General features: G+C 44.7%; 208 protein-coding genes, 1 pseudogene and 1 CRISPR repeat array (1 of these 210 only partly in view). Of the genes and pseudogenes, 109 read left to right on the top strand and 100 right to left on the bottom strand.

From position 1 onward, the window contains the following. Nucleotides 1-85 precede the first annotated feature (85 nt). Nucleotides 86-1,588 (top strand): transglutaminase-like domain-containing protein, encoded by a 1,503-nt coding sequence (locus tag MHUN_RS08125; protein WP_011448551.1) that lies wholly within the window; start codon nucleotides 86-88, stop codon nucleotides 1,586-1,588. Nucleotides 1,589-1,595: 7 nt separating this feature from the next. Here the strand turns inward: MHUN_RS08125 and MHUN_RS08120 are convergent, their stop codons facing one another. Further along, entirely contained in the window at nucleotides 1,596-2,828 is a 1,233-nt protein-coding gene (locus MHUN_RS08120) for an FprA family A-type flavoprotein (protein ID WP_011448550.1), read from the bottom strand. An 82-nt stretch (nucleotides 2,829-2,910) separates the two neighbouring features. Here MHUN_RS08120 and MHUN_RS08115 point away from each other — a divergent pair, with 82 nt between their 5' ends. Next, on the top strand, nucleotides 2,911-3,699 hold the full coding sequence (locus tag MHUN_RS08115; RefSeq protein ID WP_048067907.1) for a V4R domain-containing protein: 789 nt from the start codon (nucleotides 2,911-2,913) through the stop codon (nucleotides 3,697-3,699). Between the two features lie 38 nt (nucleotides 3,700-3,737). Further along, on the top strand, nucleotides 3,738-4,298 hold the full coding sequence (locus tag MHUN_RS08110; protein ID WP_052288855.1) for a hypothetical protein: 561 nt from the start codon (nucleotides 3,738-3,740) through the stop codon (nucleotides 4,296-4,298). Here MHUN_RS08110 and MHUN_RS08105 read toward each other — a convergent pair. Further along, nucleotides 4,293-4,811, bottom strand: a complete 519-nt coding sequence (locus MHUN_RS08105) for a hypothetical protein (protein ID WP_011448547.1) — start codon at nucleotides 4,809-4,811, stop codon at nucleotides 4,293-4,295. The genes MHUN_RS08110 and MHUN_RS08105 overlap by 6 nt on opposite strands. Nucleotides 4,812-4,895: 84 nt before the next feature. Between MHUN_RS08105 and MHUN_RS18260 the strand changes: the two genes are divergently transcribed. From MHUN_RS18260 to MHUN_RS08070, 7 genes are all read left to right on the top strand, one after another. Further along, complete coding sequence (locus tag MHUN_RS18260) at nucleotides 4,896-5,756, top strand: GNAT family N-acetyltransferase (RefSeq protein ID WP_011448546.1); 861 nt, start codon at nucleotides 4,896-4,898, stop codon at nucleotides 5,754-5,756. Next, nucleotides 5,753-6,310, top strand: a complete 558-nt coding sequence (locus tag MHUN_RS08095) for a cysteine hydrolase family protein (RefSeq protein ID WP_011448545.1) — start codon at nucleotides 5,753-5,755, stop codon at nucleotides 6,308-6,310. The genes MHUN_RS18260 and MHUN_RS08095 overlap by 4 nt, the downstream gene beginning before the upstream one ends. A 66-nt stretch (nucleotides 6,311-6,376) precedes the next feature. Next, nucleotides 6,377-6,652 (top strand): DUF1294 domain-containing protein, encoded by a 276-nt coding sequence (locus tag MHUN_RS08090; protein ID WP_011448544.1) that lies wholly within the window; start codon nucleotides 6,377-6,379, stop codon nucleotides 6,650-6,652. A 76-nt stretch (nucleotides 6,653-6,728) separates the two neighbouring features. Further along, a complete protein-coding gene (locus tag MHUN_RS08085; RefSeq protein ID WP_158498194.1) occupies nucleotides 6,729-7,808 on the top strand; it encodes a cache domain-containing protein in 1,080 nt (359 codons plus the stop codon). A gap of 112 nt (nucleotides 7,809-7,920) precedes the next feature. Continuing rightward, nucleotides 7,921-8,754, top strand: a complete 834-nt coding sequence (locus MHUN_RS08080; RefSeq protein WP_011448542.1) for a hypothetical protein — start codon at nucleotides 7,921-7,923, stop codon at nucleotides 8,752-8,754. A gap of 93 nt (nucleotides 8,755-8,847) precedes the next feature. Then, on the top strand, nucleotides 8,848-9,570 hold the full coding sequence (locus tag MHUN_RS08075; protein WP_011448541.1) for a helix-turn-helix domain-containing protein: 723 nt from the start codon (nucleotides 8,848-8,850) through the stop codon (nucleotides 9,568-9,570). A 195-nt stretch (nucleotides 9,571-9,765) separates the two neighbouring features. After that, entirely contained in the window at nucleotides 9,766-11,112 is a 1,347-nt protein-coding gene (locus MHUN_RS08070) for an alpha/beta hydrolase family protein (RefSeq protein WP_011448540.1), read from the top strand. A gap of 2 nt (nucleotides 11,113-11,114) precedes the next feature. On the opposite strand, the gene MHUN_RS08065 is transcribed toward MHUN_RS08070, so the two are convergent. Both MHUN_RS08065 and dmpI read right to left on the bottom strand, forming a co-directional pair. Next, on the bottom strand, nucleotides 11,115-11,939 hold the full coding sequence (locus tag MHUN_RS08065) for a nitroreductase family protein (RefSeq protein WP_011448539.1): 825 nt from the start codon (nucleotides 11,937-11,939) through the stop codon (nucleotides 11,115-11,117). Nucleotides 11,940-12,003: 64 nt separating this feature from the next. After that, the gene (gene dmpI / locus MHUN_RS08060; RefSeq protein ID WP_048067904.1) at nucleotides 12,004-12,192 is read right to left on the bottom strand and encodes a 4-oxalocrotonate tautomerase DmpI; all 189 of its coding nucleotides are present in this window, start codon (nucleotides 12,190-12,192) and stop codon (nucleotides 12,004-12,006) included. Between the two features lie 151 nt (nucleotides 12,193-12,343). On the opposite strand from dmpI, the gene MHUN_RS08055 reads away from it, so the two are divergent. Beyond that, complete coding sequence (locus MHUN_RS08055) at nucleotides 12,344-12,709, top strand: winged helix-turn-helix transcriptional regulator (RefSeq protein ID WP_011448537.1); 366 nt, start codon at nucleotides 12,344-12,346, stop codon at nucleotides 12,707-12,709. A 13-nt stretch (nucleotides 12,710-12,722) separates the two neighbouring features. On the opposite strand, the gene MHUN_RS08050 is transcribed toward MHUN_RS08055, so the two are convergent. Then, nucleotides 12,723-13,187 (bottom strand): LEA type 2 family protein, encoded by a 465-nt coding sequence (locus MHUN_RS08050; RefSeq protein WP_011448536.1) that lies wholly within the window; start codon nucleotides 13,185-13,187, stop codon nucleotides 12,723-12,725. A gap of 195 nt (nucleotides 13,188-13,382) precedes the next feature. On the opposite strand from MHUN_RS08050, the gene MHUN_RS08045 reads away from it, so the two are divergent. From MHUN_RS08045 to MHUN_RS08035, 3 genes are all read left to right on the top strand, one after another. Continuing rightward, nucleotides 13,383-13,817 (top strand): hypothetical protein, encoded by a 435-nt coding sequence (locus MHUN_RS08045; RefSeq protein ID WP_011448535.1) that lies wholly within the window; start codon nucleotides 13,383-13,385, stop codon nucleotides 13,815-13,817. Nucleotides 13,818-13,929: 112 nt separating this feature from the next. Next, on the top strand, nucleotides 13,930-15,261 hold the full coding sequence (locus tag MHUN_RS08040; RefSeq protein WP_011448534.1) for a hypothetical protein: 1,332 nt from the start codon (nucleotides 13,930-13,932) through the stop codon (nucleotides 15,259-15,261). Nucleotides 15,262-15,331: 70 nt separating this feature from the next. Beyond that, complete coding sequence (locus MHUN_RS08035; protein WP_011448533.1) at nucleotides 15,332-16,726, top strand: ATP-binding protein; 1,395 nt, start codon at nucleotides 15,332-15,334, stop codon at nucleotides 16,724-16,726. A gap of 141 nt (nucleotides 16,727-16,867) precedes the next feature. Here MHUN_RS08035 and MHUN_RS08030 read toward each other — a convergent pair whose 3' ends face one another. Next, complete coding sequence (locus tag MHUN_RS08030; RefSeq protein ID WP_011447087.1) at nucleotides 16,868-18,478, bottom strand: IS1182-like element ISMhu2 family transposase; 1,611 nt, start codon at nucleotides 18,476-18,478, stop codon at nucleotides 16,868-16,870. A gap of 37 nt (nucleotides 18,479-18,515) precedes the next feature. Beyond that, nucleotides 18,516-18,686: a hypothetical protein gene (locus tag MHUN_RS18985; protein WP_158498193.1), complete on the bottom strand. Its 171-nt coding sequence runs from the start codon at nucleotides 18,684-18,686 to the stop codon at nucleotides 18,516-18,518. A gap of 76 nt (nucleotides 18,687-18,762) precedes the next feature. On the opposite strand from MHUN_RS18985, the gene MHUN_RS08025 reads away from it, so the two are divergent. Beyond that, the gene (locus MHUN_RS08025; protein WP_143709426.1) at nucleotides 18,763-19,734 is read left to right on the top strand and encodes a hypothetical protein; all 972 of its coding nucleotides are present in this window, start codon (nucleotides 18,763-18,765) and stop codon (nucleotides 19,732-19,734) included. Nucleotides 19,735-19,738: 4 nt separating this feature from the next. Here MHUN_RS08025 and MHUN_RS08020 read toward each other — a convergent pair whose 3' ends face one another. Then, nucleotides 19,739-20,413 carry a type VI secretion system tube protein Hcp gene (locus MHUN_RS08020; protein WP_011448531.1) on the bottom strand — a complete coding sequence of 225 codons (675 nt, stop codon included), beginning with the start codon at nucleotides 20,411-20,413 and terminating at the stop codon, nucleotides 19,739-19,741. 145 nt (nucleotides 20,414-20,558) lie between these two features. Between MHUN_RS08020 and MHUN_RS08015 the strand changes: the two genes are divergently transcribed. The 7 genes from MHUN_RS08015 (at nucleotide 20,559) to MHUN_RS07980 (ending at nucleotide 28,046) form a co-directional block, all read left to right on the top strand. Beyond that, a complete protein-coding gene (locus tag MHUN_RS08015) occupies nucleotides 20,559-20,978 on the top strand; it encodes a MarR family winged helix-turn-helix transcriptional regulator (RefSeq protein ID WP_011448530.1) in 420 nt (139 codons plus the stop codon). Nucleotides 20,979-21,027: 49 nt separating this feature from the next. Then, nucleotides 21,028-23,421 (top strand): endopeptidase La, encoded by a 2,394-nt coding sequence (gene lon, locus MHUN_RS08010; RefSeq protein WP_011448529.1) that lies wholly within the window; start codon nucleotides 21,028-21,030, stop codon nucleotides 23,419-23,421. Nucleotides 23,422-23,878: 457 nt separating this feature from the next. Then, nucleotides 23,879-24,295, top strand: coding sequence for a hypothetical protein (locus MHUN_RS08005; protein WP_143709424.1), 417 nt, complete (start codon nucleotides 23,879-23,881; stop codon nucleotides 24,293-24,295). A 167-nt stretch (nucleotides 24,296-24,462) separates the two neighbouring features. After that, a complete protein-coding gene (locus MHUN_RS08000; protein ID WP_011448527.1) occupies nucleotides 24,463-24,942 on the top strand; it encodes a PadR family transcriptional regulator in 480 nt (159 codons plus the stop codon). Nucleotides 24,943-25,027: 85 nt separating this feature from the next. Next, on the top strand, nucleotides 25,028-26,014 hold the full coding sequence (locus MHUN_RS07995; RefSeq protein ID WP_011448526.1) for a daunorubicin resistance protein DrrA family ABC transporter ATP-binding protein: 987 nt from the start codon (nucleotides 25,028-25,030) through the stop codon (nucleotides 26,012-26,014). Nucleotide 26,015: 1 nt separating this feature from the next. Next, entirely contained in the window at nucleotides 26,016-26,765 is a 750-nt protein-coding gene (locus tag MHUN_RS07990; protein ID WP_011448525.1) for an ABC transporter permease, read from the top strand. Between the two features lie 879 nt (nucleotides 26,766-27,644). Next, nucleotides 27,645-28,046 carry a secondary thiamine-phosphate synthase enzyme YjbQ gene (locus tag MHUN_RS07980; protein ID WP_011448523.1) on the top strand — a complete coding sequence of 134 codons (402 nt, stop codon included), beginning with the start codon at nucleotides 27,645-27,647 and terminating at the stop codon, nucleotides 28,044-28,046. Between the two features lie 688 nt (nucleotides 28,047-28,734). Here the strand turns inward: MHUN_RS07980 and MHUN_RS07975 are convergent. From MHUN_RS07975 to MHUN_RS07965, 3 genes are all read right to left on the bottom strand, one after another. Continuing rightward, nucleotides 28,735-29,052, bottom strand: coding sequence for a hypothetical protein (locus MHUN_RS07975; RefSeq protein ID WP_048067386.1), 318 nt, complete (start codon nucleotides 29,050-29,052; stop codon nucleotides 28,735-28,737). 223 nt (nucleotides 29,053-29,275) lie between these two features. After that, nucleotides 29,276-30,034 carry an IS701 family transposase gene (locus tag MHUN_RS07970; RefSeq protein ID WP_275039215.1) on the bottom strand — a complete coding sequence of 253 codons (759 nt, stop codon included), beginning with the start codon at nucleotides 30,032-30,034 and terminating at the stop codon, nucleotides 29,276-29,278. A gap of 198 nt (nucleotides 30,035-30,232) precedes the next feature. Next, complete coding sequence (locus MHUN_RS07965; protein WP_011447217.1) at nucleotides 30,233-31,870, bottom strand: IS1182-like element ISMhu1 family transposase; 1,638 nt, start codon at nucleotides 31,868-31,870, stop codon at nucleotides 30,233-30,235. A gap of 321 nt (nucleotides 31,871-32,191) precedes the next feature. On the opposite strand from MHUN_RS07965, the gene MHUN_RS18690 reads away from it, so the two are divergent. Then, nucleotides 32,192-32,335 (top strand): hypothetical protein, encoded by a 144-nt coding sequence (locus MHUN_RS18690; protein WP_162467390.1) that lies wholly within the window; start codon nucleotides 32,192-32,194, stop codon nucleotides 32,333-32,335. Here MHUN_RS18690 and MHUN_RS07960 read toward each other — a convergent pair. After that, nucleotides 32,299-33,909, bottom strand: a complete 1,611-nt coding sequence (locus MHUN_RS07960) for an IS1634 family transposase (protein WP_011448522.1) — start codon at nucleotides 33,907-33,909, stop codon at nucleotides 32,299-32,301. The two genes, MHUN_RS18690 and MHUN_RS07960, sit on opposite strands and share 37 nt — an antisense overlap. A gap of 160 nt (nucleotides 33,910-34,069) precedes the next feature. On the opposite strand from MHUN_RS07960, the gene MHUN_RS07955 reads away from it, so the two are divergent. The 3 genes from MHUN_RS07955 to MHUN_RS18680 all read left to right on the top strand — a co-directional run bounded on the left by MHUN_RS07955 (nucleotide 34,070) and on the right by MHUN_RS18680 (nucleotide 35,723). Next, complete coding sequence (locus MHUN_RS07955; protein WP_011448521.1) at nucleotides 34,070-35,056, top strand: IS701 family transposase; 987 nt, start codon at nucleotides 34,070-34,072, stop codon at nucleotides 35,054-35,056. A gap of 143 nt (nucleotides 35,057-35,199) precedes the next feature. After that, nucleotides 35,200-35,349 carry a hypothetical protein gene (locus MHUN_RS18685; RefSeq protein WP_204223050.1) on the top strand — a complete coding sequence of 50 codons (150 nt, stop codon included), beginning with the start codon at nucleotides 35,200-35,202 and terminating at the stop codon, nucleotides 35,347-35,349. Between the two features lie 143 nt (nucleotides 35,350-35,492). Beyond that, a complete protein-coding gene (locus tag MHUN_RS18680; protein WP_143709420.1) occupies nucleotides 35,493-35,723 on the top strand; it encodes a hypothetical protein in 231 nt (76 codons plus the stop codon). Between the two features lie 160 nt (nucleotides 35,724-35,883). Here MHUN_RS18680 and MHUN_RS19500 read toward each other — a convergent pair. Together MHUN_RS19500 and MHUN_RS07940 are read right to left on the bottom strand one after the other, a co-directional pair. Further along, a pseudogene (locus tag MHUN_RS19500) lies at nucleotides 35,884-36,324 on the bottom strand (type II toxin-antitoxin system VapC family toxin). Next, nucleotides 36,315-36,542 carry a hypothetical protein gene (locus tag MHUN_RS07940; RefSeq protein WP_011448520.1) on the bottom strand — a complete coding sequence of 76 codons (228 nt, stop codon included), beginning with the start codon at nucleotides 36,540-36,542 and terminating at the stop codon, nucleotides 36,315-36,317. The pseudogene MHUN_RS19500 and the gene MHUN_RS07940 overlap by 10 nt, the downstream one beginning before the upstream one ends. A 189-nt stretch (nucleotides 36,543-36,731) precedes the next feature. Between MHUN_RS07940 and MHUN_RS18980 the strand changes: the two genes are divergently transcribed. Next, nucleotides 36,732-36,875 carry a hypothetical protein gene (locus MHUN_RS18980; RefSeq protein ID WP_158498192.1) on the top strand — a complete coding sequence of 48 codons (144 nt, stop codon included), beginning with the start codon at nucleotides 36,732-36,734 and terminating at the stop codon, nucleotides 36,873-36,875. 95 nt (nucleotides 36,876-36,970) lie between these two features. Here the strand turns inward: MHUN_RS18980 and MHUN_RS20005 are convergent, their stop codons facing one another. The 4 genes from MHUN_RS20005 to MHUN_RS20000 form a co-directional block, all read right to left on the bottom strand. Further along, the gene (locus MHUN_RS20005) at nucleotides 36,971-37,147 is read right to left on the bottom strand and encodes a HepT-like ribonuclease domain-containing protein (protein WP_394296015.1); all 177 of its coding nucleotides are present in this window, start codon (nucleotides 37,145-37,147) and stop codon (nucleotides 36,971-36,973) included. After that, entirely contained in the window at nucleotides 37,141-37,317 is a 177-nt protein-coding gene (locus tag MHUN_RS18975; protein WP_158498191.1) for a hypothetical protein, read from the bottom strand. Before MHUN_RS18975 ends, MHUN_RS20005 begins: the two co-directional genes overlap by 7 nt. A gap of 116 nt (nucleotides 37,318-37,433) precedes the next feature. Continuing rightward, complete coding sequence (locus MHUN_RS07930) at nucleotides 37,434-38,954, bottom strand: IS66-like element ISMhu3 family transposase (RefSeq protein ID WP_011448519.1); 1,521 nt, start codon at nucleotides 38,952-38,954, stop codon at nucleotides 37,434-37,436. Next, nucleotides 38,944-39,108, bottom strand: a complete 165-nt coding sequence (locus MHUN_RS20000) for a DUF2080 family transposase-associated protein (RefSeq protein WP_011448518.1) — start codon at nucleotides 39,106-39,108, stop codon at nucleotides 38,944-38,946. The genes MHUN_RS07930 and MHUN_RS20000 overlap by 11 nt, the downstream gene beginning before the upstream one ends. 349 nt (nucleotides 39,109-39,457) lie before the next feature. Between MHUN_RS20000 and MHUN_RS18240 the strand changes: the two genes are divergently transcribed. The 6 genes from MHUN_RS18240 (at nucleotide 39,458) to MHUN_RS07900 (ending at nucleotide 53,567) form a co-directional block, all read left to right on the top strand. Then, nucleotides 39,458-40,443, top strand: a protein-coding gene (locus MHUN_RS18240) for an IS1-like element ISMhu11 family transposase (protein ID WP_143709314.1) whose coding sequence is annotated in 2 segments (ribosomal slippage) — nucleotides 39,458-39,851 and nucleotides 39,851-40,443 — 987 coding nt in all. Because the reading frame shifts where the segments join, the coding sequence is not laid out codon by codon here. Nucleotides 40,444-40,537: 94 nt separating this feature from the next. Continuing rightward, the gene (locus MHUN_RS07920) at nucleotides 40,538-40,975 is read left to right on the top strand and encodes an EVE domain-containing protein (RefSeq protein ID WP_011448517.1); all 438 of its coding nucleotides are present in this window, start codon (nucleotides 40,538-40,540) and stop codon (nucleotides 40,973-40,975) included. Nucleotides 40,976-41,011: 36 nt separating this feature from the next. Further along, nucleotides 41,012-44,260 (top strand): helicase C-terminal domain-containing protein, encoded by a 3,249-nt coding sequence (locus MHUN_RS07915; protein WP_011448516.1) that lies wholly within the window; start codon nucleotides 41,012-41,014, stop codon nucleotides 44,258-44,260. A 2-nt stretch (nucleotides 44,261-44,262) separates the two neighbouring features. Beyond that, the gene (locus MHUN_RS07910; protein ID WP_011448515.1) at nucleotides 44,263-46,197 is read left to right on the top strand and encodes a hypothetical protein; all 1,935 of its coding nucleotides are present in this window, start codon (nucleotides 44,263-44,265) and stop codon (nucleotides 46,195-46,197) included. A gap of 4 nt (nucleotides 46,198-46,201) precedes the next feature. Then, the gene (locus MHUN_RS07905) at nucleotides 46,202-49,564 is read left to right on the top strand and encodes a hypothetical protein (RefSeq protein ID WP_011448514.1); all 3,363 of its coding nucleotides are present in this window, start codon (nucleotides 46,202-46,204) and stop codon (nucleotides 49,562-49,564) included. 175 nt (nucleotides 49,565-49,739) lie between these two features. Then, nucleotides 49,740-53,567, top strand: a complete 3,828-nt coding sequence (locus MHUN_RS07900; RefSeq protein WP_011448513.1) for an AAA domain-containing protein — start codon at nucleotides 49,740-49,742, stop codon at nucleotides 53,565-53,567. 299 nt (nucleotides 53,568-53,866) lie between these two features. Here the strand turns inward: MHUN_RS07900 and MHUN_RS18970 are convergent, their stop codons facing one another. Continuing rightward, nucleotides 53,867-54,016, bottom strand: coding sequence for a hypothetical protein (locus MHUN_RS18970; RefSeq protein WP_158498190.1), 150 nt, complete (start codon nucleotides 54,014-54,016; stop codon nucleotides 53,867-53,869). A gap of 412 nt (nucleotides 54,017-54,428) precedes the next feature. Between MHUN_RS18970 and MHUN_RS07895 the strand changes: the two genes are divergently transcribed. Further along, a complete protein-coding gene (locus MHUN_RS07895; protein WP_048067383.1) occupies nucleotides 54,429-55,100 on the top strand; it encodes an AlbA family DNA-binding domain-containing protein in 672 nt (223 codons plus the stop codon). Continuing rightward, nucleotides 55,097-55,855, top strand: a complete 759-nt coding sequence (locus tag MHUN_RS07890) for an ATP-binding protein (protein WP_048067382.1) — start codon at nucleotides 55,097-55,099, stop codon at nucleotides 55,853-55,855. Before MHUN_RS07895 ends, MHUN_RS07890 begins: the two co-directional genes overlap by 4 nt. Before the next feature lie 30 nt (nucleotides 55,856-55,885). On the opposite strand, the gene MHUN_RS07885 is transcribed toward MHUN_RS07890, so the two are convergent. Together MHUN_RS07885 and MHUN_RS07880 are read right to left on the bottom strand one after the other, a co-directional pair. Beyond that, on the bottom strand, nucleotides 55,886-56,065 hold the full coding sequence (locus MHUN_RS07885) for a hypothetical protein (protein ID WP_048067381.1): 180 nt from the start codon (nucleotides 56,063-56,065) through the stop codon (nucleotides 55,886-55,888). 10 nt (nucleotides 56,066-56,075) lie between these two features. After that, on the bottom strand, nucleotides 56,076-57,101 hold the full coding sequence (locus MHUN_RS07880) for a tetratricopeptide repeat protein (protein WP_011448512.1): 1,026 nt from the start codon (nucleotides 57,099-57,101) through the stop codon (nucleotides 56,076-56,078). Between the two features lie 227 nt (nucleotides 57,102-57,328). Here MHUN_RS07880 and MHUN_RS18235 point away from each other — a divergent pair, with 227 nt between their 5' ends. Next, the gene (locus MHUN_RS18235) at nucleotides 57,329-57,442 is read left to right on the top strand and encodes a nucleotidyltransferase domain-containing protein (RefSeq protein ID WP_083758507.1); all 114 of its coding nucleotides are present in this window, start codon (nucleotides 57,329-57,331) and stop codon (nucleotides 57,440-57,442) included. On the opposite strand, the gene MHUN_RS07875 is transcribed toward MHUN_RS18235, so the two are convergent. The 3 genes from MHUN_RS07875 to MHUN_RS07865 form a co-directional block, all read right to left on the bottom strand. Beyond that, nucleotides 57,431-58,009 carry an HD domain-containing protein gene (locus MHUN_RS07875; protein WP_239441595.1) on the bottom strand — a complete coding sequence of 193 codons (579 nt, stop codon included), beginning with the start codon at nucleotides 58,007-58,009 and terminating at the stop codon, nucleotides 57,431-57,433. The genes MHUN_RS18235 and MHUN_RS07875 overlap by 12 nt on opposite strands. A gap of 17 nt (nucleotides 58,010-58,026) precedes the next feature. Next, the gene (locus tag MHUN_RS07870) at nucleotides 58,027-58,581 is read right to left on the bottom strand and encodes a class I SAM-dependent methyltransferase (RefSeq protein ID WP_011448510.1); all 555 of its coding nucleotides are present in this window, start codon (nucleotides 58,579-58,581) and stop codon (nucleotides 58,027-58,029) included. A 101-nt stretch (nucleotides 58,582-58,682) separates the two neighbouring features. Next, on the bottom strand, nucleotides 58,683-58,982 hold the full coding sequence (locus tag MHUN_RS07865) for a hypothetical protein (RefSeq protein ID WP_011448509.1): 300 nt from the start codon (nucleotides 58,980-58,982) through the stop codon (nucleotides 58,683-58,685). 142 nt (nucleotides 58,983-59,124) lie between these two features. Between MHUN_RS07865 and MHUN_RS07860 the strand changes: the two genes are divergently transcribed. From MHUN_RS07860 to MHUN_RS17495, 5 genes are all read left to right on the top strand, one after another. Further along, nucleotides 59,125-59,913 carry a PP2C family protein-serine/threonine phosphatase gene (locus tag MHUN_RS07860; protein ID WP_011448508.1) on the top strand — a complete coding sequence of 263 codons (789 nt, stop codon included), beginning with the start codon at nucleotides 59,125-59,127 and terminating at the stop codon, nucleotides 59,911-59,913. Beyond that, entirely contained in the window at nucleotides 59,913-61,523 is a 1,611-nt protein-coding gene (locus MHUN_RS07855; protein WP_011448507.1) for a hypothetical protein, read from the top strand. Before MHUN_RS07860 ends, MHUN_RS07855 begins: the two co-directional genes overlap by 1 nt. 38 nt (nucleotides 61,524-61,561) lie before the next feature. Continuing rightward, a complete protein-coding gene (locus MHUN_RS17500) occupies nucleotides 61,562-64,150 on the top strand; it encodes a protein kinase domain-containing protein (RefSeq protein ID WP_011448506.1) in 2,589 nt (862 codons plus the stop codon). A 185-nt stretch (nucleotides 64,151-64,335) separates the two neighbouring features. Then, entirely contained in the window at nucleotides 64,336-66,129 is a 1,794-nt protein-coding gene (locus tag MHUN_RS07845) for an AAA family ATPase (RefSeq protein WP_011448505.1), read from the top strand. Between the two features lie 49 nt (nucleotides 66,130-66,178). Further along, the gene (locus tag MHUN_RS17495) at nucleotides 66,179-66,646 is read left to right on the top strand and encodes an FHA domain-containing protein (RefSeq protein WP_011448504.1); all 468 of its coding nucleotides are present in this window, start codon (nucleotides 66,179-66,181) and stop codon (nucleotides 66,644-66,646) included. A gap of 11 nt (nucleotides 66,647-66,657) precedes the next feature. Here the strand turns inward: MHUN_RS17495 and MHUN_RS07835 are convergent, their stop codons facing one another. Beyond that, nucleotides 66,658-67,659, bottom strand: coding sequence for a YbgA family protein (locus MHUN_RS07835; RefSeq protein WP_011448503.1), 1,002 nt, complete (start codon nucleotides 67,657-67,659; stop codon nucleotides 66,658-66,660). An 83-nt stretch (nucleotides 67,660-67,742) separates the two neighbouring features. On the opposite strand from MHUN_RS07835, the gene MHUN_RS07830 reads away from it, so the two are divergent. Next, nucleotides 67,743-67,970 (top strand): HypC/HybG/HupF family hydrogenase formation chaperone, encoded by a 228-nt coding sequence (locus MHUN_RS07830; RefSeq protein WP_011448502.1) that lies wholly within the window; start codon nucleotides 67,743-67,745, stop codon nucleotides 67,968-67,970. Nucleotides 67,971-67,990: 20 nt separating this feature from the next. Here the strand turns inward: MHUN_RS07830 and MHUN_RS07825 are convergent, their stop codons facing one another. The 11 genes from MHUN_RS07825 to MHUN_RS07775 all read right to left on the bottom strand — a co-directional run bounded on the left by MHUN_RS07825 (nucleotide 67,991) and on the right by MHUN_RS07775 (nucleotide 75,353). After that, nucleotides 67,991-68,650, bottom strand: a complete 660-nt coding sequence (locus MHUN_RS07825; RefSeq protein WP_011448501.1) for a MarC family protein — start codon at nucleotides 68,648-68,650, stop codon at nucleotides 67,991-67,993. Nucleotides 68,651-68,668: 18 nt separating this feature from the next. Beyond that, nucleotides 68,669-69,106 carry a hypothetical protein gene (locus MHUN_RS07820; protein ID WP_011448500.1) on the bottom strand — a complete coding sequence of 146 codons (438 nt, stop codon included), beginning with the start codon at nucleotides 69,104-69,106 and terminating at the stop codon, nucleotides 68,669-68,671. A gap of 60 nt (nucleotides 69,107-69,166) precedes the next feature. Next, the gene (albA, locus tag MHUN_RS07815; RefSeq protein WP_048067898.1) at nucleotides 69,167-69,442 is read right to left on the bottom strand and encodes a DNA-binding protein Alba; all 276 of its coding nucleotides are present in this window, start codon (nucleotides 69,440-69,442) and stop codon (nucleotides 69,167-69,169) included. A 14-nt stretch (nucleotides 69,443-69,456) separates the two neighbouring features. Further along, entirely contained in the window at nucleotides 69,457-70,473 is a 1,017-nt protein-coding gene (asd, locus tag MHUN_RS07810; protein WP_011448498.1) for an aspartate-semialdehyde dehydrogenase, read from the bottom strand. A gap of 175 nt (nucleotides 70,474-70,648) precedes the next feature. Further along, nucleotides 70,649-70,822, bottom strand: a complete 174-nt coding sequence (locus tag MHUN_RS07805; protein WP_011448497.1) for an indolepyruvate ferredoxin oxidoreductase subunit alpha — start codon at nucleotides 70,820-70,822, stop codon at nucleotides 70,649-70,651. A gap of 51 nt (nucleotides 70,823-70,873) precedes the next feature. Next, a complete protein-coding gene (gene dapB, locus MHUN_RS07800) occupies nucleotides 70,874-71,638 on the bottom strand; it encodes a 4-hydroxy-tetrahydrodipicolinate reductase (protein WP_011448496.1) in 765 nt (254 codons plus the stop codon). After that, a complete protein-coding gene (dapA, locus tag MHUN_RS07795) occupies nucleotides 71,631-72,506 on the bottom strand; it encodes a 4-hydroxy-tetrahydrodipicolinate synthase (protein WP_011448495.1) in 876 nt (291 codons plus the stop codon). Before dapA ends, dapB begins: the two co-directional genes overlap by 8 nt. Before the next feature lie 5 nt (nucleotides 72,507-72,511). After that, nucleotides 72,512-72,706, bottom strand: coding sequence for a 30S ribosomal protein S17e (locus tag MHUN_RS07790; RefSeq protein WP_011448494.1), 195 nt, complete (start codon nucleotides 72,704-72,706; stop codon nucleotides 72,512-72,514). Between the two features lie 12 nt (nucleotides 72,707-72,718). Continuing rightward, nucleotides 72,719-73,267: a thiamine-phosphate synthase family protein gene (locus tag MHUN_RS17490; protein WP_011448493.1), complete on the bottom strand. Its 549-nt coding sequence runs from the start codon at nucleotides 73,265-73,267 to the stop codon at nucleotides 72,719-72,721. 183 nt (nucleotides 73,268-73,450) lie between these two features. Further along, on the bottom strand, nucleotides 73,451-74,605 hold the full coding sequence (priL, locus tag MHUN_RS07780) for a DNA primase regulatory subunit PriL (protein ID WP_011448492.1): 1,155 nt from the start codon (nucleotides 74,603-74,605) through the stop codon (nucleotides 73,451-73,453). A gap of 4 nt (nucleotides 74,606-74,609) precedes the next feature. After that, on the bottom strand, nucleotides 74,610-75,353 hold the full coding sequence (locus tag MHUN_RS07775; RefSeq protein WP_011448491.1) for a DNA polymerase sliding clamp: 744 nt from the start codon (nucleotides 75,351-75,353) through the stop codon (nucleotides 74,610-74,612). A gap of 91 nt (nucleotides 75,354-75,444) precedes the next feature. Here MHUN_RS07775 and MHUN_RS07770 point away from each other — a divergent pair, with 91 nt between their 5' ends. From MHUN_RS07770 to MHUN_RS07755, 4 genes are read left to right on the top strand one after another with little or no spacing between them, the layout of a single operon-like run. Continuing rightward, nucleotides 75,445-76,068: an RlmE family RNA methyltransferase gene (locus MHUN_RS07770; RefSeq protein WP_011448490.1), complete on the top strand. Its 624-nt coding sequence runs from the start codon at nucleotides 75,445-75,447 to the stop codon at nucleotides 76,066-76,068. After that, on the top strand, nucleotides 76,055-76,933 hold the full coding sequence (moaA, locus tag MHUN_RS07765; RefSeq protein ID WP_011448489.1) for a GTP 3',8-cyclase MoaA: 879 nt from the start codon (nucleotides 76,055-76,057) through the stop codon (nucleotides 76,931-76,933). The genes MHUN_RS07770 and moaA overlap by 14 nt, the downstream gene beginning before the upstream one ends. A gap of 42 nt (nucleotides 76,934-76,975) precedes the next feature. Further along, complete coding sequence (locus tag MHUN_RS07760; RefSeq protein ID WP_011448488.1) at nucleotides 76,976-77,479, top strand: hypothetical protein; 504 nt, start codon at nucleotides 76,976-76,978, stop codon at nucleotides 77,477-77,479. Between the two features lie 10 nt (nucleotides 77,480-77,489). Beyond that, the gene (locus tag MHUN_RS07755; RefSeq protein WP_011448487.1) at nucleotides 77,490-78,665 is read left to right on the top strand and encodes a M20 family metallopeptidase; all 1,176 of its coding nucleotides are present in this window, start codon (nucleotides 77,490-77,492) and stop codon (nucleotides 78,663-78,665) included. Here MHUN_RS07755 and MHUN_RS07750 read toward each other — a convergent pair whose 3' ends face one another. Both MHUN_RS07750 and MHUN_RS17485 read right to left on the bottom strand, forming a co-directional pair. Next, on the bottom strand, nucleotides 78,666-79,349 hold the full coding sequence (locus tag MHUN_RS07750) for a tetratricopeptide repeat protein (protein WP_143709415.1): 684 nt from the start codon (nucleotides 79,347-79,349) through the stop codon (nucleotides 78,666-78,668). Continuing rightward, nucleotides 79,328-80,740 (bottom strand): hypothetical protein, encoded by a 1,413-nt coding sequence (locus tag MHUN_RS17485; protein WP_011448485.1) that lies wholly within the window; start codon nucleotides 80,738-80,740, stop codon nucleotides 79,328-79,330. Before MHUN_RS17485 ends, MHUN_RS07750 begins: the two co-directional genes overlap by 22 nt. Before the next feature lie 111 nt (nucleotides 80,741-80,851). Between MHUN_RS17485 and MHUN_RS17480 the strand changes: the two genes are divergently transcribed. The 5 genes from MHUN_RS17480 (at nucleotide 80,852) to MHUN_RS07720 (ending at nucleotide 88,068) form a co-directional block, all read left to right on the top strand. Beyond that, nucleotides 80,852-85,129 carry a PAS domain S-box protein gene (locus MHUN_RS17480; RefSeq protein WP_011448484.1) on the top strand — a complete coding sequence of 1,426 codons (4,278 nt, stop codon included), beginning with the start codon at nucleotides 80,852-80,854 and terminating at the stop codon, nucleotides 85,127-85,129. Between the two features lie 108 nt (nucleotides 85,130-85,237). Beyond that, nucleotides 85,238-85,879 (top strand): cobalt transporter CbiM, encoded by a 642-nt coding sequence (gene cbiM / locus MHUN_RS07735; RefSeq protein WP_011448483.1) that lies wholly within the window; start codon nucleotides 85,238-85,240, stop codon nucleotides 85,877-85,879. Then, complete coding sequence (locus MHUN_RS07730) at nucleotides 85,876-86,217, top strand: PDGLE domain-containing protein (protein ID WP_011448482.1); 342 nt, start codon at nucleotides 85,876-85,878, stop codon at nucleotides 86,215-86,217. The genes cbiM and MHUN_RS07730 overlap by 4 nt, the downstream gene beginning before the upstream one ends. 154 nt (nucleotides 86,218-86,371) lie before the next feature. Next, entirely contained in the window at nucleotides 86,372-87,205 is an 834-nt protein-coding gene (locus tag MHUN_RS07725; RefSeq protein WP_011448481.1) for an ATP-binding cassette domain-containing protein, read from the top strand. After that, nucleotides 87,202-88,068, top strand: a complete 867-nt coding sequence (locus MHUN_RS07720; RefSeq protein WP_011448480.1) for an energy-coupling factor transporter transmembrane component T family protein — start codon at nucleotides 87,202-87,204, stop codon at nucleotides 88,066-88,068. The genes MHUN_RS07725 and MHUN_RS07720 overlap by 4 nt, the downstream gene beginning before the upstream one ends. Here the strand turns inward: MHUN_RS07720 and MHUN_RS07715 are convergent. Further along, complete coding sequence (locus MHUN_RS07715) at nucleotides 88,056-89,006, bottom strand: DUF7544 domain-containing protein (protein ID WP_011448479.1); 951 nt, start codon at nucleotides 89,004-89,006, stop codon at nucleotides 88,056-88,058. The two genes, MHUN_RS07720 and MHUN_RS07715, sit on opposite strands and share 13 nt — an antisense overlap. Before the next feature lie 24 nt (nucleotides 89,007-89,030). Beyond that, entirely contained in the window at nucleotides 89,031-89,711 is a 681-nt protein-coding gene (locus tag MHUN_RS07710; protein ID WP_011448478.1) for an endonuclease III domain-containing protein, read from the bottom strand. 47 nt (nucleotides 89,712-89,758) lie between these two features. On the opposite strand from MHUN_RS07710, the gene MHUN_RS07705 reads away from it, so the two are divergent. From MHUN_RS07705 to MHUN_RS07695, 3 genes are all read left to right on the top strand, one after another. Next, on the top strand, nucleotides 89,759-90,421 hold the full coding sequence (locus MHUN_RS07705) for a ferric reductase-like transmembrane domain-containing protein (protein WP_011448477.1): 663 nt from the start codon (nucleotides 89,759-89,761) through the stop codon (nucleotides 90,419-90,421). Between the two features lie 8 nt (nucleotides 90,422-90,429). Beyond that, nucleotides 90,430-90,642, top strand: a complete 213-nt coding sequence (locus MHUN_RS07700) for an AAA family ATPase (RefSeq protein WP_239441592.1) — start codon at nucleotides 90,430-90,432, stop codon at nucleotides 90,640-90,642. 175 nt (nucleotides 90,643-90,817) lie between these two features. Beyond that, complete coding sequence (locus tag MHUN_RS07695) at nucleotides 90,818-91,468, top strand: response regulator (RefSeq protein ID WP_011448475.1); 651 nt, start codon at nucleotides 90,818-90,820, stop codon at nucleotides 91,466-91,468. 6 nt (nucleotides 91,469-91,474) lie between these two features. Here the strand turns inward: MHUN_RS07695 and MHUN_RS07690 are convergent, their stop codons facing one another. Together MHUN_RS07690 and MHUN_RS07685 are read right to left on the bottom strand one after the other, a co-directional pair. Beyond that, on the bottom strand, nucleotides 91,475-93,538 hold the full coding sequence (locus MHUN_RS07690; protein ID WP_011448474.1) for an acetate--CoA ligase family protein: 2,064 nt from the start codon (nucleotides 93,536-93,538) through the stop codon (nucleotides 91,475-91,477). Nucleotides 93,539-93,588: 50 nt separating this feature from the next. Next, nucleotides 93,589-93,945, bottom strand: a complete 357-nt coding sequence (locus MHUN_RS07685) for a hypothetical protein (protein ID WP_011448473.1) — start codon at nucleotides 93,943-93,945, stop codon at nucleotides 93,589-93,591. Nucleotides 93,946-94,393: 448 nt separating this feature from the next. On the opposite strand from MHUN_RS07685, the gene dinB reads away from it, so the two are divergent. The 5 genes from dinB to MHUN_RS07660 all read left to right on the top strand — a co-directional run bounded on the left by dinB (nucleotide 94,394) and on the right by MHUN_RS07660 (nucleotide 98,200). After that, nucleotides 94,394-95,500, top strand: coding sequence for a DNA polymerase IV (gene dinB, locus MHUN_RS07680; protein WP_011448472.1), 1,107 nt, complete (start codon nucleotides 94,394-94,396; stop codon nucleotides 95,498-95,500). A 67-nt stretch (nucleotides 95,501-95,567) separates the two neighbouring features. Further along, the gene (locus MHUN_RS07675; protein WP_011448471.1) at nucleotides 95,568-95,870 is read left to right on the top strand and encodes a hypothetical protein; all 303 of its coding nucleotides are present in this window, start codon (nucleotides 95,568-95,570) and stop codon (nucleotides 95,868-95,870) included. A gap of 57 nt (nucleotides 95,871-95,927) precedes the next feature. Continuing rightward, nucleotides 95,928-96,170 carry a hypothetical protein gene (locus MHUN_RS07670; RefSeq protein WP_011448470.1) on the top strand — a complete coding sequence of 81 codons (243 nt, stop codon included), beginning with the start codon at nucleotides 95,928-95,930 and terminating at the stop codon, nucleotides 96,168-96,170. Between the two features lie 82 nt (nucleotides 96,171-96,252). Continuing rightward, complete coding sequence (locus MHUN_RS07665) at nucleotides 96,253-97,161, top strand: aldolase (protein WP_011448469.1); 909 nt, start codon at nucleotides 96,253-96,255, stop codon at nucleotides 97,159-97,161. After that, nucleotides 97,154-98,200 carry a 6-phosphofructokinase gene (locus MHUN_RS07660; protein WP_011448468.1) on the top strand — a complete coding sequence of 349 codons (1,047 nt, stop codon included), beginning with the start codon at nucleotides 97,154-97,156 and terminating at the stop codon, nucleotides 98,198-98,200. Before MHUN_RS07665 ends, MHUN_RS07660 begins: the two co-directional genes overlap by 8 nt. 1 nt (nucleotide 98,201) lies before the next feature. Here the strand turns inward: MHUN_RS07660 and MHUN_RS07655 are convergent, their stop codons facing one another. Further along, nucleotides 98,202-99,083 carry an ABC transporter ATP-binding protein gene (locus MHUN_RS07655; RefSeq protein WP_011448467.1) on the bottom strand — a complete coding sequence of 294 codons (882 nt, stop codon included), beginning with the start codon at nucleotides 99,081-99,083 and terminating at the stop codon, nucleotides 98,202-98,204. A 145-nt stretch (nucleotides 99,084-99,228) separates the two neighbouring features. On the opposite strand from MHUN_RS07655, the gene MHUN_RS07650 reads away from it, so the two are divergent. Next, nucleotides 99,229-100,980, top strand: a complete 1,752-nt coding sequence (locus MHUN_RS07650; RefSeq protein WP_239441591.1) for a PrsW family intramembrane metalloprotease — start codon at nucleotides 99,229-99,231, stop codon at nucleotides 100,978-100,980. Beyond that, nucleotides 100,974-102,044, top strand: coding sequence for an ABC transporter permease subunit (locus MHUN_RS07645; RefSeq protein ID WP_011448465.1), 1,071 nt, complete (start codon nucleotides 100,974-100,976; stop codon nucleotides 102,042-102,044). The genes MHUN_RS07650 and MHUN_RS07645 overlap by 7 nt, the downstream gene beginning before the upstream one ends. 26 nt (nucleotides 102,045-102,070) lie before the next feature. Here the strand turns inward: MHUN_RS07645 and MHUN_RS07640 are convergent, their stop codons facing one another. Together MHUN_RS07640 and MHUN_RS07635 are read right to left on the bottom strand one after the other, a co-directional pair. Next, entirely contained in the window at nucleotides 102,071-102,646 is a 576-nt protein-coding gene (locus tag MHUN_RS07640; RefSeq protein WP_048067380.1) for a tetratricopeptide repeat protein, read from the bottom strand. A 47-nt stretch (nucleotides 102,647-102,693) separates the two neighbouring features. Further along, on the bottom strand, nucleotides 102,694-103,893 hold the full coding sequence (locus MHUN_RS07635) for a PLP-dependent aminotransferase family protein (RefSeq protein ID WP_011448463.1): 1,200 nt from the start codon (nucleotides 103,891-103,893) through the stop codon (nucleotides 102,694-102,696). 78 nt (nucleotides 103,894-103,971) lie between these two features. Here MHUN_RS07635 and MHUN_RS07630 point away from each other — a divergent pair, with 78 nt between their 5' ends. Further along, on the top strand, nucleotides 103,972-104,682 hold the full coding sequence (locus tag MHUN_RS07630; RefSeq protein WP_143709413.1) for a S8 family serine peptidase: 711 nt from the start codon (nucleotides 103,972-103,974) through the stop codon (nucleotides 104,680-104,682). A gap of 27 nt (nucleotides 104,683-104,709) precedes the next feature. On the opposite strand, the gene MHUN_RS07625 is transcribed toward MHUN_RS07630, so the two are convergent. The 4 genes from MHUN_RS07625 to MHUN_RS17475 are packed head-to-tail and all read right to left on the bottom strand — an operon-like array spanning nucleotide 104,710 to nucleotide 108,692. Then, entirely contained in the window at nucleotides 104,710-106,050 is a 1,341-nt protein-coding gene (locus MHUN_RS07625; protein ID WP_011448462.1) for a pyridoxal phosphate-dependent aminotransferase, read from the bottom strand. Between the two features lie 26 nt (nucleotides 106,051-106,076). Beyond that, the gene (locus tag MHUN_RS07620) at nucleotides 106,077-106,376 is read right to left on the bottom strand and encodes a DUF4389 domain-containing protein (protein ID WP_011448461.1); all 300 of its coding nucleotides are present in this window, start codon (nucleotides 106,374-106,376) and stop codon (nucleotides 106,077-106,079) included. A 9-nt stretch (nucleotides 106,377-106,385) separates the two neighbouring features. After that, a complete protein-coding gene (locus tag MHUN_RS07615; protein ID WP_011448460.1) occupies nucleotides 106,386-106,898 on the bottom strand; it encodes a hypothetical protein in 513 nt (170 codons plus the stop codon). Nucleotides 106,899-106,907: 9 nt separating this feature from the next. After that, nucleotides 106,908-108,692, bottom strand: a complete 1,785-nt coding sequence (locus MHUN_RS17475) for a S8 family serine peptidase (protein WP_011448459.1) — start codon at nucleotides 108,690-108,692, stop codon at nucleotides 106,908-106,910. 437 nt (nucleotides 108,693-109,129) lie between these two features. Here MHUN_RS17475 and MHUN_RS07605 point away from each other — a divergent pair, with 437 nt between their 5' ends. The 4 genes from MHUN_RS07605 to MHUN_RS19730 all read left to right on the top strand — a co-directional run bounded on the left by MHUN_RS07605 (nucleotide 109,130) and on the right by MHUN_RS19730 (nucleotide 110,741). Beyond that, a complete protein-coding gene (locus tag MHUN_RS07605) occupies nucleotides 109,130-109,342 on the top strand; it encodes a type II toxin-antitoxin system VapB family antitoxin (RefSeq protein WP_011448458.1) in 213 nt (70 codons plus the stop codon). Next, nucleotides 109,326-109,745: a type II toxin-antitoxin system VapC family toxin gene (locus MHUN_RS07600; protein WP_011448457.1), complete on the top strand. Its 420-nt coding sequence runs from the start codon at nucleotides 109,326-109,328 to the stop codon at nucleotides 109,743-109,745. The genes MHUN_RS07605 and MHUN_RS07600 overlap by 17 nt, the downstream gene beginning before the upstream one ends. 613 nt (nucleotides 109,746-110,358) lie before the next feature. Further along, nucleotides 110,359-110,505, top strand: a complete 147-nt coding sequence (locus MHUN_RS07595; RefSeq protein WP_011448456.1) for a hypothetical protein — start codon at nucleotides 110,359-110,361, stop codon at nucleotides 110,503-110,505. Nucleotides 110,506-110,606: 101 nt separating this feature from the next. Continuing rightward, on the top strand, nucleotides 110,607-110,741 hold the full coding sequence (locus MHUN_RS19730) for a hypothetical protein (protein ID WP_275039205.1): 135 nt from the start codon (nucleotides 110,607-110,609) through the stop codon (nucleotides 110,739-110,741). A gap of 105 nt (nucleotides 110,742-110,846) precedes the next feature. Here MHUN_RS19730 and MHUN_RS07585 read toward each other — a convergent pair whose 3' ends face one another. Both MHUN_RS07585 and MHUN_RS07580 read right to left on the bottom strand, forming a co-directional pair. Continuing rightward, nucleotides 110,847-111,347 carry a GNAT family N-acetyltransferase gene (locus MHUN_RS07585; RefSeq protein ID WP_011448455.1) on the bottom strand — a complete coding sequence of 167 codons (501 nt, stop codon included), beginning with the start codon at nucleotides 111,345-111,347 and terminating at the stop codon, nucleotides 110,847-110,849. A 79-nt stretch (nucleotides 111,348-111,426) separates the two neighbouring features. Continuing rightward, the gene (locus MHUN_RS07580; RefSeq protein WP_011448454.1) at nucleotides 111,427-111,912 is read right to left on the bottom strand and encodes a MarR family winged helix-turn-helix transcriptional regulator; all 486 of its coding nucleotides are present in this window, start codon (nucleotides 111,910-111,912) and stop codon (nucleotides 111,427-111,429) included. A gap of 77 nt (nucleotides 111,913-111,989) precedes the next feature. Between MHUN_RS07580 and MHUN_RS07575 the strand changes: the two genes are divergently transcribed. Beyond that, complete coding sequence (locus tag MHUN_RS07575) at nucleotides 111,990-112,442, top strand: GNAT family N-acetyltransferase (protein ID WP_011448453.1); 453 nt, start codon at nucleotides 111,990-111,992, stop codon at nucleotides 112,440-112,442. 386 nt (nucleotides 112,443-112,828) lie between these two features. Beyond that, on the top strand, nucleotides 112,829-116,026 hold the full coding sequence (locus tag MHUN_RS07565) for a tetratricopeptide repeat protein (protein ID WP_158498189.1): 3,198 nt from the start codon (nucleotides 112,829-112,831) through the stop codon (nucleotides 116,024-116,026). Nucleotides 116,027-116,061: 35 nt separating this feature from the next. Here MHUN_RS07565 and MHUN_RS17470 read toward each other — a convergent pair whose 3' ends face one another. Continuing rightward, on the bottom strand, nucleotides 116,062-116,577 hold the full coding sequence (locus MHUN_RS17470; RefSeq protein ID WP_011448451.1) for a protein-tyrosine phosphatase family protein: 516 nt from the start codon (nucleotides 116,575-116,577) through the stop codon (nucleotides 116,062-116,064). A 196-nt stretch (nucleotides 116,578-116,773) separates the two neighbouring features. Here MHUN_RS17470 and MHUN_RS07555 point away from each other — a divergent pair, with 196 nt between their 5' ends. Further along, on the top strand, nucleotides 116,774-118,612 hold the full coding sequence (locus MHUN_RS07555; protein ID WP_048067375.1) for a hypothetical protein: 1,839 nt from the start codon (nucleotides 116,774-116,776) through the stop codon (nucleotides 118,610-118,612). Between the two features lies 1 nt (nucleotide 118,613). Here MHUN_RS07555 and MHUN_RS17465 read toward each other — a convergent pair whose 3' ends face one another. Both MHUN_RS17465 and MHUN_RS19495 read right to left on the bottom strand, forming a co-directional pair. After that, nucleotides 118,614-118,958 (bottom strand): zinc ribbon domain-containing protein, encoded by a 345-nt coding sequence (locus MHUN_RS17465; protein WP_158498188.1) that lies wholly within the window; start codon nucleotides 118,956-118,958, stop codon nucleotides 118,614-118,616. Next, on the bottom strand, nucleotides 118,924-119,097 hold the full coding sequence (locus MHUN_RS19495; protein ID WP_083758428.1) for a zinc ribbon domain-containing protein: 174 nt from the start codon (nucleotides 119,095-119,097) through the stop codon (nucleotides 118,924-118,926). The genes MHUN_RS17465 and MHUN_RS19495 overlap by 35 nt, the downstream gene beginning before the upstream one ends. A 245-nt stretch (nucleotides 119,098-119,342) precedes the next feature. On the opposite strand from MHUN_RS19495, the gene MHUN_RS07545 reads away from it, so the two are divergent. Continuing rightward, nucleotides 119,343-119,507 (top strand): rubredoxin, encoded by a 165-nt coding sequence (locus tag MHUN_RS07545; protein WP_048067374.1) that lies wholly within the window; start codon nucleotides 119,343-119,345, stop codon nucleotides 119,505-119,507. Nucleotides 119,508-119,510: 3 nt separating this feature from the next. Here the strand turns inward: MHUN_RS07545 and MHUN_RS07540 are convergent, their stop codons facing one another. Next, nucleotides 119,511-119,933: a YbaN family protein gene (locus MHUN_RS07540; RefSeq protein WP_011448447.1), complete on the bottom strand. Its 423-nt coding sequence runs from the start codon at nucleotides 119,931-119,933 to the stop codon at nucleotides 119,511-119,513. Between the two features lie 100 nt (nucleotides 119,934-120,033). Between MHUN_RS07540 and MHUN_RS07535 the strand changes: the two genes are divergently transcribed. Next, nucleotides 120,034-122,445 carry a sensor histidine kinase gene (locus MHUN_RS07535; protein ID WP_048067373.1) on the top strand — a complete coding sequence of 804 codons (2,412 nt, stop codon included), beginning with the start codon at nucleotides 120,034-120,036 and terminating at the stop codon, nucleotides 122,443-122,445. Here the strand turns inward: MHUN_RS07535 and MHUN_RS07530 are convergent, their stop codons facing one another. From MHUN_RS07530 to MHUN_RS07510, 5 genes are all read right to left on the bottom strand, one after another. Continuing rightward, on the bottom strand, nucleotides 122,446-123,102 hold the full coding sequence (locus tag MHUN_RS07530) for an SOS response-associated peptidase (protein ID WP_011448445.1): 657 nt from the start codon (nucleotides 123,100-123,102) through the stop codon (nucleotides 122,446-122,448). 2 nt (nucleotides 123,103-123,104) lie between these two features. After that, on the bottom strand, nucleotides 123,105-124,571 hold the full coding sequence (locus tag MHUN_RS07525) for a PAS domain-containing protein (RefSeq protein ID WP_275039213.1): 1,467 nt from the start codon (nucleotides 124,569-124,571) through the stop codon (nucleotides 123,105-123,107). Nucleotides 124,572-124,688: 117 nt separating this feature from the next. Then, on the bottom strand, nucleotides 124,689-125,051 hold the full coding sequence (locus tag MHUN_RS07520) for a response regulator (RefSeq protein WP_011448443.1): 363 nt from the start codon (nucleotides 125,049-125,051) through the stop codon (nucleotides 124,689-124,691). A 12-nt stretch (nucleotides 125,052-125,063) separates the two neighbouring features. Then, on the bottom strand, nucleotides 125,064-126,323 hold the full coding sequence (locus tag MHUN_RS17460; RefSeq protein WP_052288848.1) for a response regulator: 1,260 nt from the start codon (nucleotides 126,321-126,323) through the stop codon (nucleotides 125,064-125,066). Then, nucleotides 126,298-126,702 (bottom strand): ribonuclease HI family protein, encoded by a 405-nt coding sequence (locus tag MHUN_RS07510; protein ID WP_011448441.1) that lies wholly within the window; start codon nucleotides 126,700-126,702, stop codon nucleotides 126,298-126,300. The genes MHUN_RS17460 and MHUN_RS07510 overlap by 26 nt, the downstream gene beginning before the upstream one ends. A 245-nt stretch (nucleotides 126,703-126,947) precedes the next feature. On the opposite strand from MHUN_RS07510, the gene MHUN_RS07505 reads away from it, so the two are divergent. Together MHUN_RS07505 and MHUN_RS07500 are read left to right on the top strand one after the other, a co-directional pair. Next, nucleotides 126,948-127,574 carry a LysE family transporter gene (locus tag MHUN_RS07505; protein ID WP_011448440.1) on the top strand — a complete coding sequence of 209 codons (627 nt, stop codon included), beginning with the start codon at nucleotides 126,948-126,950 and terminating at the stop codon, nucleotides 127,572-127,574. 57 nt (nucleotides 127,575-127,631) lie between these two features. Continuing rightward, complete coding sequence (locus MHUN_RS07500) at nucleotides 127,632-129,170, top strand: sensor histidine kinase (protein WP_011448439.1); 1,539 nt, start codon at nucleotides 127,632-127,634, stop codon at nucleotides 129,168-129,170. Between the two features lie 79 nt (nucleotides 129,171-129,249). Here the strand turns inward: MHUN_RS07500 and MHUN_RS07495 are convergent, their stop codons facing one another. From MHUN_RS07495 to ppk1, 4 genes are all read right to left on the bottom strand, one after another. Next, complete coding sequence (locus MHUN_RS07495; protein ID WP_011448438.1) at nucleotides 129,250-129,969, bottom strand: PAS domain S-box protein; 720 nt, start codon at nucleotides 129,967-129,969, stop codon at nucleotides 129,250-129,252. Nucleotides 129,970-130,041: 72 nt separating this feature from the next. Continuing rightward, nucleotides 130,042-132,966, bottom strand: coding sequence for a PAS domain S-box protein (locus MHUN_RS07490; RefSeq protein ID WP_011448437.1), 2,925 nt, complete (start codon nucleotides 132,964-132,966; stop codon nucleotides 130,042-130,044). Nucleotides 132,967-133,146: 180 nt separating this feature from the next. Further along, complete coding sequence (locus MHUN_RS07485; protein ID WP_011448436.1) at nucleotides 133,147-133,626, bottom strand: hypothetical protein; 480 nt, start codon at nucleotides 133,624-133,626, stop codon at nucleotides 133,147-133,149. A 24-nt stretch (nucleotides 133,627-133,650) separates the two neighbouring features. After that, complete coding sequence (gene ppk1, locus MHUN_RS07480; protein WP_011448435.1) at nucleotides 133,651-135,798, bottom strand: polyphosphate kinase 1; 2,148 nt, start codon at nucleotides 135,796-135,798, stop codon at nucleotides 133,651-133,653. Between the two features lie 22 nt (nucleotides 135,799-135,820). Between ppk1 and MHUN_RS07475 the strand changes: the two genes are divergently transcribed. Genes MHUN_RS07475 through MHUN_RS07465 form a run of 3 tightly spaced genes read left to right on the top strand, consistent with a single transcriptional unit; the run spans nucleotide 135,821 to nucleotide 140,192 of the window. Further along, nucleotides 135,821-136,879, top strand: a complete 1,059-nt coding sequence (locus MHUN_RS07475) for a hypothetical protein (RefSeq protein ID WP_011448434.1) — start codon at nucleotides 135,821-135,823, stop codon at nucleotides 136,877-136,879. A gap of 53 nt (nucleotides 136,880-136,932) precedes the next feature. Beyond that, nucleotides 136,933-138,630 (top strand): ATP-binding protein, encoded by a 1,698-nt coding sequence (locus MHUN_RS07470; protein WP_011448433.1) that lies wholly within the window; start codon nucleotides 136,933-136,935, stop codon nucleotides 138,628-138,630. Beyond that, nucleotides 138,627-140,192 (top strand): ATP-binding protein, encoded by a 1,566-nt coding sequence (locus MHUN_RS07465; protein WP_011448432.1) that lies wholly within the window; start codon nucleotides 138,627-138,629, stop codon nucleotides 140,190-140,192. Before MHUN_RS07470 ends, MHUN_RS07465 begins: the two co-directional genes overlap by 4 nt. On the opposite strand, the gene MHUN_RS07460 is transcribed toward MHUN_RS07465, so the two are convergent. From MHUN_RS07460 to MHUN_RS07450, 3 genes are read right to left on the bottom strand one after another with little or no spacing between them, the layout of a single operon-like run. Beyond that, entirely contained in the window at nucleotides 140,178-140,903 is a 726-nt protein-coding gene (locus tag MHUN_RS07460; protein ID WP_011448431.1) for an ABC transporter ATP-binding protein, read from the bottom strand. The two genes, MHUN_RS07465 and MHUN_RS07460, sit on opposite strands and share 15 nt — an antisense overlap. Continuing rightward, nucleotides 140,903-142,111, bottom strand: a complete 1,209-nt coding sequence (locus MHUN_RS07455; RefSeq protein ID WP_011448430.1) for an ABC transporter permease — start codon at nucleotides 142,109-142,111, stop codon at nucleotides 140,903-140,905. Before MHUN_RS07455 ends, MHUN_RS07460 begins: the two co-directional genes overlap by 1 nt. Nucleotides 142,112-142,113: 2 nt before the next feature. After that, a complete protein-coding gene (locus MHUN_RS07450; RefSeq protein WP_052288847.1) occupies nucleotides 142,114-143,298 on the bottom strand; it encodes a COG1361 S-layer family protein in 1,185 nt (394 codons plus the stop codon). A 511-nt stretch (nucleotides 143,299-143,809) separates the two neighbouring features. On the opposite strand from MHUN_RS07450, the gene MHUN_RS07445 reads away from it, so the two are divergent. After that, nucleotides 143,810-144,403 carry a hypothetical protein gene (locus MHUN_RS07445; protein WP_011448428.1) on the top strand — a complete coding sequence of 198 codons (594 nt, stop codon included), beginning with the start codon at nucleotides 143,810-143,812 and terminating at the stop codon, nucleotides 144,401-144,403. A gap of 270 nt (nucleotides 144,404-144,673) precedes the next feature. Here MHUN_RS07445 and MHUN_RS07440 read toward each other — a convergent pair whose 3' ends face one another. Both MHUN_RS07440 and MHUN_RS17455 read right to left on the bottom strand, forming a co-directional pair. Then, a complete protein-coding gene (locus MHUN_RS07440; RefSeq protein WP_239441590.1) occupies nucleotides 144,674-145,258 on the bottom strand; it encodes a chemotaxis protein CheW in 585 nt (194 codons plus the stop codon). A 6-nt stretch (nucleotides 145,259-145,264) separates the two neighbouring features. Next, on the bottom strand, nucleotides 145,265-147,379 hold the full coding sequence (locus MHUN_RS17455; RefSeq protein ID WP_011448426.1) for a methyl-accepting chemotaxis protein: 2,115 nt from the start codon (nucleotides 147,377-147,379) through the stop codon (nucleotides 145,265-145,267). Between the two features lie 169 nt (nucleotides 147,380-147,548). Here MHUN_RS17455 and MHUN_RS07430 point away from each other — a divergent pair, with 169 nt between their 5' ends. The 3 genes from MHUN_RS07430 (at nucleotide 147,549) to MHUN_RS07420 (ending at nucleotide 155,075) form a co-directional block, all read left to right on the top strand. After that, on the top strand, nucleotides 147,549-149,315 hold the full coding sequence (locus tag MHUN_RS07430; RefSeq protein ID WP_011448425.1) for a PAS domain S-box protein: 1,767 nt from the start codon (nucleotides 147,549-147,551) through the stop codon (nucleotides 149,313-149,315). An 88-nt stretch (nucleotides 149,316-149,403) separates the two neighbouring features. Beyond that, the gene (locus tag MHUN_RS17450; protein ID WP_011448424.1) at nucleotides 149,404-152,769 is read left to right on the top strand and encodes a PAS domain S-box protein; all 3,366 of its coding nucleotides are present in this window, start codon (nucleotides 149,404-149,406) and stop codon (nucleotides 152,767-152,769) included. Beyond that, nucleotides 152,766-155,075: a response regulator gene (locus MHUN_RS07420; RefSeq protein WP_011448423.1), complete on the top strand. Its 2,310-nt coding sequence runs from the start codon at nucleotides 152,766-152,768 to the stop codon at nucleotides 155,073-155,075. The genes MHUN_RS17450 and MHUN_RS07420 overlap by 4 nt, the downstream gene beginning before the upstream one ends. A 188-nt stretch (nucleotides 155,076-155,263) precedes the next feature. Here MHUN_RS07420 and MHUN_RS07415 read toward each other — a convergent pair whose 3' ends face one another. Then, nucleotides 155,264-155,446 carry a hypothetical protein gene (locus MHUN_RS07415; protein WP_048067370.1) on the bottom strand — a complete coding sequence of 61 codons (183 nt, stop codon included), beginning with the start codon at nucleotides 155,444-155,446 and terminating at the stop codon, nucleotides 155,264-155,266. Nucleotides 155,447-155,851: 405 nt separating this feature from the next. Between MHUN_RS07415 and MHUN_RS17445 the strand changes: the two genes are divergently transcribed. From MHUN_RS17445 to MHUN_RS07390, 3 genes are all read left to right on the top strand, one after another. Further along, complete coding sequence (locus MHUN_RS17445; RefSeq protein ID WP_158498186.1) at nucleotides 155,852-158,941, top strand: PAS domain S-box protein; 3,090 nt, start codon at nucleotides 155,852-155,854, stop codon at nucleotides 158,939-158,941. A 153-nt stretch (nucleotides 158,942-159,094) separates the two neighbouring features. Beyond that, nucleotides 159,095-160,270: a solute carrier family 23 protein gene (locus tag MHUN_RS07395; RefSeq protein ID WP_011448420.1), complete on the top strand. Its 1,176-nt coding sequence runs from the start codon at nucleotides 159,095-159,097 to the stop codon at nucleotides 160,268-160,270. Between the two features lie 310 nt (nucleotides 160,271-160,580). Continuing rightward, entirely contained in the window at nucleotides 160,581-166,769 is a 6,189-nt protein-coding gene (locus MHUN_RS07390; RefSeq protein WP_048067368.1) for a PAS domain S-box protein, read from the top strand. On the opposite strand, the gene MHUN_RS17440 is transcribed toward MHUN_RS07390, so the two are convergent. From MHUN_RS17440 to MHUN_RS07365, 4 genes are all read right to left on the bottom strand, one after another. Then, nucleotides 166,764-168,497, bottom strand: a complete 1,734-nt coding sequence (locus tag MHUN_RS17440; RefSeq protein ID WP_052288845.1) for a PAS domain-containing sensor histidine kinase — start codon at nucleotides 168,495-168,497, stop codon at nucleotides 166,764-166,766. The genes MHUN_RS07390 and MHUN_RS17440 overlap by 6 nt on opposite strands. Nucleotides 168,498-168,698: 201 nt before the next feature. After that, entirely contained in the window at nucleotides 168,699-172,454 is a 3,756-nt protein-coding gene (locus MHUN_RS07380; protein WP_011448417.1) for a PAS domain S-box protein, read from the bottom strand. Between the two features lie 130 nt (nucleotides 172,455-172,584). Further along, nucleotides 172,585-175,011 carry a methyl-accepting chemotaxis protein gene (locus MHUN_RS17435; protein WP_011448416.1) on the bottom strand — a complete coding sequence of 809 codons (2,427 nt, stop codon included), beginning with the start codon at nucleotides 175,009-175,011 and terminating at the stop codon, nucleotides 172,585-172,587. Between the two features lie 195 nt (nucleotides 175,012-175,206). Continuing rightward, nucleotides 175,207-176,145 (bottom strand): Rpn family recombination-promoting nuclease/putative transposase, encoded by a 939-nt coding sequence (locus MHUN_RS07365; protein ID WP_011448415.1) that lies wholly within the window; start codon nucleotides 176,143-176,145, stop codon nucleotides 175,207-175,209. Between the two features lie 589 nt (nucleotides 176,146-176,734). Here MHUN_RS07365 and MHUN_RS07360 point away from each other — a divergent pair. Next, a complete protein-coding gene (locus MHUN_RS07360) occupies nucleotides 176,735-177,508 on the top strand; it encodes a 4Fe-4S binding protein (RefSeq protein WP_011448414.1) in 774 nt (257 codons plus the stop codon). A gap of 152 nt (nucleotides 177,509-177,660) precedes the next feature. Here MHUN_RS07360 and MHUN_RS07355 read toward each other — a convergent pair whose 3' ends face one another. Together MHUN_RS07355 and MHUN_RS07350 are read right to left on the bottom strand one after the other, a co-directional pair. Next, nucleotides 177,661-177,936: a PocR ligand-binding domain-containing protein gene (locus tag MHUN_RS07355; RefSeq protein ID WP_083758424.1), complete on the bottom strand. Its 276-nt coding sequence runs from the start codon at nucleotides 177,934-177,936 to the stop codon at nucleotides 177,661-177,663. Nucleotides 177,937-177,954: 18 nt separating this feature from the next. After that, nucleotides 177,955-179,166: an ATP-binding protein gene (locus MHUN_RS07350; protein ID WP_011448413.1), complete on the bottom strand. Its 1,212-nt coding sequence runs from the start codon at nucleotides 179,164-179,166 to the stop codon at nucleotides 177,955-177,957. A gap of 216 nt (nucleotides 179,167-179,382) precedes the next feature. Here MHUN_RS07350 and MHUN_RS17430 point away from each other — a divergent pair, with 216 nt between their 5' ends. The 4 genes from MHUN_RS17430 (at nucleotide 179,383) to MHUN_RS07330 (ending at nucleotide 184,509) form a co-directional block, all read left to right on the top strand. Further along, entirely contained in the window at nucleotides 179,383-182,658 is a 3,276-nt protein-coding gene (locus MHUN_RS17430) for a methyl-accepting chemotaxis protein (protein WP_011448412.1), read from the top strand. 60 nt (nucleotides 182,659-182,718) lie between these two features. Further along, the gene (locus MHUN_RS07340) at nucleotides 182,719-183,066 is read left to right on the top strand and encodes a nucleotidyltransferase domain-containing protein (protein ID WP_143709409.1); all 348 of its coding nucleotides are present in this window, start codon (nucleotides 182,719-182,721) and stop codon (nucleotides 183,064-183,066) included. Nucleotides 183,067-183,664: 598 nt separating this feature from the next. Beyond that, nucleotides 183,665-184,063, top strand: a complete 399-nt coding sequence (locus MHUN_RS07335; protein ID WP_011448410.1) for a nucleotidyltransferase domain-containing protein — start codon at nucleotides 183,665-183,667, stop codon at nucleotides 184,061-184,063. Next, nucleotides 184,060-184,509 carry a type VII toxin-antitoxin system HepT family RNase toxin gene (locus MHUN_RS07330; RefSeq protein ID WP_011448409.1) on the top strand — a complete coding sequence of 150 codons (450 nt, stop codon included), beginning with the start codon at nucleotides 184,060-184,062 and terminating at the stop codon, nucleotides 184,507-184,509. Before MHUN_RS07335 ends, MHUN_RS07330 begins: the two co-directional genes overlap by 4 nt. Before the next feature lie 23 nt (nucleotides 184,510-184,532). Here MHUN_RS07330 and MHUN_RS19490 read toward each other — a convergent pair whose 3' ends face one another. The 13 genes from MHUN_RS19490 to MHUN_RS07270 all read right to left on the bottom strand — a co-directional run bounded on the left by MHUN_RS19490 (nucleotide 184,533) and on the right by MHUN_RS07270 (nucleotide 195,374). After that, nucleotides 184,533-184,709 carry a hypothetical protein gene (locus MHUN_RS19490; protein ID WP_239441588.1) on the bottom strand — a complete coding sequence of 59 codons (177 nt, stop codon included), beginning with the start codon at nucleotides 184,707-184,709 and terminating at the stop codon, nucleotides 184,533-184,535. 18 nt (nucleotides 184,710-184,727) lie between these two features. Then, the gene (locus MHUN_RS19485) at nucleotides 184,728-185,222 is read right to left on the bottom strand and encodes an ATP-binding protein (protein ID WP_048067366.1); all 495 of its coding nucleotides are present in this window, start codon (nucleotides 185,220-185,222) and stop codon (nucleotides 184,728-184,730) included. A 21-nt stretch (nucleotides 185,223-185,243) separates the two neighbouring features. After that, complete coding sequence (locus MHUN_RS19480; RefSeq protein ID WP_011448408.1) at nucleotides 185,244-185,834, bottom strand: ATP-binding protein; 591 nt, start codon at nucleotides 185,832-185,834, stop codon at nucleotides 185,244-185,246. A 264-nt stretch (nucleotides 185,835-186,098) separates the two neighbouring features. Further along, nucleotides 186,099-187,004, bottom strand: coding sequence for an Rpn family recombination-promoting nuclease/putative transposase (locus tag MHUN_RS07315; protein WP_011448407.1), 906 nt, complete (start codon nucleotides 187,002-187,004; stop codon nucleotides 186,099-186,101). A 208-nt stretch (nucleotides 187,005-187,212) separates the two neighbouring features. Next, entirely contained in the window at nucleotides 187,213-188,094 is an 882-nt protein-coding gene (locus MHUN_RS07310) for an Rpn family recombination-promoting nuclease/putative transposase (protein ID WP_011448406.1), read from the bottom strand. 207 nt (nucleotides 188,095-188,301) lie between these two features. Continuing rightward, complete coding sequence (locus tag MHUN_RS07305) at nucleotides 188,302-189,171, bottom strand: Rpn family recombination-promoting nuclease/putative transposase (RefSeq protein WP_011448405.1); 870 nt, start codon at nucleotides 189,169-189,171, stop codon at nucleotides 188,302-188,304. Between the two features lie 53 nt (nucleotides 189,172-189,224). Next, nucleotides 189,225-189,563, bottom strand: a complete 339-nt coding sequence (locus tag MHUN_RS07300; protein ID WP_011448404.1) for a hypothetical protein — start codon at nucleotides 189,561-189,563, stop codon at nucleotides 189,225-189,227. After that, a complete protein-coding gene (locus MHUN_RS07295) occupies nucleotides 189,553-192,795 on the bottom strand; it encodes a hypothetical protein (protein WP_011448403.1) in 3,243 nt (1,080 codons plus the stop codon). The genes MHUN_RS07300 and MHUN_RS07295 overlap by 11 nt, the downstream gene beginning before the upstream one ends. 9 nt (nucleotides 192,796-192,804) lie before the next feature. Continuing rightward, nucleotides 192,805-193,068, bottom strand: a complete 264-nt coding sequence (locus MHUN_RS07290) for a hypothetical protein (RefSeq protein WP_011448402.1) — start codon at nucleotides 193,066-193,068, stop codon at nucleotides 192,805-192,807. After that, complete coding sequence (locus MHUN_RS07285) at nucleotides 193,065-193,394, bottom strand: hypothetical protein (RefSeq protein WP_011448401.1); 330 nt, start codon at nucleotides 193,392-193,394, stop codon at nucleotides 193,065-193,067. Before MHUN_RS07285 ends, MHUN_RS07290 begins: the two co-directional genes overlap by 4 nt. A 689-nt stretch (nucleotides 193,395-194,083) precedes the next feature. Then, complete coding sequence (locus tag MHUN_RS07280) at nucleotides 194,084-194,299, bottom strand: hypothetical protein (protein WP_048067365.1); 216 nt, start codon at nucleotides 194,297-194,299, stop codon at nucleotides 194,084-194,086. After that, nucleotides 194,296-194,847 (bottom strand): hypothetical protein, encoded by a 552-nt coding sequence (locus MHUN_RS07275; RefSeq protein WP_011448400.1) that lies wholly within the window; start codon nucleotides 194,845-194,847, stop codon nucleotides 194,296-194,298. Before MHUN_RS07275 ends, MHUN_RS07280 begins: the two co-directional genes overlap by 4 nt. Nucleotides 194,848-194,870: 23 nt before the next feature. Next, on the bottom strand, nucleotides 194,871-195,374 hold the full coding sequence (locus MHUN_RS07270; protein WP_011448399.1) for a hypothetical protein: 504 nt from the start codon (nucleotides 195,372-195,374) through the stop codon (nucleotides 194,871-194,873). Nucleotides 195,375-195,734: 360 nt separating this feature from the next. On the opposite strand from MHUN_RS07270, the gene MHUN_RS07265 reads away from it, so the two are divergent. The 4 genes from MHUN_RS07265 (at nucleotide 195,735) to MHUN_RS17425 (ending at nucleotide 199,861) form a co-directional block, all read left to right on the top strand. Further along, nucleotides 195,735-197,078: an ATP-binding protein gene (locus MHUN_RS07265; RefSeq protein ID WP_052288844.1), complete on the top strand. Its 1,344-nt coding sequence runs from the start codon at nucleotides 195,735-195,737 to the stop codon at nucleotides 197,076-197,078. Nucleotides 197,079-197,646: 568 nt separating this feature from the next. Next, entirely contained in the window at nucleotides 197,647-198,822 is a 1,176-nt protein-coding gene (locus tag MHUN_RS07255) for a hypothetical protein (protein ID WP_011448396.1), read from the top strand. 385 nt (nucleotides 198,823-199,207) lie between these two features. Next, the gene (locus MHUN_RS07250) at nucleotides 199,208-199,447 is read left to right on the top strand and encodes an AbrB/MazE/SpoVT family DNA-binding domain-containing protein (RefSeq protein WP_011448395.1); all 240 of its coding nucleotides are present in this window, start codon (nucleotides 199,208-199,210) and stop codon (nucleotides 199,445-199,447) included. A gap of 3 nt (nucleotides 199,448-199,450) precedes the next feature. Further along, on the top strand, nucleotides 199,451-199,861 hold the full coding sequence (locus tag MHUN_RS17425; RefSeq protein ID WP_011448394.1) for a type II toxin-antitoxin system VapC family toxin: 411 nt from the start codon (nucleotides 199,451-199,453) through the stop codon (nucleotides 199,859-199,861). Nucleotides 199,862-199,942: 81 nt separating this feature from the next. On the opposite strand, the gene MHUN_RS07240 is transcribed toward MHUN_RS17425, so the two are convergent. From MHUN_RS07240 to MHUN_RS07220, 5 genes are all read right to left on the bottom strand, one after another. After that, nucleotides 199,943-200,203: a hypothetical protein gene (locus tag MHUN_RS07240; protein WP_011448393.1), complete on the bottom strand. Its 261-nt coding sequence runs from the start codon at nucleotides 200,201-200,203 to the stop codon at nucleotides 199,943-199,945. Between the two features lie 378 nt (nucleotides 200,204-200,581). After that, nucleotides 200,582-200,890, bottom strand: a complete 309-nt coding sequence (locus MHUN_RS07235; protein WP_011448392.1) for a hypothetical protein — start codon at nucleotides 200,888-200,890, stop codon at nucleotides 200,582-200,584. A gap of 806 nt (nucleotides 200,891-201,696) precedes the next feature. Beyond that, a complete protein-coding gene (locus tag MHUN_RS18965) occupies nucleotides 201,697-201,852 on the bottom strand; it encodes a hypothetical protein (protein WP_158498185.1) in 156 nt (51 codons plus the stop codon). Nucleotides 201,853-201,857: 5 nt separating this feature from the next. After that, nucleotides 201,858-202,466, bottom strand: coding sequence for an ADP-ribosyltransferase (locus tag MHUN_RS07225; protein ID WP_048067363.1), 609 nt, complete (start codon nucleotides 202,464-202,466; stop codon nucleotides 201,858-201,860). A 219-nt stretch (nucleotides 202,467-202,685) separates the two neighbouring features. Continuing rightward, nucleotides 202,686-203,165: a hypothetical protein gene (locus tag MHUN_RS07220; RefSeq protein ID WP_048067362.1), complete on the bottom strand. Its 480-nt coding sequence runs from the start codon at nucleotides 203,163-203,165 to the stop codon at nucleotides 202,686-202,688. Between the two features lie 176 nt (nucleotides 203,166-203,341). On the opposite strand from MHUN_RS07220, the gene MHUN_RS17420 reads away from it, so the two are divergent. The 13 genes from MHUN_RS17420 (at nucleotide 203,342) to MHUN_RS07160 (ending at nucleotide 220,611) form a co-directional block, all read left to right on the top strand. Beyond that, nucleotides 203,342-204,202: a CRISPR-associated endonuclease Cas3'' gene (locus MHUN_RS17420; protein ID WP_158498184.1), complete on the top strand. Its 861-nt coding sequence runs from the start codon at nucleotides 203,342-203,344 to the stop codon at nucleotides 204,200-204,202. Nucleotides 204,203-204,220: 18 nt separating this feature from the next. After that, nucleotides 204,221-206,056 (top strand): CRISPR-associated helicase Cas3', encoded by a 1,836-nt coding sequence (cas3, locus tag MHUN_RS07215; protein ID WP_083758422.1) that lies wholly within the window; start codon nucleotides 204,221-204,223, stop codon nucleotides 206,054-206,056. A gap of 44 nt (nucleotides 206,057-206,100) precedes the next feature. After that, nucleotides 206,101-207,699, top strand: a complete 1,599-nt coding sequence (gene casA, locus MHUN_RS07210) for a type I-E CRISPR-associated protein Cse1/CasA (RefSeq protein WP_011448389.1) — start codon at nucleotides 206,101-206,103, stop codon at nucleotides 207,697-207,699. Then, the gene (gene casB / locus MHUN_RS07205; protein ID WP_011448388.1) at nucleotides 207,696-208,220 is read left to right on the top strand and encodes a type I-E CRISPR-associated protein Cse2/CasB; all 525 of its coding nucleotides are present in this window, start codon (nucleotides 207,696-207,698) and stop codon (nucleotides 208,218-208,220) included. The genes casA and casB overlap by 4 nt, the downstream gene beginning before the upstream one ends. Continuing rightward, a complete protein-coding gene (gene cas7e, locus MHUN_RS07200) occupies nucleotides 208,213-209,361 on the top strand; it encodes a type I-E CRISPR-associated protein Cas7/Cse4/CasC (RefSeq protein ID WP_011448387.1) in 1,149 nt (382 codons plus the stop codon). The genes casB and cas7e overlap by 8 nt, the downstream gene beginning before the upstream one ends. Continuing rightward, entirely contained in the window at nucleotides 209,358-210,095 is a 738-nt protein-coding gene (gene cas5e / locus MHUN_RS07195) for a type I-E CRISPR-associated protein Cas5/CasD (protein ID WP_048067361.1), read from the top strand. Before cas7e ends, cas5e begins: the two co-directional genes overlap by 4 nt. Nucleotides 210,096-210,097: 2 nt before the next feature. Next, entirely contained in the window at nucleotides 210,098-210,784 is a 687-nt protein-coding gene (gene cas6e, locus MHUN_RS07190) for a type I-E CRISPR-associated protein Cas6/Cse3/CasE (protein ID WP_011448385.1), read from the top strand. Further along, nucleotides 210,781-211,680, top strand: a complete 900-nt coding sequence (cas1e, locus tag MHUN_RS07185) for a type I-E CRISPR-associated endonuclease Cas1e (RefSeq protein ID WP_011448384.1) — start codon at nucleotides 210,781-210,783, stop codon at nucleotides 211,678-211,680. The genes cas6e and cas1e overlap by 4 nt, the downstream gene beginning before the upstream one ends. Nucleotides 211,681-211,686: 6 nt before the next feature. Further along, on the top strand, nucleotides 211,687-211,980 hold the full coding sequence (gene cas2e, locus MHUN_RS07180; protein WP_011448383.1) for a type I-E CRISPR-associated endoribonuclease Cas2e: 294 nt from the start codon (nucleotides 211,687-211,689) through the stop codon (nucleotides 211,978-211,980). 62 nt (nucleotides 211,981-212,042) lie between these two features. Further along, nucleotides 212,043-216,892: a CRISPR direct-repeat array (repeat unit 29 nt; unit sequence GAGTTCCCCGTGTGTATGGGGATGAACCG). A 5-nt stretch (nucleotides 216,893-216,897) separates the two neighbouring features. Further along, a complete protein-coding gene (locus MHUN_RS18655; RefSeq protein WP_143709405.1) occupies nucleotides 216,898-217,320 on the top strand; it encodes a hypothetical protein in 423 nt (140 codons plus the stop codon). Beyond that, nucleotides 217,317-217,496, top strand: coding sequence for a hypothetical protein (locus MHUN_RS07170; protein ID WP_048067360.1), 180 nt, complete (start codon nucleotides 217,317-217,319; stop codon nucleotides 217,494-217,496). The genes MHUN_RS18655 and MHUN_RS07170 overlap by 4 nt, the downstream gene beginning before the upstream one ends. Nucleotides 217,497-217,925: 429 nt before the next feature. Next, on the top strand, nucleotides 217,926-218,879 hold the full coding sequence (locus MHUN_RS07165; RefSeq protein ID WP_011448381.1) for a hypothetical protein: 954 nt from the start codon (nucleotides 217,926-217,928) through the stop codon (nucleotides 218,877-218,879). 889 nt (nucleotides 218,880-219,768) lie between these two features. After that, complete coding sequence (locus tag MHUN_RS07160) at nucleotides 219,769-220,611, top strand: DUF6293 family protein (RefSeq protein ID WP_011448380.1); 843 nt, start codon at nucleotides 219,769-219,771, stop codon at nucleotides 220,609-220,611. A 405-nt stretch (nucleotides 220,612-221,016) separates the two neighbouring features. Here MHUN_RS07160 and MHUN_RS07155 read toward each other — a convergent pair whose 3' ends face one another. The 6 genes from MHUN_RS07155 to MHUN_RS19205 form a co-directional block, all read right to left on the bottom strand. Beyond that, nucleotides 221,017-221,376 carry a hypothetical protein gene (locus MHUN_RS07155; RefSeq protein WP_011448379.1) on the bottom strand — a complete coding sequence of 120 codons (360 nt, stop codon included), beginning with the start codon at nucleotides 221,374-221,376 and terminating at the stop codon, nucleotides 221,017-221,019. A gap of 200 nt (nucleotides 221,377-221,576) precedes the next feature. Continuing rightward, nucleotides 221,577-222,026: a type II toxin-antitoxin system VapC family toxin gene (locus MHUN_RS07150; protein WP_158498183.1), complete on the bottom strand. Its 450-nt coding sequence runs from the start codon at nucleotides 222,024-222,026 to the stop codon at nucleotides 221,577-221,579. Then, nucleotides 221,995-222,237: a hypothetical protein gene (locus MHUN_RS07145; protein ID WP_143709400.1), complete on the bottom strand. Its 243-nt coding sequence runs from the start codon at nucleotides 222,235-222,237 to the stop codon at nucleotides 221,995-221,997. Before MHUN_RS07145 ends, MHUN_RS07150 begins: the two co-directional genes overlap by 32 nt. After that, nucleotides 222,216-222,572, bottom strand: coding sequence for a KilA-N domain-containing protein (locus tag MHUN_RS07140; RefSeq protein WP_011448376.1), 357 nt, complete (start codon nucleotides 222,570-222,572; stop codon nucleotides 222,216-222,218). The genes MHUN_RS07145 and MHUN_RS07140 overlap by 22 nt, the downstream gene beginning before the upstream one ends. A 15-nt stretch (nucleotides 222,573-222,587) precedes the next feature. Next, nucleotides 222,588-223,751 (bottom strand): PD-(D/E)XK nuclease family protein, encoded by a 1,164-nt coding sequence (locus MHUN_RS19210; RefSeq protein ID WP_011448375.1) that lies wholly within the window; start codon nucleotides 223,749-223,751, stop codon nucleotides 222,588-222,590. Then, nucleotides 223,727-225,307, bottom strand: a complete 1,581-nt coding sequence (locus MHUN_RS19205) for an ATP-dependent helicase (protein ID WP_011448374.1) — start codon at nucleotides 225,305-225,307, stop codon at nucleotides 223,727-223,729. The genes MHUN_RS19210 and MHUN_RS19205 overlap by 25 nt, the downstream gene beginning before the upstream one ends. Before the next feature lie 784 nt (nucleotides 225,308-226,091). On the opposite strand from MHUN_RS19205, the gene MHUN_RS07130 reads away from it, so the two are divergent. The 4 genes from MHUN_RS07130 to MHUN_RS17405 all read left to right on the top strand — a co-directional run. Next, entirely contained in the window at nucleotides 226,092-226,277 is a 186-nt protein-coding gene (locus MHUN_RS07130) for a hypothetical protein (RefSeq protein WP_143709397.1), read from the top strand. Nucleotides 226,278-226,373: 96 nt separating this feature from the next. Continuing rightward, nucleotides 226,374-227,102, top strand: coding sequence for a methyl-accepting chemotaxis protein (locus MHUN_RS07125; protein WP_048067358.1), 729 nt, complete (start codon nucleotides 226,374-226,376; stop codon nucleotides 227,100-227,102). Between the two features lie 161 nt (nucleotides 227,103-227,263). Next, on the top strand, nucleotides 227,264-227,488 hold the full coding sequence (locus tag MHUN_RS07120) for a hypothetical protein (RefSeq protein ID WP_011448372.1): 225 nt from the start codon (nucleotides 227,264-227,266) through the stop codon (nucleotides 227,486-227,488). Between the two features lie 274 nt (nucleotides 227,489-227,762). After that, nucleotides 227,763-230,686, top strand: partial view of a PAS domain S-box protein gene (locus tag MHUN_RS17405; RefSeq protein ID WP_011448371.1) — the 5' portion only. The gene runs 907 nt beyond the window's last position; only the first 2,924 of its 3,831 coding nucleotides appear in the window; it begins with the start codon at nucleotides 227,763-227,765; the stop codon falls past the right edge of the window.

Here is a 230,686-nt window from a genome sequence, read left to right as displayed (position 1 = left end):
GAATTTCGGACGTTTTCATGTGTGGTCGTCAGTTCGAAGAATTAATCTCCCATTGACCCATAAAGAAAATTATATGGGAGTTAAGATGGGTAGTCGCGTGTTGGAGATTACTTTTTTTTTGACGGTTTTGATTGTCATACCGGGAATTGCTATCGGCGCTTCTGAACAATCTGCCGATGAGATGCTTCAACTGGCTGAGAATGCAGTCAAAGACGGGAACTATGAACACGCCTATAATCTTTTCATGAACGCCTCAGAAAAATTTGCTGCACTCGGTAATGAGGCGGAAAAGAAAGATGCTCTCCGCCAGGCTAAAAGAATGAGTTGGCTGTTTGCCGAGATGAACCTGAACAGGACGAGCGCAGATGAGACTATTCAGGAGGCTTTTCCTCAATTCACTCAGGAAGAACGGGAGGCATTCCTGGAACCGGGAGCCTCAATCCAGTTCGAATCTGACGGCCAGATCTATTATTATGAAGGTATTGCCCGAAATATCAGATTTCACAACGCCTCCCTGAGTCAGAACTATACCCGATCGCTCGGTGAATCACCGTTTTTCGATCAGATATCTCCGTTTATCAGTGCTCCACGCGATAAGAAGAACCCGCTCTATCTGAATCATACCTTCCAGGGAACGGGAGAGTTGAGTATTCCCCGAAATCTTCTTCCTGACAACGGGACTTTGCAGGTCTGGTATCCGCTTCCGGTCAGTATTGAGAGTCAGTCAGATATCTTGGTGACATCTGTTCAGCCTGAAGAATATGTGGTATCAGAACCGGTGACAACGGGTGACATCGGAGAGGTATACCTGGAGATACCTCTTGAGAAGATGATGGACGATTATGTGAATGTCTCAGTCAGGCTCACGTTTACCACAAGCCCGCGGATTCTTGATCTCGATCCTGATGCGATTCCGGTGTACGATACATCAGATCCTCTGTATCAGCGGTATACGAAAAGTCAGCCAAATATCAATGTCACTCCGGAAATTATGGCATTAGCAAACCAGATCGTCGGAGATGAAACAAATCCGTATAAAAAGGCACGGCTCATCTATGATTATATCTTACAGACGCTTCCTTACAGCAATGTGCCTCATGCATATCTCACTGCAATGTCCATTCCGGAATCTGAATTTGTACATTATACCGGCTTTGGCGATTGCGGAACCCAGAGTACCTATTTCGCTGCATTATGTCGGGCGGTCGGCATTCCAGCACGGGCTCCAGGCGGGTATCAGATAGTACCAGGGCATCAGGGAACGCATTTCTGGGCGGAGTTCTACCTCCCCGAATATGGGTGGATTCCTGTTGATGTTACTGTTGCAGATGCAGCGGACTGGGCCTACAATGCCACCCCTGAACAGGTTACCGAGTACAAGGATTTCTTCTTTGGTAACCTGGATCCATACCGGTTTACCATCCAGACCGATGTGGACGAACCCTTCAGCGGAGAGCCAAATCCGGATATTCTCTTTACCGCTGTCCACCAGAACCCTTCTGTGGTATGCACCTCGTCTGATTCAGATGTTGAGATGCTTGGAATGATCTATTCGACATATACCTTTGAGGATCTCACTCCAGAATAAAAGGGGATCAGGCTGGAATCCCTTTATTTTTTATGGCCTCTGCTATCTCAAAACCCGCATCGAACGCCTGTTCCAGTTCATCGGCATTTGGAACAAATACGACTTCCATGGTCTTTGTGACAGTAAATCCCGCGGTTTTCAGTTCATCTGCAATCATGGCCGGAGCACCGCCTTTTCCGCCCATTGAGCCGAAGGTCATGGCATAGCGTTCACCGGTCCGGTCAAAATGCAGACCTTTCAGGTAATAGATGAGATCCCCGATGCTTGGATACGGCATGTCATTAATGGTTGGAATACCAATCATCAGGCCCTTTGACTCCAGAATGTGCTTCACAATCTCTGACCGCTCATCCTCATGCAGGTTAAAGATCTTCACATCACATCCGCCGGTTATGACCCCTTCTGCGAGAGCATGGGCAAGCATCCGGGTGGATCCATGCATGGTGTCATAGACGATGGTAACCTTTGGTTTGATGAGAGTCCCGGTGGCCCAGCCGATATATGCATTGATGATCTTTGATGGATCGGTCCAGATCTGTCCATGGGACGGGGCAATCATCTTCACTTTGCTGATGAGATCAAGGTTTGTCAATTCGGTTGCTTTTTTGATGAACAGCCCTGATAGCGGAACGATAAGATTTGCATAGAACTTCTGTGCAGCATCCATCAGAACCGCTTCAGGAATCTCGCTGTCAAGACGCTTGGTGAAACAGAGATGCTGACCAAATGCGTCATTTGGGAAGAGAATTCCATCCTCCACAAGGAGGGTGAACATGGAATCAGGCCAGTGGAGGAGCGGTGCCTGAACAAATGCCAGGGTCTTCTTCCCATAGTCAAGGGTATCTCCGGTTTTGATATGCCTGAACTCTGCTCCCTGTACGGTTGGGTAATGTCTTACAAGTCCTTTTTCTGCAATTTCAGTGCAGTAGATGGGTGCATCAGGGAATTTTTTATGAATCTCTGCAAGAGCTCCGGAATGATCCTTCTCGACATGGTTCTGAACGATGATGTCGATATGGAGATCCCGGCCTTCCCGGCTACATGCATCAGCAATCCTTCCCCACATCTGTGCAGCCTGCCCTGGATAGACATTATCTATCAGGACAGTCTTTTCACCAAAGAGGAGGTATGCGTTGTATGTCGTTCCATCAAGAGTATATCCATGGTAGGATCGAAGGTCCCAGTCCAGTGTTCCGACCCAGTATACTCCTTCTGCAATTTTATATGCACTTGCTTTCATAATTCAACTCGTTAGTATTTGTACGAACATTCTATTGTATGCGAACAAATATGAACCTTCCGGATTATATGTACATGCAGCAGTGACCGAAGAATATACAAAGAATCTGGATGATGATATCCAGCTCTTCTCATCCAGAAATCGGGTTATGGCGATTGACAGCCAGGTGAAGAAGAGGATACTTGAGCTTTTGCAGTCACGGGATCATTCATTTTATGAGATTGTCACACTCTGTGGAAAGGCAAAATCCACCATATCGGTCCATGTTCATGATCTCCTGAAAGCAGGTCTTATCTCATCACATACTGATCCAGATGACAGCAGAAAAAAGATACTTTCCCTTACCTCACATCCCATCGGGCGGCTGACCAATCTTGATCGGCATGCACCGGTCAGAGAGGATAAAAGTGAGGTATCTGCCCGACTCCCATTTGAACCGGGAGATATTGCATCCTTTTTCAGATGGGGAGTCCGGGTGTTCAGAACAGAGGCGATGGCTCTTGGGATCAATGTTGATCCGGTGCTTGAACGAACGGGATGGGAGATTGGCAGGGTCCTTGCCCCCCTGGTGTATGATTCCGACCTCTCTCGGATGGTTGAGAAAATGCATGAATTCTGGTCAGTGCATGGTCTTGGATCGGTTACCCTGAGTGGATCTGATCCAATCTCTCTCACTGTTCAGGGATGTTTTGAGTGTGAGGACCTCCCGGTTACCGGTCATGGTGCCTGCTCGTTTGATATCGGGGTATTATCTGCGATATTCTCCGGGTATCTGAATGAGCCGGTGAGAATAACGGAGATTGAATGTTATTCTGCTGGGCATGACCATTGTAAATTTATTATTGAGCAAAAAGCAAGGGTTAATCGATAATTTAAAAATCCACCCCAAAAAGTAACTTATAGATGAGAATGAATAAAAAAATTTCAGTAGATCAGGAAATAACTGGTCTTCCTGGGGTAAAGATTGGCGATTTCTGGTCATGGGCATATTCAGATCTTTTAAGTAATACTGTACGGCCCCTGTTTGCTGAATTTCTTGTCGGCTATGCTCTTGATGTGACAGAATCACCAAGGGTTGAATGGAATTACATCGATTTTTGTTATAAAGGGTTAAAAATTGAAGTAAAGAGTTCTGGCTATCTGCAAAGCTGGAATATGGAAAAACCCTCTCTTATAAAATTTGATATTGCCAAAAAAATACCCTGGGATGCCAGTACAAACAAATACGGGGACCATGAGGTGAGATCAGCAGATTTGTATATTTTTTGCGTATTGACAGAGAAGAATCCTGATAATGTCTGCGTTTTTGATCTGGCTCAATGGGAATTTTACGTATTTAGGACTTCTGATATCAATAAGCATTTCAGAGATCAAAAATCGATTACATTATCCCGGTTACAACAATATTCTCAGCCAATAGCATTTGAAGATGTTAAGAAAAGAGTAGATGAGATGGTGGAATTATTATAAACATCTTTTCCGCAACGTCTCTGATACAATCACATCAAATACCAAATGAATATCCTCACGAGCCTTCTCAAACCAATTCAGCGTCGCATCTCTTGCATATACCTTTTCATTTTGACTCATCGCCTGGAAATCAAGAATAATCATATCGGTTTTCCATGTGTATCTGATCTGTATTAGAGTCCCTTTCTCCGCTCCCGGTAGGATAATCTCCATTTTTAATCCATACAGCATCAGTTTTGCCAGTGATTTTGGTATATCTGGGGCAATAGATATCAGATGGACCGGTTCATCATCTGGAAAAAGATGGAACTCATCGGTATATGTGAGCATTAAATCATGAAAGGTCTCATTCTGATACCTATTAAGTGAATCAGCCATTTCATTCCGGATTACCTCCCATCCCGGGTATGGTTTTGGAATAAGTATCTCAACAGGAGAGTTGCCAGATGTATAGTACCGGCAGATGACCTCCTTCACCGGAGATTTGGAGAAATTATGGGGAGGGACTATCACAGATACAGGTTCATCAGAATCATCATTTTTAATTTCGGTTCACACTCCCAATAATCATATAGAAACAACAAAAGACCTGATACTATGGTCCGGATCATATCCTCTCCCCGCATCATCAGTGCAACTGGAACGCCCCCAAAAAGAATTGAAGAATATGTGGGAAGAATCGTATCCGGAACACCGGAGGTCAGTATTGCACGGATGGTAAGCCCCCCCGGCTGGTCAGAGCCATATCAGACTCCGGAGTTTGATGAATATTCGGTTGTGCTCTCCGGGACATTGCAGGTAGAGACTGATGGTCAGGTGTTTTTAGTGCCATCCGGACAGGCGGTTCTGGTCCCCGCAGGATCCAGAGTCAGATACAGCACGCCTGAGGGTGCAGAATATATCGCTGTATGCCACCCGGCCTTTGCTCAGGAACTTGCGCACCGGGCAGAAGAGGAGAAGCAGGAGTCGAAATTAAAGAACTCTGTTGATGTGCAGTATGAGATCCATGCAGCCGGACCAGAAGAGACCCACAGGATAGAAAAACTCTGGGAACAGCTCAGGGTGTGCATCATATCCCGCAATAAAATGTTCTCCGGGCAGATGAGAAAAGTCAGGTTTCATGACCGGAAAAATGACCTGCTGGAGAAGAACACTGACCGGTTGATTCGCATCTTTTTTGCCGTCGACACCCTGTCCGGGGATGATATCGGGTATTGTTACTGTTCGGTTGCCCCCGGTTCCTATGGAGAGATAGAGTCCATCTTTGTGTGTGATGAGGCCAGGAACCGGGGAATCGGGACAACACTCATGGTTCATGCCCTGACCTGGATGAAAGAAGAAGGGTGCACCGATATCAGGGTCCATGTAACCGTCGGAAATGAAGATGTGCTCCCCTTCTACCAGAAATTCGGGCTGCATCCACGACAATATATCTTAGCAAATCCGGGGGAATTATGACAAACACTGCTCTCATCCTTATTGATATCCAGAATGACTACTTTCCTGGCGGTGCCATGGAATGCCACCAGAGTCTTGACGCCGGGAAAAAAGCTAGTCTTTTATTGGATTTTGCCCGGACCCGTGGCATAGAACCTATTTATATCAGACACATCTCAACACGCCCGAATGCGACATTTTTCCTCCCTGGAACCAAAGGAGCAGAGATATCAGATCTGGTATCCCCAAAAGCCGGGGAGAAGATCATCGAAAAACAGTATCCGAACAGTTTCAGGCAGACTGAGTTTGGATCATATCTTCAGAAAAGGGGGGTACACAATCTCATCATAGCCGGAATGATGAGTCACATGTGTATCGATGCGACGACAAGGGCAGCAGCAGATCTTGGATTTGCCTGTATTCTTGCTCATGATGCATGTACAACCCGTGATCTGACGTTTCAGGAAGTAACTGTCCCTGCTCCCCTGGTCCATGCTGCCTATATGGGGGCCCTGTCAGGGCTCTATGCCAGAGTTCTCTCAACAGATGAGATAATAAAGGGCGGAATTCTCTAAAAAGATACTTATGGAGCATATGGGAAAAAAATATGAAAAATACGAAAGATAAGAAAGGACGTTTTCATGAATAGTATATTTTTTATTCCCTATTTCATTCTCAACATCATATCCTTTGCATTATTCGGGTATGACAAACACCGGGCTATGCGTGAAGAGTACCGGTTATCTGAACGGAATCTGATAACCGTGGCATTTTTCGGACCCTTTGGTGCCTATGCAGGGATGAGGATCTTCAGGCACAAGATTCGAAAACCACTCTTTTCCATAATGGTCCCCGTGTTTATCCTTATTCATGCCGGTATCTATGCCCTGCTTCTCTCCGCGTTTCTCTCCGGTTGATGCCGGTGTGGTTCCGGTGCTCTCTTATAAACCTCTATACCAGAACTCTTTTCTTGTGTTCCGCCGAAAAAAATGTATGATTCGATCAATGGCATCGGTGGGTGTTTTTTTCATTGCACTCTCATTTCTCTGTGCTGCGGGGTGTATTGCACAGGAGACCGGTTTAGAGATCACGAGCTACGGGACTATTACCTACATCGATCTTGAAGGGGGTTTTTATGGCTTTATTGCTCAGGATGGAGCACAGTATCTTCCATTGGATCTGCCTGATGAATACAAACAGGATGGCCTGTTGGTAGACATTACCGGAGTCATTGATACAGATGTGATGACTATCCAGATGTGGGGGCAGCCACTTCGGATCCTCTCGATTACAAAGCATGAGGGGTTTACACAATCAGACAGCTGGTATGAGGGAGAAACCTCTTTTCTGTCACCCGAAGAAGAACTGGCAATAACAACCCTGCAACTCAGGTCTTCTACCGCTCTTTCAAAGACATTACAGGATTGTGATGCCGCCATCGCCGCATATGCCGCAGAGCTCAAGGGAAAGAATCTGCAGGGTCCTGATGCACAAGGCTATCTTGAAAAAGTAGCGAAGAGCAACCCTGCCATATTTGAAGTAAGTCTTCTTGACCGCTCCGGCACGATAATTGCAGTATATCCTGAAAAATACAGCAGCAGTATTGGTTCAAATGTCAAAAACCAGACGATGGTCGCCTCGGTTATCCGCAATCCTGCCCCTGGCATGAGTGAGTATTTCGAGACTGTCGAAGGAGAATTTGCAGTAAGTATCATTTATCCGGTCTACTCTTCATCGCTCTCAGTTACCGGATACCTCTCGGTGCTCCTCCATCCCGCTCTTCTGGTGGAGAGCTCCCTGGATTCATTGACAAACGGGACGGACCTGAACATCCTGGTGATCCAGCCTGATGGCACCATAATCGGGCATGAAGGGTCTCTGCCTGCCACGGTATCCGATCCTTCTGCGATTCAGAAGATCGCTGACCTTGCCTCATCACCGGTTGGAACCTATCTTGCCGGGTATGATATGCTCTCTCTGGGTGATGTAGTACCATCCGGCGAGGACAAAACTTTGGTATACTGGAACACCGTCTCCCTCCATAATACCTCTTGGAGAGTCATGGTTTTCTAAATCCTGCCTCTTTTTGATTCCTTTCTATCTTTCAAAGTTCCTTTTTAATCTCTGCTTCATCATATCAGAGCACGAATTATTAACCTTCTTCCAGCGAATATGAAGAATAAGAATGAAGTTCCGACCCTGGAGTAACCCGGTCCCTTTTATCCTCATAACATTGGTTTCTATCATCATTGGTCGTATTATTGAATATTTTATCCATGAATCGGGTCATTTTGCCACCGCATGGATGATGGGGATCACCATGACACCTGATCCAATGCAGGCAATCATCACAACCCCGATACACATCACCCGGTATCAGACTGGCATATATGGATTTTCTGAATCCTTTCAGTATATCCCCTATATGTCTGGATTAGATGTAAGTTCAGCGTCCATGACTGCGATCGGAGGTCTTCTGTTCAATGCTCTGGCAGCAGTCTTATGTTTCTGGATATTCCTGAAAAGCCGTGGAATTAAATACAAAAGCCTTATGACACTTTCCCTCTGGGTGCTCATCTTCAACCTTGGTGCCCTGTTCTCTTATATTCCGATGCGGGTCTTTGAGGTAACAGGCGATGTCGGGTTTTTCCTCTCATCGCTCTCTGTTCATCCGGTGATATTCCTCTTTCCAACCCTCATTCTTATTGCTGCCGGACTGATTATCTATTTTTCAGTCATACTGCCGCTCTATTGCCTCTCAATACCAGTAAAAAATAAATTTATAAGATTCTTTATCCTCCTCTGTTCGACAATCATCCTATTCATGTATATGGCCGGCCCCATATCTACCGAGCTCCGCATATCTGACATAATGACTTTACCAGAAATGATCAATATCTTCCCGGTACTTGTAATTGGTCAATGTATCTTCCTTATCGCTCTTCTTCTGGTCGGCTTATTACGGCTCAATTCCCTTCAGTCTTCACGATATTTGGGAGCGAAGAAAAAGGTTGCATAAATCCGCTTATTTTTTAAAATTCACACAATCGGGGCTGGATTCATACTCATGAGATCACTTTTTGTGTTCAGAAATTAATTAGACTGGGAGAAGATGTCTCACCAGAAACAGATCATCACCCTTTCCCTCTCTCCGGAAATTATAAACCGGCTCAATCACTTCGCTACAGAGCAGAACATGTCCATAGAGGATATTGCAGGTGATCTGCTCAGCCAGGCACTCAATATTAAAAAACATGATATAACGAGGATTGTATCCTGCGATCGGAAAACTGCCTCCGTCCCGACCGACCATGAGATTCTGCGTGAGATAATACACCGTCAGGACGAGGAGATATCATGGCTTCGGGGACAAATAGCCCGGCTTTCAACTCTCTCTCCCACGACTCATGTGATCAGGCATGAGTACCCTGCTCTCATTCAGGACCCCCGTGCGGCCATGCAAAGACCGGTGCTGCAGGAGACAAAATCCTCCGTCGCTGAAGAGAAGGAGTCTGAAGGAAGTGCCATCCCTCCCGCCCCGATCTCGGTGGATGATGTCCAGTATTCGCTTTCAGAATCCGGAATAGAATCTGAAGAACTTATTCCGTCAGGGTTTGCAGGGCCTGAACGGGCTGGTGACCGGATGCTCCGTGACTCAATCGGTGGAGTCATGGATGAGATTCTGTATACTGTGTCAGAAGCTGCTGCCATTGCCGGTGAGAGTGAGTCGGTACTGTTAGAGTATATTGCAGACGGATTTCTGCCAGCACTCCGTGATGGTCCCGTCTGTCGTATTCGGGGGATTGATCTTCGCCGGTATATGATGAGTAAATAATTATAAATCCCTTTTGAGGCTGTTTCATAACTTCAAACCGATCGTATAATGAGGTAAAAACCCGTTCTTTTATCGGCGATTTACGTTAATCGAATAGAAATTGTACTCTTGCGGAAATGACATTTTATTAAACAGCCTCTCTGGTATCCGGATTTATCAGCAATATTTTTTTCCTTTCCCTGTGAAGATATTGGCATGTCTCTTCCTGTACGGTATCTGCTGTTAGGTGGAGTAATTCTTTTTGGATTTTTGATTCTGTCTTGTTCTGCAACAGATGAGATCTCCCCACAGCCGGTCATCAATGTGAATACAACCTGTTCCCCTTTTATGGTTAATGACCCTGAGTTTGATTTTGAACTGAAACGAACCCTTTCCAGTATGTACTCCGGTGGATCTGATCTGGGAGAGGTCATTGCCACAGCATCCCGGATAAAACCTCTCAATTATGAGAACTGGTATACAGAATGGACAAAGACCGCAGATCATTTTAAAAAAGTCGGTGATACGGCGTATGAACAGGGCCACCTGGTTTCAGCGCATGATGCCTGGCTCCGTGCCCAGACCTATTACCGGACTGCTGAATTCTTCCTTCATCGAAATCCAGACGACCCCCGGATTCTGACCTCATGGAAGAACAGTGTGGATACCTTCAGGGCAGCTATGGAACTTGATCCGGTTCACATGGAGATTGTGTCGATTCCCTATGAAAATACCACCCTCCCAGGATATTTCTACTCTGCAGATGAGTCGGGTGAGAAGAAACCTCTCCTGATAATCCAGACCGGGTATGATGGAACCCAGGAGGAACTCTACTCAAATGCTCTTGAAGGAGTGAAGAGAGGGTATAATGTGCTCACCTTTGAAGGCCCTGGACAGGGTGAGGTGATCCGTGTTCAGAAGATCCCCTTCAGATATGACTGGGAGAAGGTAGTAGGCCCGGTTCTTGATTATGCAACGAGCAGACCAGATGTTGATTCTGAACGGATAGGTATGTGGGGGATCAGTATGGGGGGATATTTCGTCCCCCGGGCTGCTGCGTTTGATAACCGGATTCATGCAATCATAGCCGACAGTGCTATCTATGACATGGCGAATGAACAGATCAGTCAGTTCAGAATGGGATTCCCGGACCCCCAGAATGTAACACGTGAAGATGTGTTTGACTTCATCAGGGAAAACAAGGACTATGTCAACGAGGATATGTATGCCAGGATGAAGAATTCGACCAGTCTGGACTGGGCCATGACTCAGGGAATGTATGTGTTTGATGTCCCTACTCCGGCTGATGTGATGCTCACCTATGAGCCCTACACACTTGAAGGTGTCATTGAGAACATCACAGCAGCAACCCTTGTTTGTGACGGGATAAGTGACTCAAAGATTGGCGGTCAGGCACAGTCATTTTATGAGGCTCTGAAATGCCCAAAGACATACCTAGTCTTTACCGACGAGTTTTGCGCCGGTGAACATTGTCAGCTGGGGGCATCCGGCATTTCATATCAGGAAAAATTAGACTGGCTTGATGACCAGTTACATCCCTGATTTTATTTCCAGATGACCTGCAGAGCATTCCGTTTTGGTATCTGGGAAAATTTGTACCGTGGATATCCGATCATCATGGCATACATCGGAATATGATCTGCCGGCAGTCCGAGCCGTGCAACAAGGTCTGGTGATTCATTCCATGCAATCTGTACAATTCCTGCCCAGCAGGTTCCAAGGCCAAGAGCCGGTGCTGCAAGGTCAACGTGGGTAAGGGCGATAATTGCATCAATAAACCCGATCGGATTCTGTTTGTGGGTATAGGCAACCACCAGGTGAGGAGCACCATGACAAACATGATCCTCTCCCCGTTCCCATGCATCGATGATCATCGGAAGGATCGGTTTGAGCGGGTGTTCGATATCTGTCTGCATCAGTTTGCAGGCCCATTCAACCGTGCCGGCAACAATCTTTTTAACTTCATCAGGGTTTTCAACGACGAGCCAGCGAACCAACTGTCCATTCATGCCGGTTGGTGCATATCTGACCACATCGAGGATTTTTTGCAGGATCTCCCGGGGCACTGGTTTTTCTTTATAACTCCTAACCGAACGCCTGACCATCATCAGTCTGCTCAGATCCCCAAATGATGGAATCGAATCAGAAGCACAGTCGGGAATTGGTCCGGCCCCTTCATAATCCACATCAATTGCTCCCTGTGGGCAGACTGCACTGCAATGGCCGCATTTGCTGCAGAACGGTATCATATCCGGGTTGGGAGAAGCGACATTTTCTCCTTCTTTCATCTCAAGGATACAATAGGGGCAGAGGGACATACAGATTTTACATCCGTTACATTTTGACGGATCGATGGTGATTGTAGTCATGGTAATCGTACTCTTTCGACGTGTGAATATCTAGTTTTGATTTTTCCTGGTACTGATCTTCCGATTATAAGATTCTGTGTGACAATGACTGTCCACCGACACCGATGGCATCAAGGGGATATTCCTTAATCAGAACAACGAATGACTGCTCAGGGAGGGTTAGGATCTTTGCAGCAGCAGTGGTGAGTGCCTGTATGAGTTCCTGCTTCTTTTCCAGAGCGGTCGGCCCCATTTCAATTGATATTACTGGCATTCTTTTCTCCATTGGATACAAGGATACATCAGGGGTAAGAAAGAACCTTTTCTATTCGTTCCCACGATTGTTCCTAACGTATCATTACTATACTATTGGTAGTAATTATATTATAAATAATTGCATTCTAATTAATAGTAAAACACCATACATGAATGAAAAAGGTCCGTATCATTGTCCGGTTGAGGCCGCCCTGGCCGTTATTGGCGGAAAATGGAAGGCCCTCATCATCTGGCAGCTCAAAGGAGGGACTCTTCGGTTTACCCAGCTGACCGAGCGGTTGCCGATGGTATCACCCCGGATGCTGACAAAACAACTGCGTGAACTGGAGGACGACGGGGTTATCAGCAGGAAAATCTATCCTGAAGTCCCCCCACGGGTAGAATATTCCCTCACAGCCCTTGGGACCTCGGTTATTCCTGTGCTCGAGTCGCTCTGTGCCTGGGGATCAGAATACCTGCTTCATAACGGATGCCCCCTGCCGGAAAAAAATTGTCAGGGTGAGTCTTCCACCTGATTCCTCATCTCTATCAGAGTGAGATGGGGATAGTTTTCGTTTTACTGAACGGGATCTCCGGAGCAAATCCAAAGAAGGACGGCTGTGCAATACCCTCAACCTGGATTGTTATCTCCCCTTGAATGAGGATATGAAATCCTGCTTTAATAAGGTCTGCATTCTTTGCAGACACCGGGAGCAGAACCGTACTTTCACCAGTGCCGATGTTAATAGTTCCTGTCTCAACATGACTGAGCGGTTCCCAGTTTCCATCTTTGAGATATGTGACATCGGCGGTGATTTTTTGAAACGTCACCCCGAATATATTCGGGTTCTTTATATCAAGCGTAACGTCAAGACCAAGGTCCGTGGCATTGATGTATGCAAGGTCAACAGATCCAACGGTTACTGTCGGCTCTTGAAAAAGAGCACTGCATCCGCAGAGAAATATGGCTGCTATAAGGATTCCGGGCAGCAGTAGGGTATAGGTTTTTTTCATCTCTCTTCTCCGGAATGGGTATTGGGTTCTTGAGATAATGAATGATCTGTTCTGTTTGTAAAATAATTCCCTGGTTTACAGTTTGGAGACCCAAAATTATCAAGAGGTTTTTTGCTTATCGTGATTATTTATTAATTAATATACTAGGTTAACTAAAAAATTGGGTAAAAAATGTTCCCTCTCATATAGCAAAACATGAAATTTATCATACGTATCCTGATCATACTGCTTTGTGCATCCGCTGTTCCGGTATCTGCTCTTGACAGTGATCCCGCTGATACTCCTTCTTCTCCAGGGATGGCAGATCAGTCTGCTCTGGACAACAAGACTCCGGCAGATCGCGATATGGATGCGATGATTCACCTGCTCCAGGAATCAGGGGTTGATATCTCCTATGGTGACGACGGTGAAACGATATTCTCCATGGTAGAAAAGTCATTACACCAGATCATCGTGTCGCTTTCATCCGGCAATATGGAGGGGTTTATGGATATCCCGCTTATCAGGGAAACGCTTGATTATTTTGGTCTTTCAGCAGATGATATTGTCATGAGTCCGAACGATGCAAATGGCAGGATGCAGGCCATCGATTTGTACGAGCGGAAATATGAATCAAAATCCGGCGTGTAGCTGGAAAATGCGTATTCATTCAGGCTGATCACTATTGCCTGCCATTAGTGCCAAACTCATATGCCGGTTTTTCAGGAACAAATAAATTCAGGAACTTGCAATCTCCTTTTTAATGTTCGATGGAATTATGGGTATTCATGCACAGAGATCTGCATTCGATGGAGTATACCGGTATTTTCTGACGATTCTGTTCCTCATTCTGTTCTCCTCTTCTGCCCATGCAGCAGTCTCTGAAGAGCAGATTATCTTCAACGGGCCATTTTTTGAAAATTTTGGACATGGATTTACCAACTGGACCGGTGATTCTGCTCCACCAAGCGGCACCATGCTCCTTAAGGGAAGTCTGTCTGCCTTCCCTGATGAGGTGGCTCCCGGCGATGAGGTTGAATTTACCCTGAACCTGGATGTCTCGGCAATGACCATAGCCGGGAAAGATGGTGCAGTTTTAAAGAACACTCAGGATCGGCTCTGGTCCCTTGATACAGTCAAACTCTTAGGTGAACGGATAAATTTTACGGTAATCCCTGATTCTGAACTGCTTGGAATCGGCGTCGGTTCACAGGTTCCTGGTCTTATCCTCAGAAGCACCAGGAGATCCGTAATGGTCCCCATCCCTGAAACCGTGCAGCCTGGTGTGTACTCAATCAGGGCCGGTGCAGGGTCTGATATGCGAACCGGTGTGGTCAATATTACAGTCCTGAACGGGTCAAAGCCGTTCCCGGAAGATGACCTGAATGCATCCGTTGATATTCCCCTCACCCCTGAAATCACGCCGACTCCGGAGGTCCCTCCTAAGCAAACCCCGGAAGAACCGGTATCAGATCCCCGGTTTGCCGGCATGAGTGAGAAGATCGTCAATGAGCGGGGGATTCATGTCACCAGCATCTACCCATATTCCGGCGGGGCTGGCAATACCATGGGAATTAAGATCTATGGTGATCATTTTTCATCCCCGGTATATGTCACGCTGGTGAAAGACAACGTCGGTATTGAGGCGTACAATTACTGCTTTACCGAAAACCAGAAGTATGGCGTCGTAATGATTGACATTCCGTCAGATGCAGAGCAGGGAACCTGGAACCTTGTCATTACCACGAAGACCGGAAAGGCAACTGTTCCATTCGAGATCACGGGAAAGCAGATTCCACCTGTTATCATATCGGTAGAGGCTCCGGTCCTTACTCCTGACAAAGCCAGCGATGTGACCATAACCGGAAGGGAGTTCATGGAGCCATGTGAGGTCCTTCTTGCCGGCGATAGTCTGACCTGGTTCTCATATCAGCCAAAACCGGTCTTGACCCACAATACTATAAAGATCCGGGTGAAGATCGATGCTCCACTATCAGATGAAGTCAAATCAGGGAAACTGGATCTCTGTGTTATTAACAATGACGGGGTTTCATCGGTATACAAGAAAGCAATAGCATTTACAGTTGAATCATAACCTTAATCTTTTTTATTGCGATTTAGGAACTATCGATATTATTATACTTTCAAGTAGACTACTTTAAAGTATGTTCATAGATCGGAAAACAGAATTATCAGCTCTCATCCGGAGGTTTCATAGTGAGAAGGCAGAACTTGTAATCTTGTATGGAAGACGGCGGGTTGGAAAGAGCGAACTTACTGATCAGTTCATCAGTCAGGTAGGGGGAATTCGGCTCCTGGCCAGGGAGGAGTCAAAACATCTGCAGTTAAAACGGATCTCCTCCGAATTGGCAGGTTTTTTTCAGGATGATTATCTCCTCCATGCACCATTTCCTGACTGGGATGCATTTTTTGTATATCTTACAAAACGTGGCGATAAGCGTGTTGTTATTGCAATTGATGAATTTCCATACCTTGTTCAGGAGGATTCGTCACTTCCTTCTCTTCTACAGTACTACTGGGATACCGCTCTTGGAAAGACTCACCTCTATCTGATATTATCAGGTTCAAGTATCGGGCTTGTTGAGTCTCAACTCATGCAGTACAAAAGCCCGCTTTATGGGAGAAGGACCGGGCAGATATTACTCAAACCATTTCGGTTCATTGATTTTTATCCGTATGTGAATGATCTGCGAACCGCGATAATACTCTATGCAATTTTTGGAGGAACGCCCGCGTATTGTCTCATTGATGAACCCTTCCTGGATCTTGAAGAGATCGTATGTGAGAACCTGCTTATGGAAGATGCATTCCTCTATCGGGATGTAGAGTTTGTTCTTCGTATGGAACTGAAAGAGCCCAGATATTATTATTCAATCCTCCTCTCAATAGCAAGTGGCAATACGACAATAGGGCTCATTGCCAATGATTGTGGTCTTGAAAAGGGCCTGGTTTCCAAGTATCTTGCAACCCTTGCAGACTTACAGTTAATACGAAGAGAAACTCCCGTATTGTCCGGATCTGTGAGTCGAAAGGGGGTTTATCTCCTTAACGACAATCTGTTTTCTTTCTGGTTCCGGTTTGTATACCCATATCGAAAAGAGATAGAAATGGGCGAATCAAAATATGTATATCGTGAGAATATTGCCCCTCAATTATCACAGTATATCGGGCGCAGATTTGAGGAGATCATTCTGGATGTATTTTATCTTTTCAACTCACAGGGTCTTTTTCCAGTCAGGTTTTCAGATATCGGGCGATGGTGGTATAAGGAGCAGGAGATCGATCTCGTAGCCGTTGATCCAAAATCAGATACAATCCTCTTCTGTGAGTGTAAATGGCAGGATAATGTTCATGTTGAAAAAATAGTCCAGAGTTTGAAAAAGAAAGCTGTTCTCGTAAAATGGGGTACTTCATATCGAAAGGAGATCTATTGTGTTATCGGCCGTTCATGCGTCCCCTACCAGGAGGATGAGACGATTATTTTCTATGATCTCGATGATCTCGAAAAGATGATTCGTGCGTGTCTGAATCCTGTCTGAAAAGAACCCCCTGTCTCTATTTTTTGAGCAACTGAACAGCCGTCCCGACTATGATGGTAATTATGCCGGCTATCGAGGGTGTTGCACCAATGATCAATATCATGCAGGATCACAAATGATCGATCTCTACCCCTTAAGCTATCAACCAAAATAGACTAATTGATGTATGAACCTGCATGTATCAATTCCCACTTTACATACTGTGTTTGCAAAAATATAGGAAAAACCTGAACCTCTTGACGGTTTTATAATATTCGTAGCAAATTCTTTAATTTTAACTATACCCTCAAATCTGATAAGTTTTTTTATATTATGCACTAATGCAGCTAAAAAGAATTCTCCCTCGCAATTCTCTTTCCCTTTTTGAGAGAAACTCCTAAACCTCATATTATGTTTCATATTACCAAAAACTGGTTCGACCATGTATTTTCGTTTTCGATATAACTCTCTACCAGTGGGGGATTTCACACGTACTTCCATAACTCGTTTACAAATTTCCTGAGTTGTTGCTTGTTTCTCTCTGTTCATAAAAGATTGCCAAACAAACGTCCCGATACTTTGCAATTCCGGAAATGTGATTATTTCTCCCATACAAATCGCCCGACATATCATTTCCATTCGTGAGATATACCCATCATTATCTGAATATTCTGGAATTTTTCTTTCTTTAGAAGGAGGGATGATGAGTTGAATGCCATAATCCAATTCTGCTAAAGAATTCGGGTATGAGAAATAACCTGCATCAGATAGTAGTATATTAGGCGAAATTGATGGATGAATACCCGTAAAAAGGTCTTCGAGTTCATTTAGCATAGGTATTAATAATTTTTTATCGTTTTGCTCATCTGATATCATTGCAGCGAGGATAAATTGATTTTCAGAAACGATAATCTGCCCATTATACCCTTGAATCCAGCCATTGGTGGTTGACATTATCTGACTTTCAGGATCAGTGAGATTTACTTTTGAATCTGAAGATGGCTCTTTTTTAGGCTCTAAAGGCTTTCTACCTCGTTTCTTTTTACCCGATTCTAATTCTTCTTTTTCGCGGTCCAGAATCTTTTCTTCTTGTTTTTTAGATTCGATATCATGTCGTTCAATTAATTTCTCTTTAGCCCGATTAAGAACTTCCTTTCGTTTTTCTTTTGTTGAAAGATGCTCAGGTAGTCGGTTAATCTCCATATCCTGAATATTTATATCATCGTTTTCTAACTCATCAATTTCCTGTGATTCATCAAAAAGCCGACCTAGCTCTGCTTCAAGGTATTTTAATTTTTTATTGGCTGATAAAGAGGCATTACAGCCAAATTTTGATCCATCGAGGGCTAGGACACCGATTCTTGCTATCCCGGATTCTACGATAATTTGAGATAATTGTTTAAAAAGGGATTTGATTTCTTTTGAATTATTCTTCTTGAAACGATAGATCGTTGTATGGTCAGGTGTAAGATTATTGGCGACGATCCGATATCCAATATCATAATGGCAGCACATCTCAATTTTTCTGCTAGATTTTTCTCCACGAATCATTGAATAAATTATTATTCCAAGCATTGAACGAGGATCAAAAAAGGCAGAACCGCGACCATCGTCACGATATTTATTAATAAATGGACTAATATCGAGAATCGAAAGAATTTCTAATATGCCATAAGTAATATCATTTTCAGATAGCCAGTCCATCGCATTGACAGGGAGTAAAAATTGTTGTTCATTACCATATCCTCTAATCATGTTATAGCGATGAGACATATAATATATTGATCTTAATAATATATATAATTAAGCTTTAATAATTTATATTAAGCTTTTTTTGTGTTTGTGCAACAGCCTCTATCGTCAGTAATACTCCTGCATAGAGAGGAAACGGCGCAAGGAATGATATGCTATCAGACAGCAGCCAAAGAAGAATTCCGACACATGTTGCGATTATTCCCTGAATGAGGTACCGATATTCCATTTACATCTCCATGCTCATACCGATCAGGATAGGACAAATATTTTCCCCTAAGCCTTACGAGTATCAGATGATTATCATGAGAAGATATTGGATTTTTCCATCCGTCGTGATCCTCATTCTGATTATATCCCTGCTTATTTTACCGGTATATGGGGCATCTCCATCCTATGATCCGGTGACCGGACGGGATTATGATACTTTCGGAGGATTTTTTGATCAGTACGGTCAGTATGTAGATCCCATGGGCGGTGTCATGGACCAGTACGGGGAGTATGTACCGGATAGTTACTCTGAAGCCTGTGATACCTACTCTGATTCACAAGGGCAGGTCTATGGGGGAAAAGCTCTTAACGGCAGTATGAAGGAAGGAGACTGGTTGTTTGGGAATACTGACAAGTACCGGATCGACTGGCCCCCGTATATTGAATTGACCAGAAATTCGGATTGTAACCTGCAGGGAAGCTATATCAATGCTGCCGGTGTTCCTTTCACGATTACCATCCGGGAGAAGAGGAGATATCTTGGGACAACTGTTGATCAGATTGCCTTAAACCTTAAAGATATTGCTGATCCCTCAACGCAGGAAAAGTTGTTCAAGGAGGCTGGAAGGGAGACAGAACTGGCCAGAATGATGCTCCAGAGTAAGGTCATTGATGATAACGGGTATATCCATCTTATCAGGGGAGAGATTTCAAATCCGGATGAGAACCGGTGTAAATCATGGAATGTTGGGTTTACCGGGTATTCATTTGATAATGGCAGGCGGTTCAGGGCTTCATATTGGAGCTGTTATGTCTGTAATGCATTCGATGGTTCGCTGGAAGAAGGTGAGTATCATTGCCATCTGCTGTATTCGGATCCGATGAGTGAAGACAACACAGGTACCCAGTGGCCCTGGGCATCCATGGCAGAAGAGGATATTGACGGTGACTGGCTGGGTGATGGACAGCAGATCGATGATCCGGGACCGGTGAAAACGAACGCACCGATGCATGGGGTGAATCCACTTGGATCGGCCAGCTTCGATGTTCCGATAAAATTAGAATAAAATATTATTTTTGAATTCCTTCACTGCTTATCTGGGGAACATTCCATGTTACATCGCCACTGGTGAAGGTGATAGTCTCGATTGGAATCTGAGCTGCATCACCGGTGGATGAATACCCGGTAATCCGTGCATTTTTCATGACTACTGCTGCAAGAATGTTATTGGTCCCGGCAATTTCCATCCAAACGGTACTAATCTGCCCCCCGCTCTTGAATGTGTTGAAGATCGCTGGAGTTGCCGAGTCGACTTGTTTGGTTATTGTCAGGTGTTCCTCCCCGAATATCTTTTCATCTTCAGGGTTCTCACCAGCATGGAAGGCATAACTCATGACATCATTCCAGTTTTTATGACTCGCAGCGGTGCAGGTACCCTTTACTCCGGTAATAAGGATGTATGTTCCCGGAGATCCTCCCAGAATGCTCCCTCCTTTGCCATACATGGAATCCTGGGGCTGCTCCTGAAACTCTCCCTGTGGCTTTCCTTCAGGATTTTCATTGATTATCTGTCCGGGTATCATCTGGAGGTTCATAAGTTCCGGATCTATTCTCTCCTCTCCAGGTATGGGATTCATCATACCTGGTTGAGGTTCTTCCATTGGTTGCGCACAACATCCGATTACACACAAGCATCCGATAACCAGAATGAAGAGTAATTTTACTCGACTTATTCCTACCTTCATAATTCTCTACCAGGGGGATAAATGTCCAGAGTAATCAAAAAGTTTTGGTTTGTTGATCATAGGGAGCGGAGTTCATTGCTGTCTGATAGAATGGTAGTGCACAAATTTTATAGTTTGGTAAAACCTAACTAACTGGTACTGCACTATGGATGATCCTCATGAGCACCTCTTCCGGATATTTGATCACCTGATCAGGCTGAAAGCTGAATGCTCCTGTGGGATCTTCTCTGAATGCTGTCTTTCAGATATCACGATAAAGCAGATCGCCTATCTGAAGCTCATTGACGAACATAAGGATGTAACCTTTTCAGAACTTGCTGAAATTACACAAAACTCCAAACCAACGATCACCGGCATGATCCATAAACTGAGCCGGATGGATTGTGTGTACCGGGAATCCTGTCCTTATGACGGGAGGATTCAGTATATCCGGCTTACCGACAAAGGAGCAATGATTGCCCGTGCTGAAGAAAAAGCCCTGCAGAAGGTTATTGACCGGGTCATTGCTTCACTGGATGATCAGGAGATTGAGCTCCTTATCACACTCCTGAAAAAAGTCAGGTAAATTTTTTTATCAGACTGAATAGTTAGGCAAAAACAAACTAAACAAAACCATGACTACACAAGATTCTAAAATTTCACAAAATCAGCATGAGAATTATCTCCTCCCTCTCATCAACACAGTAATTTTCCCCCATACGAGGACGAAAATTCTGGTGGATGAAGAGACCGGAACAGTACTTATCAATGAGTTAAGCCGTCCTGATACTGTTCATCTGATCGGAGTGTCGGTGCATAGTGAGACTGATCCTTCCAATCTCACTGAAGAAAATCTGTATTCAATTGGAAACCTTCTTGAAGTCTCATTTATCCATAAAACAGGTGAGGGGTACCTCCTTGGGGTTCATGCCCTTGACCGGGTACGGATAGATACGGTCATTCCCAACGGTGACCGGTTGTATGCTACCTGTACGGTGATTCCGAACATTCAGGATATTGATGAACAGGGGCAGAGGGAACTACTCGATGAGATCAAGAAGACGATCTTTGATATTGGGCATGTCTTCCAGGGTTCGGACCATATAATCGGACCGGCCGGTCAGATGGAGTCTATAGATCAGCTCATGGGGTTCATCATGCCATTCTTACCAGTCCCGGTAGAAAAGAAGCAAAAGATCCTTGAGGCTGACTCGCTCCGTACCAGGTATCTCATGTTCCTTGGAATTCTTATTGATTGCAAGGAGAATATCAGTCTCCGGATTGAGATGACGAAGAAGGTATCAGAGAAGTCTGCAAGAAGTAATCGTGAGGCTATGCTTCGTGAACAGATTCGGGCGATGCAGGAAGAATTGGGAGATCTGAATGGCTCTTCACCGGAAGATGCCGGGTACCGTGACCGGGTCATGCAGTCATCAATGCCTGATGAGGTAAAGAAAAAAGCCCTAGCAGAAGTGAAAAAACTTGAGTCCAGCGGAAATCAGGGGCATGAGAGTCCGGTTATCCGAAATTACCTGGATCTCCTGCTCGATCTTCCCTGGGTAACAACAAAACCCACGGGTATTGACATCAGAGAAACCAGGCGCATATTGGAGAGGAACCATTACGGACTCGAAAAGGTCAAAGACCGTATTATTGAGCACCTTGCAGTTATGAAACTCAAGCATGACAAGCAGGGCTCCATCCTCCTCCTCGCAGGACCACCGGGGACCGGCAAGACAAGTCTTGGAAAGAGTATTGCCGATGCTCTTGGTAGAAAATATGTCCGAATAAGCCTGGGCGGTGTGAAGGATGAGGCAGAGATCCGGGGACATCGGCGAACGTATGTCGGTGCCCTTCCCGGTCGGATAATTCAGGGTATCAGGAGAGCAGGGGCGAAAAATCCAGTCTTTGTCCTTGATGAGATAGATAAATTGTCATCTTCATACTCAGGAGACCCGGCAAGTGCTCTTCTTGAGGTTTTAGATCCTGAACAGAACAGTACATTCTCCGACCATTATCTTGAAGTCCCGTATGATTTATCTGACGTATTCTTCATAGCAACGGCAAATACCCTGGCTACCATACCCGGTCCGCTTCTTGACCGGATGGAACTTATTGAGATTCCGGGGTATACAAAACTGGAGATGTTCTCCATCGGAAAAGAGCACCTCATTCCGAAATCTTTGGGTGAACACGGGCTCAGCGCCGAGGTTTTAACGGTGGATGATGATGCACTCCGCCTGGTCATAGACAAGTATACCCATGAAGCAGGTGTCCGTGGTCTGAAAAAACAGATAGACCGTATATCCAGGTATGTATCAGAGAAGATTGTCTCTGAAACATGGACCCCTCCGGTTGTGATATCATCTGATCAGATTCCGAAGATCCTGGGGAAGGAGGTGCACCGGCATGAGGTTGCAAAGAAGGCTCTGGCTCCTGGAGTCGCAACCGGTCTTGCCTGGACTCCAGTCGGGGGAGATATCCTCTTTATTGAAGGGACGTTCATGCCCGGCACCGGAAAACTTACGCTCACCGGACAACTGGGGGATGTGATGAAAGAGTCGGCAAACATCTCGATGAGCCTTATCCGCTCCAGGTTTGCCCATAGTCCTCTCCATATCGATTTCATGGCAAGTGATGTCCACATTCATGTCCCCTCCGGTGCAACTCCGAAAGACGGCCCTTCGGCGGGTGTCACCCTGTTTACTGCTCTCGTCTCTCTTTTCACCGGGAAGACGGTGGATTCCCGCCTTGCCATGACCGGTGAGGTGACTTTGAGCGGGTCAGTCTTACCGGTAGGAGGGATTCGGGAGAAGGTGCTTGCTGCTCATCGTGCCGGGATAACGAGAATTATTCTTCCAAAGGAGAATGAGCGTGATCTGGCTGATATTCCTGCGGATGTGAGGGATGAACTGACCTTTATCCTGGTTGGGACGGTTGATGAGGTGTTACACGAGGCCCTTGATATCTCTCTGCCATCACCGGTATTTCAGATGTCCGGGGATCAGCCAGTTGCTCCGTTGGTATGAACACCAGCGGACCGTTTCATTATTTTGGTTTGCCATCTGAAGGAGTGCATGGAGATGTGGTTCGATGACACCGCTCTTCTCACTCCGCAGGATCTGTGAGCTTTTACAGGAGATCCTTCTGGATCTGTCTCTTTTTTCCGACCGAGGTATAGGTCCCGGATACAATTTAATAATTGCTCATATTGTAAGTTTTTTGTGTGAGCTGACCCTAATTCAAAATTTTACCTGCTTTCCTCTGTATTAGGTATAACAACTCTCTCATAATATGAAATATCTTCTCTTCCATAACATCTATGTGGATTGCACGGTTATGAATACTGATCAATTCAGGATATTTACAGAAGGAAAATAATGGAATCAGTACATAACTATTTTTATATGTCATAGGGACTGTGATTTGTTTATGAAGAAATATTTCGGCCCCAATCAAAAGATATTTGCAATTCTGTTCATGGTAATGAGTATATTGATACTGCCGGTGAATGCAACCATTTTTGCTGAAGATGGATCAGAACTCACTATCGATGATCTGTATGAAATGGTAAACACAACAAAGCCTGCAAATAATTCAGCACCGGTAGTTTTCTTTTATGATCCCGAATGTGGTCCCTGCATTCCTGTTCATGAATATCTTGAGAAATACATATCCGACCATCCTGTTGTTAAGGTTGAAATGGTAAATCTTTCAGCCGGACCAGAATCGGAGGTAATGATGAGTGAACTATACATTCAACACAATCGAAGCATGATGAATACGCCGGTTATCTTTTTCGGTCCGGTGGGACTTGAAGGGACTGATGAGATCATCAATGGGTTTGAAATGGTCTATCGTTGGTATACTACCGAAGGCTGTAATTGTCAGTCAATAACCTAATAATTTCGTTTCTTTTTTTTGTAATCAAAGAAGAGATTTCATTTCTCCTTCCGCTTTTTTTTCTCCCTTTGTTTCTGAATACGATATATTTTTATAGTGTAACATCATATATCGTATTGTCGATATCGACTAACCGATATCTGTTATTCCGGGAGCTGGTAACACGTATGCGAGACAATCGTGAAGATATGAGGGCATTCATGAGGAAATTTCACCGTCTTGGGCACTTCAGGGGATATGGGGGGCTCAAATTACTCGTCCTCTATATATTAAGTGAAGGGCCAAAGAACGGAGCTGAACTCATGGATACGATAGACATGATGAGTCATGGTCACTGGAAACCGTCACCCGGTTCAATCTACCCACTCCTCAGTAAGGCCGTGGATGATAATCTGATAGTAAAGAGAGTAGATCGAAAATACGAACTGACAGATGCAGGATTTGAAGAGATCAGCATGTTTAAAGCAGAGGGATGGGATAAAGCAGGTTCAATTGAAAGTATTCTGACCGAGATAGACAGTAATCTTTCCTACCTGGAGGACCTTGCAGAAGAAAAACTGGCCCCATATGTCCGGATACTTGAGAGAATCGGAGTGAAAATCAACCGAATTAATGAAACGATTAAAAATTCGATGAAAGAGGCCTAAATCTCTATGTATTGATTATGAATAATCAATCAAGTCTTAAAACCTGAAATATTGCTATAAACTGTTAACATCAGGATACCATATCATGACCATTGCCATTCAGGTAACCGACCTGACAAAAACATTCTCTGATCTTACTGCGGTAAATCATATCTCCTTCGAGATAACGCAGGGAGAGATATTCGGCCTTCTTGGACCGAACGGAGCAGGAAAAACAACGACGCTCTCCATGCTTTCAACCATGCAGAAACCGACATCCGGCTTTGCAGCCGTTCAGGGAAGGGATATTCAAAAGGATGAAGATGGTGTCAGAAAAGCCATCGGGATAGTATTTCAGGATCAGAGCCTGGATGAGGAACTCACCGCAAGGGAGAACATGGATTTCCATGGCCGGCTCTATCGCCTCCCTCCTGAGATCAGGAGACAGCGGATAGATGAACTGCTCCAGCTGGTAGAACTTCATGACCGGAAGGATGATCTTGTGAAGACATTCTCCGGTGGAATGCGGAGAAGGCTTGAGATAGCCCGGGGTCTGCTCCATCATCCGTCTGTTCTCTTCCTTGATGAACCAACGCTGGGCCTCGATCCCCAGACCAGGAACCATCTCTGGAAGTATATCGCGACATTAAGTAAAGAAAAGAACATCACGATCATTCTTACCACCCATTATATGGAAGAGGCAGACCGGCTCTGCGACCGGATTGCAATCATCGATCATGGGACTATCATTGCACTTGATAGTCCGCAAAACCTGAAAGATGGAATCGGCGGAGATATTATCACCATTCAGACTCCTGATTATGACACGGTCGCACAGGTCCTGACCGGATCCTGGATAGATCAGGTAGAACTGCATAATGATGAAGTCCGGATACATCTGCACAATGCCGAGCAGCATATCAGCGATATCATCACTCTTCTCAGTCAGCATCAGATCCCGATTCACTCTGTATCGGTTCACAAACCAACGCTTGAGGATGTGTTCCTCGCCTTTACCGGGAAGACGATACGGGAGCAGGAGAGTGACAAGAAAGAGATGATGCGACGACAGTTCAAAATGAGGAGGCACTAATATGGATATCATCTATACTATCTGGCTCCGGAGCATGAAACGGTATATCCGGTCAAAAAGCCGGATTATCGGGAGTATCAGCATGCCCCTCTTCTTCCTGCTCTTCCTTGGATTTGGCCTGAATTCAGTTGTGAGTATTCCCGGGTTTGGGGAGAATTATATCCAGTTTCTCATCCCCGGTATGGTTGCCATGAGTGTCCTCTTCACATCGGTCTTTTCCGGGATTCAGATCATCTGGGACAAACAGTTTGGTTTTCTTAAAGAGACCCTTATCGCCCCGGTAACCAGGATGGAGATCATGCTTGGGCAGACGTTTGGCGGTGCAACGACAGCGGTTATTCAGGGGATTATGATCATGGTCATCTCACTCTTTCTGGGGTTACAGGTGCAGAGTGTCTCCGGTTTTCTCATCGCACTGGGGTTTATGGTGCTCATCGGGATCTCATTTACCGCCTTTGGGATAGCAATAGCTTCCAGAATGGAGGATATGACTGGTTTTCAGCTTATCATGAACTTTGTCATCTTTCCGATATTCGGTCTGTCCGGGGCCTTGTTTCCAATTAGTTCTCTACCCAACTGGCTTTTACCAATAACAACATGCGATCCCCTGACGTACGGTGTTGAGGGGATCCGGTATGGCCTTACGGGAGTCAGTCAGATAAATCCGGTTCTGTGTTTTATCGTTATCGGAGGATTTGCCTGTGCTATGACGGTGATCGGTGCTTATTTGTTCAGAAAGATCTCTATCTAAATTTGTACATTCTTCAGATAAGGCATGGATATTCTCTTATTTATCCAAAATCGGTTTTTCATGAATATGTATTGTATTCGAAGGAGGAATGAAATCGTCTCCATTCAATTGAGAATATTCCAAGACGATATGCGAGATTCGGTATCGTCTCATGAATACTGATATTATTGCATTGATTTCTGATTATCTGAAAAAAAAGGAGATCAGAATAAAATTCACCGGGGAATTTTTTCGTTTAGGAGAGTAAAAAATTTCACATAGATATCCGGATGTTTTTTCATATTCCTGAATATTTTTTGATGTACTGATTCATCACATGGAGTAAATGGGTTATTGCTGATATTCAGATCCCGGGATGTGATGATGGTCGAATCTCCTGATTTCAGACAGAATATAATAGATCTTTCATTATCGTCCGATCCGATGAGAGTTTGAGTTGGTTCTCCATGAATATCATTCCGATATCCAAGAACTTTGTTTGGTCTTTTTTCCTGCATAGTCAAAATGAGAGATATAATGTTTGCTTTAATCATAGATAATGTATTTGATTTTTTTATTTAACTCAATCATTATATGTACTGATGGGTTTTTATCAGCTGAATACGTATTGGGTGTTTCGGGTTGGAATTTTGTCAATGTCTTCCCTTGGTGGTTGTAGTTATCGCACGTTAATTCAGAGTCATAAGGATGATGAGGATATCATGGAAACATGAAAACCCACGCTATTCGAGTAATTACACGCTATTATTTCTTTTCTCTTGAAAATTTTGTAAAATGACAGGATGATGAGTAATTACATACTGTCTTATTCCTGATCGAATCAGATAATACGATGGAAGTATACATCACAGACACTGAAAGACAGATGAGGCGATATGGGTGAAGTGGATAAAAATTGACGTCAGTACCGGTTCAAGAACACAGTTCATTGATATTACCGATAGAATTTCAGAGGAAGTCCGGAGAACCGGAGTGCAGAATGGAACCTGTTTTGTATTTACCCAGCACACGACAGCAGGTCTTACCATCAACGAGAATGCAGATCCTGACGTTGTTCGTGACATACTTGCCGGTCTTGCCCGGCTGGTTCCGCCTGTCGGTGATTACCGTCACGCAGAAGGGAACTCCGATGCCCATATCAAGGCCTCCCTGATGGGTTTTTCTCTCACGATACCGGTGATAGATGGCCGGTTGGCTCTGGGGACCTGGCAGGGTATTTACTTTTGCGAGTTTGACGGCCCCCGAAACCGGCATGTTCTGGTCGGGGTAGGTGGTGAGTAGCAGAGATGTTCTTTTATCTCGTGCGATGAGAGGTAAGGTTTGGAAACAACTGGGAATTTGGAAGGAGTGCATCCCGAAAAAATTATCATTGGTAACTTCGTACCAATAACTGGTTAACCACCTCCTAATTTCATCCGGAAGAGGCTCTCTGTAATTTGTCCTTTTTGTTAAATTCGAAATGAATGGTGGTGATCTAAGAACATTATACAACTGGAAAGCTAATCCATTCTCTTATTGACCATACATGATCAATTAGACCAGCTGCCATAGCAGGTGTTCTCTGTGAAGATACTTCACTCCAGTTATCTTGAATTCGAAGTGTCCGAATAGGCCAGCACAAGTTGTAGCTATACAATGAAAAAATGTCATCGAATCATGTTCTTCTCGTTATTTAGAGAAACAAAGTGTTTTTCTGACTTCTCTAGAATTCCAATTTCTATCAGTTCCATTTTGGCGCTCAATAAATAACTCTAAAATGTCAAGTTCACTCGCGGCAGTAGGTTGATTTTTGAGTAAGGAGATAAATTTAGAGGTAACTTTCAATTTGAATGAATCTTATTTACCGAATTTTCCGATATTACAAAAGAAGTATGGATCAGAAGTGCTAAATGATTAGAAAATTAGAGAATATTGCGAAGCCGGGAGCTATGTTTGGTTGATCAGCACACACACACCTGGCTTCGATGTACTAACAGATGAGAGGTCCGTTCTTTTTCTTCATTTTCGATCTGCGAGAACTTTTTCTATTCCTATGATTTCGGATAATTATTTTAGCCGTTTTCAAAGAAGTTTTAATCTTTAATGGTATCAAGGTCTGGATTATTTTCACAGCATCATGAGGTGTTATGCTCTTCTTAACGCTGAGAAAATGTTTCTGTTCTTTTGTAATCCATAGCATTGCTAATAATACCAGAGCCATGTGATGATGCCATGCATCCCAGTTTCTTACCTGATAATCGGCCATCCCAGCAAGATCAATCGCATCTTGAAATGATCGTTCAATCAATACCTCTCACTCTGCATTCTTGCTAGTTTACTCAAGGTACAGAGAGAGGAAGCGTTGCATAATGAATATTTGACATTTGAATCATCGAGATCTTTACGTATAAGGAGCCAAACGGGGATCGGTTCATTTACATCTTTATCAATCCTCCAAACCCTGATGGCTGCAAAATTTAATTCGAGAAATCCATCAGTCGACTCTCTAATTCGTACTACTCTCCACCGATCTATTGTTTTTTTATCTCTTCCACACGAACTGGAACCGTGTTAAGGATTTTTATGAGTGATGTCTTTCTTCCTCGAATACCCTTTTTGAGAGGAATCCAATACTGAGGTTTCTCAATAATTACGCGGTCTTTCGAACCAATATTGGCAACATACGTAACTTCTATGTTCTCAATTCTGGTAAGTAACCAAGGGTGTTTTCCATAAAATCCATCCATTGCCACAAAAGAAAACTTGATCTTTGCTTCAATCGCTTGACAAATCAGTTCGTATGCTAACTCCGCTTTAGTTTTAAAGCATTGAAATTCCGGAGGTATGCCCGCTGCATCACAACGGTTACGGTCGGATGTCCAACTTTCAGGAAGGTAAAGACGGTAGTCAAGTAACAATCGAAAGCCATTCTTTACATAGGCCATAAAGACAGCAACCTGACAATTCTCAACCTTACCCAAATTCCCACAATATTGGCGATTAACACCAACCGAAAAATCTCCAGCCTTTGGGGTGGCACATTCATCGATGGCCAATGCACCATTTTTTCCAATGAGATGCCACCCATTCGTGATGATCCAATCTATGAGTCTTTGATGATCCCAAGGAGATTGAGAGAGAAAATGACTGAAGGATTGATTATTTACAATGCTACAATTGTCCGAAATTGCTGATAAATGACACCTTGATGGGTTAATTAAAAGGCCTTTAACATACTCCAAGGCGGTGGCCCATCTGTTATGAGTTTTTGTAGAAAAGCAGTTTTGCAGGGACGCTAATTCAAATAACTGTACAATTAAGGCAATATGGTTTTCTATGGCCTTACTGAGGGTTTCAATCTCTTTGTCTGAGCGTGATTGAGCACAGTAAATATATTGTTCTTCTTTATATAAAGATCAATCTATATAAATCGGAATGAGTCTTTTCGAACTTGACATTTTAGATCTACTATCGAGGGTGTTGCATGACTAAAATTTGGAAAATTTTTGGTAAGTACTTTTTCTTATCAACATCTTTAGAAAATTGTCTCCGATCATTCTGCCCAAAGATGATAATGCATCGGACAATATTGAATAAGGTATTCTAATACCCACTCCCTTATTACAGATAATATGCCGCTTCTTTTGCAGGATCAGTTCTCTGAATTTCTTCAACTCCCCTCTTGAACAGACCTTCCGAAGATTCTGTGTTAAACAAATCAAACTCCATTCATCCTGACAATGTGATATTCCCCTTCTCTGCAATTTTCTTAAATTGCGATTTTCTTTAATCCATCCAAATGCGGGTTCAACAATCGTTTTTCGTTGTGAATATGTCTTTTTGGCACCATACGGAGTCATTGTCACTTCCATAATCCCTTTAGCAATAGAAGCGGGTGTTGGAATATTATCATCTTGAATGAGATTTCTCGTACACCAATCACCAATAGATGCTAACGTTGGAATACTGCAAATGCCATCAAAAAGTTGATCGGAAATTCGTTCAAGTTCAAGTAAACTTCTCTCGAGGCCTCTAATACTGAAAATATCTGGTTCATGGCATGTAGAACAGAGAAATCCAATATCCTGCTGTTTCATATACAGATAGTTTTCATAGCTCCAATAACCAGCATCAGTAAGTAAATTAAGATATTCAAGCGATAAGCCGGTTAATTGAGCAATTTCCTCTAATCTTTCATAACATGGTTGAAGTAATCTGTAATCAACGGGTGAATTACTTAAAAACGGAACCAGAATATAGCCATCCTGGTTTACAATTATCTGGCCATTATATCCTTGAATACAACCAGGCCCACTTTTCATTATTGAACTATCAGGATCTGTAGTGTTTGCAAGACTTTGTTCATCAGGGTTTTTTGCAGGCTTTTTAGGTTTTCTACCTCGTTTCCTTTTTCCAGACTCTCTCTCCTCTTCCTCCCTTTGGGCAATCTTCTCTTCCTTTTTTTGGGATTTCTCCTTATGTTCAGCCTCAAGTCGTTCTTTTGCTTGAATGAATCGTTTTATCCTTTTTGAGTGAGTCTTAAAATCATCGGGAACCTCGTTACCTGATTTATCCGGGCCATAAAGACGATCCTCGACATCATCTTTTTCTTGGACTTCCTTTAGATATTTTTGAATTTCTCCCTCAATCTTTTCATATGGCATGTTCGATCCAAGTGAAGCATTCGCCTTTAGTTTTGTTCCATCCAAGGCGAGAAGGACGTTATTGATTAATCCTGCTTCATTAAGGAGAGTCAATACTGGAATGAAAAGTTGTCCAATAAAAGAACTGTTTTTCTTGATAAATCGCGAGATTGTGGAATGGTCTGGGAGAGAATTGCGGGTTACTATTCTAAATCCTACATCGTATCTGCATTTATTCTCTATTTGACGGCTTGAACGAACTCCATTAAAATATGAGTAAATGATCAAACCAGTCATTATTTCTGGATGATAAAATGCCGCACCTTGGCCGTCTTCCCGGTATTCCTTATATAATGGGGATAGGTCGAGAATTGAGATTAAATCAATTAATATATGACAGAAATCATCACTCGGAACCCAGTCTCTAATATCCTCAGGGAGAAGGTAAAGTTGTTCAAAATCCCGACCTATCGTATTATACATTGAGTATATGTTGGACGTACTAAGGTAAAGTACTTTTGATTGACCTTAGTTAAAAAATTATGGGGGGATCTGAGTTGTGCAACACCCTCTAATATATGACAGAAATCATCACTCGGAACCCAGTCTCTAATATCCTCAGGGAGAAGGTAAAGTTGTTCAAAATCCCGACCTATCGTATTATACATTGAGTATATGTTGGACGTACTAAGGTAAAGTACTTTTGATTGACCTTAGTTAAAAAATTATGGGGGGATCTGAGTTGTGCAACACCCTCTATCGTGGTTTATATTTTTAAATGCACATGCGGAGGAGGAGATAAGTATGGTAACTGAAGGCAAACCCGCTGTTCAAAAGACACTCCATTCTCTTCAGATGATGAGTCTTGATGAAGAGACCCGGCGACTCTATGAACCTACATTCCCGTCGACTCATAACGAGGCAGGCGGTGCCACCCCTAGATCATAATACAACTGTTCTTGCTTTTCAACGATCTCTCCCACTTTAAGTGATCTACCTGGCTGTTCGAAACATTCGATTACATCCAATTTATCCAATAGACCCGGGATTGTGTAGGATTTAAAAAGCGCTTTCTCCTGCATCTGTTTTTTGATATAAGAAAGATAGATCAGGGCGACGAACTGGATAAACAACTTCCCGTCAAGACTCTGCTCTGAAGAAACCAGATTTCGACGCATATTCAAGCGTTCCTTGAGATTACCAAAGGCCTTCTCAACAACATCTTTATTGCGGTAAAGTTCAAGGGCAGTAATAGCATCCATCTTTTCATTAGTGATTAAGGCAAAGAAGCCATAATTTCTTTTTGCAGCGTTAACATTCTCTTCAATAACCGTGACATGGGTTCCTCTCTTTGGTGTTGTCTTATACGTGAAATATTGCTGGTATAACTTTTCATGTTGTGGAATGCGTTCACCTGATTCTAATTCCTGTTTTAATGCGATTAATCTACGATCAAAGTCTTTTTCGTCATCAGCTGCCTGATCGATATTATAATAAAAATGAATGTATATTCGACGCGATTCCTTGAGTTTATCTCCTTTATAAGGGCGATTTTGCGTGTAATTCCAATTAGTTCGAACGGTTCGATAATAAATGGCATAATTCTCATTATAATGTTCGAAATCGCGAAAGGTATCGTAAACCTCATCCAATTCGTTCTGAATAAAATTCAACGACATCTTAGCAGACATAAGGAACTTAATATGGTTCTGGAATAGGGAATTGATGTTATATTCACTAAAAAAACCTCTATCCATGATCAGTTTAACCTTCGAATAACCGAGAATATCCAGTTCCTCCAGAAATCGCCGGATTGTTTTTGAGTCTGGGATATTACCCGCTAGTTTTCGGTAGTAGAAAGGTAGGTTAGAATCTTTCCCGAAAACAAGAGCTAACTTCAATTGAGGGAGCTTATCGTGCTCTTTATTATGTCCATATTGTACTTGTCTTAGGATATCAGAGTAACTTGATAAGGTCGTGGTGTCATACGCCCAGAATTCCTGCTCTATTCTTCTTTTTCCTTGAAGAGTAAAAAAACGCTGTTTACTTTCTTCATTAATGCTGGCGAAAAGCTCACTGCTGCGCTGCGAAGTAATATTATTGCCATACGGATGTTTGTGGAGCGATCCCCATTTCTCAAAGCGATATAATGGGGTGCTATCTTCGAGTATCAAATAATATGCAAGAGACAAGATCTGCTTATATTCGTCAGGGAAACACTGTTTGAGGTCTTGTGTAATCCCCAATTTTTCACCAATTGCATCCAGCAGATATGTTGCTCCATAAAAAGAACGATGTGCGCTATTGATAACTGTTTTACCGCGTGTTTCGGCTTCCTTTTCTTTTGCCTTTTTCTTGTTTCTTCCGTCTGTTGGAACGATTTTTCCTGTTTCATTATCGTATCTTCCTATTAAGGTACGTCGGGCACGTGACTGTTTCTTTTCCTTGTCCCAGAATGATATCGATTGATATGCGTACGTGATCCCGGATCGCTTATCCGTTTGGTATACAATTGTCGCCATGCTGATCTTGGCCTCGTTATGTATGGCATTAAACGCATAACGAGATAAAGGTGTCGCTAGATAATTTAAAGAAAATTCTAGAATTCAAAGAAAATAGGAGTTACGCAGTTAAATTTTATTATAGAAAGATCTATATATATTGACGACGCCTATAATATACGTGCCTATAACGAAGCAGCCTTCAGATGTAGATTATATCAATTACCTCATCGCAGCTCGATGCGACGTTTCTTGTATAAAAGTCACTGATTGTTATTCGACGTCTGAATTCTCGAAATCACATGATACCTTCAATCGATTCCTAACAAGACAGTCTCTAACTCCTGAGACGTTGTGGGCTGAAGTTGAGGCATATGTTGACAGAAAAAGGGGCTGGTTGGTTCTGGATGACACTATTCTAGATAAAAAACATTCCAAAAAAATCGAATGTACATATTACCAGTGGAGTGGAAAAGAGCACAAAGTAATCAAAGGAATAGGATTGATTACCTTAATTTGGACAGATGGAATCACTTCATTTCCAATTGATTATCGAATTTATGATAAGGATGTTGATGATAAGACCAAAAATGATCATCTCCAAGAAATGGCCTTGACAGCTTTCAAGAGAGGATTTACTCCTGCCTTTGTCATGTTTGATAGTTGGTATTCCGGAAATGAAAATTTGAAGTTGATTAACCGTCTTGGATGGTTTTATTTCACACGAGTTAAGAAAAATCGTATGGTCAATCCCGATGCCCAAGGTAATGTTCAAGTGTCATCATTAAATATACCAGAGGAGGGATTAGAAGTCCATTTAAAGAAATATGGATTTATTCGTCTTTTTCACTCACTAAATCGTAAAGGTGTAAGTAGATATTGGGCAACCAATTTTTTGCCGATGAATAATGAAGATAGGCTGGTTTTACAATCTATTTGCTGGACAATCGAGAATTATCATAGGGCTATCAAAGAACTATGTGGTGTCAAAAAATGCCAAGCTAGAAAGGGAATTATCCAACGAAATCATATTAATTGCTCACTTCGGGCATATTTACGATTCGAAGTCAATAAATTTTTGAATAGTGTTACTCCGTACGATGCTCAATGGCAAATCATAAAAGTTGGAATTTCAGAATATATTCAGAACCCAAAATATGCGCTATAAATTTTTTTAGAGGTTGTTCTGCGTAACTCCTAGAAAATATGAGGATTTATCGTTATGTCTCCTCGGGAATCCAGGCTATGAAGCAAGAGAGATGTTTTTTCCTGATCAGGTGACAAGAATGCAGGAAGCAAAAAGAGGAAGGAATGGAAGAAGGGAGGGAACAGGAGAGAGAAACTGTTGCTAAAAACCTACTTTCTCTGGGTATGGATACTGAGTTCGTGATAAAAGCTACCGGTTTTGATAAATCGGATATCGAGAAACTGAAAACAACCCTCCATATTCCATCCGTATAACTGATTACTCTTCTCCTTTCCATTTTTCTCCAGGCAATTAATCGGGATATTTACAGGTGATCCCCGATCATAATTTCATGAGGGTTTTCCCTCAGTTCTCTTACCACCAATGAGATCAGTCAGTGTAAACCAGATTTCAGTGTGTGCTCCGGATCCCGACGATAGATAATCAATTATTCTTGAAGGGAACGGCTCAACACAAGGCATTGAGATGGCGACCGCAGGGGCTGAAGGGAAGGGATCTGCTCCGGACCGGCTTATTCCCATGCTACATGAGTGCTGGAAACCCCCGGGTTTTTGATTCGGTGACGGTAGCAGAACAGAGTAAGGGTTCAGTCGAAGCAATATTTCGGAACACCCGATGTGGAAGGTGAAGAACTAGTACAGAATTTTCGGAAATGAACTGTCGTTTCCATTCCGGGCGGATATTCCGGAGTGAAAGATATGAACGGTGAAAAGCCGGATACCATTCTCATTGAGGATTCACTCCCTAAAATGAACCGGTTTTTCATAGAATTCGATGAGTTGCTTCTTTCATAGTTCAGATAAAATAACTACCTGAAAAGAATCAATCTTCCGTAACCGTTTATCGTTGGTAATAAAAGAAGAACAATTTTGGTTTCGGGCAGAAGCAAGATGAATTGCATCAGGCAAAAGGATAGTATCCGATGATGCCCGAATCTTTGCAGCATCAATAAGGATCTGTCGATCAATAGTGCAGATAGTGAGAACATCTGATGGTCTTCATAGTTCTTCATATAACTGTTGAATTTCTTTTTTATTTTCTTTCATTGGTTTTATGAGAACTTCTGCGAGGGTTAGTTCACTTGTTACCGCACTGTATGTACCCTCATCAAAAAGACGAAAAAGTGAGGTGAGTATTGACTGGTATTCCGGGTAGCCTTCTATTGCGTAAATAAAAATATTGGTGTCCAGATAAATCCGGGATCCAGAAATAGTGTTGCTCAATCCCATAAAATTCGCTCATTTCGAATAAAATCATCCACTTCATCGACAGATTTATAACACCCCTTCCCTTTCCCAATAAACGATGTAAGTCCTTTTTTTGGTTTCTGATCAGGGGCCTCCAAAATAATTACATCAGCAAGAGATCCCGGTTTTAAATCAGGAACATGAAGTGAAATAGTTCCATCCTGCCCGATTGTCACTCGCTGTCTGACTGCATGAAGCATACGATTACCTATGTGAGAAATAGTTATAATCTATATCATAATAGGTCTTCCCATAGTATCGCTTCGTTACCGATTTTCGTATTTTCCCACCTATGAGTCCTGTCCGCTCAGGTTTAGATTTCAGTGTGTGCTCCGGATCCCGACGATAGATAATCAATTATTCTTGAAGGGACGGCTCATTACAAGTCATTGAGATGGCGACCGCAGGGGCTGAAGGGAAGGGACCTGCTCCGGACCGGATTATCTCCATGCTGCATGAGTGCTGGAAACCCCCGGGTTTTTGGTTCGGTGACGGTAGCAGAACAGGGTGAGGTATCGTCGGAAGAGATATGATTAATACCTCTCACCAAAGCCTCATTAATACATGAGATTGTAATATTTATGAGTTCCATCAGAACGTAAAGACGCCAATACTCACCCGCCAGTATTCATGCCTCTTCTGCTTGTTCAGTAAGAATGGACTCAACAACATTTTTCAAGGGATGAATTTTGCTTACGATAATATTCCAGAGGATTGAAGGTTTTATATTAAAATATGAATGAGCAATAATATCCCTTAAACCAGCGATCTTTCGCCATTCTATATCCGGATATGAGTCTAGAATATCAGAAGGGATATGTTTGACTGACTCACCGATAATGAGTAAATTATGACTGTTGCATCCCGTGTCCGTTTATCATCAAGAAATGATTCATACGTGAGATCCTTTACATAGGATTCGATATCAACGCATGCATGAAAAATATCTTCCACAAAAAGAATCCAGTCTTTCATGCAAATACTGTTTCCCGCATGATTCTATCTTTTAACCGGGTTTTTATGCTATCTTCAATGACAAGATCCACTTTTTTATTGAATGAGTCCTCAAGATAAAATGTAACTACTCAACTTTAGGAAGTTGAACAATTGCCATTCTCGACAGGTGCTTCAAATCCTAACTTTCTTCCCACCAATTGCATGAAATTCTCCTTTTGTTTCTTCGAAGTTTCGTAAATACTAAGCAAGACTCCAAATACTTCAGCTCCGAGCCATGTTCTTCTCCCCCCACTAATTTTTCGATGAAGTACCCCCTGACGTATGGCACGTTCCGCATCATTATTATGCCCTGGAACATCCTCATGGACCATGAAAGTAAGTAACATATCTTGCCGTTTTCGAAGTTCTTTGAAAATACGAATAACATCTGGATCTACCCATTTTCGTTCAAGCAAGCCCGTAAGCTCAGCCTGAAATTTATCACGTGCATTTTTCCGTTCATCCAAAGATGGTGGAGGATCATTTTCAGTATATTCTACCGCTTTTTTTAGAATCGAACGAACTCCATCAACAAATTCAAGAAATTTTTCTGGAGGTCTGCCTTTTCTTAGTATTTTGACTGGTTGAGAGGTCAATAAACTTCGCGGTTCAATTTTGTGCTTTATTTCTGCTCTTTCCAACCATCGATTCACATGAAGAAGATCTAACTGATGCCCTGAACACATTATGACATCATATGGTTTCCATGCATCTCTTCCTAAAACGCCATTAAATCCTTTTAAAACTTCTTCGGGAACCGAATGTCCTCGAGTTGATGCCACTTTGTAATATGAGCCAATTGTCGAAGTGAATACCCACAACCATCCATTTTCTCCATTCACTCTGAAACTGGTTTCATCTGCATTGATATTGTTCTCCTGAATTATCTTTTCTTTGAGTTTTTCGTAATCTTCTTTGAGAGTATCTGCAACCCACCTTTCCAGTTTCAGAATGGTAGCTTCACTCATTTGAATATCGTATGTTTCTAAGAGGCTGGATTGGATTTTCCTTATAGTCAATCCTAACATTCTATGATAAGCAATCCAAGAGGCTACAGCAGGTCCGAATTGCTGGTTTGGCGGTAAGGGCAACTCTCCACGTACTAATTTCTTGCAAGTTGAACACCAATACCTCGGATAATGGATTTCGTAAACGATGTGCCTTGGAAATGGAATATCCGTAATGGTGCGTGTTTGTTCCGCCCCGTTGACTGGTTCATTCAAATGCGTTCCACATTCAGGACATGAATCCAAGGGGATATTCATCGATGGTGAATTTGAAGCGGGTCTTTTCCTTCCATTTCCTTCATGCCCTGGTTGACCTCCACTTTTCCTATTTTCTTCACACTGCCTCTTCCGGCGATAAAAGGTCTTTGAACTCGGAACTCCTCCTGCTTTAGCTGTTTTACTTGATGCTGAAAGAAAAGGTGCAGAACTCAATATTTTTGCAATTTCTTTTTTGAGTTTTTTATTTTCCTTTTTCAGTTCATTTTTTTGGTTTTCTGCTAAAATTCTGCGTTTACGTTCAATTTTAAGTTCTTTCTTTAATTGATGGATATTACGCCGTAAATCGTCTATAGATTCATCACTGATTTCGGAAGTCCTATTATTCGTCATTATCCAGAATAACCAAATAAACCGTTTTACCCAAATGTTCCTTGGGACAATCTACTTTCGCACTTGTTCCAAAGGGTTTGACTTCTCGTTTATAAAATCCACAAATGTTGTTTACCTTCAGTTCTGTAGCAACATTGAATGGAACAGTTCTCATTAGATATCTATTAGATATCTATGGTATTTAATACTTACTAAATTCCCTTGATTTTTTATCAGAAAAAAGATGACAAACAAATATATTATGGGGGAATAATCCTATAGAAGTAGATTTCTCTATTTTTGATTACTTTCTAAAACCTGAATTGTTACGGTTTTTATAAAACCTGTATATGATAAAGAAGAATGGCCAAAAAGAAGGAATTCAGGATATAATCGGTTTTCTTAATTAAATCATTGCTAATTACTCGGTAGTGCCCTGTTAGCAAGCTGGTAATACTAAGTGCAAATAAAGTATTAAATTTTATGTACTAAAAATTAATATAAGTTTAGATATAATTATTTTCATGGTTGGAAAACGTGGTCCTATATTGATTACGTGTCAAAATCCGGATTGTACTTATTTTCAAATTGAAGATGGAAAGAATATTACTAAAAATGGGCATAATTCTGCAGGCAATCAACAGTACTATTGCCATCACTGTCGACGTTTTTTTATTGAAACTAAAAATACTCCTCTGTATGATTCTCGTTTACCACGAACTGCTGTTCTCATAATTGCGAAACACTCGACTGAAAAAACTTCAATTCGAGGAGTATCTCGAGTTACCGGACACCATCGCGACACTATATCTCGATATTATCACTTAATCGGTGAACATGCTGAAAAACTCAACGATTATTTTATTCATGACATTTCCGCGGGGGATTGTGAGATGGATGAAATTTGGGAGTTTGTTCAAAAAAAAACAAGAATCTCCTAACAACTGACTCTGAAGAATTAGGTGATTGTTGGTCCTATACTTGTTTTAAAAGGGATTCTGGATTATTTTTAGCATTTGAATCTGGAAAAAGAAATATTGATACTTGTGCAGATATGTTAGTTCGATTTTTTAACCGAATGGAACTTCCAACGCCAGAAAACAAAATATCGATTTTTACTGATGGAAACGTCCAATATAGCATTTGTTTACCTGAATTATATTGTGAGCCATGCTTGGATTATGGTCAGGTGATCAAAGTAAAAGAGAAGAATAAACTTGTTTATGTCATTCGAGAGAAAATTATGGGAAATCCAGATAGTAAAGCAATCTCTACCTCAGTCATTGAGGGCTACAATAATAAAATCAGACAACGATTGAGCCGTTTTGGAAGGAAAACTGCCTCTTTTTCAAAAAAACTCAATAGATTCATTTCAGCGCTAAATATCTTTCAATTTGTGCATAATTTTATCGAAGTAAAAAGTAGTCACAAGTCTCCAGCAATGTTAGAAAGTATTACTGATCATCTTTGGAATTGGAGTGAGTTTTTAAACTACCATGTTCAGTTCTAAAGGAGGCCAGTACCAATTACTCAATAGTTTAATAGTACTATTATTGTAAACGTATTTCGATAATCATTTAATGAACAAAGTGTAAGGATAGTATATGTCCTATTGGATCGCTTCATCGAACCGACCAAATTGGGAAATCATTCGGAATAATGATATTTGGGGTGTGCCGAAGCGAAATAAAAGTCTTCTAACTCGGGTAGCACCAGGAGATAAAATCCTTATTTACGTTCGGGCAGAACAGCATGGAAATACACTTCTCCCCTCTGCAATCACAGGGGCATTCCAAGTGGAGAAATGTTTTGAAGATCAGAGTAGGCTCTTCATCCCCCCTCCACAGATGGGTGATGAAATCTTTCCATATCGATTTCAACTGAAACCGGTGAATATTTTTAAAGAACCTGTTGAATTCAAACCTCTTATTAATGACCTCAAGTTTATCACGAATAAAACAATGTGGTCCGGTCATTTGCGAGTAGCAATGCGTGAGATCCCGGAAGAGGATTTCTTATTAATCATGAATAAGAGTAAATAACCTTTTTATCCGTTTAATAAAAAATTAGAGAGAAAAATGACGACAATTGATTCTCAAAAAGCCTTTGTAAGCGATCTGCTACAATATATCATCGCTCGTTGCTCAGGTTCACATGATTTAGACACAGAAATTAACGTTAGGCCTAGTAATCGTTTTTTTATTGGCTCACTAGCACCCAAAAAACCTCAAATAGAAGACATTGATGAGGTCAAAATTGAGAAAGAAAACATCATACGTGCCCAGATGCATAAAATCGTCTTCCCAGTAGAAACATCTAGTTTATCAAAAAAATCTTCAATTAAGATCAATGGAAATGGATATGTCTATTATTTAAGATCGCCTTCTTCGACGAATGAGGAAGTAATAGATAAACCTAAATCTTCTGATAATGAATTAATCGGACGAAATTGGAAAAGGGAATCATTTTCTTTTGAATTTACTCTTGAATATCCGTTAAAGGGAAAATATTGTATACCATTTGATACTGTAGTCGAGAAAATTAATTCAGATCCCTTATGTGAAAAAAAGATACCACTTGATTTATGGAATGCTTCAATTGAGGTATATCAATCATCATATGATGATACTTCTTCTCTTATTTCCATCGAGGCATTAAATAATAGTATTGATCCAATTCCCCAACAACCCTATGAAAGAACATTATTCAATTTTGTTATGAATGTTTCTCTGGAAAATATTCACGTTTTGGAATTTTCTGATGAATATGAATATGAAGGGAATAATCAAAAGTATTTCTATTCATTTCGTCCAATAAACTGTCAGGTTGAATGGAGAGAACCAGGTATTTCATTTAAAACTACTCATTATGGACTATTTGAGCAACCAAATATTCGACCAAAAAATTCATTGGAAAATAGTATTCTCAGTTTTAACAAGTTAAGAAGTAAAACTGAATCAATAACAGAATTGCACAAGTTACTTATAGCATTCAGGAAACTAGAAACGGATTTTGACGAAGAACTAAATACGCTACCACAGAAGGGATTTCTCATAAGAGAGGGGAAGAGACAACGTTCAGTATCTGAAAAAAGAGACCAAATTATTCAATTTAAACAGGTGTTAAAGGAACTGAGTAATGGGATAAATTTATTGGAAAACAATCAGGACGTTTTATCTGCCTTCAATTTAATGAATGAAACCTTTTACCAGACATACCTACAACAAAACAATCCCAATGGTGAATGGCGTCTATTTCAGATTGTTTTCATCATCTCTTTGTTGAGTTCAATAGTAAAACGAGAGAATTTAGATACGGTTCATGTACTTCATGTGGATACTGGGGGAGGAAAATCCGAAGCATATTTTGCTGTAATAACCTTCGCACTATTTTACAATAGGATGAAAGGATATAATAGAGGAGTACATTCAATCGTCAAATTTCCTTTGAGGATGCTATCAATTCAACAATTAGAACGTCTTGCGACAATTGTAGTTAACGCTGACGATATCCGAAAGAATAATTTGCTCCCTCAAGGAGAACCTTTTTCATTAGGCTATTACATTGGTAATTCAGAAGAGTTTCCTTCTAAATATGCTGAAATTAGATCTCAATTGTATCATAGGGGAAAAGTCATTGAACCTGCTCCATCTTCTCTCATCCTTCCAAAATGTCCTTTTTGTAGGGAGAAAGAAGAAGGAATTGTATCTTTACATGATGATGAAATTCATAAAAGAATAGTCCATCGATGTAATTCATGTAATCGTGAATTTTTCATTTATTATTCAGACAGAGAAATATTCAGATGGCGTCCATCGGTCATTGTATCTACAGTGGATAAGTGGGCAGGTTTATCATCACAAAGAAGGGCAAGAAATTTGCTTGGGGGATCTGGATCACAATGCCCATATAAACATGGATTCATACCTTCAGGAGATTACTGCGAAGACAATAAAGAGGAAGCCTATTCGTGTAAAAAAATTGGGGGAGATGAGGAGGGTCATGACGGGCCAATTTTATCGATACAAGATGAGATGCATTTATTAAAAGAAGGGTTTGGGACCATTTCATCTCATTTTGAAAGTCTTATTGAATATATTGTGAATAAGACTTCCAACCATAAAATTAAGCATATTGCAATGAGTGCTACATTAAACGGCACTAAAACTCAAATTCATGAATTATACAATAAAAACACGATTATTATCCCAGGAACTTCTCCAGAAGGAATAGGATCAAGTAAAGACTTCTTCTTTGAAAAATTAAATGGACCAAAACGTATTATTTGTGGATTAAAGCCAAATATGCAGGATAACCACACTGCAACCCTTCGTACTCTATTATATTATGCTGAATTTATCATTGAGGCACAATTGACTCTTCTTAAAAACCCAGATGAATTCACAAAAAAATATGGATGTAAGACACCTCAAGAAGCTCAAGATATCATTACCCAATTTATTGTTCCAGTAACCTATCATTTAAAAAAGCAGGATGTTCAAGATATGTCTCGATTTAGAGATTATATCATCAATGGTGAGCTTTCGCAAAGGTACCCGGGTTCAGTCATAGGTAAAGTTTTAACTGGAGACTCTAAACTCGAAGAATTAAAAGTCGCAATGAATGAGGTTCGTGATTATATTAAAAATTACAATCCTGAAAAAGTTCTTTCTGAAACTTTAACTATTGATCCCCTATATGCTACTTCTGTGATATCTCATGGAGTGGATCTTGAGGAACTCAATTTCATGGTATTTCAAGGGATCCCCTATTCGACCTCTGAATACATCCAGGCCCTATCCCGAGTTGGTAGGAAAAAATTGGGTCTAATAATTGTTTGGTTTTATCCAACTCGAGTGAGAGATGATAGTTTCTATCGGAATTTTTATCGATATCATGATACCTTGGACCACCAGGTCAAACCGGTCCCAATAACTCGTTCTGCCCGACTAGGATATTACCAAACCTTGAATTCAATTTTTTGTGCTCTAATAATCAATCACATCTCGAACATTCGAGGAGAACCACTTTACAGAAAAAAACATATTAAATCCTTAAAAGAAGTAGAGATTAAAGAAATTATTAATGGGATTCAAGAGATTTATGGAGGACAAAATGAAATTGACATCGAGAGGGAAGTCAAAGAGAGAATCAGTTTTATCGTTGAAGATACTGTTTTTTCAGATAATACCTTTTTCCCTAATATTCTCTCACATAATAGCGGCGATTCGTATTATCGAAATCAAACCGGTATGAGAGGTATTCAAAAACAATTGATTTTGCAATTGAAGCCTGACGATGAGCAATACATTAACCAAATTCAATAATCATGATTCCAATTATTACCCACCAAATTCAGGAAAATAGTGCATTTTTTCAAGGAAACCCAGAACAATTCTTTTCAAAAGGAATACGAAGTTATCTTATCGAGAGATTATGGAACGACGATGAAGCTCTGAATGGAATAAATATTGAAAAGTTTCGAAGAACATTTGTAAAAACCATTAACACACTTATTTCAAGGCGAAATCAGGGAGCGGGCGGTACATTACCGCTCCTTCAACCCTTTGACCTCAATTTTAAATCCTTAAAATTTATTGACGATAAAAATTCTGAAGGAAAATCAGGCATTTTTACCGTTTTTCCCAATGCTGCTATGTGTCCAGTATGTAATCATTATTTTGTCATAAGTAAAGGGAAAAAATGCGGTCACGATTCATCTAAAAAACCAAGACAAGTTACTTTTATCGCAGTTTGTGATGAATGCGGATTATTTGTTCCATTGCATCGTGCATCGAATTTACTCTCTAATTGTCCTGGTTGTAATGAGGAAAATGGATTATCAATTTTAAATTGGCGAGATAGAAATGATTTTGCCACATATTCTATAAAATGCCACAAATGTGGGCATGTAGAAAACCTGATCATCTACTTTTGTAATCATAAAAAATTCCAATCTGATGATATACCACTTAGTTTAAACCCTCCTCGAAAATATCGAATTACTTCAGCAAAAGCTGGAGCCGTCTTGCATCCCTATATTATTGTCATTCCGGATATTCCGCAAGAAGGAGAATTAGACCGTAATGGTAGAAGAAATACCGATGCAAGGGTATTAGCTGAAGCAATTAATGAAATTTTTGGACCCTCATATGATGAATCGGTATTATATTTGCCTGAATTTAGAAGTTCATTAGAGAATAATACTCAATTTTGGGCTCTTGATAAAATTGATGAATTATCTGAAATGCTTGGCCTTGATTGTACCAATTACCTATCTTGGTCTCAAGAACAATTTTTAAAAATAATTAAAACTCTTTTAAAGGTTGGGTATAATCATATTAAAGAAAGTCCAAATCCGGATAAAATTAAAACTAGGTTTGGATTATACCAGATCCAAGACGTATTAGAGACAGTAAAAGCAATCGATTATAGTGAAAAAGATTTGCAGGGAGATTTCTTAAATAGCTCTTCACCTACGAGAATTCCGGGTTCATCATCTCCAGTTATTCGAAATGCTCCATTATCTTTTAATGAAAATTATGACGATTGGATTAAAAGCCAAGGTTTAATCGGAATTCGACATATATCAAATATTAATCTTGTCCAAGCTATGCTTGGGAATGTTGCAGGATCAACTCGTCGAGATCCTATTATATTTTCTCCTATCTATGAAGGAAAACGGAAAACCCCGACAGTATATGTAAGACAATATCAAACAGAGGGAATTTTGTTCCAATTAGATCATGAAAAACTCATTAATTGGATTTTAGATAACCAAAGTACCATAAAAGCGAATATTAATCTTTCGAATATTCGAAACAAAGATGAAATCACTTATAGAAAACTTGTTCGAGAAGACCCCCATGTAAGAATCCACATCGAGACACTACTACACACATATTGTCATTTACTTATTCAACAGTCATCCATTTTTACCGGACTTGACAATCAAAGTCTTTCTGAGATAATATATCCAATACAAGGCTCATTTTTTATCTATTCTACAAATGCGATAAATATTGGTGGATTGGAATTTACCTACGACAATTATCTCTCCGATTGGTTTTCGAAAGTGTTCGAATTTGCATATGATTGCCCTCAAGATCCAGGATGTTTGTACGATGAAGGAGGTGCCTGTATAGCATGTTCATACCTTCCCGAATTTGTATGCGAAAGATTTAATCACAACTTGGACCGAGCAACATTAAGAGGTAGGAAAGAAGGAACAAAGTGGCCATCATATCAGGGATATATAAGGTAAATATATGGCATTTTTCAATCTATCTCCAGAAAATATTGCATCTTTGCATTACATCACACAGGGTAGGGATCAAATCAAGGTATTATCTGGAAGGAATGACCAACTATCTGACACATCTCTTGATATAATCGAATCTATTTTACAAAAACAAATAAACATCATTGTAGGTCAAGGTCCATTAAATATTACTCCATTAGTCTCTATATTATATGCAATAAATGAAAAAAAAGATGTAATAGTTTTAATCCCTCCATTATCCTTCCAAGATCAATATAAAAATTATCAAAAAATATTTTTTTCGCTTCTATTTACAAAATATATCAACAACAATATTGAAACACACCCTTTCTTCTTATTTGAACAAGATATCCTTTTTTGTAAAGGTGAGTTAGATGTTGAAGGTAGTAATATTAAGGAATTTATAATTGAAACTTCGCCGGTTCATGGTAAAAATAATTTTAAAAATGAATATAAGCAATACCTTGAAAATAAACTAAAAAGTAGAAAAGATACATCTAGAAAAATTGCAGTTATTCCATCTTTTTATTCCATTCCAGCTGGAATTATAAATAATTCGAATATTACATTTGAACAAAGCGCTTATAATATTGAAAAATTGTCACCAGGACTCATAATTATTGAATCAATTAATGAACGACCTTTTGACCCTGACGCATTATTCTATTTAATAGAACAAACGAAAAACCAAAATATAAAATTAGTTTTACATTTTTCATGGCCATATGTTCCGAAACTTCAAAGTTTTCTTAATAAGATATCTGAATTTTCTGAATTAGATATTGCAGTATATCATTTTGGAAAAGTATTTTGTAAGAAAATATCTAATCAAATTCAAAAACCCCGTAATGACTGTGTCAATTTATCATTTGAAGGAGAATTATGGGATGATGTATATTATCCATCAAATAATCTCTTAAAAAATTTATCGATAATTTTCCCTAATAACACTTATCCTCGGAAATTAGAGAATCAATTGGATTATTTACACAATGGCACAATGCAATTTTATGATTCCCTAAGAATTATCAGAAGAAATTTTTCTGAAGATCTTATTGCTAAAACTTCATATTTAAGAAATATTATTAAATTCCCCCCGATTATTGATTCTTTTCTATCTCCAAGTGAAACATTACTATTTTCTCATACATCTAATAATTATAGGTTTTTACCATTGAATTTAGTAATTGAATCATTACCAAATCAAAATTCATCAATCATTCAATCATTTTTTGATATTATCTATGATCTTGATAAAGCCCGTGATATAAAAAATGAATTACTCAATCTCCCAACGTGCAAATCAATAAGGAAAAAAACTCTACTCCAATCATTTCTATTAAATTTAATATCTACGGACATTAAGGAGTATTTTGATATTTCTAGAGGAAATTTCAGAGAATCAAACACAGAGGAATTTATTCTTTCTAATTTTAATTCTAAATGTGGAACCAATAAGGCGATTGCAAATACAATTCGAGTGTTATTCGAGGCATTAGAAACCATTGTCTTTTTTATTCATAATATTAGTATAGAAGAAAACGAAGAAGAAGTATGGTTAACAATTAATGAAAATCCCGTTCTGTTAGCAAAAAATAAAAAAATTAATTTAAAATCATCCAATACAATAAATGACCTACTAAATAGATATTCTCCCTTTTTCTTACAATCAGATTTGAATATTGAAGATGGTAATGTCTATTTAAAAATATTTCTTCCAATTAACAGTGGATTTAATTGTATTTCTGGATCCCTTGGATTTGAATGTTTCAATGATGTATCCGTAATAAAGATTGAACTATTACGACTTGTATTTTACAAAGATGGTGTAATGGAGATAAATAGTGTTCATAAGATCAATACGAATTTTGGAACACAAAATGATACCAAAGTGGAAATAATTCTCGTTGGAAATAACCAAAAGAAGATCAAGACATTAACCTATAAATTTGAAATACAATCGCTAGAAAATCTTTCAAAACTACCTCCAAAAAAGGCAAAGACTAAAAATATTCTTTTCCCTGGACCCTTACCGTTTTTTAAGATGGAGGGCGATCAACTTGTTCTAGGTGAATACTTCGATATATTTTTACTTCCTTTTAAAAAGATTCTTTTTTTCTGTTACCCTGGTTTCAATGGGCATTTACTATTAACACAGATCAAAGTATGCAATGATTTGTTGTCATCATCGAATTCACCAATTAGTAATTCTGATTTGAAACGATCAATCACATACAACAAATTCGTTAATAGGATACCAATTCCAGCCATTGAGTCAGATATTAGCGACAATATTTCTGATGTGGAAATATCTCCATTAAATAGCGCCATCAAAGCCGAATATGGCAAATTGAGTTCAGATTCTGACACTCAAAATGAAGATTTTAAAACATTGAGCAATATTTGGAAAGAATTGGAGAAAAAACCAGTCCAACCTACAAAATCTACATATATTCATAATAATTCATCCGGACACAATCAGGAAATTAATAAAATATCCATAAATGTTGAATTCTCAAATGGAGTAATAGAAAAAATCTACTTTAAAGAAAGAACCCTCATTAGAAAAAAGGGATTGAATGATGAATTGGATTTAGTTCCTATCGAAGATCTCATTCCAGGAGACCAAATATTTTATATTGGAACGGAAGAAAAAGAAACTGTTGATAATTACCTGTTAAATGATTTTTTTTCCGAAAGGGATTCTTCCTTGGAGAGAATTTTAGAGCCCTTAACAGCATTAAGCACCTTTTATACTGTAATATCAAATATTCCTGTTGACACTGAATCAGATCCTGAATATTTATATAATAAGTCGAATATGGGGCGGTTACATTGGCTAAATGAGGATGAACGGTATGTATTATTTAGTTTGGCATATTTACTAACGAATTACGATTTGACAGGTGAAGATATTCTCCTTGATTACTCACAATCAGATTCTTTTATTTGGAGAGATTTAATCAATCCTCAAGATCTTAATAATATTTTTAATCATGGGCAAATAGGTTTAAGTCAAGAAAAGTTATGGGAAATTGCACGACTAATGGGTTTTTCCTTAGTAAAAGAAACTTTTAAGGGGTTATTCAACTACTCTAAAGATTATATGCATTATTATTTTCGAAATCCAGAAGACTTGAAAGTTATTGGTCAATTATTAGGGCATCAGGAGATTATTGATAATTATGAAGAAATAAATCAAATTGGTAAAGAAGCAACTCGAGTTTTAGTAATAATTGGCCATTCAATATCTCGAGTAGCACGAGGCAATCCTGATTTATTTAACGAAATGGATTTAAAAATTTCAAACCTATTACGATTTGGAACGGTTATTAATATGAATAATTAAATTAGGGCTGAAATTTACTTCTATATGGACTGACCTTCATCCATCACCCCATTCTCCCACAATCCAGGACACTCAATAAGACCGTTCCATCCCATTCCCTCCCCCCTTCAAGACCAACCGAATAATAAAATAATAACATATATCCCTCACCCCCTCCGATTATCTCCTATCCCAAATGACTAAGTATAATTTATCCCCATCACTCATCGCCCGATACTACTACTTCGGCTGTGATCGCCATCTCCGGTACAACGCCTCACCAGTCGAAGAACGAACACGGATACACATCCCCGAATCCAAATTCCAGCAAAGCCTTGCCCTTGCCGCCATACTCCAGTCAGGATTTGAATGGGAAGAAGAGGTCATCACAAACCGGATCACCGGGAAGATCCACATCGCAGACCGGGACGGACCACTCCATAAACGGACCCATACCCTCGATGAAACCCTGTCAATTCTCAAAACGATGAAACCGGGAGAGTATCTCTACCAGCCGACCATCGTCATGCCACAGTCACTCATCAAAGAACTTGGCATCGATACAGAGAAGTTCGCATTCCCCCCATGCAGGCCCGATCTCCTCTTCATGGCAGAGATAGACGGAAAACCCACCCTCCAGGTCATTGACGTAAAGGCCAGCGATGCATTGAAACAGAGCCACCAGATCCAGATCGCCCTCTATGCCCTCATCCTTGAGGCCATCGCAGAAAAGGAGCACCTCCCCTTCACCGTCGATCTCACCCGGGGATTTGTCTGGCTCTACAACACCGATGCACCGGAGATCTTTGAATTATCCCACTCGCTCAGCATCGTCCGTGAATTTCTCCGGTTTAACCTTGAAACAATCTTCACCGATGACATCGAATCCGTCTTCTGGCACCTCAACTTCCGGTGTGAATGGTGTGAGTTCTACGAAAACTGCCGGGAAGAAGCAGAACGGACACACTCCGTCTCCCTCATCCCGTACCTCTCCACCCCGGCCAGGATGTACCTCAGGGAGGCTGAATGGGGCGGAGAACCCATCAACACCATCCCCGAACTCCGGGAGTTCCTGAAAGACCCCGCATCGGAAGACATCTTAAACAGCTGTGGCTCCCTTCGCAATAACCGAAAGCGGCTCATGCATACCGTCAAGTCACTTGAAGAAGGAGCACTCGTATCCCATGGGGGATCGACCATCGCTCTCCCGGTCAGTGAGGGGATCCGGTTCTTCCTCACCTTACAGGAGGACCCGGTGTCGGGAAGGCTGGCCGTGCTGGGATACCGGTGGACGGCATATGATAAAGAGGTCCTGGGAAACAATGTCGGAACCTTCGTCAGTATCGCCAGGAACGCAGACGACTGCCTCCATGCACAGACAGAGTTCCTTCAGAATGTATTCTCTACCCTGAAACAGGTAGCGGATTACAATTACGGAAAAGAGTGGGCCAGGCAGGTCAGTGTGCAGGTGTATGTCTTTGACGGATTTGAACTCACCCTCTTTAACCGGCTCCTCTTCGACAGCCTGAAAGTCCCTGACCTCGCACCACTGGCATTACACCTCCTCTTCCATTTCCAGGAGACCGTATTATCCACCGCAGATAAACAACCGGCCAACGAGGTGGTATACCCGATAATTGTCCTCTCAAAGGTCATCCGCGAACTCCTGGCAGTACCGGTCCATATCACCTACAGACTCCCGGACATCCTCAAAAATCTCCCCTCACCCGGATTTGACTTTCAAATCACTCCAAGTAAATTCTTCTGGTTCAACCTCAGCAACATCATGAAGAGCGATCCCCTCTTCAAATACTGGAAGACCGGGGATGAGAAGGATAGAGACGCCATCCGCAACGAAGTGAACCGGAGACTGACCGGAACGGGTTCCATCCTGGGAGGGATCCGGGACCAGGTGAAAGACCGGCTCTTTGCCTATCCACAGCGATTCAGTTTCCCGTCACAGGCAAACTTCCGCAACACAGAACTCTCACAGATCGGGTTCATCGTCAGGTATGAATCATTCATGGGAGCCATGGCCATCAGGGAAGAACGGTGCCTCCCCATGAGTGAACGGATCGAGCATGGGAGTGCAATCCCGCTCACCTACCGGTATGAGACGATGGACGGAGCACATGTCTTTGAACTGGACTCCCCCCTTGATGAAGGATTATTCGAGAGCAACAGTTATTCCTTCCGGGCAATCCTCACCGATACCAGTGAAGAAGGGAATATTCAACAGATGAAGATGAACGATTACCAAAGCCGGAATCGCCCCTATCTCCCAAACCATCTGCCGGCACTCATGTCAGCAAGCGACGTATCCCCCTTTACCGTCGATGATGAGGGAAATATCCGTGAGATAATCATGAACATCGCGTATAAATCCTGCCATACGCCCTTTGAAGATGGGGAGAAAGCAATCCTCCATCCCCGGTTCATGGATTACAACTCCGATAAGATCTTCAAACAACTCATCGAGATAGATCAAAAGGAGGATTCACTCTTTCTCCAGCTCCTCAGGGACCCGGCCGGGTTCTCATCCCCTCTATCCCCCGATGCGAAGATCACATCAAAAGCCCTCGAATATATCAGATCAGCGGATTTCATGCCAAGTAAGGAGAAGGCGTTCGACACCGTCCTCACCCGGAGAATGACCCTCATCTGGGGACCGCCTGGGACCGGCAAGACCCATTTCCTCGCAAAGTCCGTCGTTGCTCTCCTTCAGGCATACAAAAGTGCCGGGAAACGATTCCGGATCCTGGTCACCGCATTCACCCACACCGCGATTGAAAACCTGCTCTGGGAAATACGCGACAACCTCACCGATGCCGGCCTCAGCGATGACGTACTCCTTGGGAAACTGGACCGGCTGACTGAACAGAGTCAGGACGGGTTTGATCTCATCGACAGTCAGGGACTTGCAGCATCAAGCTCCACCGAGCCATACCTCATCCTTGGAGGTACGGTATATGCCATCAAGAAATATGAGACCAACCTTGGACAGTTTGACATGCTGGTCGTCGATGAGACAAGTCAGATGAAGTTCGGTGAGTTCTCACTGGTCATCGGTATCCTCAAAACCGATGGCAGGCTGGTTCTTGCCGGTGACGATATGCAGTTACCCCCGTTGATTCAGGGTGAGTACCCCGAGCCGGATGACGGACTCCCCGGCCTGTATGACTCCGTCTTCTCCTATCTCCGGTACCGGGATAGCGGGAATGTCTATACCTGCCAGCTCCTCGAAAACTTCCGGATGAACACAACCCTCTCCCGCTTCCCGGCTGAAACCCTCTATGGAAATGGATACATCCCGGCAACCGCGAAGATTGCAGGGAGGAAGTTACTCATCACCGACCCATGTGACGCAGCGGATGATGAGGGATCAGAATTCCTGAAATGGGCCCTGGACCCGGACTATCCCCTCGTCCTCTGCATCGTTGATAATGTCCGTGCAACGGTGGATAACATGGTCGAGGCAGACCTCACCGCACGACTCGCCTGTTATTTGAAAAAGTGCATGATTAATCACAAAACCAATGAGACCTTCCCGGATACGTTAAAAGGGCATAAACAGTTCTGGGGAAGCGGGCTTTTTATCGTCTGTCCCCATCATGCACAGATCCGGCTTATCAGAAAACTCCTGAATAAATCAATGACCTGGCATCATCCACCCTTTGTTGATACCGTGGATAAGATGCAGGGCCAGGAGAGTCAGGCAGTGATCGCAAGTTACGGAGTGTCGGATATCGAAACCGCAATGTCAGAAGCGAACTTCATCTACTCGTTAAACCGGTTGAATGTAACCGTGACCAGGGCGAAGACGAAATGTATCCTCTTCATCTCACGGCCACTCCTGGATCAGTCATATGAACTCCTGAAAAATAAGTATGCAATGGCCGGGCTGAATCATATGTTCAATCTCCGACGGTTTTGTGAACGGAACGGGGATGAGAGAGTCTTCCCGGCCCTGTTTGCAGAAGGCGGAGAGAAGGCAGAGATCACGGTGTATAGAGGAAGGGTGTAGAGATACCCCATTTCTCTCGAAACCTTGTATTCCGGTAAATGCGTACCGATACCAAAAATTAAATCACAAAATAGCCCGAATCCAAGAGAGTGTCACCGGAATAACAATCAATATCTCATTACCTATCGGGAACTATCGATATCACCTTGGTTTTCCATATCGATCTGTATCATTGGTAACTGCCAGGGTACCGACAATCCTTCATTCTTATTATGATAATGAGATAAAGTGAGTAAGTCCTCCCTGAAAGAATGAGGCTGCCGGATGGTGGATGGAACAAGTAAGAGAGGGTTCACGATTTATTTTATTCGCCCATTAAAATAATCCAGTGCGATAACTGTTTTATGCTGAATATCTACCGAACTACTCCCGACATCTTCATTCTCCAAAGCCCCAACCCAGGAGAACCGGCATGGAGGTTTTTCCTTCATCTCTTCTTCAGCGGTCACAATTGCTTCAATATATGAAATGATCTACCTCTGGGCAGGTTCCGGTAGTCTCCGAAGGGTAGATTCAACCTCTTCAATCGCGATCATATCTCCTCCCTGTGAGATTTGTGTATATAAGTGATGATTTCCCCTTTGATAAAAATATCTTAAGATAAATGTAGCTAATTCAATCCCATACAAATCACGAATAAATCAGACAGATTGCAGGGTATTTTGGATCATAATGCTAATACTAAAAGTCCTATGGCTCAGGTATGAGATCGCTGTACGGGTATAAAAGAACATATATTCTATCACTCCCAGAGTATATTGAATCGTTTGAACATATCAGCAATATGGAGCATTGGATATCAGAAGCCCATATTGCCAGTCTGCTTCGAGGAATGATCCATACCAATCATATCTGACCCCTATGACATCACCCCAATGTAGTAGTAATTTAGAAGAGTCAGAAACCATTGAACTAAAAACCGGGTTATCTGAACTCGAAGATGCAATCATAGACATTTGTGCCTTACTCAACCACCGTGGGGGAGCAGTATACTTCGGAGTCAGACCGAATGGTGAAATCGCTGGTCTTACTATCACAGATACCACATTTAGAAAAGTTAACCAAAAAATTCGTGCCAGAATAAAACCAGAAATATCGTTATCCCTTACTTCAGAATCATATCATGGAAAATCATTTCTTATAGTGACAGTACCTGAAGGAACTAATAAGCCGTATTTCGCTGACGGACAGCCATATGTTCGTTCAGGAACGGAAAGCATCAGAATGCCTGTTGATGAACTCAAACCATCATCAGACAGGAGGATGAATATCACTGGGATAATCTGCCCTGTTCAGGAGCGACCTTCGCAGATATTGATCCCAAATCTGTTTCCAGATTTCTTCAGGTTTTACAGGAGGGGAGAAGAACAGCGATTGACACTACAATTTCCTCTGAAAATGCATTGGAGCGATTACAGCTTATCTCTCAGGGAAGACCTACCAATACCGCAATTTTACTGTTTGGTGAAACCCCTCAGCGTTTTATTCAACAAAGTGAGGTCAGAGCAGGACGATTTAAGGGATGTGATATGAGTCAGGGGTTCCTTGACATGGCTGAACCAATTCAGGGAACACTTCTTGAACAGATAACAGCCTCTGAAAACTTTATCCGGAAGCATATCAACAGGAAAGTCACAGTCGGACCTGATTCTTTTAAACGTGTTGAAGAGTGGGATTATCCTCTTGAAGCTCTTCGCGAAGCGGTAACGAATGCCCTTTGTCACCGTGATTATAGTTCATCTGCTAACGTACAAATCCGTATTTTTGATGATCGGATTGAAATTTGGAATCCGGGCACATTGCCTCCAGGAGTTACTGTCGAATCACTCAAAGGAGAACATTTGTCACGTCCAAAAAATAAAAATATCGCTCGGTTATTATACCTGGCGAAAATGATTGAGCAATGGGGAACAGGTACTTCCACCATGGTTTCAACGTGTTTGAAATATGGACTTGAAGAACCCGAATTTATCGATTCAGGCATTGATTTCAGGGTGATAATCAGGAAAAGTGATGATTCATCCATATCAGCGGTATTATCTTTATTGAATAATCGCCAGAAAGCAGCATTCCATTATCTTCTGGAGGAAAATTCACATCTGAATTCAACCGAATACGCTTCATTATTTACATGTACCGATAGAACTGCCAGAAACGATTTAAAGAAAATGATTGAAATGGGAGTATTACTAAGAACTGGAGAGAGTAAACGTACACAATATTCACTTCCGGATCATTTCCGGATCATTTCCGGAAATTTCCGGAAATTTCCAAAGACCGACGGGTGAAGATATCTTTGATTTTCCGCTCATTTTTAATTAATCGCATAATTCACTCATTTTCAGATCCACATCAATTTTTCCGGAAATGGATCCGGATCCGCACAATCCATCGGAGGACCATTCTGGATCCGTTTCTTTGTAGTTACATTCAAAAGCAATAATTACAACGAAAAATATTTTTCCAAAAATAAGCCGATTTAATCCAATCCAACCCATATCACGAATACTATCCCAATCTCCCCTCCCACCACCTCCAGGCCCTCTGGCAATCCTCCCTATCCCCGTCATCCCAGCCATCCTCATACGCCGGATCATCCCATTTCACCCCAAACCGGAAAACATCCAGGACCTCCAGAGTATCCGGGTCATGGGCATATACGAAATCAATACTCTGACAAAGCAGATATCGATGTCCACTCCGGCACAGAACCTCACACCAGATATTATCCGGACAAAGGACCTCATATCCACCCACCTCATAATTCTCTGCATAGGCCGGAAACTCCGGTGAATGCTCGAGCTGTCCATGGGCCATCACCCCGTCAGGGGTAAAGTACACAAGACTCCTGGTCTCATACCGGGGATCATCCTTCTCTATACCCTCAACCTCCCCATCATCATCCGGCCCGTCATACATCTCAACCTCATCCGGATCATACTCCACCAGGTCCTCATCATCCACCTCATCCACGACAAACGTCATAAAGCACAGCCCCTCATGGGAATACACATACGCCGTCACCCGGGTCATCTGCCCTTCTTCACAGGTATAGACAACACACTGACCTTTGAACGTACATGACTTCAGCAGTTCACGCCGATTGATATACGCACCGGCATCCAGGGGATGAAGTTTCAATACATGATCAAACCCGGCAATCGCTTCAGGAACCCTCCCCAATTCCATCAGCGTGTAGGCCTTGTTATACCATATCTCATGATTATCCGGAATAACCTGCAGTGCCCGGTCATATAACCGGAGTGCATCCTCATGAAACCCAAGAGCAGTAAGACAGATCCCGGCGGAGAGGTACGGACCATGAAAGGCCGGATCCAGCTCTATCGCTTTCTCGAAATACGGGAGTGCTGCCACATAATCTTCTTCATTGAGATAGGTCGTTGCATAGTTACACCATACCGATGCATCATCCGGTACATCATCGATGACATCTCTGAACACGGCTCTTGCCTCCTCCATCTTCCCTTCCCTGGCAAGCCGGATCCCTCGTTGTATCTGTGTTTCCTGTTCCATGGTTTATCCTCCGTTCTCTCCCCTGCACGATTCCTGGAGATTGAGTGGGGGATTTTCGTGAGTAGTCACTACGTGAATGAATCGAAGCGGTGCAGGGGATGATACAAAGGTCGACGGGAAAATAATTGAATATGCTCTTGTGAGTGAATTGAGCATTATGAACAACGACAATTTTCGATTATATAATCCGATATTACCCAAATCTGAATTGAAACGAATTACTTTTCATCGATATTCCAAGAAAATATGGGGTAAAGAGGATAGGTCTCTTTGGTTCATATGCCCGGGGTGAGGAACATCCTGGGAGTGACATCGATATTCTGATGGAATTAATAATCTAACCCGACCCTTTTCTCCATCTCCCTCTCGTCTTCCAGTGCCTGAACAAATGCCACTAAGAATCTATGCCTCCGTTCAGCCATCTCCTTCCCGGTCCGGGTGTAGATCACATCCGACAACCGGAGCAATTTCTCATGCATATGATCAAGCCCGTCCCTTATATCCCCACCATGTTCCCCGGCTGAAATAAACGTCCGGGCAATCCCCACGGCCCCCATGGCATCCAGTTTATCTGCGTCAGAGAGGATCTTTGCCTCCAATGTCTCCGGAACAGGAGCAGTGCTGAACCGGTGGGCTTTGATAGCATGGACAATTCGGGAGATCCGCTCCTCTCCATATGATATTCCGGTCAGGTACTCCTCAGCCATCTCTGCCCCTTTCACTTCATGGGGAATCCCTTTCTTCTCCAGTGGCCGGGCAATGTCATGAAATATCGCAGCGGGAATCAGGATATCCATCTCTGCCTGCTCCGCTTTTCCGATTATGTGACACAGGGATACCACCCGGAGGGTATGGTCAAACCCATGGGATCCCGGCTCATCAAGGGCTTGCTTAACGAAATTTTTCATCTCGCAAAATAGTTCGATCATGGCTTTTTCAATAGAACCTGATGTTCAAACAGGCTGTGTTGCTCTCTCATAATCAGAAACCCGGCAGCCTGTGCCTCCATCATCTCCTGGCTGAACTCCTCCGTTTTGACATGCCCTTTCGGTTCACTCACCAGAAAGATACCGCCCGGTTTTAGACAATCAAACACCTCTGCAAACAATGTTCGGGGAGAGGGGACTTCGTGGACCATGTGAAAGCCAATTGCAAAGTCAACGAATCCGGACTCATTGAGATGAAGCGTTTCTGATGCCGTCTTATGCAGGATCACCCGGTCAATAAGCCCCTTTCGAATCATCTTTTCCTTCGTCAGATCCAGCATTTCAGGTTGAAGATCTGCAGCAATGACCGTCCCCTCCGGTCCAACAAGTCCGGCCATGACACCGGTAAAAAACCCCGGACCACATCCGACATCAAGGACCGTCATCCCTGGTCTGACATGGGACCTGAGCAGCCGGTTCGGTCTTATGAGAAGCGATCTCAGTGGATTGTCAAGCATCCAGGCACGTTCTGCCGGACACACTGAATGAGCCATACCTATAGGTTTCTATCTGACCGATATCAAACCGCAAGAAAAAAAGCCAAGAACCGGAGTGACAGGGACCGTGATCTAACGGCTCCGGAAGAAAAAATCGGTTAATCTATCTCAAGATCGACTTCAATACCGCCAATGACTCCAAGGGCCAGATTATAGACAAAAGCAACGATTGCCCCGCCAATAAACCCAAAGATTGCTCCGATGATGATCATCACAATAAGAGCCGCAATACCGGTACCGACTCCCATACCGACGTCCCCGGCAAGTCCCATGGCACTTCCCATCCCAAGGGCCATAACAATACCCATGAGAAATCCATAAATAACTCCGATGACTGCACTGAACTTTGCTACACTCAGCACCCCAAGACGCTTGATAACAGTTTCCTTGATGACCATATCCTCACCGACAAAACATGCTCCTTTCTCCTATATTAATGGTTTGTGGGTATGCTCGTTTAACCTGCACATTCTCCGGTATATGATACGCAGGAGATCAGAGTAGGGTATATCTCTTTCAAGCACGATGGTCATATAGGTTATGAATAAAACGAAACAACGGGTTGAAGCATTCTTTTTCACCAACAAAGGCGGGGTCAGATCCAATAACGAAGACGGACTGGTCATTCCGGGAACACTGATATCAGATCTCTCCATGAAAATCCCCGAGTCTTACAGCGGAGAGGTCATGAATGCCTTATTCTGTGTTGCAGACGGGATTGGTGGAGAACAGAAAGGAGAGGTGGCAGCCCAGCTGGTTTTAACCTACCTTCAGGATCACTTTACCGAGATAACCGATGAAGAGAGTTTTAACTCGGTTGTCTATGCTGCAAAAGAACAGCTGGAGGCGTATGTTGAGAAAAATCCTGAAGCATCAAATCTCGGCTGTACCCTTGCCGGAGTCATCATCCAGGAAGAAAAAGCCCATGTATTCAACATTGGAGACTGCCGGGTCTACCGGATAAACGGGAAATTCTTCGAACGGATAACCAAAGATCACTCCGTCGTCCAGCACCTTCTTGAAGAGGGAGTAATCACTGAGGATGAGATGAGGTATCACCCACGGAAAAATATTGTCACCTCATCCATATCCGGTGACGGGATAAAGGACTCAGTTCATATCTGGTTCAAGACCATCGGCCTTCGTGACCAGGATCAGTTCTTCATCTGCTCTGATGGGATTTGGGAATGTTTCTCACAGGATGAACTGGAGATGATCCTTCAGAAACATCCGGGGTATGCCTTCCTCGATAAAGTGCTCGTCGCGTCCCTGGCACGTCAGTCACAGGATAATGTAACGGCAATTCTTCTCTCAACCAGTCTGTCATAATGAGTTCTCTGATCGTTGTAGAAATTGCTCTTGCACGTTCTGATGATGACGTTGCAGGCCAGTCAATTGAATGGATAAAAAAGCGAATCCATTCTCTTTTATCTAGTGCAGAAAGACGGTTTGATACCCTGACAAACAAGAATGAGCGGGTTATTAAACTGCATGAAGAACTCACAGAAATTGCTGAGCAAATCCTGACCCCAGATTATCCGGCTTGGAAATCTCCTGAATCCTCCAGAAAGACGATGGAGTTATTCTTCCGGAAAGCTGACCGGTTCAGAATTGTGCTCATCCAGCTTCTTCTTGAAGAAAATGAGATGCGACTTCTGGAAGAGGTGTATATACAGAAGATAGAAAACCTCCTCGACCGACTGGTATCTGAATCCTTCATCAGTGCTGAAAACCCTGCATACCTGGAATACAGACGGTCAGTTGAGAATCTCTCCAATGTCGCGGTTCAGTCTGAACGGATAAACTCGTATAAGACACTCATATCTGATATTGCAACCAGGTATTATACCTGTAGATATACTCTTCTCTCACTCAATAACCGGATTGCCGAGCTGAAAAAAGAGGCCTCATCTCTTGAACTGAAGAATGTATCTCTTCAGGATCTGGAGATCTTGCATTCATTACAGGGCCAGATCTCTTCCCTTTCTGAAATTTCGGATATCGAGGCCCGAAAAGAGAAACTGAAGAGTCTTGAAGAACAGCTTTCAGCCCTTGACCACCGGGTGTCTGGCATTGAACACACCACCCTTGGAGGGATTCCCCATGAGGAACCTGATAGTGAGGAGGTAAAGGCGAAGATTGCGCATGATGTGTCATTGGAACTCCTGACCATGGAAGCGGAATTTTTTCACGGGCGCATTGGGTTCTTTGATTATGATGAGACGGAGAGTTCAGATTACGAACCGGTTGCAAAAGAGACAACTCCTGAACGGCTTGCCCTGCAAAGGGAGAACCTGCAACTGGAATACGGACTTTTAAAAGAGAAGATCCCTGAGAAGACAGTTATCAGGGAGGACCTTGAAGAGATAATCCAGACCCTCTCTCTGGACCCTGATGCCGGGGCCCTTTTGGACGCTGCCATGATCCTGTATCATGACCCCTTCCCTGAGCTTCGTGAACTGTCGGTTATCAGGAGGCAGTATGATGCATATTACCTTCAAAAAAAGAGCAAATCCCTCTCTGACAAGCAGTGGGGAACGGTCATTCAGAGTATTCTTGAGGCTATGAAAGGACGGGGATACCGGGTCAAGTCACGGAAGATGACTAACCTACGTGATTCGTTCCGGAGGGGGAGTATTGAGGTCTTTTCTCCGGTATCTCATTACTCGATCATGATCTCCATCAATCCGCTGGATGAACTGGTATTCAGACTGGTCAGGATTGTCGATGGTCTTGATATTGATGAACTGGACCCTGACCAGATTCAGAAGGATGATGCACATGCATCAGCGGTCTGGAGTCGTGATTATGCAATCCTGCAGGATGAATTAAAAAAAGAACATATCCTTTTTATTGAGCGTTTAAAGAAAAATCCGGATGAAGTGCCCATTCAGCAGCTTACCCGGTTTGACATCCTGACTGATGAGCATATATCTTAATTCTATAAACTCCCTATACATGGTATCCGGAGCCATGTATGATACCGGAAGATGTTGACAGTCCGGAGAAGAGGGGCAGAACTTTACGGGACGGGCTGTCAGCACAGTTTGAACCTTCCCATCAGGCAGAACCTGATATCGCCGGGTCTGAATCCCAGCGGTATTTCAGAACATACCGGATCATGAAACAGTTTCCGGCAACCGGTGGGGAAGCTGATATCTGGCTTATCCAAAAAGATCGGGTCTATTATATCTTGAAACATTACCGGCTCGGAATTGAACCAAAAATTGACGTGCTGGATCAGGTCAGTCATATCTCATTACGGAACCCGAAGAATCTTATCAAGATCATCGATTACGGTTTTGACGAGGATTCAGAACGGTGGTATGAGATCCTGGAATATGCAAGGTATGGATCACTTCGCGATCTGGTCCAGAAACAGTCCATCAATAACAACACCTTTAAGGCCATCATTGAAGAGATAGCATTCGGCCTTGACACCCTGCATAAAAATAATGTCCTGCACCTGGACTTAAAACCATCAAATATTCTGATCCGTGAGCTCAGACCACTTAACCTTATCCTCACCGATTTTGGTATCTCAACATTACTCGACAGCGAACTGTCCCGGCATATCACTACGACGAAGGGAACCCCCATGTACTGGGCCCCGGAGCAGCTTGGAAATGTGGTCGGGAGGGAGTCGGATTACTGGGCTCTTGGTGTCATCGCTCTTGAGCTGACTGAAAAGAAGCATCCATTCGACGGACTAAATCATAATCTCATCCTCTCAACGCTGGCTTCGCGGGGCATTATTCTCTCTGAGCAGATAAATCCCGATCGCCTCATTCTGCTCAAAGGACTTTTGACCAGGAATCCCAAGAAGAGGTGGGGGAAACGGGAGGTTTCGCTCTGGCTGTCAGGGAAACGGAATATCCCGGTCTATTATGAGGAAGAGCATACCGGCAGGATGGGCATCTCAAAGCCATATGAGTTTCATGATGAGAATTACTACAGCCTCCATGACCTGATGTATGCCTTTATCGGTGACCCGGTCTCCTGGGAGGATGCAAAGCGGCATATCGGCCGGGGATACCTGCTCAGATGGCTTGAGGCGACCGAACAGTACAATAAGGCGGTCACCATCTCCAAGTACATTGAAACGTATCCGAACGAGGATGAACGGCTCCTCTACATCGCAGCAGAACTGAACCGGGACATTCCCTTTACCCTGTTTGGAAAAGTCATTGATATCACGAATATTGTCTGGTTTTTAGGCAGGTCTCTGAACAGAGAACAGGATGAGAATGAGGAACGGATTATCATCATGCTCTTCTCCGGTGAGATTGAGGAGATGTACACAAAATTCCTGGAGATAACCAAGCAGGAAGTGAAAAGTATCTTCTTCATGCGGCTCTTTGCATGGATAAAGAGCAACCCGCGGGGAACTAACGAACGAAAACGGCTGTTTCAGTATGCAAAAATTCTTCATGAGCGGGAGCTTGCCGGAATCCCTACCGAATGGAGTGCCAAGTCAGTAATTGCCATCGTCTCCATTTATCAGAATTTCATCAAATTGTCTGCGAAATCAGATGCTGATGAATGTAAGAAGGACATGATAGCTGCGGCAAAACACGCCCTGGCCGCCCAGGTGATTGAGCCTGATCTCCTTGTTGCCCTTGCCTCTGCATTTGAAGAACTGCAGGATGAAAAGTCCGGTAAACTTCTTCTGAAGAAGGCTTACAACCTTGATATCAGGGTTCTTACGCTCCTTTTTAATAAGAGAAAAGGTCTGCCCAGGTTCAGGTTTTACACCGCCCTGACCCGAGAGTATGAAAAGAACCTTATCTCCATCTCGTCTGATCCCTGGAATGAAACTGCAACTTTTTGGAAAGAGAAGTATGTCCAGTATTATCTTGAGGACAACTTCTCCCTTGCTCTCTCAATATCAGAGCGTCTGATTGAGATGGACAAGGCCGGTGCTGTGGGTTGGGCAATGCGGGGAGTGAGTCTTTTTAAACTAAAGCGGAGTCATGAAGCCGGATTTTGCCTGTCACATAAAGTCATTCAGACATCTGATGATCCCTTCATCACCTGGCTTACCGGTGAACATCTGGAGGAGACTGGAAACCCAGCCTTGGCTGAGCAGAAATATCTTCAGGTTCCGATAGTCCATATCGCCCAGCCTGTACCTCAGATCGGTCTTGCGCGGCTGTATTTCAAACAAAAGAGGTACTGGGAGTCAATCGAGATATGTGATAAGATCCTTGCTACATATCCCGGCCTTCCCAAAGCGTTGTTTTACAAGGGGGAGTCTTTGTATGCAATCGAACGAGTCCCTGAAGCATTGCAGTCATTTTTAGATATCTGTAATAATCATCCTGACCATCTGCAAAGTTGTGTCAAGGCGGCACGATGCTATCTGAAACTTGGGGATTATACAGAAGCAGACAAATACATCACCGGGGTTATTGAAAAGGATGAGACGATAATTGAGGCCTTGCGAATCAAAGTTTTCATTCTGTTAAAGCGTGGAGCAAAAGCAGAGGCAAGGCTGTACCTTGATAAGATCCTGGTTATTGACCCTGAGAACGAATGGGCTCAACGGATGCTGGCAATAAAGTAAGGATTTTTTCTGTACACCTTCTTTCTATCCCTGATCCAAGTCTCCCTGGTATGAAGATAATGGATAGAGTATAATAAGCTTCAAATGCCAGGGAGATACTATCTTCAGTACTGGGAATTTCTTTTCATCATCCGGTAATTGGTATCATGCCATGAAATATCTCAGGAAATGTTCAGGTGACCCACATGTTCAGCCTACCGAAATGGACTACGGAATTTGTCAGATTTCTCTCGGTAACCCCGCAGTTTACATTTACCGGTAACATCCTGGATGTGTATCCGGTTGAGATAGATGGCAATCTCACTACATTACGGCTTAAAGATTATATCCGCACCATCCTGGTCAAAGAGGGGTATGATATCATCCTGGGGCTGGAACCATTTGTAGGATTTTCGCATCTGCATGGGGATCCTGATACTATTCATGCCATCCTGGGAGATGTGTTGTCGGTGGAGAAGACCGGGCCTCCATCACTTGAGAGGACCGTTGAAATCTTACAAAAGAGTGTGGATAACCGGACCGCGTACTCTGCCATAATTCTGAACCAGATTACCCGGCATGACGAACGCTATGCCGCCTCTGACAAATTCTTCTTTAATCTGTTCTGTACTTGTCAGAATGCAGAGCCTAGACTCCTGGCCGGAAGCTCGTATCCCCGGTTCAACCTTCTTATTTGGATTCATGACCGGGATGCCTCTTTGCCCACCTGGTATACCCGTGATAATACCAGAGTCAGGCAGATTGTGGTTCCACGGCCGGATCTTAACACTCGTCGTGCCCTGCTTGAATCGCTGACGAAAAATGTTCCCCAGTTTGAATCTCAAAAGGAGTCTGAAAAGAAGGAATCGCTCTCGTTGTTGGTGAAAAGAACCCATGATCTCCAGGCGAACGAGATAATCTCCCTGATCTCCCTGGTGCGGCGTGAGATATTGTCTGTATCTGATCTTCATGAGGCGGTTGTCCAGTATTCATCCGGAATTGCTGATAATTTCTGGAAGACGGTTGACAAAAAGCAGATAGAAGATGCTGCCAATTTTCTGGGCGCCCGTGTATTCGGGCAGAAACATGCCATAAAACGGGTATGCAATCTGTTAAACCAGGCCTACCTTGGTCTTTCCTATTCTCAGTATCCTCCGGAGCTCTCCCAGCCACGGGGATTTGTCCTTCTGGCCGGGCATGAGGGAGTAGGAAAGACGACTCTGGCATGTGCATTAAAGGACCTGCTCCTTGGGCCGGACCGGGATATGATCTCGCTGAATATGAGTGATTACTCGGATGATGATGCATGTATGCGGATGCTGGCATTCTCCTCAATGGATAATGGCAGTTTTCTTGGAAAAATCAAACAAAAACCATACTCAGTTGTGCTCTTTGAAAATATTGAATCAGCGCATTCTGATGTATTAAAACTCATATCTACCATCATCCGGGACGGACAGATAATCACCGAAGAGGGGATGCTCATCAGTTTTTCCGGATGTTTTATCATCTGCACCCTCCGTCTCTCCGGGTGTTGTCCGAATGCATACCAGCACTCGCACAGTGAAGAAGAGACCAACAAGGAGTATCTGGCCCGTGAACGGACGGCGGGTGAGAGTATCACTCTCTTCTTTGAAGAGAAGAAGAGTCTTGATTTCTCACGGTTTATCAGGGGAAATACCATCATCTTCCGCAGTATCCAGCCTGACGCAGCAAAACAGATTCTCGATGCCATGCTCACAAGGATATTTGAGAAGATCTCCCTGATGTTCACGATTAACCTCATGATAAGCCCGTCTGTCAGGGAGATGGTGGAAGAATACTGCTGTCAGGACCTGAGCAGAGGAGGTATCAGTATCGGTCAGCGGGTTGAGGTCATGCTCATTCACCCCCTCTCCAGGGTTCTTATTAAAGAAACATTTACTCCTGAAGAAAAAGTAATAATAACTCATATTTCAGATAGTGAATCAGGATGGGAGGTCATCCTCTCCAGGGTGTGAATGCCCGGATGTAATTATGGTGCTTCAAAAAATTTGTGATACATGTGGGATGGCGAATCCTGCGACTGAGATGATCTGTATGCGGTGCTTTTCAGACATCTCGGGGAAAAAGCCGGTTGAACGAAAGACCATCCGGCAGATTGAAGGAAAAGGTATTGTAAAAAAACCGCCTGACAGACGGTTTGCCAATATCGGGTTTGATGAGGGGAGGACTATCAGGGAGGTCACTCCTCTCACGCTTTCAATGTCTCCAGGAGCCACAATTACTGTTCATCATGGGGATACCGTTGGCAGGGATGCAGTAGGCAGGACCCTTCTTCAGCAATATAACGGCGTATCCCGTCAGCATGCAACATTCAAATATTTTAACGGGAAGTGGCTGGTCAGGGATGAAAACTCGACAAACGGCACCTATATACAGGGAAAAAAGATCTCTCCAGACAAATGGTATGAGGTAAAAGACGGGGATTCCATCTCGTTCTCATCAAACTGCACCTTTATGGTACAGACGATGTAAAATCTTCTCCGTCAATACATATTCCGTCCCCGTTCCAGTTCTTCGGCAGGCAGAATCACAAGCCCGTCCGGATATGGTGCAAACCAGGTCTGATTTTTCAAATAATCGGATGTATATGTGAGGAGCCAGGTCTGCAGAATCATCCTGACGGCAGATAAGGGAAGTCTTCCCTTCCGGTATGCTTCAATCCGGTCAATGAAGAATGCCTTCTCATCAGGATTCAGATTTTCACTGATATAACCAAACGAGTGATGTAATACATTAATATGTGAGGTATACCGGGGAGGGAGCCGGGTTGCTGTAAGGAGGGCGCGGCGGTACTCTTTCAGGACCGCATCAGGTCTTTTCCGGTCAGAGTTTGCGACTATCCCCCCAAGTTCCCTGAGCCTGCTCTGGCTGTATGCCATGAGAAGGAGTTTATTTTCCGAGTGAAACCTTGCAAGTTCTGCCATTGTCCCGACTGACTCGACGTTCCGGAGATCTGCCAGCATGAATATTCTGGTCAGGAAATGTTCGCGGATTCTGTGATTTCGTATCCGCCCCTCATCCTCAATCGGATAATCAGTGAACGTCTCAAGGATCCTTCCCCCGAAAAATCCTGGTCCCTTTTCAATGGCAGCTGATTTTCCAACTGACGGGTAGATGTTCACATTGGAGATACCTGATGTTGGGGATTTGTTTTTCAGGATAAACCCGTCAACGGATGGGAGACTGCTTATAAATCCCTCAGTAAATGTGTTCATGCGGTCAGTCAGGTCTTCATTTGTGGTGGGCTGGATAAGCCGGTCTCCTGCCTTTGTTCTGACTATCCTGATACTGCTCCGGGGAATCCCCAGTCCTATCTCAACCTCTGGACATACCGGGATGAAGGTGACATATGGTTTCATAGCGGCAACTTCAGTGCTTGAAATCATATCCCCGTTATACCTGACCGGATCATGCTCGATACACCGGCTGATCACAATCACGGGCTTTTGAAAGGTCCTTTTTTTCTGCATACCGTAAAGATACATACCCTTTACACAGGTATATAGGATACGGATACAAAATGATCATAAACCGGGTACGATAATCCCGGAGAAGAGGATTAACCGATATGTGTATTGCAATTCCTGCAGAAATTCTTGAGATTCGTGATGACAATACTGCTCTTGTCGATTTTGGAAGCCTGAGACAGGATATCCGCATTGACCTTGTTGACGTTTCGGTTGGAGATTTTGTTCTTGTTCATGTGGGATTTGCCATCCAGAAGGTGAACCGGGACGAGGCTCTTGAAACCAGGGAACTCTTCCGGCAGTGCTATGCAGCAATGGAAGAAGCGTAAAACCCGTTTTTAAAAAAGGTTCAGGTTGCTGAACCGGTCAGCATCGGAAATGCCTGCGAGATTCCGTTGATGATAAACTGAACTGCGATGGCCATGAGCATAATGCCCATCAGACGGTTGACAACCCGGTATTCACGCTGGCCGATCCGTTTTGTTATCTGTTCAGAGGATATCAGTACAATATAGGTGATGAGAATGGTCACGATCACTGAGCCCAGGATGATCCCAAGTTCCACCGGTTCAGAAAATATCGGGGTATCCTGAGAGAGGACGATAACTGTTGTGATGGTTCCAGGTCCTGATATCATCGGAAATGCAAGAGGCATTGATGAAATGTCCTCAGCATCGATGCTTTCATATTTCTCCGTTGCCGTTACCTTTGCCCGCGAGGTCCGTGCATACACCATCTCCATACCAATACCAAACAGCAGAACCCCGCCGGCGACGGTAAAGGCACTGATGGTTATCCCAAAGAGTGACAGGAGGGATGAGCCGAACAGGGTGAAAAATATCAGTACTGCTCCTGCAATACGACACCCGTAGGCTGCCACCTTGCGTTTGTCTTTGGAATCCATGAACTCGGTAATGGAGTTATATACCAGCAGGGCACCAAGAGGATTTACCACGATGAGGATGGATGAAAGGGCGAAAAGAGAGAAACTGATGAGATCTGGTGCCATAGTACTTGTTTGGATGTATTAGTAATATACAATCCCGTTTTCCAGGGCACTGATATTCTCATACTTTTCAGTTGACAGATTGGTGCTGATCACGACCTCCGGAATTTCACATCCGAAACTGTGGGCCGGGAACCAGTACAGTCCGTCGCCATAAACCGGCTGAACATCATACACCTGCAGGTCTGCTGCCGTATAGTTCATCGAGAGTACACTTACATTGGAGAAGGCAAGTTTTTGCAGAAGCCTGGATTTGATATCATTTTCCCCAAACATAAATGCAAGAACCCTGAATGCATCTTCCAACTCGTATTCCACGTGAACGTCGGCATACCCGGGCATCAATGATATCGTAACTGACTCAATACGAAGGTACCCTTCTGAATCAGGGGTGGCGGCGTATGACTGGGACACCAGGATCAGGAAGTACCCGATCAGCATCACCAGACCGATCTTCATTCTTAAAAGGTTTAGCAATAGCTGCTTAAATTCTTTTGTCAGAAAGAAAAGAGACGTTGTTTATTTTCTGGAGATCAGGATTATTTCAATTGATGATACTTGGGTTTTTCCACTTTCGGTGTCGACAACTTCAGTTGAAGTGAGGATGGATTTTTTTTCCACATCCTGCAAAAACCGATTCAGCGCTATTTCAGTGGTGTCCACGGCTCGTGAAATTGCTTTTCCCCGTGCTTTTATGATTACTTCCCCTGCTCCGTTGTTAAATTGTGTGACAACAGCCAGAACATAATTCATGACCGGTTTGTTGCCCACAAATACGATATTGTCGTTCTCCATGCTGGCCATAGGTATTACAGGTACCCGCGGTCACAGATCAGTTCTGCATTCAGGACTGAGGCTCCGGCAGCACCCCTGATGGTATTGTGTCCCATGGCAATGTACCGGATACCAGGTCTGAGTCTTCCGACAGAGACGGTCATCCCTCTCCCTTTCATACGGTCAAGACGTGGCTGGGGACGATCCTGCTGGGTCATAAAATCAACTGACTTCTCTGGTAAGGTGGGAAGGTCCTTCAGCGGGCACTTCCAGTTCTGGAATGCTTTTGCAACTGTCTCCACCGGTTCCTTGATATCAAGCCATACTGCCATGGAATGTCCGTCAATGACCGGGACCCGGTTACAACTTGCACTGACAGAGAACGGGGCATTTACAACTTCGCTTCCGTCAAATGTTCCCATGATCTTGAGGGTTTCGCGTTCCATCTTCTCTTCTTCCCCTCCGATATAGGGGATGACATTGTCAAAGATGGACATTCCCGGTATGCCTTCAAATCCTGCTCCTGAGATCGCCTGCATGGTTGCGACCCTGAGGTCAGTGAAATGAAAGTTCCGGATAGGCGCCAGGGAGACGGTGAGCATGATGGTTGAACAATTCGGATTTGTCACAATGAATCCGTCAGTTCCCGCGTCGCGCTGTAATTCAATCATCCGCAGATGATCAGCATTTACTTCAGGTACGACAAGGGGTACATCAGGCATCATCCGGTGGGAACTGGCATTGCTGCACACACCAATACCGGCTTTTGCACAATCCGCCTCAACCTTCGTTGCAAGATCAGCAGGAAGTGCTGAAAATACAATGTCTACATTTTTCAGGCAGTCGGCCCTGGTATCAGTGACTGTGATATCTCCGACAGTTTCCGGAAGCGGAAGATCAAGTCGCCAGTTTACTGCATCGCGATACTTTTTTCCTGCACTCCGCTCAGAGGCGGTCAGAACCGTAAGGTCGAAATACGGGTGATCAGCCAGGAGCTGGACAAAACGCTGGCCCACAGCGCCGGTAGCGCCGAGGACTCCAACACTAACCATACCTCGTATATATATCTGAACCAGTAATTATAGTGCACTACATTGGTTTTTAGGATAATCAGAGTGAAACAAACGATATACCTTCGTCCGGACGAAGAATGCTGTGCAGGGCAGGTGTAAAAGTGTCAATTATCCGGGGATGATCCAAAGGGAATGAGTGAGAAAAAAGTGGGATTTATTCCATGGTGATGGCTTCTGCCGGACAGACATCGACACAGGAGCCACAGTCGACACACAGTTCATTGTTTACTACGGCTTTTTCATTTTCCATGGTAATAGCAGTAGCCGGACACTCATCAACACAGGTTTCACAACCGGTACATTTATCTTTATCAATAATTGCGGTCATTGATATCTCCTCAAAAATTTGGTGAAATACTTAAAAATAGGTTTCGAAAGGTCATGAAAGGTTTAAAACGTCTTTCATGCCGTAAATCCCCGGTTCTTTTCCAAATACCCAGCGGGTAGCCCTGACTGCGCCTTCAGCAAACACGGAGCGATCATATGCCCGGTGAGAGAGAGTGACGGTCTCGAAATTGCTTGCAAACATGACGGCATGGTCACCGACAATGTCTCCTCCACGGATAACATGGACTCCGATCTCCGAGCTTCGTTCAGTCATCCCTTCGCGCCCGTATATCTCTTCACGTGGGCCGATCTCTTCCTGAAGGATCTGCAGGATGGTCCGGGCCGTCCCGCTTGGCGCATCTTTCTTATACCGGTGATGGGCCTCGATCACTTCAACATCATAATCTGAAAGTTTTCTGGCAGCATCCCTGATAAGCGTCCAGAGAATGTTCATCCCTATTGAGTAATTGGTTGATATGACCGCCGGGACCTTTCCCTCTCTAATCGCGGCGTCAATTCCTTTCCGCTGTTCCTGAGTAAGGCCGGTCGTTCCAAGAATTATTGCACATCCGGCTCGGGCTGCAACCGGAACATTTTGTGCTGCTGCCGGTGCGACCGTAAAGTCTATGACCACATCAGGTTGTACTGACGAGAGAAAGTCTGCTAACTTGTCTGATGTCACGACCGGAACTCCAAAGAACGTCCCCTCTTTTATATCAACCCCGCCGACGAGTTGCATATCCTGCTCTTTGGATATGATCTCCCCGATGATGGTCCCCATGCGGCCAAATGCTCCACAAATAACGACTTTAATCATATCTGGATAAAACCTCTTTGAGTCTTTCTGTTGTCTGCTCTGATGCCTCGTCAAGGGGCAGACGAAGTGGTCCTGCAGCCATTCCCAGAATTTCTGCGGCCTTCTTTACCGGGATCGGATTTGACTCATAAAACATCGCCCGGAAGAGGGGTGAATATTTGAAATGGATCTCCCGTGCAGTCTCGTAGTCTCCCTTCTGTGCTGCTTCATACATCTCAATCAGGGGGCGGGGATAGATATTTGCTGCAACGGATATGACTCCTTTCCCGCCCAGGGAGAGGATTGGAAGCGTCAGGTTGTCATCGCCGGAGATAACGGCGAAATCTTCGTCTCTCGTCAGTTCAATGATGGTTGATATCTGACCAAGGTCTCCTGATGCCTCCTTGACTCCTACGATGTTTGGGTGTTTTGCCAGCTCTGCTATAATATCCGGAGTAATATTCTGCCCGGTTCTGCCAGGGACATTATAGACAACCACAGGAATATCCAGGTCTGCAATAGCGGTATAATGCTTAATAAGACCTGACCTGTTTGGCTTATTATAATACGGGCTGATGACAAGGACACCATCTGCTCCGACATCTTTTGCAGCCCGTGTAAACCGGAGCGCTTCAGAAGTGTTGTTGGATCCAGTGCCGGCAAGGACAGGAACCTTTCCGCCTGCCTCATCCATAGTAACCTCGACGACCTGTTCGTGTTCGGCAAAAGAAAGAGTTGCAGATTCACCGGTTGAACCACAGGGAACAACACCATGAACCCCTGCGGCAACGAGGTGCGCTATGTTGGAACGAAGGCCATCAAGGTCCAGATTCTTTCCGTGATTTCTTTGAAAAGGAGTAATCAAAGCGGGGAAAACACCCTCAAACATGAGGATTATTTTTTGAATTTCCCAGTATTTATCTTTCTTGTGATGTATCCGGCAACTCTGTTTCTGACCCGCTTGCTTGGAACATTGGTTGCGCTTGCAACGGCTTTCTTATTCTCGTCAAAGTCGTTCGTAAACTTTTCTTCGTGGAACTCCAGGAGTTCAATCCCGATTTTTTTGATATAAGTCGGTTTAATTCCCATGATATATCTCTCTCAGTGAGTTGCATCAATAATGCGCTGTGATATCTTAATAAGATTTGTTGCAACCGATCCTGGTCTCTCACCAAACAATCGTGCCTGTGCCAAGGTTTTTCCGTCTGTTTCAATGAACAGGACATCGGGAACTCCAGAATCCTGCTCGCTACAGAATGCAACCGCCCAGTCCATGGTGGAGACTCCGGGGGGGATACTTCCTGCAGTACAGGTCCAGGTCTCAAGCAGCATATCCTCAGCGATTCTCTTTAGTTTTTCTGAATGCCTGATACTGCAGGCCGATCGGATCTCCGGAGAGAACCTGATCGCAGTCAGGATTCCTGAAACCATGAGTGATGGGTGCTCAAACCTGATAGAAGGACGGGATATTCCTTCAACCTCCCGAAAGAGAAGGCAAGATCCGACATCATCCGGTGTCCGGGCTCCGTGACGGGCATAGACAAGTTCCATACCCTCATCTGGTAAAAGTTCCAAAGCGACCTCATGAGATATTCGCTCGGCAGCTTCCTGGAGTTCTCTGCTGATTTTTTCTTTCAATGCTTCATTCATTGGATCCCTGGGTTTCGTGTATCGGATGCCCGGCCCCCCAAACCCTTAACCGGGGAGATGACGCAAAGTACTGAAGTTATGAAACGATGGATGCTTGATGCCATAGTTGGAGTTGGAAGTCTCATAGTTTTTCTTGTACTCATCCTTCTACTCCCGGCAGTCCTTCCTGGTGAAATAGGATATCTAGGTGCCCTGCTCCTCTTTGTGATCACTATCAGCGCGGGAGGGTATGCTATCAGAGGCGTCAGTGCCTGATTGCCCCTCTGGTTTTTCGCTCTTCCTTTTTTCCGCCTGTTTGGGCGCATTTTCACCGGATGGCTTTCCTTTCCGGTTCAGGTCACGTTTCTTCTGTTTGTAATAGGTGAGCGGGTGGGTGACTTTCTTGCACAGATTGTCCGGATGCACACAAATCCCGTGCGTCTTCATGGTCGAACAGAGGGGGGAGACATACTCGGTACTTGTCCCTCCCCGTCCGGTGATATGCTCAACCTGGTAGAGCGTCTTTCGGAGATCAAAGTTCGGAACCGACCCGTAGAGTTCGATAATCCTGGTATTTTCCATGCCGATATTATGAAGGAATGCGGAGATTGCAAACCGTGCCATATGGGTCAGATGTCCCTGTCCGGCTATGGCCCCCAGTATCGCCTGCATACAGGGGGGAAATGCCGACTCCTCGACCTGGCCGAACTCTTCAAGTGCCCTCTTCTGCCATTCCGCTTTAATCCTTTCAACCGCCGGCCTGAGCAGTTCGCAGACAGATGACGGGACTTTGAGTGGCAGGTTCCTGGCCATAATGTATCTGAGGCGCTCTCTTACAATCTCATCATACTCGTCAGGAGCCACCTGCACATTCCCTTTGACAACTACCCGGTTGATAAGTCTCCACTTCTCTTGAGGCATCCGTGAGGCAACCGGTATATAGTCTACTACAGAGATCTCATTCCCGGTCTCGGGAAGGCCGATGGATCTTCTGATGAACCGTTTCACCTCCGGGTCTTCATCCTGGAGAAAGGCAAAGACAGTCCATGCCTGGTATCGTACCAGCCGGTCGATGAAAATCCGATCCTGGGCGCAGGAGACCATGATCCTGCTGACCGGGTATGCCGCGATGATGATGGTGACTCCTTCCGGATCTTTCGGAATGTCGGGGAGAGGAGGGATTTCCCTGCCTGTGAAGGAAAGCGCATGCTCAAGTGTTGTGATTGCCTCCCTGATTGCAAGCCTCCCGCCTGCAGATTCAAGGAAGGTATCAAGTGAATTACTGATGGTCCCGATGTATGACTGGGATTCTTTCAAAAAAGGATATTTTGCCAGATCTTTTCGATCAAGGGTGACCATGCATTTAGTCAGCCTCAATCCGGGGTGCCAGCAGGTACTCAACCTGGCCGTTTCCACCCGCAATCTCAAATGAGAACTTGACCGGATGATCAACGCCCAGATCAATGGTTACCTTCTCGGCATGGCTCATCACTTTTCCCATATCCTTCAGGTAATCAATGGAGAAGAGCGATTTTGCTGGCTCCCAGTTGGAGGCGATTACCTCTCCGGCTGAAAACGCTCTCCTGATATTATCAGAATCACCCTCGGCATACAGGACAAATTCCTTCTTCTCCGGCTCGATGGCAAACCAGATCTTGTCTGATACGATGGATGCTGATTTTATTACATTATAGAGTTCAGATCCGGATATGGTCACCTGACCTGGAAGCTGAATACCTGGTGCATTCGGGTCCTTTTTGATGGTATTTGAGTCAAGGAGCGTAATTGAATAATGGTATCCTTCAAAGGTGACTTCTATCTTATTTGCTCCTTCCTGATGTTCCAGGCGTATATCACTTGCCTTTCCCATCATGGAGTAGGTATTTTTCAGCTTTGCGATATCTAAACCGATCTCTCCGGTTGTTGCCTCGAACTGGCTGAATGCCTCCTTTTTTAAGGTAAGGATGATCATCGCCACATTGGCTGTATCAACCGCCCGTGCCCATACTTCTGTCTCAGAAAAATGAAGCCTGCATTCTGTTACCAGAGCAGAGAGGGCATCAACGGTATCCTTGAATATATCTGCACTGATCGTTGCTTTCAGCATCTGCGCTCCCTATGCATTCAGGTTGTGATTTGACACAGATATATGTGCCGGGTTCGCATATTATTGAGGAAAGTCCAGGTCGATAATTTTTATGGGTTCACAATGGGGCAAAGATAAAGCGTATCTGAAAGCAAAACAATCAGGGTATCGTTCGCGTGCGGCGATGAAGCTGAAGGAGATCATTCAGAAAAACCCGGTTATTCGTCCGGATGATAATATCCTTGACCTTGGTGCAGCTCCCGGGAGCTGGCTGCAGGTTTTGCGTGAAATGACAAATGGTGTTATTGTCGGTGTTGATCTCAATCCCATTCTGCCCATCGAAGGGGTCAGAACCATCATCGGTGATTTCTCTGATCCGGTAGTAATTGCACAGATTCGGGAACTTATGCCTGAAGTGAATGGGATTGTGTGTGATGCATCACCAAAGCTCTCCGGCCAGCGGTCATTTGATCAGGCAAGAGCTATCGAGCTGAATGAGATGGCGCTCGGTGTCGCACGGCAGCTCCTCAAGCAGGGCGGGAACATGATTATGAAGTCATTCCAGGGAGAGGATTTTAGCTGGCTGTATAACCGGGTAAAACAGGAATTTTACTCGGTACGGACATATAAGGCGCATACCACCCGCAAAGGAAGTACTGAAATGTATATCATTGCGAAGAATTTCATCGGCACTCATCAGGGGTTAGAGGAGTCAGTTTCAGATGGATCTGCATGATTCCTATGGTCGGCCCATCTCTAATCTGCGTATTTCGGTAAACTCAGGATGCAATCTGCGGTGTGTATACTGTCACCGGGAAGGGGAGACGAAACCTGAAACCCCGCTGTCTCTTGAGGATATCAGAGCAATCCTGGACGTTGCGGGAAACATCGGTATCAGGACCGTCAAATTTACCGGAGGGGAGCCTCTGCTTCGTGAGGACATTGTGGAGATTATCCGTTCTGTTCCGCCAGGGATTGAGTCCTCGATGACGACCAATGGAACTCTTCTTGGATCTCTTGCCCATGATCTCAGGGATGCCGGACTTGCCCGGGTGAATATCAGTCTGGACTCCTTAAATCCGGAAACTTATAAGAGTATTACCGGAACCGGCCTGTTATCTGACGTTCTTGAGGGGATTGAAGCCGCACGTGATGCCGGGCTCACGCCGATTAAGATCAACATGGTTCTGCTCAAAGGCATAAATGAGGGTGAGATCGATGATTTCATCCATCTCGTATCCGGTGATCGGCACCTGATCCTGCAGATCATTGAGCTTATGGACCTGGGAGGATGCCCGTTGCATGCCGACCTGTCAGAACTGGAAGAGAAGATTGCTCTTCATTCGCGCAAGGTCATCACCCGGAGGATGCATCATCGGAAAAAATACTGCTATGAAGGTGCTGAGATAGAATTTGTCCGTCCCTGGCACAATTCAGACTTCTGTAATCACTGCACACGCATGCGGGTGACATCTGACGGAAAACTCAAACCCTGTCTGCTCAGGGATGATAATCTGGTTGATATCAGGGGCAAACGCGGGGTAGAACTTCAGCAACTCTTTCTGGCAGCGGCAAAGAAGAGAGAGCCATACAATAAGTAGCTATGCGGAAATGGTTATGGTTTGAACACCAATCTTGTGATCATGCTTGAGAATAACGAGTATGAAAAGGTTCTAAAAACCTTGTATGAAAAATCCCTGATACTGGAGAACATGTCGGATTTTCACCCTGACCTGAGTTTCTGGTATTTTGATGCCATGGCACATCTTGATTACACCATCTCCCTGTTTGCGTACAATGCGGACTCACCACGGAATATGCTCTCCCGTGAATATATGAAATGCCGGAAAGATAAGACTCTGGAGGGAAATCTGGCACGGTTTGACGGATTCATGAATTGGCTGCGTCAAAACCATCCGGACGAGTATGAGAAATTCCCGCTCTTTATTCAGAAGATTTATGATCCCTCTGATATGGCATCGTATCGTTCATTCAGGATTGTCCTTGATCCAAATGACAAAAAACCAACACCGCCTGCAGTTTTAATGATGATGATTGATGAGGTCTTTGATAAGGCGTACCTGGCCTCCATCTATAACGGGTCCTCAATGGCACACCTGTATGCCCAGTACATGGACACGTGCTGAGAGGTAACTGATGATGGATGTAGCCCGTCTCTGCTCTGAGCTGGTAAAAATTCGTTCCGAAAATCCCCCTGGGTACACCGACGAGGTCATCTCCTGTCTGCAGGAGTTCTGCTCACATATCGGGATAGAAACTCAGGTTCTGAAAAAAGGGCGAAAACATAATCTTCTGTCTAAAAACATTCAGAATACGTTGCTCTTGTGCGGGCACGTGGATGTCGTCCCCGCTCTTCCTGATGACTGGACGTATCCTCCCTATTCCGGCAGGATAGATGATACGGTCGTTCACGGACGTGGCTCTACTGACATGAAAGGAGGCTGCGCCGCTCTGTTATGTGCTCTTCAAAAAGTGCTGAATGATGGCATCGAACCACCGGTTGATATCGCTTTTGTCTGTGATGAGGAGGGAAACGGGGATTTCGGTATGGAGTATCTGGTTCAAAAGGGGTATCTCCGCCCACAGGCCTGTCTGATAGCAGAGCCTACGCCTGTGTTGTCACCAGTCATCGGAGAGAAAGGGATTGTCAGACTTCATATCACCTTTACCGGAGATGCCGGCCATTCGTCACTGCATCCGGTGGTCGGTAACTCTGCCATAATGCAGGCATGCTCGTTTTTGGAGTATTGTAAAGAGATTCACGCGATGACCTGGTCACAGGATCCCCTGGTGTCCGAAGTGATTAACAATACCACAAACTCACTCTCATCCCTTCTTTCGATATCACAAGAAGAAGCAGCAGAAATTCTCAGCCGGGTGTCATACAATCCAGGTCATATATCCGGCGGAGAGCGTATCAATGTCATCGCCCAGAGATGCGAACTTGATCTTGATATGCGAATCCCGTGGGGCTGTGACATCCCCCTGCTAATCGGAATGATAGAATCACACATTTCACATAGTAGTGTTGATGTGCTGGAACGTGTTGCTCCCACCCTTAGTCGTCCAGGCAGGCTTTATGACCTGGTATGTGCCGGGATAGAGTCAGTTCATGGAGAAAAGGCGATGCCTGGTGTCACCCAGGCGGCAAGTGATGCACGGCATCTCAGGGAGACCGGGGCTGAAGTCATTAATTACGGACCTGGTGACCTCTCTCTCCTCCATGCCATCAATGAGAACATTCCTATCCGGATGCTGAACCAGTGCATGGATGTCTATGTCCATGTACTATCCAATTTTGGTTCTGCCTGATCATCTTTTTTTCAGGAGATCGAGTTGTTCCCTGGCATGATGGTAGTCAGGATCGATCTCCAGTGTCCGGGTATACCATACCGTAGCATTATCGAAATCCCCCTGCTCTTCATACGTATGCCCGATATTATATGCAGCATCAGAATATTCCGGGTTTATCTCAAGAATCTCCTGGTACATGGCGATAGCCTCCTCAAACCGGTGTAGTGCTGCAAGGGCATTTCCCATATTCAGCATGGTCAGGATATGATCCGGCCGGTCGTAGAGGACTTTTTCGTAGTAATCCAGGGCCTCTTCGAACCGACCGAGTGACTGAAGGGTATTTGCAAGGTTATATCGTGCCTCAAGGGACTCCGGGTCACGCTCAAGTGCCTTTTTATACATCTCCTCCGCTTCAGCATACCGTCCCAAATTCTGCAGAGCCAGACCTTTATTGTTCCAATACACGGCAGGGCCGGGGTCTGTGGTGAGGACTTTCTCATAACAGGCAAGTGATCCTTCATGATCCCCTATCATCCCAAGGGCCACTCCTTTCAGGTTCCATAATGCCGGATTGTCCGGAGCGTCTTTGATAAGTTTTTCAAGGGGTTTTAAGGCCTTTTCAGGCCGCCCTCTTTGGATGTCCCTGATAGCCGTGGCGGCGGTATAGACTTTTTTTGCATTCATGGATCTCTGACCAGCCACCACCGGGTGTAGATGAGATACGCGAGTGCATTGATGATGATAATGAGGAGAACCAGACCCAATATCAGACCCACCGGTCCAGTCAGGGATCTTTTCACTGAATCCACAAGACCCCCAAAGAACGTGAATGGTGACGGCATTGTGACCGGAGCTGCTGGTTCCTCTGTTATCTCCGGCATGGGCTGTGATGTTTCCGTGGGCTGTGGCGTACTCTCCTGCACAGGCGTCTGAACCGGTCCCCCTGGGCTGGGTGGTTCCGATGGAACAGCCGGCATTACCGGCACTTGTGTCACCATTGCTGCCTGGGTATATGGTTCCTGATATGCCGTGGAGTATGGTGCCGGTCCCTGTGAAGCCGGGCCTGGGGGTGGATAGGAAGGGGTCTGCGGTACCGGGGGTTGTCCGGCAATTGGCGCAAGTGTTGGCGGGACAGTTGTTTTGGTTACCTGTGGTGTGGCATATGCATTCTTACTTTCAAGGAACAAGGCATATATTGCCGCTTCATAGACTGCTGCACTTACAACACCGGTAAACTGGTTTGATGTGGTCCGGACCTGCTCCCAGGATGCCGTCTGTGGTAAGTACCGATAGATCTGGGGGTTTAATGCCATCAGGTCTGATATCCGCTCAAGAGGGATCTGAATGGAAAACACGCCTTCTGGGTTAAAGTATGTTCGTTCCGGGGTGATCTCATATGCATATCCGGAGAACATCAGTGACTGGTTTGTACTGACCGGTGCCAGATCGGCTATCGTTCGTGAGCTGACATTGACCTCCTCGAGAAACTGTCCGGATGGTGCGAAGAGGAGAGTATTTTTATTGAACGCAATCGCAGCCATGCCATCATCAGAGGTGAATTTTTCATCTCTTTCAAGTCCGTATTGTATGGGGGGTTCAGCTCCTGAATCAGACTCCGGAGGCTCGGTATAATTATCTCCCGTCTGCGGTGTTCCCATCGGGGTTTCAGTCTGCACTGGTACGGGTGTCATGACCGGAGCAGATATCTCCCCGGTCGGTTCTCCTGTAAAGAGATCAAGCTGCTGTGCTGCACCCGGTTCAAAAAGAATAGATTGTGATGCAGGGATACCATTTATTTGAAATGTGATGATCAGGTCTCCTGCCTGAACTTCTTCTTCGGTCAGGTTCACCTTCAGCCTGGGATCAAAGAGGCCCGGACCGCCGTAAAAGCCATCTATGTCCGTAACAATGGAACCTTTCGGGATATTCCGGATGAAGGCGGTGATAGTCGTTCCAACCGGGGCTGGTGCCCCGTCTATCAGGACATTTCCGTAATATTCTGCGGGAAGTGGAGGAACTGCCTGAACCGGCAGAACGCATTGAGTGATAATGAACAGGATAAGCAGGAGAAGCCCTGGCTTGTTCGATCTCATACGAGTATTAGGTTTGTATTCTGATTACATGAATGAATTCCACCTGACCGGATCGAAAACCCTTCCAGTATCTGGAATACTTATTTATATAATCTGGTAAATCTCGTAGCAATGAAGCTGTCTGCAGAGAGAATTACCGTCCTTGCTGTTGATGACGAAGAGGAAATTCTTGGAGTAATCAGTCAGTATCTCTCTGAGGATGAACATTTCACGGTTATTGGTGTACGATCCGTCGGAGAAGCTCTTGAGGCGATGACTCACCATGATATCTCTGCCGTGGTCTCTGATTATCAGATGCCAGGAACAAATGGCATAGATTTTCTCTCACTTCTTCGGGAACAGGGCAATACCGTCCCTTTTATTCTCTTCACCGGACGGGGAAGTGAAGAGGTTGTTATCAAGGCATTAAACCTTGGGGCAGACTTTTACATAGTGAAAGGTGAGGATCCTGCTCTTCAGTTTCAGATGCTGAAGATGCAGATTCTCTCTCTTATTGAGAAGAAGAAAGCAGATGAAGCACTTCTAAATAGTCTCAAAGAGAATAGACGGATGCTTTCCCAGCTCCGGGCAACCCTTGAAGCGACAGAAGAAGGTATACTGGTCACCAACCGGGAAGGGTATGTTACCAATTTCAATGAACGGTTCTTACTTTTATGGGACATCTCTTCTGATGACCTGAAAAACACCCACATTGAGGAGTTTCTAAACCGTTTCTCCCATGTGATATCAGACTCATCTCTCATTGCAGAGATTGCCAAAACCAAAGATGAGCCAAGGTCACAGAGGCGGCACACCCTGCACTGTCCTGACGGAAGGGTCCTGGAGATATTCATCCGTCCACAGCAGTGTGATGGACGAATAATCGGAACCGTATATAGTTTCAGGGACATTACTCCCCGGGTCAGGGCTGAAATGCAGCTTCAGGAGAGTCGGGAACGCTTCAGGATTCTCTTTGACCAGTCCCCGATCGGACATATGGTCATCAGCCCTGATGGGAGGATTACCGAGGTAAACCGGGCCTGGCTCTCCCTGATGAAGCGTACCCGGGAGTCGGTTATCGGTCTTCCATTTAACGATATTCTTACAGATGAATCAAAACAACTGTTTTTTGCCTGTCTGACAGAGGTGCTCAATTCCAACCAAAAACACAGTCTTGAACTGGTACTGATTGACGGAGAAAATGCCCCGGTAACCGTCCTGGTAGATGGAAGTGTCATCAGGAACACTGAGGGGAATATTCTATATATCCAATGCATCCTTCGGGATATCACCTACCAGAGAAAGACCGAAAAGCGTCTTCGCTGGACCGAATCTCTCCTGACCGAGATCGTCAGCATGCTCCCCTTTGGCATATGCGTCACCAGAACCACAGATATGGAAATATTATACCACAACAAACATTTCCTCGATATCTGGGGCCCTGATATCATTGCGGATCTGCCCAGAACCGGAACTACACCGACGCTTCAGGACTTTCTCTCTGTATCGACAGGATTTTTGGAACATCCATTCTACACATGGAATCCGGATGTCTGTAAAAACCCTGATATCTCCTGCAGGGATATTGAACTGCCGGGAAAACGGGTAATAAGAGGATTTTCCCGACGACTTTCAGAAGAGAGCGGAGAAGAACGGATACTCTGGGCATTTGAGGATATCACCCGGTTTCGAAATCAGGAAGAGGAGATACGCCGGTATGCACGGAAAATTGAGATACTCAGTAGGATCATCTCTCTTTCAGGCAAGGCTGGTTCAGCTTCTCTCCTGTGTGATCTCTCATTATCAGCCCTCATTTCTGTTCTGCACTTTGAAGGAGGTGCATTCTACCTTCTCTCCGGTGATAAAAAAACACCGGTGATGGTAGCAAATTCAGGACTCTCCCAGGAGTTTATTCTTGAAACCACAGAGATAAATCCGGAAGACTATGCCTTTCTCTATACCGAGGGAAAACCACTCTTTACCAATAATCTCTCATACATCATGCCCGAATTTGCAGAAAAGTGGGGTATTGCCGGATCAGTATTTATCCCGGTCATCTCTGGTGAGAGAATAATCGGTTCTATTCATCTGACCAGTAGCAGACCAGCCCGTGTGTCGATAGAAGAGCAGGAGGTTCTGCTTGGTATCGGACGGGAGATTGGAAACGGACTGCAACGTCTCAATGATCAGAAACAACTGGTCGAAGAACGGAAAAACTTTGAAAATCTTGTTCAATCGATTGGGGACCTGGTAATTGTTATTGATGAAACCACCACAGCCATCCTCGCGATAAATGAGGAGGTCGTCAGAAAAACAGGTCTTTATAAAGAAGAACTGATTGGGCGTCCAATCCGTGAAAGTCAGACCCCGTATCTTACCTTACTCCCTCTTGAAAAAGCAGCATATGATTACCAGCCGATAAAATATGCCGTTCCCCAGGCGGATGGTTCACGGATAGTGATGGAAACCAGAATTACATCTGGTTCATGGAATGGGAAAAAAGCCTATTTCTGCCTCTGCCGTGACATTTCATCAACTATGCTGGCCCAGGAAGAGATCCGTCTTTCAGAAGAGCGGCTGAATGCAATCTTTCGTACCTGCCCGATCGGCATCATCCTCTTTGATCCTGATGACACCATGATCCAGATAAACCCGGCAGTGGTGTCAATGTTTGGCATCCTGGATCCCCTTGATCTTGTCAGATACTCCTACAAGGATGATCCAAATATCCCCGATTCAATCAAGAAGAGGATTGAGAACCGTGAAGCATTCACGGCTGAAATGACCTATGATATATCACGGATCAGGTCTGTTCACAATTTCCGGACAACCGGATCTGACATCCTGCATATCAGAATCATGGTGACGCCAGTTACCTTTTCAGTCTCCGGGATGCGAGACGGGTTTTATATTCTGATTGAGGATATTACCGCCAGACATCAGATCGAATCAGAACTTCGCCGGATGACACAGAAACTTGCCCGGATTATGGATGCGAGTAATGATGGGTTTTTCTTCTACCAGGTTCACAACGAAACCATCACTATTTCGCCTCGTCTGAATCAGATGCTTGGTCTCTCCCCGGATCAGGAGGAATATCCCCTTTCTGATCTCCTCCGGTTTGTTCATGATGATGACCGGGGTATGTTACAATCCGTCTTTGCGTCACTTTCACAGGGGGTGCATGAGGCAGTATCGCATGAGATCCGGATAAAAAATCCAAAGGAAGGGTATATCTGGGTTTATCTGAGAGGGAAGATAACCGGTTATGACGAGTCCGGAATTCCAACCAGTATGGCCGGAGCGGTTACTGATATCACCAGAAGAAAAGAGAGTGAGCAGAAACTTCTGGAGAGTGAGAACTTTAACCGGGGACTTGTAACCAGTCTTCCCGACTATCTCATGATCTATGATCAGTATGGGACCATTTTGTATGTAAATGAGAGTTCTCTTCGGGCCATGCGGACGGTGAATGGTGATATTATCGGAAAGAACATCCTTGATTTCATCCCTCCCGAGATGCGTTCATTCGTGAAGGTTCAGTCTGAAAAAAGGATCCGGGGGGAGACGCTGGAGCCCTATGAAGTCAGGATCATGAGGTCTGATAACTCATTCATTGATGCAGAAGTCCAGGCAACCAGTATTCTATATGAGGGAAACCCGGCGGTTCTGGCTGTCCTGACCGATATCACCGAACGGAAACGGAATGAAGAGGACCTTGCCAGGTATGCCGAGACATTGAAAGGGACTGTTGATGCCCTGGCATCAGCGAACAAAAAACTCAACCTGCTCTCGAATGTGACCAGACATGACATATTAAACCAGGTTCATATCATAATGAGTTACCTGGCTCTCCTTCAGGAGTATTCAATTGATCCTGATATTGAACACTTCCTTGAAAAAATCGCTCACGCGGTCGGGTTTATCCAGAGGCATATCGAATTTACACGAAATTATCAGGATATTGGTGTCCACTCCCCGGTCTGGCAAAAACCTGGTGATATCATCAGAAAACTTGACTTTGAAGGGAAACGGGTGAACATAGAACTTGATACCATTGAGATGTATGCAGATCCGCTTCTGCCAAAAGTCTTTGAAAATCTGCTTGACAATACGCTCCGTCATGGCCTGAATGTAAGCACCATCTCCGTTCGTTATGAGATCCAACCGGATAACCGGCTTTTGCTGGTGTGGGAGGATGACGGTGCCGGTATTGCAGATGATGCAAAAACAAGGATTTTCGAGAGAGGGTATGGAAAGAACACCGGTCTTGGTCTATTCTTAATTAAGGAGATCCTCTCCCTCTCCGGTATTACCATTTACGAATCAGGAGAGAGTGGAAAAGGTGCCAGATTCTGTCTTCTTATTCCTGAAGGTAAATACCGGTTTTCAGGTAGTATGATTTCATGAAATAACCGGTTTTATAATCTATGATTTAACTTTTCATTATAATTGTAAAAACGTAATAATTTCGTAACATCTTAATAATAATCGTACTAATATTATGCTGGTTATACCATGCATATTCCAGACGCATTTATTCCACTTCCTCAGGCAGCAGTCTACTGGATTATTGCCCTTGTATTTCTAGCCCTTGCTATCCGGTGGGCACGGTCTGAATTAAACGAGGATAAAATCCCCCTGATTGCAGTCCTTGCAGCCGGCATCTTTGCACTGCAGAGTTTTAATCTACCGGTTTCGATGGGAACTAGTGGTCATCTCGTGGGTGGTGCCCTGGCAGCCATTGTTCTCGGGTCACCGTTTGCCGCAGTCTTTATCCTGACACTTGTTCTTATCATCCAGGGTTTTATTTTCGGGGATGGCGGTATCACCGTCATGGGTGCGAATATCCTGAATATGGGTGTTATAGGTGGATTTGTAGGGTATTACACATTCCAGGGTCTGTTAAAAGTTGTGAAAAATCCATATCTCTCAAGTGCGGTTGCAGCATGGCTGGCCTGTCTTATCCCGGCACTTGCCTGTGCAGTTGAGATGTCCATTGCAGGGACCTTCCCGCTGGTCCCCGGACTTGTTGCTATGGGAATCTATCATGCAATTATTGGTGTCATTGAAGGGGTAGTGACTGCGGTCATCATCTATGTTCTTGCCATGGCTCGTCCTGATCTTGTTGATACCTCTGTAGGAGTTGCATCAGTATGATTGATAATAAGACATTCATTATTGCAGGTCTTCTGATCTCTCTTCTTATCGGAATGGTTGCAGTATTCCTTGCCTCCGGCGATCCGGACGGTCTTGAGAGCACTGCGCTTGTGGTATCAGGACAGAAGGAACTGACTGGTCTTTCTCCGGAAGAAGGTGATCCTGAAGTGATTGGAACCGGTTCGTATACCTATGAATCACCGATGCCTGACTACTCTCTTGGTGAAGAGATGGGTTCAACCGGGGGTATTATTGCGATAGTTGTCGGGACCATCATTACCATGCTGATTGTGATGGGTGCATCATATGCTATACGATTGAGTAAAAACTCCCAATAATTACAATTTCAATAATTTTCTTTTTTATTTCTTCCCTTTTCATACGAAAATAAGATCAGTATAATTTTATTAATTGAGCTGTAATCCATAATACTGAAAACCTGAAGATCCAATCCAGGTTCTCTGCTATTTCAGAGCAGGAGACAACCACACCATGCATATTATCGAGACCCAGGATCTCTGTCATACCTATAAAGGCAATATCGACGCCTTGAAAAATATCTCATTTATTGCACCAAGGAACACTCGAATCGCTATCATCGGGCCAAACGGAGCCGGAAAAAGTACTCTCTTTAAACATTTCAATGGTGTCTTAAAGCCTACCAGTGGAAAAGTCCTGATACGGGGAGAGCCGATAACCAAAGAGAATATTCGGGAGGTCAGACGGACTGTGGGACTTGTGTTTCAAAACCCTGATGACCAGATCTTTTCTCCTACCGTTGAGCAGGATGTGGCATTTGGTCCCATAAACATGGGTCTTGATGAAGAGGCGGTAAAGCACCGGGTTTCTGAAGCATTACGCACCGTCGGTCTTTCAGAGTACCGGACACGGGTTCCTCATCATCTTTCCGGCGGTGAGAAAAAAAGGGTTGCGATAGCGGGTATTATCGCGATGGAGCCCCAGGTCCTTGTTCTGGATGAACCGACTGCAGGACTGGATCCGCAGGGAGTCAGGGAGATTATCAGGTTTATCCGTGATTTTTCCGTCAGGTACGGGATGACGGTGATCTTCTCAACCCACAATATCTCCCTGGTTGCAGAACTGGCGGAATATATCTATGTTATGAATAATGGATCCTTTGTTGCCGAAGGAACAGTTGCCGAGATTTTTTCACAACCCGATCTCCTGTCCAGTGTCCGCCTTGATCTTCCCATCCTGCCCAAACTCATCTCTTCACTCCGGTCAAAGGGCATTGCAATTGATATGGGATACACGTATCAGGAGGCTGAGATCGCATTTTTAAAGGCCTTTGGTAAGATTGCATGATAGAAGACTTGTTTGACCTGGAGCAGGTGACATCACAGAAGAGTGTCATTCATTCCCTCGATGCCAGAGTGAAGATCATCGTCTGTTGTGCTGCTATTGTGGCTCTTGTTGCCGTTCCCTATTCACCGGTTGTCTATACCGTATCAGCAGTCTTCTTTCTTCTGTTTCTCCTCCTCTGGGCATTATCAAAAATCTCTCCGCTCATCTATTTCCGACGGCTCCTTCTTGCTCTTCCGTTTGGATTTATGCTCTGCGGGTTTCAGATTTTTTTTAAAAACCGATATTACACTGACTACCATTCACTCCTTGAACTACCCCTGGGGATTCATATATATTTTGAATCGATTGAATTTGCCTCGATATTACTGGTAAAATTTCTGGTATGTTACTCATTTATCGTTCTTTTGTCCTCGACCTCATCATTGCAGGATCTTCTTGAGGCAGCAGGGCGGCTCAAAGTCCCTCCTGAACTCATTCTGGCTCTGGGTATGATGATCAGGTATCTCTTTGTGTTTGGTATCATCTACCGGAAGGTCACCGATGCACTAAAGACCCGGTTATTTGATCCATTTGATCACCGGCTCCCCTACCGGTATCGTATTGTGAACATGGGATACATGATGGGATCACTGTTTATCAGATCCCTTGAGCAGGGAGAGCGGACCTATGCCAGTATGCTCTGCCGGGGATATGGGCGTGACAGTTATATCTTTATCAAAGAAAAGCCATTTCTCCGGTCAGATCTGATATTTCTTGGTCTCTGTCTTATCCTTATCATCCTGGTTCCCCTGTTTTGCTGGTATGATCCCTTCTCTCTTATATGCCGGTTTGAGGTACTGCCCTCTTCTGTTCAGGGGTTCTGATCCGGGAGCAGGGAATATTTCTCTGACAGGAGATGTAAAAATACCAGGGCATAATAGCGAAGGAATGTCACAACCGGAGTCATTACCATGAGAGTTATCACGGCCATTACGAGAAATGGCAGGATATATGCGGTGCTCAGCAGGTCATGAGATGGTGATAATCCGGGTATCATTAGAAGAGATGAAAACCCAAGTCCTTCCATCACCGTAACCATAAGAATACCCAGGACTATTCCCGTTCCAATATGAATCCCTATCTTGATCATCAGGTATATGCCCATCTCATCCCACATCCCTGTGATCTCCTGCAGGAATATCTTCCATCCCCTGATGATTCCACAGGTATGAACGATCATAACCGGCACAACAAAGTCGGTTGTGATAATGGTCAGAATCCAGACCGGAATTATCAGGATAAGAAGTCCTCCCAATGCGTACATCAGGGCGATCAAGAATGCTGCCGGATTGTCAGGCTGAGATGCAAGAACCGGAACAGCGATACCCGTGATGGCAATCACCGCACAGATGCCGATGATCAGAATGGTTCCCAGGTAAAATCCGAGCAGCCTGATACCCATTCCTGCACGTGCCCTGAATGAAGGGAGCAACTCCTTCGTTTTTGCTGAGAGATAATCGACAAAGATAAACTGAAAGATTGAGCTGAAGAAAGCATATACGAGTAATATCAACAGAAATCCGCTCATGACGGTTCCAATCAGGGATGCCTCGTTCATGACTTTACCCCCGCCTGATAGCCCGGAAAGCCAGGAGAAGTCGCCATACGAGAGATCCTGGGGGAATGGACTCGTAATCCATGCCCCGATGAAGAAGGAGATGATGAGAAGACGAAGTATCTGTCCTGGTTTTAATGGCCAGAATCTTCCGAAGGTATACCTGACTGACGGAGAGAAGGCAAGAATTGCCAGATATTCACTCATAATAAGACTCTAATTTTGTTATATTCATTCGGGCCTTGCATACTGACACCGGGTACTGCCTGTGTCCCGTACCGGACATATAGAACACAAGGGTGTTTTTTTGCAGAGTTTATTACCCAGGTACACGATCTGGGCATGATAATCATTGTATAACGGAACATCCGGGGATAACCGGTTCATGAAAAACTCCTGCATCTGGTCATATGATGCATCATCTTCAAACCATCCCTGTCTGGATCCAATCCGACGGGTATATGCGTCGACCACAAAGACTGGTTTTTCAAGAGCATATAACAGGATTGAATCAACGGTCTCCGGTCCGAATCCGGAGAGGTTCAGGAGTTCCTCTCTGACCTGATCAGTCGGAAGGGATGCCATTCTGGATACATCACCATCACAGGTCTCAAGAAACCAGCTCAGAAATGTCATGATCTTCCTGGCTTTCTGGTTGTAATATCGGGAGGAACGGATCAGGGGAGCAATGGTATCCTGACCAGCCTGATACAGTATATCTGCATCCATAAGGTCTGCCTCCTGTAGGGCACACACCGCCTGGCGAGCTCCCCTCCATGACACATTCTGGGCTAATATCGCGCCAATTATTGTTTCAAATGCAGTATCTGCCGGCCACCAGTGCTGCAGTCCGTGAGCATCACGAAGAGCGGTATAAAAATGAATGAGGTCTGCGGTGTTCCAGTCTCTCATACCATACAATTCCCTTAGAGAATGGAATCAGGATTCATATATTCTCCATGGATGAATCCGCAGGTATCATACGGATATGGGACGACATACACTATATGCACTCTCAGCGTCGCTTCCTGCTTCTCTTTGGGATACTGGTGCTGTATGGAATCCCCCTGCTTGTCATAGCCGGACTGGAAACATCCTGGTCATTATATACTCTCCTCCGTATTGCGGGGGTATGGGGTTTTATCTCATTATCGCTTGGTGCTCTGCTCAACCTGAAGAAAGGTGCGGTGAAGTCTCAGTTCGGGAGACCCTTTATCAGAATTCACCATTATTTTGCTATCAGCGGTCTGATTCTGATCACCATTCATCCGGTATTATACGCATATCTTGCTCTTGATCCCGGAGTGTTTATCCCTGACTTCTCATCATTATATGCCTTTTTTGCCACCGGTGGACGTACTGCTTTAATTCTTCTGTATGTGGCTTTTTGTGCAGGCCTGGTCAGAATGGCACTGAAGAACCGGTGGAGATATATTCATATTCTTGTGTACCCTGCCCTGATTATTGCGGCAGTGCATGCAAATCTTATCGGTCAGACGATGACTCATCCTCTTATATACCTGATCATAAACGGTCTGGCTTTGTCTGTGTGTTGCACGTTCGTGTACATGAGGGTTCACAAAATGAACCCGGGTTCCGGGAGACACCGTACCGATAGATGATAAATGAGATGAAAGATCAAGTAATAACATCAATACCCCTTCTGAAGATTCCCTACGGTATCAGTAATTACCACATGATTCGGGAAGAGGGATATGTATACGTTGATAAAACCCGGTTCATCAGAGTGCTTGAAGGGTATCCTGAACCATATGTCTTTTTCCTTCGTCCAAGAAGATTTGGTAATAAGCCTCTTTGTATCACTCCTCAGTTTGTATTATGATATCGCTTCAAAAGATGAGTTTGATTATCTTTTTCAGCACCCTGAATGTGGTGCACCACTCATATAAGGCTCCGGTGCAGTATCTTTCCTATCCGGGGAGGTTTCTCCCGGTATCAACATCCGGTATTATTTAATGCACTGGATAGCATACAAGTGACATTAGACAGGTACTCTCATGCCTCCGAACGTGCTGATCGTAGATGATGAACCCGCCTTAAATGAGTTGTTTGTTATAGGCCTCAATAAATATGGGTTTAAAACTGAAGGGGTTCTTGGCGGGCAGGAGTGTCTGGATCTCCTTAGTACTCAGTACCGTCCTGATCTCATCCTCCTTGATATGATGATGGAACCTATGGACGGATGGGAGACACTTAACCGGCTGAAACGAATAGAAGAGGTCAAACATATCCCGGTCATCATGCAGACCGGTAAAAACCTGACCTACCGTGAAGCTGAGCAGTTCTCCTATTGTATTGAAGATTATATCATGAAACCTATCACTCCAAAGCGGTGTATCGATCATATCACCAGTGCTTTGGACAAAGTCAGATCAATTGAAGAAATAATAAGTCATGGATTGCGCGCCGGGTATCCGGAGGAGAAGATCCGCAGGCTTGCACGGCTCTATCGGACGATAGAAGTCGCACAAAAACTCCTGATAATCCTGGAAGAACGATACGGGAATCATAACCCTTCAGAAGATAATGAAACATACGGACCTATTGAGTATTCGGGTTTTCTCCTCCGTCTTCAGCAGGAATATGATGAACTGCAAAAAGAGATTAATTTCACTCTCGGCGGTCTGAAACCGCTCCCAAAAAATTAATTATTCTTACTCTTCTTCATTGCAACCATCTATCACACAGGAGCTGATGATTGAACCAACTGCCCTGAAGGCATCCTGAAGATCCTGGTAATTTGGTATGTGAGCCTCGCCCAGCATATCGATGGCTGCTTTCATTGAATCTCCACCAAGGAGACACCCGACAACCATGGATCTGGTAAACCGGGAGAGACGAATCATCTCATGAGCCAGATTTTTCGGATCCATCAGGGCGACCGGAGCGGTAATGACCACCGCGATATCCCAGAAATTCTGGTATTTTATCAGGATATCAAAGACGCGGGCAAACCGTGACGCATTGCTGTCACCAAGCAGATCAACCGGATTTTTATGTGACCAGAGATCAGGGAGCAGCCGGTTTAGCTCATCGAACACTACTTCAGGCAGATTGATCATCTCAAGCCCGTAGCTTTCTGCATAATCTGCTGCAAGAACCCCGAAACCTCCGGCATTTGTCAGGATGATCGTCCGTTTTCCCCGTGGGTACCCCTCTGATACCACCAGCCTTGCGATATCAAAGGCTTCACTCAATGAATAAGCAGGTATTACGCCTGACTGTCTGAACGCAGCAATGTATGTCTCAAAACTTCCTGCCAGCGAACCGGTATGTGATGATGCAGCCTCCTGTCCACGGACAGATGAACCGGATTTCAATGCAATGACCGGTTTTCTGCCACGCATCGTTGCAGCATATCGTATAAATTCCCGACCGTCACGGATCTCCTCAACGTACAGGATTATCGCATAGGTGGTCGGGTCTTGGTCCAGAACCTGCAGATACTCCATAAATCCCATATCACTCTGGTTTCCGACACTGATGACCGATGAAAAGCCGATACGGCGTGAGATGGACCAGTCAAGGACGGTGGTAATGATCGCACCACTCTGGGAGATAAATCCAATCTGACCGGACAGGGGGGACTGGACATCAAAAGTGGCATTCAGTTCCAGTGGCGGGATGATAATCCCCAGACAGTTCGGACCGACAATCCTGATTCCTGTCTCCCGTGCGACACGAAGTAGCTCATCCTCTATCTTTTTCCCTTCTTCCCCGGTCTCTCGAAAGCCGGCGGTGAGAATGACCGCAACCTTTACTCCCCTGGATCCGGCTTCATGGATGATCTCAGGGACCTTTGGTGCAGGGATGGCAACAACAACCATCTCGACAGGTTCAGGTATATCAGAGAGGGTCTTATAAACCGGGATACCAAGGATATCCTCTGCCTGGGGATTGACCGGGTAGAGTTTTCCTTTAAAGTTCAGGAGGTTACGAAAGACAGCATACCCGACTTTTCCCGGGTTTCGTGATGCACCTACAACCGCGATGGATTTTGGGTGCAGAATATCGGGAACCGGGGGCAACACAGGTCGCTCCTGTATCTCAGGCACTTCCCCTGACCGCACGTACATCCGTGCATCAACTGCATATGCTCCTTTCTCATAGAGAATGACCGGGTTTATATCAAACTCAATAATACGGTCATCTTCAAAGAACATCGTACCCGCTTTTTGCAGAAGTTCGACCAGGGCATCTTCATCAAGTGGTTTTCTCCCCCGAAATCCGGTGATAAGTTTATACCCGCTCATCTCCCTGATCATCTCCCGGTATTCATCAGGTGAGACCGGTAACACCCTCATGGAAAAGTCATGGAGTAATTCTACCAGGATTCCACCCATCCCGACGGTGATGATCTTTCCAAAGGATGGGTCAATCCTTCCGCCTATGAGAAACTCAGTCCCTGAAGGGACCTCCTGAACAACCATGTATCCGGATATCTCTGCATCGGGAACTGCGGCTTTCACCCGGTTGTCCATCTGTACCAGCGCGGTTTGAATGGCATCAGGACAGGAGAGATTCAGGGCCACTCCACCTGCATCTGATTTATGAATTACCTGGGGGGAGACGACTTTGATAACAACAGGATATCCCAGTTTCTCTGCAGCCTTCAGTGCATCTTCATGGGAAGTAACAAACGAGTAATCCGGTATTGATATCCCATGCTCATGTAAAATCCGGTATCCTTCAAATTCAGGGAGGAGTTTTTTCTCCATGGTTTTACCTGAAGGTGATTATAGAATAAGAATAAGATAAGGGTTATCTCTCAGAGATTCCGGAGAAGTGCCTGGAAAATACCCTTACGGATGAGTTCTTTTGACACCGGGCCTTCTGGAAGGTCTACAATATCAGAAAGGAGGTGCCCGTTTATGAAGAATGTTGATGAATTCTCTTTTATGTTTTCTTCATAGGTATTATTGATATAAATCAGCTCCACACCGGAGACCATGAGTTCGGCGGACAGGTCATGCAGTATCGTAGAGATAGCTTCAGGGTCTTCGGGGGTTACACCTTTATGTTTCCATTCAACCCGGAGGGTGATCTTTTCAATTGCTTCTCCTCCACAACCTGTACAACCCTGACATTTATCCGGCGTGCATCCGGAACCATTGATTTCAGTCATATTTTCCTCATATCAAAATTATTGCCCGGCTGGGCGGTGTTGTTCTCTCATATATGGGTCATATAAGGTCATGAGCATTCGTCTTTGATATAATTCATAAAAAACCAAAAGTGGGGGGTTAAGGGATGGGGATATATAGGGTATATTTGTGTGCAGTTGTGCTTCCGGAGCAGATATATGCCGGGTGCGGAGATCCGGCATGTGGGGGGTTTGGGGGGTTATGTTTCAGGGGTACCGCTCCGGTGTGTTTCTGCACACTATACAGGTCATGTCCAGGGGTATTTGAAATTTAATGAAACAGGGTGAAAGTGAAAAACCACGATTTCATGATTTTGAAAAGGGTCATTTCCTGTCGTAATTTCTCTCATGGTGCCAATTATGACCTTTAAAAAAATGTGCTTCACTTTCGCGGAAGACTTCTTGGCAGGTATACAAAGGCTCAAACATCATGGATGAGAACCTGATACGAATACACCCGGAGATGATGAACGAACAGATCATTCTGCATCTTGACATGGACTCTTTTTATGCCTCGGTCGAGATACGGAACAATCCTGATCTCTCAGGAAAACCAGTAGTCATCGGTGCAGATCCCATGCAGGGGACGGGTCGCGGGGTAGTGAGCACCTGTTCCTATGAAGCACGGGCATTTGGTATCCACTCCGCTATGCCGATATCACAGGCCTATCACCTCTGCCCTCATGCCATCTTTATCCCTCCCCATATGGCTACGTATGCGCAGGTTTCAGCAACAATTATGCAGATACTTCGGGGGATAGCCGGAGAGATTGAGCAGGTGTCTATTGATGAAGCGTACCTTGATCTCAGTTGTGACCGGTCATATGAACTGGCTGCACACCATGCTGCCAATATAAAGCAGGTGATACGAAACCAGGTCGGACTGACCTGCTCTGTCGGACTTGCCCCTTCACGGATCTATGCAAAGATGGCATCCGAACAGCAGAAACCGGACGGTCTCACGGTTGTGTCTCCTGATACTCTCGAGTCATTCTTAAAACCACTGCCTGTAGGAAAAATTCCCGGGATCGGGAAAAAATCTGCGCAGGTCCTGATCAATGCCGGATTACAGACCATTGGTGATATAGCCCGGTGTGATATCCAGACATTACAGGATATGTTTGGTTCGCATGCTGTCAGGCTTCATCAGATTGCCAGGGGGCAGGATCGCGAAGGCCTTCGGGAATCTGGAAAAAGGAGATCGATCAGCCGTGAACATACCTTTTTACGGGATTCGACATCGCCTGATGAGATCCTGGGTTCACTGCATACAATGATTCTCTCCTTATGTCATGAACTTGAGGAACAGAATATATACTCGCGCACCATCGGAATCAGGATCCGGTATACCGGCTTTATAACGAGAACAAAATCGGTGACCCTGATGCAGCCAACCCGTGAGGTCAGGGTGATTGAATGCGCTATTGACGGGCTTTTTACGGAGATGTGGGATAGGTCCCCGGTCCGGCTGATTGGAGTGAGGTTTTCCGGACTTATTCATCCCGATCCGGTTCAGAGATCCCTGTCTGATTTTTAACCTGCCGACCGGAAAAGAGCATGTGCTAACACAAGGATTGATAAATTCACTAAAGAGACATAGTAGTATGGGAGAGTCAGGGGGACATTTCGATAAGGGAAGATGGGTAGAGGATGCAGCTCCTGAACCATCTTCTGCAGACCAAAAGGAAGATCCTGAAACCAGGCTCCGTTCTGCTGCAGGTCAGATCGGGAAGGGTATTGACGAATTACTGGCGGCAGGGAGTGATCTCATCGGCACCCAGGAAGGAAGACAGCATCTTGGGCGAAAACTTGACCAGATAACCGGAGAGGTCATGCAGATCTGCGAGGATATCAGGCGAGAGGGTATAGAGTTTATTAACCAGGCACGAGATCGTATTATGAAATAACGGTTCTGCAGAGAGCAGAATAAGCGCCTCCCTTTTCCCTGATAGTCGGAACCATATATGCCCAAATGGCTTGATGTCGGAACCCAGGTAATAAACCTGGACTATATTCAGAAATTCCTGGTCGTCGAAGTAACGAAGGAACGGAAAGGGCAGGTTGTTGTTGAAAAAGCAATCCTGAGGGCCCACCTCAAAGATGGCGAGCAGGTTAATATTGCGGCATTTAAAAATAAACTCGATGCCATGACGTGGATTCGTACACGCCTGCGGAACAGCGAAGAAAAAGTGATTCAGGTCAGATAACCGGTTCCGGATATTTTCTCTTTCTCACCTTCTCTGACATCTCAAAGGAATATTTATCTGTCAAAAAGATGAGAGAAAAGGCATGAGCAAAGGCTTTGCTGTTCCTCTGGACGTACCAAAAAGTGAGCAGGACACGTATATTCGTAATCTGAAGACGATAACTCACGATTCCGGTCGGCTGATGCTTTTTGCCGGTGACCAGAAGATTGAGCATCTGAATGATGACTTCTATGGCGAGGGGATTCACCCTGATGACCATGATCCTGAACACCTCTTCAGAATAGCAGCGAAGGCAAAAATCGGGTGCTTTGCAACTCAGCTGGGACTTATCGCAAAATATGGTGCAGACTATCCCAAGATCCCGTACCTGATTAAGATCAATTCCAAGACCCACTTGGTACCGACAGCACAACATGAACCCTTCTCTAATCTTATCAACACCATTGACCAGGTTGTTGCATTCAGAAAATGCAGTAAACTGAACATCCTGGGTATCGGGTACACCATTTACCTGGGTTCTGAATATGAGTCGGCGATGCTCAGTGCTGCTGCACAGGCCATCTTTGAAGCACACCAGAATGGTCTTGTCACGGTCCTCTGGATCTATCCACGGGGTAAAGCGGTAGGGAATGAGAAAGATCCCCACCTTATCGCCGGAGCAGCAGGGGTTGCCGCATGTCTTGGATCAGACTTTGTGAAAGTTAACCCGCCGAAAGGAGAAGGTGCATCATCTGCAGAACTTATCCGGGAAGCAACCCTTGCTGCAGGACGGACAAAGGTTGTTTGTGCAGGCGGATCCAGTGTTGATGCTGCCACGTTCCTGACCCAACTCTGGGAACAGATCCATGTCGGAGGATGCAGCGGGAATGCAACCGGCAGAAATATCCATCAGAAACCACTTGATGAAGCGGTTCGGATGTGCAATGCCATCTACGCCATAACCGTGGATGGGGCCAGTGTGGAAGATGCGATCAAGATTTATCATGGCTGATACTACTCGGAAGATAAAAACAATCGGGATTCTGACCGGCGGTGGCGACTGTCCCGGTCTGAACGCAGTCATTCGTGCAGTGGTAAAGACTGCACATCTCTATGACTATTCGGTTATCGGGATTCGGAATGGATGGAAGGGTATTGTAGAAGGGGAAGTAGAGCCCCTGACAGAATTTTCCGTAACCGGTATTCTGCCGAAGGGGGGGACTATCCTTGGGACATCACGGACCAATCCCCTGAAGAGTGAGGAGCAGACCCAGCAAATGCTCTCAAATCTGAAGCGGTTCGGGATTGATGCCGTCGTCGCCGTCGGCGGGGATGACACGCTCAGTGTTGCAACCCGGCTGCACCAGATGAATATCCCTGTGGTGGGCATCCCAAAGACGATAGATAATGACCTCTCCGGAACCGACTATACCTTCGGATTTGATACTGCGGTATCCATTGTAACCGATGCCATAGACCGGCTCCATACCACTGCCGAATCCCATCACCGCATCATGGTACTTGAAGTGATGGGACGTCATGCAGGCTGGATTGCAACGATTGCCGGGATAGCAGGTGGAGCAGATCAGATCCTGATTCCTGAAGTGCCCTTTGATATTGACGATGTCTGTGAGGGCCTGAAGAAACGGCGGGAACGGGGTAAGAAGTTCTCCATTGTGGTCATCGCCGAGGGGGCTAAACCCACCGATATGAATAACTTTGTAACGGCCTCTTCAAAAGTGGACGAGTTCGGGCATGAACAGCTGGGTGGTATTGGTCATCTGCTTGGCAGGGCCATTGAAGAGCGGGTCGGTTCAGAAACCCGTGTCACCGTTCTTGGTCATGTGCAGCGGGGTGGGTCGCCGACCGCCCATGACCGTGTTCTGGCAACCAGGTACGGGGTTAAAGCAGTTCAGCAGATTCATGAGGGGAATTATGGCGTAATGGTCGCTCTCCATGGGGACAAGATAGTTCCGATTCCTCTAAGCGATGCCATTACCCAGAAGAAGGTTGATCCTGAACTCTATGAGATGGCCAGGATCTTTTACTAAATCACTTTCCAATTTTAACCAAAATCTCTTCCAGAGACGGGTACCTGGATTCGATTCGCTCAACCGTGCCACCGCCGGAGCTGATAGTGCTCGTTATCTCATTGAGTGCCTCTATAGAGTGAGCGACCGACATCCAGAGATTTCCTGACTGGTCTGCCTGAATGGGTGGCTTTGAATCTTCCGGCCAGATGTACCAGATCTCGTACCTGATGGATCCGAACTGTTCGCGCAGTTCAGGCATCGTGCCAAACACCACCACTTTCCCCCGCTTTAAAATCATGACATGGTCGCATATCTCTTCAACCTGGGCCAGGTTATGGGCAGAGAGGATGATGGTCTTGCCCTCAGTTCTGAGTTGTTTTAAATATTCAATGATAAACCGGGTTGTCATCGGGTCCAGGCCAGATCCTGGTTCATCATAGATAAGGATCGAAGGGTCATGAATAAGGGATCGGGCGATGGCAACCTTTCGCTTCATCCCCTTCGAGAGGTTTCCTATCTGTTTCCCATCCGGCTGGAGGGATAACTGGGCGAGCAAAAGATCAGCCCGTGCCTGAATGGTTAACCGGTCAAGCCCGTAAATTTCTCCAAAGAACCGGAGATAATCCGGGACGAGCATCGTTTCATACAGCCGCGACTCCTCAGGCAGGTATCCTATCTGTGAACGTACCTGCATGGGATCTGATACCAGATCCAGATTTCCAATAACCAGGGAGCCTGATGTGGGAAGGATAAGACCTGATAGGATCTTCAGGAGCGTTGTTTTTCCTGCTCCGTTGTGGCCGATAATGCCGAATATCTCCCCCTCTCTGCAGGTGAATGAAACATCGGAGAGGGCGGTAACATCCCCGTACATCTTCGTTAAGGACGATGCTTCAATCATAGTGATGTATCCTCCTCTTGTCTTCACTACGTTAAAGTGTTACGGTAAGCTTTGATATACCATCCCGGCGAACTATCACCCAATGGAGGCTCTTTCACAGCTTCTTACCATTGCGATATGGGAAATTAGACGCTTTCAGGGGACCATGACCCGGGACCTTTTACCGGTTGCCATAGTGCTGCTCGTTCTCCTGGTGGGTGTCAGTGGGTTTACAGCACAAAAAGGTATTCATCTGCAGGATGGAATCTACCGGGTCGGGGTGGACAGTCAGATGTACCTGGACATCATTGGCAGCGATCCCCGGTATGTTGTCTACTCCCTTCCGTCAGACGGTACCAATATCAGGTCACTGGGGCTTGATCTTGCTATCCGTGCCGGGTCTCTCCTTCGGGCAAACGGGGAGAAAGGTGCGGCAGCCCAGAAGAGTTTTGAGCGGGATTACCAGGCGTATCAGGACTACATCTATCGTCAGCAGACCGACCTGTTTGCGGCCTATCCGGTCTGGATTGATAGTGAGTACATTGTCAGCGAGCTCGACTTTCTTGCAACCCAGAGCGGTCAGCAGGTGGCAGCACCTCGAACCGCATCCCCGACTCCGCCTGAACCAGAAAATATTGAGACAGATATCATCCCTCCTTCAGGGATCATCCCTGCAGATATGGAACATCTTCGTCTCCAGCTTGAGGAAGAGGCGGCCCGGGGGGCTGATCAGCTGGGAAGATATACTAATCTTTTGTCCCAGCAGGAGGCTCTTGGAGAACTGCGGATTCCTTCCATGCTCTCTCCCCCACTGCCCTTTGATACCATCATCTTCATCTTTGTCTTTATATTCCCGCTCTACTTCACATCCCAGTTCTTCATGATGAGTATCATGAATGAGCGGACCCTTCGTCAGGGTGAAGCGCTTATTGCATCACCGGTCAGGCCAGTCATCCTGGTACTTGGGAAGATGCTCCCCTATGCAGTCGGGATGATCCTGATTGTTGTTGCAATTCTCTTCACGGTGAAGGCGGATGTTCTCGCAATCCTGCCTCTTATACCCGTTATCCTGTTTTTCCTGTCATTTGCACTCTTCATCGGGATGGTGGCCAGAAGTTATAAGGAACTCTCGTTTATCTCTATCTTCTTCTCAACCATCGCGACATCATACCTCTTCTTCCCCAGCATCTTTGCAAATGTCCATATTGTCAGTCTCCTCTCCCCGGTAACGCTGGTGGTTCATGTGATTGACGGGACCGGATACACCCTGACGGATTATATCTACTCAACCACCCTCTTTTACCTGACCAGTCTCATCCTCTTCGGTGTCTGTATCAGAAACTTTCATGAAGAGCAGCTCTTTACTGAGAAAGGACTCCTTGATGCACTGGCGCTCTACCTTGGTGCTCTTATCTCAAACAGGTACTGGTATCTCTCCCTCATCCTCATCTCGGTGATGACTATCCCCTTCGTCTTTATGGCCCAGATGATGTATCTGGTGCTCTTTTTCAACCTCCCGATGCCCTATTCCCTCATTCTTATCATGGTACTGGCAGCGATGACCGAGGAACTGGTAAAGGCAGCAGGCTTTGTCGGACTAATTTCGCACCGGTATCCCCCCCTGACCTGGAAGATTGTCGTCCTTGCGTCACTTCTTATCGGGTTTGGCTTTCTCCTTGGTGAGAAGCTGCTCCTCTTTGTGACCATCTCGCAGATCGCTGATTCCATCTTCGGGGCGGCTCTCTTTATGTCTCTGGGCCTCCTCTGGGTGCCGTTTCTTCTCCATTCAGGGACCGTATTCTGCACCGGTGCAGTAGTGAAGATATGGGGGAAGAATGCGTTTCCTATCGGGATTACTGTTGCAACCGTGATGCATACTATCTATAATCTGTATATGCTCCGGGGGTGGGTATGGTGAATCAGCGACTGGTGACTGCCATTGCACGAAAGGAGATCCGCGGTCTGACCTCAGAGAAGACGATAATCCTTGCGATACTGCTTCAGCTCTTCATCGCTCTGTTCTCATCATTCCTGATGGTCGGCCTGTCTGCGATGTATGATCCTTCGGTATATGGTCGGATCACCGGGATTCAGTACGGGGTTGGATTTGTCGGGAATGACACCATCCTCTTTGATCTCTTCAGCCGTGATCCCTCTTTCATGCCCTACCGGATGGATCCGGGCGTTGCTCTTGGTGCCCTGAAAGAACGCCAGTTGGCGGCAGTTGTCTGGCCTTCTGAAGACCCTCCTGATGGAGAAGATCCGGTGGTGGTCACGCTGTATACCATCAGTAATGATATCCAGTCCACGGTTATTGAGGTGAAGATAAAGGATATCCTGCTCGAATATGAGGAGATACTTCGTGATATCAGGAAAGACCGGCTTGACTTCAGACCGGTATCGGTAAACCCTTCCCGTCCGGTCGCCCAGAACACTTTTTACGAGTTCATCTACGGGCTTCTTATCCCAATGCTCCTCTTTATGCCGGCTATCATATCTGCCGGGCTTGTCATTGATCTGATAACGGAGGAGTACCAGGAACAGACCCTTGACACCCTGCGAACAACCCCGGCTACTCTGGAAGATATCGTCTGCGGGAAAATTCTCGCATGTATCCTGATAATTCCGGTGCAGGTGGCATTATGGCTGGTTCTGCTGACGATAAACGGCATTCAGATTGCGTCGCTTATTGAGATCCTGCTTCATGTTGTCTTTGCATCAACGGCTCTCATCCTTATCGCTGCAACCATCGCCGTGTATTACCGGGATCGGACAAAGGCCCAGTTCATCTTCTCGACAGCAGTTATCATCGTGCTCCTGCTCATCCTGGCCTTCCCCTCTAATCCCATAAACCTTATCGTGCTCCTGGCGGTTGGAGTGGCTCCGCTCTATCACTGGGCGGTTATGGCTGCTTCGCTCGCCGGCTCGGCTATCCTTGTCGTCATTGTAAAAAATATGATCAGGAGAGTTGAGTACTCCTGATTACCCGTATTTCCTGTCTTTCAGATTTATTCGAGAATTTCTCTTTTTGCATTGGCAAGTTTTGGCTCAAGTCGTGCCGCCGTTGATATTGCAAGGTCTGCACGGTCTGACAGCCCTCCGGCCTGCATGATGATGCCTGCATTAAACCAGACTTTTGGCATGGTCGGGAAGAGTGAGAGCGCTTTTTCTATCGCTTCCAGTGCTGCATCATAATTTCCGGTTTTATAATAGAGTACCGAAAGGTAATGCCACCGAATGGAAAAGTCCGGGTGATCCGGAGGCACCATCGTCAAATCACTAATTGCTCCCGGTATATCCCCCGTCTTATATCTGATAAATCCACGGCGGAAGAGGTACTCGATGTTGTCCGGATACTGTCTGATAAGCACTTCAAAATCAGTCAATGCCTCCGCATACCGTCCGGCATCAAGGTGGCACATTCCCCGGTAGTAGAGAATATCAAAATCAGTAATACCCCCTGCTATAGCGCTTGTGAAATAATTGCAGGCCTCCTTCATATCGCCGTCACGATATCGTTTCAGGCCCTCAATATATGCCTTCTTGGCCGGATCTTCTGCCCGGTTCTCAGTCCGGCTGTCCATGATGTACATGTTGCTGATTCCTCTATTTCAAGTCATCAGAAGACTGGTCATGCCATATCCCGAAACACCCGGGCAAGGCGGCTCATACCTGCCTCTATCTGCTCTTTCGAGGAGGCAGAGAAGTTCAGTCTGATGGTTCTGCATCCGCCGTCATCAACATAAAAGGGAACACCGGGCATTACTGCAACCCCTTCCTGAATACCCTTCTCAAATATCTCCATCGAATGCATGGAATCCGGGAGGGTCAGCATCAGGAACATCCCACCGACAGGATTCGTGTGACCGACGGTATCGGGCAGCATATCCTCAATAAGGTCGGTCATGAGCCGGCATCGCTCTCCATACTCCCGTCCCATCGCACGTATCTTCTCATCAGGATTATTTCTGGTCATATACTCGGTCAGGACCATCTGGGAGAAGAGATTTGAGTGGAGATCTGCTGCCTGCTTTGCCCGGTTAAATGCGGCCAGAACAGGTCTGGGTGCCCGAATCCATCCGATGCGAAGTCCCGGGGCGACTACTTTTGAGAATGATCCGCTCATCATGACCTGGTCTGGCAGGTGTTTCATCACCGGCTGGCGTGGCTTTCCGTCAAAGAAGAGTTCTCCAAAGGCATCATCTTCATAGAGCAGACAGTCAGTTCCGGAGAGGATGTCAGCCACCTCCCTTCGTCGCATATCTGACCAGGTACATCCTGACGGGTTTTGTGAATTCGGAATCCCGTAAAAGAAAACCGGGTCTTCTGTCCTGATGATATTGGCAAGATAGTCAGGGTCAGGTCCCTCATCATCGGGCGGAACCGGAGAAAAAACAGGGCTATAAAATGAAAAGGCTTCGATGGCACCCAGATATCCGGGGCGTTCGATTAGGATCGAGTCTCCAGGGCTGGTCAGTATTTTTGCCATAAGGTCAAGAGCCTGCTGTGACCCATTTACTATTTGTATCTCGTCAGCGCTGACCAAAAGTCCCAGCCGCGTATAATACCGGCGGGCAATTATCTCCCGTAAGGGACGATACCCGTCGGTGGTGGTATACTGAAGGGCTGCTCTCCCATGCTCATCAAAGACTGCTTCTGTTGCCTGCCTGATTCCCTGTAGATCAAAGAGTGATGCATCAGGAAGTCCGCCTGCAAAAGAGATGATCCCGGGCACGGCTGATACCCTGAAGAGTTCATCCAGAAATGAGGGCGGAAGGATATGCATGCAGGAAGAAAACCGGTATACAGGGCCGGCATTCGTACCAGTCATACTGATCTGTTGACTTTTTCAGAAGAAATTCTTTTGATACAGCAAGCCTATTATCTCCAGGCTCCTAATATCCTCTTTATGCAAAGGTCTATGGGTCTTATGCTGGTAATGGGGTTACTTCTCATCTGCGGGGTATTTGTTATTGGAGATACCCTCAGTGTTGTAAAAAAGGAAGGGGAAACGGTGACAACACCTGTCGGGGATGTACAGAATGAATCAATGCAGGGTGAACTCTTAGTCCGGTTTAACCCTGAACTCTGGAATACAACAGCCCTGCAGGCGGCTGCCAATGCTTCTCATGCATATATCGGGGCAACAGTGAAGACGGACTATAATGAGCTCGGACTTCCCGGACTCCAGCTGGTTCAGCTACCGCCAGGGATGACTCTGGAAGAGAGCATTGCATATTACCAGAGCCTTCCGTATGTGAAATATGCTGAGCGGAATGTTGTATATACCATTGAGAGCAACACCGGGGCCATAGAAGGGAAGAATGTAACTCCTGATACTGGTTCCCTCACACAAAACGGCACACCGAAGCGACCAGCCCGCCTGCTTGTCCAGTTCAATGTCAAAGCATTTCCAGATGGTGCAAACCTTTCTGTGTATGCAAACCAGACTCATGCATCACTGAATGCAACGTTGCTCAGGGATTTCACCCCCGAAGGCTTGTCCGGGCTGCATCTGGTTGAACTTTCCGGGAACATGACCCCGTCTGAAGGAGTACAGGCATATAAAAATCAGACTTCAGTTATATATGCAGAGCCTGACTACGAGATCAGACTGTGACGAACCGGTAAAAAATGATACGAGGTATTACAGGGCCGGCATCCGGAATGTCCCATCCCTGATATCACCGACCCATTTTTGAAACATTCTCATCCCTTCAATCATCCTTCTCCCATACTTTTCAAAGAAAGCCTCTTCTTCTTCAGGTGCCGGGGGTTTTTCCAGGTATTCAAGAAGAGCTGATTCTCCGTCAAAATCAGTACAGGCAAACCGTATGAAAAAATCACCATACGGGGCCATCATTGCTTCACCGGTGACGGTCGCGATATGATAGGGATGTGATATGAGAGCAGGGGCCAGATCATTGGAGTACATAATCCCTGCTTTCTGAAGTGCATCTGTGAGCGGATTCATATCCACCATGAAGTAAAATCCAGCCTTGGGGACCGTGACTCTGATGCCCTCAATGGCTCCGCACATGTGTGCAAGCCTGCTGGTCATGATCCGAAGAATATTTCTGACCGCTTCCAGGTACTGGTCCATCTCTTCTCCGGACCGGTATGCAGCAATACCTGCCTGCTGGAGTGGTGCGGCAGAACTGGTATAGATGGTTGCAGCAATCTTTGCGACATCACGAATGGCAGATGGGCTGATTCCTTCAGGCATAATGCAGCTTCCAAGCCGGAATCCCCCTGCCCCCATACCCGCAGACAGGCTGTGAATGACAAAAGTGCCCTCCGGGTATATCTTTCCCATGCTCACAAATGAGCCGGGATCATAGGTCAGGAGACTGTATACCTCATCAGAGAGGATGAAGGTGTTGTATTTTCTGCATACATTCGCAATATCGTTCAGTTCCTCTTTGGTATACAGTGCCCCGGTCGGGTTACCCGGATTATTCAGGATGAGCAGGTGCTGGGTTTTTACCAGTCCCTTGAGCATCGCCTCCAGAGTCTGCGGGCGGATCTTAAAGTTATTGGCACCATGGGTATAGAGCCGGTAATAGGGAACATTCAGGATCCGGAGCTGAGGCAGGTATCCGAGCCATCCGGGAGAAGGAATGATGACTGAACCGGTTATCAGCGTAAAGATAGAAAAGATAAGTCCTTTCGCACCATGCCCGGTTATCACCCGGTATGGCTCAACATCCAGGTCAAATCGTGTTTTGTAAAAGGATGCAACCGCTTCACGAACCTCTATGTTCCCAATCGGGTCAGCGTATGATCCCATACCGCTGTGAAGGGAGAGCGCTTTTTGGAGAGGTGCCGGAACCGGGAAGGGAGATTGTCCAAGCCCGAACTTAAAAAACTCTTCCTGGCACCCTTTCTCCGCACACCGCTCCTGTTGCTCTTCAATTAATCGAAAATATCGAAGGTTTTCCGGTACCTGGATCCGGTCAACCTTGGCATCGATAATAATGCCTGCCATGTGAGAGAGTCTCACAGAGACAGCAATTAAACTTTCTCTTCCTCGTAGATACTCACTGGTGAGGGGAGGATCCCCGGCCGTTCATCCGTCATACAAGAGGTATACGGGAGGATATGGACATAATACTCCAGATACCCCTGGATAAAATCTGAAAGGCTTCGTGATCTCCGGCCAAGGATAAGAATTACCAGAAACTGGATGAGCATGCAGATACCTGCGATAAATCCGTAAATCATCAGAACAATCCCGACGACAAACGAGTACACTATTCTTATAAATAGTTCAATCCGCCCTGCCTGTTCTTCATATGCAAATATCTGCTTCATGTATCTCTCCTATTGTGATGCGGGAATCATCGGATTCGGACCGGCTCCTGATATAACGATACTTGCGGTCTTACTCACCGGTTCATACCGGCCATTTCTGTCATCATCAATGACAACCGGCTCGACACTCAATGTTGCATACCCTGCGGTCAGAGCATGAATGTTCACGGTCGCAAGATTTGCTATGGACAATGCCGGTTCAACCTGGTTTCCAAGGTCAGCCCCCTGAATAAGGATGGTCGTACTGTTGATATGTTCAACCTTATTCATGGAGACCCATGAGGGGAAGCTGATCTCACCAAATGAAGCGACCGTGGGGTTATCGAGGGTAAGGTAGAGGGCATATCCTGAAATTCCTGCATTACATCCTTCCATGATGAGATCTATCGCCGGCTCTTCCCCCGGGTTGGATTCGACAACTGACGGGTTAAAGAAGAGGAGTGAGTATGCTGACACCGGTGCAATAAGGCCGGCAATGAGGATCAGTGCACCAAGCACTCCGATAGTATATGTCTGTTTCATCTGCATCACCTACACCATCTGGTATAATTTCACAACATCACCAAACCCGATAAAACCGCTCTTATCAAAATCAAACTGACCGATGGGTTCTTCTTTCATGGCAAAGAGGATCTGGTCAAAGAGGAGTTTTGGATCTTCGTATTCAAGCCATCCGTTTCCGTTTATGTCTTCAAAAAGTCCGTCATCGTCCGCATCTGTCGGAACTGGGTAAAAGCCTCCTTTTCCGTCAGGGAATGCCTTCACCGGCTGATAGGGTGGTTTTACATGGATGAAATTCTCTTTCTCTGCAATTGAGCTGAGACCTTCCTTGGAGATAGTGAGGGTTATCGAATATTTCCCTGGTTTCATGTACAGATGGGTGGGATTCTGCAACGTTGATTCAAACCCGTCACCAAATGTCCAGTGCCAGGTTTCTGGCTCACCTGATGACATATCAACAAACTGGACGTTCAGGGGTATAGTGCCTGATACCGGTTCTGCCTTAAAATCAGCATTTAAGGGGAGGACAAGACTGAGCGGTTTATATGCATTGAGTCTGCCCCCGGTCGCACAGGTTGAATTCAGCCAGAATTTCTGGTCAACGGAGTTGAGAATCAGGTTCTTAATCTGGCCTGCATCATAGCCGGGTTTTTCACTCTTGATAAGTGCTGCTGTACCGGATACGAAAGGAACAGACATTGAGGTTCCATCCATGAACCCATAATCTCCCGGAAGGGTACTGTAGATATTCTGCCCGGGTGCAAGAAGGTCAACAGAAACAGCACCATAGTTGGAGAACCAGGTGAGCATATCATACTCATCACTTGCACCCACAGATATGATATGAGCTGAGTTATATCCTGCCGGATAATAGGGTATTTCATCGTTATCATATCCGTCATTCCCTGCAGAACAGACAAAGAGTGCATCTGTACTGTCAATCGCGTCCTTTAGGGCCTCACTGTAGATATGAGATCCCCATGAACAGGAGATGATGTTTGCACCCTGTTCCTTGGCATACACAATTCCCATGATCTCAAGGGCCGTGTTGCTGACACCGGTGGCATCAAAGACCTTTACTGGTAAAATCTTTGAATTCCAGCTGACTCCGGCGATTCCGATTGAATTATCCGTGACTGCACTAATGATCCCTGCACAATGAGTCCCGTGTCCATTATCGTCCATGGGGTCTTCATCATAGTTTACAAAGTCAAATCCTTTCAGGCAGTTAGCCGCGAGATCTTCATGGTTATAGTCAACACCCGAATCAACGACTGCCACAATGACATCAGATGAGCCGGTGGATATATTCCACGCCTCAGGAGCACTGATATCTGCCCTGCCGGCACTACTGTTAAGGGTATTATACAGGCCCCACTGGAGATCAAAATCCGGGTCATTCGGAATTGTCATCCCTGGTGTTTCACTGTCCAGTCCCTGTATGATATTCTCTCCCTTCCCCAATGGTGTTGGCAGAGTGATTACATAGTTCGGTTCAGCATAGAGAACATGTTCATTTGACTTGTAAAACTGAACAGCATCCGGTACTGATATTGTATCCGGGACCTTTACCACCTGCATCCCATTTATTCCCATCACCTCATCGGTGTAGATTGTCTCAGCCCCAATCTGGGCGTTCAGTGAAGACGCAACAGATGCAACCGCTGTTCCTGATCCAAGGTTTGCATATCTGACGATGACCTCACCAGGTACATAATCAGATCCTTGTTCGGCTTGTACTCCGCCCCATACTGCGGTAATGAGCATGAATAGCAGACAAGCTCTCAAAATCCACGATACACTCACTCGTTCCATCCCTCATCCCTCTGCATACCGAAAAATCTGGCTATTGCCTATAATCTATCTTTTATATATCGTTATTGTATAAATAATTAGCAGATGTATCCCTGCAATTACCAGATAACCGGATTAGGTTCCCTCACACAGTCTTCCAAGAATTGATCTGCGATTTTTTACCACAATCCGATCAGGTGTCATGCAGCGAATAGTGAACTGTATAATGTCACCAATGCGGGGCAATGTATTGGTCACCAGGTATGAGTCTGATGAGGCTTGCCACCATCGAGATCTGGACAGATACCATCCCCGCACTTGCCTGAACGGGTTGGATTCCGGAAAAAGGTGGTGAATGGCGCACTCCTTACTTCTGGTACCTGGAATGCACAACGAATGGTTTTTCTCTCCGCCCTTCACACGTATGTGTAACGTAATGTGTAGGAGATTGTGTAATTATGGCATCAAACCTGGCATTAGATGATGATTTAATCAAGGAAGCACAGCGAATTGGGGGAGTAAAAACTAAAAAAGGGGTTATTACCGAAGCACTTATTGAATATATTCAAAGAAGGAAACAGATCGAAATAATCTCCCAATTTGGGACCGTCGATTATGATGAAGACTACGATTATAAAAAATATCGAAACATAAATGAAAATTCTTGTTGATACTTCTGTCTGGTCTCTCGCTTTGAGAAGGGCAGGTTCTCACACCCAAAAAGAACTACAGATCATTCACAATCTTACTGAGTTAATACATGATGGAAGAGTTGTGATGATTGGACCAATTAGGCAGGAATTATTATCCGGAATTTCATCAGCAGCACAGTTTGAAAAATTAAAAAATCATCTGTCGCATTATCCAGATATGCCATTAAAAATAGAGATTTATGAAAAAGCAGCAAAATATTTCAATATCTGTAGGAAGGCAGGAGTTCAGGGCTCACTTACTGATTTTTTAATTTGTGCTGTTGCAACTGAAGCAGACCTTAAAATATATACATTAGACAAAGATTTCTCGTATTATGCGAACCATATCCCAATAAAAATCTATAATTCAGGAGTAACATAAGTCCAATTTCGGTTTATTTTCAGAAAGGAAGAATTCGGGAAGTTTGATGGTAACCGTGGCGACTATCAAAGAGTTGTGAAAGAGACCATATCTCAAATCTGTTCTGAAAAGATACTATAACTCAACTTTCCCAGGAAAAAGAAATAATCCCAATAAATTTTTGGAAAAATGAGATAATGACAGTGTGTAATCCTATTGAGGGACTGAAGTCAATGGCGGACTTTAGGTTACTAGTGGGAATTGCTGATACCATGTTCATACGGGTCAATGAATCGTTTGGCACAAAAAGAGGAAAATGAACCGGGAGACTTGTGTATGGGTATGTTTGTGACGGTTCAAGGTTCCATTACCCTTGTTAAGATGATTTGATGGATGAGCATGTGTCAATACATTTGTTACAATTCGACTGATTAATTATTATTGAAGGTGAAAAAATATGGCCCCTTTCTTTAAGTACTACTAATTTTAACCAGTTTTCATCTCTATATGTATAAATCTTTTATATTTGCGTACCCTAATGAATTTGACATGATTATTACTGACAAAACATAGAGATACCGAGATCATTTTTCTTGTAGAAGAATCTGATGAAGGAGGCTATGTAGCTCGTTCGGTGACTCATTCAATTTATACAGAGGCCGATACTCTTGATGAACTTCGAGATATGGTCCGTGATGCGGTAATGTGTCATTTTGGCGATGATGATATTCCCAGTCTGATTAGACTCCATATTGTAAAGGATGTTGTTATTGCCGTATGAAAGTACCTTAAAATATATCTGGAAATGATCTTATCTCGTACCTAATTTCAATAGGGTTTCCAAAAGTCAGACAAACAGGAAGTCATGTTCGTCTTGAATGAGTGGTACACGGTGAACTGTTCGGAATTACTGTTCCATTGCACGATCCATTAAAAGTAGGAACCCTGTCCAATATTATCAAAGATGTTGCCCACAAAACCGGCAAGGATTGGATGAAGATCATCGAAGAACTGTAAAATTTTTTTGTTTTTGATTAAAAAACTCTTTGAAAAGGATGTGGATGGTTCCGCTAGAACCGCTATATATCTTCGTGATACTGTATTCACGCTTGATAACGAGTTCTACAAAGATTTTTGCATCCAGATCGTATCAAATTCTTTTCCATTCTTCACACCCACCCGTTCAAACCGTCCCCGGTGAATAAACCCGTTTTTCTCATGAAACCTGACACTTCCCGGATTGAGGGATGATATTTCAGCAAGAATGGATCGGATGCCTTTTTCCCGTGCTTTCTCGATCAAGAAATTCAGCATTTTTGATCCAATCCCCTTCCCGGTATATGCAGGGTCCAGGAAGTACGAGATGACCGCAGTATTTCGAAATGCTGGCATGGGATTATGGGGGCGTAACAAGCCAAACCCGATGAGTGCTCCGTTCTCTTTTACCGATACGGACGGGTACTGCTCAATGACTGGCAGTAATACATCGAAATATGATGATGGCAGCGGAGACTCAAGAAAGGCAGCATTGGTATGTTCAATATAGTAATTGAACAGGGCGATGACTGGTTCTTTGTCAGATTCGGTGATCGAGGCAAAGATGAGATGAGGTGTCTGTGTCATTGTCTCACAATAGTTTAGTTACTAAATTATCATAATTCATTCGGCTCCCTTCACAATATTCAGAGTAAGGATTAGAGACCTATTCTGAATCCGGAGATTTATCCCTGATCTCCATACTTCTCTGGAGAATTTTTTCATAGCACCGGAGGATGGATATCGCCCCCTCTATCTGTTCTTCCGGCATATCTGATATCTCCTTCAAAAAGTCTGCCTGAAGCCGGGAATGGAGATCGGTGTGCCATCGGAACGCCTGCATTCCCTTGGAAGTGAGATCTAGATATACGGTCTTCTTGCTTTCAGTGCTTCTGACTCTCTTTACGTATCCCTTCTCCTCAAGCTTCTGGACCATCTGGGTGACTGCCCCTTTTGTGATGCCCAGTCGTGTTGCGATTTCAGAGAGTTTTTCCTTCGGATATCTGCCGGCGATATCTATGAGATGGATTTCAGATGCAGAAAGAACATCACCATACCCCACATCCACCGGGTGTTTTTCAATATCAACAGCCTGATGGATGACCCGGATGAGCAAATCGGTAAGATCTGAAAAAGATTCTGGTGATGTCATGTGCTTTATTACCTAACCCCTTTGCTATTGGAGCTTTATCAAATATAATCAGGGTGCGACAAATACAATATGGATAAATGAGCGTAACCATCCGACCTGCAGTTCGTAATGACTGCCCACAACTCCTTGAACTTATCAGGGAGCTTGCAGAATATGAACGTGCATTGCATGAAGTTGAAGTATCATTAGAGCATTTCGAAGAATCCGGGTTTGGTCCCTGTCCGGTCTGGTGGGGGATCGTTGCTGAAGTCGATGATGATATTGTCGGATTTGCTCTCTATTATATCCGGTATTCCACATGGAAAGGACAACGGCTGTATCTTGAAGATATCATCGTAACAGAAGAGTTCAGGGGATGCGGAATTGGTAAGATGCTATTTGACGCCGTTCTTGATGATGCCAGAAAGAAGAATCTGAACGGGGTGGTCTGGCAGGTGCTTGAATGGAATGAACCGGCAATAAACTTTTACAATAAATATTCCCCGACCTTTAACCAGGAATGGATAACCTGCACCATTGAAAGAGTGTGAGGTTCAGGCAGATCCAACCCTTCAAGTCTGCTGTAAGTCTGATTTGAGGGTACTGTTCTGGAAGGGGTACTCTGTCACGGTATCGGCAGGCAGAGCAGGATGGATCTTCCCCTCCTTGTGTTCATCCCTGGCGATGATGCAGGAGACCGGATACAATCGTTTTTATACCCAAAGAAAGGTAAATTCGGGCAATGAGGGGGAAGACTGAGGCCTCCCTGTCAGGACCAGGACTCCAGGGTTTGTGTACTTTAATGTATCATGTCATCCACCTATCATATGCAGATTTTTTAGAGAGTGAGTATCTCCGGTAGAGGTCAGCCTGGAGGAGAATTCTGGCAAAAGAGATTGGAACGGCCGATAAAGTTCAGAAATGGCTGTCAATGGGGATGGCGTTCCTCAAAAAGGATCAGCAGGACCGTGCGTACTATGCATTCAAAGAAGGTCTTCGCATCGATCCTGAAAACTCAGAACTCTGGTATCAGACCGGAATAGTTCTGGCAAAGCAGGAGCGTCACCGGGATGCCATGAAGATGTACCGGAACGCTCTGAAGTACGATCCGGATAATCTGCAGGCCCAGCTTCGCCTTGGTATGTCGATGCATGAAGTCGGCATGTATAAAGAGGCCATCCCTGTTTTAACCCGGCTTGTCGAGCGTGAATCTGAGAATGATCAGGGATGGATGTACCGGGGTGCCTGCTATCTTGCACTTGGCAAGTTTCGTGAAGCTCTCACCGACCTTGACATGGCGATTGACTGGGGGGCGGAACAGGCGGAAGTCTGGGTTTTAAAAGGCTATTGTCATGTCCAGCTTGGAGAATATACCGACGCACTTGATGCCTATTACTTTGCCATTGAGATAAATCCAGATGATCCGGTTGCATTTTTCGGCCTTGCAAACACTCTTGTCCATCTTGAAGAGCGGGAACAGGCGATCGATGCCCTGAAAAAAGCCCTAAAGATCGATCCGGACTATGCTGATGCCTGGCGAATGATAGCAGACCTGCTTGCAGATTCAGGTGATATCCCTCAGGCTACCAGTGCATATGAGCACGTGCTGAAGCTTGAACCCTGGGATCTTGATACCCGGTACTCGTACTCAATCCTGAAAGCCGAGTTATCTGATGATAAGGCTGCCGTCACCGATATATTAAACCAGATCATCAATGAAGGCCAGGAGTCGGTCACCTTTTACAATAATCATGGCCTTACTTTGATGCATCTGAAGAAGTATGATAGTGCTCTCCAGGCATTTAACCGGGCATTGCAACTGGGAAAAGACAATCCCTCCGTCTGGCATAATCATGGTGCTGCCCTCTATAAACTTAAATGGTACAAGGATGCCATGAAATCCTTCCAGCAGTCCTTAAAACTCAATCCGAAAAATGTCAACTCCTGGGTTGGTATCGGAATGGTCGCCGTTGCCCAGTATGAATTCAGCCGGGCAGCAGCTGCATACACCCATGCAGCCCAGCTCAGTCCCCGGAAAGTAAACATCTGGATCATGCTTGGGGATACCCAGATTGAACGCGGACAGTACCAGGAAGCAATTGCTGCATATGAAAAAGCCCTGGAACTTGATCCTGAAAACCCAACCGCCTGGAATCAGCGTGGACTTGCTCTCCGGCTGCTTGACAGTCACCCGGCGGCTCTTGAATCATTCGAACATGCTGCAGAGACAAAGAATGCAAAGCCGGAGTCATGGATTAACCATGCGATTACCAGCTTTGAGCTGGGAGAATATCATCAGTCGGTTCATTCGTTTGAGCGTGCATGTAAATTCGGTCCGATCCCCTCTGACAGCTGGCTGATATACCTGAATGCTCTGGCCTATGAACATGAAAACCAGAAACTTATCAAGGCATCAGAGCGGTTTATTGAATTGTTCGGACCTGATGCAGAGGTTCTCTTCCTTCTTGGTGTTGCCCAGTATGAGTTGAAACAATATGAGGCAGCCCTGCATCATTTCAGAGAGACATTAAAGCTGGACAAGGACCATACTGATGCCCTTTTCTGGGCCGGTCTGACCCTCCTTGAGCTCTATCAGTTTACCGAGGCAATAACCGCATTTGAGGGAGTGGAAGATAATCATCCGGATGATGATCAGGCCTGGTATTATCATGGGAAGGCACTTGTCGCATTACATGAACTTCAGAAAGCAGAATTTATTCTGAAACATTCGCTCCAGTTAAATGATCAGTCTGCTGATGCCTGGTATCTGCTTGCGGATGTCCAGCATACCAGGAAGGCGTATGCAGATGCCCTGCAGTCTGTTGGAAAGGCCCTTGATCTCTCTCCGTCAAACAATGAGATATTAAAACTGAAGGCAAAGATCCAGGTTGCTCTGGGTTCATTCCGGGGTGCCTGTCAGACATATGCTGCCATCAGTGAGCCTGATGCGAGTGATACTGAGGTTCTTACCGGATACATGCGTGCTTTGTATCACACCGGTCAGTTCAGGGAAGCATATAGTCGTGTCACCCGCCTGCTGGTCAAGGATGAGAAGAATCCTGATCTCTGGAGGATGCGGGCAGAGATTGAACGTGCCCAAGGGTTGTTTGATGAGGCTGCGAATGCTCTTACTGAGGCGTGTAAATATGCCCCGAATAATAAAAAACTCTTATCTTTGCAGGCGATTGTCCTCTATGAAGCAGAGAAATATCCGGAGGCCATATCGGTTATCGACAAGGTCCTCGGGTTTGATCCGCTGAATGGTGAGTTATGGAAACGGAAAGGGGCGGCCCATGATAGTCTGCAGCAATATGATCAGGCTTGTGAATCCTACCTGAAAGCAGCAGAGTTCCTACAGGATGATCCAGATCTCATACGAAAACTGGGGGTAGCCCTGTATAAGACCGGGAAATGTGACAAGTCTCTTCCACGGTTTGACCAGTATCTTGAAGTGGTTCCGGATGATCCTGAGATCTGGGAGATGAAAGGGAAGGCTCTGTTTCATCAGGGGAAGTATGAATCTGCAAGTGCTGCCCTCTCCCAGGCGATCCTTTATCGTCCGGATGATATGGATCTTCTCTTCAGGTATGCACAAAGTCTGATTAAATCCGGTGAGTTGCTGACGGCAATACCTCCGCTGGATCAGGTTATCGAACAGAACCCGGAGAATGCCGAAGCCTGGAAATTGAAGGCAGAGATTGAACAGACGCTTGGGAGAGAGGATGAAGCAGCTCAGGCGGTGGAAGAGGCACTCCGGCAGATCCCTGATGATCCCGGTCTGATGCTGGCAAGGGTAAAATCCCTCTATGAGGCTGATTCATATGCAGAAGGACTGTCACTTGTTCGCCGGCTCATTGATAAAACTCCGGAGAGTACTGAGGCATGGTCGTTGTATGCAGAGCTGCTCTGGATGACTGCAGATCATAATGCCGCTGCGGCAGCATTTGACCGGATTCTGGCTCTTGATGATACCAATGCCAAAGCCTGGTTTTTAAAAGGGGATTCGTTACAAAATGCAGGCCGGTTTGAAGAGGCTGCCGTTGCCCATGAGCGGGCGTTCTCTTTAGGTGGTGACCCTTCTGTCGGACTGATGCTCTCAAGGAAGATGCGGTACCTACAGCAGAAGAAGGCCTGAAATCCTACTTTTTCTGTATTTGGCAATCCGGGGGTTTATTCTCTCAGTGCCTGTTCTGCCCATAGTAAAAAGTCAGCCTGGGTCCGGGTTTGCGGCCCGGCTCCTGCACTCCGCACTATCTTTTCCGCAAGAGGTCTTTCAATTCCTGATGCCATGAGCAGAGCGACAGCAAAAAGCCCGGTTCTTCCTATCCCCATCCGGCAGTGAACAAGGATAGAATCTCCTTTTTTGAGGTATTCTGCATATTTTTTTGCCAGTTTCAGAAGGTCATCAGGGCGCTCCGGAACTCCGAAATCTGAAATCGGGAAGCAGTCGATGGTAATTGCCCGATCTTCATCCCTGATTAGTTTCATGTACTCTGGAGATATGCTGGCAATCTCATCAAAGCAGGGAAGAGAGATTATCGTCTGAATATTTCGTTTTTCCAGTTCTGCTAGAAAGGTCCCTATGTCTTCGTACCTGCCAGGCATAGGATGCAGGAACAAGGATCCAGGCAGGTGGTCAGGGAGGGCGACTTTCCTGAATAGTAATCCTGATGCCTCGAATTCCATGTATCTACACTATCAATATCTGCCGCTTTATATAAAAGTTGCCTGTATGGATCGGTTTTTTCTCACAGAACACCGTCTTTTTGTTTGAAAATCAGAGCATCAGCCAAATCGCTTATATATTCAGCCGACTACCATTCTTACAGCCATTGCATGTGATATACGAGGAGATGGGAACCAGATGAGGGAAAGGGGTAGTATGAGGGCATGGGTACCGGGTATCCTGATCATTCTTATGTTCTGTATGATCCTTCCATCCTGTTGTAGTGCAGGAAATCCTGTTCAGCAGGTGCAGAACCAGGTTGTGATCTTTTCCGGTCAGATTCCATATGGGGATGGAAATGTGTCAATTCGGGCTGATTCAGGGGCTTTGTATCAGATTCCTGCTATGACACCGGTGGGGATTATCCAGGCACTGGCCGGGACTGGTATGATTTCCAGTTATCGGATTGGGGATGAGCTGATTGATAAACGGGGTATTTTCACCCTTGACGGGGTAAATTCATATCAGGTGACTGAACATGATGCCTGGTTTGTCCTGGTGAATGGTGTTCAGCTGAGAGAATACCTTCTTCCTTCTGTAGAAGGTCTGAATACCTATCTCCTGAAGGATGGAGATGACGTTCTTTTCGCGTACGGTGATCCGACCCTGCCTGCCAGTGCTGCAAAAGCCCTTATCTGGGTTCAGGTGGGGAGCAAGAATGGGGTGATGCAATTTGTCTCTCCTTCTGCCATGATGGGTCAGTATGTTATTTCACAGATGCCTGTCGTATCAACCCCCGTTCCCACCGTGGTTCCGGTTGTAGAGGCCACCGCTGTTCCGAGTCCTGTTCCCACTGCTGTTCCGGTTGTAGAGGTCACCGCTGTTCCGAGTCCTGTTCCCACTGCTGTTCCGGTTGTAGAGGTCACCGCTGTTCCGAGTCCTGTTCCCACTGCTGTTCCGGTTGTAGAGGTCACCGCTGTTCCGAGTCCTGTTCCCACTGCTGTTCCGGTTGTAGAGGTCACCGCTGTTCCGAGTCCTGTTCCCACCGTGGTTCCGGTTGTAGAGGCCACCGCTGTTCCGAGTCCTGTTCCCACCGTGGTTCCGGTTGTAGAGGTCACCGCTGTTCCGAGTCCTGTTCCCACCGTGGTTCCGGTTGTAGAGGCCACCGCTGTTCCGAGTCCTGTTCCCACCGTGGTTCCGGTTGTAGATGCTCCTGCCGTTCCGAGTCCTGTTCCCACTGCTGTTCCGGTTGTAGATGCTACCGCTGTTCCGAGTCCTGTTCCCACCGTGGTTCCGGTTGTAGATGCTCCTACCGTTCCGAGTCCTGTTCCCACTGCTGTTCCGGTTGTAGATGCTACCGCTGTTCCGAGTCCTGTTCCCCCTGTGGTTCCGGTTGTAGATGCTACCGCTGTTCCGAGTCCTGTTCCCACTGCTGTTCCGGTTGTAGATGCTCCTGCTGTTCCGAGTCCTGTTCCTACTGCTGTTCCGGTTGTAGATGCTACCGCTGTTCCGAGTCCTGTTCCCACTCCCCTGGCAGAAGTTCCCCTGGTTTTGACACCCACGAAGGAACCGGTGAATGAAACCGGAAATATTTCCAATATCACGGATCTGGTTGAAGAACTCCCTAAACCAACACCCGCTGCAGAGAAAGAGGATAACCGGATGCTCTATTCAGGTGTACTTGCCCTCCCGGAGGGAACAGTTAATGTCACGGATAGTTCTGGGATTGAGTACGAGATACCGGTGAACACCCCGCTCGGGGTCCTTCACATGCTTCTTATAGATAAAAAGATACAGAATCTGTGTATAGATGACCGTGGTATGCATAAGGGAGGCATCTTAATTCTGGAAGGAATTAATGAATTTTTCAACACAGCAACAAAAGTGTGGTTTGTCAGAGTAAATGGAGAACTTCTGGAAGATTATGCAGAACCAAAAACCGATGGTCTGAATCTCTACTTACTCATGGCCGGAGATACTGTCTCATATTATTACGGGAATCCCACCGGATCACTGCAGGATGCAGAAGCAATGCTAGTTGTGACACTTGGGTAATTTACTTCCACCTGGAGAGATCTTTGGTAAATACCCTTACCATCTCTTCTGCTTTTTCCGGCTTCAGATTTAACATCTGTGCAGGCATCGGAGTGCAGTTCTGAATCATTCCTTCATGAGTGTGTTCAGGTTCGGTAAATACTCCATTCCGGTAACAGGTGATACAATAGGTAGAACTCTCCTGCCCGTCCTTCTCTGTCCCGGCATCAGCACTGGTAAAGAGGGGCATACCACAACTCTGACAGTAAGGGACAATTCTCCCACTCCATCGCTTCAGGGTCTGGATCTGACCGGTCATGAACATCCTGGCCTTATCCATGGGCATTCCATACATCTGTGAGATCATGGCACCCAAGTTCCGCAATCCCTTCCACGGTTGCATCAGGGTTGGTGAATTCACCGTTCTGGTAGCAGTGAGTACAGGAGATAGACGATCTGCTGCCATCCTTCTCTGTTCCATAGTCCTCATCTTTGACAAGCGGCATTGCGCAGCTCTGACATACAAAAACCTGCTTTGATATCTCTCTCCTTCAGGTCAGGATCTCTCTTACTTGAGGGTCAATCCTTTTTCTCTAAACTGATTCATGAGCATTTTTCTCAAGTGGCATATAATATTTTGATATGGGGTGAAAGTGAAAAACAGGTGAACATGTATATCAGATAATCTGTATTGCAAATCTGGTCTATTCGATTCGGATCCTTCATTACCCCGGGCGATAGATATTCAGATATGGCAGCATGGGTGTGTACAAAATGCGGATACGTGTATGATGAGCGGTTTGGAGATCCGGAGCATGGCATTGTCGCAGGAACCTTGTTTGAAAAGATACCTGATACCTGGGTATGTCCGCGATGTAAAGCGGCCAAGCCGTTTTTTGCGAAGAAGAAAGTATAGATTTCATTCTTTTTCTTGGTTCCATGGCTGTGGTTTCATCATATAGAGTCCGACACTCACTGATAGTGCAATGATCAGAAGAATGATGCGGATGATATCAGATCTGATCCAGAAAAGAATGGTGCATCCAATTACCACCCAGAGCAGGAGGATTGTTCCCAGACGTGACTTCAGGGACATCCCTTTCCCGCTGGTATATTGACTAATATATTGACCAAAAACCCGGTGATGCATGATCCAGGTATAAAACCTCTCTGATCCCCTGGCATAACAGAGAACGGCCAGCAGGAGAAAGGGGGTTGTTGGAAGGAGCGGGAGGAAAATCCCTATAACTGCCGTGATAACAAAAACCGTCCCTAAAGCGGTATAACATATCCGTGCATACCTGCAGGACACAAGGCATATCTTTTCCGGTATCATTATCATAGTATCAGGGCCCGATGCCAGTTCCTCTCAGAGATCGTAGTTGGAACGGATAAATACGTTCTTTACAGAAGAAACTCAAATAAATCCCCCAGGAAGAACAGTGTCGGACAGTTCTGAAAAACCAGGAAAAATATCCCGTATCAGATTTTCTTTTCCTGTACTGGTAATGATAATCCTGACCACTGGTTTCATTTTTCTTATCGTTCTGATGTCTGTTATTACCTATGAGCAGACAAATCAGCATCTGTATGATATCTGGGAGAGTGAAGTACAACATAATGAGCACCATCTGAAGAGCTCACTGCAACTGATTAATCAGGGCCTCCTGCTCTTTGATCATACCTTTGATAAATCCATGAAAGACCAGTTCTCCATAGTTCTGGACGCGTATAATCAGTCCGGAGGCGATCCTGCCAGGATGAATGTGACGGAAATAAAAAGCAGGTTCAGCCCGGACGTTATCGATATTGCGGATGTTTATATTATTAATGAGAACGGGATCGTGATTGATGCTACCTATAAAGGAGATATCGGTCTTGATTTTAAAAAATGGCCGAATGTATACGAAGTAATCACCCGGATACGAAATGGTTCGGTTTTCGAAGCCGACCGGGCGGTATATGGATTTAGCTCGGTGAAAGAATCACGAAAATTCGCTTATTACCCCACTCCGGATCACCGGTATCTTCTTGAAATTTCATATTATATCCGCGACTTTACTGAAGACAGGAGGAATTTTTCCTATGCCAATGTTATGCGGGCCTTTGTGAATGAAACACCTCACCTCCGTTCAGTGACATTATATGACTCCATGTTCAGGACGCTGTGGAGCATGGATGATCAGAAGAGATCATCAGATCCAGCAGCTATTCAGTATATTCAGAAGGCATTTCAGGGTACCGACCGGATAAAAATCTCTGATCCGGTGAATTCCTCTGAAACATATTATTATTTTATTGATATCTCTGATGATAAGACGGCATCGGGAACGATGCTTGACATGGTTGCACGGATTGAATATGATACCACTGTCATGCAACGGCATCTTGACTCGATACGGTTGTTCCATGCACTCGTTGCTCTTATTGCCGGGCTGCTCGGATTTTTCATCGCATATCTGCTTGCCTATCATATCACAAGGCCGATTCGCCGGATAATTGATGATATTAACCGGATAGCCCATGGCGATTTGAATCACCGGGTATCCTACTCAGGGAGTCATGAATTTTCTGAACTTGAAACAAGTCTGAACCTATTAATCTCTCATCTCAATGATCTGATATCCAGTCTTCAGGAGAAAGAACATCATCTCAGGGAGAGTAAAGAGGAGTATCAGCGTCTTGTGGAGAAGCTGAATGAAGGTATCTGGATTGTTGATCAGGATGAAAAGACAACCTTTGTCAATACCCGGATGGCTGAAATGCTGGAGGCTTCTCCTGAAGATCTTATCGGGAGAAGTACATTTGATATCATTCATCCCTCCTATCACGAAATTATTCGCGAAAAGATGAAGAATCGGAAGAGTGGTCTGTCAGAGCGATATGAAATTCCCCTGGTTACTGCAAAGAATCGCCAGATTATTGCAGAGATATCAGCATCACCGTCATTTGATCCCTATAGCCGGTATACCGGGTCATTTGGTGTTGTTACTGATATTACAAAGAGAAAAGAGAATGAGCAGAAGATACGGTTATATGCCCTGCAGATGGAAGAGCGGACAAAAGAGCTTGAGGCAGTGCGGGATCAGCTCTTTCAAATCAATGCAGATCTTGATCGGATAGTGCAGACCAGAACTGAAGAGGTGATGAGGCTTTTAGAGCAGAAGAATGATTTTATCATGCAGCTCGGTCATGATCTCCGGACTCCGCTGACTCCCATCCTCGGGCTTTTACCACGGCTTGATGAACTTGATGGTGAGGAGCATGCGAACATGGTCCGGATCATTGAGAGAAATGCCCGGCATATTCAGAATATCGCATCCAAATCCCTGAAATTAGCCCGGCTGAACTCACTGGATTATATTCCTGAATGTGATGATATTGATCTTGCAGAGACCATCCGGTCAGTTCTTGAGATCAACCGGATGTCACTCAGGCAGGCGCATATCGAAACTCATGTTGAGGTGCCTGAAGGCTGTATCATTCAGGGAGATCAGATACTTATCCAGGAACTGATTGATAATCTTATCTCAAATTCTATCAAGTTTTCAAAACCGTCAGGCGGATACATCCGGATCCAGGTGAAGAGAGATGATGATACCATAACGCTTACGGTGAAGGATACCGGAATAGGGCTCATGGCTGGTGAGGAGGTTTTGATATTTGAAGAATTCTATAAATCAGATCGATCACGGCATGATAAGAGTTCAACTGGCCTTGGTCTTGCAATCTGCCGGAAGATCGTCCAGAAACATCATGGGACCATTATTGCATCAAGCGACGGTCCTGATCAGGGAACTACTTTTACCATAGTCCTTCCTATCAGGTGTGATACTCCAGGCAATCAGCAGTAATTACTCCGGCTCTGTCATGTCCAGAGTTCTCTGGGCATTATTCATGGCCACAGGTCTGATAAGGTCCGGCCCTTCCCTGCCCGGCTTGTTTACCAGATCTGATACCCGGTGCATCCGGTACTCTGAACTGTCATACCTCTCTGTCTCTGCCGGATGTTTCCCTGCAAGGTATTCCTCTTCTCCCTGCTGCGAGAGGACCAGTGGCATGCGGGAATGAATCTCCTGTATTGGCCCGGTTGCTTCTGTGGTCAGGATTACCATCTCATGACCTGCATGCATGGTTCGTACAAGGCCGGCAAAAGATATGATGGGAACGTCCGGAAGATAGATGTACCATGGCTCTTTCTTTCCTCCGACCGACTTCCATTCATAATATCCGGAAGCAGGAATGAGGCATCGTCCTGATTGCAGGTGGGATTTGAAGAGAGGTTTTTCCTGAATACTCTCTACTCTGGCATTTATGACTCTTCCTTTCAGCCCTTGTGAGAAACCAAAATTCCCAACCAATATCTCGGTATGATTCTGATGGGAAATGACTGCAGGAATCGGTTCTGAAGGGGCAACATTAAACCTGGGGAAGAAGAATGCAGGGGCTGATACATGGTATCGCTCTGCCAGTTCACCGGGGGATGCAGCAATACAATATCTTCCACACATGCTCACTCTGAAGACCGGTTCGGATACCCTGCCTGGATTGCGTAATGGCGTCGTAAAAACCCGAGAACCTTCTCTGACTCGACCCATCTCCGGTCCAGCTTGGTTATCATCTCGTCAATCTGCCTTATCTGATGCATGAGTGTTGACCGCTCCTCTTCATGGAGATCCATCATGGACAGCCAGCCGGTGATGACCGCAAGAGGGTTTCTGATTCCGTCGTTGAGGATAGCAAATTCGCCAAGATTTCTCTCTATCTGAGAAAGTAATGCCTGTTTCTCCTGTTCAAACTCTCGCTGATAGGTAATATCACGGGATATGGAGAGGACAGATCGAACCTTTCCTTCCATGTCAAACTCCGGAAAAAGCCGCCAGTTAAAGGTTACCAATCCCTTCGGTGACTGGAATGAGATATCTGCTTCATGTGGTTTTCCTGTTTCTATAACCTGCTGAATGAGGGCGTCCCAATCATCAGCCAGTCGTGGAGGATAGGCCAGTTCTCCGTACTTCTTTCCGATGAGGTTTTCAGGAGGGAATGGAATATATGGCTTAACTGCAGGATTTACATACAGATGCCTTCCTTCCGGGTTAAATCTCATGACAATATCGGTGTTGTTCTCAACAAGTGCACGAAAGTTCTCTCTGCTTTCAAGAAGTGCATATTCATAGCGTTTCTGAAGGGTTATATCCCTGACCGATCCGATGAACCCGACTTTTTGCATATCTGCATCAAGGATAGGAGAGACCATGATCCGGTAATACCGTTCATTATCATCACCCTCCCCGACATGGCCATGGTACTCCTCGGTTATGATCCTGTTTTCAATTCCGTGATTATCCGGATCTCCTGTTGTCCGTTCTCCAAGAATCAGGATCCTCTCAATAAGAGAAGAGACGCCGGGATACCGGTAGGTACATTCTGAAAAATCCTGGCATTTATTGAGCACCGCTGCAGGCGGGATACCGGTCAGTTCTTCCATGATCCGGTTCCATGCGATGATACGCTGTGATGAATCAACGGCAAGCGTTGCATCTGGGAGAAAATCGATCATCTCTTCAAGAAGGTTTCGGGATTTTGCCAACGCCTTCTCGGATCGTCTTCGCGTCACTGCCTGGACGATCATCTGCTTCATCTCAGTAAACAGGACAAGGGGGTCTTCCCCTTTCTGCAGGTAGAAATCAGCACCGGCATTCAGGGCTTCAATGACTACTTCATGCCTGCTTTTACCGGTACAGACAAGAAAGGGTGTATTGTCACCATTGCCCCGTAAGGTCCGGAGGAGTTGTAATCCGTCAAGCCCTGGCATCTCATAATCCGCTACAATAGCATCATATGTGTGGGTATGTATATGTTCCAGGGCATCTTCACCATCTGTTACCTGGGTTACGACACACCCTCCCAGTCGGTCTTCAAGAAAAATACGGGCAATATCGCCCATACTCGGTTCATCATCGACAAATAGAACTGATATTGGGGTGGAGGTTTCTGGATTCAGGACTCGTCATCTCCGGGGGGTGCTGGGGGTACGGGAACTGCAGGGGATTATAATGTTTCTTTGGTACTGGTATTTCTTATAGATATCCCCCGGCTATTGATGAAGAACTTTATCAATCTCCTGTAATATTCCCTGTTTCTGAAATGGTTTAATAATATAACTCAAAGCTCCGCATTTGAATGCCAGTTTTGCCATCTCAACAGACTGAATGGCGGTCACCATAATCACCTTTGCAGCAGGGTTTACTCCAAGGATGGTCTTTAAAGCCATCATCCCGTCCATCTTTGGCATGATGATATCCATAAGAACCAGATCAGGTTTTGTCTTCAGATATAACTCAACTGCCTGCTGACCGTCTTCTGCCTCACCGACTATCTCAAACCCTTCTTCAGTAAGAATATTTACCAGAATGGTTCGCATGAACCTGGTATCATCGACGACTAAAACCTGAACCATATCCGGTGCCCGTCATATATATGCAGGTTCATCACCCTGACATTCTGAATTTGTAAGTACTATGCTCTGGATGGTGTGTTCATCCAGTTCAAAAGAGATGCCGAGCACTCCGGTCTTTTTATCTTCTTCGATGATAGGGACCGTCCATGATATCAGAACCCTGCATTTATCCTTATTTCCGCAGGGATATACTGCACAATCTATCTTCCCGGCTAGTGCAGCATCACACCGCCTCTTCCATTCCTCCCTGACCGAACTGTCGGTCTCTATCTCATCTACTGAAATTCCGATAAGGCTCCCCCATCTGGTTGCATGATGCATGTTCTGCTGGGTAAAATGATAGTTCACATCAACCGCCCATATCCGTGCCGGAAACGAGTTCATAAGGGTGGAGAGAAATGCCTCCCGATCTGACAGTATGTTCCTTAACTGGATCTGTTCAGTCAGGTCAATACCAACTCCTACAAGCCCGTTTAATTCTCCGTCAGGAGTTCTGACCGGCTGACGGCGGAAGAATATGTTCTTCGTTTCACCCGTCTTCGAAGAGATATCCTCAACATTTTCCAGAAACGGGATGCCATGGGTAAAAATGAGTTCCTCTGACCGGTTAAACGCCTCTGCAAGTTTTCTATCAGGCAGGGTATCCCCGGTCTTTCCGATTATCTGGTCTCCACAAATCCCGCACATCTCTTCAAACAGGTGATTCACATGGAGAAATTTTCTATCTGCATCCTTCATGTAGACGATACCGGGAATGGTTGTAAGGATGGTTGAGAGTACCTGGTTGGTATGAGTGATCGCATCATTCTTCTTTTTCAGTGTGATATGGGTCCCGATACGTGCCAGCATTTCACGGGTATCAAAAGGTTTGGTCAGGTAATCTCCTGCACCAAGTCTGAAAGCAAGTTCCTTGTCCTGAACAAGGCCGAGCGCGGTGACCATGATGACCGGAATCTGGCAGTATCGTCTGTCTTCTTTCAGAGTTCGGAGAAGATCAAACCCAGAAGCACCAGGCATGATAACATCCAGGAGGATGAGGTCTGTATCCGGGTGTTCCTCCAGTCTTTCCAATGCCTTCTCTGCATCCTCTGCTTCCGAGACCTCATAGCCCTCCATCATGAGCCGGTTTTTCAAAAATTCCCGAATCGCGGGATCATCATCGACTATCAGGAGCCTGGCATCCGGGGGTACCATGGTACATACCTCTTCGTCCGAGGTGATAATTCTGAGTGATGTCTGTGGGTCATTACCGGTGCCGGTCCAGTTCCTCATTACACAGCCGGTCACAGTACCCGATATCAGGATGGGTTCGTGGTACATACTCCCAGATACAATGTGAGAACCGGGATGCAAGAACCATAACCTCATCATACAGGGCTTTCAGATGAGGTTTATTAATCCGGTATACCCCGGTTATCTGCCTGATGACCAGCTGACTATCTGAGTATACATGTATCGCTTCTTTTGTCTCTTCAGCTGCCCTCGTGAGCGCTTTTATTATGGCCGTATATTCTGCGACATTGTTTGTGGTCTGACCAAGAAAGCAGACATAATCAGCAATCCGGTTGCCATTCTCATCTTTTATCTGATATGAACAGGCAGCAGGACCTGGGTTCCCCCGCGACGCCCCGTCGGTATATATCATCATCATTGCGTATACTGATACCCCGGAGTCTTACTTATAGGGATTGCTATACAGACTGGAAGGACCATAGCATACCGGATGGCATATACTTGATGACCTATCAGGATTATAGTGTAATGCCAAATTTTTGTATGAATCCAGAAAATTTGGTCTTCGGTATGAAGTGCAGATAGTGCACAGGCTTTGGAATTACCGATTTCATAATAATCCTTCCAAACTATGCGGTCATTGTACTGGTACAGGCAGTTCGTATGAGTATTTTAGAGCTTGCCCTGATGGGTTTTATTATTGGTCTTACCGGTGCCCTCGCCCCGGGTCCGACGTTGATTGCAACCATCCGTTCTGCCCTTCATGTTGGCTGGACAGGAGGACCGCGGGTAACTCTTGGACATGTCATTGCTGAGATGGTCATTGTTGTGCTCATCGCCGCCGGTATCTCATCATTTCCTGAAACTCTCCGCCCAGCCATTGCGGGAATCGGCGGTTCTGCCCTGATCCTGTTTGGTGGAATGACTCTTTTCGGAGCACGAGGAGCAGCAATCTCCGCTGATATCAGCATGGAGTCTCCATCAGGCCCGATCCTAGCCGGACTCCTGACCAGTGTGTCAAACCCGTACTTCTGGATATGGTGGTTCTCCGTTGGCAGCGCCCTCCTTATCAGTTCTCTTTCCCAGGGGGCCGCCGGACTTGCAGCATTCATCGCCGGTCACTGGGCAGCAGATCTTGGATGGTTCACCCTGGTATCTATCAGTATTCACCACAGTAGGATGATGCTAAGCAATCGGATGTATCAGGGGATTCTTGTGCTCTGTGGGGTTATATTGGTCCTCTTTGGGATCTGGTTTCTGATCCAGGCATTTCCCGCCCCATCCCTCTAAATCCGGATCAAACCATATATCATATCTACTTGTCAGGGTAATCTGTCATATACCAGAATGAACCGATTCCTGCAGGTAGTCATTATCTCGCTGGCAGGTCTGCTTTTTTTTGGTGCTCTCTTCACGATCATCAGCATCTCAATAAAGGAGGATGAGATGCGTCAGGATCTTCTCACCGATACCAGGATTGGGTCAGTGGGAATAATCAGGGAAGACCTGTATCAACTTAAGGGAACGATATCTGACCTGAACTCACCTGCATATGGCCGGATAAAAAAATATCTCACTGATGTGGCGCAAAGTCGCCCCCTGACCCGGTTTGTTTACCTGCTCGGGAAGAGCCCTGATGGAGAACTGGTATTCCTGGCAGACTCTGAACCGGATACTTCGGTTATGTACTCGCATCCGGGTCAGAGATACCACGAGGCATCCGGATTAATCAGGGATATGTTCACCCATCCGCAGGAGAGTGTTGAAGGCCCGCTCTCAGACCGATGGGGGCGATGGGTGACTGGTCTTGTGCCGATATATGGCCCGGACGACACAACGGTCCATGCGATCCTTGGCATAGACATTGATGCGACATCCTGGGAGAGTGGCGTCTTTAAAGCGGTCCTTATTCCGGTTATTATCACGTCTCTTCTCTGTCTGCTTGTCATCATCCTTTCAATTCTCTGGATGAGAAAAGATAGGGAACGGGAATTGTTGCAGGCCGCTGAAGAGAAGGCCAGGATGCAGGCAGAAAAACTTGCCGTACAGAACCAGGAGCTCATACATGTCAAAGAAGAACTTGCATTGCTGACCTCTGATCTGGAAGGCCGGGTATCAGAAGATACAGTAGAGATCCGCAAGCTGAATGAGGAACTGAAGGAACGTGCACAAAAGGTTGAATCACTTCTAATCCAGAAAGATCAGTTCATATACCAGCTGGCCCATGACCTCAGGACACCCCTGACTCCCATGGTCGCCATTCTCCCGCTGGTAAAAGAGGCGGTAAGCGATCCCGATTCTCAAAGTCTGCTTGATATGTTCCAGAAAAGTCTTAGATACATGGAGCAGATGGTTGAGGATATCATGGAACTTATCAGGCTCAACAGCCATCATACCATCGACGACGTTGAGGAGATGAACCTCAAGTCCCTGATAGATGAAGAGATTCAGGCAAATTCATTCATGGCAGATGAAAAGGAGCTGGTATTTTACAATCATGTTCCGCCGGAGGTCTCCCTTCATCTGTCCAGGGTGTATTCACACCAGCTCTTTCGGAATCTTATAAACAATGCTGTAAAATTTAATGCCTTTAAAGGAACGGTCACCATTCGCTATCATGAAACGCCAACCGGGCATGAGATCTCCATTCAAGACACGGGTATTGGCATTCATCCTGATGATATCCATAGAATCTGGGATGAGTTTTTTATATCCGACGCCTCCCGGCATGATCCGGAATCGAAAGGGCTTGGTCTTTCGATAGTCAGGAAGATAGTCGATCTTCATGGTGGGACCATCTCTGTCGATAGCCCGGGCACAGGAAAAGGTGCCACGTTTACGGTCATGCTTCCAAAAAGACAGAATAATGAAAAGTTAAAAAAGTAAGGAATAGATGATCGAACCGTTCTGGTTCCATTCTCCAGTGGAAAAGAAGGGGTGATAAAACCTTCCGGGCGCAATCAGGTTATAGGTGGTTATGATCCTCCATAAACCCGTCAATGGTTCGCTTTAAGAATTTCCTGACCTTTTCAGACTCGGTAAATCCCTGATCAAGCCGGTCAACAATTGACGTTATCATCCGCACTCCTCTGAGGACCTGCTCCTGGTGAGGTCCATCCACAAGTCCGGCACTCATGGAGATCAACGTGAGCGGATTTTTAATCTCATCATTTAACGCGGCAAGTTGAGCCATATTCTTATCTATCTGTGCAACTGCACGTTCCTGCTCTGAAAGGAGTTCGAGTTCACGGGTTATGTCGCGTCCGATGCAGAACCTGAGCATGGATTGCTCCATTTCAATAAACCTGATCTGCATATCAAGAGCGATCCGCTTTCCGGCCGGATTAAAGAACCGGAAAATGAACCTCTCCCCTCCAGGTGTTGGATGATTCCAGTGTTCTATCAGGTTTTTACAATCCTCCTTATCTGCAGTACATATGGGAAGCCGGGGAATGGGAAGTCCCACGATCTTTTCTGATGTAAGCCCGGTGAGTTCTTCAAACCGGGGATTACAAACGAGTATTCCTTCATCGTCCCCGATGATAACCGGGTCTGGGAGAGATTTGAAGAGCGCCTCCCACCGTATGTATACTGCTTCAAGCCGTCTGTTCACCAGGTCCAGTGTTTTTTGCAAATCCTCTGATGGGGCAGTATTGCCGGGTTCAGAATTGGTATCCTTCATCATAGTGGATTCTTTTTCCTGTCAGTGAACTCGTTTGTCGGGCAAATTCTGACAGATGATCGGCCATGGTTCAGGTTATAAATTTTGCTCCATCTGGTCAGTGAATCTGAAGTGATCGGGAGGTATTTTCATCTCAAATCTGACTCCCTGACCATAGATACCATGTTCAACAATGGTGATTCCGGTGATTGCCAGGATCTCCCTGATAAGAAACAGACCAAGACCGGTATTTTTCCCATAGCCTCGTAGAAATATCTGTTCTTTTTGCGTATCCACAATTCCCTGTCCGTCATCTTCATATATTAACAGGGGCGATTCCCCAGACAGATCTACATACAATCTGATAGTCGTGACATGATCCCCGTGGCGGAGTGAATTCTCTGCCAGATTATAAAACACCTGGTAGATGAGGGCATCCGCGTAGACTTCAAGGGATGGAATGTCACACACGACCTTCAGGTCAATTGACACCTGCCGAACGGCCCGTTCAAATAATTCACGAACATTATGCCAGACCGGCTCGTGAATGCCGATCTCCTGGTATGCTTTACTAAAGTCGATCAGTTTTCCAATATCCTGAATGGCGTTCTTCTGATGGGCAAGTATCTCTTTTATCTTCGGATTATCTGTCTCACTCTCTGCAAAGAACCGGAATCCGTCAATAACCGTCACCTTATTCCTGATATCATGCCTGGTCAGGGAAGAGAGCAGCATCAGTTTATTTGCCAGCTCAGATTCCTTTTTCATGGCCTCTTTTAATTCTGTGATATCTCTGATGGTTTCAATGGCTCCAATCATTGAGCCTTTGGAATCATAGAGCGGTCCGGCTATCGCCCATTTATATCGTATTTTTCCTTCCCGGTCATGATTGATGACTTCAGCAGAGTAAATGCCATTCTCTTCATTGACATTGGTGTAATACCGTGAAATATCAAGGTCAGGTCGGATTATCTTATCAATAAGCATGGGCCGGTCTTCACCATATACTGCCTGTGCATGTGACATCTTCCCTGCTCTGATCTCTTCTTCTGATCTTCCTGAGATGACCGTCATAGCCTTGTTCCATGCAAGGACATGTCCGGAGATATCGATCACAAAGGTGGGATCCGGCAGACTGTCAAGGATACCGGACAGGAGATTTAATGAATCGGAGAGTGCTTCCTTCTCAAGAGTGAGATTCCATACCTTGATCTGATCAGAGATGTCCTGGACATTTAAAATAAGATAGGGCTCATGATGGGCATCTGTCACGATGGTCAGATCATGTAATGCAGGGAATTCGGATCCATCCTTTCGAACCCGTATCGCCTCTCCGGTCATATGCCCTCGTTCGGTTGCAATCCGTATCCAGACCGGAATATCCTCCTTGTAATCTGGATGAATAAATCCGAAAAATCCTCCCTCTATCGCTTCCTCCGGGGTACATCCATGAATACGGGCATATGCTTTATTTACAATATCAGGGGCATGTACTGGTCCGGCCATGATCCCAGCCTGTGTGTTTTTCACAATGTCTGCGAGCCGGTGGATCTCCTCATGCATCCGGGTCTCCCTGGTAATATCACGGATTTGAATGAGATCCATGGGAAGATCCTCGAGGACTAACCTGACCAGCCTGATATTGAGGGTACAGGCCCCTTTGCCGGAGATATCTGTATTCATGTTCCATTCGTCTTCTTCAGGATTTTTTCTCTGTAAGATGCATCTTATTATCTCATTTGGTGTAGACCCGGCCCTTTCTCTGATATTTTCATCCCATCCAAATAAGGTGAATGCAGCAGGATTTGCATGGATAACTCTCTCCCCATTCCAGAGTATGATGGCATCTGACGCATTTGAAAACAGGGTGGAATATCTTTTTTCAGAGATTTCAAGCGATCTGATACTGCCCCGTATGGATTCAACCATCCTGGATACCGCATCATTAATCCTGTTTATCTCAAGGTGCCGCGACGGTCTTATCTGATGATTCAGGTTTCCTCTGGAAATTTCGTCAAGGTCTGCAAGCAATGTGTCAACCGGTGAAAAGATATACCTCGACAGGAGGTATGCAAGGGCAAAGGCGAGGATGATAGCAATTAAAATCAGAGATATTGCCAGTGTAAGCAGAGATCCTTTCTCCTGCTCGTAGTGCTGTGTGGAATAGACTATCTTTGCGACATGATCAATATACGCAGAAGCAGGACTTACATTATCACCACTCTCAATAAAAAAGAACCTGGTAAGTGTCTGATTTCTCTCATCAGGAAAGTCCCGGGTTTCATGGGTGGTATATACATCCTGTGCAATCTCCGCATCGTGCGGATCAGCCTGAACCGGATTTTCATCCAGCTGACTTGTGATCATACCGGTGCTCCCGATAAGATCCAAAGCCAGAACCCAGGGATGCTGGTTTAATACCTGGGTAACCAGAGCATGTAAAGAGAGTTCACTCCGCTCTTTTGTATAATCATCATAAATCCTGTAGGTGGTCTGGATCAGGTACTGGTGGTCGGGAGTCGGCTGGTATCCAAATATTCTCCAGGGATTATCTGAATCAAACCCACGGACCGCCCGGTCAAGCCGGAACGTATCATTCATCCGCATGTCGGTAATGGTCTGAAAAAACGGCCCCCACTTACTGAAATCAAGGTATAAGTCTTTTTTATTGGTAGAATACTCTGCGACCCCTGAGGTATTGATCAGCATGATATCAATCCGGTCCTTATATGCCGGATCGATGCGGGTTATGATATCATCAAAATTCATCTCTGAAGGAGTTCGGGATGACCGCTCATACTCCTTGAGGACCAGGTTTGTGACGGCAAGAAGAGGTTTTTTATATGTTGCCTCCCAGAGCATCTGCCCTTTGGTTATACGATCAGATGCACTCTTCAATCCCAGTTCTGTCTGAATAAGGTTCTGCCTGAACCGTTCATCAATCTGCTTTGATGTCTCGATATAATAATATCCGGTGACCGAGATCAGGGAGATGAAAATGATACCGATGAACAGAATCATGAGGTTCCTTTTCAGTGAACCCTTGGAATGAGGCAGAATTTTTGGTATCATATGATTCAATATTCAACGTGGATATTTGCATAGTCCGGTAAGAAATCCGGCCCTGATGGTCATCGTCAATCTATACCTCTCACTTGTCAGTATGTGCTGATAAATCTGTGGTACTTGTCAGTTCCTGTCTCATATCTTCATAATAATCAGGTACAGGACAAGCAGCCCGGCGAGGGTTCCGATAATAATGAGAGGAATGTGCTGTTCATATGGTACGTGTCTGGCAGATTCACATGCCTGTTTTAAGTTGTCATAGTTCCCAGAGAGTTCATCAACCCTCTCCTGTACCGGATGGAAGAGATGCTCAATATCAGTAATGGTGGTATTTCCTGATGCAAGTGAATCTGCCATTTTTGAAAGGCCTTTATGCACCGCAGTCAGTTCAGACCTCAGGTACATAATCTCATCATCTTTCATGGCAAGTATCTTTGAAAGAGACTTGACTTCCTGTTTCAGATGTTCTGTCTCATTCCCGTTTCGTTGTGCCGTAACGTTATGAATCAGCTTGGAAACAGCCTCCTGGCGGGTGATGCCAGACCGTATCGCCTCTTCATCAATAGATGCCAGAATGTCCTCCGGAAGTCTTTTCTCGATCTTATCTAGTCCCATTGTCCCCGCTCCTTTGTCGTATATTTATCTGACCGTTTCTTTCACGAGATTTCTGTTCCAGACTCCCCGGTTTTCTATCAGCCATTCCTGTGCCTGCATCCGCTCTCCGCTCTCTTTGCTGATCCTGACATAGGATCCATCAGCCTGCAAAATCCTTGTCTTCACGGTATCATGCAGATGGACCGGGAGTATCGTATTGATGATCTCATCCCTGATCCCAGGATCAAGGACTGGGTAGAGGACTTCAATCCGCCGCTTCAGGTTCCGTGGCATGAGATCTGAGCTCCCCATCAGGACCAGGGGATCCCCTCCATTATGGAAGTAGTATATCCGTGTATGCTCCAGAAATCTCCCTACAATGGTGGTGACAGTTATATTGTCGGATATTCCTTCAATCCCCGGCCGCAAACAACAGATCCCTCTGACCTGCAGATGAATCTTCACTCCCTCCTGTGATGCCCGGTAGAGTGTACGGATAATTCCTGCATCCTGAAGAGCGTTTAACTTAAAGATAATCCTGCCATCTCCATGTTCCTTCTGCCGCTCAATCTCCTGTTCAATAAGCCTTGTTATCCCTTTTTTAATCCCGCCGGGAGCCACGAGGAGATGATGGTAGGCACTAAACTGTGAATATCCGGTCAGGACATTAAAGAGATGGGAAACATCTGATGCAATCTCTTCATTTGTGGTGAAAAGCCCAATATCGGTGTATATCTTGGCGGTTACGGCATTGTAGTTTCCTGAGCTCATATGTACATACCTGACAATCCCGCTCTTCTCTTTTCTGACCACGAGGCAGAGTTTTGCATGGACCTTCAGCCCCATGATCCCAAATACCACATGAGCACCTGCCCGTTCAAGTGCCCGTGCCCACCCGATATTATTCTCTTCATCAAACCTGGCTTTCAGTTCAACCAGGACAGAAACTGCTTTTCCATGTTCACGGGCATCCAGCAGGGCCTGCACGATTGGAGAGTTTGTCCCGGTCCGGTACAGGGTCATCTTAATAGCCAGAACGTCAGGATCATGTGCAGCAGCCTCTAAAAACTTAATCACCGGTTGAAAACTCTCATAGGGATGGAACAGAATAATATCCCGCTGTTTTATAGCATGAAAGATATCAGGATCCCGCTCCAGTCGGTCAGGCACAGACGGGGCATATGGAGTATCCTTCAAATCAGGCCGGTCTATATTCATCATACAGAAGAGATCTGCAAGACCAACCGGTCCCCTGACCCGGTAGAACATATGTGGGTATTTCGCAAGTTTTGCCCCCATCATATCCACGATAGCAGGCATCATATCCTCCGCTATCTCTATCCTGACCGGGGTTCCGATCCACCGTTTGCTGATCGACTGTTCGACTGCACTCAAAAGATCATCAGCTTCATCCTCTTCAATCTCAATATCCGCATCACGGGTCACCCTGAACGGGTACGCAGCCACAATCTCCATCCCGGGAAAGAGGAGGTCAAGATTATCTGCAATGAGATCTTCAAGGAAAATAAACTCCTGTCTTCCTGAGATATCTTTTCCGTCTGGATCGGCGGGAAGTTCAATCAGGCGGGGGAATAAGGTATTCGGGATTTTTATCCTGGCAAATAGTTCTTCCTGTGATCCCGGACGTTTGAGGATAATTGCAAGATTGAGTGCAAGGTTGGATATAAACGGGAATGGATGCGATTTGTCAAAGGCGAGTGGTGTCAATACCGGAAATATCTCGCGGAAGAAGAATCTCCGAAGTTGTTTCCGCTTTGTTCCATCAAGGGTTAATCTGGAATGAATAATGATTCCCGCTTTCTGCAGTGCGGGGATTATCTCCTCTGACCATACCCGTGTCTGCTCTTTCAGGAGGGGAACAAGGTCATTATTTATCCGCTCCAGTTGCTCCATCGTAGTCAGGCCATCGGGAGGTAGCTTTAGGACACCCTCTGCCAGTTGATGATGCAGCCCGGATACCCTGACCATGAAGAATTCATCAAGATTATTGGCGAAGATGGCCAGGAATTTTATCCGTTCCAGAAGGGGATGTGTCGGATCCTTTGCCTCGTCCAGGACATGCTGATTAAATCGTATCCAGGAGAGTTCACGATTGATATAAAGTGCCGGATCAGATAATAATGAACATGCCCGATCCGGGTAATAGTCCTCAGGCTCTTGTGACTGATCCATTATACATGAATTCTATCAGGATATGATAAAGGTTGATATTGAAGGACAGTCTGCTGATCCAAAAGCGATTGTTGGTATGATGGATCCTTCAGCCCGGCTATACGCCAGCTGGATACCACAACATTTGCAGTCCTTAAAAGAATTTTACCTGGATGGTCCGGGGCATGGACGAGAGGTTTCTCATTATTCCGACCTGGGAGAAGGTAAAGAAGATACATCAGTGTTAGCAGAAATACCGGTGAGAAGCATCAGAACAGGAAACAATTTTTATCCCGATGCTGAAACAACCAGTATGAACTACCCGGTCCTCCTCTTCTTCATGACGGCTTTGATGGTTCAGGTATCTATTGCTGATATGTCAGATTCAGAACATTATGTTACTCACTGCCTCTCATTTCGGCAAGCTATTCTTGGTTCTCTCATAGATATTGATGAGCAGGCGGCAACCATATTGCTGAAGCTTGCGAACCCGGGTATCCGTAGTGATGACATTACACCTCTTTTGTCATCAATAACATCTGACAATCCTGCAATTATGTTTGCAGCCCTGATTTCCTCTGATGGAATCATATCTCATATCTCTGATGATTCGTATACGTCTCTTATTGGAACTCACATTCCCTATGATTTCCCTCATGATCAGCGAAGACCCTTTATCTTCAACCAATCAGTCTACGAGATTCCTTTTGGGACCGGTCACATAACATCTTCAGGAAGGGATGTTATATGGCTTGTCCGGACAGGTCAGGGTATTGAACATCTCATGATTCATCTGAATGATGAGAATTTTGGTGAGGTTGCAGCGAAAAGAGCTGGTTTAAATCCGGATGTATTTGCAGTTCTCATGGATAGTGATGGAAATGTCCTCTGGTGTTCTGATTATGATGAATTGAATTCAGTCCCGCCTGATAATGTGCTGACAGAATTTCCAACATTTCGTGATGTGAAAGACCTTGTCAGGTATACCTGGACCGGGAGAACGGTGTATGATGTATGGAACAGCAAGGGAATTGTAAGGACCGGGGTATGGTCAGCAGTTCAGGTGTATGATCAGGTGTACCGGGTCTTTGTTGCCGGCTGATTTCCACGTGAGTCCTGATAATAGAAATAGCATGATAACCATAGTGATATAGAATGGCCGGAAAGAGAATCCCCTATGGTATAAGTAATTACCAGACCATTGCCAGAGAGGGATATCTGTACGTTGATAAAACAAGGTTCATCCGGGTTCTTGAAGAGAATCAGGAACCGTTTGTTTTTTTTCTCCGGCCCCGGCGGTTTGGAAAGAGTCTGTTTGTCTCTCTTCTGAGTAATTACTATGATCGATTGCAAAAAGATCAATTTAATGAATTCTTTACCGGCACTGATATCTGGAAGGAACCAACTCCGAAAAAAGGATCATACTACGTATTGAATTTTGATTTCTCCGGAATATCAACTACCACAGAAGAAGAACTTGTGGAGAGTTTCAGTCGTAAAATCCAAAACTATCTGAATCTGTTTCTTGCAAAATATAATATTCCCATAACTCTTCATAGCCATTCATCTCCTGCTGACGTTTTGGCAGAATTTTTCTCCCTGGTATTTACCAGAATTGATGGACAGATATATGTCATCATTGATGAGTATGATCATTTTGCGAATGAACTCCTTGGATTTGACATACAGCTCTTTCACCAGAGCCTTGGCGGGAATGGTTTTATCAGGAAATGGTTTGAGGTATTGAAAGAGGCGACTAAGACAATAGTTGGCAGGATTTTCGCAACCGGTGTATCTCCGATAACGCTTGACAGTCTTACCAGTGGATTTAGTACCGCACGGGACCTGACCCGAAGCCCGAGACTCCATGAGATGATGGGATTTACTGAGTCAGAAGTTGACATGCTCATTCATGAGGCACTTCCTGAAGAGATCATCTTTCCCGGGATGATCGAGACCCTCCGGGAGTATTATGATGGGTATTGTTTCAGTGAAGATTGTACTGCCCGTCTGTTCAATAGTGATATGGTCCTCTATTATCTTACAAGTTGTCTTGACCGGCAAAAGCCCCCGGAAAAACTTCTTGATTCGAATATTATTAGTGACTATAGCAAGTTTGAAAAACTGATGCGGATAAAAACTCCTGATCAGAATTTTTCAGTCCTGTCCAGGATAACCAGTGACGGCTTTGTTTCAGCAAACCTCACCGAGACCTTTACTCTTGATATCTCTTTTTCTGAAGATGATTTCATCTCGCTTCTCTTTTACCTCGGGCTATTGACAATCCAGGAGTCACTACCCGGCAGAGTGCAGGTAAAGACTCCAAATTATGTCATACATGGCCTGTATCATGATTTCATGATGCAGATGATCTCACGAGAAGCTGGATTGGATGTACAAAGCAGCGTAATTGCAGATGCCATTTATCAGATAGCTTACTCCGGGAAGTGTGATAAACTGGTTTCCCTTGTTGAAGAGGTTCTCCATGCTTTTTCCAATCGTGACTATATCGGCTTTGATGAAAAATACCTGAAAATTCTCATATTCGCCTATGCCCATATGAGTACTCTGTACCTGGTAAAATCAGAATATGAAATTTCAGGTGGATATATCGATATTGCGTTCCTACCACGGGAGCCCTGGCATCCGGATTACTATGCTCTTTTTGAGTTAAAATATATAAAATCAGGTCAGAGTTCACCAGAGGCAATAAACAAGGCATTGAAAGATGGAATAGAGCAGATGACACGGTATGGATCGTCACCAGAATGGGCATATCAGAAAAAGGTGAAACGATGGGTCCTTGTCTTCGCAGGTGATCGGTGTGTGCATAACCGGGAGGTCACCCCGTGAATTCATCTGCACAGGTCCAAAAACTCCCTATCGGTATCCAGTCATTTGAGAAGATGAGGACCGAAGGGTTTGCATATGTGGATAAGACTCCTTTCATTGCCTCCCTTGTAAAGAACGGGTCATATTATTTCTTATCACGGCCCCGGCGGTTTGGAAAGAGTCTCTTCATTGACACCCTTGATTGTGCCTTTTCCGGACGAAAGAAACTCTTTAATGGGTTGTTCCTTGATGATCCGAATTCCGGGTGGGATTGGACCCGTATATATCCTGTCCTTCGAATAGACTGGTCTGCATTTCCTGTCAGAACCCCTGATGAACTCAGAGCAGGGATTCAGGAGATCATAGATGAATGGGGAAAAAAGTGGGACTGTACCGCTTCTGAAGGGTCATTGTCTGGAAATTTCTCGCATATTGTCAGATCAATACATGAATCAGCCGGAGAAAAGGTTGTCATCCTCATCGATGAATATGACAAGCCAATACTCGATACCGTAGAGGATGTCCAGACTGCAATCGGGATGCGGGACATTCTCAAAGATTTTTATGGGGTATTAAAATCTCTCGATCCTTATTTGAAGTTTGTCATGTTAACCGGTGTCTCCAAATTTGTAAAGACCGGTATCTTCTCAGGCCTGAATAATCTGAATGATATCACCCTTGACAGTGCATACTCCGGGATTTGTGGATACACCGAAAGAGATATCTCCACTATCTTTCATTCCTGGCTTTCCAAATATTCAATAGAACAGGTTCGTGAGTGGTATGACGGATATTCGTGGACTGGGGAACACGTGTATAACCCGTTTGATATCCTGCTTCTCTTTTCAAAAAAAGTATTCAGACCCTATTGGTTTGAAACTGGAACACCTTCTTTTCTCATAAAACTATGGTCCGTACATCCCCGGTTTCCTGCTGAATATGAGGGGCTGATTGCAGGAGATGATCTTCTTGGTTCATTTGATCCTGAGCATATCAGGCTTGAAACCCTCCTCTTTCAGGCAGGGTACCTGACGATCAAAACCTGGTCGTCGGATCCGGTGAGAGGATTTACCTGTGTTCTGGGGTACCCGAACCTTGAAGTCAGAACTTCCTTGAATCTCTTATTTTCTGATACTCTTCTGGGATATTCTGTATCAGAATCCCGGGTCCGACTGTATGAGATTCTTGAAGGGGGACACGCTGATCAGTTAAAAGTTCTCATCGAGTCACTTTTCGCTTCGATTCCCTATGAATGGTACCGAAAAAATCAGATGTCCGGATTTGAAGGTTTTTATGCAAGTATATTGTACTCCTGGTTCGCAAGTCTCGGGTATGAGATAATTGCTGAAGATATGACAAATAAAGGACGAATTGATCTGACAGTAAAAACACGAACCGGTATCTGGATCTTTGAATTTAAAGTGTCCGATATACCTCCTGAAAATACATCAGCCCTTGAGCAAATTCATAACAGGGAGTATGTTCAGAAATATTTCGCCGATCCCCGGAAGAAATTTCTGATAGGCATCACATTTGATCCACAGTCCCGCAATATTATTCACTTTGAATCAGAGATAATCTGATATACTCTCAGAAACACCATCCCTTCTTCTCATTTTACACGCTTTCTCATCCTCGATAAGTCCATCCTTCATATAGAGTACCCGGCACATGTACTCTTCATGCCAGTCTTCGTGGGTAACCATGATGATGGTCTGTCCGAATTTTTCATTCAGATCACGGAACAGATTAAGAATAGTCCGTGATGTATTCGAGTCAAGGTTGGCACAGGGTTCATCAGCAAAGAGAATACTTGGGCGGTTTATCAGGGCCCGGGCGATGGCGACCCGTTGCTGCTCCCCGCCGGAGAGTTCATACTGCCTGTGATGAATCCGGTGACCAAGCCCCACTTCGTGCAGGATCTTTTCACTCTCTCTCAGGTATTCATTTGGCGAAATCCCCCGTGCCATGGCAGGAAGAACAACATTCTCCTGCACCGAGAGTTCAGGGACCAGGGCATAATCCTGAAATACATATCCAAGTCGGTTCAGCCGGAAATCACTCTTCTCCTCTTCACTCAGCGTTCCCACCGGTATTCCGTCAATAGTGACCGTGCCTGCGGTTGGTTCATCAAGCAGGCCCAGGATATGCAGCAAAGTTGATTTTCCACTCCCTGAGGGCCCCATGATCCCGACGAACTCTCCACTCTCTATTCTACAATTTACTCCCTGAAGAGCCCTGACTTCCACCAGCCCCATCTGATATATCCGGGTGACATCACTTACCTCTATCATTACTGCCCCCTGATGGCATCAAGAATGGGTTCATTTGCGGTCTTCCATGACGGGATAAATCCGGATATCAGCGATACCAGTGCCAGGCTGATGACACTTCGGATGACGGGACCTGGTTCTACCACCGGATACACCGCTCCTCCGGGAAATACAAGCGGATTGATCGTAAGGTAAGCAACAAGGCCTGAGCTTAATGCCAGACCCAGAAGAATACCGCAGGTTGCGATTATCAGAACCTGAATGATGTAGGAATAGATGATGATCTTTTTATTAATCCCGATAGCTTTCAGAATCCCTATCTGACGGCGTTTGTTGATGGTATTTATAAATATCACAATGAAGATGACCACGATTGCGATAACCAGGCTGACCATGGTTGAGATGGCATTAATTATCTCAAAGCTCCGGATAGCATCATTTACAAATCCCTGTCCCTTCTCCTGGAATGTCCGGATCTTTTGAGCAATACCAGACTCCATGAGGATTTTTTTATACCGCTCTTCTTCCCCGTTCTGGCTGAGTTTTACCAGCACTGACGTAGCAGTATCAGATATACCATATACCTGGTTTACTTCCTTGAGCGTCACAAAACCGTTCCGATCAACCCCGAATGAACCGGTATCTAAAATCCCCTTTACCTTCAGGGTTCTTTTCACCCCGTTATTAAAGGTCACGAGAATAGAATCTCCGGCTGTGACTCCTCCGAGTGAATCGGTCTTATCTTTCCGTTCATCAATATTGCCGGCAAGCTGGGCACCAAGAAGGATACTATCGCCATCTCCCTCTGCAAGGAATTCTCCTTCTTTCAGCTTGGTATGCAGGAGCGTCACTTCCTGCTCATATCTGGGATTAAACCCTACTATCTGCCCGGATATCTGGGTTCCATGATAATTATACGTGGCTCCGGCAGAGAACCTGGGTGATGTTCCGATCACTTCTGATATCTGGGAAATCTTCTGTTTGACCTCATCCACACCGGTGATATACAGCGTATTCTCTCGAGGCTCGATGACCAGGTTCCCGTAATTATAGTTGATGGACTGGGTGTTAAAGTTGACAACAACCCCTGAAATGATAGATGGCAGGAATACCAGGTTTACAAAAACCAATCCCATGATCGCAACGGTGAGAAGAAAGGTGAATCGGTTCCCTCGCTGAATTGAGCGTATAGCAAGGAAAAATGCGACTGAAAGGTGATTTCCTGTCATGATCAGGGCTGACGCTGCCGTCTCCAGTAGAGAAATCCTGCTCCAGCCAGGACCACCAGTACCAGAATGATTATCATCCCTGAACCGTTCTTTTCACCAACAAAGACATGAAGTGGTATTACCTCTTCATGAATTCCGAAATCATCCTTGTATTGAATTGTCAGATGAAAGGGGATGTCTCCGGCCTGTGTTGCTTTCAGGGTGAATACCGCTGGTGCATCGTTATCCGGCCCGATGGTTCCGACAAATGCCTCTTTGGTACCATCAAACGGAATATCCAGCGTTGCTCTGACTGATTTCGCCTTGTCAGTTCCGGTGTTTTCTATTCTGCAGACCAGGCTGAACATATCACCAACAAATATCTGTTCTGGATCAAGGATCTGTTTTGCAATCCCCAGTTCACCGGTTCCCTGAACAAGTACCCCGATCTGTTCATTCTGCACAAGCCTGGTACCATCTGCATTCAGGTAGGAGATGCGGACCGGAATCTGCCTGATACCGATGGGAATATCATTATCTGACTGAAATGAAAGGGCCACGGTTGTGCTGTCACCTGGTTTCAGCTCACGGATAAACTGTCGTTCAGGACTTTGCGATGAAAGCGAGGTATTTGGAGTAATTATCTCCACCGTTATATCATGGGCCGTTGCAAGTCCCTCATTCTGCAGATCAAGTGTTATATCAAAGGCACTTCCCGGAGTGATGTTCACGGGTACAGACCGTGAGAGGCGAATGGATGGTTGCTTGATGAGGGTATGTCTGGTATTTACATTAACCGGGATCGGATATTTTACACTCTCCGCTCCTCTGACCCGAATCCAGACTTCAGGGAAGTAGAGTCCCTCACGGTCAGGTGCCTCTACAAGGAAAGTCAAAGTTGTTGACTGACCTGGGCCAATCTCCCCGATGTCCTGGTACCATCCGGATAATACGGTAAAGTCGGTGGTCTTGAGTATTGCAGATTCAACAAAGGCATTGACCGGGACTGTCTTTGACTGTGCAACCATTTCTTCCTGGCCGCCGGGCTTAGTATTCGTCTTTGATGCCTGCATGGCCGTATTTGCAAGGGTCACCTCTATAGTTCCGATGTCATGGGGAAGAATGACATCAGGTGATATCTTGTATCCGGTTATGATAACCGTAGGATCCGTGGAGCCCACACAGGAAGCAGGTACAAGTATCAGCATGAGGGCCAATATTTTGAAAAAGAAAGCGAAATTATTCTGTATCAGGGGCATATATCTCATATTGGTATCTATCTACATAAAAATTTGGATAAAAAAACCTATTCGTGTTTCTCATTCAGACAGTCCATATATTTCTCGATTTCAGGAGATTGGAATTTGCAAAACCTGAAAATGTTTATCCAGTATGTGAAACACGCATTCTGCTCTCTCTTGGATTTTTGTGAAAAAAACAAGGATAATTATGAATATTATTTGATAATATCCGAAATTTATAGCATTTGATCAAAACTATTAATTTCGTGATGAATTGCCCTGACTCTTTTCGTTCATGCTGAGTTTGAGAATTGAAGGAATATTCCTATCCTGATACTAAAAAAATATAAAATAGCACGTTCTATTATCTGGTAAGTCTCTATTGATGTATTGGTGATATCCGGCATTCAGGGGCCGGAATGTTTAAGAAAATTTAAACTACACTATTATACGTCATTAGACTCATGGGGGGATCATAATGGTCACAAAACCAGCTACCAAAAAGACAACTTCCAAAAAACCAGTCAGCTCCAAGACTACATCAAAGGCACCGGTTGCAAAACCGGCAGCAACGGAAAATAACCTTCAGAAGGTTGTTGATCTTCAGGCAAAACAGATCCTGAAGATGGAAAAGATGATTCAGTCCCTGGATGCTGAATTGAAAGAGATCAAAAAACTGGTGATGTCAGAGGGGAAACCAGCACTCGCATCGGTGGCATCAAAAGCAAAGGCACCAGTAAAAACTGCAGTAATGTCATCAAAAGCAGTATCAGCAGGTTCAGATAAAAAGACTTCTGCTCCGGCGAAAAAAACGGCCACTGCCGCGAAAAAGCCAGCATCAAAAGCAGGATCAAAATCTGCTCTCGAAGACATTATTGAAATCCCAAAAGAGATTGCAGACCGGATTAATGCACTGACCCAAGCGAAGAAGGTGACACAGACTCAGCTTGGAAAAGAGACCGACCTTTCACAGAAGAAAATACACGAGATCGCATCCAGGAAAGTCCGTGATCTCAATAAGGATATAATAGCCCGACTGACTACGGTCATCAAGAAATACGAAGCAAAATAACTTTTTTCCCAATTTAATAATCCCTTTTTCCTGTTTTTGATGATAGTACGTTGGTATCAAAATTCAACACGATTCGTTCCCATAGGTCCGGCTTCCGAGCTGGTCTATACAGCACCTTAATTTACCAATATCTGATGATATTCATTGAAGAGCAACGTTCCAATTGTAGCATTGAGGGAGAGGGCCGGTCTATTAAATCCTGATTTTTTCTTGATGATGTCAGGGGGGTAGTATGAAAAAAAGAATATAACTCTCTATCCTATACGCTCTTTACAACTCTTCTTCTATCTTTCCGATCATCTTCCTGATATCAAGCCAGACAACAAGCCCGCCCTTATCTTTCTCACCGGCATTTTTTGTTCTCTTCCTGATGACTCCGATGATGTCCCGGTGCGTGTCGCTGGATGAGGTGTTCTCGCGGTCGATGTCTTCTTGTCCATACGTGGTGACGGAGAAGACATCATCTACCAGGATCCCGATTGGTTTGCTGGTAATGGACCGATCAAGGACGATAATCCGCGAATTTTTCTTACCCGCTGATTCGGTGGTGATATGCATCAGCCCTTTGAGATCCACAATGGTTGTGATCGATCCCCTGAGATCTATTATTCCCTTCAGATAATCAGGGGTACTGGGAAGGGGAGTTACTTCGGTCTGGGTAATGACCTCCCGTGTATCAAAGAGATCGATTGCAAACATCTCTTTTCCCAGAATAAATTCCACGACCTGGATTGTTCCAGCCCGTTTTACTCTGTTCCAATTGGATGAATGAGCAGGAACGGAGGATATCTGCTCCTCCTGCACTGCATCGGCTGATATTTCAACACTATATGTTCCCATATGTCCGGCTCCCATGGTGGTTTATGCAACCTTAAATTTACCCATATCTGATGATATTCGTTGAAGGGCAATGGATGCGTCAGACACAACCCGGTTGATCTGTTCAACAGAGGCTGATACCTCCTCGGTAGCTGCTGCTGAGTTTACCGCTTCTTTTGCCGTCTGCCTGACCATATCTTCAACCTCGGTAATACTTGCAGTGATCTCCTGGACTGCTGCTGCCTGCTCTTCTGCTGCTCCGGCAACTTCGGTCATATTCTGGTGGACCTCATTGATTGCCTGGACAATCTGATCAAACACCTGAAGGGTTTTCCCTACCGCCTCATTTCCTGTTTTTACTTCATGGGAGGATGATTTCATCGAATCTGAGACCATAAGGGATTTTTTCTGCAAGTTTCCAATGATGGTTGCTATATTTTCAGCAGATTTCTGGGATTCCAGTGCCAGTGATTTTACTTCATCAGCAACGACGGCAAATCCCATCCCTGCATCGCCTGCACGGGCAGCTTCAATTGCAGCATTCAGGGCAAGAAGGCCGGTCTGTTCTGCTATTCCGGTAATGACATCAACAATCCGCCCGATTTCATCCATCTGGTTTGTGATATCATTCACGATATTTTCAGTTCCTTCAAAGGACTGCATGATGCTTGCCATGCCTTTCTCAGCATTTCCGGCAAGTTCCATACCCTCATTGGAGAGATTCACGGTCTTCTGGGCCAGGGCTGATGCAGTCTCTGCTTTATTGGCAACTGATCCGACGGTCCGTGAAAGATCCTCCATGGCAGTTAAGGTCTGCTGGATTCCTTCTCCGCTCTTTTCTGCCAGTGAACTGACATGAGTGGAGTTTTCAGTCAGTAAAGTTACACTATTTGCAACTTCCTCAACGCTCGATGCGGTCTCTTCCATGCCTGCGGTGATGGTCTCAACTGCACTTTTTACACTCCCCACTGCGGATGACGTCTCTTCACCCAGGTGGTTTAAAGCATCCTTAAAGTCGATGAAATCACCGGCAACTGCGATATTCGGGTCCATGCGGTCGACAAAATTCCCTTCAGAAAATTCTTTTGAGAGTCGCATGGCTTCTTTTACCGGAATAACAACCGATTCGAGTGTTTCATTAATGCCTGCAATAATCTCCCTGAAACGCCCTTTAAACTTCGTATCATCGCCACGGGCAGAGAGATCTCCACTTTTTGCAGCGTTGATGAGTTTCGTCGTCTCATCTGTCAGCCCCCGGAGTGCGAACACAAGAGTCTGTAATGCTGAACCGATCTCGTCCCTTTCATCCTTCACCGTCGCCAGCTCGACCCGTTCTCCCTCAGCAATCCGGTGAATAACATCAATTGCCTTGTGCTGGAGATCATCAGAAAAACTGTCCATCGTCCTGGCCATATCTCCCAGTTCATCCTTTCTCGTAAGATTCAGCCGGTCTGAAAGGTGACCCATACTCATCTCATTGAGCAGGTATTTGACTTTTACACAGGGAATAGTAATACTCCGGGTGATCAGAATCCCGAGAATGATTGAGATGATGATACCAACGATGGATATTATTGCAATAAGCAAAACCGACTGTGCAAAGGTTGCATCGGCATTGGTATTTATCTTCTCAGATTCTTTCAGATTAATCTGGTACAGATTGGCAATCGCTTCTTCCACTGGTTTTCTGGATTCTGCGAGAGCCCCTCCTGTCTGGATGGATTTTTTTACCTCAAGGTCAGATCCCTTGTCGGCAAGTTCAATCACCTTCTGAATTTCTGCAATATATGAGTTCCAATACTGGTCAAATTTCGTAAGTTCTGCCCTCTCACTCTCAAGTAATGTACTCTTTTTATACTCCGAAATCAGGGCCTCTGCTTCTTTCTGATTCGTTTCAAGAGCATTTTTGATATTTGCTCTTTCTTCGGGTATCAGTGCATATTTGATGGTATCTCCCCTCATAGCGAGTACTTCATCACTTACTGAAGCAATTTGTGACAAAGGAATGAGACGGTCATAGTACATTGCTGTCATCCCGTCATTTATTGTCATCATATTCAGAAGGCCAGCAAGGGCAATGATAATGAGAATGGCTATTAAGACAAGAAAACTGCCCATCAGTTTCCTGCTCATTTTTAAATTATCCAAAAATTCCATGATTCACCCCATATGGAACAGTTGAAATGGATTGTATCACCGATAACGAAGGTCTCCCCATACGTGTATGAAACCCTCGATAATGGTAAAATGATCTTATTATATATATAGGTATGCTGTATTGCTATAATTAATATCAAAATATATCTAAGCATTAATTATTCATACTATGAAAACAATGAATGCTGCATTGATGAAAACTCACGATGATAATCAAAATAAAACCGAGGAGGCGATCATACGTGAAATTCAGCAAATACTGGCTAAAAATCGCCAGGGCATGACAATATCTGATATTTCCAGATCTCTCGGGATTAACCGGACATTAATCCTGAATATCCTCAATCTCATGACCGGCAGAGGAGAGATCTCCATGAGATCCTTTGGAAGGGCAAAAGTGTACACTCTTTCTTCGCGAATTCCTGTTGCGCGACTCTTAAGCCTGTCCTCTGATCTGTTTCTGATTGTCGATGAAGACCTATTTGTTGAAGATGTAAATGATCCATGTGCTTCATTCTTCAACGTTCAGCCAGATGAGGTGAGGGGGTCGAATATCCGGTATACCGGGATCCCTGAATTGTTTTCATATGATATAATCAGGGCACTGGAAGATGCAGTAGCGGGAAATAAACGAATCTTTGAAGATTATGTGGGTATGGAAGGAAAAGAGTGCTTCTTCCGTGTTTCCTGTATCCCCATTCAGGAGAATGATTTCTCAACAAAAGTAGCCCTGGTTCTGCATGACCTGACATTACATAAAAAATACGAGGAAGAGCTGGAAGAGCGTCTGAATATACAAACCCGTGAGCTTTCTTCAAGTCTTCACCGGTATGAAACTCTTGCAGAAGTCGCTCCTGTTGGAATTTTTGAGGCAGATGCAAAAGGCAAAGTCATCTATGTAAATCAAAAATGGTGTGAGATAACCGGGTATGAGCCAGACGAAGTAAAAGGATCGAAATGGGTGAAAGTGATTCACCATACTGAACGGGACTGGATCAAAGGACTCTGGTATGAACATGTCGCCGAGGGAATACCCTGGAATCATGCATACCGGTACCAGAAAAAGAGTGGAGAAGAGGTTCATGTTCTGGGAATGGCAGTTCCATTAAGGAATGATGATGGTGAGGTAACCGGATACCTGGGAACTGTTGTCGATATTACTGATCGTGTTACTGCTGAGCAGATCATTCATGATTTAAATGTATATCTTACGACAATCCTTGAAGATGCAAACGACGGAATTCTTACCCTCGATAATGACAGACGGTTTGTAAGTTGTAATGCTGCAGGATGCAGGATTCTGGGGTATGAAAAGAGTATCCTCACCGGTCAGAGTATCAGAATGATCTACCGTTCAGATGAAGAGTTTGAAAAGATTGGGGAAAAAATTTACCGAGAAATAACTATGACCGGACATTATCGAGGTGAAATTCCGATCATCAGGGGTGACGGTGAGGAACGAATCATAGACGTCTCCATCAGTGATATGAAAGAGCATGGGACCATCACCGGAATTATTGTGCTGTTTCGTGATGTAACTGAGAGTTCGCGGGAGAAAAAGAAGGTGATTCTTCAGGAAAACCAGTTGAAAAAAATACTTGACGGACTTATCGATGCTGTTTGCGTAGTTGACCGGAATGGCACCATTCTGTATGCAAATTCCTGTGCATGTACATATATGACCGGTTCAGAATCACTGGAGAGGGAGAATATGACGTTGTTTGATCTTTTCCCTGAAGAAGAGGTTATTTCGCTCCTTTCATACTATCAAAGAATTATTGATTCTAAAAAACCTGACTCGAAACGGATGAAAGTTACTCTACGGGGGCAGGAATATTGCTTTTTCAATCGTTCTGTACCGATACAATTCGGAGAGAATAACATTGATGCAGTTCTCTCTCTGTCACTTGAAACCGGAGTATTTGAGCATGTTTGAGTCCCTTTCCAGGTACCTTATGCCGGGCGTATTGACTGGTTCATATCCTATCAGATCGTATATTGTAATACCCTGACTGTGTATCTCTATGACCGATGATCCTTCTGAATTTTCTTCTGATCCTCTTCGTCTCCTCATTATTGACGATGACGAGGTGGTCCTTCAGGCCACCCGCCAGTATCTGTCTGCTTTCTTTTCGTTTCATGTCGATACTGCCCTTTCCGGCCAAAAAGCCCTTGCGTGTATGGCAGAACGCAAGTATGATGCAATAATTGCCGATTATGAGATGGATGGGATGAGTGGTCTTGATCTGTTACAAGAAATACGTTCCTCCGGAAATGATATCCCATTCATCATGTTTACCGGAAAAGGGAGAGAAGAGGTTGTCATTGCGTCCATAGATAACGGAGCAGACGGGTACGTGCAGAAAGGGGGAGAGATTCGGTCACAGTTTACAGAACTTAGTCATAAGATTACCACCGTCGTGAAGAAAAAACGAGCTGAAAAAGCACTTCTTCAGAGTGAAGCAGAGTACCGCCAGTTATATAATGAATCTCCTTTGGCATTTCTTTCTATTGACCGGTCTAGTACTATTGTCAGATGTAATACAAAGGCAGGAGAACTTCTCGGATGCTCTCCTGATACCCTCATCGGGACTTCCTCTCTGGATATCTATGCCGACCTTCCTGAAGGCAAAAGCCGGTTTATTGAGATATTTGATAGATTTCTGAAAGAGGGGGTGCATACCGAGCGGGAACTGATTATCTGCAGGGCTGATAAAACGCACCGGTGGGTACATCTTACTATGGATGCCATTCGGGATGATTCCGGTCAAATTGTCCTGTGCAACTCAATTTTACACGATATCACTGAGAAGAAGCAGGCTGAACATGACCTGCAAAAGGCACAGAAACAACTCCGTGAGATTCACCGACAGGCATGTATTGGTATCTGGGACTGGGATATGCATAAAGATCGGATCTTCTGGTCAGATGAGCTCTGTCAGATAATTGGCTGGAATCCTGACCTCCCTCCCCCCGATTATTCCCGTCTGTCAGATTTGTATGTACCGGAGAGCTGGGGTAGACTGCAGGCAGCTGTGACCTTTGCCATTGAGACCGGGAAACCATATGACCTTGAACTCGAACTCATCCGTCCTGATAAAACCCGGGTATGGGTACGGGCAACCGGAGGGCCGGTCTATGATGCAACAGGAATGCTCACCGGACTGCATGGGACAATGCAGGATATTACCGAGAGAAAAAAAGCAGAGAAAGCACTTATGGAGAGCGAGGAGCGGTTTCGCCAGCTCTTCAACAATGCATCAGATATGATAATTCTCCATGAAATAGGTCCGAACGGGAAACCTGGGAAGATACTTGAAGTGAATGATGCCGCCTGTAGCACGCTCGGGTATACACGGGAAGAATTTCTTTCTCTGCAGGTTATCGATATCAATACTAATGAGAGTAACGAACTCATTCCAAGGCTCACCCCTGCCCTGTTTGCAAAGAGACATCTTACTTTTGAGTGTACGCATCAACGAAAAGACGGTTCAGTACTTCCGGTTGAGGTATCAGTCCATCTTTTCACATTACACAACCAGGAAGTTGCCCTGGCAATCTCCCGTGATATTTCAGAGAGGAAACATAACGAGAAGATCAGGGAAGCAATACTATCCGGGCTGAGGGATATATTAGTTGAATATGTTGACCGTGATTTAAATGTCGTTTGGGTGAATCAGGCGACATGTGACCGGTACGGGTTACCTGGCCAGAATTTTCCCGGTGCCTGTTACCGGTTTGTTCAGGGAAGAGACAGCCCCTGTCCTGGCTGTACGGCATTGCAGGCAATAAAGACCGGAACATTTCAGGAAGGGGAAGTGACAACTCCTGACGGGCACTATTTTCTGGTCAGAAGCAATCCGGTTATCGAAAACGGAATAGTAACCGGGGCAATCCATATCGCGATAGATATCACAGAGCGGAAACGTACAGAAGATGCCCTTGCACGGTCAGAACAACGGCTCCATGACATCATCGAATTTCTCCCCGATGCAACCTTTGTGATTGATAAGGAAGGAACAGTCATCGCATGGAATAAAGCAATTGAGAAGATGACAGGCGTTCAGGCATCTGATATTATCGGAAAGGGGAATTATGAATACTCTCTCCCGTTCTATCTGGAACGAAGGCCCATCCTTATTGACCTCGCGATGCGGTATGATGATACCATATCCCCATTATATGCAGATTTTAAAAACGATGAAGGCAAGGTCATATCAGAATCGATTATCACTAATTTTCAAGGAAATGATGTCATTCTCTGGAGTATTGCATCCCCGCTCTTTGATAAATCAGGCTGGTTAGCCGGGGCGATTGAGTCCATCCGTGACATAACCTACCGAAAACAAACCGAAGATGCCCTCCGGAAGGCTCATGATACCTTAAAAACCGTGATGGACAGTGTTGATGCCCTGGTGTATGTTGCTGATATGCAAACCCATGAGATATTGTTCATAAATCAGTACGGAAAGCGGATATGGGGAGATGTGATTGGCAAGATCTGTTATCAGTCACTTCAGAAAGGTTTTGACCAGCCATGTAGTTTCTGCACAAATCACCTGCTTCTGGATGAAGCGGGCAATCCCACCAGGACAATAACGTGGGAATTTAAAAATATGATCACCAAACGGTGGTATCAATGCCGGGATAGTGCCATCAGGTGGATAGATGGCAGAATTGTCCGTCTTGAGATAGCAACGGATATCACCGAACAGAAAACAGTTGAATATGCTCTTCGTCAGGCAAACCGTCAATTGAACATGCTCTCTGGGATTACCCGGCATGATATACTCAATACGGTCAATGCGGTGCAGCTCTTTTTGGAGATCGCAAAATCAAAGGTGGATACTACTCCGGCAGATCAAGATTTCAAGCATATTGACCACGCGATCTCGCTTATTCAGTCTCACATAGAATTTACAAGGGTATATCAGGATCTGGGATCTCATGAACCGGTTTGGCATCGTCTCTCATCTCTTATTCAGGCTGTCTTCTCGAGGTTCTCTGTTCATATCGTCAATACTGCTGATGATATTGAGCTTTACGCAGATCCCCTGGTTGTCAAGGTCTTTGAAAATCTGGTTGATAATTCAATACGGCATGGCCAAGGCGTCACCCGGATTCAGATTTCAAGCCAGATACATGAAGATGAAGCTGTGATCCTGTTTGAAGATGACGGGGCCGGTATTTCATATGAGGAGAAAGAACAGATCTTTGAGAGAGGGTATGGGAAAAATACCGGTCTTGGGTTGTTTTTCATTCGTGAGATCCTTTCTGTTACCGGTATCTCCATCCGGGAGACCGGCCAGCCGGGGACTGGTGCCAGGTTTGAAATTACCATTCCGTTTGGAATATGGAGGATGCATTATAAGGAAGGGGGAAAGCAGTGACAAAGATACTCTATGTGGATGATGAGCCAACACTCCTTGAGTTAGGAAAAATGTTTCTTGAACGCACAGGTCAGTGTTCTGTTGACACCGTAAGCTCAGCCCCGCAGGCCCTGAAAAAATTGAATTCCAACCCCTATGATGCGATCATATCAGACTACGAAATGCCGGAGATGAACGGGATTGAGTTTTTAAAAACTGTCCGGACATCTGGAAACCAGCTCCCTTTTATCCTCTTTACCGGCAGGGGTCGTGAAGAAGTGGTTATCCAGGCCTTAAATGAAGGGGCAGATTTTTACCTGCAGAAAGGCGGGGATCCAAAACCACAGTTTACTGAGCTTTATCATAAAATCCGTCAGGCGGTTCAGCAGAGGCAGGTAGAGGAGGAACTCCGAACTAAAGCTGAAGAACTCCATGCTGCGTATGAAGAGATCGTTGCGACCGAAGAAGAACTCCGGCAGAATCTTGATGACCTCCGGAGAAGTGAAGAGGCCCTTCATGAAAGTGAGGAATCATATCGGACGGTTTTTCAAAATACTGGCACAGCGACTGTAGTTCTTGAAGAGGACGGGATCATCAGCCTTGCTAATAATACTTTTGCCTCCATGAGCGGGTATACCAGGGAGGAGATCGAAGGGAAGATGAGATGGGTTGATTTTGTCCATCCAGATGATCTCTCCTGGATGAGGATTGAAAACCGAAAAAGGATGGAAGATGAATCACGTGCCCTTCCCCATTATGAGTTCAGATTTATCACCCGTTCCGGAGAAATCCGAGAAATATACCTTACTATCGGGGTAATTCCAAACAAAAAAAGAAGCATCGCCTCTCTGCTTGACATCACCCAGAAGAAGTGTGCTATCCGGTCACTAGAAAAGAGTGAGGCACTCTACCGGAGTGTGATAGAGAATATCCAGGATGTCTATTACCGGTCAAACCCTGAAGGAGCGCTCATTATGGTAAGTCCGAGTGGTGCGACCCTACTTGGATATGATTCCATAGATGAGATCCTTGGAAAACCCATCGCTGAAACCCTCTATTTCAACCCGGATGATAGAGATGAATTTCTTCATTCATTATGCACGAATGGGTTTGTCCGGAATTATGAAACCCGTCTTCGGAAAAAGGACGGATCTCCTGTTTATGTGTCAACCTCCAGTCATTATTATCATGATGAGTCAGGAGCGATTGCTGGTGTAGAAGGTATAATCCGTGATATCACCGATAAAAAGGTCGTTGAGCAAGCTCTTGTGGAGAGTGAACGTGCCCATGCCACGATGATAAGCAATCTACCGGGATTTGTATATAGGTGTGCCAATGATGCTGACTATACTATGGAATTTATCAGTGACGGATGTATTGCCGTTACCGGGTATGCTCCTGCTGACCTGATTCACAACAACCTTATCTCATATAATGACCTGGTCCACCCTGATTACCAGCAGACGTTGTGGGAGACTGTCCAGAAATTTCTGTATAACGGGGGGATGTTCGAGGTTGAATACCCTATCATTACAAAGTCCGGTGAAATCCGATGGGTCTGGGAGCGGGGACGGGGTATATTTTCCGAAGATGACCGGCTTTTATTCCTCGAGGGATTCATTACCGACGTGACCGACCGGAGACGGGTCAAAGATGCCTTACGTCAGTCAAATAATAAAATCCGTCTCCTGACCAGCTTGACCCGGCATGATATCGTCAATAACCTGCTGATGCTGAAAGGATACCAGGAGATAGCCCTTGAAACACAGGAGCTGTCTGCCGTGTACGATTATATTTCAAAGGCCCATGAAATTTCAAATCGGATAGAATCGATCATCGGATTTACCCGTGAGTATGAAGGGCTTGGGATGGCCAATTCTGCATGGATATCTGTGTATTCGCTTATTGAATCTGCTCAGGCAGAGGTACCCACAGATATTATTAAAATTGAAAATACCATTCTTCCATCTCTGAAAGTATTTGCAGATCCTATCCTGCAAAAGGTCTTTTCAACGTTTATTGATAATTCTATCAGACATGGAAAGACGGTAACAAAGGGGACGTTCCACTCCCGAGAAGTAAACGGTGATCTGGTTCTTTTCTATAGGGATGATGGGATCGGAATAGATCCTGCAAAAAAAGAAATGATTTTTGATCACGGGTACGGGGAGCATACCGGTCTTGGCCTGTACCTGGCACGGGAGATCGTATCTGCAGGCGGCTTTACCATTCGGGAAACCGGCACTCCCGGGGCCGGGGTACAATTCGAAATAGTTATCCCACACGGGTTATATAAGGATTCAATATCCGTACTTCCCGATACCTAGAGCCGATACCATGCTCCTTCATAAATCATTCAATATCCTCTCAAAATACTCCTCTATTCTCTTATATTCACATCAGTTTTTGTCATTTATATATTCACAAGCAGGTGTAAACCGGGTATTCGTATGTGCATAAATCAGGATATTTGTATCAATAAATACGGAACAATCCACAATATCGGAGAAAAGCATCAATATAACTCTTCGATATCAGTATCTGCTATTTCCAGGACATAAGATTCGGGAACAATGATTTTTTTTCTGGGATATGTCTTTTTTAATTTTATCAAAATTTCTGTCTCATCAGTAATCAGAGGAGAATCTAATTGGATTGTTTTTGAACTTGTCAATCTTCCGGTTATTGTGGCTGTCATATGTCCCTCCCATGTAATAGTAGGTTTGGAGAGGATACTAATTTTCCCCCCCCATCAATGGACTTACAGCGCCCACATCTTTAACCTTGCCTCCCCCATACACTCCTCCATTCTCCGGAATATCCATCCTGATGAAAGCGGGAACCTCGCAGACAGGAAGAGTCAAAAGACGGCAACCACTGTCATGTTCTTCTTTGGAGAAGTGAAGGGCGATCTGGTTCTTTGATATTGGGATGATAGAGCAGGGGCACAATCCGAAATAGTTATCCCACACGGGCTATATAAGGATTCTATATCAGTACTATCTGATACATAGGGCCCGATAGAATGCTTCTTCATGAATCACTTAATCTTCACCCCAAAATACCTCTCTATTCACTTTTTTTCACGTCTCTTTTTGTGATCATGCTGAGCATTGTGTCGCTTACCTATGGGATAACCATCGTCTTTCAAAACCTCTATTACTTCCCGATAATTATCGCCTGTGCATTTTACCTCCGGCGAGGGTTCATCTTCTCACTGGTTCTCATCGGGGTATACGGCCTTCTCATCGCCGTATATGGGCCCCACCAGTCAGAGGTCTATTCTGCTTTGGCCCGTATTGCCATATTTATACTAGTCGCCGGAGTGGTGACCTGGCTTTCATCCCGATATTCTGAACAGACTTCAGATCTCATGGTGAGTGAAAAAAAGTTCAGACGATTATTTGATGCCAATGATGCAGGGATTGCTCTTCATGAAGTCATCTGTGACAGTACCGGAAAAGCGATTGATTACCGGTTCATTAATGTAAATCCTGCATATGAACAGATGACCGGTCTGAAGGCATCTGATATTATCGGAAAAACGGTCCGTGAGGTATTTCCCGGTAATGAAGATGACTGGATTGAGACCTGTAGTGATGTAACAGCAATGGAAAAGAAGATCCATTTTGAATATTTCAACCGTAAGCTTGGCAGATACTATGAAGGGACTGCATATTCGCCAGAACCTGAACGTCTTGTCCGCATTATACGGGATGTCACTGAAAGAAAACAGCAGGAGTACCAGCTTTTAGAGACAAACGCCTATCTGGAAAACCTCATCACCCATGCAAATGTCCCGATCATCATCTGGGATACCGGGTTTTCCATCACCAGGGTTAATCATGCCTTTGAGATCCTCACCGGAATACCCGCCGGACATCTGGTAGGGAGGCACCTATCCTCTCTTTTTCCCCAAGATGAGGCAGAAAGGTCAATGCAGTTTATCCAGAAGACTGGTGAGGGGGTTCGGTGGGAGACGGTTGAGATACCAATTATCCACCAGGATGGTACGCTTCGCACGGTACTCTGGAATTCTGCTACTATCTATGATTCTGACGGGAAAAACCCGGTTGCGACGATTGCCCAGGGACGTGATGTAACTGCCGAACGATTCCTTGAGCGGGAAAAAGAGCGTGCAGCAGTACAGATCCAGGAAAACATTGCCCAGCTTGCCATCCTGAATGACGGTATCAGAAACCCTCTTACCCTCATCTCCATCTATGCGGATATGAGCGAAGATGTTCGGATAACTGCTCAAATCCAGAACGAAGTAAAAAGAATCGATGAGATGGTCACAAATCTTGACCGTGAGTGGGTTCATTCAGGGAAGATTCTGGATTATCTGAGAAACCATGATATGGTGGCCTTTGATTTTGTTCCCAGTTATTCTCCCGGTTCACCAGTCCCATCGGAAGCACCACCCCCTGACCGACCGGAGCAGGTTATTTCATCCCCCCAGGTCAGCGGGTATGAACGCTATATTGAGGAGATTCAGGCCAGACTCTACTCTATCCTCGATAGTGTTGATGCGTATATCTTTGTTTCAGATTTAGACTCCTATGATATTTTGTACATCAATGAAGAAGGGAGAAATATCTTTGGGAATGTCATTGGCCAGAAATGTCACACCTGTATGTATGATAATGCTGATAGCCCCTGTTCCTTTTGCACAAATAAGTTCATACTGGAGAAGACGGATCCAACTGGGCTCATGAAAGGGGAATTTATCCATCCAAAAACCGGCAGATGGTACGATTGTCGTGGCCGGGCAAGAGATGAACTGATACAGGCAAGCAGATACCACCGGACTTTGATTGAAACCAGTCCTGACCCTCTGATAACGATCGGAAGGGACGGGAAGATCACGGATGTCAACACGGCAACCGAAACGGTATCCGGATATACCAGAAGTGAACTCGTGGGTACTGATTTTTCAGAATACTTTACCGAACCTGAAGAAGCCAGGGCCGGGTATCTGATGGTGTTTGAAAAAGGTGAGGTCCGTGATTATCCTCTTGCAATCCGGAAAAAAGATGGGGCAATTATTGATGTGCTCTACAATGCCTCTGTCTACCTGAATGAAATGGGTGAGATTGCCGGAGTATTTACTACAGCACGGGATATCACTGAGCGAAAGAAGGTAGAGAAGAAACTGTACCAGCAGGAAGAACGATATCGTCTGGCATTACAGGCAACCAATGATGTCATCTGGGATTTTGACGTCATAAACGATGCACAACGCTGGAATGAGGTCGGGATAGAGGTATTCGGGTGGTCGGATATTGTATTTTCTGATCAAACCGCGGCATGGTGGACTGACCGGGTTCATCCGGAAGATCGGGAGCGGGTTGCAGAAGGATTTGATACAGCACTGGAAGACCCCACTTGCACAAACTGGCATGATGAGTATAGATTTAGGAGATCTGACGGTGTATATGCATATGTGATGGACCGGGGCTGCATCCTTCGAAATCCAGGGGGCGTTGCCATCCGGATGATTGGTGCCATGCTTGATATCTCTGAGCGGAAGAAGGCAGAGGAAGCCCTTCGGCATGCAAACCGTCAGATTAATCTTCTGTCCAGCATTACCCGGCATGATATCATCAATAAAACCACGGTCATCTTTAACTCGCTGGGAGCTGCCGAGATGGATATTTCGGACCCTTCCGTACTCCATCAGATCGATGTTATCAGATCAGCAACACAGGCAATAAAAAGCCAGATTGAGTTTACCCGGGTATATCCGAATCTGGGCACTCACGAACCTCAGTGGTCCCGGCTGGAAACCCTCCGGTTATCAATCCCGATTAACGTTGAGTATACATCAATGACCGGCGACTATGAAGTCTATGCAGATCCCATGTTCAGCCAGGTATTCAGTAACCTTCTTGATAATTCTCTCCGACATGGGGAGCGGGTAACCAGGATCATGCTCACAACCCATCTGGAGGAAGACTCCCTCATTATCAGGTGGGAGGATAACGGGGCTGGCATTCCATTTGATCAAAAAGAACAGATTTTTGAGCGTGGGTTTGGAAAAAACAATGGCTTTGGGCTTTTCCTTGTCCGTGAAGTACTTCAGATTACCGGGATGAGCATTCGTGAAACCGGGAATTTCGGGTCCGGAGCGGTGTTTGAGATTATTGTGCCAAAAGGGGTATACCGGACCATGCACCCCACCGGAGAGTAATGGCTGATCGCCTGAAACAATCCACACTCCCACTCGGGAGAAAGGGTAAAAACATCCGATATTCCGAAATTGAAATATAATGAATTCAGATCCCATCCCTGTTGATGTTATACCGCCACTCTCCACCTTCCTCCCTTTAAGTCTGCAGCATTTGTGTGCCTGTTTGGAGCGACGATCCTCGTCCCGATCCTTCTGGGCATTGATCCGGCAACGACTCTCCTCTTTAATGGAATTGGGACTCTCATTTTTCTGGTTATCTGCCAGTGGAAGGTTCCTGCCTATCTTGGGTCCAGTTTCGTATATATTGCACCATCCCTTATGATAATCGGGTCATATGGATATGGTGCAGCACTAACCGGATATATTGCATCCGGAGTATTTTTCCTTATCGTCGCTCTCATTATCTACCGTGCAGGTTCCGGATGGGTACGACTCATCTTTCCTGATGTGGTTATGGGTTCTGTGGTAACTATCATAGGACTTGGTCTTGCCCCTACAGCAGCACGGTATGCAGGCCTGGCCGGTGACAATCCTGACCTGCATTATGTTGCTATCTCCTTGTTCACCCTGCTGTTTACCATAATTTGTATGACATTATTCAGAGGTGTTCTCAAGATCCTTCCTATCCTGTCTGGTATTGTCGCAGGGACTACCCTTGCTGCTCTTACCGGTTCGTTCTCCCTGGAACCAATTCTGAATGCACCCTGGTTTTCTATTCCAACACTTTATTTTCCGGTATGGTCTGCTCATGCAATTATTATCATCATTCCTGCATCCTTTGTCACCCTGGTGGAATTATTTGGTCATGTGCAGGTGACGGGGACTATCATTGGCAAGGATCTGTTCAAAGAGCCGGGTCTGCCCAGAATGCTTATTGGAAAAGGGGTATCTTCTATTTTATCTGGATTTTTCGGTGCGACCCCTAATACTACCTATTCAGAAAATATCGGAGTACTGGCAATTACCCGTGTATTTAGTACTGCGATATTTGGCGGTGCTGCCGTCCTGGCAATTTTGTTTTCTTTCTGTGGGAAGGTTTCAGTGGCAATCAGATGCATTCCTGAACCGGTTATCGGAGGAGTATCACTCATCCTATTTGGAGTAATTGCAGCACAGGGGATTCAGATGCTTCTGAACGCAGGGATAGATCTCTCACATGGGAGAAATATGGTATTGGTATCGGTAATTTTGATAATCGGTGTATCAGGCACCATGATCGACCTGGGTCCTGCAAACCTGGAAGGAATGTCCCTTGCGACTCTTGTAGGAGTAGTCCTGAATCTCATTTTTCTCATAGCCGACAAGATCGGTTTTCATGGTGATACATAAAGGCAAAGATACTGATGGTATCGTTCCCGGACTCATGTATCACTACCACGAAATCAGGTTCTTTTATATGCCAACCATCCTATGTTATACTATAGGGCTATGGAGTGAGCATAGAAAGCGTCGAAAAAATGCCTGAATTACCAGAGTGCCTGCAGGAAAACTGAATGAATCATCGGCAATCCTTTCTGTGTGGTGCAGACTGGTTTGCATATTACGCGATCCTGCTCTATGACTGAGGTCCGAATGAGAGAATCAGTATTAAATTCTGACAGATTCATGTATGCCAAAGTCGCATCGTTCCCCCATACATATGACCACCATACTCTATATCGATGATGAACCCCTGGTTGCCGATGCATCCGTCCGCTTTTTAACACATTCCGGATTTGAAGTAGATAAAGCCTTATCAGGCAGAGAAGCCCTGGAAAAGTTACGGGCAGGAAGATATGATGCTGTCATATCTGATTATCACATGCCTGGAATGACAGGTATTGAGTTATTAAAAATAATCCGGTCAGATATTGGAGATATACCATTCATTCTCTTCACCGGGAAGGGAAGAGAAGAGGTCGTTATTGAGGCGATTGAACACGGGGTTGATTATTATGTGCAAAAAGGTGGCACCCCAGGCCCGTTGTTTGCCGATCTCACCCATAAAATCAATATTGCAATACAACGTCGTGAATCAGAACGGTTATTGCGGATAAATGAGAAGCGACTCAGGAAAGCCCAGGAGATTGGAAAGATAGGATGCTGGGAACATGCTGTCGGTTCAGATGTCTTGTGGATGTCTGAAGAAGCACTCCGGTTATACGGGATGGACGGGCCTTCCCGAAATGTTTTGATATCTGATATTTTTGCCTGTATCCGTGAGCAGGATAAGGTTGAAAAGGCATTTCGCAATCTTATCGAAACCAGGGCGGATTTTCATATAGAATACTCCATCATTCCAGTCAATAATACAGCCCCCAGAATCCTTCTTTCGATAGCAAGTGTTGAGGAGGATGATCCAGGCACTGGCAGACGGATCGTCGGTATAACCCAGGATATCACCGAGAAGAAGAATTCAGAATGGCGTCTTACCAAAAAGAATGCCGATCTGACTGCAGCACTTGACCGGTTAACAAATGCAGAGGAGAAACTGACCCACCAGCTCGAAGAGATTCGGGCCGCTCATGAGAAGATATCGGAAAGCGAGGAGAAGTATCGCAAACTCTTTGAAGAAAATATCGTTGGGACCGCGGTACATGAGATCATCTGCAATGAGTCCGGTGCTCCGGTTGATTACCGGTTTCTTGATGTAAACCCGGCTTTTGAACAGATAACCGGACTTGTTGGGGATGAGATCCGTAATAAGACGGTTCTTGAGGTCCTCCCTGACACTGAGCCGTACTGGATAGATATATACGGGAGGGTCGCACTGACCGGTAAACCTGCCCATTTTGAGCAGTTCAGCCGCGAGCTTCAAAAATACTTTGAAGTCTTTGCATATGCTCCACAGATCGGCCAATTCGTCACCCTCTTTCAGGACATCACGGAACGGAGGAGACGTGAGAACAGTCTGAATGAGCTTAATGCATATCTTGAAAACCTGTTTGTATATTCAAATGTTCCGATTATCGTATGGGATCCTGAAGGTATTATAAGCCGAATCAATCATTCGTTTGAAATTCTCATCGGAAGACCACGTGATGAGGTCATAGGAAAACCGCTTGACATTCTCTTTCCTGAAAGAGATGCAGAATATGCCATGCGGCTCATCCAGACAACCCGTGACGGAGTCAGGTGGGAGACAGTTGAGATACCAATTCTTCATGCCGACGGAACAATTCGGGTGGTTATATGGAATTCTGCAACCATTTATGCCGCTGACGGGAAGAGTCCCATTGCAACCATAGCACAAGGCAGGGATATCACCGGGGAAAAACTCCTGGAGAAAGAGAAACAACAGGCGATGAATAAGATCCAGGAGAACATTGCAAAACTTGCCATTCTGAACGATGGGATCAGAAACCCCCTGACCATCATCTCAACCTATGCAGATATGGCAGATGATGATGACATCGCCAAAAACATCCATGCTGAAGTGATGCGGATAGATGCGATGGTAAATACCCTGGATAAGGAATGGGTCTCCTCTGAGAAGATTCTGAACTATCTTCGAAAACAGGATAAAATAACGCCTGATTTCAAACCGGTACTATCAGAGGCCCAACCCGACTTCGATACCCGTCTCTCTACACCCTCAGGTCAGGAGCATATTCTGCCGGTCGTGTCGTCTCAAAATCTCTTCATTGAGGAGATCCAGGCTCAACTCTATGCTATCCTTGACAGCATTGATGCATTCGTCTATGTCGCGGATATGGAGACCTATGACATTCTCTACATGAATGAACGGGGACGGGCTCTTTTTGGTAATGTACACGGACAAAAATGCTATTCCCATATCCGTGCCCATTCTGAAGGCCCATGCCCGTATTGCACCAATCACCTCCTCCTCTCCAACCAGAAACCAACCGGAGTCTGCCGGTGGGAATTTCATGATCCAAAGACCGGGCGATGGTATGACTGTAGAGATCGGGCTATCAGGTGGTCTGATGGCCGACTGGTCAGACTTGAGATTGCAACAGACATCACCGACCTGAAAAAGAGTGAGGAAGCTTATAAAAAAGCAGAAGAACGAATCAGGATGGTTTTTGATAACATCCCTGACGGGATAATCGTTGCTGATGTCAAGACGAAGAGGTTCGTATTCGTAAATGAAGCAATGAGCCGGATGCTTGGCACGACCCGTGAAGACCTTATCGGACATACAACCGCAGAGATTCATCCTGTCTATGCTCTCCCCTCTGTCATGTCAGAGTTTGAAAAGATGCGATCAGGGGTTCTCCATTTTGTTTCGAACATCCCGGTTCAAAGAAAGGACGGGAGTATATTTTTTGCAGATATCAACAGTTCACTCCTGGAACTTGACGGCCAGAAAACCCTCCTTGGGGTATTTCACGACTGTAGTGATCGTATCAGGTCTGATGAGGAGAATAAACTGCACATGCTTCGTCTCCAGACATTCCTGACCCTGCTCAGGATGGTTGATGCCTCCGAGATGGATATCCTCAATTATTCACTCAAACAGAGCCTTTACATCACGAAAAGCCTGTATGCATTCATCGGGACCCTCTCTGCTGATGAATCGGAGATGATCATCCATTCCTGGTCGGAGGGAGCCATGGATATGTGTCAGGTCAGGGATAAACCCCTTCATTTTCCCATCGATAAAGCAGGAATATGGGGAGAATGTATCCGGAACCGGACGTCATGTCTGATAAATGATTACTCTCTTCCTCATCATGCAAAGCATGGATATCCCGAGGGTCATATTGACATTACCCGGTTCCTAGGGATGCCGGTCTTTGATGGTGACCGGATCGTCGCAATATTAGCGGTTGCCAATAAAGAATCAGATTACCGTGATGATGATATTGATGCCCTGCAGACTCTGGGCACGATGACCTGGGAGATAATACGGAGAAAGCGTGCAGAAGAAGAAATTTCAAGGCAGAATGAAGCACTCTCATCGGCATATGAGGAGATCCGCTCATCTGAAGAAGAACTTCGCCATAACTATGAGGAACTGGAGATAAGTCGTCAGAAAATTCTTGAACGGGAGAAAGAGCTCCGGTTAAAACTGGAGACAATTCTCACTCCGGAGCATGACATCAGCGAAGAGGAATTTGCCAATATTATCGACAGTCATGAGCTCCAGATACTCATGGACGATTTTTACGCCCTGACTCATATAGGGATCGCCATCCTTGATTTGAAAGGCAATATCCTGGTCGCTACAGGCTGGCAGGACATCTGTACAAAATTTCACCGGGTGCATGAGGAGAGTTGTAAAAACTGTATTGAAAGTGATCTTTATCTCACCCGGAATGTGAAAGCGGGAGAATACCTTGTGTACAAGTGCAAAAACAATATGTGGGATATGGTCACTCCCATTATTATCGGGAACCGGCACATGGGAAATCTCTTCCTGGGACAGTTCTTCTTTGATGACGAGGTGCCGGATCGGGACGTATTTTCTGCACAGGCTGAAAGATTCGGATTTGATAAAGATGAATACCTGGCAGCACTGGACCGGGTTCCCCGGTGGAGCAAAAGCACAGTTACAACCATCATGGACTTTTATACCCGGTTCTCCTCTCTGATCTCCCGGTTAAGTTACAGCAATATTACCCTTGCCCGGTCTCTGCTTGATCAGAAACGGTTACATGCTGATCTGGAGGACCGGGAGAGACGTCTTTCAGCGATTATTCAGAATTCTCCCGCAGGATATTTCCGTATCGACCGGAATGGAAATTATCAGGAAGTAAACGATGCCTGGCTGATGATGCATCGGTACCATGATAGATCAGAGGTTATTGGACATCATTTCTCTATAACCCAGGTAGATACCAGTCAGGAGGCAGCCCAGAAGAATTTTGAGAGGTTACTCTCAGGTGAGCCGATTCCTTCAGGTGAGTTTACCCGGCGGTGCAGGGATGGTACTACAGGGATTCATTCCTTTTCTGCCATTCCGGTTATGGAAAATGGTGAGATTACCGGGATTGAAGGGTTTCTCATTGACATAACAAACCGGAAGATGATCGAGGATGATCTCAAGAGAAGCGAACAGGAATACTGGTGGCTTCTTGAAAGTATGATCAATGCATTTGTTATGTTCGAATCGGTTTTTGACGATGACGGGAGATTTATAAGTTACCGGTTCCTGTATATCAATCGAGCATATGAAAACATCACTGGCGTCAGGTTCCATGATGTGTATGGGAAGACGGTTCATGAAGTCTGGCCTGACACCGAGGATGAATGGATTCAGCGATATGGTGAGGTCGCCGTAACAGGTATACCCAGTGAGTTTGATCTCTTCCATGCACCCACGAATAAGGCCTACCACTGTCATGTATACCGGCCATGGAATGATACCCGCCGGTTTTGTGTAATATTTGAAGATATCACGAAGCGGAAAGAGGCAGAAGAAACATTACAGGAGAGCCGGGATCTCCTTGATGCAACCCAGAAACTGACCCGGATAGGTGGATGGGAATGGCATGTCCAAAGACAGACAATGACCTGGACCACCGAGACCTACCAGATACATGATATAGACCCGGGCAGCATTACGCCCGGATCGCCGGAGCATATAACAAAAAGTATCAGCTGCTATGATCCTGAAGACCGCCCGGTTATCCAGGCTGCCTTTGAACGGTGTGTCACAGAAGGAGTGCCCTATGACCTGGTTTTTCCATTCACAACGATGAAAGGAAGAAGAATCTGGATACGGACAACTGCTGAGCCGGTACTGGCTGACGGGAAGGTGATCAGGGTCATTGGTAATATCATGGATATAACGGATCAGAAACTGGCTGAGGCAGCCCTTCATGAGAGTCAGGAGAAATATCGTCTGATCGCAGAGAATACGGCCGATAATATCTGGATAATTGACATGGACCTGAAGATGCAGTATTCAAGCCCCTCGGTTTGGAAAATGAAAGGGTTTACGGTAGAAGAGACCCTGGCACAATCCATAACTGATATGATGACACCCGCTTCAGTAGAAAAGGTACTCAAACTTTTTCATGATGAGATGGAGGCAGAACTGGCAGGAACTGCAGATCCCAACCGGACCATATCTTTTGATACTGAGGAGTACTGCAAGGATGGATCAGTCATCATAGTTGAAAATTCGGCTACTCTTCTCAGGGACGAACAAGGCAGACCCACTGGAATTCTTGGCATTTCACGTGATATTACCGAGAGAAAAAAGATGCAGGATGCTTTGGTGCAGTCAAACAAGAAGCTCCGCCTCCTGACAAGTCTGACCAGGCATGATATTTTAAACCTTATCAGTTCTGTAAATGAGTTTTTAGATCTTGCAAACTCTGAAGATGATCCAGAAAAGGCACGATATTATCTTTCCCTGTGCAAGGAAGCTGGAGAACGGATGGAGGATACTATCGGGTTTACCAGAGAGTATGAAAACTTTGGTATCGTCTCATCCGGCTGGGTGAATGTATCGTCGCTTGTCAGATCTGCCCGGTCTGAGATCCCTCTTACAGATGTCAGTATTGAATCCCTGATATCTCCCACTCTTGAGATATTTGCAGATCCTATCATTCGGAAAGTATTCTCCACCCTGATTGAAAATGCAATCCGTCATGGAAAGACCCTCTCATATATCCGGTTTGCAGAAGAGATCAGGGAAGGGGCCTGTATCATCATCTGTGAGGATGACGGGATTGGCATATCTGGTTCTGATAAGGAACATATTTTTGATCATGGGTTTGGCAAACATACCGGAATCGGCCTCTTCCTCTCCCGTGAGATATTATCGATCACCGATCTTTCTATCTGTGAATGCGGAGAAGAAGGAAAAGGAGCAAGATTTGAGATAACGGTGCCGGCAGGGAAATTCAGAATAAATGGGAAGACTGGATTATGATTGCTGCTCCACTCTGAATAACCCTGACTTGGCGGTTATTTCAAACCGTGCACCCTGTCCGAACTCTCCTGTCTCCCGTATGGTAAGTCCGGTAATCCGAAGTATCTCCCGAATCAGGTATAACCCAAGCCCCGTATTCTCTCCGACACCACGTGTAAAAATGTCCTCTTTCCTACTCTCCGGAACTCCTCTCCCGTCATCTTCGATACTCAGAATGCAGGTTCCATCCTCTATACGGTACCAGAATCTGATATATGTGATATCCAGACCAGCGTGACGCAGAGTATTCTCAAACAGATTATAAAGTGCCCGGTTGATTAACGGATCTGCATACAAAAAGAGACCCTGACACTCATTCATTACTGAAATGGCAGAGTGGTGTTCATCTTCGATGAGCGATGTAATTATCTCATCGATATCATTCCACCGTGGCTTTCCACTCCCCAGGCTCTGGTAGGAACTGGCAAATCGTATCTGTGCAGAAATCCCGTCACTTGCCTTCATTATTTCAGAAAGCCATTTCTTCTGCTCATCACTACCTGGTTCTGATAAAGCCAATTCTTCGGATGCAAGAGATATTATCGAATTTTTATTGGCAATATCATGCCTGGTGATAGAATCGAAGATGACGAGTTTCTCATACATTCTCTCAATATCTTCCTGGTATTGCCTGATATCGGTGATATCCACGGTCGTTCCCATACCCTTCAGAGGAACATTACCTTCCCATGACACCACCTTTCCGGTGACCCTGAGCCATCGGTATGTTCCGTCTTTCGCCCTAAACCGTATCGGACTCATGATTCTATCCGGACCTGATTCGTTCCGTATGTCCTGAATCATGGCTTTAAACTTCTCCAGGTCATCAGGATGGATATAAGAGAATACCTTATCTATGGGGATTGAATGATCCCATCCCGGATTGTCCCGTCCAAGGCTCTTCCAAAATCCTCCGCCGATATGAAGTGAATCTTCCCTCATATCATACTCCCAGATACCTTCCTCAGCAATATCAAGAGCCATCTGAATATCATGCTCACTCTTCTCCAGTTTCTTCTGATAAGAACTGATAATCCGGATTCCATAGATGATGAGCATGATCAGAAGAAGTGATATGATAGTTGTGGCAATAAGGATCAAATACCCGGTATTCACGACGGATCTCATCCGGTTCTCAATGACTTCCCGAGAGATATCAACCCCGACGATGGCAACCGTATGGCCGGTAGCATTTTTAATCGGGGCAAAGGCAGACATATACGTGCCCCATTCATCTGAATAGTAGGTCTTTCTCAAACTGACCTTTTCAAACCCGGCAAATGCTTCCGGGGGAGCATCTTCATAGATATATCCAATAAGTGGTTCGGTAAAATCATTATGGCCATATTCGCTATCGGTAAGAAACGCCAGTTTATCCCCCTTTCTGGTAAGAGTGTAGACAAACCTGATATCGCTATGTTTATTCTGCATCTCCCAGAGATCGGCAATCATCTTCTTGTACCTGGTAGTATTCTCATCACCCTCCTTGATCTCTGCTAATGCATCAGGGTCCATCTGGCTTGCAATAAGGGTTGCAAGATTCTCCATCTCATGCCATGAGGATTGCAATGCACTCCGTTTTGATTCGTCGTACATTGCGAAAATTCCCACGACCTGGATAATAAGGAAGAACAGAAGTATTACGACAATAAGAGAGAGTTTTGTATTGATGCCGTTTCTAATATCCATGGATTTCGGAGAGGATACCGGGCCTGTGATCACGAGACGATGCGATGTATTGTGTATCGGCCCTTTTTAGCAATTCTGAAATGCATATTGTGAAAAGGCCGAATGCCTGATAGGATATTTTCTCCTCTTTCCCGAAAGAGAGTAAAATTGTGCATATCAAATATATTTAGGGTATGATTCCTATTATCTTTTCTGATTCGATCATGTGCGGTACCTGCCTTCAGGAAAAGAGATCTCAACCCGTACACCTTTTTCCGGGTCTCCACATTCTCTGATCGGAAGACCGGTGATACCCAGAATCTCCCTCACCAGGAAGAGTCTGGTGTCTGAATATTTCGAATTCCCATGCATAAATATGATTTCTTTCTCATCCGCCGGGATACCGGCCCCGTTATCTTCACAGATAAGGATCAGTGTTCTTCCTGACATGGTGACAGAGATCCGCAGCCTGGAGACTCCCCGGTCCTTTTTGAGAGCATACTCCAGAATAATCATGAATACATTTCTCATCATCGGGTCAGCATAAATCTCCAGCACCGGCGAAACAGTGTTTTCAATCACAACCTGATGCGAAGCAAGAGCATGTATTAAGGTCGATATGGTCTGAAACAGGTTCAACCATCCGGAGTATGATACCCCTGATAATTCATAGTCCCTGGTAAAATCTAAAGTCTTTTCTATAATGGAGCTCATATCCCGTGCCATTTGCAGATACCTGGAAATCTTTTGTGTATCATGCTCCTCTTTTGCCAGGTCCAGGTACTGTCTTATTTCTCTGAGCATGGAACTGACATCATCTCTGGTCAATCTGGTGAGGATGCGCAATTTCCTGTTTGACTCTTCCAGAGCAGTTTCAGCGAGTTTTCTTCTGGTAATATCCTGAATCATCCCATATGACCGGACTATCGTCCCGTCTCTGTCACGTTCATGGATCCCCTGGTCATAGATGTACCTGATGTCACGGCTTTCTCTTTGAATAATCCGGTATTCAAGTTCATGCCGTTCCAACCCCTTTTCACGGGACTCGGTATATATCCGGGCGACAAGGTCCCGGTCATCCGGATGCACCATCTCAAGATATGCATCAAAGGTAAAAGCACAATTTTTAGGATCAACCTGAAAGATTTCACAGGTCTTATCTGACCAGGTAAGCTTACCGGACCGTGCATCATGACTCCAGCTCCCAATCTGAGCAATATCCTGGGTAATTGCAAGTACTTTTTCATGCTCATGAAGTGCTTTTTCTGTCTCTTCTCTTGACAGAACATTCGAAATAATCTCTGCAAAAACCTTCAGAAGTGAAATTTCCGTATCAGAATACCTTCTCCTCTCCTTTACTGCATCAAACCCGACAAAACCAGTGCAATCTCCATCCTGTATAAACGGAAGAAGGATAAGTGATTTAATTCCCTGACTTTCCAGAATTGCCCGTGCCGGTTCTGACGGATCCATCTTTGACACGTCAGGAATATATGCCGGCCCTCCCTGCTGAAGCATATCCATTATATCGGGAAAGAAATCAAATGGGACCGCCTGTAGATTTTCAATTTCTGGTTTTATCCCTGGAGCACACCACTCATGGGTATTCCGTGATATCTTCCGTTCATTGTCATTATGAAAGATATATACCCGGTCAACATGGGTGAAATTTCCGATGGCTGCCATCATCTCCTGCAACGTCGGGTCGATTCTGTCTATTGAGACATTAATAACCTTTGTTGCCAGCTGAATCAATAATTGCTGAAATGCCTCCTGTTCCTTTATCTTCTCTTCTGCCACTTTTTGTTTGGTGATGTCCTGAATCACCCCGAATGTCCTGATTATTGTATTATCAGGACTTCGCTCATGGACACACCATTCATGAACAAACCTGACCTCCCCTGTATCCTGCCTGATTATCCGGTGATCCAGTTGTTTTAAATCCGTACCTTCCTGGATCGCTGAATATGCTGCCTGAACTTTCGCCTGATCTTCAGGATGAATCATCTCAAATACGGTGTCATACCGTACAGGATCTCCGGGAGGTATGCCAAACAGCCTGTACACTTCATCAGACCAGGTCATCTGGCCTGAATAGAGGTCAAGGTACCAGCTTCCGACCTGGGCTATCATCTGCGATCTGGCAAGCGCTTTCTCACTTTCTCGTAGTCTTAATTCAGCTCTGTGTTTTTCAGTGATGTCAATGAGAACCAGATGAATCTCATTCCCGGATGCATTGATGGATGCTGTAACATGCACAACTACCGAATCATGAAATGGTCGGTGCAGATGGAGAAAACAGGAGTTATCGCTCTCTCCGGGTGACAGATGTGAAAAGAAGTCCCAGAAAACCTGGGAAGAGATTTCAGAAATATACGAGTACAGGGGTGTGTCCAGAACTGCCAATCTCTCTTTGCCCAGAATGGCGGCACCTGCAAGATTAATCTTTTTAATAAACCCATTCTGATTCAGGCTTAAATATCCAATCGGTGCATTATCATAGAGTTCAATATAATGAGCAAGGCTCTCTTCTAATTCATCTCTGGTTCGGGCGAGTTCATTATTGATGAGTTCGAGCTGAATTTTGTGAAACTGCAGATCATACATCACCCGCTTTATATCGGCCTGGTTATCAAATAGAGCGTCATTGGCTTCAAAAGGTCTTTCTTCACAGGAAATCCGTTTCCATTCGCTGATGTCGGTATCACACCCGATATATCCTGTTATCGTCCCTTCACGATCCTCTATTGGTACAGATATACCATGTATCCATGTACATCCTGCATTCCCCGGGTTTGTCCGGTAAATAATCCGCTTGTATGCCTGTGAGGACTCTGAATTATCGGCAGAGAACAGTTTTCTATCATCCGGATGGATCCCCTGAGTCCAGGGCATTCCAATTGCATGATTCTGGGTAATATTATGCTGCCGACACCATTCATGGTTTACAAATTGGAGATTTCCGCTGCTATCAGTGATGTAAATCCCGACTGGTGCAACATCGGCCAGTTTTCGAAACCTCTCCTCACTTTCTGCAAGGAGTTCTGTAGTTTTTCGAAGAGATGTAATGTCCATGATGATAGCATCAATATACTGGGTGTTATTTGATGGATCAAGAATCGGTCTGCCCCGTTCAAGGAAATGAAACTCATATCCGTGGGAATTAATCACCCTGAATTCAACTTCGTACTCTTCCTGATGAAACACGGCATATTGTAACACTCCGATAAGCCGGTCCCGGTCATCAGGATGAATAAATGAATCAAAAAAACTGATACAGGAGGGATGTGAATCCAGTGGGATCGATTTATTGATGAAATACACCTTATCTGAAAAGAGTTCAATGGTATTAGACAGGATATTCCGTCTGAATACAATGCCGGGGATATTTCTGATTAAAATCTCATACGATTGTTCTTTCTTCTGATATTCACTCTTTATCCGCTCATTTTCAGTTATGTCCTGTCCGGTGATGATAAATGACTGAGGTTCATCCTGAATGTATATCGCTGAAAAGGAGAATCTGTAGGTAAATTGCTCTCCGTTATATTCACACGATTCTTTGATGAAGCGGGTCTGACCATGGACAAGATGGCTTAAAATCGATTTAAAGTTGATAGCAGGAAAAATTTCTTCCAGATGGGTCAGGGTAATATGAGGAATATCATTCCGTGTGCATCCCAGAACTTCCAGAAAGGGATCATTTATCCACCGAATTGAATAATCCTGATTGATAACCAGAATGATATGGGCACACAGACTGCGGGAGATCAAAAGGACATTATCCGGTACAAAATACTTCTTTCTGACTCCATGCTGAATCATCCCCAGATTTCTGGACTGATGAAGGAGGGCCAGGTGATGAGCAACGGTTCTCCTGTCATGACCAGTCAACTGTGCGATTTGTGATATGGTAAAAGACCTCTTCTCCTTACTGAACAGGTCAAGGATATCTGATTCAACACGTGAGCCTGGCATGACTATGTACTGGGGGGTTTGTACATATGAAGAACGATCTTTTGATCCTCTTCTTAGAAATCCTTATATATAAAAATTAAATATTGATCATTTAATTATTTTATTAAATTATCTGAAGATGACTTCATCATCAATATTTAAACTGCTCCATCATCTCCTCAATGGTATGTACTGCATCCATAGCCTCACTTGTTGAGGTTCTGATGTGATTTATCGATTCATTCACCTGGCCGACCATGTTGGAGATCTGATCCACTGCAGCAGAGGACTCCTGGCTGGCAGCAGCAAGACCGACAGATTCCTTCGCGGTCTGTTGTATCATCTCGCTGAATTCATTGACGCTTGCGGTCACTTCTTCAACCGATGCCGCCTGTTCCTCACTTGCCGCAGCCACTTCACTCATGCTGTTGTTTATGACTGAAATGGATGAAACAATATTATTAAAGACTTCAAGAGTCTGCACCACTGCCTGGTTTCCTTGTTCAACCTCATGGATTGACTTTTGAACAGCATCTGCCATGGCAACTGATTTCTTCTGCAGACCGGCAATAATCCCTGCAATATTCTCCGCTGATTGCTGGGACTCATTTGCAAGTTCCTTTACTTCCGCTGCAACGACAGCAAATCCGAGTCCTGCCTCTCCAGCCCGGGCAGCCTCGATTGCTGCGTTTAATGCAAGGAGGTTCGTTTCTTCAGCAATGGAACTGATAATGTCTACGATACGTCCTATCTCCTGCATCTGAACACTGATGTCCTGGTTCATCTGATCAATAACCGACGAAGCCTGCATGATCCCCTGCATACCAGAATCTGCCTTACCGGCTGCAGCCTTTCCTTTTTCAGAGAGTTCTGCAGCAGTACTGGTCAGTTCGGATACGTGCTCCATCTTCGCAGCCACAGATGACACTGTTGTCGCAAGATCCTGCATTGCAACAAGAATCTGTTGTGTTGTAGTCCCGCTCTTATCAGCAAGATCATTGACTGCCGCAGCAATCTTGGCAACCTGTCCGGTGCCTTCTGAAACATCCTCAATGCTCTTATATGCCTCCTCGGTCTCTCCGGTTACTTCATCCACTCTGTTACTGACCTCTTTCATCTGACCGGTCAGGTGGGCCATCTGATTTATGACCGCAGAGAGTGCCTGTGACACATCAATACCAATAGTATTCAGGGCATTGCTGAAGGTGACAAATTCACCCTGTAACTCTAAATCCTTGCGCATGCGTGCCCTGAAATCACCGGATGCATACTTCTTGGAGAGGCTCATTGCTTCTTTGAGGGGAACTGCCATGGCATCGACGGTCTTGTTCACACCATTGATTATGACGGCATAATCTCCCTTGAATTTCCTCTCATCCCCCCTGACGTTCAGATCTCCGGATGAGGCAGCGGTGCTGATTGTGTGGATCTCGTTTCGAAACTCAAGAAAGGTAGTAATCAAATCAGAAAATGCCCGACTTAAGATCCCGATTTCATCTTTGGCATGGCTGGATCCATCATCCCCGGACAGGTCACCATCTCTGACCCGGTTTGCAAGGCTGACCAGCTTTTCCATCCGTGATGAGATAGAACGGCTGAACAGGTACGAGACGACATAGCCGCCCAAAATTCCAGCCAGCACAACCAGGATGATGGTGTTTCTGATCGCTTCTACCGGCCCTAAGAAGTCTTCAATTTCAGCACTCGCAACAATATACCAGTCAAAGGGTTCAAAGTATGAGAAGGAAGCCACTTTTTCTTTGCCCTGGTATGTATATCTGATATATCCTTCCTTTTGTGCTATTATGTCCTGAATAAATGGCAGACTATTCATACTCTTGCCAGCTTCAGTCGGATGGATAATCGCGTCTCCTTTACTATCCACCACAAATACGTATCCGTTTTGACCGATCTTCTTGTTCCTTATCTGGTCTTCAAGCAGACCTATGGTGGATTTTTCTTCAACTCCAACAAAGAGGATACCGATAATATCATTTGACTGGTCCCTGATGGGTTCATATGCGGTGATATATTTTTTCCCTACCACGACTGCAGTTCCATAATATGTCTGTCCTTTGTTTATGACTGCATCATATACATTTTGAGCAACAGGGGTTCCTATGGCACGTTTTCCATCCTCACCGATGACATTGGTAGATATTCGGATGGCCTGGTCGCCTTTTTTCTGAAATATCGTGGCAGCTCCACCAAGAAGTCCTTGAACCTCATCAACTATCTCAAAATTATCATTCACTTTGTATGATGAACCAAGGATCATGTTTCCATTGATAATGGTCGGCTGTCCTTTGGCAAAGAAGAGTTCCTTGAGGACATTCAGGTCTGAGTTTACTTTTCCCTGAGTAAGACCATACACGGTATTTGTTGCCTCTCTGATATCCTCGTTCTGGGTATCCAGATTAAGATGAAGACTCTCCTGTATTGCTGTTTCAGCACAGTTATACGCGATAAATCCCAGTGCCAATGTGGGAATAATGACAAGAATCAGGCAAATCAGGGTAATTTTCTTTCCGATTGTGGCATTATTCAGCCAGTCAGTAATTTTTAATCGTATATTCATACCAAAATCACACAACTTAAATTTTGGATATGAGTGAAAAAGAAAAGATGGAAAATGGGGATCGATATAGATAAATTTATATATCGGTTGAGATCTATAGCTTGTTTCCTGGGTAAGATCGATTGGATCTGATGGATGGTCCCTTATATGAATTGAAGCGTAGAAAAAAAAGCTGAAAGATGAATGGGGAACTGGTCAGATCAGGTGCTGGATTTCATCTTCTGGAAGCCCGGTAATTGTTGCGATTTCTGTAACTGACATTCCCTTCTCTTTCATCCGTTTAAGGATGGTTGCCATTCCTTCCAGTTTGCCTTCCAATTTTCCTTCTACCCTTCCCTCCAGTAATCCTTCTTTTTTTCCTTCTTCTTTGCCCTCTTTTCTCCCTTCCGCCTTGTATTGGGCAATCCATTTATTGACTCTTTCAGCTAACATGGTTCCTCCCTGAAATGGATTTGATATAGATATATCGTCATCCCTCTTTAATGTATTTTCGAAAAATAATGAAAAATCTCTTCTCATTGAATCCAAATTAGGATCTGTCTGCATCCATCTGTTCAGTCTCGCTCCCAGTTCAAAAAGTTCCAACGGTCCTGATGACTGTTCCAGCCCGAATAAACATGCAGCAAGGTTTCTGACCTCCATAAGATGATGCACTGAAAGTCTCAGTTCATCAATCAGGAGATAAGGAACCGACGGGATGAATCTGCTCACCGGTTTTGGCATCTGAATCGTCTCTCTGATATCATGGGGTACTTTCCATGGGATTTCTCCATTATAGAGGACAATTGGAATAATACCTGGTATCCTCGATGGAACGATCACTCCTGATCGTATCAGATCCTGCCATAAAAGGGCCATATATGACATAATCCTGATTGGCATGGAGTAATCAGGTTTTGACTGGAACTCAATCAGGAGATAAAGAATGAGTGTCCGGTCTCCATAGGCTAGTCTCCAGATGATATCATCTTCCCGTTCCCGGAGGTCATCAGTGACATAACTCCCATTACATCGCTCCAGGGTTGAAAGATCGCAGCCGGATACCAGTTTAGGATCTAGAAATCCCCTGATGAGGTCTGCTATCATCTCAGGATGGCTGAACAATCGTTTGTAAGGATGGTCAGAATCATTCATCCGAATTCGCCTCCTTACCAATAGATCCAAATATATAAATAATTATATATTATTCTCCTGAAGTGCAGGCCATGAATCAGGAAAAATATGTGAGGTAATACTGGCAGGTGATTTCTGATGCGGGTCAAATCCGGGTTTTATAAAGATGCATGATCAGACGGGTACTATGAACGATATGGATGATCTCCCTCACACAATGCGGAGGATGACTGAAGAATCCGGGCAGATCTCTCGGAGTAGCTGATCCAAAAATATTTTATGAGTCTGAAACCCGTGGGAATAACTCTGCCGATGTTTTTGATACTCTGCAGTCGGTCATTCTTATCGGGGTATCGGTTCTGAAAGGAACCTTCAGGCCTCTTTCCAAAGGTTAGGGATTGTATACGAACACCCTGATGGCCGGAACTGCATCGCTCCGTGTCATGGCTTATAAATTTGCCACAAAGCTGGAGCAGGAAGAGCGTTTATAGAACTTCATAATCGAACGTACATGTTCTGAATTTTCTCTGACGCTTTGTATGAACCAACCATTTCCAGGTATTACTTGGTTCCCAAAGTCTTAAGATTCCTGCAGGGAATGATACTTGTTATGGTTCTTTCATCTGTCCCACAATTTTTCGGTCTTATATATGCTCTTATTGCAGTCCCTCTCATCTTTTATCTCTATAAAAAAGGACTTTTCAGACCTGCGGTTCAGATTGTTCTGCTGGTTCTGTCAACCTTGCTTGGGTTTCTTATATTTGCTCCGGTTTTACCATACCAGTTTCAACAGGTTCTTTTTGGTGAAATTCGGAAATTAGGAATGCCCTTAGAAGCCATCTTGTTTTTCCTGTTCCTCTTCATTCTGCTGACTGTAATTGGAGGGAGGGCATATTGTAGTGCAGTCTGTCCTATAGGGGCCATACAGGAGTTACTTTCGAAAGTCCCGACTCCAAAGATAGCGATTCCCTGGAAACGGTCTGTTCTTATCATCCATATTGTTGTTTTTGTGTTATTTGTCTGGTTTGCCCTGTTTTTTCCGAATTTCCAGTTCAAATGTATTGGCATGAAATATTTCTTTTTCCTTGAATATACCTCCGTGAAATTTTACCTGTTTGCAGGTATCATGCTCCTTGGGCTCTTTATCTATCGTCCATTTTGCAGATTTATCTGTCCATATGGGTTATTTCTTACTCTGGCTTCGTATTTCTCACTCATGAGGCTTACCAGGACCGATGCCTGCATCTCCTGTAAACAATGTGAGAAGGTTTGTCCTGTTGGTGAAGCATATGCCGATAGTAATAAGTCGGAATGCTTCCTATGCGGGCGATGCACACAGGTATGCCCGGTAAAAGGGGCATTAGTCTATCAAAAAAGAAAATGATGGCAAATTTCTATTTTTTCAATAAAATCTTCTCATGTAATCAGAATGATGCCGTTATGGAATGTCCCTCTTGTGTTCTGCCAGGGTTCGTGCCAGTCTGATATTATTCATAATCAGTTCTGCAATTAATCCGGCAAGACGGGTGAAAAATTTCATGACTTTGTGACCTGATCATGGTTCCATCGGGGAACCTCGTCTAATGCAGCAAGATATGCTTCCATGTCAAAACCGTATTTCTCTGCCTGTTTTCGGAATAATTCTCTATCGAAAGGCTGATCATCAAAGAGAAACTGACCAACAAAGAGATTAGCCAGATGATGGCCCCCAACTATGACTGGTGTTGCACTATCCCAGAGGTTATTTTTACATTTATAGAGTTTGAACTCACCAGGACTCACACCGGTTGTCAGAATGGTATCACTCTCAATACATTAAAATAAAAAAGGTTACCCTGCAAAGGAACGAGCAGGCATTAAGATAATTGTTCTCCCGTCGACGGTGAGCAGATCCTCTTGTTTCCCGGTAAGGATATACCCCTCTTTCAGATCAAACATCTCCATCGCTTCAAGAAGACCCCTTATTTCCCGGTCTTTATTCCTGCTGGTTACTTCATAACAGACCTGAATTGCTCTGGTGACTTTGGTCTTTTCCTTTACAATAAAATCACATTCATGTTTTTCCCTGAAATAGAATAACTCCCTGTATTTTTTCCGTAACATGATAAATACAAGGTTCTCTAAAAGCCTTCCATAATCTTCAGTAAAACCTGTGGTGTTGGCATATATAAGTCCGTTATCGACAGCGTATACCTTTTTAGGATTGATCTGTCTGCTCTTATGAGAATAACTAAAACGTGGCAGAGTAAAGAGGATGTAGGCATCTTCCAGATGGGAGATATAGGAGGCAATGGTTGTGACCGATCCTATCGCTGAAAAGATCTTTTGTAATTGTGATAGTGTCATCTCCCTGGCGATATTTCCAAGCAGGTACACGGCAATTTCAGTGATGAGTGCAGGATTTTTAATATTGTTACGGTAGATAATGTCTCTTGCAATAATATCCAGAAGCAGGTTTTGTAATACTTCTTCCAGGCCCACTCGGATATACTCCGGGAAGCCTCCTGTGAAGAGGTAGTCATTGAATGAGGTATCAGAATCCTCTTTATGAGTATATTCGAGATATTCCTGATATGAGAAGGGGAATAATTCCAGTCGCAGGTTCCTGCCGGTGAGTTTGGTCCCAAGTTCACGACTCAGTAAAGATGCATGTGATCCGGTGATAATGACTTTCTTTTCAGAATCCAGGAGATGCCGGATATAATATTCCCACCCGGACAGGTTTTGGATTTCGTCAAAGAAATACAGATCATGGAATCCATACTCCTGATGAAATACCTCCTCTAACACTTCATAATCCTGAATAGTAAAATCGATTAGTCGTGGATCTTCAAAATTCAGATAATAGAAGTTTTCCTCCTTTTTCATCATCTGCACAAGAAGTGTACTCTTCCCACATCGCCTTATACCTGAAAGGATGATCGCAAAATTCTGATGAGGATGTATTTTTATAATGTCGTGTCGGATAACTCCTTGATTCCTATTAATTATTGAATTTCTCTGGGATTTGACTATCTTTGTAATGTCATCCCTGAGTATCATAAGTAGTACTCGTATTGAATATTGATTAAATTATCCATTCCCATTGGATAAATTTGTCCATTTCAAATGATCAATAACCTGCGCCTCAATGAAATATAGTACGTGCCTGTCCATGCACTCTATCGGGACTCTATATGCGAACCCATGTGGTTCTGAACCGATATCTATATCCCTTATAAATTTATATCTTCAGATATCGGTCAGGATGGGAATATCATGAATGGAAAAACTCGAACCTCAGACATCGCCTCACTTCAGAATATCCTGGATGCGACTTCTTCCTCAATCCAGATAATCGGACCTGAAGGGGTCTACATTGATTGTAATGCGGCTACGTATGCAATGTTTCGTGCCAATACTGTCGAGGACATCATCGGCAAACCTCCATCGATCCTCTCGCCTGAAAAACAAAGGAATGGGACCGATTCAAATGAGGGGGCTGCACAATTCATCCAGATGGCATTTTCCGGTGAAGTTGTCAGTTTTGAATGGGAACATAAACGGTTAGACGGGTCCATATTTCCCTGTCAGGTAACTCTCCAACTCATTGAATATGAAGGAAAGACCTGTCTTATGGCTACGATTGTTGATATAACCGATGTTGTCGCGCTCAGGAAAAAATCAGAGTTTATTATCGCCAATGCCCCGACTCCGATCATCGATCTCAAACCGGATCTCTCAATAACGTACGCAAACCATGCGTTTGCCGTTCTGACTGATAAATCCATCGAAGAAATTCAGAAGATGAAAGTTACCGATTTTGATGTCCGGAACCGGGCAGGCGGATCCCTTGCTGAAGGGATCGAGACGAAAAGCCAGGTGCATGGGGATCTGGACGCGGTGGTTGCCAGTGGGACTAAACATCTTCAGTATTATTACACGCCATTTTTTGCTGAAGATGGTAACCTCCTCTCGATTTTTGCATATTATATCGATAAGACAGAAGAGAAGAATGCAGTCCGTGATATTATTGCCCTCACTGAACAGTCTCAGGCTGGAAGTCTTGATGCCCGGGTGGATCCGGCACCGTATTCAGGGGAACTCAAACTTCTCATGGAAGGAATCAATGGGACTTTGGACAGCATCATTAGTCCATTGAATGTTGCAGCAGAATATGTAGATCGGATATCAAAAGGCGATCTCCCACCCCGGATTACTGAAGAGTATAACGGGGATTTCAATGAGATTAAAAATAATCTGAATAATTGTATCGATGCGATACACCAGCTGATCAGTGATGCCGGTATGCTCTCAGTAGCGGCAGTCGAAGGTCGCCTTGAAACACGGGCCGATGTAACAAAACACCTGGGAGATTACCGGAAGATTGTTGAAGGGATAAATAATTCTCTGGATGCCGTTATCACACCGCTTCGGGATGCCGGGGCTGTTCTTGAACGGATGGCGGTAAATGACCATACGAAGGCCATGGATGAATCTGCATACCTGGGTGATTTTGTCTCTCTTGCATCGAATATTAATGCTGTCCGTGACCGGGTAAATCACATCGCAGGTTCAATTGAGAAGATCAGTCACGGAGATCTTTCAGAACTTGCAGAGTACCGGCAGATTGGAAGACGTTCAGAACAGGATCGTATCGTTCCTGGTTTTATTAAGGCATTTGAAAACCTTCAGGCATTAACCCGGGATACAACCATGCTTGTCGATGCAGCATCGCAGGGTAACTTTAATGTCCGGGCTGATGTGAGCAGGCATGAGGGTGAATACCGTCGGATTATTGAAGGAATCAATGCGACAGTCGATACGATTGCAGATAAGGTAGCCTGGTTTGAGTCTATTCTTGATGCAATCCCATTCCCGGTTTCTGTTACCGACCTGAACATGAACTGGACATTCCTGAATCCTGCCACGGCTAAGATGGCAAACGTAGACAAAAAACAGGCTATAGGGACTCAGTGTAACCGGTGGAATGCAAATATCTGCCGGACAAAAGATTGCGGTATTGAGTGTCTCAGGGCAGGGAAGAGAGAAACCTTCTTTGAACAGGAAGGAGGATTTTTCAAAGTTGATGTGGGGTATGTTAAGGATGCTTCAGGAAAGGATATCGGACATGTTGAAGTTATTCAGGATATAACCGCAATTAAGAAGGTTGAGAAATATCTTGATGAATCGGTTCGGAATATCTCATACTGCCTTGGTATGTTTGCAAATGGAAAGACCGATTTTGAAGTCCGAATCCCTGAATCAGATCAGTATACTGATGATGTCCGAAAGAAGATCGTTGATCTGACCGTCAATCTTCATCGTGCACGGGATTCCGTGAAAAACCTGGTCGTTCAGGCAAAAAGTCTTGCGAAAGGAGCCATTCAGGGAGACCTGAAAAACCGTGCAGATATCACCCAGGTCACCGGAGATTTTGCAGAGGTTCTGAGCGGGATTAATGATACACTGGAATCTGTCGTCACCCCGGTCCAGGAAGCGATTCGTGTCGCAAATGAGTATGCCAATGCAAATTTCAGTGCACGGGTTGATTCATCCCTGAAGGTGGCCGGAGACTGGGTCGGATTTAAGACCGCTCTTGACAACATCGGCATTCAGATCTGCGATGCCATCGGAGCGATTAATAAGCAGATCCTTGAACTTGCTTCGAATGCAGAAGAGGCCACCGCAAGTGTTGAGGAAGTATCTGCCGGTGCACAACAGATTGCCAGAAATACCGGGAGTGTCAGTGCCAATGCAGAGCAGGGAGATGACGGAATAACCCAGGTTCTCAAAGCCATGGAGGATCTGACAATAACCGTCGGTGAGGTTTCACAACGGGCTGAAAAGGTCTCCCATTCTGCAACGGAGGCAAACCAATTCTCTAAGGAGGGTATAGATCTTGCGAAAAAGTCTGAGTCTGCTATGAAGGGAATTACTGGTTCAACAAGTGAGGTGGATCAGATTGTTCGTGAGATTAATCAGCAGATGGAGGAGATTGGAAAGATTGTCCGTCTCATTACAGATATATCCAACCAGACCAATCTCCTTGCCCTCAACGCTGCAATTGAGGCTGCACGGGCCGGAGAAGCTGGTCGGGGATTTGCTGTTGTTGCTGCGGAAGTAAAGTCCCTTGCCCAGGATTCCCGTGCATCAGCTGAGAATATAGCGGACATGATCGCAAATCTGCAGGCAAAGGCAAAGAAGGCAAATGATGCGATAATCGCTGCAGGAACTGCGGTTGAAGACGGGAACCATGCACTCGAAGAAACAGTCAGTGCCTTTACGAAGATCGCTGAATCAATTGAGGATATCACCCGGAATGCGATGGATATGGCGTCATCATCCGAAGAACAGGCTGCATCGGTTGAAGAGATCACGGCAAGTGTGAATGAGGTATCCGTTCTGATTCAGGGTACTGCCAGGGAGGCTCAGGATGCGGCTGCTGCAACCGAAGAGGCATCGGCTTCGATTGAACAGATTGGCAGGGTTGTTGCAAATGTGAGTGGGATAGCCGAGAGTATCTCAAGGGAGATGACGAAATTTAAAATTTAAATTTAGGTCTATTTCAGGACTGACAATACCTATTTCTCCTTTCAATAATAATGAGTGTATGTGAAGAATATTCAGGAGATCCCTCTCAATAATAGCCGGATAAAAGATGCTATTGAACGGTATCTCACTCTGATACGGAAAAAATATGAAGACCGTATAGAGGAATTTATTTTGTATGGATCAGTTGCACGTTCCGAAAATAATGAAAAATCAGATGTTAACCTGCTGACCATTGGAACTGATGATAGTTGTGAAGTAGAGTTTGATATTATTGGACTGAGCTTTGATGTATTCATGGAGACTGGAATAGATATCTCTCCGAAATATCGATCAAGAAAACAATTTGATGAATATTGTTCTTTTTCCTTTCTTCAGAATGTCATTCATGATGGAGTGCGTATTGCCTGAAAATTGTGAGCGATCTGGTCAAATATTATTCCATCCTCTCGAAGTTCTTTTGCGAGAATATCTTTTTTTCTCCCCTGATATATATGACTGAGTGACCCATAATAAGCCGAGGGATCAGATGTTCGGCAATCATCTTTTTTATTATTAAATCCCTGTTCCCTTGGAGAAATCTCTTTGTGAAATCTTTTAATTATTACCATCTTATTGAAGCGTTGTTTCGATATACTCGCCGGGATTCATACCCGATTGTATGATTATATCCAAAGTGATCGTTATCTCTCCTGATTCATTTATTTGCAATAACACGGTGCTATTGTATATCATTCACACGTTATTATCTTTTTCAAGGTATATTTTTCAGAATCACAGGTTTATTTTCGATATATCTCTGGATATCTGATTTATATAATCTGAAAAAGTTTTTTGATCTTCATCGATTTACCAACCAGGGTTTTGATGCATCCGTTTTGCCTGTATATGCTGTCAGCACCCCCAAATGAGGATGATGCCCTTAAATACCCATTACCTGCCACACAAAACATAAAAGGGTAAAAAACACTATATAAATGAGACCTCCTGCTTTCTATTGGAAATATGTATGCCTGTCAAACCGCTCACAGATGACATTCACTCCTGCATGGAGATCATACGAGCAACTCCCGTATTTGGGAACATCCGGTTTATTATCCTCTATGGGTCTGTAGCGGAAGGAAGGGACGACATTCATTCAGATATTGATATTGCCATTTCAACAGATCTTCCAGACCTTCAGGCTGAACGAATGAGAATGCATATCCTCGGAAGAGTATCGGATACATTTGACATTCAAATCTTTGAGCATCTCCCATTATTTGTTCAGGTAGAAGTTTTTAAGGGAGAGGTTCTCTATGTGGCCGACGAAGATGAACTTTATGATAGGGCTCTGAAAATTTCCCGGGAGTATGAGTTTTTTAAACCGCATTATCTGGATTACATCGGGGAGAGAGAAATATTATGATCCATACTCATCCAATCAGATCCGAAAAGATACGTTTTTTATTATCGGAAATTGATCTTTCTCTTTCAATAATCCAAGATAATCTTCCTGTAACGGATGATTATGATGAGTTTATCAATCTTGGACTTTTGAAGGATGGATTATACAAAAGGCTGGAATATATACTTCAAAGCATCTTTGATATTTGTGCAATACTCAATCGGGATCTTAAACTTGGTGTCCCGATGAATGATGATGATATTATTGGGAATCTTGTAAAATCCGGATATCTCGATCCGGAAATGGGTGAATTACTCAAGGATATGAAAGGTCTCAGAAATATTCTTGTTCATCAATATGGGAAGATTAATGATGTGCTTGTCTTTGATGTTTTAAAGACTCAATTAAATGATATCTCTGCAATTAGTGAACATTTAAATCGAATAATCAGCACTAATCACTCATGATGGGGAATTTGCCGGAAAAATAATTATGAAAATTGAATACTTGTATGAGATAACCCAAGTAAATACTCAACAATCGGCACTATACGAATCTCCACTCCATCTTCCTCCATGATCCTGTCAGCCTGTTCTGTAATAATATACCCGGTATTCAGGTCAAAAGCTTTACATGCAGAAACCAGGCCACCTATCTCTCGTTTCAAGTTCTGTTCGGTCAGGTGCTAGCAGACCTGAACTGCCTTCGTGATTTTGTTTCCCTCCTTCACAATAAAATCACATTCATGAGTAGCATCACGAAAGAAAAATATCTGTCTCCCTTTTCTGATGAGTGCATTACATACGACATTCTCATACAGTCTTCCAATATTCTCCGAAAAAGAAAAAGCAACTGAATTTACAAATCCGGTATCAAGGGCATAAAATTTTATATCCGACACCAATTGTTTCTTCAGAGAATAATGAAAATTTCTGACTTCAAAGAAGAAATACACCTGTTTCAGATAATCAATGTAGTCATGGGTTGTTTCATAACGTATTGAAAGGGCCTTGCTGATGCTGTGGATATTATTCTGATTTGTATCATTTTTGAGAAGATATTCAACCAATATGAGCAGGATATCATAATTACGCAGTTTATATCTCCCCATGATATCCCTGAGCAATATCGTATGAAAATATGACAATAACTCTTCCTTTTTCAGGTCTTCTTCAAGCATTGCTCCCTTAGGAAAACCACCTCAGGTCAGGTATCCGGTAAATAAACGGTTAATCATCGTCCGGTTTGTGGTATACTCAGTGATACTGGTGCATGATATGTCGTGAAAGAGCAGGTACTCCTGAAACGTTAATGGATACACGTCAATTTTGAGATATCGCCCGCTGATGGATGAGGCAATCTCACCGGAAAGGAGTGCGGATGATGATCCGGTCAGATATATTCTGGCCTTTTGCAATTCATAGGCCGTTACAACCCACTTTTCCCAGGATTGGACATTCTGCACTTCATCAAGGAACAGATAAACCTCTTTATCCGGATTTATATTCTCCCGGTATGTTGCAAGAATTTGGTCAAGTATTGAAGTATCCATAGCGGGTGGGAACCGCGGGTCCTCAAAATTGATGTACAGGAGCTGGGTCTTGTCATGGTTTCTGGCAAGATCCTCCATCTCCTGTTTGAGCAGTGTTGATTTTCCACTTCTCCTCATGCCGGTCAGCACAATGATCTCATCAGACCTTCGCAACCGCTGCATCTTCTCCTGATATTCTGGCCGGGGAATAAACTGTGGGAAATCCCTGTACCAGTAATTCCAGTCATGGAGAATTGCCATGATCCCAAGTTTTGAGAGACCCTGTATGATGTCCTATTACATTGCATCTGATATGAATGTATAGTATGATATAAGTTAAGTTGCAATATTGTTCTACTATACTCGAAGTCAATGCAGGGTAATTTTTTCACTTTCTGAAGGCTTCAGGGTGGTTATTGGGAACTTTCACTCTGCTCGTATGTCCTTTGGATAAATCGAAAGATATGACAGAAAAAATGAGAAATGTTAAGGTATTATGGAAGGATTGGTCAGCTGCAAAAGGACTCATATCAGAGATCTGATCTCTTCCTCTGGCATCCCTGTTATCTTTGCGATCTCGGCAACTGACATCCCTGCTTTTTTCATCCGCTCCAGAATAATTGCCATTCCTTCAATTCTGCCCTCAGCTTTCCCTTCAGCTTTCCCTTCAGCTTTCCCTTCAGCCTTATATGCTGCAATCCACTTGTCTACTTTTTCAGCTAACATAGTCCCTCCAACAAACGGGTTAGGTATAGGTATATCCTGATCTCTCATTAAGGTATTCTCAAAGAATAACGAGAAATCCCTTCTCATCTCAGCAAGTCCAGGATCTTTTTCCATCCACTGGTTTAATCTGAATCCAAGTTCTATAAGTTCCAACGGCCCTGCCGACTGTTCAAGTCTGAACAAACATGCTGATAAATTTCTGACCTCAACCAGGTGATGCACAGATAGTCTGAGTTCATCAATCAGCAGGTATGGAACTGACGGGACAAATGTGTGAAGTGGTTCAGGCGCGTTAATAGTCTTTTTGATATCTTCCGGCACACTCCAGGGTTGTTTTCCATTGTAAAGGACTATTGGCATAATTGCCGGTAACGGTTTAATCGGGTTTATGACCTTTGTCCGTATAAGATCCTGCCAGAGAAGACCCATATATGTCATAATCCGAACTGGCATGGCATAATCTGGTTTGGACTGGAATTCGATGAGGATGTAAAGAATGAGGGTTCTTTCCCCGTATGTTACCTTCCAGATGATATCGTCTTCACGCTCCCTGAGATCATCAGTGATATAACTCCCATTACACCGTTTCAGAGTCGAAAAGTCACAGCCATCAGCAAGGGCAGGATCCAAAAAACCCCGTATAAGATCTGCAACCATCCGGGGATGACTGAATATTCGCTTGTATTGATGATCTGAGTCTTTCATGTGAGTTCCTGTGTCATGGTATGTCGGTATCTGCTATGAATATATTATCTGATTTCTGAAAAATTGGTTTTATTCCATTATTAACGAAGTCATGGGGGTGGAGTTTTATTCATCAACTATAGATAGTATATTGCTCTGTTGAATTGCATATTTTGAAGATTGGAAAAGTAACTTTATTTCTGGAAGGATTGGTCAGCTGCAAAAGGACTCATATCAGAGATCTGATCTCTTCCTCTGGCATCCCTGTTATCTTTGCGATCTCGGCAACTGACATCCCTGCTTTTTTCATCCGCTCCAGAATAATTGCCATTCCTTCAATTCTGCCTTCAGCTTTCCCTTCCGCCTTATATGCTGCAATCCACTTGTCTACTTTTTCAGCTAACATGGTCCCTCCAACAAACGGGTTAGGTATAGGTATATCCTGATCTCTCATTAAGGTATTCTCAAAGAATAACGAGAAATCCCTTCTCATCTCAGCAAGTCCAGGATCTTTTTCCATCCACTGGTTTAATCTGAATCCAAGTTCTATAAGTTCCAACGGCCCTGCCGACTGTTCAAGTCTGAACAAACATGCTGATAAATTTCTGACCTCAACCAGGTGATGCACAGATAGTCTGAGTTCATCAATCAGCAGGTATGGAACTGACGGGACAAATGTGTGAAGTGGTTCAGGCGCGTTAATAGTCTTTTTGATATCTTCCGGCACACTCCAGGGTTGTTTTCCATTGTAAAGGACTATTGGCATAATTGCCGGTAACGGTTTAATCGGGTTTATGACCTTTGTCCGTATAAGATCCTGCCAGAGAAGACCCATATATGTCATAATCCGAACTGGCATGGCATAATCTGGTTTGGACTGGAATTCGATGAGGATGTAAAGAATGAGGGTTCTTTCCCCGTATGTTACCTTCCAGATGATATCGTCTTCACGCTCCCTGAGATCATCAGTGATATAACTCCCATTACACCGTTTCAGAGTCGAAAAGTCACAGCCATCAGCAAGGTCAGGATCCAAAAAACCCCGTATAAGATCTGCAACCATCCGGGGATGACTGAATATTCGCTTGTATTGATGATCTGAGTCTTTCATGTGAGTTCCTGTGTCATGGTATGTCGTATCTGCTATGAATATATTATCTGATTTCTGAAAAATTGGTTTTATTCCATTATTAACGAAGTCATGGGGGTGGAGTTTTATTCATCAACTATAGATAGTATATTACTCTGTTGAATTGCATATTTTGAAGATTGGAAAAGTAACTTTATTTCTGGAAGGATTGGTCAGCTGCAAAAGGACTCATATCAGAGATCTGATCTCTTCCTCTGGCATCCCTGTTATCTTTGCGATCTCGGCAACTGACATCCCTGCTTTTTTCATCCGCTCCAGAATAATTGCCATTCCTTCAATTCTGCCTTCAGCCTTATATGCTGCAATCCACTTGTCTACTTTTTCAGCTAACATGGTCCCTCCAACAAACGGGTTAGGTATAGGTATATCCTGATCTCTCATTAAGGTATTCTCAAAGAATAACGAGAAATCCCTTCTCATCTCAGCAAGTCCAGGATCTTTTTCCATCCACTGGTTTAATCTGAATCCAAGTTCTATAAGTTCCACCGGCCCTGCCGACTGTTCAAGTCTGAACAAACATGCTGATAAATTTCTGACTTCAACCAGGTGATGCACAGATAGTCTGAGTTCATCAATCAGCAGGTATGGAACTGACGGGACAAATGTGTGAAGTGGTTCAGGAGCGTTAATAGTCTTTTTGATATCTTCCGGCACACTCCAGGGTTGTTTTCCATTGTAAAGGACTATTGGCATAATTGCCGGTAACGGTTTAATCGGGTTTATGACCTTTGTCCGTATAAGATCCTGCCAGAGAAGACCCATATATGTCATAATCCGAACTGGCATGGCATAATCTGGTTTGGACTGGAATTCGATGAGGATGTAAAGAATGAGGGTTCTTTCCCCGTATGTTACCTTCCAGATGATATCGTCTTCACGCTCCCTGAGATCATCAGTGATATAACTCCCATTACACCGTTTCAGAGTCGAAAAGTCACAGCCATCAGCAAGGGCAGGATCCAAAAAACCCCGTATAAGATCTGCAACCATCCGGGGATGACTGAATATTCGCTTGTATTGATGATCTGAGTCTTTCATGTGAGTTCCTGTGTCATGGTATGTCGGTATCTGATGTGTGTTCCAGGTAAATCTCATGAGATAGGGGTATTTACCCTCTCTTCATCAACAAACACCGCAGCCTTCTTCTTTGGCCAGGACCGGAACATCTCCCGGACCTGACTGACCAGCACCTGGTATTCACGACCATCCCGGTCGATCACGATCAATCGCTTCCCGGTATCCGAAAGAACCAGTCCCTGAATTGAAAGCCCCTGAAGAGTACACAGGATATCGGTTCGGGGAATAGTCAGTATCTCTCCCTTCCCATCAAGAAACAGGTGGACCTGTCCGTCCTCACCGGCAATGAGTCGTCCCACTTTTGTGTAGGTTCGATCCGGTGCCGGCCTGGTCGCTACAATCTCAAATGGCATCGGATCTCTCCTCAATAGTCCCCCGTGTATCACGCTCTCTGGCGGAAAGATCCTTTTCCCGCTCATAACACGTCTGGCACAGGCCTATATTTGTCTCGTCATCCAGCCATGCAATCCGGTTGATATGACAGAGCGAACATGGCACCCCCTCTTTATCAAACGGTTTCATGTTGGCAATTGGCAGGAGTCCTGGGAGAGCCCGGAATGATAATACCTCCCGTGCAACCGCTGCACTATGGCACTTTTCACAAATGATCGGAACAGCATTGGTAACTGGCATTCGAATCCCTGCCCTGAGTTCGTATATGCCTCCAGTCGCTCCACAACTATCACAGACTCTGGTATGTGCTCCTGTTCCTTCTATCCTGATACACCGGGCTGGATCAATCTCTGATTTTGATAGAAATCGATCACGTGTCTTTGTGACTGTATCTGTATCCGTATCTGTATCTGATTCTTGCACGCTGTGATCCTGTGCACACCCTGATCCCACTCTGTTCTCATTTTTTTGCACAGGTACATCAGGTACCGTTTCAGAATCAGGTGAAGAATTATTCGTATTCCCTAAACTCTGTGTACGGTGTGCATTATTTTTGAATTCACAGGAACCGGTATGATCACTGACATCCGGGCTCTGTGATCCTGCCGGGGTACGCACACCATCTTTTTCTGACCCGGATTGTTCTGTGTTTTGATTTAATTCTGCATCACGGGGTTTGATTGCTGTGTCATTTTCTGAAAACACCACGGGCACAGGGGGGCACACCTGCACAGGTGATCGGTTCATCTCATCAGACTGATCATCGTCGTCATCGGATGACAGCCAACACCCCTCACGTCCTGACCATACGGCATCCATCTCATAATCCCAGGTGTAGACATTACAGATCTGACGCTTTCCACTCTCAAGCAGAAGAGACTGCTTGGTAAAGGAGAGGGGCGGGCATTTCTCAAGCAACCCTTCATACTCACGTTTATTCGGATCTTTGGGATGAATAATCCGGTACGTGGCGGTTCGTGACTTTCCAAGTAATTTCTGCATCTCCTGCAGGGTGAATGAGACGATATGCTCTCTTCTGATGATCTCAACCATCTCATACTCTGCCTTGGTCAGTTTGGTATACTGGCCGCCATGAGTGCCGGATATGAGTAGGAATATCTCCTTTGCCAGGGCGAAATCTTCCTCTGATGCAATAACTTCCTTAACTCCGTTTGTCTCCTGAATCACACGCTGATACTGGTACATGAGTGCGACTGACCGGATGAGATCCAAAAGCATCGTCAGGTTTCTCCGGTTCCGGACCGATGCGAACCTGATTCGTTCTGCATAGGGTATGAGGACCGGGTATTCCCTGAGCTCCTTCCAGAGTGCCCGGCAGATGAATGTCCGCTCTGATATCTCTGGATGCAGGGCCGTGGATCGTGCAGCTGCTGCAAGTTCCCGTGCCATGACCTCTGTGTCCTGCTCGATGCTGTCATCTATCCAGACGGTGAGCATACGATTCCATACCTGGTCGTCACCCGTTCCTTCCATCTTTGCAACCCACCAGATACACCGTTCCGGAATAATCCTGACCAGACCTTTCCGTTCCTTGTCAACCGTCCGGTAGATGAAGGGTTTGTGAAAACTACTGGTGACTCCCTTTAAGGTCTCCTGCATTGGTTCGGAGAGTGATACATCATCAAGACAGATGACTGATCCCTTTTTCAGGTCATCAAGATAGAAGAGGGCCTTGTCACTGAACCGGCCGGCAAGGGTGTCTTCTTCTGGGATAAGGTCCAGCATCGTATCAAAACTGTGGGACTTTCCCTTTCCTGATTCTCCGGTGACCAGCACATGAAGCCCCTTTGAATTTTCAACCAGCCGGGATGCAAGTGACATGATCAGGCATCGGGCAACAATCCCGTCACCGACATGATGTTCTGCGAAGGTGTCAAGGAGGTATTGAATTGGGTTTCCGTGATGTAGAATCTCCATGGCTTTCTCCCAGATCTCCGGACGGTTCTCCAGGGGTATTGAAACTTCATGTCTGGGATGACTGGTCTGACTGGGTTTATCCGGGCTTATGGCAGATTCGGACGGGGTAATATTGGTATCTTCATCGGCTGGTTTCCATTCCTCTGCACCCGGTAATTCAGGTATACCGTCACGTTCTGCTTTATCCCGTGCCCGTTTTCTGATTCCTTCCCGTCGCCAGGTGTCATAATCACGGTGAGGACGTTTTCCTTCTATTCGTTCACGAAGTTCCTGCCATCGCTGGGTTCCGCCGCCACAGGAATTGTGGTGACATCCGGCGAATATGCCGCCATTGGCGAACTGAATTGCATATGCTCCGTCAGCATGGGCGGATGAGAACGGACACTGATCAAAGAGGTAGAGAATGCCTCCTCCATAGGGCTTTTCCCTGCATGAGAATCCATTCTTCTGCAACCATGTTCCAAGAGAGAATCCCTCTTCCCGGGGGATGATGCCTTGTTTTTCTATTCCTGTCCTGATATCCTCACCCATGGGGAGAAGCGATACCAGGCGGAGGAACAGATCATACGTGGTAATTTCTAATACATCCGGACGAGATCGAATCAGGGAACGACGATGTGGCCGGTAATCGGTTGAATCACCCTTTCGTGAGAGTGTTCCATATAATTTCCATATCCGTGCTGCATTGGAGACGGTGGTGTCTACATCTGACTGTTCATCGGAGAAGAATGCTGAGAGGACTAAAAGGGCGGATTTTATGAGGCGTTGTGAGGCATCATCATTGGGAAGGTCTATCCGGTACATGAGATGTGCCCCGTTCCCGGAGTCGGCACAGACTGGTTCAGGCCATCCAAGTTCAGAGAGGAATTCCCTGATCCGGTTGGCTTTGTGAAGGGCAGCCTGGTGCTCTGCATCGGTTGATGATATCCCGGAAGGTCGCCGGGGATCTACGTCAATTAGGAACCAGTTCCGATGAATGATATCTTCGTCACCAGTGGTCTTATCGTCCCTAGACAACTTCATATTCAGACGGTTTGCCCGCCGTGCGAAGAGGTCCGGATTGATCTCATTTGCTACAACATAGATTCCTGCTATATCTGATAACCCGTCAAGAATTGCCGCATCCTGGGCCATCTTCTCATAATCGGTGTAGTATCCTGATGCAACACCGCCATTCTTCCAAAGGGCTCGAAGTTCAAGGACTGATCCTGGCTGAAAGAGGGTGTGTAGGGTATTTTGTATCTGGGATGTCATGATGCCCCCTCACTCCTCTTTCTCGTCTTTTACCTTCCAGACATAGGTATTTTGATGAACTCCCTTTCCTTTTATCCAGAGGGGGAAGTGCAGGTTCATGATGATGCTGATCTTTGTCCGCCGTGAGGTGGGAGAGAGGGAACGAAATGCCGGATAGAGGTAGGGATCATTCCTGATGATTTCTTCTATCGCTCTTCTGGAGATGAGTGTCTGGTTCTCCCTGAGGGAATGCATAACTGCATGGAGGACTTCATCGATATACTCCTCTTTCACAGGGATCCCTCCCGGATTGGCATGGCTCCTCCGCTGAGTACCTGGTATTGTGACCATTCTGCGTTACAATAGAGCCAGAACTGGATCTGCACCTGAACCGGATGAGTGTTGACCATTCTGCACAAGGAGATCAGTTCTTCAGAAAACCGGGTAAGAGACCTGGTTCGTGAGGTTCTGATGGCAAGGAATACTATCCGTTCCTTATTCCAGGCGATGATATCAAAGAGTCGTGTTTTGCCACAGATCCGTTCAGCCTGGTATCCGGAGAGGCTGAGTCGTGCCAGTGCATGATAGATTGCAGCACGAAGAGTGAGGCTGTCAGACATACGATCTCACCCCGTTGGTGCATGCAAACTCTCTTAACACAAGACGTATATAATAACATATTACCCCTGCAGAGTTCGATTTCCTTGGTCGGTGATTGACGATGTGGGGGTTATTTGTTCGCTTTCGTGTAAATCTCTTCAATAGATCACCATTCCGGTTAATTTTTTCATCATATTTTTCAGTATCGATGTGAAGGCCATTTAGAGGTCACTTCCTAAAAATGCTCTGAATTCTCTACAATTTATGTGAATAATCACTTATTCTCTGATATTCACACTGCTCCACAGGTATTGGAGCCTTTCGTATTTAGAGGGCCTGTAAATATAAACATTACGGGATTATTGTCTATCACCAGCTCGATTATTCGCTGAGAAGATAAAGTTAAAAAAAATACTCATTCTGCTATCTACTCCGCGCTAATGCGCCCCTATTCCTGCATATTCGAAATCATTTGTGGCGAGATCCTATAGAATCCCCATCGGCTTAAAAATCAGCGGGCATGGGTATAAATATCCGTGTTCTATTGGTATCTATGTGGCGCAAATTGTATGCGTAGGTATCAGAATGTATCAGAATGTATCGAATTGTTTCGCAATGTACTGATCAATAAAGTATGGAAAAAGAGGGATGAGGATCCTGGTATGATCGAATCGATTTCTGCAATGGAATTATGGATTCAGATCCTTATTCAGTCATCAAAGGGGCTTTTGATGTGAACATTTCCTTCTCTATCGGTACTGATGCACGTTATTTCCAATTCTTTGTCGGATGATTTCACGAATTGAATGATATTCTCTGCATAATGGCGATAATAGAGGAGAGAGAGAATTCCTCCGATGTATCCAGGTACAGCACAGATGAGCGATACCACCGTGAGAAGGAAGGTATGATCCCATGTGATCATGATCCACCAAGGGTGAGATGTTCGGTCATGTTCATGTCTCCGAGGATATCAGCCTTCATTGATGTTGTCCGGTTTTTATCCTCTGTTCCGGCTCGTATCTGGATTATTCCTGATCCATTGACAGCAGTGAATGCAGTAAGCTCCTTGGCTACTGAACGGGATGAGGAATATTCTCCCTGATCTAATAGGCCCAGAGTCCGGACTTGTGACCCTGAATCTGTTCTGTTCCGGGTATCCTCAAAGATGCAAAGCGGGCTATCTTTCTCATATTCCCTGGTCAGACTGGAATATTCATCAATTCCGAGTGGGCCGGTTGCATTGATGATCGTCTGTGTTTTTGGTTCTGTGTCAAGGTTGAGGGTTCTGATGAGAACTGCCAGGTCACTTGCAAAGAACTCTGCTGCATAGGTCTGTCCCTGGCTGATGAGTGATGATGAGACAAAGGCTGCTCCATTACAGACGATGGAAGATGTAAGGGAATCAGCACAGGAAAAGCTTACAGCGGGGATGAGAATAATGAGAAAGAGGAGAGAATAATGGGTATTCATGTCACCTCCAAAAAGAAGGGTGATCAGGCCAGTTCGCTGACGGTATCTGCCCAGGTCTCGATGGTGGTCATGATCCCATCCGATTCAAAGCTGGAGATACTTACCTTGTCACGTTTGAATGCGACATTATAGAGTTCTCCATTCGCTGCATGACATTTGAGGGTGACTGAAAAGCCATCTTCAGAGCTGTCATGTGATGCAGTTCCTCCCATGGCGGTCTCAAGTCCTGCCTGTGCAAGGAGGGTGGATATCGTGGTGTCAAATGCACCGGATGAGGGAGCACGGACAGATATCCTGCCAACCTGTTTTCCTTCATTGTTCTCATAGATGATGGTTCCGGAGTAGTATTCGCTGCTTTTTGCCACCGCCGGGAGGGTCTCTCCGCCTGACTGGTACGGGGTGCATCCCCACGGGTTGTCGGCGAGGATATTCCCGACGATGGTGTTTAATGTGGCTTTGCTGGCCAGAGGGGTAGCAAGGACCCGCTCTGCACTTTTTACAACTGATTTTGAGACAAAGTCTGCCATTCGTTTCTCCTGTCACGGGTGTGACAGAGAAGTGTTGGAAGGGAGATAGTATCGTGATTTAAACAGGTTTGTATCGGGAGAAGAATAATGGCGGGTTTAAGGAATTGAGCGGTTTGAAGTGTTCTCATCTTTGGTTTAGCCGGAGATCATGAATCTGCTCCGGGGCTGTGGGGAGGTATGGCTGGTTCCTGGATGGGAGTCCTGGCAAGAGGGATGGGAAGAGGGGTGATTGTGATGGTGGAACCCCTGAAATGTATGGGTGGGTGGATGAAGTTGCCCCCTAAAATGTCCAAAAGTTGGTAAAAATTGCCCCCTATTTTAGCCAAGGTATATATGTTCTTCGAACTGCATATAGTAACTATGGATCGGGCCATCTCGTCACACCTCCTCTCATGGAAAAAATCTCACCGGACTCCGCTTCTCATCAGGGGTGCACGACAGGTGGGGAAGAGTTATAGTGTCGAGCGATTTGGGAAAAAGGAATTTAAAAATTATGTTGCCCTTAATTTTGATTTAGATCCTGGTTTCAAATCAATATTTCACACGAAAGATCCAAATTCCATTATTTCACAGATAGAACTATTATTTCGCCAGAAAATCACGAAAGATACCCTGATATTTCTGGATGAAATACAGGAGTGTCCGGACGCTATCATGTCTCTTCGTTACTTTAAAGAATTACGTCCTGATATCTTTGTAATAGGAGCCGGTTCACTTCTTGAATTTGCATTTACTCCGGAAATGAGAATGCCGGTGGGGAGAGTTCAGTTTTTAAATATGTTCCCGCTCACCTTTTCCGAATTCATGAGGGCAGTGGGAGAAGAAAACCTCATTTCATATCTGAACTCCGTTCATATCTCTGATGCCATCCCTAAAGTAGTCCATGAACGACTCAATTCTCTTCTTCGGACGTATTTTATCCTTGGAGGAATGCCTGAAGTAATCGCCTCATACCTGGAGTCAGATAGTTTTCTTACCTGCTCACATATCCAGGATGCACTTATTGAAACATATAAACGGGATTTTTACAAATATGGCAAGACATCAGAGGTAATACATCTGCAGACCGTCTTTTCGGCAATTCCCCGGATGGTTTCAGAACAGATAAAATATGTGAATATTGACCGGGAATCTAAATCCCGCGATCTGAAAAATGCCCTCCACCTGCTCAGCCTTGCCCGTGTCATCACTCCTGTCTATGGAACAGATGCATCTGGTCTTCCCCTCGGTGCAACCCTGTCCAATAAGCAGAAGTATATTTTTCTGGATATTGGCCTTATGCAGCATCTTTGTGGATTGAATGCTGAAATTATGAGTCTGAAGGATGTTATGCAGATTAACAGAGGCAGTTTGGCAGAGCAGTTTATCGGTCAGGAATTATTGGCACTTGAGGATCCGTTCATCAGTTCAGAACTTTATTTCTGGGCACGGGATAAGACCGGGAGCTCGAGTGAGATTGATTACTGCATCACCAGGAAAGGCAGGATATACCCGGTTGAAGTGAAATCAGGAAAGACCGGTACGCTCCGGTCCCTGCGTGTGTACATGGAAGAGAAAAAGCCTCCGTTTGCGATTCGGTTCTGGGAAGGAGAGCTGAGTTTTCATGATACCATATTATCCATACCGCTCTATATGACCGGGGAAGCTGGTCGGCTTATTGATGAGGTATATGAGATGGTGAGTAAAAATTTTGATAACGCCTGATTCGCTTATACTTTCCCTTTTTTGGCATAATGGCCGTTCATGGAAAAATTTGAATGAGCCACATACTTTATCAACTCAGGTGCGAATACTCATGCATTGATGCCACCGGTACAATCAGAAATCCACATAGCAGGTATTGTTCTGTATGATCCTGCTGAATAATAACAGATTCACTCTCATGGTTGCTTTTCCTGAAGGCATCTTGGGGGAAATTGATCATGTCATTCATTCATCAGAAACAAAATGGATTGATAATGCCTTTGTTTGTATCAGCGATCTTTATTTTTATTTTGGTTTTTCCTGTATCGGGGGATGTTCCATCATCTCTCATTTCTGCCCTTCCACAGAGTTCTGATATTTCTTCAAATCTTCAGGTATCAGAAGAATGGGAATCATATCCTACTTCAGGAAATCATGTCCACACTGTTCGGTGGGGAGGGTATATTCCTTTTTCATGCCCTCAAAATGATAACCGGGTAAAAAATAAGAAGGGGGATTATGTGAGCGTCGTTGTGAGTATTGATCAGCAAAAAAATTTCAAACGCCTGAAGAATTTCAGGAGTGGGTTATGAGCTGGCCGGATGGCCGGGAAATGTCTATTTTTGATGGATTACCTGGTTCTGTTATTGCATCAAAAATTTCTGATGTTGCTGATGGGACTCAGACAAATAATGAATATGAGTTGTATATATGGATTGATCCATCAACTACTGTCGATATAGAGGTTTGGGGTGCGGTTTATAAGGGTTTAAATGACCAGAAGGATATTTTTGATAGACTGGGTTGTACTCCTTCATATGCAGAAAGGCAGTCTGATATGGAAAAATTTGCCGAATCTGAAGTGATTCGGTTAGGGAAATTAATATACGGCCGATTGAAGGGAGAAGATACAACAAAGAAGACACGAGACTATGGAGAACTTATCTGGACACTTCGATACTATCTCCCCTCACAGTTTGGTAAATATTCTGATGAGGTCCTGTATAAGGCCCTGGTGGCGAACGAAACCGGTGTACTTGGACCGGACAGGGGAATCACCTACGCTCTGAAAGATAATATGATGTGGGATATCTCTGCATTCAAAGACAATTTAACACGAGAGATTCCTGACTGGCAGGGAAGTCTGGTGGATGAAGCCGGGCAAAACATCGTGGGGAAAGAGATCGAAGATGCCATGGGCGTAATGGATAGTGCCCAATCATATCTGACCGTGGTGGATGCAGGTCTAGGCTATGAATCAGGTATTGCACTGCCGGAGTTTGGTCCGATTTATGGTTTAATCGGTATGTACCGCGAACTTGAGAAGAAGATGCGGTTCTATCGGGATAATATCGTCATCCCCGATATTGCAGATGAGATCTATTTCAAATATAAGAAAAACCGGGCTGAACTAAAAAGTCCGTCTGAAGCGTTTGACGATGCTATCTATGGGAGTGACAAATATTATGAACTCAGGTCCTACCCGGTCTTTGCACAATGGTCATCTGAAGATCTGGATCTTGTTTTAGCTGAACGATTTGAACAGCGGTATCATACTGAAGAACTCCTTGATCTTCGAGTCTATATGCTTGAACACTATGATTTGTTTATCAAAGGGATTATCTGGCAGTATCATGAGAAACTGAATCGGTTGGAGCGTACCTGTCAGGAAATTGTTGATGGGAAAATTAAAGTTGATGTGCCATATGAAGCATATAAGATAGAGAAGTGGTGGTATCTTCCTGATGAGCTGAGAGGGATATGATTGACAATGTTTTTGAACGGTATTCGATATTCATGGGTTCTGTCCGGGTGATGCTGTGAGATTTTTGCAGTTATATGATAAAGGCCATGGGGATTATACAAAGGAGAGGTCCCAATGGTTAGTTAAGGATCCGGGTGAGTTTCTTTCAAACTTTTAGAGTGGAAAGAAAAAGAAAAGAAACCTCGAATCAACTCTGATTTTTAGGCGGATTGAAGAGTCATTCATCCTGCTATGCCGGCCTGGCGGTTTCTTGGCCGGTCTTAAATCTGGTTTTCATCACGATATGGGAATTGGGGTATTGAGGGGCAAACTGAGTTGTTTATGACTCCTCAAATAAACCAGAAATACATATTTGGTTTGAGTGATTACTATATTCACGATAGACATGGAAACGATAATTTCAGAAAATGAAGATTTAATAATCCCCCGGGAAATTTGGAGAAAGGCAGATTTCTCTCCCGGTGATCATGTCATGATATCAGTCATCGAAGGAAAAATCATAATAGTTCCTAAAAAAATGACGGTTGTGGCAAAATTTAAAGCCTTGGCCGAAAGGGTTCAGATAAATGATTATCAATCAGATGAACAGTATGAATTAGAGTTAAAGGAACGATTAGGTCTTTAAGGTATGTATTACATTGATGCGAATATTTTCATTTATGCAGCGATAGATAACTCAGATAAAGGAAAATGGTCTCGTGAAGTCCTTCAACGAGTTGAAAATAATAATATTTCTGCGATTACTTCATTCCTAACCTGGGATGAATTTACATATGCTCTATTAAAAAAGATAAATCGGGATGTTGCCGAAGAATACTCTTCTTTTCTTTTTGATTTAAAAGGGCTATCATTCATTTCGGTTGATGAAATTATTATTAAATCTGCTGGGTATTTCTTCTCTCATTATAAATTAAAGCCACGTGATGCCATTCACATCGCGACTGCATATAATTCTGGTGTGAAATGCATAATTTCAGAAGATTCAGATTTTGAGGCGATTCCGTTGATTAAAAGAATATGGATGGAACATTCCTGGTAATAATTATGTGTTCTAAAAGTGGTCACCTTTTCATTCATTGGGCCTGATGGAAACATCATCGAGGTGTTCTCTCGAACAATCTTACGAGATCTGAACTATCGCGAGTCCCTCAAATATCTCCCTGATATACCCAGGATTTTTCTGATACACCACATGGCTCTTCCTGGGCATTCCCCGGAATGTTTCGCTCACCGTCATCGGGTCGGTGACCGAGACAATATAAGCATCCAGGAGTATTACGGTTGTGATGCCTTTCTCTTTTAATCTGCTCTGGATGAAGGGTTCGTAATCTTTTCTAATGTATTGGCAGGGGTTTTGATTCTCCCGGTCTATTCGTGTCATGAGCAAGTCCGTGCGGGTCTAAAAAGACTACCTGCTGGCGGTTCCCCTGTATCATCCAAACCTTAATGCCGCTTTTAAGGTTTGAATAGGTTCTGGTTTTACCTCAAAGGATTAATGATTGAAGAATAAGCCTTTTTAGTTTGGAAATTTATTCAGATGAACAATACTTGCATGGTACATACACGGTACTTACCTGGTTCTTGCATGGTGATTTGACATCCTACCAAATTTTACATAATGCACTTGATTTTCCATAATTTTTGTATGATCCATTTAATATTCAGCCTAAATGGTTTTATTGAGTATCCTCTTTTATATTGAAAATATGGGAAGAGATAGGAATATCTTCTGTGTCCAGTATAGATCTTTTCAAGCATCTTATTGAACTATCGCGAGTCCCTCAAATATCTCCCGAATATACCCGGGATTTTTCTGATATATCACATGGCTTTTCGTGGGCATTCCCCGGAATGTTTCGCTTACCGTCATCGGGTCGGTGACCGAGACAATATATGCATCCAGGAGTATCTCGGTTAGTATGCTTTTCTCTTTTAATCTATTCTGGATGAAGGGTTCGTACTCGGTTCTGATGTTTTTGCAGAGATTTTGTTTCTCCCGATCTTTGTCCGTGTCATGGGCAAGTCCATGGGGATCAAGGAAGACGATCTGCTGCCGGTTTCCTTGCATCACCCATCGGCTATAACCAAGTTAGTAGGAATTTATGTCTGTATTCAATCATCCGGAGGATAATTGGGTTTTTTATTGGTGATTAACTGAATATTAAGACAATCAAAATAGAAATGACAAATTTAATCGGTAACATCAAACAGAGAATAGAAAATATTGTAGATTGGCATTTATGACTGAAAAAAGCGTGATAAAACGTCGGGCTCGACAACTCCCACCTGAGTACCAGCAGAAGGTATTGGATTACATAGATTCTCTTTTACTTGATATCCAGAAAGAAAATATCGTGAAACCAAATTCAGCTGGGCTGGCGGTCTTTCTGATGTTCAGGATGATGTTTTTTTTCTTCAGAAAAAAGCCCTTCTTTGGCGTGACACTGATGAAGTATCTGATTGATGCCAACAAACCTGATGCTTTGATCAACAGGGTAAGAGTGAGTAATGAACGAATCAGATTTATAAAATTACATCCAGAATTCGATTAGGGGACGCACCATATGGCCATTTTACCATGATAGTGAACACAATTACTTCACTGTGGAAAAAGTATTTATCAGGTAGCGCCCCGAGTTAATGGTTCCTCCTCATGAGGTGTCCATTTGAGCAACTGGATCAGACCCGGATTCTTCGCTATTATCTTTTGATATCTTGCCCCTGACCAATTGGGAGCGTAAACAATGCTTTCATATTCATCAATAAATTGATCTCGACCTGTGTGTCATCACTTTTCCATGGTTCATTTGTATCTATTGATACAACAATCTCACTGCATAAAGAACTAATATTTATATATATTGTATGCCGTGATTATTTAGATGAAGAAAGTGAATATTTGCGAATAACTTTTGATTTCCAAGCTTCTAATCTAATTTTTTCACCCTCTGTTATTTGATGAGAACCAACCACCTTTACCGCACCTTCAGGTGATGCATATTTCTCTAACCATTTTTTTCGATTATCCATGTGACTCACCCTTGATATTCAATATATACTAAGCGTTTAATAGTTCCGGTCGCATCTTGCACATTCATTATTTCGTCCCCAATTATTGTGAATTTCGTTTTTCTGTTAATCAAAATCTCCCCCTCTTTTCTGTATCCTAAACTTTGGGGGTTTTCATTACCGATAAATAATGCAGGATACCCTTCGTTTAGATTTGCTGAATACATCCATATTTCTCCATTCTCATCTGGGGTTGCATAAATTAGGGGAGTATCTTCATTAAAAGAGACAGCATTAAACCCATCGTCAAATAGTTCAGTCGCTTTATTGGTAATTTTAATTTCCTCAAGGGTCTTCTTTGTTAGAATGATATCATATTCTTTCAAACCTCTAAAGACTTCATACGATTGTTTTAGTGATTCTTCCGAAATTAATCTCTCTAAAATTATCTTTTGTTGATTCGCCTCATCAAATTTTTCAGGGTGTCTTTTAAACTCATCAGCATTATGGCCATATCGTGCTGCCGCATTAATGTATGTGGAATCTTTGACCCATTCGTTTATTGCCTTCTTTTGAATCTCGGACAAATCTACCCTGTAAACAGGGGGAATATCTTTTGTTTGGTATGTTTTCACGACTAGATCATTATTTGGAATGGATTATTTTTTTTATTGCTTTCTTTTACCTTGAAATATGGAATCCTTCTGACTATCTGAAAGGAGAGTGAATATTTGCAAATGTAAAACCTTGGCTTTATTGAGGCTCGGATAAGAAATATTGCTCAATTTGGTTCCGACTCTCTGATGTGTTTGCCCTGACCTGTCTAGTACTCATTCGCCCCGTTAAACATTATTTCATGTATCCAATTGAACTATCGCAAGCCCCTCACATATCTCCCGGATATACCCGGGATTTTTCTGATACACGACATGGCTTTTCGTTGGCATTCCCCGGAATGTCTCACTCACCGTTTTTTGGTCGGTGTCCGAGATGATATACGCATCAAGGAGTATCTCGGTTGTGATACCTTTGTCTTTTAATCTTTTTTGGATGAAGGGTTCATAGTCTTTTCTGATGTTTTTGCAGAGATTATGTTTTTCCCGGTCCTTATCTGTGTCATGGGCAAGTCCGTGCGGGTCTAAAAAGACTACCTGCTGGCGGTTCCCCCGTATCATCCAGAAGATGCAAGTCCGGGTAAAAGTAAGCGGTTTCGAAGAGTCCGACTCCCACTCGTGCACGGTTCCGGAGGAGAAAACATTCATACCCGGAATACCGATCCTTTTCAGAGGTGAGATAGCCGGCAAGGTCTTTGATGAATTGTTCTTCTCCCTCATTTATTCCGAGTGGTTGAATCGTGAGGATTAACCTTTCGTTTTGATCGTATTTGGTTTTAAATCGAAAATATCTGGATAAATAATGAATTAAAACGAGTCTATTATTATATAATGTTCAACTGGTCATCTCTATAACAGTATAGACGATCATGATATTTATGCAAGGGGCAGATCGTATGTATCAGTACTGGGGAAAAGCCAGAATTGATTGTGAGCCTCGCTATCATCTCCTCGTATATCATTCTCTTGATGTTGCGGCAGTTGGAAACAGGATTTTATCTCATCATCCAATTCTGGTACAAAGGATATCTTCTGCACTGAGAATTAATCAGGATCAGGTTATTCCATTAATAAGTTTTATTCTTGCTATTCATGATCTTGGTAAGTTTTCTGAAAGTTTTCAGGGAATGGTGAAGGATATTTTTCTTCAAATTCATGGAAGAGATCCAAGATTATGCAATCAGCTTCATCATAGCAATCTTGGAATCAAGATATTTGAAAAAATTTTTGAAAAAACCGATCTCAATCTTACCAAAAATCTTTGTGATGGTGATTTGTTAGAATTCTATTTAGGATACAAATATTGTCTGAATGCCACATTTGGGCATCATGGAATGCCTCCCGATATGGGTGCAATAAATTATACCCCTCATTATCTGGTTGTGACTGATGATGACATCTCTGCTGCCTCAGATTTTGTACAAGAATCTGCCCTTCTGTTTCTTCATGATCTCAATACCAAAATCCCGACTCAGGATGATGAATTCATCAGTGCTCAAATTTCATGGTTACTAGCAGGGCTCGTTATCATCTCTGACTGGATAGGCTCTTCAGGATTTTTCCCGTTCCATAATAGTAAGATACCGCTTAAGGTTTACTGGAAACAAACTCTTGATATTGCTGAGCGGGCCTTACCGGTTTGTGGGTTATCTGATTATCCGGTGAATCCTGAAACGGGCATTCGATCATTATTTCCTGTATTCTCTGCTGGAGAAAGAGCTCCAAGTCCGCTTCAGGAGTTAGTGAGCACCCTTTAATTAGGGGCCGGACCTCATCTGTTTATTATTGAAGAATCAACCGGAGGAGGGAAGACTGAGGCTGCAGTCACTCTTGCTCACCGTTTAATGAATGATGGATATGGGGAAGGTATTTATGTGGGTCTCCCAACCATGGCGACTGCGAATGCGATGTATGAGCGGATGAAGGACTGTTATCAACGGTTATATTGTCAGGGAGAAAACCGTCCCTCACTGATTCTTGCTCATGGTTCCCGTCATTTGTCAGATTCTTTTCTTCAGACTATCGGTCCGTCTGATGATCTCTCATGTGGATTGGATCATCCTCAAGGTGAGGAATCTGGTGAGGCAGTATGTGCAAGATGGCTAGCAGATCATAAAAAATCTTCACTTCTTGCATCCATTGGGGTTGGAACGATTGATCAAGGGCTTATTGGAGTGCTCCCTGTCAAACATCAGTCTCTCCGTTTGTTTGGTATTGTCAGGAATATTCTTATTGTTGATGAGGTTCATGCTTATGACCGGTTTATGAATCGTTTGTTACGTTCCCTTCTCTCTTTTCATGCAGCTCTTGGCGGAAGTGCGATTCTTCTCTCTGCTACACTTCCGAAAAATCAGAAGGAAGAGTACATCACTGGTTTTTCGAATGGAGCAGGATATGCTCCATCATTAGATTTTGTAGATGAATATCCATTAATAACTCATATTCATCCACATGAATGTAGACAAATTCCTTTTTTATGCAGGCCTGGAACTGAACGCGATGTTAAGGTTACTTTTTTTCATACAATCGATGGAGTTTCAGAGTACCTGAATAAAGAATTACTATCTGGAAAATGTGCCTGTTGGATTCGGAATACCGTATCTGATGCGATATCGGCATATAAGATGATGAAAGACCGCGATGTTGCGTCGAAAATTCTATTGTTCCATGCACGTTTTGCTATGGGAGATCGTCTTGAACGAGAGCGAGAAGTGCTTACTCAATTTGGGACACAGAGTCTGGATGAAGATCGCAGAGGAGTTTTGTTGATTGCAACTCAGGTGGTTGAACAGTCCCTTGACATAGATTTTGATGTAATGGTTACTGATCTGGCACCCATTGATTTGGTTATTCAGCGAGCAGGACGGTTGCATCGTCATAGCCGTGGGATGAGAGACAAGCCGGTACTGGCGATTTATTCCCCCTCTTTTGATGACAATCCGAAAGATTCATGGTATTCAGAGGTATTTCCCGGTGGAGGGTATGTATACCCATATCATGGTCTGTTGTGGAAGACTGCAGAACTGCTTCGAAGTGAAGGTTCGATCCGGACTCCTGATAGATCACGATTTTTGATTGAATCTGTGTATGATCCTCAATTACCTCCATATATACCATCTGCATTAATTGAGCGGGATAAAGAGACAGAAAATAAAGACAGGAAGGCTGAAGGTTTAGCGGGGAGTCGTGCACTGAATATATCATCGGGATATGAACTTGGTTCCGGGCTATGGGGGGAGGATGATGTAGATAAAACACGTCTTGCAGATCCGACGATTCAGGTTCTTTTATGCAGGTGGGATCCGGTTAATAATGTTTTATCCTTATGGAGAGATATGGATCGAAATTCTATTGATATGAGCAGAATTACTGTTTCTCAACGAACATATGATGTGAGGATTACTGTTAGCCCTTTGATTGAGTCAGAGATGAATCGTTTATGTTCAATTTTACCAGATGGAGGGAAAAAAGATAGAATTATTCCTTTAATTCCAATCGATGACTATTATTATTGTCCCGTGATTCATTCAAATGGGCAGCAGATGATAATTGAGTATGACTTAAAGAAGGGTATGATAATACGTTCAGATAGTAACGTTTATGGTGGTTAGTGATTAACATAATAATCAGACTTATTATTTTATGAGGTTCAGATATGATCCATCTATTACATGATGCCTGGATTCCGGTTGTGAGAAAAAACGGTGATTCCGGTCTTATCGCTCCGCATCAGATTACCTCGGATTATGATACAAATCCGGTGATAGAACTTAATGCTTCACGTCCAGATTTTAATGGAGCTCTTATTCAGTTTCTGATAGGATTAATTCAGACTGTCTGTCCTCCTGAATCGGATAAAGAATGGACTGACCGGTTAGATAATGTAATTCCTTCAGATGTATTGAAGGGACACTTCAAGCAGATTCAGGATGCCTTCTCTCTGGATGGTAAAGGCCCCAGATTTATGCAAGATATCAGTATTGGTGATGAGAAGAAAAATTCAGTTGACGGTCTTCTTATTGAAATGCCTGGGGAGAATACGGTCAAGAAAAATACTGATTTTTTTGTTAAACGCGATACTGTAAAGCAGATGTGTCCCTCTTGTGCTGCTATGGCTTTATTTACTCTTCAGGTTAATGGACCAGGTGGTGGAGCTGGGCATAAAACAGGTTTACGAGGTGGGGGGCCATTAACGTCTGTAATCTTGGGGGAGACATTGTGGGAGACGGTATGGCTGAATATTATTCCTTCAATAAAATTTTTTGGAGATGCGATAGCAAAACAAAAAAAGAGTATGGATATGATCTTTCCCTGGTTTGGGAAGATTCGCCTGAGTGATAAAAAGGAAAAAACTGGCGTGATCGATGTTAATCCTTTACAGATGTTCTGGGGGATGGGAAGACGGATATTACTTGATTTTGAGGACAAGCCGGTAGGGGCCTGTGATGTATGTGGTCTTGCATCTTCAGCAACCGTGTTGACATATCATACGAAACCTCATGGAGTTGATTATGACGAAACCTGGGACAATCACACACTTACTCCTTATTACCTGGATAAAGAAGTTTATCGCCCAATTCATCTTCAACCCGGGGGTATTACGTATCGAAATTTTATGGGTCTGATTATTCCGGATTCGTCAAGGAATATCAAGGTTTCCAGAACTGTAACAAATTTTCAGAATAATATTATTCGTTTAAAGCGGAAATCATTTAAAAAGGTTAGGTTATGGTCATTTGGATATGATATGGATAATGCAAAAGCCAGATGCTGGTATGAAAGCCGGATGCCAATCTACCTGCTGGATGATGAGAAAAAGAGAGAATTATTTGAAAATATTGTTTCAAATCTTATATTTACAGCAGAATATGTGTTGCAGTCTCTTGCCGGCTCAATAAAGGACGCAATTTCAGGACATGGTAATAAAGGAAAAGAACCTGTTGATTTAAGATCCCGATTTTGGAATGAGACTGAGGAATTGTTCTATGCTACACTTGATAGACTTTTTTTCTCTTTGGGAAATGTGGAGCAGATAGATCAAATAAAGCGTGAATGGTATCGTATGTTAGTTGGTCATTCTGTTTTGTTATTTGATTATTATACCCAGGTTTCACTCATCAGCGATCTGAATGATCCTAAGAGTGTTATCGATGCCCGAATCAAATTTAAAAAATTTACCGGAGAGAACACGAAAAAAGTTATTTCATTACTGGGTCTTCTCATGAAGGACTCAATGGAGGAGAAAAAGCTATGACTGATGTATATCTATCTATTGAATCAGATCCTGTCAGGGAGAAATTTCACTCCTGGTGGAAGGGATTGATTGAGAGCCGTGGAGATAGTGCTGAGTTACGGAGGTGTCATGATCTTACAGAAGTGTTTTTTTGTCCGGCTTTTCACAGGCTTTATCAGAGTCTTTTACCGCATGGAATGGTGAGAAGAGAGGCTTTGGCTTTGATTGCAGTAAGTCTTGCTCATGTGAAAGAAGACATTTCTGGTGTTACTTTTGCTCAGCAGATGGGTGAGAGCAGAATAGGTCAGACCCCCTCTGTTAGTGAAGCGAGATTTCGAAAACTTATTCGGTGTGAATCATATCCCGATCTCTTTCTTCCTGTGACAAGGATCATACGGATGCTGAATGGGACGGTGAATATTGATGATGTGGTCAGAAAATTGTACTTCTGGAATGAAAAATCCAGAAAAGAGATGACATTTGAGTATTTTGAAAAAGTATTACAGTCTGAAGGAAATCAAGGAGGAAAAAAGAATGAGTGAATTTATCCAGATCCATATGCTTGCATCGTATCCGCCATCCAATCTGAATCGTGACGATCTTGGGAGACCCAAAACTGCCACGGTGGGAGGAACACAGCGTATTCGTGTATCGTCGCAAAGTCTGAAAAGATCATGGCGGACATCAGAGGCATTTTCAGATGCACTTAAAGGGGCTATTGGTATCCGAACCAGGGATATGGGGGTGAAAATTAAAAAAGCTCTGGTGGAGGGGAGGTTATTATCCGATATCCTTGAGGGAAAAGAGTCTGGAGTGACGAGGGAGAGGATAAAAGATGAGAAGAAAGCTCATGAGTGGGCGGTAAAGATAAGTTCTCATTTTGGGAAGATCGAGGGAGGAAAAGAGAAGGATTCAGATAAGAAATCTGAAAAAACAGATGAAAAGAGTAATAAAAATCCTCTCTCCCATAAGCAGATGGTTCATTATAGTCCGGAAGAGATTGCTGGAATTGATGATCTTCTTGGTCGGATTTCTGGTGGTGAAAAAGTATCAGATGATGATTGTATTCGACTTCGATCCGATCATAAAGCTGTTGATATTGCTTTATTCGGACGTATGCTTGCAGATAATGCAGCATATAATACTGAGGCAGCAGTTCAGGTTTCCCATGCTATAACGGTGCATGACACGCCGGTTGAAGATGACTATTTTACAGCAGTTGATGATCTCAATCAGCTTGATGATACTGCCGGAGCAGGGCATATTGGTGAAGCAGAGTTTGGTGCAGGTCTTTTTTATACCTATATCTGTATTAACCGTGATTTATTGAAAGAAAATCTTCAAGGTGATAATGAACTTTCGAACCGGGCAATTGAGGCTCTTATTCGTGCCGCTTCCATGGTTAGCCCATCAGGGAAACAGAATAGTTTTGCATCACGGTCATATGCGTCATATCTGCTTGTTGAAAAGGGTACAGAGCAGCCGCGTTCTCTTGCAGCCGCCTTTTTCAAACCCGTTTCGGGGAAGGATATCTACGGAGATGCTGTGAAAAATCTTGAGGGTCTTCGGGATAGGATGGATAATGCATATGGGACTTCTTTTAAGCAATCGTCCAGATCCATGAATGTTATTGATGGAACAGGGAGTCTGACTGATATTATCTCATTTGTGTTAGAGTCATGACGAAGTTTTGTCTCATTAATCTCTACGGACCGATGGCCGGGTATGGGGGGATTGCAGTGGGTGAAATGCGGTCTTCATGGTCAAGACCGTCCCGGTCAGCGGTTCTTGGAATGGTTGCTGCAGCCCTTGGTATTCGTCGGGATGATGAAGAAGCCCAGAACAGACTCCAGGCCGGATATGGGTTCTCGGTGATGGTCCTGCAACCTGGCATAATGATTCAGGATTTTCATACCATTCAGTCAGTCCACTCATCTTCTTTGAAGAAAATGAATCATGTGATGACCAGGAGGGATGAGATGAATCTTGGGGATTCGGAAACAATTCTTTCTCGTAGGGAGTACCTGTGTGATCATGTTTCTGTTGCCTGTGTATGGATCCGTGATGCTGAGTCAGCTCAGTTCTCTCTTGAGGAGATTGCAGCATCGTTTCGAAATCCTGTTTTTTGTTTGTATCTGGGGAGAAAATCCTGCCCTCCTGCCCTTCCTGTTCATGCACGGGTCATACAGGCTGATTCATTGAAGTCAGCCCTGGTTCAGCATATCGAGGGGTTTGATCTCCTCAATGGTTTCAGAGTACCGGATCGGGTGTCTCTCTATTTTGAGGATGGTATTGATATCGGATTTGATGACCCGGTGATGGTGATGAAGAGGCGTGATAATATATTATCCCGGTCGAGGTGGCAGTTTTCTGACCGTAATGAATATTATGCTCGTATTTCTGTTTCCGAGGTGTGATAATGTTTTTTTCTAAAATGACACTGGATAGAGAAGCTGCAATTTCAGGTCGGTTTCGAGATCTTGTGACAGGGCCGTATCAGGTGCATGAAGTGATCTGGGATCTTTTTGCAGACCATCCTGATAGAAAGAGAGATTTTTTATATCGTGCGGAGTTAACCGGAAGGGATCCTGTAGTTTATTTGCTCTCAGCCAGGAAGCCGGTTTACGAAGGAAATGTGTGGAATATTCTTTCAAAGCCATTTCATCCGGTTCTCCAGAAAGATGATCTGCTGAATTTTCGAATCCGTGTAAATCCTGTTGTGACAAAGACTGAGCCTGATCCAGATAGAAAACGGATTCGTCACCGTCATGATGTTATCATGGATGCAAAAAGAAGACTTAATGAGGCAAATTCATCTTTTTCAATGAGTGATCTGGTTCAGCAGGAGTCTGTCCGCTGGCTTCGTCAGCGTAGTGAAAAAGGAGGTTTTTCCTTATATGAGGATAGAGTTATTGCAGGGGGATACCGAAAGATGCAGTTTTCCCAGGGCAGGAAAAAAAATACCATATCCATTAGTGTTGTGGATTGCGATGGTGTTCTTCGGGTTACTGATCCTGACTTGTTTCTCCAGATGATCTGTAATGGGCTTGGGCCGGCAAAAGGGTTTGGCTGTGGGCTCATGATGGTGAAACGGGCAGCATTATGACTCCTACTCTCCCCGATATAAAGCCGATTCCGATAAAAGAGCGTTCTTCGGTGGTATTTCTTGGTAGGGGAGAATTGGATGTTATTGATGGTGCGTTTGTTCTGGTTGATACGAATGGGATCAGGATGCAGATTCCTGTCGGTGGCCTTGCATCGCTGATGCTGGAACCTGGGTCACGGGTTTCCCATGCAGCGGTCTCTCTTGCATCGAAAGTTGGTTGTCTGCTTGTTTTTGTAGGTGAGGGTGGTGTTCGTCTCTATTCTGTTGGTCATCCCGGGGGTGCCCGATCAGATCGTCTTTTGTACCAGGCACGTCTTGCTCTTGATGAGGTATTACGGCTAAAGGTTGTGAAGAAGATGTTCTCTCTCCGGTTTGGAGAGGATTTTTCTGATGCATATTCTGTTGAACAGTTACGGGGACTTGAAGGGGTTCGTGTCAGGGAAGGGTATCGTAAGATTGCAAGAGATACTGGTGTCATCTGGAATGGCAGGCGATATGATCCTCATTCCTGGGGGAGTGCTGATCTTCCGAATAGATGTCTTAGTGCAGCAACCGCCAGTTTATATGGGATTTGTGAGGCTGCTGTTCTTGCTGCAGGGTATTCTCCTTCTATCGGGTTCTTACATACGGGAAAGCCGCTTTCTTTTGTGTATGATATTGCAGACCTTTTCAAATTTGAAACGGTTGTCCCTGCAGCGTTTAAAACGGCTGCATTAAATCCCAGGGAGCCTGAGCGTGAGGTCAGGTATGCCTGCCGCGATTTATTCCGGGAAACACAACTCCTCAAGAGGATTATTCCAACGATTGAGGAGGTGCTGACAGCTGGTGGCATTTCTGCGCCTGCTCCTCCTGACTGGGTTGTTCCACCGGCGATTCCTGTTGATGAGGAGGGATGAGCCGGCATGATTGTTGTGGTAACAGAAGGAGTCCCGCCGTCATTACGAGGGAGGCTTGCAGTTTGGCTCTTGGAGGTCCGTTCTGGAGTGTATGTGGGTTCATATTCTGTGCGAGTCAGAGATATGATCTGGAGTCAGGTATGTTCGGGTATTGGAAAAGGAAATGCCGTGATGATGTGGCACACACCGACAGAAGCAGGGTTTAAATTTGAGACCGTGGGTCATAACCGCCGGATTCCGATTGATGCTGATGGCCATCCATTAGTAGCATTTATGCCGGAGGAAAATAAGAAAAAGTAATGTTCACCTGATATGGGCATCCGGAGGAAGGGCGTTTCCTCCAAGAGGAGAAAAAGGGAAGAGAGTTCCCCGTGTGTATGGGGATGAACCGATCCGGATAACTGCATCATCCACAAACGTGTAGAGTTCCCCGTGTGTATGGGGATGAACCGACACCACGATTACCCTTCTTGAGATGTCCCTGGAGTTCCCCGTGTGTATGGGGATGAACCGACATGCCGAAACGTGTGAATGGGTTGATGCGGGAGTTCCCCGTGTGTATGGGGATGAACCGGAATGCCGGTCGGTCAGAAGATCACGAACCTGGAGTTCCCCGTGTGTATGGGGATGAACCGCACACCAACCCTGATGAAAGAAATGGCAGTAAGAGTTCCCCGTGTGTATGGGGATGAACCGTACCAGCACTTCCGGATGGTTGGTTCTGTGTTGAGTTCCCCGTGTGTATGGGGATGAACCGTGCTTATGGTGATGATGATGAGTGATCACTACGAGTTCCCCGTGTGTATGGGGATGAACCGAATGTGCGAGCAGATCACACGATTGTAGCCACGAGTTCCCCGTGTGTATGGGGATGAACCGGAAAGGTAGTGAATGATTATCATCGGGTTGCAGAGTTCCCCGTGTGTATGGGGATGAACCGCTTCGGCAAAGGCCCGGACGTCTTCCACTAATGAGTTCCCCGTGTGTATGGGGATGAACCGCAATCCAATGCTCTTTGTTCGATACATCTCCTGAGTTCCCCGTGTGTATGGGGATGAACCGTTACGTGCTCCAATGTCGAATATAGGGTTGATGAGTTCCCCGTGTGTATGGGGATGAACCGCCTAATGGACAGCCAATGAACACAACTCCTGCGAGTTCCCCGTGTGTATGGGGATGAACCATGTAATAAAAACAGTCCCACAGGACATAATCGGAGTTCCCCGTGTGTATGGGGATGAACCGCAAACGCAGCAAAACAGAGAGCCGAAGAATTCGAGTTCCCCGTGTGTATGGGGATGAACCGCCCCTATAAACAGAGTAGCACCCATTCTCCAAGAGTTCCCCGTGTGTATGGGGATGAACCGTATCCGACAATAGCACCAAGTTCACCAACCAAGAGTTCCCCGTGTGTATGGGGATGAACCGTTTATGTATTCAATTCAACACGGGATGCACCCGAGTTCCCCGTGTGTATGGGGATGAACCGTAATATCTGAAATAGTAATCGCCGCGAATAAAGAGTTCCCCGTGTGTATGGGGATGAACCGCCCTTCGCGCTTCCGTTCTGCCGTGCGCTTATGAGTTCCCCGTGTGTATGGGGATGAACCGTTAAATGCACCAATCGTCTTTACGGTAAATGAGAGTTCCCCGTGTGTATGGGGATGAACCGTAACCCATCCTCTGATAGTTCAATATCAAAACGAGTTCCCCGTGTGTATGGGGATGAACCGATTATGAAGCGAATGGAACTTGGGATAACGGCGAGTTCCCCGTGTGTATGGGGATGAACCGATAACCGGAGTAGAACACTTAAAGAAATTTGAGAGTTCCCCGTGTGTATGGGGATGAACCGAGAGATAAACAACAGGAGATTTTAATCCAACCGAGTTCCCCGTGTGTATGGGGATGAACCGAAATGAGTTCAAAATACTGTGCTGGTGCAATTGAGTTCCCCGTGTGTATGGGGATGAACCGCAATGAATCTTGACATTGTTTGTTCAGCTTATGAGTTCCCCGTGTGTATGGGGATGAACCGAGTTCTATGGTTTCTCACTGGAGCGGATCAAAGAGTTCCCCGTGTGTATGGGGATGAACCGAGTTCTATGGTTTCTCACTGGAGCGGATCAAAGAGTTCCCCGTGTGTATGGGGATGAACCGTAGAAGCAATATTAAAACAGTTGGAGTTATTAGAGTTCCCCGTGTGTATGGGGATGAACCGTAGAAGCAATATTAAAACAGTTGGAGTTATTAGAGTTCCCCGTGTGTATGGGGATGAACCGAGGCAATATATGACAGATACATCTGATGGAATGAGTTCCCCGTGTGTATGGGGATGAACCGATGCACGCTGGATGCATCAGGGAACGCAACATGAGTTCCCCGTGTGTATGGGGATGAACCGCGTATATCTTTATATAGTCTGCAGGAGACTTGGAGTTCCCCGTGTGTATGGGGATGAACCGGATTACCTGATGTTTGGTTGTGATAGAGGGATGAGTTCCCCGTGTGTATGGGGATGAACCATAAAAATCGGGTAAATAATACAAATTTGAATCGAGTTCCCCGTGTGTATGGGGATGAACCATGGGAAGATCGGCTCTGGAACATAGGGCAGGCGAGTTCCCCGTGTGTATGGGGATGAACCGTGTGCAACCTGTGATATTGCCTGCGAATGCGGGAGTTCCCCGTGTGTATGGGGATGAACCGTACGTAGACGTGCTTATCGCTCCTTTTGCATAGAGTTCCCCGTGTGTATGGGGATGAACCGAATCCTGATAGAACCATCAGAAAACCCAAGGAGAGTTCCCCGTGTGTATGGGGATGAACCGGACTCTGCAATGAGTAGGCAGGGAAAGGCGGAGAGTTCCCCGTGTGTATGGGGATGAACCAGGGGTAGAGGTATTAGGCCCATGAGACAAATAGAGTTCCCCGTGTGTATGGGGATGAACCGCAGGCGATTGAAGCACTTGGAGGCACTCCTGAGAGTTCCCCGTGTGTATGGGGATGAACCGTCAGAAAAAGAATTCAAATCAAACTGCCTGGAGAGTTCCCCGTGTGTATGGGGATGAACCGAAGAACTGGAAGAGGGAAGGCCGCATGAGGATGAGTTCCCCGTGTGTATGGGGATGAACCGTCACCTCCTAACGTGATGTTATTGCCGTTTCCGAGTTCCCCGTGTGTATGGGGATGAACCGGATAATTTTCCCGTCAAGCCCGCTTATTTCACGAGTTCCCCGTGTGTATGGGGATGAACCGACCAGTGCAAGGCAGTCCGCGAAATGATGTATGAGTTCCCCGTGTGTATGGGGATGAACCGAGTACCTACGCAGAGTATGGGGGGGGTGGGGCGAGTTCCCCGTGTGTATGGGGATGAACCGTTGCAACACTCAATACTGTATGTCATACCTGTGAGTTCCCCGTGTGTATGGGGATGAACCGGCTCAAGAGACTGTATTAGAACAGACTCTTGAGAGTTCCCCGTGTGTATGGGGATGAACCGGAGAGAGTATTCAAATGTTCACCAAATGTGTACGAGTTCCCCGTGTGTATGGGGATGAACCGTAGACCTGGAATTCTATGAGGAAATCCTGAAAGAGTTCCCCGTGTGTATGGGGATGAACCGGTGTATGATTTGATCAGTGAATGGTTAGATGAAGAGTTCCCCGTGTGTATGGGGATGAACCGGCACTGGTAGTATGAGCCGTGACAGATATCATGAGTTCCCCGTGTGTATGGGGATGAACCGGGATAGAATACCGATAAGGGCGCCATTAAAACGAGTTCCCCGTGTGTATGGGGATGAACCGGACAAATCCTTATGTGGACTTCAGACGGTCTTGAGTTCCCCGTGTGTATGGGGATGAACCGGGCACGTAAAACAATTATATCAGAGGATATTGGAGTTCCCCGTGTGTATGGGGATGAACCGAACAAAGAAAAATACAAATCTATTGATATAATGAGTTCCCCGTGTGTATGGGGATGAACCGAAACAGGCAAAACTGAAATTGGCGACGGTTGGGAGTTCCCCGTGTGTATGGGGATGAACCGGTGATGGTTCCCCTCATGGCCCGGAAGTACCCGAGTTCCCCGTGTGTATGGGGATGAACCGAAATTCCGAGTCAATCAGAAGGAAGATAACACGAGTTCCCCGTGTGTATGGGGATGAACCGAACTCGAATCCATGCTTGATGCGAAAGAATTGGAGTTCCCCGTGTGTATGGGGATGAACCGTGAAACTCGTGGAGTGTTGACTATCAGCGGTAGAGTTCCCCGTGTGTATGGGGATGAACCGGAACGAAATTAGATGAGGGCATTCTTTCGGGAGAGTTCCCCGTGTGTATGGGGATGAACCGGATGCGACCATCTTATCTGACATCGGACTTGAGAGTTCCCCGTGTGTATGGGGATGAACCGCGCCAAGAATTGAGGGATAGAACGCGATATACGAGTTCCCCGTGTGTATGGGGATGAACCGGAATCGGCAGAATCATAATCTCAACCAGTTTCGAGTTCCCCGTGTGTATGGGGATGAACCGTATGTCATTAATCAGGTTCATAACCTGATGCCGAGTTCCCCGTGTGTATGGGGATGAACCGTTGTCTCTATGAAGCAGGAAGCCCCATCCTCAGAGTTCCCCGTGTGTATGGGGATGAACCGTGTGTAATATCGATGAGAGTGGGGAGCAAGTTGAGTTCCCCGTGTGTATGGGGATGAACCGAAGCATCACACATTTTCCCGCATGAATCCAAAGAGTTCCCCGTGTGTATGGGGATGAACCGCATATCTTGCATTCAGAGAAACACTTCATGACGAGTTCCCCGTGTGTATGGGGATGAACCGATGACCGAAGAAGAGAAGGTCATCATTTCGATGAGTTCCCCGTGTGTATGGGGATGAACCGAGCGCTTAAAACTTAACTAATTTTTGTTTTAGGAGTTCCCCGTGTGTATGGGGATGAACCGTCAAAACGGGGAACGTAAGGTGCTGCAAACACGAGTTCCCCGTGTGTATGGGGATGAACCGCATGATGTGTTGGAGGATTAGATTTTTTTTATGAGTTCCCCGTGTGTATGGGGATGAACCGTCTACTTCCTTCGTTTGTTTCAATCCCATTTCGAGTTCCCCGTGTGTATGGGGATGAACCGCGATCGCGAAACGCCAATCCTTCTGACATCCAGAGTTCCCCGTGTGTATGGGGATGAACCGTGTACTTGCATATTGCGAACATAGATTCCTCCTTTAATAAACCCGATTCTATCACGACAGAGCGCAACAATCATTTCTTTGGTCTTGGAATAGAAAAAGCAAAAGATATCATAAAAGATGGAGCATATCACGAACCAGCATACAGATCCTCGTCATTAGATTTGAGTACTGCTTATGGGTTTGCAGCGAAAGAACGTGATGAGAGCGGATTCTGTAATGTATTCATGTTTCAAACCCCTCCTGGAACAAAGGCCTTATCACTTGGAGATGGAGAATATGAGTACTTAATGCCACGGGGAGAAGAGTATGTGGTTGGAGATATCTTTAATGCAGATAGATTCGAATATAAGCACACTGACTACGGGGTTGAGCGAGTGACCCCATTAGAAAAAGTTCGTATGATACTTCTAAAAAGAGTAATAAGATGACCCAAGAAGAGACATTCAAACGGTGGAAAGAGTGTGATGATGGAATTATCACTGGAATAAAAGATACTCGCACGCATGAAGAAAAAATGAAGGATCGTGAATGGGCAGAAGAGTTCATGAAAACCACCTTTGGATTAGACGTGAGTAAACTGAAAAAGAGCGTTCGACCTCTTTAATCATAACCTCCAGTTTGAACCCCTGGGAGAAGAAGATGGTAAAAAAGAGGGTTAAGCGGATATCACCAAAGGCCAACGTGTTGACCAATAAGGATGATATCAGCAACTAACAGACTCTTTTCTACCAGTCCCGAGCGGGTACAAGCCCACACGAGAAAGGTATTTACGATTTGAAATCGATATACCATGGTTAATGTCCTGTCATGGGTAGCAACTTTCCACGGCGGCTATACCATGACAATTCTTATGTTTCTATTGCCTGCTTATTATCGCTTGTTCTTTGAACTGTCCATTTTCTAATAAAAGGTAGAATTACCTCAATGAAACCCTCTCACATTATGCGCAACCCCTGACTATCATCCCCTTTCACTATGCTCGTACCCTGTTTTTTCCATATTTCATAATATACCCTGAGCATAATATGCTCCTATGTCTTCGGCAGAGCAGTATCAGCTCTACGCCAACGCCGCACCGGACCAGTCCGGCCACGACGTAATCCTGCACACCCTGGATACCTGGCGGTCACATACAAACCAGGACGGGGTGAGCCGGAAACTCTTCTTTGGTTCCGGGAACTTCACCGGGACTGAGTCATTATGGAACGGTACCCCGCTCATCTTTGGAACCAGGCATCCGAAGACATTGCTGACACAGGACCTGAAGAAAGCCCTGAAAGAATCAGACGGGCGGGTTGTCGGATCGTTCACCGGAGCCGAAATCGTTCAGAACGGAACCGCACGGTTCACCGGGTCGTTCCAGTTCACCGATTCTGAAGTCAGGACTTTACACAACAACGGAGAACTCCAGTTCTCTTCCGGTTTTATCGCAGACGTCGATGGTGATGGACGACTGGTCGGGAAAGTAAAACCTGACCACATCCTTATTTTCAAGAAATCAAAGGACGGGCTTCAACCGCAGGACGGGGGGGCCACGTTCCTGAACGCACGGAGTCAGACTATGGATTCTGAAGAACTAAAAGGGCATTTTACCCGACTAATGGAGGCTATCAAAGGGCTGACTCCGGCTAACGGACCGGCCCCTATCCTCAATGCGAGCAATTCGAACATGACAGAAGAACTCAACAAACAGGTCACTCTTCTGAACGCTCAGGTCGAAACCCTGACCGGTCAGATTGCTGAAAAGGATACCGCCATCGCAGAATTAAACACAAAAGTTCAGGCATTCGAAGACGAGAAGAAACAGGCGGAAGCACAAGCACAGGAAGACGCCTGGCAGAACATCAAGACAAACGTTCTGCCTCCCGGACTGACTGCAACCCCGGAACTTGAGAAGGAGCGAGTTCCCCGTGTGTATGGGGATGAACTGAATAGGTTGTCGCCTTTCTTCCGGCAGGTAAAGAGTTCCCCGTGTGTATGGGGATGAACCGTGAGAAAAGAGAGTGTGGGGCTGCTATGTGGCGAGTTCCCCGTGTGGATGGAGATGAACCGAACCCCATCTGACATATACTGGTTATACATATGAGTTCCTGGTGTGCAACGGGATGAATGGGAACCGTCTACAAGTATGCGTGTTCCAGATAGTTTCAATAGAACACTTGAATAAGTAAATGATAAGCAAATAAAAAGTTCGGGCATACATCCGACTTTCACAAAAGGAAAAACAAAATCAGATAATAAATGCTTTTCAAAAGTAATCAGGATGTGTATGCGGTTAATATCCACATCACCGCATACACGAAAGTGGGTGAAACCCGAGCACGTCAGATCCCCTTAGTCTCTTCCGGGCTTCCGGATTTGACAATTTATCTACAGGGTTTCTTAACAAATAATTGTTGCCCGTGTTTGGGATAATCCACGATCTCAGCCGGGTGGGGATAGTATGAAACCTGAGTAAAAAGGATCCCTGAAAAGGGAATTAAGAAGATTGTGTCTGGATATCGTGGTTCACCTGGTGGCCATGTATCTTTACTACCATCTTTTTTTTATTCCCTTCGTTCTCTATTCAAATACGAAAATTCTCCTATTTTGTTTTATATTAACGCTTAAGTGCCAAACTGTAAGCATATCGTTTTATTAAAACCTTGGAAACATCGAGACCATTCTCGTATAACATTCATCTGGTGCAACAAAAGATTATCAAGTCAAAAAAACTAATAATTGCCAATCCTTGTGATACAGGGATGACCCATCTGATTATTAGGTGTTAGAATTTTTTACATGTTCGTTCCCCGTAAGTACGGGGATTTATCTGCAATCATCAATCTGTGGATAAACCGAAAGACATTTTTGTATCAATATAAAATAAAACACCTATGGCAGAGAGTAATCATCCTCATTCTGTTCATATTATTCCACTTGGGTATGAGATTGATCGTGCCATACGACCATTTGATTCAGAAAAAGCCGTTCGAGTGTATCTCCTTACCATGAAGCAGATGGAAAAATACAATACTCCGGAGGAGATTCAGATGACTGCACGGGAAAGACATTATGAGAGTCGTGTTTCCGATATCCTCACGGAGAAGGGAATTCAGGTCATTACAAAACAGATCGATATGTTCAATACTCTTGAAGTAATGAGAGAGGTTGCATCTATTATTAATCAAGAAAAAGAGCAGAATTCAGTTATAAAAGTTAATATGTCTGCATGTGGTAGAATAACGGCCTTTGCTACTACCCTTGCAGCAATGGCCCATGATGTTTCTCTATATTATGTCCGTGCAGATAAATATGCAGATTCAGCCCATGATGTAGAATGCCATGGTCTCTCAATCTGTAAGCAACAGAGAATATGGAACCTTGAAAAAATACCATTGGCACTCCCGGATAAAATGAAAGTCACTGTACTATCTCTTCTAGCAGGAAAAAAGGAAGGGCTCTTTACCTGGGAGATCGTGGATCATCTCATCCAGTCAGGAGAACCCGGATATGACATTCCATTCAGGGAGAAACACAAGGATGAGATGAGAATGATTCAGAGGAGGTATCATACCCGCCTTAATAAAAGTGCTCTCGAACCTCTCATTGCATCTGGATATGTTACTAAAAAGAAAGTCGGAAGATATCACCGGATAACAATAACACAGAGCGGACTTTATTTGGCAGCAGTTCATGGGGCCTTTATTGCTCCAGAATTTTCAGAGATGTATCCCTGAATTTTTCTTACTGTTGATTGAGATCCTGGTTTCAATTCATATTATTCTGGAAGATGTAGAATGGGATTAGTGGTTGAACACAATCTTAAGGCCAGAAAAAATAAGATTCAATGTAGAGGTTGTTGCATAACTTTAAACCGCTGGTACAATGAGGAAAAAACCAGATTTTTTATCGCCGATTTTAGGTTTCACTCGAATGGAAATTATCCTTCTTGCGGAAATGACATTTTGGTTATGTAACAGCCTCTAAAACACATTAAATCTAAATATTTTTTGTCTAACTTGAATTTTATTCCTGATAATACCTAAAACCCCCTTTAGTGATCGCTAGGTTATTAAGTATTTAAAACCACAATTTGCTGCTGAGTGTCGGGTTGAGGTAAATATACCTGAATAATTACAGGATTAGATACATGGGGGCATGAAATCACCCTTCTCGTAGTACCGGGAGAAGAACGAATGAATATGTGAGAAGATGAACGAACGATGCTGACGGGCAATCTCCGGGGTCAGATCTGTGCAGGCTTCCCTGACCTGGTCCGGAAGGGTCTTTGTTATGAACTTCTCAACCTCAGCCCGCTTCTCATTCATGATCCGGTAGATACCGTAGTTCAGCTGATCATCGGTCTGGAGCTGGAAGAGCTGACGTAAGAGACGCTGGAGATTCTCGATATCCTCCTTCTCTTTTACCTGTAACTCTTCATCATATGCTGATTTTACTTCCCGCACCAATAATTCATCGTTCTCTTTCATCGGTTTCGTCATATCGTCTCCTCAATACATCGTACTTCTTCGTTTTGGATAGCTCATACAGCGGTCATGATCCGGTATCGATCCGGAAAGCCTGTATTCTGGTAATTTTGAAATTTTAAAATGCATGTGATAATTCGAGAAATAATCTTGATTCATAGAGTTTACTCTTTCTCCTTTTTTGGAGTGATCCGGAAACGATCCGGAAAGCCTGATCAATTCTGCAGCATTGCAGAAAAACCAGCCTGAATAAAGTGTTTATCACTGGTAAGGGCATTTTTAATACTTCTTTCATTCATGACTACAAATGACACACAATCAGTAAAACTCCAATTCTTATCATCTCGCTTATAAAAAAGCCTCCATCCTTTTTCCCATAATTCAGGATCAACATGCAAAATGGGAACTCTTGGAGAACGACAAATATTGTGATAAAAAGTTATCAAAGACGATCTGAATTTTGGATTGGATAAAGCATTGGAGGTTTCCTCAATAATTGAGGACGTAGTAACAAATACTGACCCTTTTTTCATCAAATCCTGATAGAGTATGTTGGTTATTATATGAAGTGAATCCTTTTGGTTTAATAACGCAAACCAACATGCAATATCAACGAATATCTCTGATGTAGGTTCATTCATTCTTCGCCCTTTTGTCAGTTCCATAGAGATAGTGATCATGTTCATGTGCAAGATCAGGAATCCCTGTATCCACAGCTAATGAGGCGATATTAAATGCAGGATCCAGTTCAGGATTTATCTCGTAAATCTCATCAGAATTAATAATTATTGTGTATTTTTTGCCCGGAACAAGTTTTATTTCATCAATCGGCCGAAGCACAGAACCATCAAATACTACGTCCATTGTTGTAGCCATACTATCCCTCCAGGATATTTTGTTGTTATAGTATCTGTATTGCCGGCATCTTTGTTATTTCGTTGGGTAGGTATATCGTTGGAGTAATCCGGAACCGCCCTTCTACCCCCTAACATACTAAACCCATCGAATTCGATGGGGTTAAAATTTGGGTTATTTAAATGTTCCCATATGCCGATGAACTCAATGGTATTTCTGCTTCTTAACCAATTTTGAATAATATAATCTGTACGCTCTGCATCTTTGTATTTCGCAATATCAGTTATGCAGATATAATCCTCCTCATGGAGAACTGATACTGTTATTTCTTTATCAAGAACCGTAATCTTCCCCATCGCTTAACACCCGTATCACACAAACCGGCAGATTTTCACATAATCACATGCCTTACACTGATCCCCGGGGCAGGCTGAAAACTCCCGGTTCACAATTCCTGTAATTATTTTCTCAGCTAAGTGCTCTGCCTTTGTCAGCATCTCTTCACTCACCGGTACCGGAACCACCGTTGCATCCTCAAGAAAGGCAATCGAACCTGAACACACCTGCTCTCCAATTGCAGTAAGTCCACGGGCATAGAGCCTTATCTGCATCGATGCATCATTCTCGGTAACCACCGTATCAGACGTCTTGTAATCCCGGATCTCTATCCCTTCATTATCATGCAGAATCACATCTACCTTCCCAGCAACCGTTGCCTGCATCAGGGGATACTCAATCCGTGTCTCCACCTCACGAATCCGGAGCATATCATCCTTCCTGGCTTCGGCAAAATGAATCAGCTTCTCCATCACCACATCCCGCATACCTTCTGCACGTCCGGGATCGGCAAATGGCATGAAAAAGTTCTCTTCAACCGATGTTGCAACCGCCGTGACCGGATCATACCCTTCCTTCATCAGTTCGGCAGCTTCCCGCATACAATGATGGAGAGCATTTCCATACCCAAGATACGGGTTGATACCCGGCTGAAATCCCCATATGGTATTAATTCTGTACCGGTACGGGCATTTACTATAGTGAATCAGCTCGCCGGCGGCAAACGTCTGGATCTCATCATCCTCACCACGCTGTGACAATGAAAGATCAGGTAGATGTGTAAAGGGAGAAAGAACCTCAATATCCGGACAGTCGGCCAGATCCTCGATAAATTCGCTGACACCCTTCTTCCTCCCGTTTAATGTGGTAAAATATGACAGGACAAGCAGCTCCTTTGCCCTCGTCATAGCAACATACATCAGCTTTCGTTCCCCTTCCACGTCACCTTCATACCTTGACACATTGAACATATCACGGGGAAGAAGCCATCTCTGCTCTCTTCCGGTTTTTGCTGAGGGAAACCTTCCGTTCACCAGAGCAGGGATGAATACAACCGGCCATTCCAGCCCTTTAGACTGATGCATGGTCATCAGATTCACCGCATTCAGACCGGCCAGATCATCATCCATCTGCTCATCATATGCTCCGTTCGCGTAATGGTTTAGAAAATACGTTACCGTCTTAACAGAGTCGGCCATGAGATCCGGTGACCCCCGAGTTTCTGTGCAGTTTCCACATCGCTTAAGATATCCCCGAACCTGCCCAGATTTGCCATGATGACCGCATGTTCCGGGTTATCCGGATCCAGCTGTAAAAACCCGAGAATGGAGAGGAGTTCCTGGTACATACCGGCAACATGATCAAACCCTTTCCCATGAAGCTGCCGTTTCCACTCATTCAGCCGGGGAAGAATCTCATCAACCGTACAAAGACCCGGAATTGCATCCGCCCATTCCTGTGACCCGAACGTGAGCAGGTCCTCCCCCTCAATCTTATTCTTCCAGTCCCATCGTGACTTCTGGAAAAACCCGTTCGGAGAAGCCCAGACCACAATCTTTGCTAGAGCCGCAATCTCCGCTCTACGGAATAGGCCCACCTTTCCCCCGACCATGAAGGGAATATGCTTCTCCCGGAACACGTCAATGAACGGCTCACCACTCGTATTCACACTCCTGAGAAGAATCCCTATATCACCGTACCTGCACCTGCCACTCTCAACCAGCCGTGAGATCTCATCAGCAATAAAGACGGCCTCACTCCGTTTGTCTGAAAACTCCACAAGATGAGCCTTTCCCTGTTCGGACCGGGAATACACCATCGGAGAATACCGGCACTTCTCAAACGTCTCAGAAAAATAATTCGCCGCCTGCACAATCGTCTGCACACTCCGGCGGTTCTCCGGGATGGATATCGTCTCAGACTGCTGGTAATACTCAGCAAACTCCTCAAAACAGTGCTCATCAGATCCCCGCCACTGGTAAATCGTCTGCCGTGGATCCCCAACGACGAAAATTTTACTCCCCCGGCCAAGAATCTCAATCAGCTCCTGTTGTGCCCGGTTAATATCCTGGTACTCATCCACTATAAGATACTGAATAAAATCCCCGACTTCAGGACGCTTCCGGAGATTCTCCACCGTCAGAGCAATCATCCGGTCAAAGGTCAGCCGGTGGTGTTCATCAAGACACGCTTCATATTTGGTAAGGGAATAATAAAAATCTGGAGAACGCTTCTTCACCTCATCCCGTGAGAGCATCTCATTATAGAAAACGCCCACACTCCTCTTGAAATCCTGACATTTTTCGGTATAATTGGAACTGCCTGTCAGATTCAGTTCCCAGCCGACCCTCATCAGGTAGGCCATCTCCTGATTCTCATCCAGAACTCCCCAGGACCCATACCCGAACTGATCCTCAAGAAGGTGAAAGCAGAATCCGTGAATGGTCCCGACATACATCTCACCAAGCCGGGCACATAACGCATCCTCCCCCAGCTCCTTGACACGCTTATATATTCTGCTCTTCATATTCGCTGCGGCTTTCTCGGTGAACGTAAACGCAACAATAGAGGCAGGCTCCACATGCTCAACCAATAGCAGAGAAACAATCTTTCTCGTCAGTGTTTCGGTCTTCCCGGCCCCTGCACCGGCAATAATCCGGACATGCGGTGATTGTGTCGTTATTGCTGATTGCTGGCTCTCTGATAGCGGTCGTGGTTCATGAAGGATAGTATGAAGAAGCTGGGTGTGTGTCATGATATCTGGTGCAGTATATAAACATAGAACGATTTCATGATAAGACCATTTCGATGTTATGTCTCATGGGTCATACAGAAGTCTGTTTCTGTTTTCTCTGTTATGTGCTCAGGTTCAACACCTGTTCCTGCAATTAAGTTCATCATTCTGTCTCCTCATGTTGGTATGAGATCATAAGAATATGTTCATCTGAACAATGTGAGCAGTATGGGCAGAATGAAAATACTCATCATATCTAATACCGTCAAGATCCTAACACTGGCAATGATTATTCATGAAATGCAGGATTTGATGATGAGGAAATCCTGGCACACACCCGAAAATCACAAATATAAAAAAGAATCAAATTGCTCATGCTTTTCAAGACAAAATAGAGCGTGTATATGGCTAATATCCACATCACCACATACACGGTAGGGGTGAAACCCGAGCACGTCAGATCCCCTCAGTCTCTTCCGGGCTTTTGGATTTGACAATTTATCTATAGGGTTTCTTGACAAATATCCGAAATTGATCCCCATCTTTATTTCACAACATTCTAAACCCGTCGAATTCGACGGGGTTAAAAAACATAATCGGTATGTCATGATTCCAGAGATTCAATAGTTTTATTATTGGGTTCTCATTTTCGAAAGATGCATTCAATCATATACTATACCGAATCCTGATAATGCCCAATAATAATTGTATTTATCAATTCATTGCAACACCCACATTTACTCAAAGGAAAAACTGTTATTTTGAAAAATTAATAGACATATAGAACAGATAAGAGATGAAAATCATGTCTGCCGATGTTTACCCTAATAATTTTTCTGACAAGGACATTCTCGTCAGAGTTGAACATAAACTAGATCATATCATAGAAATCCTTGAAGATAAAACGATCTCAATTGAGGAGGAAAAACTCATCAGAGAAACTGATAAACTCATTCATGGAAAAAAATTTGATGAATTTATCCCATTATGACCTGGAATGTGGTTCTCCATAAACAGGCCAATAAAAATCGTGAAAATTTTTAGATTCCGAAAGAATTCGGGAGTCGAATTCACCTCATCGGTAACCATGGTTGCCTCCAAGGTAGATGATGTCAGCCGGTTAAGCCAGGATGTCAATGACATATCAGGGAAAGGACTGGTCCAGGCAAATATTGCAGAAGATGGCATTCAGGCGATTAACGGAGCGGTGCACGACGCCGGCGTCATCATTGAAGAGTTCAAGACTCAGGCAGAGGAGATTGGAAAGATCATTGAGATCATCAGTTCCATTGCAGACCAGACCAACCTTCTTGCCCTAAATGCATCAATCGAGGCTGCCCGGGCCGGAGATGCCGGACTTGGTTTTGCCGTGGTTGCGAACGAAGTAAAGACCCTGGCACAGGACTCACAACGGTCAGCAGATAATATCTCCCGGATCATTGAGGAACTGCAGACCCAGTCAGAAAAAGCCGGAGCAGCGATGCAGAAAGCAACCGATGAAGTGACCAGGGGGTCTGAGGCGATCAACGAGACAATCCGGTTCTTCCATACCATAGCCGAACAGATACAGGAGATATCAGATAATATCGCTGAAGTTGCAGCTCTTTCGGAAGAAGAAAGAAATGCCGTTCAGATGATAGAATCACGCATTTCAGGAATGAAAACCCTGGCAGACGATACGTCAGATGAAGCATCAGCCTCTGCAGTTGCATCAGAGGAGTCATCGGTTGCATTAAACCAGATATCATCCATCATGACCGAACTATCGCAAATTGCGACCCAAATAGATGAATCCATGAAACGGTTGAAGACGTAAAAAACCAAAACCTGCATTCATTTTTTCCGGAGCTATAAGAATTCCGGATCTGATTCCTGGAATGCATGATATATGATTAGATATTATCGCTCAATTTATTCCTGATAAAAGATGATGTATCTGGAACTGACTGAATTCATATATCCCGGTATGGTGAAAGCATGACAAAAAATAAAACCCCCTCCTCAAAGGATGAAGCGTGGACTGACGCAAAAAAGCGGTATAAACTCACCGATGAGCATATCCGGATGGCAAAAGAACTTGGTCTGAACCCGAAGAAATTTGGTTCATATGCACCCAATAAACAGGAACCCTGGAAAGAACCACTCCCGGATTTCATCGAGGAGATATATGCCAAACGATTCAAAAAGAGTGAATCTGGATAGATATCTGTCTGTGTCACAATTACCCTATGAAGAATGATTTGACAAATCCCTCTCCTTCGTGCTGCCTCACATGGTAAGAAAATGCCCATTTCCCTCCTATCATTGACTTTTCTACTCCTCTTCGGTCATGGTTTAGGACAAGGAATAAATAACAATATTTTTATTCATAGGATACATTGGAGTTTTAAGGGACATCCCCTGCAGAGACAAAAAACGTCCATATATATACGTCTGTGTATGCAGATACCCCACTCTCTCATAAATCCGGCAGACTATGATCTCAATACTCCTTGTCGATGATGACCCGGCCCTGCTGGAGGCCTGTAGGCTCTATCTTGAGGATACGGGAGAATATGCTGTCGATACATCCCTTTCAGCCACAGAGGCATTGATCAGACTGCAGCAAAAATCATACGATGCGATTATAGCAGATTATGAGATGCCTGATATGAATGCCCTGCAGTTTCTCTCCATATTTCGCAGATGTGATCCCTTCACCCCGTTTATTGTCTTTACCGGACGGGGTCGGGAAGATGTTGTCATACAGGCTCTTGAAGGCGGTGCCGACTATTACCTGCAGAAAGGAGAAGATCCAAAGACACAATTTGAAGCATTGCGGGATCGAATCGCAGGGGCAGTTGCCAGGAGAAAATTGGAGAATGCACATGTCCGAAAGGATCGGTTACTCGCTGCCATTGCGGAATGCACCAGGATTCTTCTCATGGAGAAAGAGGTAAACCAGGCAATTCAGCAGGTGCTTGACATCATCGGTCCAGCCACAAATCAGGACCGGATCTATATCTTCCAGGCTCATACCGATCCAAAAACCCATGAACTCCTGGTAAGTCAGCGGTTTGAATGGACGAACAAGGGGGTTGATTCGCAGCTCGATAACCCGGATCTGCAGAACATGCCATTTCAGATCGTTGCCCCCTACTCATTTGATCTGCTGCATAGAGGAAAGATGGTATCAGGCCTGGTAAAAAATCATCCGGAGAGTGAACGGGAGATACTGGCAGCCCAGGGGATCATCTCCATCCTCCTTGTACCCATTATTGTGGACCGGAAATTCTGGGGATTTATCGGATTTGATAACTGCAGAACAGAATATGAATGGAATAAAGGAGAGAAAGAGACGCTGCTCACCCTCGCCAATTCCATAGGGTCTGCAATAGCCCGTGCATCGGTTGAGGATGACCTGAGAAAGACAAATGAGTATCTTGAAAACCTGATAACCAATGCAAGCGGGCCGATTATCGTTTGGGACCCTGAATTACATATAACCGGGGTGAATCGTGCATGTGAGATTCTCACCGGATGCCCTGCTCATGATCTGATCGGTAAGGACCTCTCTGTTATCTTCCATCAACAGGATCAGGAACGATGGGCCTGCCTTATGAAGAGTGCTTTTAATGGAGAGCGATGGGATATGGTTGATATCCCGGTCCGGCACCGTGATGGAAGTGTAAAATATATACTCTGGAACTCATCACCCATATACTCGACCGCCGGGGGACCATTGGTTGCAACCATTGCCCAGGGTCTTGATATCACAGAAAAACTCCGTCTTGAAGAGGAGAAGGATGCTGCAATAAAACAGATAAAGGTCAATTTTGCCCAGCAGGCGGTACTCAACGACGGGATCAGAAACCCCCTTGCTGTTATTACCGGGTATGCAGAACTCATTCCGGAGAAACAGATCAGGGAGATGATAGTGCAGCAGGTCAGCCAGATAGATTCCATGGTCACCCAGCTGGACCGGCGGTGGAATGAATCTGAGTCCATTCTTCAGTATCTTCAGAAACATCATAATATCCATATGGATGAGAGTTGTCCTGCTATCACATCCCCTGAGAAAGCACCCTTTGTCTCTGCTGTACCTGGTCTCCATGACAAAGGCATTGAAGAACTGATTCTGGTATTAGATACCCTTGACATTCTTATATACATAATCGATTTAGAGAGCCATGAACTGATATATGGGAACCAGAAAGCCAGAGAACTGTATGGAGATATGGTAGGCAAACCCTGCTATCAGGTATTACAAAAAGGTCAGACTTCTCCCTGTCCATTCTGTACAAACCGGCAACTCACCGATTCAAAAGGCCCGCTCGGGACACATGTATGGGAACGGAAAAATCCCATAGATGGTCGGTGGTATGAATGCCATGCACGAGCAATCCCCTGGATCAATGGACGACTGGTCAGACTGGAGATGGCAGTTGACATATCAGGAAGGAAGCATGCTGAAGAGATATTACTTCATAATGAGGAGAGATACCGGCAGATCTCATCACTTACCTCAGACTTTGCATTCTCCTGTGTCCGGTATCCTGACGGGATGTTTCACATTGACTGGATGGCCGGGGCAGTAGAACCAATAACCGGGTACACCATCGATGAACTCAAAGAAAAGCAATGCTGGAGGGCAATTGTTATAGATGAGGATCTCCCCGTATTTGATCAGTATGTAACGGGTCTTGTTCCTGGTCAGTCGGCAACCTGTGAACTCTGGATCAGGCATAAAAATGGTGACCGGATCCGGATATCCTGCAAGACCAGATGTGAACAGAGTGAGAGTCCGGCCGGAGTAATCAGGCTGTATGGGGGGTGCGATGATATCACACAGACCTGGCAGGTTCAAAAAGCCTTAACAGAGCGGGAAGAGCGGTATCATTCCTTCTCATCCATGATACGGATGATGTGTGATACGGTTCCTGATATGATATGGGCAAAAGACCTGGAGAAGAAGTATTTATTTGCAAACAAGGCCCTCTGCGAAGACCTTTTGAATGCCCGTGATCCCTCTGAACCGATTGGGAAGACTGATCTTTTCTTTGCTGAACGTGAAAAGAGAGAACATCCTGAAAACCCTGAATGGCACACCTTTGGAGATATCTGCCGTGATACGGATCAGATTACCATGGATGCAGGAGAACCCAGGCAGTTTGATGAGTACGGCAATGTCAAGGGAAAGTTCCTCTACCTGGATGTGCACAAAGCCCCGTTCTTAAATACAAAGGGCGAAATGATTGGAACGGTAGGGTCTGCACGGGATGTCACCAGGCAAAAAGAGGCTGAAGTAGTACTCAAACAGAATGAAGAACGATTCCGTGCCATTGTGAATGCGATTCCGGATATCCTGTTTACATTAGATGAGAACGGGGTATATCTGACCTGTCATGTGAATGATCCTGC

This window comes from Methanospirillum hungatei JF-1, assembly GCF_000013445.1.
In the GTDB taxonomy this organism is placed as follows: domain Archaea; phylum Halobacteriota; class Methanomicrobia; order Methanomicrobiales; family Methanospirillaceae; genus Methanospirillum; species Methanospirillum hungatei.
The sequence above is the reverse complement of the archived record's forward strand: the minus strand, read 5'-3'. Positions and strand labels throughout refer to the sequence as shown.

Coding starts and splice junctions, on each gene's coding strand:
- MHUN_RS07845 (WP_011448505.1), top strand. CDS start 64,336: ATGTTCAGCCTACCGAAATGGACTACGGAATTTGTCAGATTTCTCTCG.
- MHUN_RS17420 (WP_158498184.1), top strand. CDS start 203,342: ATGTATCAGTACTGGGGAAAAGCCAGAATTGATTGTGAGCCTCGCTAT.
- MHUN_RS07790 (WP_011448494.1), bottom strand. CDS start 72,706: ATGGGAATTAAACCGACTTATATCAAAAAAATCGGGATTGAACTCCTG.
- cbiM (WP_011448483.1), top strand. CDS start 85,238: ATGCATATTCCAGACGCATTTATTCCACTTCCTCAGGCAGCAGTCTAC.
- MHUN_RS07365 (WP_011448415.1), bottom strand. CDS start 176,145: ATGAATGATTCTGACCATCCTTACAAACGATTGTTCAGCCATCCTGAG.
- MHUN_RS07835 (WP_011448503.1), bottom strand. CDS start 67,659: ATGTATCTTTACGGTATGCAGAAAAAAAGGACCTTTCAAAAGCCCGTG.
- MHUN_RS08020 (WP_011448531.1), bottom strand. CDS start 20,413: ATGAAGGTAGGAATAAGTCGAGTAAAATTACTCTTCATTCTGGTTATC.
- MHUN_RS19495 (WP_083758428.1), bottom strand. CDS start 119,097: ATGCCGCTTGTCAAAGATGAGGACTATGGAACAGAGAAGGATGGCAGC.
- MHUN_RS07255 (WP_011448396.1), top strand. CDS start 197,647: ATGAGCTGGCCGGATGGCCGGGAAATGTCTATTTTTGATGGATTACCT.
- casA (WP_011448389.1), top strand. CDS start 206,101: ATGATCCATCTATTACATGATGCCTGGATTCCGGTTGTGAGAAAAAAC.
- MHUN_RS07545 (WP_048067374.1), top strand. CDS start 119,343: ATGGCAGCATGGGTGTGTACAAAATGCGGATACGTGTATGATGAGCGG.
- MHUN_RS08070 (WP_011448540.1), top strand. CDS start 9,766: ATGTCTCTTCCTGTACGGTATCTGCTGTTAGGTGGAGTAATTCTTTTT.
- MHUN_RS07440 (WP_239441590.1), bottom strand. CDS start 145,258: ATGGGAGCCGGACATATGGGAACATATAGTGTTGAAATATCAGCCGAT.
- MHUN_RS07460 (WP_011448431.1), bottom strand. CDS start 140,903: ATGATAGAGGTAAGTGATGTCACCCGGATATATCAGATGGGGCTGGTG.
- MHUN_RS07775 (WP_011448491.1), bottom strand. CDS start 75,353: ATGCTGAAAGCAACGATCAGTGCAGATATATTCAAGGATACCGTTGAT.
- MHUN_RS17445 (WP_158498186.1), top strand. CDS start 155,852: ATGCTGAGCATTGTGTCGCTTACCTATGGGATAACCATCGTCTTTCAA.
- MHUN_RS07275 (WP_011448400.1), bottom strand. CDS start 194,847: ATGAATACCCATTATTCTCTCCTCTTTCTCATTATTCTCATCCCCGCT.
- MHUN_RS18965 (WP_158498185.1), bottom strand. CDS start 201,852: ATGGATAATCGAAAAAAATGGTTAGAGAAATATGCATCACCTGAAGGT.
- MHUN_RS07120 (WP_011448372.1), top strand. CDS start 227,264: ATGACAAAAAATAAAACCCCCTCCTCAAAGGATGAAGCGTGGACTGAC.
- MHUN_RS18685 (WP_204223050.1), top strand. CDS start 35,200: ATGGAAGAAGGGAGGGAACAGGAGAGAGAAACTGTTGCTAAAAACCTA.
- MHUN_RS07620 (WP_011448461.1), bottom strand. CDS start 106,376: ATGAAGCAGATATTTGCATATGAAGAACAGGCAGGGCGGATTGAACTA.
- MHUN_RS17455 (WP_011448426.1), bottom strand. CDS start 147,379: ATGGAATTTTTGGATAATTTAAAAATGAGCAGGAAACTGATGGGCAGT.
- MHUN_RS07475 (WP_011448434.1), top strand. CDS start 135,821: ATGATAAAGGTTGATATTGAAGGACAGTCTGCTGATCCAAAAGCGATT.
- MHUN_RS07875 (WP_239441595.1), bottom strand. CDS start 58,009: ATGAAAAATTTCGTTAAGCAAGCCCTTGATGAGCCGGGATCCCATGGG.
- MHUN_RS08040 (WP_011448534.1), top strand. CDS start 13,930: ATGTTCGATGGAATTATGGGTATTCATGCACAGAGATCTGCATTCGAT.
- cas1e (WP_011448384.1), top strand. CDS start 210,781: ATGACTCCTACTCTCCCCGATATAAAGCCGATTCCGATAAAAGAGCGT.
- MHUN_RS07770 (WP_011448490.1), top strand. CDS start 75,445: ATGGGTTCACAATGGGGCAAAGATAAAGCGTATCTGAAAGCAAAACAA.
- dapB (WP_011448496.1), bottom strand. CDS start 71,638: ATGATTAAAGTCGTTATTTGTGGAGCATTTGGCCGCATGGGGACCATC.
- MHUN_RS07130 (WP_143709397.1), top strand. CDS start 226,092: ATGTCTGCCGATGTTTACCCTAATAATTTTTCTGACAAGGACATTCTC.
- MHUN_RS07280 (WP_048067365.1), bottom strand. CDS start 194,299: ATGATCACATGGGATCATACCTTCCTTCTCACGGTGGTATCGCTCATC.
- MHUN_RS07655 (WP_011448467.1), bottom strand. CDS start 99,083: ATGATTGAAGCATCGTCCTTAACGAAGATGTACGGGGATGTTACCGCC.
- MHUN_RS07705 (WP_011448477.1), top strand. CDS start 89,759: ATGGATGAATCCGCAGGTATCATACGGATATGGGACGACATACACTAT.
- MHUN_RS18260 (WP_011448546.1), top strand. CDS start 4,896: ATGGTCCGGATCATATCCTCTCCCCGCATCATCAGTGCAACTGGAACG.
- MHUN_RS07580 (WP_011448454.1), bottom strand. CDS start 111,912: ATGACATCACCAGAATCTTTTTCAGATCTTACCGATTTGCTCATCCGG.
- MHUN_RS07250 (WP_011448395.1), top strand. CDS start 199,208: ATGGAAACGATAATTTCAGAAAATGAAGATTTAATAATCCCCCGGGAA.
- MHUN_RS07830 (WP_011448502.1), top strand. CDS start 67,743: ATGTGTATTGCAATTCCTGCAGAAATTCTTGAGATTCGTGATGACAAT.
- MHUN_RS07900 (WP_011448513.1), top strand. CDS start 49,740: ATGACTAAGTATAATTTATCCCCATCACTCATCGCCCGATACTACTAC.
- MHUN_RS07695 (WP_011448475.1), top strand. CDS start 90,818: ATGCCTCCGAACGTGCTGATCGTAGATGATGAACCCGCCTTAAATGAG.
- MHUN_RS08055 (WP_011448537.1), top strand. CDS start 12,344: ATGAATGAAAAAGGTCCGTATCATTGTCCGGTTGAGGCCGCCCTGGCC.
- MHUN_RS17440 (WP_052288845.1), bottom strand. CDS start 168,497: ATGGATATTAGAAACGGCATCAATACAAAACTCTCTCTTATTGTCGTA.
- MHUN_RS07485 (WP_011448436.1), bottom strand. CDS start 133,626: ATGGGACTAGATAAGATCGAGAAAAGACTTCCGGAGGACATTCTGGCA.
- MHUN_RS07330 (WP_011448409.1), top strand. CDS start 184,060: ATGATCCATACTCATCCAATCAGATCCGAAAAGATACGTTTTTTATTA.
- MHUN_RS07615 (WP_011448460.1), bottom strand. CDS start 106,898: ATGAAACAGACATATACTATCGGAGTGCTTGGTGCACTGATCCTCATT.
- cas7e (WP_011448387.1), top strand. CDS start 208,213: ATGAGTGAATTTATCCAGATCCATATGCTTGCATCGTATCCGCCATCC.
- MHUN_RS17460 (WP_052288848.1), bottom strand. CDS start 126,323: ATGAGGAACTGGACCGGCACCGGTAATGACCCACAGACATCACTCAGA.
- cas5e (WP_048067361.1), top strand. CDS start 209,358: ATGACGAAGTTTTGTCTCATTAATCTCTACGGACCGATGGCCGGGTAT.
- MHUN_RS07285 (WP_011448401.1), bottom strand. CDS start 193,394: ATGTCTGACAGCCTCACTCTTCGTGCTGCAATCTATCATGCACTGGCA.
- MHUN_RS08085 (WP_158498194.1), top strand. CDS start 6,729: ATGATTCGATCAATGGCATCGGTGGGTGTTTTTTTCATTGCACTCTCA.
- MHUN_RS07990 (WP_011448525.1), top strand. CDS start 26,016: ATGGATATCATCTATACTATCTGGCTCCGGAGCATGAAACGGTATATC.
- MHUN_RS07315 (WP_011448407.1), bottom strand. CDS start 187,004: ATGAAAGACTCAGATCATCAATACAAGCGAATATTCAGTCATCCCCGG.
- asd (WP_011448498.1), bottom strand. CDS start 70,473: ATGGTTAGTGTTGGAGTCCTCGGCGCTACCGGCGCTGTGGGCCAGCGT.
- MHUN_RS07490 (WP_011448437.1), bottom strand. CDS start 132,966: ATGATTCTGTTCATCGGTATCATTTTCATCTCCCTGATCTCGGTCACC.
- MHUN_RS07165 (WP_011448381.1), top strand. CDS start 217,926: ATGTCTTCGGCAGAGCAGTATCAGCTCTACGCCAACGCCGCACCGGAC.
- MHUN_RS07390 (WP_048067368.1), top strand. CDS start 160,581: ATGACCACCATACTCTATATCGATGATGAACCCCTGGTTGCCGATGCA.
- MHUN_RS18975 (WP_158498191.1), bottom strand. CDS start 37,317: ATGAAAGACTGGATTCTTTTTGTGGAAGATATTTTTCATGCATGCGTT.
- MHUN_RS07805 (WP_011448497.1), bottom strand. CDS start 70,822: ATGACCGCAATTATTGATAAAGATAAATGTACCGGTTGTGAAACCTGT.
- MHUN_RS07445 (WP_011448428.1), top strand. CDS start 143,810: ATGGTCACAAAACCAGCTACCAAAAAGACAACTTCCAAAAAACCAGTC.
- MHUN_RS07910 (WP_011448515.1), top strand. CDS start 44,263: ATGATTCCAATTATTACCCACCAAATTCAGGAAAATAGTGCATTTTTT.
- MHUN_RS07450 (WP_052288847.1), bottom strand. CDS start 143,298: ATGCTGATACTTGTACCTGCTTCCTGTGTGGGCTCCACGGATCCTACG.
- MHUN_RS18985 (WP_158498193.1), bottom strand. CDS start 18,686: ATGGAATATCGGTACCTCATTCAGGGAATAATCGCAACATGTGTCGGA.
- MHUN_RS07605 (WP_011448458.1), top strand. CDS start 109,130: ATGGCATCAAACCTGGCATTAGATGATGATTTAATCAAGGAAGCACAG.
- MHUN_RS07865 (WP_011448509.1), bottom strand. CDS start 58,982: ATGGTCATCAAGGAAACTGTTATCAAGCGTCTTGGGGTGCTGAGTGTA.
- MHUN_RS07530 (WP_011448445.1), bottom strand. CDS start 123,102: ATGTGTGGAAGATATTGTATTGCTGCATCCCCCGGTGAACTGGCAGAG.
- ppk1 (WP_011448435.1), bottom strand. CDS start 135,798: ATGGATCAGTCACAAGAGCCTGAGGACTATTACCCGGATCGGGCATGT.
- albA (WP_048067898.1), bottom strand. CDS start 69,442: ATGGAGAACGACAATATCGTATTTGTGGGCAACAAACCGGTCATGAAT.
- MHUN_RS08075 (WP_011448541.1), top strand. CDS start 8,848: ATGTCTCACCAGAAACAGATCATCACCCTTTCCCTCTCTCCGGAAATT.
- MHUN_RS07890 (WP_048067382.1), top strand. CDS start 55,097: ATGAGTCAGGGGTTCCTTGACATGGCTGAACCAATTCAGGGAACACTT.
- MHUN_RS07360 (WP_011448414.1), top strand. CDS start 176,735: ATGGTTCTTTCATCTGTCCCACAATTTTTCGGTCTTATATATGCTCTT.
- MHUN_RS07600 (WP_011448457.1), top strand. CDS start 109,326: ATGAAAATTCTTGTTGATACTTCTGTCTGGTCTCTCGCTTTGAGAAGG.
- MHUN_RS07660 (WP_011448468.1), top strand. CDS start 97,154: ATGGCTGATACTACTCGGAAGATAAAAACAATCGGGATTCTGACCGGC.
- MHUN_RS17480 (WP_011448484.1), top strand. CDS start 80,852: ATGAAGCTGTCTGCAGAGAGAATTACCGTCCTTGCTGTTGATGACGAA.
- MHUN_RS07145 (WP_143709400.1), bottom strand. CDS start 222,237: ATGGCTACAACAATGGACGTAGTATTTGATGGTTCTGTGCTTCGGCCG.
- MHUN_RS07380 (WP_011448417.1), bottom strand. CDS start 172,454: ATGCCAGGCTCACGTGTTGAATCAGATATCCTTGACCTGTTCAGTAAG.
- MHUN_RS07270 (WP_011448399.1), bottom strand. CDS start 195,374: ATGGCAGACTTTGTCTCAAAATCAGTTGTAAAAAGTGCAGAGCGGGTC.
- MHUN_RS07585 (WP_011448455.1), bottom strand. CDS start 111,347: ATGACACAGACACCTCATCTCATCTTTGCCTCGATCACCGAATCTGAC.
- MHUN_RS17435 (WP_011448416.1), bottom strand. CDS start 175,011: ATGAATATACGATTAAAAATTACTGACTGGCTGAATAATGCCACAATC.
- MHUN_RS07170 (WP_048067360.1), top strand. CDS start 217,317: ATGACCCAAGAAGAGACATTCAAACGGTGGAAAGAGTGTGATGATGGA.
- MHUN_RS19480 (WP_011448408.1), bottom strand. CDS start 185,834: ATGGCAATTCTCCATGACTGGAATTACTGGTACAGGGATTTCCCACAG.
- MHUN_RS07755 (WP_011448487.1), top strand. CDS start 77,490: ATGATGGATGTAGCCCGTCTCTGCTCTGAGCTGGTAAAAATTCGTTCC.
- dmpI (WP_048067904.1), bottom strand. CDS start 12,192: ATGCCAGTAATATCAATTGAAATGGGGCCGACCGCTCTGGAAAAGAAG.
- MHUN_RS19210 (WP_011448375.1), bottom strand. CDS start 223,751: ATGGCCGACTCTGTTAAGACGGTAACGTATTTTCTAAACCATTACGCG.
- MHUN_RS07730 (WP_011448482.1), top strand. CDS start 85,876: ATGATTGATAATAAGACATTCATTATTGCAGGTCTTCTGATCTCTCTT.
- MHUN_RS07725 (WP_011448481.1), top strand. CDS start 86,372: ATGCATATTATCGAGACCCAGGATCTCTGTCATACCTATAAAGGCAAT.
- MHUN_RS08005 (WP_143709424.1), top strand. CDS start 23,879: ATGAGTATATTGATACTGCCGGTGAATGCAACCATTTTTGCTGAAGAT.
- MHUN_RS07300 (WP_011448404.1), bottom strand. CDS start 189,563: ATGCCATTTGAGATTGTAGCGACCAGGCCGGCACCGGATCGAACCTAC.
- MHUN_RS17450 (WP_011448424.1), top strand. CDS start 149,404: ATGACCGATGATCCTTCTGAATTTTCTTCTGATCCTCTTCGTCTCCTC.
- MHUN_RS17465 (WP_158498188.1), bottom strand. CDS start 118,958: ATGATCTCACAGATGTATGGAATGCCCATGGATAAGGCCAGGATGTTC.
- MHUN_RS17430 (WP_011448412.1), top strand. CDS start 179,383: ATGAATGGAAAAACTCGAACCTCAGACATCGCCTCACTTCAGAATATC.
- MHUN_RS07240 (WP_011448393.1), bottom strand. CDS start 200,203: ATGACACGAATAGACCGGGAGAATCAAAACCCCTGCCAATACATTAGA.
- MHUN_RS07350 (WP_011448413.1), bottom strand. CDS start 179,166: ATGATACTCAGGGATGACATTACAAAGATAGTCAAATCCCAGAGAAAT.
- MHUN_RS07860 (WP_011448508.1), top strand. CDS start 59,125: ATGAATAAAACGAAACAACGGGTTGAAGCATTCTTTTTCACCAACAAA.
- MHUN_RS17475 (WP_011448459.1), bottom strand. CDS start 108,692: ATGGAACGAGTGAGTGTATCGTGGATTTTGAGAGCTTGTCTGCTATTC.
- MHUN_RS07150 (WP_158498183.1), bottom strand. CDS start 222,026: ATGGAACTGACAAAAGGGCGAAGAATGAATGAACCTACATCAGAGATA.
- MHUN_RS07715 (WP_011448479.1), bottom strand. CDS start 89,006: ATGAGTGAATATCTGGCAATTCTTGCCTTCTCTCCGTCAGTCAGGTAT.
- MHUN_RS07635 (WP_011448463.1), bottom strand. CDS start 103,893: ATGACTGGTACGAATGCCGGCCCTGTATACCGGTTTTCTTCCTGCATG.
- MHUN_RS08095 (WP_011448545.1), top strand. CDS start 5,753: ATGACAAACACTGCTCTCATCCTTATTGATATCCAGAATGACTACTTT.
- dapA (WP_011448495.1), bottom strand. CDS start 72,506: ATGTTTGAGGGTGTTTTCCCCGCTTTGATTACTCCTTTTCAAAGAAAT.
- MHUN_RS07630 (WP_143709413.1), top strand. CDS start 103,972: ATGCAAAGGTCTATGGGTCTTATGCTGGTAATGGGGTTACTTCTCATC.
- MHUN_RS08090 (WP_011448544.1), top strand. CDS start 6,377: ATGAATAGTATATTTTTTATTCCCTATTTCATTCTCAACATCATATCC.
- dinB (WP_011448472.1), top strand. CDS start 94,394: ATGGATGAGAACCTGATACGAATACACCCGGAGATGATGAACGAACAG.
- MHUN_RS07855 (WP_011448507.1), top strand. CDS start 59,913: ATGAGTTCTCTGATCGTTGTAGAAATTGCTCTTGCACGTTCTGATGAT.
- cas2e (WP_011448383.1), top strand. CDS start 211,687: ATGATTGTTGTGGTAACAGAAGGAGTCCCGCCGTCATTACGAGGGAGG.
- MHUN_RS07160 (WP_011448380.1), top strand. CDS start 219,769: ATGGCAGAGAGTAATCATCCTCATTCTGTTCATATTATTCCACTTGGG.
- MHUN_RS07455 (WP_011448430.1), bottom strand. CDS start 142,111: ATGACAGGAAATCACCTTTCAGTCGCATTTTTCCTTGCTATACGCTCA.
- MHUN_RS07670 (WP_011448470.1), top strand. CDS start 95,928: ATGCCCAAATGGCTTGATGTCGGAACCCAGGTAATAAACCTGGACTAT.
- MHUN_RS07415 (WP_048067370.1), bottom strand. CDS start 155,446: ATGACAGCCACAATAACCGGAAGATTGACAAGTTCAAAAACAATCCAA.
- MHUN_RS08120 (WP_011448550.1), bottom strand. CDS start 2,828: ATGAAAGCAAGTGCATATAAAATTGCAGAAGGAGTATACTGGGTCGGA.
- MHUN_RS07930 (WP_011448519.1), bottom strand. CDS start 38,954: ATGACGAATAATAGGACTTCCGAAATCAGTGATGAATCTATAGACGAT.
- MHUN_RS07965 (WP_011447217.1), bottom strand. CDS start 31,870: ATGTATAATACGATAGGTCGGGATTTTGAACAACTTTACCTTCTCCCT.
- MHUN_RS07905 (WP_011448514.1), top strand. CDS start 46,202: ATGGCATTTTTCAATCTATCTCCAGAAAATATTGCATCTTTGCATTAC.
- MHUN_RS08125 (WP_011448551.1), top strand. CDS start 86: ATGGGTAGTCGCGTGTTGGAGATTACTTTTTTTTTGACGGTTTTGATT.
- MHUN_RS08080 (WP_011448542.1), top strand. CDS start 7,921: ATGAAGTTCCGACCCTGGAGTAACCCGGTCCCTTTTATCCTCATAACA.
- MHUN_RS08065 (WP_011448539.1), bottom strand. CDS start 11,939: ATGACTACAATCACCATCGATCCGTCAAAATGTAACGGATGTAAAATC.
- MHUN_RS07675 (WP_011448471.1), top strand. CDS start 95,568: ATGGGAGAGTCAGGGGGACATTTCGATAAGGGAAGATGGGTAGAGGAT.
- MHUN_RS07430 (WP_011448425.1), top strand. CDS start 147,549: ATGAAAACAATGAATGCTGCATTGATGAAAACTCACGATGATAATCAA.
- MHUN_RS07625 (WP_011448462.1), bottom strand. CDS start 106,050: ATGGCAGGCATTATTATCGATGCCAAGGTTGACCGGATCCAGGTACCG.
- MHUN_RS20000 (WP_011448518.1), bottom strand. CDS start 39,108: ATGAGAACTGTTCCATTCAATGTTGCTACAGAACTGAAGGTAAACAAC.
- MHUN_RS07685 (WP_011448473.1), bottom strand. CDS start 93,945: ATGACTGAAATCAATGGTTCCGGATGCACGCCGGATAAATGTCAGGGT.
- MHUN_RS19205 (WP_011448374.1), bottom strand. CDS start 225,307: ATGACACACACCCAGCTTCTTCATACTATCCTTCATGAACCACGACCG.
- MHUN_RS07870 (WP_011448510.1), bottom strand. CDS start 58,581: ATGGCTCATTCAGTGTGTCCGGCAGAACGTGCCTGGATGCTTGACAAT.
- MHUN_RS07295 (WP_011448403.1), bottom strand. CDS start 192,795: ATGACATCCCAGATACAAAATACCCTACACACCCTCTTTCAGCCAGGA.
- MHUN_RS07125 (WP_048067358.1), top strand. CDS start 226,374: ATGGTTGCCTCCAAGGTAGATGATGTCAGCCGGTTAAGCCAGGATGTC.
- MHUN_RS17490 (WP_011448493.1), bottom strand. CDS start 73,267: ATGAATGAAGCATTGAAAGAAAAAATCAGCAGAGAACTCCAGGAAGCT.
- MHUN_RS07885 (WP_048067381.1), bottom strand. CDS start 56,065: ATGGGTTGGATTGGATTAAATCGGCTTATTTTTGGAAAAATATTTTTC.
- MHUN_RS07895 (WP_048067383.1), top strand. CDS start 54,429: ATGACATCACCCCAATGTAGTAGTAATTTAGAAGAGTCAGAAACCATT.
- MHUN_RS07710 (WP_011448478.1), bottom strand. CDS start 89,711: ATGAGAGACTGGAACACCGCAGACCTCATTCATTTTTATACCGCTCTT.
- MHUN_RS07880 (WP_011448512.1), bottom strand. CDS start 57,101: ATGGAACAGGAAACACAGATACAACGAGGGATCCGGCTTGCCAGGGAA.
- MHUN_RS07155 (WP_011448379.1), bottom strand. CDS start 221,376: ATGACGAAACCGATGAAAGAGAACGATGAATTATTGGTGCGGGAAGTA.
- MHUN_RS08035 (WP_011448533.1), top strand. CDS start 15,332: ATGTTCATAGATCGGAAAACAGAATTATCAGCTCTCATCCGGAGGTTT.
- MHUN_RS07520 (WP_011448443.1), bottom strand. CDS start 125,051: ATGGTTCAGGTTTTAGTCGTCGATGATACCAGGTTCATGCGAACCATT.
- MHUN_RS17425 (WP_011448394.1), top strand. CDS start 199,451: ATGTATTACATTGATGCGAATATTTTCATTTATGCAGCGATAGATAAC.
- MHUN_RS07505 (WP_011448440.1), top strand. CDS start 126,948: ATGAGTATTTTAGAGCTTGCCCTGATGGGTTTTATTATTGGTCTTACC.
- MHUN_RS07960 (WP_011448522.1), bottom strand. CDS start 33,909: ATGGCGACAATTGTATACCAAACGGATAAGCGATCCGGGATCACGTAC.
- MHUN_RS19485 (WP_048067366.1), bottom strand. CDS start 185,222: ATGCTTGAAGAAGACCTGAAAAAGGAAGAGTTATTGTCATATTTTCAT.
- MHUN_RS07920 (WP_011448517.1), top strand. CDS start 40,538: ATGTCCTATTGGATCGCTTCATCGAACCGACCAAATTGGGAAATCATT.
- MHUN_RS07500 (WP_011448439.1), top strand. CDS start 127,632: ATGAACCGATTCCTGCAGGTAGTCATTATCTCGCTGGCAGGTCTGCTT.
- MHUN_RS07940 (WP_011448520.1), bottom strand. CDS start 36,542: ATGCTTCATGCAGTCAGACAGCGAGTGACAATCGGGCAGGATGGAACT.
- cas6e (WP_011448385.1), top strand. CDS start 210,098: ATGTTTTTTTCTAAAATGACACTGGATAGAGAAGCTGCAATTTCAGGT.
- MHUN_RS07700 (WP_239441592.1), top strand. CDS start 90,430: ATGAAAGATCAAGTAATAACATCAATACCCCTTCTGAAGATTCCCTAC.
- MHUN_RS07305 (WP_011448405.1), bottom strand. CDS start 189,171: ATGAAAGACTCAGATCATCAATACAAGCGAATATTCAGTCATCCCCGG.
- MHUN_RS08110 (WP_052288855.1), top strand. CDS start 3,738: ATGAATAAAAAAATTTCAGTAGATCAGGAAATAACTGGTCTTCCTGGG.
- MHUN_RS07235 (WP_011448392.1), bottom strand. CDS start 200,890: ATGCAAGGAAACCGGCAGCAGATCGTCTTCCTTGATCCCCATGGACTT.
- MHUN_RS07565 (WP_158498189.1), top strand. CDS start 112,829: ATGGCGTTCCTCAAAAAGGATCAGCAGGACCGTGCGTACTATGCATTC.
- MHUN_RS07265 (WP_052288844.1), top strand. CDS start 195,735: ATGGATCGGGCCATCTCGTCACACCTCCTCTCATGGAAAAAATCTCAC.
- MHUN_RS08050 (WP_011448536.1), bottom strand. CDS start 13,187: ATGAAAAAAACCTATACCCTACTGCTGCCCGGAATCCTTATAGCAGCC.
- MHUN_RS07555 (WP_048067375.1), top strand. CDS start 116,774: ATGAGGGCATGGGTACCGGGTATCCTGATCATTCTTATGTTCTGTATG.
- MHUN_RS07665 (WP_011448469.1), top strand. CDS start 96,253: ATGAGCAAAGGCTTTGCTGTTCCTCTGGACGTACCAAAAAGTGAGCAG.
- MHUN_RS18690 (WP_162467390.1), top strand. CDS start 32,192: ATGGTAACTGAAGGCAAACCCGCTGTTCAAAAGACACTCCATTCTCTT.
- MHUN_RS17485 (WP_011448485.1), bottom strand. CDS start 80,740: ATGAGATCGAACAAGCCAGGGCTTCTCCTGCTTATCCTGTTCATTATC.
- MHUN_RS07220 (WP_048067362.1), bottom strand. CDS start 203,165: ATGAGGGAGAAGAACAATTCATCAAAGACCTTGCCGGCTATCTCACCT.
- MHUN_RS07495 (WP_011448438.1), bottom strand. CDS start 129,969: ATGATGAAGGATACCAATTCTGAACCCGGCAATACTGCCCCATCAGAG.
- MHUN_RS07310 (WP_011448406.1), bottom strand. CDS start 188,094: ATGAAAGACTCAGATCATCAATACAAGCGAATATTCAGTCATCCCCGG.
- MHUN_RS07650 (WP_239441591.1), top strand. CDS start 99,229: ATGACCCGGGACCTTTTACCGGTTGCCATAGTGCTGCTCGTTCTCCTG.
- MHUN_RS07335 (WP_011448410.1), top strand. CDS start 183,665: ATGCCTGTCAAACCGCTCACAGATGACATTCACTCCTGCATGGAGATC.
- MHUN_RS08015 (WP_011448530.1), top strand. CDS start 20,559: ATGGATGATCCTCATGAGCACCTCTTCCGGATATTTGATCACCTGATC.
- MHUN_RS07995 (WP_011448526.1), top strand. CDS start 25,028: ATGACCATTGCCATTCAGGTAACCGACCTGACAAAAACATTCTCTGAT.
- MHUN_RS08045 (WP_011448535.1), top strand. CDS start 13,383: ATGAAATTTATCATACGTATCCTGATCATACTGCTTTGTGCATCCGCT.
- MHUN_RS07510 (WP_011448441.1), bottom strand. CDS start 126,702: ATGATGATGATATATACCGACGGGGCGTCGCGGGGGAACCCAGGTCCT.
- MHUN_RS07760 (WP_011448488.1), top strand. CDS start 76,976: ATGCTTGAGAATAACGAGTATGAAAAGGTTCTAAAAACCTTGTATGAA.
- MHUN_RS17495 (WP_011448504.1), top strand. CDS start 66,179: ATGGCGAATCCTGCGACTGAGATGATCTGTATGCGGTGCTTTTCAGAC.
- MHUN_RS07575 (WP_011448453.1), top strand. CDS start 111,990: ATGAGCGTAACCATCCGACCTGCAGTTCGTAATGACTGCCCACAACTC.
- lon (WP_011448529.1), top strand. CDS start 21,028: ATGACTACACAAGATTCTAAAATTTCACAAAATCAGCATGAGAATTAT.
- MHUN_RS07540 (WP_011448447.1), bottom strand. CDS start 119,933: ATGATAATGATACCGGAAAAGATATGCCTTGTGTCCTGCAGGTATGCA.
- MHUN_RS08030 (WP_011447087.1), bottom strand. CDS start 18,478: ATGTCTCATCGCTATAACATGATTAGAGGATATGGTAATGAACAACAA.
- MHUN_RS07640 (WP_048067380.1), bottom strand. CDS start 102,646: ATGGACAGCCGGACTGAGAACCGGGCAGAAGATCCGGCCAAGAAGGCA.
- casB (WP_011448388.1), top strand. CDS start 207,696: ATGACTGATGTATATCTATCTATTGAATCAGATCCTGTCAGGGAGAAA.
- MHUN_RS07915 (WP_011448516.1), top strand. CDS start 41,012: ATGACGACAATTGATTCTCAAAAAGCCTTTGTAAGCGATCTGCTACAA.
- MHUN_RS17500 (WP_011448506.1), top strand. CDS start 61,562: ATGATACCGGAAGATGTTGACAGTCCGGAGAAGAGGGGCAGAACTTTA.
- MHUN_RS17470 (WP_011448451.1), bottom strand. CDS start 116,577: ATGGAATTCGAGGCATCAGGATTACTATTCAGGAAAGTCGCCCTCCCT.
- MHUN_RS07645 (WP_011448465.1), top strand. CDS start 100,974: ATGGTGAATCAGCGACTGGTGACTGCCATTGCACGAAAGGAGATCCGC.
- MHUN_RS07140 (WP_011448376.1), bottom strand. CDS start 222,572: ATGGGGAAGATTACGGTTCTTGATAAAGAAATAACAGTATCAGTTCTC.
- MHUN_RS07825 (WP_011448501.1), bottom strand. CDS start 68,650: ATGGCACCAGATCTCATCAGTTTCTCTCTTTTCGCCCTTTCATCCATC.
- priL (WP_011448492.1), bottom strand. CDS start 74,605: ATGGTCACCCTTGATCGAAAAGATCTGGCAAAATATCCTTTTTTGAAA.
- MHUN_RS08000 (WP_011448527.1), top strand. CDS start 24,463: ATGCGAGACAATCGTGAAGATATGAGGGCATTCATGAGGAAATTTCAC.
- MHUN_RS07820 (WP_011448500.1), bottom strand. CDS start 69,106: ATGAAGATCGGTCTGGTGATGCTGATCGGGTACTTCCTGATCCTGGTG.
- moaA (WP_011448489.1), top strand. CDS start 76,055: ATGGATCTGCATGATTCCTATGGTCGGCCCATCTCTAATCTGCGTATT.
- MHUN_RS07470 (WP_011448433.1), top strand. CDS start 136,933: ATGGCCGGAAAGAGAATCCCCTATGGTATAAGTAATTACCAGACCATT.
- MHUN_RS08025 (WP_143709426.1), top strand. CDS start 18,763: ATGAGAAGATATTGGATTTTTCCATCCGTCGTGATCCTCATTCTGATT.
- MHUN_RS07720 (WP_011448480.1), top strand. CDS start 87,202: ATGATAGAAGACTTGTTTGACCTGGAGCAGGTGACATCACAGAAGAGT.
- MHUN_RS07690 (WP_011448474.1), bottom strand. CDS start 93,538: ATGGAGAAAAAACTCCTCCCTGAATTTGAAGGATACCGGATTTTACAT.